This window comes from Acidobacteriaceae bacterium (genome assembly GCA_028283655.1).
Taxonomy (GTDB): domain Bacteria; phylum Acidobacteriota; class Terriglobia; order Terriglobales; family Acidobacteriaceae; genus Granulicella.
The window spans coordinates 2,820,581-3,051,266 of record JAPWKE010000003.1; the positions used below are offsets into that span (position 1 = coordinate 2,820,581).

Here is a 230,686-nt window from a genome sequence, read left to right on the forward strand (position 1 = left end):
AGAACATTTTGCGGGCTCGTTTTGCTGATTTCTGCGGTCAACCGCAGTTTAGTGCAGTGTGTAGCTCAGACCAGTCGTGAACTGGTAGGAGTTGTGCTTGTAGTACGGCGACGGATTGTTGATGTAGTTGTCCGTCGTGGAGACGTTGGCGGCCAGGCGTTTCCAGACCGGAAGCGTAAGCGTTGCCGTGCCATTTGCCGAGTAGGCGTGCATCTCGGTCCAACCGGGCAGGAAGTCTCCCGACTCGGTGAACACCATGCCCTTGGGCAGGTTGCGCGTGTAGCTTTCCGTGAAGGTGGAGCCGAAGAGATGAACGTCTGCCTGCATCGCAACGCCAGGAGCGGCGAAGAATGTCTGCATCTCGTAGTGAACGTCACCCTTCAGGTCGAGTGTCTGCTTAGGCGTCTTGATGGGCGTCCAGCCGAGACCGCCACCGTAGATCTGCTGGGATTGCAGACCGAGAGAGTAGTTGTGGTCAAACGATGCTGTTCCGAGAACGTATAGGCGCTTTGCGGTCAGATACTGGTCGCGCTCCGCGTCCGCATGGAAGATGTTGGTCTTCGTGATGGCGTCGGGGGTGGCGGGCGTGGTGGGAGGAATCGTCGGGGCGTCCTGCTTGCCGTAGGTTTCCGACAGGTTGAATGTCGTGCGGTTCCGCGCGGGCAGGTAGGGTACCGAGGGAATCGCGCGAATCAGGCCAACACCGGCGGTGAACGTCGTCGAGGTGGTGGTGGAGCGCACGATTGCCGCCCCGCCGGTCACCGTTCCGTTCCAGCCGGAGAAGAAGCCGATGTGCTGCGACATCTCCTTCTGGTAGGTCGGTTCGTCGATCAAAAATGCGAGGTCCGCTGCGGGGATGGTTTCCGGCGCGCCGCTTTCAGGCGTCAGGACGATGTTCTTGCCTTCTACAGAAACCGCGCCGTGCGTGGTTTCCACCTGCTTGTGGGTCTTCTTCTTGATCGCCACGAAGGGGGTCGCAGAGTGCAGTTCCTTGATCTTATCGAGCCCGATGGTCTGCTCGCCGGTGATGTCGCTCTTGAAGACGATCGAGCCGCCCACGAAGCGTTCGAACTTACCGGTCATCTGGTCGCCGTTGGTAAACACCACGACGTCGGGCGCGGGCTTTGCCTGAGCGAACGCCGCGGCGCAAGACAGGGCAGCGAAGGCTGCCGAGGCGAGAATTGCTTTTGTGCGTAGCATCATATTCTCCAGAATAAACGCCCCCGCTTGCTTCGCAAGTACACGAACAGCTACCCTGAGAGGGATATGTACGAAGATTTCGTCGCTCACGACCGTTGGACCGGAGAACCACAGCACTGCGTGTGGAAGGGTACGGTGGTGGCTATTGCCACTCGCCATGCCGATGCCACGGACGTTCGCTTTTCCATTGATGGCCGCGGCGTGTGGGTTGCGCTGCCGAACCAGGCATGGATTGAGCAGAAGCGTAAGAACGGCAAGGTGATCACCGATTACCTCGCCGCGCAGATTGCGGGCCGGTACCTGAAGAACGCTATCGAAACCGGCTATGACAATGGCCGTGAGATGTACACGATGACCGTGGACGAGGTGCTGGAAGGCTCTGCGGCCGTGGTGAGCGAAGCTGGCCGCACCGATCTGCTGCCCGCACTGCCCGTGGTGAACAGCGATGCTCACCCGGCGGAGCTGGACTTCAAACTGCCCGGCGAGCCGCATACGCTGGCTACCGAAATTTAGGCAGACAGAGATACAGATTCTTCAGCGCCACGGCTTCGGTCGTGGCGCTGGGCGTTTAAGCCAGCCCCCGGCACTAAGCCTGCGAGGGCTGGCGGCGTATCCTTTTCTTGATGACTACGACTCGCCGCCACTTCCTTGTTGCCGGAGCAGCTCTTCCCTTTGCCGTGCGCGCCTTTGCGCTGCGTCCTGAACCGCGCTGGGTGCTGCTTGGCACCGATACGGGCGATGCTATCTTCCGCGCCCCCTGGAACGCGGCGACCGGCGAGATCGGCAAGCAGGAGGTCGCGATCGCTACGGCGCGGCCAGATTTCTTCGCGATGCACCCGACGTTGCCGGTGCTTTACAGCGTGAACTCGGTGGGTGATGGCGAGAAGCCGAACCCGGCCCGCAAGCCTGCGGTTTCCTCGTTCCGCGTGAAGGCCGCAACGGCTGAACTTTCGCTGCTGAACACAGTCTCCTCGCACGGCGACGGCCCCTGCTATATCGCTGTGCACCCGACGGGTAAGGCGCTTTATGTGGCGAACTATTCGGCGGGCAGCTTCGCCGCGTACTCGTTGGCGAAGGACGGCTCGCTGGTGGATGAGCCCGCGACGCTGCTGAACTGCCACACGGAGCCGGTGTGCGGGCGGGTTGGCCCGGTGAGCGACAGGCAGGACGCCTCGCACCTGCACTGCACCACGCTTTCACCGGACGGCCAGTATGTGGTGGTCTGCGACCTGGGGACGGATTCCCTGCTGGTCTTTCCGCTGGCTCCGCACACGGCGCTGCCGCAGGTGAGCGGGATGCACCGGACGCCAGCACGGCCGGGCTCCGGGCCGCGGCATGTAGCGTTTCATCCGAACGGGCACTGGCTCTACTGCGTGCATGAGCTGGATGGCACGATCGACCTTTATGACTGGAACCACGGACAACCGACGCTGCGGACGGGTTCTGCGATGTCTACGTTTGCCAAGGGCGCGACCCGCAGAGGTGCAAGCGGCTGCGAGCTGTTGATCTCGCCGGACGGGCGCTTTGCGTACACCTGCAACCGTGGCGTGGATGACGTTGTGGTCTATCGCATTGAGGCGAAGAGCGGTGCGCTGCAGGAGCAACAACGCTTCCCTTGCGGCGGCAAGGTGCCGCGCATCTTTGCCTTCGATCCTTCGCGGCGGTGGCTGGCGGTATGCAACCAAAGTGCTCCGGGGACGGTTGCCGTCTTCGCGCATGATCCTGAAACCGGCCACGTACAGCCTAAGCCGAAGATCTTTGCGGCGAATACACCGATGTTTCTCCAGTGGCTGTGAGCGAGATATGTTTGATCGTCTGGTGCTGATCGAAGCGGTGAGTGCAAGCGGGCAGCGTCGACTGGCGCCGCTGGCAAAGATCGACAACTTCGCGATGCGGAACTTCACCAACGATGCGATCTTCGACGACACACTGCCGGTGAGCGATGGCCGCATGGAGATCGGTCGGCGAGTGCCGGTGGAGCTTCTGCGCGAACGCATGGAGGATTGGTTCCGGCGGAAGCGGTATCTGGCGGACGATGAGCGGCTGGATGTGGTGGAGATTGTTTGAGCGCCAGGAAGTAGGGAGTAGCAAACAGTGAAGGCCGCCGGAGTTCAGGCGGCCTTCACTGTTGTCGAACTCATTTTGCAAGACGAAGGAATTGAGCAGGAGTTGCTTACTGAGCCCTGTGCCTTTGCTTGCGGACTACTTGCGGAGTTCCTTGCAGTCGAGCACGAAGCGGTACTTTACGTCTGCTTTGACGACACGCTGCCAGGCGTCGGCGAGCTTGTCGAAGGTTGTCATCTCGATGTCCGATACGATGCCCTTCTCGGCGCAGAAGTCGAGCATCTCCTGTGTTTCGTGGATGCCACCGATCATCGAGCCGGTCATGAAGCGGCGGCCGATGATGGAGAAGCCTGCGACCTGGAACGGATCCTCAGGCAGGCCGACGGTGCAGTACACGCCGTCGCGCTTCAGGAGGTTCAGGTAGGGGTTGATGTCGTGATCGGCCGAGACGCAGTCGAGGATGAAGTCGAACGAACCAGCGTGCGGTGCGTGCCAGTTCTCTTCGCGCGTCAAAACAACGGCATCAGCACCAAGTTTTTTGCCATCTTCGACCTTGCTGGCCGAGGTGGTGAAGAGCACCGTCTCCGCACCGAAGGCGTGCGAGAACTTGAGGCCCATGTGGCCGAGGCCACCGAGACCAACGATGCCGATCTTCTTGCCGGGGCCTGCGTTCCAATGCTTCAGGGGCGAGTAGGTGGTGATGCCTGCGCAGAGCAGCGGTGCCGTTGCGGCAAGGTCGAGGCTATCAGGAACGCTAAGCACGTACTTTTCGTCAGCAACGATGTCGGTCGCATAACCGCCGAAGGTGGGAACACCGTCGCGGCCCTTGCCGTTGTAGGTCGGGGTCATGCCGCCGTTGGTGCAGTACTGCTCTTCGCCAGACTTGCAGCTTTCGCAGGAGCGACAGGAGTCAACCATGCAGCCGATGGCGGCCTTATCGCCAACCTTGAACTTGCTGACGGACGAGCCGACAGCCTTCACGATGCCGACGATCTCGTGGCCTGGAACCATGGGGTAGATGGAGCCGCCCCACTCGTTGCGGGCCTGGTGGATGTCGGAGTGGCAGATGCCGCAGAACTCGATCTCGATGTGGACGTCGTTAGCCAGCAGTTCGCGGTGGCCAAAGTCAAAGGGCTGGGGGTCAGTGGTGGCGTTGGGCGCGGCGTAACCGTGGGTCTGGATCATTGCCTTAATATCTCCTGGCGTCTAGATACCAATTGGATGCGAACAACGGCCATTGGAAGCAGAAGCTATTGCGATTGTTCGATGAACTTCGCACAATGGAAGTGCCCCCGAATGTTTGCCATGCAGAGGTCTTCGCCGATAGTAACCCGGAGCTGCCGTCTGCCCCTCCTTCCGACTGTTGAGGCCCATGGATGTACATTGACGCGCTCCTATTGATTCAGGACGTACAACTTCTCTGCTTCTGCGTTCTCTTCGGATTCATCGCGCTGCAGCATCGCGGAGAACCCACCCGGTTCTGGCTTTGGGTCAGTTTTCTGGCCAATGCTGCAGGCGCGATTCTCGACTTCGCCGCGCCGCATCTTCCAGCGTGGCTGGCCCGTGGCGTGAACCTGGAGATGATTCCGCTCTCGTATGCGTTGTTGAACGTGGCGCTGGTGCACTTCGTGCGCCGTTGGCGATGGACGGTCACGCTTTCCATGGGCATCGTACTAGCCGCGCTGCCGCTGCAACTGCTGTGGAGCCATCGCACCGACCACGTTGCGGGCGACGCGTTGCAGGACCTGACAATCGGCCTTGTATGCCTTGTCAGCGGCGCGATCCTCCTGGCGTCTACCGAGAAGGCGACGGAGATGGCGCGACGCTTGCAGAGCGCGTTCTTCTTTCCGTTTGCCGCGATTGAGATTGGCAGAGCGGTGCTTGCGTTTGGCCCGAAGCTCGATCCGGACAAGGTCTGGCATGTGCAGTTGATCACGGCCGTGGCGTATGTTCTGTCCGCTTCCGTACTGCCGCTGGCGTTCTTCTGGATGATCAGTTCGCGCTCCGAGGCGGAGCTGTCGTTGTTGAACCTGGTCGACCCGCTGACGCAGGTGCTGAACCGTCGCGGGTTGCGGGCAGCGCTTGACCGCGAGATGCTGCAACTCGAAGAGCATGGCGGCACGCTGAGCATTGCGGTTCTCGACCTGGACTCCTTCAAGCAGCTAAATGATCGCTACGGCCATGTGAGCGGCGACGCGGTGCTGGCAGGTGTGGCGAAGCTGCTGCGCAGTACGCTGCGCGGATCGGATACGGTGGCACGGCTCGGCGGCGAAGAGTTTGTGCTGCTGCTGCCGCGAACGGATTCGCGGTCGGCGGCTGCCCTGATGGAGCGGGTGCGCATCGCTATCGAAAAATATGAGGAGACCTCCTCGCCTGCTGGCGTGATTCGAACGACGATCAGCGTCGGACTGACGACGACGCGGGCAGGCTTTGTCGGTACCGCGACAGAGCTGCTGCGAGAGGCCGATAAGGCGCTTTACTGCGCGAAGGAAGAGGGACGAAATCAGGTGCGGGTGTTTGAAAAGCCACAAACAACCGTCAACTAGTAGACGTTGAAATTCACCACAATACTCGTTTCGACCTCTGTGCGCTTGAAGTTCAGTATGTAGGGTTTGTACGTCCACTGCGAAACGGCGCGAACCGATTCGAGGGCAAGATCAGCGCTGGGGAAGGATACCGGCTCAAGCTCTCGAATATGACCGTCCTCACCGATGATGGCGCGCAACAAGACCGCTCCGGAAACGTGATGCGCTCTGGCGCTGGCGGGATATTGTGGTGGCACCGTCGAAAGGCGTTGCCCCAACATGACTCCGGATCCAATGCGTACTGCCCCGCCTTTGTAAATCTCCAACCCCTCTGTCCACCAATCCGCCGGGGTATCTTCCATCGAGCGAAGGCTATCGATCTTGGCCTCGAAAAGGGGGACGTTATTTTGTGAGCCGGTCAGCTTCACCGCGACATTATGATCCTGAAACTTCCCGCTCAGGTTCGCCACAATGAGCACACCTGAATCTGAGGTCACGCGCAGCGCATTGTCTGCAGAGACACAAAACGTAGGGAAAAGGCCCAATGGAATCGTATCTTCGGAGGAAATGGCCCTTGCACGCTCCACGCAGGAAAGCGCCAAGGAGCCAAACTTTTCTGGATGCTCTTGAGGCTCCACAGGCTTCAAGCCAGCGGTTCCGCCATCACTCATAAACTGAACCGGATGCACGATGGCTTCGTGCAGAGTGACCAGTGCCGCTTCCATCGGCAGAGGGTCTGGAGATAGGTACTCCTTTTGATCAACATACATGTGAGTGGAGCTCTTGCCGTTCTCGGTGTGCACCTCTCGCCACTTAGAAGGGCTTACCCACCACTCTTCCATGGTGCCGGTTGCGCTCTTTCCACCAGCACCATGCAGCGTATAGCTGTACTTGAGATGCCACGGTTTCATGTTCTCGCCATCAAGCGAGTTGACCGTCTCAATGGTCTTCAGATGCTCTGCGGCAGCCGCTATCTTCTCTTCCTTGCTCGTGAAAGCAAAAGCAGAGCTCGTCAACAAGGCGCAGCACGAAAGAACACAGCAGGCTACCGCTCGCATCTTCATCAGGGAAAAATCCTAACGTGAAATGAAATTAGTCGTTGTAGTGCAGAAGGCTGTACACATCATAGCCTTCGAGCTTGTTGCGACCCTTCAGGAAGTCGAGCTCGATCGCGAAGGCGATGCCCGCAACGATGCCGCCGAGCTTCTCGACAAGCTGCACGGTTGCCTGCATCGTGCCGCCGGTGGCGAGCAGATCGTCGACGAGCAGGACACGCTGGCCGGGCTTGATCGCGTCGAGGTGGATTTCGAGCGAGTCCGAACCGTACTCGAGGTCGTAGCTGACCTTCGCTGTTTCAGCAGGAAGCTTTTTGGGCTTGCGAACGGGCACAAAGCCCGCGTTCAAGCGGTACGCAATGGCCGGAGCGAAGATGAAGCCACGAGCTTCCGTGCCCAGAACCACGTCGATGTCCTTGCCGATGTAGTGTGCGGCGAAGGCATCGATGAGCTGCGCGAAACCTGCGGGGTCCTTGAGCAGCGTGGTGATGTCGTAGAAGAGAATTCCAGGCTTGGGGAAGTCGGGAACGGTGCGAATGAGGTCCTTCAGCGGTTCACAGTTGATTTCGTATGCCATTGCGGGTTTACCAGGCTCCTTCGATCTGAAACGGTCCCAGCGCAGCGGCTTCACTCTCATCGAGTTCGTGCACGAGAACGGCGTCGACGCGGCTTCCGCGTGAGCCCTTCTGCACGGCCTTGCGCAGTTCGGCGAGGTCTTCCGGCGATCCAGCCGCTACGGTTTCCACCTCGCCAGTTTCGGTGTTGCGAACCCAGCCGCGAAGTTCCAGCGCAGCTGCTTCACGATGGACAAACCAGCGAAAACCAACGCCTTGAACACGGCCGCGAATGAGGAAATGCAACACCATAGGTCAGGCTCAAGTGTCGCAGAGTGTTTCATGCCACGCAACCGAACCAGAGAAGTCCACGCAACGGGGGCCAGAAGCCACGCATCTTTCTACCTAACAAAGTAGCCGTAGCATCAGCAGCACGCTTCGCTGGTCGCAAAAGCTGTACCGAAATACTGCGAAGACGCTGCAAGGAAATCAGCTCCACACTCTCTTGGGTGGGAGCCTCGCCGGGTCGCGTCTTCCAGCAACAGATGGAGACATACCCATGAAGTCCTTGCTTCGCCTTTCTTCAACTTGCCTTGTGACTGCCACCGCCATGCTCGCTCTTTCTGCGGGCACCGCGCACGCGCAGTGGTGGAAACTCAACAACGGAAACGTCGCCGTGGGCGGTACCGGACAGTTCAATACGATCCTTACCGACAGCCCACGTTCAGTAGCGGCCACAACCAGCAACAATGCGCCTGTGACCGTGCTGAACCAGCGTCAGGACACCACCTGGTCGGCGGGCTTTATCGGCTCGCTCCAGTTCCACCCGGTCAGTTGGGCAGGCGTCGAGGTGAACTATGGGTTCACCCGCTACCAGGAGCGCTACTCGTTCAACTATGCGGGCACGGCGGCGCGGCAGTCTGTCGCGGTTCCGGTGGATTATCACGAGGCAACCGCTGGTTACCTCATTCATCCGAAGCACATTCCGTTCCAGCCCTATGTGGTGGTGGGTGGCGGCGCCATCGATTTCAACCCTCATGGCAACGCGGTGAACGCGAAAGATGTGACGTATGGTTCGGCGCAGTGGCGAGGTGCAGGCCTGCTGGAAGCGGGTTTCGATCTGCCTACGCATAACAAGCACATCGGCTTCCGCATTTCTGGGCGCTCGCTGTACTACCGCTCGCCGAACTTCCAGACGGCGGCTATTTCAACACGTAGCTGGCGCGTAACGACCGAACCGGCCGTAAGCGTTTTCTACAAGTTCTAAGAACAGCTCGGGATACTGAGAACAAGCAGAACGGGCAGCCTCCAAGAGGCTGCCCGTTCTGCTGTTTCCAGGAAACAACGCTTATGCGCGGCTCATGTAGGCGCCTTCGGCGGTGTCGATCTTGATGCGCTCGCCTTCGTTGATGAAGGGCGGCACCTGAACGACGAGGCCGGTTTCCATCTTGGCAGGCTTGGTGACCGACGAAGCCGTTGCCGACTTGATGCCCGGCTCGGTTTCAACAACGACCATTTCGACAGAGGTTGGCAGTTCGATGCCGACCGGGTTGCCGTCGTGGAAGCTCACTTCGATGAGCAGGTTGGCCGTGAGGTAGTCCACGGCGTCGCCCAGCGTATCGCGCTTGAGCGGGGTCTGCTCGAAGGTGTTCTGGTCCATGAAGTAGTAGTCGTCGCCGTCGTTGTAGAGGAACTCCATCTTGATCGCTTCGACGAAAACGCGGTCGATGGGATCGGGCGAGCGGAAGCGTTCGACGAACATGGCACCCGTGCGGATGTTGCGCAGCTTGGCCTGGATGAAGGCGCGGAGGTTGCCGGGCGTACGGTGCTCAACGGAGAAAACCAGGTGGAGATCATCCTTGAACTTGATGACCATGCCGGGACGCATTTGTGTGGCGGGAATCGCCATGGGGAACACTCCTCAGTGGATCGTTGAACGCCGCACTGGTTGCCTGTGCGGCGGCTCGGGTTACTGACGCAGATGCTTGATGAGCTGCGTCGGGTGAATCGGCTTCGGAAGAAGCTCAAAGTTGTGGCCGCGCTCATGCGCGCGGGCAAGAATTTCAAGTGTTGCAGCCTGGCCACTGAAGAGCACGATGCGCGTCTCCGGGCAAAGCTCGCGAATCGCAATCGCTGCCTCCACGCCATCAACGTGGGGCATCAGAACGTCGCTCAGCACCAACTCGGGGCAGTAACGGCGAACCGCTTCGATCGCTTCCTGACCACCGTACACAGCCTCGGCGATAAAACCGCTGCGGTTCAGAATCTGCACGATCGTATCGGCAATCAACACTTCATCATCGACGACGAGAATTCGCGGAGCAGCTCCCTGGTTCTCGACTTCTCCACCGTTGTCGGCGGATATCGGGATGGAAGGCTTGCGGGAGTCAAAGCAAAGCAGGGTCGGATTCATCAGCAGTGTCCTGTGGCAGGGGCCTGGCGGCACAAACCTTCACCCCGTCGGCCATGCGGCCGAACAACGTAAGTGACCTGTGCAGCGGGAGATGCCGGTGAAAATACGGTACTCGGCTCTCCAAACATTAGTTTACCCGAACGTTTATTGCACGAGGGGAGTTTGCGTAACGCTGAACGCGTCGATTCCGCTGAGCTCGGTGGGCAAAAAGACGCGGAAGACCGTACCTGAGGGCGACTCAGTAGAAGAACGGAAACGGATGGTTCCGCCGTGCTTTTCTACGATGCCACGCGTGACCCAAAGCCCCAGCCCGGTGCCGACCGACTGTTTGGTCGTAAAGAACGGGGAAAACATCCGGTGCCGCATCTCGGCAGGGATGCCAGAGCCGTGATCACTCACCACGATTCGGATGCCCTGCACGCCTTCGCGCATGACATGACGTCCGCGGATACAGATGGTGGTATTGATCAGCGAAGCGTCGATCGCGTTGACCAGCAGGTTCGAAAAGACCTGTTTGATCTCTCCCTGAAGGCCAAACATGCGGAGGTTTTTGTCGATATCGACGGAGCATTGCAGCTTTTTGCCGAGTAGCTTGCGACCGAAGAGGTCGACGGAGTCCTGCACGAGCTGGCCGAGGTCGAACTCCACGGGCCGGGTGGTGTCGCGATAGAAACCGAGCGTCTGCTGCGCGATCTGGGAGACGCGAGCAAGCTCAGTGTCCGCCATTTCCAGCAGTTTCTGCACCCCGACGGGCACTTCGGGGTCGGTCTTGCTGAGGTAGATAAGGTTCGTGACGGCCTCGAGCGGGTTGTTGATTTCGTGCGCGATGGTGGCCGCCATACGCCCTGTAGCTGCCAGTTTTTCAGTCTGCCGGAGGGTGGCTTCCTGCATCTTTCGCGCGGTGATGTCCTGCAACGTTCCGCTCATACCTGTCGCATGGGCCACGCTTTCGTCGTATGAGCCTGTTCCCGCGATCGCGATCCAGCGAATGCCTCCTTCTGGGGGCAGAATACGGATTTCGGAGGTGTATGAATCTCCTTCGAGCAAACGCTCGACCATGTTTTCCGGCGTACGCTCCAGGTCGTCGGGATGCACGAGTTGAAGCCGAAGCTCACTGCGCGATATAGGTTGAAACGGTGCGACTCCAAAGAGCGCGGCAGCCCGTTCGTCCAGCTCCACCAGATCTGTCGCTCGATCCCAGGACCAGGTTCCCATGGCGCCCGCTTCAAGAGCCTGTTGCAGGCGCTGCGCAGCCTGGCGCTGCTGATGACGCGCCTCATCGGCAAGAGCTATTTCCTGACGGATGGTGTCGGTAAGCCGAACGTTGTCGATTGCGACGGCAGCCTGCGAGGCGACCGTCGCCACGAGGTCTTCACAAGCCTGCTCAAAGATGCCGGGTTCGGGGTGGCCGTAGAGCATGCAACCGAAGACTTCCCCGGAACGGCTGCGAACCGGTACAGCGAGATAGCTGCGGACAGGCAGGTGCCCAGGTGGCATCCCCTTGAGCGGGGCGTTCTTGCCGTAGCTCGAATGCTGGAGGATGTCGTCGGAGCGGATGATCGAGGTGCCGTCAAACGTAGGCGCGAAGAGTGGCGTGTTCCGCGGCATTGGAAATTTTGCAAACTCTTTGGGATCGACGCCTGAGACCTTATAAAGGTCATAGCTTTCGCCGTCGTCACCGCGCTGGTTGTAGAAAAAAGCACCAAACGATGCACCGCAGAGCTGGAGGCCTGCGTCGAGCGCAGCCTGCACAATGACGTCCAGCGAGCGCTCGTTCGCCAGCAGAAGACCCGTGCCAACAAGCAGGCGAAACTGCCTTTCCGTGCGCGTATTCAAAGAGCCAGACCCAAGCTCGGAAGCATATGTATGTTCGCCCATCGTCGAAGGTTATGATGCATCTCGCAAAGGAGACGTTCGAGAGGTTCCGGCAGTTTGTCACCAAACGCATAAAACGAGGGGGGACGATTTGACCGGAGCGGAAGAGATCACCGCACAAGGGCGACAGTCAGGAGCAGCCGCCGTCTATCGACGGAGGCTGTGAGGAGCTCGATGGCAGAGGTGCTCTAAGGCCCGAAGTGGAAGTTCACACCTGCAGAGACGCGAAGCGTGTTCTGCTGGTTTGTGGTCCCGTTGGGGAGCTTCGTGATGACGTACTGCGCGTCTACGAGGCGCAGGTCAAAGCGGTGGTACACGTGCACGTTGACGCCGCCGCCGCCCGCATAGGTGAGGCCCGAAGCGTGGTTCTGCACGACCCCGTTGACAGGGTAGAGGCCGCTGGTGCCAAGGGTGTATCCGCCCTTGGCTTCAACAAAGACGCCGAGCTTGCGGCTCGAGGCCTCCGGCGTGATATGGCCCCAGTTATAGGTGTAGCGCAGGCCGCCAAGGCCTTCGATGTGCTGAATGTCGATGTTGCCCAGCAGGTTGGTGGCGACGAGCCCCGTACCGCTGCCAACGACGCCGACGCCCTTCCAAAGGGTGTAGCCGACGTCGATGCTCGCTCCGCGAAGGTAGAAGTAGTTGTTGGCGGTGTCCGCTCCAACGAACTTCGAACGCTCCTGCGTGTACATCATGCCGAGGTCCCAGGAGCCATGCTGCGCGTGCGCAGCGGCTGGCAGGGCGAACGACAGGACAGCGACTGCCGTGGCGGCGAGTCGCATGGCGGCGCGACGCCAGAGCCCTGGCTTCGGATTATGGGTGAGAACAGACATAGTGGCTACTGAACGCTTAGTGTCAGCGTAACCGACCGGGACAAGGTTCCGGAGGTTCCGGTGACTACAACTTGGTACGTTTTGGACGGTCCGCCGTAATAACCGTCTGATTGGGAGTTCAGGCAACCCGTCATGGCCGTGAGCGGGATGGCAACGAGCGCCAGCATCAGCAGCTTCGCGATGCGTCGGCGGCGCGTGAAGACCAGCAGTGGAAGGCCGAAGAGTGCCAGCGTAAGCGGAGCCAGGCGCTGGCCACGCGTCTGCACAGTGGCGACGGCCAGAGGAGGCGTGATGGAAACTGAGACGTTCGTTGCCGCTGCGCCGCTGGCCAGCGAGGAGGGCGTCAGCGTGATCTTCGAGCCGGTAGGTGCTCCCGTGACGGTGAAGGCGATGGGCGCGGCCAAAGTGGAGGCCCCGAGCGGAGAGACCAGAAGCTTGTACGTCGCGGGGTTGCCGCCGTAGACGCTGAGAGCCGAAGACGAATCCGACGCAACGGCGATGGCGAAGTCTTCGACCACCTGCGGATAGAGAGACGAGACGGAGCCGCTGTAGTTGCTATCGCCCTGATAGGTCGCCACCAGGTTATGCGTGCCGACGACGGTGAGCAGAACGTTGTTCAGCGTCGCGATGCCGTTAACCAGCGTCACGGAACCGATTTGCGCGCCGCCCTCGGTGAAGACGACGGTGCCCGTTGGGACAACCGAAGAGGTTGTGCCGGGGGTGACTGCCGCGGTCAGCGTGATGGTTGAGCCCGTCAGTACCGGGTTGGCAGAGCTGGTGAGCGTGGTGACCGTGGCGGGGTTGTTCGCCGAGACGAGGACGCCGTTGCTTGTGCCGGTGAGCGTGCTGCTGGTGGCCGTAATCGTCTGCGTGCCGACGGTGTTCAACTGAGCACCGTTCGAAGGCGCGCTGAAGGTGTGAACCCCGGCGTCTGCAGTGGTGAAGGTGTACGTCGTTCCAGCGAGGAACTTCGCTGCGGCGTCCGACGACGTGAAGGCGACCGTGCCGGTGTAGCCAGCGGCCGTTGCGCCGGTAGCGCTGGTGGCCGTGACGGTGAAGCTGACCGTGCCGCCAACCGCAATGGCTGCGGGTGTTGCGACGATGCTGAAGCCGGTGGCCGGGGCGTTGCTGACGACGACGTCGTTACTGACGCCAGTGAGCGTGCCGCTGGCAGCCGTAACGGTGTAGGTGCCTGCCGTGTTGAAGGTGATGCCCTGCGTTGCAGAGGGGAAGGTGTGCGTGCCGTTGTCGGCGGTGGTGAAGGTGTACGTCGTTCCGGCGAGGAACTTCGCCGTGGCGTCTGTCGTCGTGAACGCCACCGTGCCGGTGTAGGCCGTGGCGGTGGCTCCGTTCGCATCAACCGCTGTAACAGTAAGTCCGACGGGCGTGCCTACCGTGGTGGTCGAAGGCGCAGCAACAACTGTGAAAGCCGCAGCGGGAGCCGCCGTGACGGTGACGCTGTTGCTGATGCCGGTGACTGAGCCGCTGGTTCCGGTGATGGTGAACGTTCCGACGGTGTTGAACTGCACACCGGACGCTGCGGCGAAGGTGTGCGTGCCCTTGTCCGCCGTGGTGAAGGTATAGCTTGCGCCGGAGAGGAGCTTGGCCGCGGCGTCTGTGGTGGTGAAGACGACCGTGCCGGTGTAATCCGTGATGGCCGCGCCCGTGGAGTCCACCGCCGTAACGGAGAGGCCTACCGGTGCGCCGACGGTAGTCGTCGCAGGTGTGGCAACGATCGTGAAGGCGGCCACAGGCTTCGAGCTGACGACGACGTCATTGCTGACGCCGGAGCGCGTACCGTCGGTGGCAGAAATAGTGAAGGTTCCGGCGGCATTGAACTGCGCACCTGAGGCTGAGGCGAAGGTATGCGTGCTCGCATCTGCCGTGGTGAAGGTATACGTCGTACCAGAGAGCAGCTTGGCCGTGGTGTCCGTCGTGGTGAACGTTGCCGTGCCGGTGTAGCCCTGCACCACGACGCCGCCGTAGGTCGCGCTGACGGTGTAGCCGACCGGTGTTCCGATGGTCGTGGTCGCAGGCGAGGCAACAACCGTGAACGCGTCAGGATTGACGACGCGGACGAGGTTGCTTTGGCCGGTCAGCGTGCCGTCGGTAGCCGCAACGCTGTAGCTGCCGAGCGTGTTGAACTGGACGCCCGAAGCAGCCGGGAAGGTATGTGTGCCGCCGTCGGCAGAGGTGAAGGTGTAGCTCGTACCGGAGAGGAACTTCGCCGTGGTGTCGGTGGTGGAGAACGTGACCGTGCCGGTGTAGTTCGTGTTCACGACGCCGTTGGTTGTGGCGGCGATGGTGAGAGCAACCGGCGCTCCGGGCATGGTGAGGTCGGGCGCGGCGGTGAGGGTGAAGCCAGCCGGGCCGGTGACCGTGACGTTGTTACTGGTGCCGCTCTGCGAGCCAGCCGTGGCGACGACGGTGAAGACGCCCGTGGTGTTGAACTCAACGCCTGCGCTCGCAGCCGTGAAGGTGTGCGTGCCTGCGTCACCTGCGGTGAAGGTGTAGGTCGTTCCCGCGAGGAACTTCGCGACGGGGTCGGTGGTCGAGAAGGTCACCGTGCCGGTGTAGTCCGTGACGATGGAGGTGCCGTTCATCGCCGTGACGGTGAAGCTGACGGGAGTGCCAACGGTGGTGGTATCCGGCGTGGCCGTGACGGTGAAGCCGGTGAGAGCAACAACCTGCACGTCGTTACTTGTGCCAGAGAGCGTGCCGTCCGTGGCTCCGATCGTCCATGTGCCGAGCGTGTTGAACTGCACGCCGTTATCAGCCGCGAAGGTATGCGTTCCGGCGTCCGCAGCGGTGAAGGTGTAGCTGGTGCCGGAGAGGAAACTCGCTGCGGGGTCCGTTGCGGAGAAGTTCACGGTGCCGGTGTAGCCGGGAACAACCGTGCCGTTATACGTCGCGGCCACGGTAAGCGCGACGCTTGCTCCCTGGCCGATCATCGAAGGCGATGCGGTCAGCGTGAAACCATTGGCCGCGACGACCTGCACCTGGTTGCTGGTGCCGAAGCTTGCGCCATCGTTCGCGGAGATCGTCCATGTACCAAGCGTATTGAACTGGACGCCTGCGGCAGCGGCGAAGGTGTGCGTTCCGTTGTCCGCGGTGGTGAAGGTGTACGTTGTGCCGGAGAGGAACTTCGAGCTTGTGTCGGTCGACGTGAAGGAGACCGTGCCGATGTAGCTGGGCACAACGACGCCGTTGTACGTCGCGCTGATCGTGTAACTGACAGGCGTTCCGAGGCCGGTGACCGACGGTGTGGCCGTGATGGTGAAGCCATTGACTCCGCCGACCGTGACCGCGTTCGAGGTGCCGCTGTACTTGCTGTCCGTGGCCGAGACGGTGAAGACACCTGCGGTGTTGAACTGAACGCCTGCGGCAGCCGGGAACGTATGCGTTCCGTTGTCCGCTGTGGTGAAGGTGTAGCTGGTGCCCGAGAGGAACTTCGCAGTGGCATCCGTCGCGGTGAAGGTAACGGTGCCGGTGTAGCTGGGAACAACCGTGCCGTTGAAGGTAGCCTGCACGGTGAGCGCGACGGGGGCGCCGATTGCAGTGCTGGTCGGAGCGGCCGTCAGCGTGAAGCCGTTGACCCCGACGACGGTGACCGTGTTCGACGTTCCAGTGAGCGAACCGGAGGTTGCCGTGATGGTCTGCGAACCGGGGGTGTTGAACTGCACGCCCTGCGCGGTGGTGAAGGTGTGTGCGCCGTTGTCCGCAGTGGTGAAGGTGTACGTTGTGCCGTTGAGGAAGCTGGCTGCAGCGTCCGTCGTGGTGAAGGTGACGGTGCCGGTGAAGGGCGTCTGCGTGCCATTGGCGACGGCGGTCACTGTATAGCCGACATCTCCGCTGACGTTGACCGTGGTGGGCGCAGCGACGATGGTGAACGCGGTGGCGTTCGTAACGAGGATGCTGTTGCTGGTTCCGGTCGCAGCACCTGCGCTGGCGCTCGCCGTGATGGTGTACGTTCCCGGCGTGTTGTACTGCACGCCCGCCGTGGTCGCGAAGGTGTGCGTGCCCTTGTCCGCGGTCGTAAAGGTGTAGGCCGCAGTGGCGAATTTGGCAGCAGCGTCGCCGGTGGCGAAGGTCACGGGGCCAACGAAGTCGGTGACCAGTGTGCCATTAAACGTGGCGGTGACGGTGTAAGAAATATAGCCGCCAACCGAAGTAACGGTAGGCGTGGCGACGATAGTGAAGCCGTTCGCCAGCACCACGTTGATGTTGTTGCTTGTACCGGTGGCCGTGCCATCGGTGACGCCGACGGTGTACGTTCCGAGCGTGTTGTAGGTAACCCCGTTGGTAAAGACATGCACGCCCGCGTCTGCGGTGGTGAAGGTATAGGTCGTCGTGGTGAAGGTGGCCGCGGTGTCGCCGGTCGAAAGCGTGATGGTGCCGACGTACGTCTTGTCGACGTTGCCGCTGGCGTCCATGGCGGTGACGGTGACGCTGGTAGAGCTGCCGGGACGCAGCGTGTCGGGTGCAGCCGCAACAGTGAACTTCGCCGTGTTCGAAACGCCCGTACCGGTGAAGGTAAAGGGCGCAGTCAACGTTGCAGGAGTGCCCGTGGCGCTGGTGAGCGTAGCGATTCCGGTTCCGCTGTTGGTTCCAATCGCGGTAGGCGTAAAGCTGACGAGGTAAGAGCAGTAGCTTCCAGCCGCCAGGGAAACGGGAGCCGACGCGGAGGTAAGCAGCGTGCAGGTTCCACCAGTCGCCGTGGCAAAGGCGTCTCCGGTGAGAGCCCAGTTCGTCGCAGTGCCAGCGGGGGTGGAGAACTGCAGCGGGACGTTGCCGCTGTTCTGAATGAGGCCGCTCAGCGAGCCGTCTGTGCTGTCGAGATTCGAGAGACGCGTGGCAGTGGGGAAGGTGATGACACCTGCGCTGCGCGTGACGAGAAGAAGACCGCCTGCCTGGTCTGCAACGTAAAGGTCGCCGCTCGGCGTGAGCGCTAGCTGGCGCGGCGTGGCCGTTGAACCGCCGATGATGGGAAGAGCGTAGGGCGTTCCGGTGGCCGGAACCATGTAGATGCGTGCATTGCCCGTGTCGCTGATCACCACGTTGCCGCCAGCATCAACGGCGACGCCGCGTGGTGCGCTTACGCTGGTGGTGAGGACGGTGGCCGCTCCGCTGTAAATGCCTGCGACGACGACGCGATTGTTGCCGGTATCGGCGATGTAGAGGTTGCTGTTGCCGTCGACCGCGAGCGCGGTGGGGGAAGAAAGCGCGGTGCTGAGGCCTGTGAGCGTGAGGAACGAGCTCGTGCCATCGGTTGCGACGCGGAGAATCTTGTTCAGCGAAGAGTCTGCAATGTAGACGTATCCCTGCGCGTCCACAGCGAGGCCGGAAGGAGAGCTGAGAGTGTTGCCGCCTGTAGCGAAGACGGTGGGATTACCGCCCGGAACAAGTGAGTAGACCAGCGAACCAGAGGTGAAGTACAGCGTGCCCGCGCCATCGATCGCCATCGCCGTATCGGCGCTGCTGGCCATCAGGCTAAGTACGGAGTACACGCCAGTCGGAGTGCGCTGGAAGAGACGCTGGTACTGCGAATCGTTGAAGTAGGTTGTACCGTCGGCCGCGACCACGACACCGCCGACCGTAAAGGAGACAGGTGTGACGTCCGGACTGACAGAAGTGATCTGCTGCCCGGTTGCGGGCGATACCGTGAGCTGTGGCCCCTGGCCGACACCATGCAGGAAGACTTCGTTGACGATGGTGCCTGCGGCGTTCGTAAGCGCAAGCGCACCGCGGCGCAGGCCCGGTGTTGACGGAGAAAAGGCAATGGCGACGGTGCAGCTTTGCGGCGGCTGAATGGTGCCGACGCAGGTCTGCGAAACGACCGTGAAGTCCTTATCACTGACGCCTTCTGTCAGCGCAGAGACGCTGCTGATGGTCGTGGCCGAGGTCGCGGAGAAGTTGACCGTGTAGCTGCTGCTGGTCGAGCCAACCGCGATGGTTCCGAAGTCGATGGGGCCGCCGGGCTGGAGGCCTTGAGCATGCGACATGACTGCTGTTGCCAGCAGCGCAATTGCGACCGAACCTGCTCCACACAAAATCCGATGCGCGTGTTTCTGCAGCTCGCCAAGTTTCTTGCGCAAGTTGATCACAGCTCTCTACCCCTCAAAAAAAACTACACAGTTGGCCCGATTATCTGTTGCCATCATCGCCGCTAGTAGCATGCGGTGGCTGTACAACTTTGCCGGGGGAGACGTTTTTCTCACCCTCAAGCTTGCTAATGATGCTTCTGGTTCCACCTGTAACGTGTCCGTAATCCGAAGTAACAAAAAAGCCGCGAGCAATGCGCTCACGGCTTGGATTGACGGTGGTTTCGTGCAGGTTACTTTTTCAGCAAAGCAAGGACCTCTTCGGCGTGCCCCTCTGGCTTGACGTTTTCGAAGGTATGAAGCAGCTTGCCTTCGGCATCGATCACATACGTGGTGCGAGCCACCCCTGTGACCTGTTTGCCGTACATCATCTTGGGCTTTACGAGGCCAAACCGGTTGACGATCACCTGATCGGCATCGGCAAGGAGCGTGTAGGGCAGCTCGTACTTGTCCTTGAACTTCTTCTGCGCGCGAGGCGTGTCGCGCGAGATGCCGAGCACAACGACGCCAGCGTCCAGCAGCTTCGCGAAGTGGTCGCGGAAGCCACAGGCCTCGATGGTGCAGCCCGGCGTGTTGGCGCGGGGGTAGAAGAAGAGCACGACCGGCTGGCCGCGGAACTGAGAGAGCGAGGTGGGCGTGCCGTCCTGATCGGGCAGCGTAAAGTCTTCGACGAGGTCGCCAGGTTGCATGGTGTTTCTCCTTACTTGAGTTTGTACGAGTCGCGGGACGGCTACTTCGCGTCACGCCAGTTGGCACCGCGGCCGACCTCGGCGACGATGGGTACGGTAAAGCTCGCGGCGGACTCCATTAGATCTTTGACCAGCACAGAGACCTCTTCCACCTCTGCGTCCGGCACGTCGAAGAGCAGTTCATCATGGACCTGCAGCGTCATGCGTGCCGATAGATTGCGGCGCGCAAGCTCGGCGTCGATGCGGATCATCGCAATCTTGATGAGGTCGGCGGCGGTTCCCTGCAGCGGCGTGTTAACGGCGGTGCGCTCGGCAAAGCCGCGTTGGTTGGGGTTACGCGAGTGGATATCCGGAATGGGACGGACGCGGCCGAAGGCGGTCTTGACCGACTGCGTCTTCCTTGTCTCTTCGATGGTGCGCTGGATGAATGTGGCTACGCCCTTATAGCGATCGAAGTATTTTTCGATGTACTCACGCGCCGTTTTCTGGTCGATGCCCAACTGGGCAGCGAGCCCAAACGGCGAGATGCCGTAGACGATACCGAAGTTGACCGCCTTGGCACGGGCGCGGGTTTCCTTGTCCATCGTTGCAGGGTCGACTTCGAAGACCTCGGCCGCGGTGAGCGTGTGGATGTCCTTGCCGGTGCGGTAGGCGTCGAGCAACAGCGGGTCCTGCGAGAAGTGCGCCATCAGGCGAAGTTCGATCTGCGAGTAGTCCACTGCGAGCAAAGTATTGCCGGGCGAAGGCACAAACGCTGCACGGATCTCACGACCGACTGCGGTGCGGATCGGAATGTTCTGTAGGTTGGGGTTCGTCGAACTGAGGCGGCCCGTGGCGGTGCCTACCTGGTTGAATGTTGTGTGGATGCGCGAGTTCCCATCCGCGAGCAGAGGAAGCTGATCGAGATACGTCGACTTCAGCTTCTGCAACTGGCGATGCTCCAGCACGAACGCAGGCACTTCGTGGTGTTCGGCCAGGTCTTCGAGGATGTCCTGTGCAGTCGAAATGACCTTGCCCTTGCCATACTTCAGCGGCTTCGGCAGCTCCATCTTATTGAAGAGCACGTCGCCAAGCTGCTTGGGAGAATTGATATTGAAGCGATGCCCGGAGCTTGCATAGATGCGCTCCGCAAGATCATCAATCAAGATGCCAAGGCGCGAGCCCATCTCACCGAGTACGCTGAGGTCGACACGAACGCCGACCTGCTCCATGCCAAGAAGTACGGGCACGAGCGGGCGGTCCAACAACTCGTACACATCCGTGAGTGTGGAGTCGGTGCCAAGTTCACTAGCGGTGCTTCCCACTTTTGGAGACGCTGCAGACGACGTCTTCTGTGGCTGGCTGGAGAGCATCTCCGCCGTGAGCGCGCCGCCAAATTCAGGCTTGTCTTCAAGGATCACATGCTCGACGACGCCTTCGCGCATCTGCTCGCTAAGCACGACAGCAAGCTTCGCAATAGCACTTGCGTCTTCTGGAAGACGACGCGGATCGCGTGGGTTGTCCTTCGTCCACTGATGCTTGAGCGAGCGGCTGGTAGAGCGTGCCGCAATGTCAGGAAGCGTGTGCGAGCCGTGCGTTGGATTGAGCAGGTAGCTTTCCAGCATCACGTCGGTGATGTGGCCAGCGAGCGTAATGCCGTGCGGCTCCAGCGCGCGCAGAACAGCCTTGAGGTCATGCACGCGCTTCGGCAGTGTGGCATCTTCGAGCACAGCACGAGCAAGGTCGAGAGGCGCTTCGATCGCGTGCGCCTCCGTTGCAGCGAGGCCAAGATGGCAGGCAACATCCTGCGGCTGCGGTTCGGCAATCTCTTCGACAGGAGCAGCGAAGAGGCTGAGCGTTGTGGGCGCTTCCGGCTCTGCTTCTACGGCTTCGTCAGCAGCATCGGCGCGTACCTCTTCGCTGATGCTTTGCGCTGTTTCGGCAAGCGCGAGCGAGAGACCGCCAGCCTTGCGAGCTTCTTCTACAAGCGAAGCAAGAGCAGCCTCATTTGCGTTCAGCTCGTATGTGGTCTCAACTGCAGCTACGTCGGGTGCGAGATCTTTGAGCATGGTGGTGAACTCAAGCTCAGAGAAGAGTGCTCGGCATGCAGCAGAGTCCACTGGTTTCGTGCGCATCTCGTCGAGAGAGATGTCGATAGGCACGGCGGTGTGGATGGTGACGAGCTCCTTCGACAGCAGGATGTTCTCGCGATTGTTCGCCAGCGACTCGCGGTAGGTCTTGCGCTTCACCAGGTCGGGCGTGTTGACCGCAGCATCCATCGCACCTTCTACAGTGCCGAACTGCTGGATGAGTTCGACGGAGCCTTTGTCACCGATACCCGGAGCGCCGGGCACGTTGTCGATCGCGTCTCCGCGCAACGCCATCACATCGATAACCTTTTCGGGAGGCACGCCAAGCGCCTGCTCCACGCCCGCAGAGTCAAGGACGAGATTGTCCTTCATCGGGTTCAGGATCAGGACGTTCTCGTTGACGAGCTGCATCATATCCTTGTCCGACGAGACGACGTAGACGCGATGTCCAAGCGCAGAGAGCTTGCGCGAGAGTGTGCCGATGACGTCGTCCGCCTCAAAGCCCTCGTAATACACGATGGGGATGCGGAACGCCTCGAGTGCGCGGCGGATGTAGGGTTGCTGCTGGATGAGGTCGGGCGGGGTCTCGGCGCGGTTGGCTTTGTAGCCGCCGTACTCCACCTCTTCAAACTGTTGCGTCTTGATATTGAACTTCTTCACCGCCTGCATCTGCGCGGCGAGCTCATGCCGATGCACAGGCTTGCCCACGTCATAGACCGCGGCCATGTACTCGGGCTTGAAGTCCGCACGCAGCTTGTTGATCATGTTGACGAAGACATAGGTCGCAGCGGTAGGGATACCGGTGCGTGTCGACATCGGGCGTGAGCGCTGCATCGCGTGATACGCGCGGAAGATGAACGCCATCGTGTCAAGCAGGTAAATCGGCGGTTTGGTATTTGTCATTTCAGCCATAGATCGCTCTGCAAGTGTAGATGCTCGGCCTTGCTGCCGTTGTGTGTCGAGAGGCGCGGCGCTAAAGCAGGAGCATACAGTCGCCGTACGAGAAGAACTTGTACCCAGCTTCGACCGCATGGCGATACGCCGCGAGCACGCGCTCGCGTCCGGCAAAAGCGCTGACCAGCATGATCAGTGTGGATTGCGGAAGGTGGAAGTTCGTCAGCAGACCGCCGACGAGTTTGAACTCCACTCCGGGGGAGAGAAAGAGCGCTGTTTCGGAGGAGTGCGGTGCGATCTCGCCGCCTTCAAAGACGCGTGCGCAGTGCTCCAGCGTGCGTGTCGTGGTCGTGCCGACAGCGACGATGCGGCGGCCTTCGCGACGGGCGCGGTTGATCGCCTCTGCGGTTTCAGCAGAGAGGGTATAGGGCTCGGCGTGGAGTTGAATTTCGTCCACGCGCTCGACACGCACCGGCTGAAAGGTTCCGAGGCCGACGTGCAGCGTGATCGTTGCCACCTCGACGCCGCGCTCCTTCAACCGCTCGAGCACAGCATCTGTGAAGTGCAGTCCTGCCGTGGGCGCGGCCGCTGAGCCGCGGGTTTTGGCCGACGAGACAACCGTCTGGTAACGCTCGCGGTCTTCGTCCGTGTTGGGCTCGGATTTGTCGCGGTGGATGTAGGGCGGCAGCGGCAGATGACCAATGCGCTCAAGCGCGAGGTAGAAGTCCTCGACGGGAAGAAAGCGCAGCGTGCGCTCGCCAAACTCGCCTTCGGCGATAACATCCGCCTCCAGTAGAAGCTCGCCGGAAGCATCGCGGAACAGCAACCGCTCACCCGCAGGAACCTTCTTCGCAGGCTTCGCCAGCGCAGACCACTCGTTCTCCCCAGCAAGCTTTGCCGTGAGCAGCACCTCGACGTGGCCGGTGGGGACCTGCGAGCTTTTCTGCGTATGAAGTCCTGCGCGTGTCGCGAATAAACGCGCCGGGATTACGCGAGAGTTGTTCATCACCAGCAGATCGCCGGGCTGCAGCAGATCGGGAAGATCTGCAAAGAGGCGGTCCTGCCATTCGCCTCCCAGCTTCGGCAAGAAGAGCATACGACTAGAGCCACGCACCTCTGGCGGACGCTGTGCGATGGAGCCTTCAGGCAGTTCAAAGTCGAAATCGCTGACAAGCAGGCTCATGCGGCAAGCTCCGTCATGCGAACGGCTTCGTCCATACCAGCCTGCACCTGCGTGAGGAGTGCCGCGTTGTCATCCTCTGCGCTCAACGCAATATGCGCAGGCCAGGCGAACGTGATGCGCGCGAAGGGTTTGGGAATGAGGAAGCGGTCCCAGGAGTTCATGCTCCAGGCGCGGTCAGCGTCGGCGTGGAAACAACCGATCCACGAGGCGTCTGCCAGCTTCGCAAGGTGCACAGGTCCAGGTTTCGCGACGTGCTTCGGGCCTTTGGGACCATCTGCGGTAAAAGCGCAGATGTGACCAGCTCGATAGGCTTCGAGCATCCCCATCAGACCGCCAGCGGCTCCGCGCGAGCTGGAACCACGCACGGCAACGAAGCCGAGACGCTCGACCGTGCGTGCGATGAGTTCTCCATCGAACGACTGCGAGATAAGGATCGCGATGCCGAGGTTGCGGAAGCGGTACGCACACGCCAGCAGCGAGCCGTGCCAGAACGCGAAGACCGTCGGGCCGGGAATGATGTGGCCGTTCGGAGTCGCCTGGGCGTTGAGATCGCGCACGCGCCACGTGCAGCCCAGCAGACGCACAAAAGCAGCGACGAGCGGTGGCACGAGGGCCAGCATCAGTCGCTGCTTTGTGGTGAAGGTACGCACAGTGTTGAGTCTAGCTGTACTTCAGCCAGCGGAGAATCTCTGGCAGGTTTGGCTTCTTGCCGTACATCAGGATGCCGACACGGTAGATGCGGCTCGCGACCCACAGAACAGCGAGGATCGTCACCACCAGCCCGATGATCGAACCGATCACTTCCACCGGCGTCGGATTGCCCACGATGACGCGGGTGTACATGATCAGCGGCGTTGTAAACGGGATGTACGAGAACACCCGCGCGATCGGCCCGTTGGGGTCCGTGATGACCTTGAAGATGACGACCGAGCTGATGATCAGCGGAAGCATCATGATCATCTGCATCTGCTGGAGCTCCTGCTCGGAGTTGTTCATCGCGCCCAGCGCCGCAGCAATCGACGAGTACAACATATAGCCGAGGAGGAAGAACACAACGAAGAGCGCTGCCTGCGGTGCTGTCGGCAAGACATGCAGGTCAAGCCCAGCAACCTGAATCTTGAACGCAGCAAGTGCGATCACCAGCCAGATGCCCACCTGCGTGAGTCCAACTGCACCGACACCAAGCATCTTGCCGGCAAGCATCTCTTCCGGCTGAATCGTCGCGAGCAAGACTTCAAAGATGCGCGAGGTCTTCTCTTCGATGATGGAGCGTGCCACGTTCATGCCATAGAACAGGATGACGAAGTACATCAGGAAGTACATGCCGTAGGCGCTGGCGACAGCCGCATTCGTATGGTCTTCCTTGCCCTTGGGCGAAAGATCGACAGGCTGCATCAGCTCGTTCACCGTGCTCGCGGCCATGCCGTCGTGCGAGAGCTGCTCACGCGTGTAGGCTGCGCGAGCGGCGCTCGCCACGCGGCTGCGCGTCACGATGTCCGACTTCACACGCGGAACCCACTCAAAGCTGGGACGCTGCCCGGCAGCGGTCGGCGTCACCACGAGATAGCCATCAAGCTTCTCGTGCTTGTCCTTCAACTGCGCGTCGAGATGATCACGAACGCCGGGTTCGGCGGGAGAGTGAACATCGATCTGCGGCTTGCCCATATCGGAGTTTGTGAGCTCCGTCTGCAGGTTGTTCGCGAAGACCGTGTCGTCCGTTACGACGGCGAGGTGCGATGCCGAACCGAGGTTGCGGTTCATCATGGCCGCGCCACCGATCAACGCTCCCATGACCACCGGGATGAGGATCGTCATCACCACGAAGCTCTTTGCGCGGACGCGCTCAAGGTACTCGCGGCGAGCGATGAGGAGAATGTTCGAGAGCGAACTAGGCATCGATGCGACCTCCCTGGGCAGCGTATTCGGGGGTGTTCTTCACGGTCTCGATGAAGATGTCTTCCAGCGTCGGCTCGACGACTTCGAAACGCGTAAAGGTCGTGCCCTTGCTCACCGCATGCACCAGCAGGCTCTGTGCCAGCTCCGGCGAGTGCAGCGTGATCTCTGCTATCCCGGCGTAGTTCTTTGCGTCGGCAACAGCGGAATGCTGCAGGAAGGAGTCATCCCCGGTGAAGACGGCCTGCACGCGGTTACGCGGGTAGCGGCCCTTCACTTCCCGCATCGTGCCATCGAGCACCAGCTTGCTTTGGTAGATGATCGCGATCGAGTCACAGAGCTTCTCCACCTGGTCCATGCGGTGCGTGCTGAAGAGCACAGCCTTGCCTTCGCCGCGAAGCTGCACCAGCGTGTCCATCAGCAACTGCGCGTTCACAGGGTCGAGGCCGCTGAAGGGCTCGTCCATGATGACGAGTTCCGGGTCATGCAGCAGCGCCGCGATGAACTGGATCTTCTGCTGCATGCCCTTGGAAAGCTCTTCGACCTTCTTGGGCATCGCTTCAGTAATTTCCATGCGCTCGCACCAGGTGCGGGCGCGTTTTTCAGCCGTCGCGGCGTCCAGCCCGTGGAGCTGGCCCATGAAGACGAGTTGCTCAACGACGTTCATCTTCTTGTAGAGCCCGCGCTCTTCCGGCAGGTAGCCGACGCGCTTCAGCAGATCGCGCGAGAACGGCTTACCGAAAAGCTTCACCGTTCCGCTGTCTGGAACGGTCATGCCGATCATCATGCGGATGGAACTGGTCTTACCCGAGCCGTTCGGGCCGAGGAGGCCGAACATCGTGCCGGGTTCAATGGAGAGCGAAAGCCCTTCCACCGCTACCTTCTTGTCATACACCTTGCGAATATTCTGGAGTTCAACAATAGCCATGGCTTCTTACCAGTCTACTCGCCAGCGGCATTCCCGAAAATCGCCCTCACCGGAACCACAATTTAGTGCCCTGTTTGCCTGCGGTAAAGACTTACAAAAAAATGTGAATACAAATAGGAACGCTCATGTTCTCCTAGTTAGAAGCAGAGCAGGGCGCCGTCATATTCGGCGTGGACGAGCAGAGGGGACAAACTTTCCGCGTGGTCGCGACCAACTCCAACTCAACAGACCCAGGCCAAATCTATGAAATTGGACGCCTGGCAGCACTTGAACGAACAGAACTCCTCGATACGGAACCCGAACCTGAGTTCAACGAACTGGTAGAGATTGCCGCTGCCATCTGCGGTGCCTCCATGTGTGTGATTTCGCTGGTAGACGAAAAGCGCCAGTGGTTCAAGGCCGCCTTCGGCATGGACACCAGGGAAACTGAGCGCGAAATCAGCTTCTGCCAGTACACCATTCAGCAGGATGGCTTATTCAAAGTCACCGATGCGACGCAGGACCCGCGTTTTGTGGACAATCCGCTCGTTACCGGAGAGATGCATCTACGCTTTTACGCCGGTTTTCCAGTGTCGAGCCCTGACGGCTTTCCGCTCGGCAGCCTCTGCGTTCTCGACAAAACACCACACGACCTGACGGACGCGCAGCAAACAGCCCTGCACACCCTGGCAAGACAGGTGAACGCCCGCATCGAGCTGCGTATGCAGCGACGAGCCTTGCAACGCGCCCTGAGCGCGGTCACCGAAGCGCACACCAAGGCGGAGGCTTCTGACCGCCGATTCAAGGCCTTCATCAACTCGGGGCCCTTCTTCTCCTTTCTGAAAGACCGCGAAGGCAGGCTGCTCTTTTATAACCAGAAGTTTGCCGACCGCTTTCACATTGGCCCTACCGACTGGCTTGGCGTCGGCAACGACGCACGGCACCCGGAGGAGCTGGCCGCTGCCGTTCGCGACCACGATCTTCAGGTGCTGACATCGGGATGCTCCAAAGTTTTCCTCGAAGAGAGCCTGAACGAGGATGGCTCCACGTCTTACTGGCGCTCCTACAAGTTCCCTTGCCCCGACGAGGACGGCGAGCAGATGCTCGGAGTTGTTACGGTCGAGGTGACCGAAGAGCTCCGCCGCACGGCCGAGTTGGAACGCTCACGCAACGAACTTGAGGCCGCCAACCGCCTGCTGCGCGAACTGGCAACGACAGATTCGCTCACCGGCTTGCCCAATCGCCGGGTCTTCGATGAGCGCCTGCAGTTTGAGTACGCTACTGCCCGCCGCAAAAAGCGCAATCTTTCTGTGCTGATGGTGGACGTCGACAACTTCAAGATGCGCAACGACACCTATGGGCACGACCACGGCGACCAGATACTGCGTCAGCTGGCAAAGTGCCTGCGCAACGCTGCGCGCGAGGGCGACCTGCCCGCACGTTTTGGCGGAGAAGAGTTCTGTTATCTGCTGCCCGAATGCGATGAGCAGCAGGCACTCATCATGTGCAAACGTATCGCCGAACTATTGCGCGCAGAGACGTGGGAGCACGGCACCATCACAGTCAGTATCGGAGCCGCAGGGCTGGAGCCAGCAACGCCAAATGCACAGCGGCTTGTGACCCTGGCGGATGAGGCTCTGTACGCTGCAAAGCGTGCAGGAAAGAACCGTGCCGTCGGCTATCGCACGTACTACCAGCAGATGCTCGAAGAGCTGAGCGCACGCACGCCGCGCCGGTAACTACTTCTTGTGCGGTATCGTTGGCGCAGAGCAGTCGTAGCGATCCGGAACGGCGCAGCTTCGGCGCTCCATCGCGCAGGCGCGGGGCTTCTGCTTCAGATCGCGACCAACGAAGTGTGCGTAGAGGCAGCGACGCTCGCTGCCCTGATCGTCTCCAGGCAGAGCAATCGACTTCTGCATCCACTCATCGGCCAGCTTGATTTCGCCCAGGTGCATATAGGCCCAGCCAAGATTCCAGGTGTCGATCGTATCTTTAGGGGCGAGCTCCGCCGCCCGTTTGGTGTACGGGAGCCCCTGCGACCATAATCCCTGAATGTTGTACATTGTGCCGATATTGCCGATAACTTCGTGCGAATCGGGAAAGTGCTTGTCGAGCACAGCGAGCAGCTTCAGCGCCTCTTTCGCATCGCCGGAGGCACCGATCTGCGCGGTATAACGCAGCCAGTCAGGGAGATAATCCGGCGAGGGTAGCTTGGTTAACGTGTCGTCCAGCGCGGCAGTCAGCGCGGCATCGCGACCGCTTAAACCCAGCACGAAGAGGCGCCCTTTGTGCAGGGAGATATCCGCAGGAGCAAGCGCAAGGCCGCGGTTGAGATGCGCGAGAGCCTTGTCAATAGCCTGAGGGCTGAACCCAGGACCAACGCTCGCAGCATCCACTCCGCTGCCTTTGACGGACGCTTGTCGGCCACGCGCCAGCTCAACGTTGGCGAGACACTTCTCGGCCTCGACCTGCTGCGCGTGTGTGCCGGACTTCTCCCAGCCGCTGCAAAGTTTCTCGGCGCCAGCAAGGTCTTTCTTGTCCGAAAGCGCGTGCCACGCCTTGGCTTCAGGAGTGGCTGCAACCTGCGCAAGAGCCAGAGGTGCCGACAAGGCAACGAAACATACAGCAGCAGCGTGAGCGAGGACCGGGAACTTCATCTCGACCAAGCCTATGCGATCATGGCGTAAAAGCAAACGGCGCACCCCGAAGGATGCGCCGTTTGCCATGCTGCGAAAGCTTAGGCCTGGGGCTCTTCGCCGCCGCCCTGCTGCTCGAGCTGCTTCTGGATGGCTTCCTGGCGGCGCTGGCGAGCCTGCTCGCGCTTCTCAGCCTTCTCGGAAAGCTCCTTCTCGGCATCGAGCAACTCGATGTACGCCGTCTCTGCTGCGTCACCCTTACGAACGCCGCTCTTGACGATGCGCGAGTAGCCGCCGTTACGCTCTGCGTAGCGCGGAGATACGATAGCGAACAAACGATCCACGGCATCCGGGGTCATGAGGTATGCGAGGGCCTGACGACGGGCGTGAACGCTGCCGTTCTTACCCAGCGTGATCATCTTCTCGACCAGAGGACGCGATGCCTTGGCCTTGATCAGCGTGGTCTCCACACGGTCGTGGAGGATGATGGAGGTGACAAGATTGCGCAGAAGTGCGCGACGGTGAGAGGTATTACGGCCGAGTTTAAACCCGCCTTTACGATGACGCATGGAGATCTCCTTCGACTCGGCTAATGCCGTAAGTCGGCTTGCGAGGGTTTAGGGTGCAGGGGGTAGGGTGTAGAACCCCGTCCTCACCAATTCAAAGTTTGCGAAGCATCGCAGAAAGCATTCTGCTGACTTCGTCCGATAGTGACTCCACCCGTTGCAACGCAGTTAACTCGCAGTATCCGAGTTCATTCGCGATAACAAGTTGAGTCTGCAATTCAAGCAGAGAACCACGGGCAATACCGAGAAACTGTCGATACTCTCCGCGTGCTCCGCGACCGTAACCTTCCGCGATATTGCTGGCAATTGAGACAGACGCCCGTCGCATCTGCGACGTAAGCCCATACATCTCTTCTTTCGGGAATTCGGCGGTAAGTTTGTATACCGCCAAGCTCAACTCGATCGAACGTTGCCAGACAATCAGTTCACGAAATGACTCAGCCATGAACAACTCCAAAGTGTGTAGGAAGTGGATTTTGGCTACAGCCTAAACCCTCCCCCCTACACCCTTGGCCACTACTAGAAGTTTTCCGACTCAGGCAAAACGAAATCGTCTTCGTCCTCATCTTCTTCGTCATCGAACGCGCCATAGCTGGCTGCGAGCGTTGCCGCAGGAAGAACCGAGGTCGGGCCCGGGACCGGGTTGCCGTTTTCGTCAATCTTCATGCCGAGCGAGAGACCCATCTGAGCAAGGATTTCCTTGATCTCGTTCAGGCTCTTGCGGCCGAAGTTCTTCGTCTTCAGCATCTCGGCTTCGGTCTTCTGAATCAGCTCACCGATCGTCGAGATGTTTGCGTTCTTCAGGCAGTTGTAGCTGCGAACCGAAAGCTCAAGCTCTTCCACCGAACGGTTCAGGTTCTCGTTGCGAACCTGGGGACCGTCGTGGCCGTCGGACGATCCAGCTTCCATCTCTTCTTCGAAGTTGATGAAGATGGTCATGTGATCCTTCATCAGCTTGGCCGAGAGGCCGAGAGCGTCAGCAGGAAGCACAGTGCCGTTGGTCCAGATTTCGATCGTGAGCTTGTCGTAGTCGGTGATCTGACCAAGACGAGCCGCTTCAACCAGGTAGTTCACCTTGCGGACGGGCGAGTGAACGCTGTCCACCGGGATGAAACCGATGCCGAGATCGCTATCGAAGTTCTTGTCTGCCGAGATGTAGCCACGGCCGCGCTTCAAGCGCATTTCCATGTCGATACGGCCGCCTTCGCTCACCGTGCAGATGTAGACGTTCGGGTCGAGAATCTCGACGTCCGAATCAGCCTCAATCATGCCCGAGGTAACGACGCCAGCCTGATCGGCGTGGAGATAGAGGGCCTTGGGGCCTTCGCCGTTGAGCTTGAACGGAATCTGCTTCAGGTTCAGGATGATGTCGGTCGCGTCTTCAACAACGCCCGAGATCGCCTGGAACTCGTGCAGAACGCCTTCGATGCGGACTGCGGTAACAGCGGCACCTTCGATAGACGAAAGCAGCGTGCGACGCAGAGCATTGCCGACTGTGGTGCCGAAACCGCGCTCAAAAGGCTGCGCGGAAAACTTGCCATAGTTGTTGGTCAGTGTTTCCTGTTCAACAGCGAGACGCTTGGGCTTCTGAAAACCTCTCCAAAGCATGGGTCGTTCCTTTCTTCCTGCCGTCGCGAAGCATTCTGCGATGGTTCAGGGGTGAAGCTCAGGGTTCAGGGCTAAGAAGCAGCCCCAGAAAAACTTTTGGAACCAGGTTCAGAACCCGGGTCAGAGGCGTTTGCCTTCTGAACCCTGGCCCTGAACCCCGGCCCCTATTACTTGCTGTACAGTTCGACGATCTGCTGCTCGTTGACCGGCAGCTGAATGTCTTCGCGCTTCGGCAGAGCAACAACCTTGCCCGAAAGACCGTCTGCAGCGAACTCGATCCAGCTGACCTTGATCTGGCCCGAGAGGAACTCACGAGCACCGCCGAGGATGCCCATTTCCTTGGACTTCTCACGGATCTGGATGGTATCGCCGACCTTGCACTGGAAGCTCGGAATGTTAACCTTCTTGCCGTTCACAAGTACGTGACCGTGACGAACAACCTGACGAGCCTGGCGGCGCGAGATCGCGAAACCGAGGCGGTACGCAACGTTGTCCAGACGGGTCTCGAGCTGCTGGAGCAGGAGTTCGCCGGTAACACCGTGGCGGGTCGAAGCGTTCTCGTAGTACGCGCGGAACTGGGTCTCGAGCGTGAAGTAGATGCGCTTTGCCTTCTGCTTCTCACGAAGCTGCAGACCGTAGCCAACAACCTTCTTCACCTTCTTGGACTGACCATGCTGTCCCGGGGGGAAGTTACGCTTCTCTACCGGGCACTTCTCGGTAAAGCACTTCGGTCCCTTGAGGAACAACTTCACGCCATCGCGGCGGCACATACGGCAAACGGGTCCTGTATAACGAGCCATTGACTTTTCTCTCCAATTACTTCTGTGGTCGATCGTTTTACGGGCTGGCTTGCCCTTCGTCACGATCCAAAATTAGGTTTCAGGGCCAAGGGCCCTGGGTCTAGCAAACGGGTCGAGGCCCAGAGCTAGAGAGTAGTTGGCGGTTGCCTTCTAAACCCTGAACCCTGGACCCTAAACCCTGTACTTATACGCGGCGACGCTTCGGCGGACGGCAGCCGTTGTGCGGCATCGGCGTCACGTCGCGGATCGAACGAACGTCGATACCTGCAGCGGCGAGCGCACGGATGGCCGACTCACGACCCGAGCCGGGGCCCGAGACGCGAACGTCAACAGCGCGGAGACCGTGGTCGCGAGCAGCGTTTGCAGCGTTTACTGCAGCCTGCTGTGCCGCGAACGGGGTGCCCTTACGCGAACCGCGGAAGCCGAGCGAACCCGAGCTCTTCCACGACAGCGTGTTGCCCTGCTGGTCGGTGATCGTCACGATCGTGTTGTTGAACGAAGCCTGGATGAAAACGAGACCAAATGGAACGTTTTTCCGCTCGCGCTTCTTAAACTTCTTGCCCTTGCCAGCCTTAGCGCCGGCACTCTTCTGCTGTGTCTTTGCCATGGCTTACTTGGTCACTTTCTTCTTGCCAGCAACGGTGCCCTTACGCGGGCCCTTGCGGGTACGAGCGTTGGTGTGGGTGCGCTGACCGCGAACCGGGAGGCTGCGGCGATGGCGGAGACCACGATAAGACTGAATCTCGATCAGGCGCTTGATGTTGAGGCTGATTTCCTTACGGAGATCGCCTTCAATGCCGCCTTCCTGCTCGATAACTGCACGGATCTTGTTGAGCTGGTCTTCATCCAGCGTATTCATCTTGACGAGCGGATCGATGCCGGCCTTCTCCAGAATGCGGAGAGCGCGCGGCGCGCCGATGCCATAGATGTACTGAAGAGCGATACGGGCCTGCTTGTTAGGGGGCAGGTCGACGCCGGCAATACGTGCCATGGGGTGCCTTTCGGTTGAGCTCAGGAGCTACGTCCATCGAGCGGGGTTCAATGTTGAAACGGCTGACAGATTTCTCTGCCTCCTCCGGGTTCATCGCACTCCTTGACAGCGGAGAACTCGCCCGGTGGGGCCGCAGTAGTCGCCGGGGCGATTAGCCCTGGCGCTGCTTGTGCTTGGCGTTCTCGCAGATGACGCGAACGACACCCTTGCGGTGAATCACCTTGCACTTGTCGCAGATTGCCTTTACAGACGCACGGACCTTCATGATTCCTCTTCCTTACGGTGAAGCTGTTCTGGGTTGACCGACCGTTTACTTGTAGCGGTAAACGATGCGGCCGCGGCTCAGGTCATACGGGCTCAGCTCAATAGCCACGCGATCGCCGGTGAGAATGCGGATGAAGTTCTTACGCATACGCCCTGAGACGTGCGCAAGAACCTGATGCTTGTTCTCGAGCTCGACCTTGAACAACGCGTTCGGCAAGATGTCGACCACCGTTGCCATTACCTCAATTGCATCTTCCTTCGACAAACGCTCTCCTCTGACCGGGCGTTTGGGCCCTGTCAATCTTCGTGCCAGTACTACCTGTTTCGTGGGCTTCTCTTGGCTCCGTCAGCCCCGAACAGGGCACACAGAGACGGCGGAAGGTTCACGCACCATCTCCAAGTCTACACCAGAACGGAGTTTTCCGGGGTATTCGCCACTTTTTCTGCTTACGGTACCCGTAATGCCGAAGATACTGGGTCAAAAGCCTAAGAAAACCGAGGACGATCAGCCCGAACCTCTGCTACAGTCCCTGCCATGCAGACCCTTTGTCGAGCTCTACTGCTACTCTCTGCCCTGCTTGCGCCTGGCGCGGCCCTTGCGGAAAAGATCCATACCGTCGCCCTCGGCGCACCGAGACGCGTGCCGTATACGCCACCCGAGGCCACGCCGGAGACGAAAGGCGAGGACGCTACCACCCTCCGCATCCGCCCGCTGGTGGTCGACGGCAAGGTGAAGGAGTGGACCGTTGGCGAGATGCATGAGGTCACCGACCGCACCTTTGTCATCCGTCGCGCGCTGCACCTGAACGATGCCTTGCCGAACGAGGCTGCACGCTGGACGTGGCAGCCCGGGCCGTGGCTGACCGTCGACCGCACCTCGGGTCGCGTCACCGCGCTGCACCTGCCGGACTTCGACGCACAACTCTCGCACGTGGTGTGGTTTCGCGACTATGCAGCGTACTGCGGCCTGCATGTGCTGGTGAAGTCCACCAGCCTCACCGCCATCGTTGTCGAACTCGGCGCGCGGCGCGCAGCCGTCTCGCAGAAGATCTCCGCGTGGCCGATCGATCCTCTTCCCCACCCTGCCTGTGCCGCAACGACGTGGCAGCGCACGCCCATGCGGGCAACCTTCCATCCAGCCAACCACGCGGAGATGACCTTCTCCATCACCGGGAGTACCTCGTTGATTGAAGACGACGAGGAGTGACGAAGAGAACCGAGGAAATAGGAAGAGCGAGGAGGTGCGGCTTTGTCGGGCAACCCTGCTGAGCGACGAACGCACGGCGGCGCGCAACTTTCACCATTCACCTGCCTGCGCCGCCTCGCCCCGTAACTAACTCGACACCTTTCTGCGTGAGAAGTCCACAGGTTGTAACTGTTGACAAAGTAGTATCGTGGACGAAGCGCCAGTGAGCCCGGCCGTGATATTGCATCCAGCCGATTCCGCCTTGCGCGCAAGCCCCGAAAGGACACAATTTCTATTATGTGGAAACCGAACCAGCCCGGCTCGACCCCTGCAACCCCTGAACCTCAGCGCCCGGCTCCCCCCGTTTCCGGTGGCGCTCCTGGCTTCGAGCCCGCGCGTCCCACGGCACCGACGTCCACCCCGGTTTCGGCTGCTGCCGGCGACCAGGCCACGATCGGCAAGAGCCTGATCGTGAAGGGTGAAGTCTCGGGCTCCGAGTCGCTCTACATCGACGGTAAGGTCGAAGGCGCGATCAACCTACCCGGCAACCGCGTGACCATCGGCCGCAACGGCCAGGTCGCAGCGAACATTGCTGCTCGCGAGATCGTTGTGCTCGGCAAGGTGCGTGGCAACTGCCAGGCAGCCGACCGTATCGACATCCGCGCGGAAGGCTCGCTGACCGGCGACGTGATTGCAGCGCGTATCTCGATCGAAGACGGCGCGTTCTTCAAGGGCGGCATCGACATCCGCAAGCCGGGTGCTGGCGAACAGCCCAAGCCGACCGAAACCCCGGCAGAAACCCCCGCCAGCTAAACGGCAGGGTGTAGACACCAGAGTGTAAAGCGTAGAAATATGCCAGACACAAGAAGGGCCGCTCCCAACGGAGCGGCCCTTCTGCTTTTTCTCTATGCTCTACGGTCTAGCTCGGTACGCTCACCCGGAGCGCTCTCTTGAGCTCGTTGATGCGATTGAAGTGGAACTGGAAGTACGTGACGCCGAAGAAGAACGTCATCACACCGCCCAGGCGCAAGCCAATCGGCTCCGGCCCGTTGAAGTGCTTCAGCAACTCTGCGCGGAACATGAAGCGAGTCAGCAGGAAGAGCACAAACGACAGCGTTCCCAGCACCGGGTGCGGAGCCACATAGACGTTCGTTCCAAAGATGTTGTGGTGAACGCTATGGAAGATCGACGGCGCGCGCAGCAGGAACACCACGGCATTGATCAGGTAGAGATAGATCGAGACGCAGGTGCGGTCGATGCGCCGCAGCCAGGCCGACTGCACCACTCCCCAGACCACCGTGAATAGCCCACCGGTAACAATCGACAGCAGCAGCACAGCCCACCACGGAAAATCCGGCGGATCAGGAAACAACTGCGGCAGCCCACCGGGGTACGGCGCGGGCGGTACCTGCCCGGTCAGAGGAGCCTCCGGGAAAAGCTCCGAGACGGGCAGCCAGTCCTCTGTGCCCTGCGCCTGGGCCAGGTCCGTCGGCAGAACGTTGCCGGTGGCGAGGTAGCGACGCACGTCATCCTCGGTATAGGGGCCGTACATCTGTCCGTTGCGTGCAATGCGAAAGAGCATCGTGCTTTCCTCGTCTATAGTTCTTTACGTTCCGATGCGCCTTGCGGTTCCAACGTTTGATCTGGTGTTTACTCTTGCGCCGCAGCTTCCAGCACCGCGATATCGAGCTTCTCCATCTCCATCATGGCGGCCATCGCCTTGGGATGCTTGATGACTTCGCCAATATTCTTCGGCACTATCTGCCAGCTTAGCCCAAAGGGATCAGTGATCCACCCACACGCCATCACCTTTCCACCCGCAGCCAGAATCTTCTCCCAGTAGCCGTCAATCTCTTCCTGCGTCTCGCAGGTCACGCTAAACGAGAACGCTGGCGTCAACGCATACCCCGGTCCACCGTTGAGAAACACGACCTGCTGGCCTTCGAGCTCAAGAGTGATCGTGGCAAGCTTGCCCTCAGGCCACGGCCCTATGCCCGACGACCGCAGTTCACTGATCTTCTTCGTGCGAGCAAACAGCCCGAGATAAAACTCCGCTGCTTCTTCCGCATTGTCGTTGAACCAGAGAAACGGTGTGACCTTGTTCATCGCAAGCCTCCTGACACGCGAATACTACCTCATCGCAGCGGCATCCACACAAATGTGCCTACAGCACACGTAGTGGAGGATCCGCTGGACGATATGCCCTGCTATACGTAATGAGTAGGCGACCTTCCTATATGGCGACTACTCCTCCAGAGCAATCAACAGTCCTTCCCCTGCCTCCAGCGTCACCTCGCCATCAACGTCCGCACCCGTGCCGTCGAGCAGCGTCGTCACCAGTACCTTGCCCTTCGCGCAGTGCACCGTGGCAATCTCACTACCGAGGTTCAGCAGAACCTGAAAGTCTGCGGCGTCGCCGTTCTCAGGCGTCGTGCGCTTGAACCGCAGGACGCTTCCCTCCGCGTGAACGTCCGTGATGCCGCCTGCATGAAGCGTGTCAAACGTACGCCGATAGTGCAGCAGCGTGCGATACAGCGTGAAGATCGACTTCAGGTCCTTCGACTGCACCGCCGCATTCTTCGTCTCGAACTCTCGTTCTATCGGCAGCCACGGCTTCACGTCCGGGAAGGTAAAGCCCGCGTTCTCCGCCGGGATCCACAACATCGGCGAACGCTCCGGATCGCGTCCGCGACCCTTGCCAGGCTCATTCTTCTCGGCCGGATCCTGCACCTGGTTTGGCGTAATCGGCACATCTTCCATGCCGAGTTCGTCGCCGTAGTACATCGTCGGCGTGCCACGCAGCGTCAACAGCAGCATCGCTGCTGCGCGCGTCTGCTGCTTGCCGATACGCGTTGCCAGACGCGACTGATCGTGGTTCCCCAGCACATAGTTCGGCCACGCTCCATCGGGCAGCAGACGCTCGTAATCGGTGATGATCTGCGCAACAGCAGCAGCCTCCCAGCGCGTCTGGATCAGGTGGAAGTTGAACGGCAGGTTCGCGCCGTTTAGCTGCGGCACACCCGGCTCGCTCAGCGCCCCCTTCTTCTCCGTCCCGTAGTACTCGATCAACTCAGCGAGCGGCAGATAAATCTCACCGATCAACACACGATTCGACTCGCCTTCCAGGTTCTTCTTCTCCGGCGTCAGCGTATCGCCGTAAGTGTCGAGAAGCGTCCGCATCTCCGCAACGATCATGAGCGTCTCGGCCTGATTGGCGGTGAAGACCGGCAGCGTCGCCGCATGGTCATGCATGTCGCCGTGGAACTCAGGGTTCGGCGGATTGTTACGGAAGTACTGGTCCTTGATTAGCAGCCACAGCACATCCATGCGGAAGCCATCGACGCCGCGATCGAGCCAGAACTGCATCGCCTCATACATCGCCGCGCGAACCTGCGGGTTACGCCAGTTCAAGTCCGGTTGCTGCTTCAAAAACGAGTGCAGATAGAACTGCTCCGTGCGCTCATCCCACTCCCACGCCGAGCCGCCGAACTGCGATGTCCAGTTGTTTGGCAGACGCTCGCGCGCAGGCTTGAAATCATCCCCTGCCGGAGGCGCATCGTGCCAGATGTACCAGTCGCGCTTCGGACTTTCGCGCGACGAACGCGACTCCAGAAACCACGCATGCAGGTCCGACGTATGGTTCGGCACAAAGTCCAGAACGACGCGCAGACCGCGCTTGTGCGCCTCAGCCAGCAGCTCGTCAAAGTCAGCCAACGAGCCAAAGAGCGGATCGACGTCTGTGTAATCCGCCACGTCGTAGCCGAAATCCGCCATCGGCGACGGGTAGAAGGGCGAGATCCACAGCGTGTCTACGCCCAGCGAACGGAAGTAGTCGAGCCGCGCGATGATGCCGCGCAGATCGCCGACGCCATCACCATTCGTATCTTGAAAGGAACGCGGATACACCTGGTAGACCACACCGGTCTGCCACCACTGCGAGGGCTTGAAGTCACTGGACGCCATACTGCTCTGATGCTCCCACGTCCCATGGCGGTGCAGCAAGCGGCGGCGTAACATCGGGAGCATGAGCGCTCCTGCCCTCGCCCTTCCACCCGCCACCCTCGACGAGCTTCTGCTCGAAGCCGAACGCGCCCACGGCCACCTCTGCGCCGGGCAGATCCTCGGTGTGCGCATGGCGATGCTTGCCCTGCGCGAGCTTGGCGTCGGCGACCCGCGCCAACGCACTCTCGCTGACGGCACGCTGAACCCCGATCGCAAGCGCCTCGTCGTCTTCGTCGAAATCGACCGCTGCGCGACCGACGCTATCGGCGTCGTGACCGCAGCCCGCGTGGGCAAACGCGCGCTGAAGCTGCGCGACTGGGGCAAGATGGCCGCAACCTTCATCGACCTGGAAGCGAAGCTCGACGGCGACGACTATAAGGCGATCCGCGTCGTTGCGAAGGAAAGCTCCAAGGCCCGCGCGAAGGAGCTCTATCCTGAGCTTGAAAAGAACGCGCAGCAAATGAAGTCTTACCGCGAGATGCTCGACACCGACCTCTTCACCACGGATTGGGTGCGCGTCGCGCTGCCGCCGAGCGAGTTCCCGGGTTTCAAAGGAGAGCGTGTCGTCTGCGCAAACTGCGGCGAAGGCGTGAACTTCGACCGCTGGACCGAATGCGACGGCGAGCGCCTCTGCTTCTCCTGTGCCTACACCACGCTGCGCTACTACCGGCCGCTCTAAGCGATGCGACAATAGCCAGCGTGATCGAAGCTCCTCCCATACCGACGAACGAAACACCCCCACTCCCGGGCTTCGACCACCGCACCTACGCGCTTCATGAACACCTCGACGGCCCCTGCACCTACGCGGACTACCGCAAGGCCATGCTCGACATGGCAAGGCTCAACCGGTTTACCCGCGCACATAGGCCCTTCCTGCAGCTGATCGCCGAGGTCGTGGCAAAGACCGGCGTCAGCCACACTCCGCTCGCTATCCTCGACATTGGCTGCGGGCAAGGTGCGCTCCTTCGCATCGTTCGTCGCTGGGCAGCAACAAGAAGCCTTCCGTTGCGTCTCACCGGCATCGACCTGCACCCCTACGCTGCGCGCCTCGCTGCCGAGTGCAACAGCAAGGAGCACCTTCCTCCCGGCACACTTCATCACGAAACAGCCGATGCGCTCGCCACGGCTATCGACGCCGACATCATTTTCTGCTCGCTCATGGCGCACCACCTCACGGACGACGACGTTCTCCGCCTGCTCCACCAATGCAACCGCGCTCGCCACGCCTGGATGATCAGCGACCTCCGACGTTCCCAACGCGCCGCAAAGCTTTTCGTCCTGCTCGCCCGGCTGCTGCGGCTACATCGCTTCGTCGTCGAAGACGGTGACATCTCGTTCCGCCGCGCATACTCACTCGAAGAGTGGAAACAGCTCGTCACCCGCGCCAATATCCGCGCCGAAGTCATTGATGTCGGCAGCGGACGCGTACTGATACGAAAGCAGAATGTAGAGGGGTAGAGCCTTGTCGCGCCTGAAGCGTCTTTCTACGCTCGACACTCTTCCCATCTACTCCCTGCTCTTCACGAAGCTGTAGCGCATCCCTGCGCGCACCATGCGCGGTGACGCCAGCGTCAACGACGGCGTTCTGCCTGCTTCGATCGAGCGGTCCAGCAGGTTTTGCGCTCCGGCATAGACCGACAGCCCGTGCCACAGCTTGCGATCTGTCTGCAGATCAAACCGCGCATAGGGATGCAGCACCAGCGTATTCAGAGCATCGTCATACATCTGCCCCTGATAGCTCGCGATCAAGTGCAACGCGGCCACCTTCGGCACCGCATAATTCGCCGTCGCCGTCACCGACTGCCGCGCCACCTCGGGGATCCACTTGCCCAACAGGTTCGGCTGCGCGGCCGAGTCGCTGCGGAACGCAGTCACCGTCGCAAACGCAAGCTGGTACCCAAAGCCCACATCGAAGCCATGCCGCGTCACGCTCTGCCCTTCCAGCATCATGCCGCGTGAACGGATCTGCCCCAGGTTTTGACGCTGCAACGTCTGCGCCGATCCGCTCTGCGACAACAGCACCGCTGAGATCGGTCGGTTTACCTCCGTCCAGAAGTACGTCGCACGCACGCGTCCCAGCGAGGCCCGCGCATACTCGCCGCCAAGCTCAAAGCCCGTTGCCCGCTCGGCCAGCAGCGAGTTGTTCGCCAGCGTCGTCTGCTGACCAACCTGCCCCGTGCGGTACAGCTCGTTGAACGTCGGGCCGCGAAACGCGCGGAACGCCGTGGCACTCAGCGAGATACCATGCCCCAACCCACGCACGACACCCACACGAGGACTCGACACCAGCTCATCAATCTCCGGCTCCTTCGTGTGCGCGCTGCCGTTCGTCGAAACGCCGTCAAAGGTTCTGAAGCTATCCACACGCACCGATGCCGACACCGACCACTGCTTCCATCGCCAAATGCCGTCCACATAGCCGCCGATCGCACGCTGTCGCGCCGAGATCGCCGTTGTCGTGCCGATCACCCCGCTGCTGACCGGCGTCTCTCCATCGGTCGAGCGGTCATCGCGAAGATCAAATCCCATCGCTACGGAAACGTTCTTCACCACCTCGCGTGATGCCTGCAGCACCAGCCCCAACTCATCCGTAGGCACCCGCTGCAGCTTCGTCAGACTCTCCGAGTTGCGATCGCTCGCGATGCTCGAAAAGCTTTGCCGATAACCTTCGCGCGCACCGTACAAACGCACCGCCGCCGTGTTCTTCTCATGCGCCCAATCACCACCTGCGACATAGCGCCACAGACGCGTCGCATTCGTCTGCAACAACGTCCCGTTGCCGCGCGACTCGTTCAGCATATTGCCCCGCAGAAAGACGCTCACGTCCGGCAACAACGCGCCTGACCGAAGCTCCACGCGGGCCGCCTCACTTTGCACATTTGACTGCGAGTCCACCGCCCCACGCACCGACGGCGCTGTCGGCACATACCCTGCCGTCGACAACACGCTCAAAGAACCAAGCCCTGAAAACCTGCGCCCGCCGCCGGCAATCAACGCATCGCCAAGACCCGACGACTGCTGCGCGCCGCCGGCGTTTGCCGCAAACGTGAACGCAGGCGTCGAAGGCGCAACGATCGGCACCACATCCATCACGCCGCCAATCGCTGACGAGCCGTACAGGTTCGCACTTCCGCCGCGCACTACATCCACTTCGCGAATCGCCAACGCGGGCACTTCGTTCCAGTGCACCCAACCACCAAAGGGATCGTTTAGCGCGGTCTGATCGCTCACTACCAGCGTGCGGCTCGCGGCGGTCGACCCAAGCCCGCGCAGGCTCACACCCTGCGACGTCGGGTTCGCCGACCATGAACTCGTTCGCCGAAATAACTGGAAGCCCGCCACAGCATGAAGCGCATCATCCAGCGTCAACCCTGGCGTCTGCTGCAACTGCTTCTGCGTTAACACCGCCACCGTCGTCGCTGCGTCAGAGACATTCGCCAGTCCTCGGTCCGTGGCCGTTACCGTAACGCTCTCCTTCACCACCGGCTTCTCCGGCGTCTGCGCACAAGCGACTATCGGCATCACCCCTAGCGCAATCGCTGCACCAAACTTCACACCCACCAACCTCTCACACCGTCACTACTCATAAGACGCGCGCATCGTCCTCGAAGCTGCGGAGCTACCGCTCATTTCGTTTTTGTCTTTACGTGGCGAAGCTTAGCGGCCTTAGCGCCGTGCCATCTTCTTTGCTGCATTCAGCCGCAAAAAGGGCGCAGCCGAAGCCGCGCCCTTTCCGTACATCGTCAACAGCTAGGCCTTCTGACCAGCCTCGATCGCCGCCCCCACACGCAGCATCGTCGCTTCATTGAAGTGCTTCGCCAGCACCTGCACACCGATCGGCAGACCCGCCGACGTGTAGCCTGCCGGAACGCTCATGCCGCAGATACCCGCCAGCGACGCCGCCACCGAGTAGATGTCCTCGAGGTACATCTTCAGCGGATCATCCGTCTTCTCGCCCAGCTTGAACGCAGGCGTCGGGGTCACGGGGCACACAATCGCATCAACCGTCTCGAACGCCGAGAGGAAGTCGCGAGCCAGCAGCGTACGCACCTGCTGCGCCTTGCGATAGTACGCGTCATAGTAGCCCGCCGAAAGCACGTACGTGCCCAGCAGGATGCGGCGCTTCACCTCTGCGCCAAAGCCCTCATCGCGCGAGTGCTGATACATCGACGCCAGCGTGTTCGCCTCTGCGGCACGCAGCCCAAAGCGCACACCATCGAAGCGCGAAAGGTTGGAGCTCGCCTCCGCCGTCGCCAGAACGTAGTACGTCGGTACGGCGTACTTCGTGTGCGGGAGCGCAACGGTTTCGACCGTGCATCCCGCAACTCGCAGATCGTCCAGCGACTTCTCAATCGCCGCGCGAATCTCCGGATCAAGACCTTCGCCGAAGTACTCGGCAGGAACGCCAACCTTCAGCCCGCTCACCGGCTTCGCCAACTCTGCGCTGTAATCCACCACCGGCTGCTCGGACGCGGTCGCATCCTTGCCATCCGGCCCGGCCAGCACGCCCAGCATCGTAGCGGCGTCCGCCACCGAACGCGTAAACGGGCCCACGCGATCCAGCGACGAAGCAAACGCAATCAAACCGAAACGCGAGTACGCGGCCGTACGTCGGCAACACACCGACCACATCGCAAAACGCCGCAGGCTGGCGGATCGAGCCGCCTGTGTCCGTACCCAGCGAAGCCACGCACAACCCGGCAGCGACAGCCGCAGCCGAGCCACCCGACGAGCCACCCGGAACACGGTCCAGAGCCTTCGGATTCTTCACCGGGCCGTACGCCGAGTTCTCATTCGACGAGCCCATCGCGAACTCATCGCAGTTCAGCTTGCCCAGCAACACTGCGCCAGCAGCTTCGAGCTTCGACACAACCGTCGCGTCATACGGCGGATGGTAGCCCTTCAAAATCTTCGACGACGCCGTCGCAGGCGCGCCCACCATCGTCAGCACATCTTTTACGCCGATCGGCACACCGGCCAGCGGGCCGAGTGCTTCGCCTGCCTTGGCAGCAGCGTCGATCTTCTCCGCCTGCGCGAAGGCGCGCTCTTTGGTCAGAGCAAGATACGTGTTCAGGCCATCGTTCTCACGCGGGTCAATGGCGGCGATGCGCTCATAATGCTGCTCCGCAAGCGCGCGCGCAGAAATAGTTCCGGCAGCTACGCGTTCGCGAGCCGCAGAGAGCGACAGTGTTTCGAGTTCGGTATGAGGTCCGTTCATCAGAGGAAACTTTGCTCGTGGCCAGTAGGCCTGGGGAAGTTGCGGCAGAGCCGCGTTATCAATCGAAGCCGTCGAGAGCGCCTAGCGCTCAATCACCTTCGGAACCTTAAAGAAGCGGCCATCGCTCTCCGGGGCCTCGGCCATCACCGCAGCGCGGTCTACCGAAGGCTTCACCGCATCGACACGCAGCGTTTCGCCATGCGTTGCGGGTGCCAGGCCGAGCACCTCACTGGCCTGCGCCATTGCGGGCACACCCGTTACGTCCAGTTCGTTCAGCTCGGCAATGTAGCCCAGCACCGCGTTCAAATCCTTTGCCATGCGAGGCAGTTCTTCGGCCGTCAGCTCCACGTTGGCAAGCTGCGCCACATGGCGCACTTCTTCCAGCGATACCGCGCCGCTGCTGCTCGACTCAATGCTCGATTCACTCATCGTTATCTTTATCCTTGGGCCCGCAGCCCGGCTCACCGGACGCGACGCGCCTCTTCGAAGTGTATCCCGGCCACCTTCACTCCCGCGACCCGGCCCAGGTCCTTGGCCAGTTGCGAACGCCTGTCCAGAAACTCGGTAAACCACTGCGCCGTGTCCACCCGCACGTGCAGCACGCTCTCCGCGTCCAGGCGCATCACCTCGCCATGTGCGGCCAGCGCGGCGCCGCAGACCACCTGCCACGCCGCCACCAGCCTGTCTTCTTCCGCAAGATCGCGCAGGCTCTTCGCCAGCGAATCGCGCAGCACGTCACGCATTCGGTTCAGGCTCATCGCAACACCTTCATCGCCTGCTCCACCGTCACGGCCATAGCCGCCGCCTCCGGCACATGGGCCAGCACAAACTCTCGATAGCGCGCCAGAAATAGCGGAGTCGCAAAGCTTTCCGCCCACGCTCGCGCCGCAGAAGGCGCAAACACTGGCTCGCCTTCGGCTTCCCAGCGCAGAATCGCCTCGGCCACGGACTCAGGGGTCTGCTCGCCAAAGTACGTGCCGGTCTCCGGAGCCTTTACCGTCTCCAGCGACCCGCCCGCACCGTACGCGATCACCGGCCGCCCACAAGCCTGCGCCTCCAGCGGAATCATCCCGAAGTCTTCATCTGCTGCAAACAATAGCGCCCGGCAACGCGCAAACTCGCCCCAAAGCTCCGCCGTCGGCAGCTCGCCCAGAAACTCAATCTGGCTATCGCCCGCGGCCAGCGCTTTCAGCTTTTCCAGCTCCGGTCCGGCACCCGCCACACGCAGCTTGCGGCCGAGCTTGCGGCACGCCTCGATCAGCAACTCCGTCCGTTTGTAGGAAACCAGCCGCCCCGCGCACAGATACGCTTCCCCGACCGGCGCATCCAGCGTCAGCGGCGCTCGGTGGAGATCAATCGGGGGATGAATTACCTCGCTCGGCTTGTCATAGCAGCGCGCAATGCGATCGGCCACGTACGCCGAGTTGGCCAGAAACCACGTCACCCGCTGGGCCGCTCTGTGGTCCCAGCGACGCACCCGAGGAGCCGTCAGCGTAAACGCCGCACCGGTCACCGTGCCCATGGCGGCCCGGTACTGCGCAAAACCGTCCCACAGATAGCGCATCGGTGAGTGGCAGTAGCAGATATGACGCGCTCCCGCGTCCAGCCGAACGCCTTTTACGGGGCCAGAGTCCGACGACAGAACCAGATCGAAGCCGCGCAGGTCCAGCGACTCCGCAGCCTGCGGATACAGTGGCAGAAAATGCCTGTGATTCGTTCTAGCCAGGGGCAGTTTCTGCAGAAAGGAAGTATGCAGCTTACGCCCGGCAAAGCTCTCCGGCGTTCCCGCCGGTCCGGCTACCAGGGTAAAAATCTCCGCCGAAGGAAAGAGCGCAGCAATGCACTCCGCGACGCGCTCTCCGCCGCCCCGCGTGACAAACCAGTGATGAACTACGGCAATCCGCACAGGGTTCAGAGTACGCGAAAGGCGCTTAGTACGCGCCGTCCTGGTTGACGACAGACGTCACGGTACGCACCAGAATCATCAAGTCGCCGCGGAAAGACCAGTTGCGCGCATAGCTGCGATCCAGCTCAACCCGCTCGGCATACGTGGTGCGCGAACGCCCCGAGACCTGCCACAGACCGGTAATTCCCGGCGTTACGGCCGAGTAGTCCGCAAACGAATCGCCATACTTCTCGACCTCAGTCGCTACGATGGGACGCGGCCCCACCAGACTCATCGAGCCCGTCAGAACGTTCCAAAGCTGCGGCAACTCATCCAGCGAAGTACGACGGAGGAAGGAGCCCACGCGCGTCACGCGCGGATCATTCTGCAATTTGTGCGTATGCAGCCACTCTGCCCGGGCTTCTGGATGCGCCTTCAGGTACTGGTCGAGCACCTCTGCGGAGTTCACGCACATCGTCCGAAACTTCCACATAGAGAAGAAGTCGCCATGCGAGCGAATGCGGCGATGAAAGAAGAAAATCGGGCCGGGTGAGGTCAAGCGTATTGCCGCAGCGATCACCACGACGACAGGAACCAACACAGGCGAAATCGCGAGAACCACTGCAACATCAAAAAATCGCTTCACAATACGGTAACGAAAGAAGCTTCGGGGAGTCGAAGCTATACGTACGCGCTTAGGCGCGTAGACGGGTATGGCGGAATCTGAATCGTACAAACGCCCTACAGTACTGCTGCTCTCTGTGTGCTGTTCATGTAAAGCCATAGGCGACAGCATTCTCCAAAAATTGACAGCCAGATCAGTTGGGTTTCAACGGCCACTCAAATTACAAGCTTTAGGTACAAGAGAAGAGTGAAGGAGAAACAGGTTTTATTTAATCTAGCCTCAATTGTATGGGGCTGGACTGAATTCCTAGACTGAGGTGGTGTCGTCTGATATCACCTAACGTTATTTTTTTGAACACTCGCACGTCCTGGGCAGACAAATCCTACAGGACGCAACTACGTTCTAGAGTTACGCAAATATTGCTCTAATCTAGTTCGATGCAAGTTCTGGATACAACGCTGTCTGACGTCAAGCTGCTCCGCCCTCAAAAGTTCGGCGATGCCCGCGGCTGGTTCACCGAAACTTATAACGCAATGCGTTTTGAAGCGGCAGGGCTCCCGGCACAGTTTGTGCAGGACAACCAGTCGTTTTCCACCCGTGGCGTCCTCCGCGGTCTGCATTATCAGCTCGGCGAGCCCCAGGGTAAGCTGGTGCGCGTGCTCAGCGGCCACATTTGGGACGTTGCCGTCGACATTCGCCAGTCTTCGCCCCAGTTCGGCCAGTGGGCAGGCTTCCACCTCAAGCCCGTAACCGACGACGGCGCGCTGGAAATGCTGTGGATTCCCGAAGGGTTTGCCCACGGCTTCCTCGTCCTCTCCGAGACAGCCGAAGTCCTCTACAAGACCACGCGCGGCTACTATCCCGCAGGCGAACGCTGCCTTGTCTGGAACGACCCCAAGCTCGCCATTACCTGGCCGCTCGAGGGGCTCGACGTCTCCGTCTCCGGCAAGGACGCCATCGGCAAACTGCTCTCCGAAGCCGAACTGCCCGAGTAAGCAAAGGAAACAAGGAAAGGCGAGGAAGCAGGAGAGCAGGATGTGGATGACGATTCATCCCTTCCTGCTTCCTTGCTCTTGCTCGCCTTTCCTTACATCGTTACCGCGCTACCCCTGTTCGCGCAGCCATTGCTCCATTTCAGCCAGCGAGTCGATCGTGATCGAGTCGCCCGCACACGCCTCGGGCTCCGTGCCCCGGATGAGAAACGCCTGGCGCAGCCCCGCTGCGTTCGCCGCACCCACGTCCGAGCAGCGGTCCCCAACCATCACGGATCGCGACAGATCGAGTCCGTGGTCCTGTGCCGCGCGCAGCAGCATCCCCGGCCCAGGCTTGCGGTCATCGCTCTCCCTCTGGTACTCCCCTACACCCTGGCGAGGATGAAACGGGCAGTAGTACACCGCATCTAAACGTGCGCCTTCGGCCGCAAACTCCGCACGCATCCAGTCCATCAGCGTATGAAACTGCGCTTCGGTGTAATACCCGCGCGCGATACCGCTCTGGTTGGTGACGACGACCGTCCGGTACCCAAGCTCCATCGCCGTGCGCACCAGCGGAAAGATCCCATCGACCCAGCGGACATCCTCGCTGCGATACAGATACCCGACCTCGTGGTTCACCACACCGTCGCGGTCCAGAAATAACGCACGTTCGCCCATCAAACCTCTCCCAATTGCACCAGTTGCTGCGGCGCGGTGTGCTTCGGCACGCGCACTCTCGGCAGCACGGGTTGCCCGTCGCGCCGAGCCTTCAGCAGCACTTCAATCTCTCCCACCACCATCGCCGGAGTGATTTGCTGCATGCACTTGTTATCGCTGCACGCCGCGTAATCGCGCCCGTCGTAGCAGGGTCTGCAGGCAAAGCCTTCCCCGCCCCAGTAGCGCCACGGAGTTATGCCGCTGTGGCAAACGCCCGCGCGGATCCACCGGCCCAAACACCGCTACGATACCCGCCTGCGTGATGCCCGCCAGGTGCAGCGGCCCGGTGTCGTGCGTGCAAACCACATCCGCGCTGGCGAACAAGGCAATCGTCTCCGGCAACGCAAACTTCGCCGTCACATCCACCACACCCAGCGACGCAAAGTGTTCCGAAGCCCAGCGATCGTCCGGCCCGCCCGCCAGCACCACTTCATGTCCGCGAGCGATCAGTTCCCGCGCCACGGCCACATAGCTCTCCACCGGCCAGCGGCGCAGCGCATCGTCACGCAACGCATTGCGAGCACCAGCCGCCACCATCACCACCCGGGCCTTGCCCGCGACACGCGCCAGTGGGCTCTCCGGCAACGTATCCGGCAGCACAGGAGCCAACTGCTGCGGCAGGACATCATCCTTACGCCCCAGCAGCAGCCGCGCATACTCGTCCGTATGGTGCCGACCGGGCAGCAGCGAAAACTCGCGCTCCGTAGCCGACAGCAAAAACTTCCGCTTCGCCCGCACCGGCAGCGTCAGCACGCGATATCGGCTGTCGTAATAAAGCGTCGCCACCAGGTCATATCGTTGGGCCAGAAGCCTTCGCCACAACGCAAGAATCGCCGCAGGCTTTCCACCCAGCAGCGCCTTGTCGTCCACCTCGAGCACATTGATCCAGCCATAAAGGCGAAGCACCTGCGCCGCAGCGCGACCGCATACCCAGTCAATCGTCCAGCCCTGCTCCTGCAGGGCGCGCGCTCCGGGGATCGCCATGACGACGTCGCCAATCGCTCCTAGCTTTACGACAAGCGCACGCGGCATCGGCGGCTACTTCCCTTCTTCGGGCCAGCGGCTGTCACGCAGAAACACAGACTGATTGCGCAGCACGGAGATGTGTCCGAGATACCGCATCAACAGCTCATACTTATGCGGCCCTACCAGCTTCAGCGCCCAGCCCAGCAGCTTGTGCACCATGTCCACACGACGGTCACGCGGGTTGAAGTCCTTCCACGTCTCCTTCGCCGGAGCCACGACGCCTGCCACAAGCTTCTGCTCCTTCGCAAACGCCGCAAAAGCTCCGTTGCTATCAAAAGGATCGCTGCCCACGAAGTGCTTCTGGTGCGCCGCATAAAGCCTGCGAGCCAGCCGCGTCACGGTCGTCCCGTCGGTCAAAGCATCGAACCCATAAGGCAATGCCTCGGCCTTCGCCACAGCCACCTTCGCCGCACGAACGGCAGCTTTGTATTCGGCAAACAAACGCACCACGTCGGGCCGTCCTGCCAGCGTGAAGCGGTTCGTATGCTTCGAGAGCACCGCTTCATCCGTGACCACAACTCCGGAGAAGTGATAGAACCGCAGCGGGGTCAGCCCGCTCACAGGGTTCTCGACAGCAAAGCCTTCAGGCGTGTCCATCAGCCTGCGTTCATGCAGGTTCCAATACGCCATGTTCAGCCCCGCATCCCTCGTGATGAAGACGTCGGCAAACAACCCCGGTACAAGGTTCATCCACTTCTGGTCGACAAACAAGCCAGTTCGGCCTTCGCTGAAGCCAGCCTCCAGGCAGCGCACATCCCACCACGACAGCAGCTTGCGCGACTCCTCAGAACCAGAGACCGCGACGAAGCCGAGGTTATACGTTCCGTTGAAGAGAAGATCCTGCTCACCCGGCTGTTTGCCGTCCCACACCGGCGTCGTCATGTGCGGCGTTAGAACAGCGCTTGCGCCTGCATCCAGCGCCTCAAAGACAGGCGACAGCGGAGAGTACACAAAGATGTCCGGGTCGAGGTAGACCAGCGTATCCAGCCCATGCTTTGCAAGCAGGTGGAGCATGAACGCAGGCTTCACGTTCGTATTCAGCTCCAGGATGTCGTACTTCATCGCCTCAGCGTGCAGGTTCGCCACGCCGATCTCGCCCAGCATCACGGGCTCAAACCCATGCCCACTAAATGGCGTGGCATCGGTCAGGTTAGCAACGATCAACACGAAGAAACGATGTCCGGGATGAGCACGCAGATACGACTCGGCCAGGACATACGCATAGGCAAGATAGTTTGGCGAAACGATGGTGCAGGCGGCTCGATTCATCAGCCGTTAGTCTACCGTCACAACCCGCATCTCACATCGAACGATAGAGATACTTCCATTGCGATTTTGATACCACCACGCAATCAATGATCGACTCGAAAGCCTCGCCAAGGCGTCAACACCAGCACCCCGCCCTGCCCCACAGACCAGACGCGCCACCGATACGTCCCCGTCTCCGTCGCAAAGTCTGCCGTCGCCCGTGTGCGCAGATGGATCCCGCGATCCGGCACAAAGAACAGACGCGAGCCCGCCCAGTGCCCCGGCGCGCCGATCTGCCACTCCACCACCTCTAACTGAGCGCCGTCGTGGTTGTCCCACCAGAGTTCAGGACGCCCGGAGACCACCGCGTTCTCTGCAGGAGCAGCCTGCGAAACCGGCTTCGGGTCGCCGGGATCATCCATATCTTCGGCAAAAGGGCGCACCAGATCCAGCGCTGTGCGCGCCATCCCCAGCGTCATACTCGACGTTACCTGCAGCACGTTCCACTTGCCCGCAGCATCGGCGCGCGCCACGACAAAGGAGTGCAGCACGCCAAAGCCGCTGGAGGCCTCCAAGACGCCGCGTACTTCCGCCACCGCCAGCCGGTCATTGGCATACAGCTCCATCAGGTCGGTGCGGACATGCAGCCCCTCCAGCGACACAGGGTGAGTGCCCTGCACCGCCGCGGCACGAGTCACCTCCGCATCACTGCGCGCGTAGAGCTTGTCCACGTGGGCGTCCGGCAAACCGTTGCTCAATACACTCCGCACGGTCGCCAGGGCTGCATCGGCCACCGCCTGCTGCGCAGGGCCCACACCCACCGCACACATCTGGCAACGACCACCGTCAGCCAGCCACACCGCAAAACCACGCGCCAGCTTGGGGTGCGGTGTCCGCGACACAATCGCCACCTCGGGCTTCCACGGGGCGATGCTGCTATCCAGCCCGATCCCGGAGCCTTCCACCTGCACCGGAAACTTCGTCGCACCCATCGGAGCCAGCACAAAGTGCCAGCCCGCCCCCGAGCCCATCTGCGCCCACTTCCAAGGCAGCGGCTCACCTACCAGGACATCGGGTGCATCGCTCGTTCCCACAGATCCTCGCAGAGAAGCCACAAGATCTTCTTCCTGCACGTCCTCCATGCGAACATCGAGTCCCGGAAAGTCCGCATGAAGCCTGCTCACCAGCCGGTCCCAAGACTCAGCATGATGATGGCTCAGCTTCAGGCCAGATGGGTTCGTCGAGTTTCCTGAGCTCAGCGATGCCACAGTCTCGCCGTAGCTCGAAGCCGTCTGCCCGTAGCTTCCCGCCGTCTGCCCGACCTCACTGGAAGGTCGCCCAAAGCTGCCAGGGTCCGTTCCAGCCGAGCCCGCTGTCTGGCCCACGTTGCTGGCCGACGTACCCACGTCGCTGGCGTTCGCGCCATAGGTTGAAGCTGTCTGCCCCGTATCGCTGGCGTTCTTTCCGAAGCTGCCCGCGGTCTGCTCCTGCACCGTTGTGGGCAGCGTCACATTGAACTCCACCGAACCACTCGGGTCGCCGCTCCAGCCCGCATGGGCAGGGTGAACGATCCACACCGTCAGTCGGCCATGCTCCAGCGCCGAGGTCGCGGTGTCCTTCACCGACGAATCCTGCGCGGCGGCCATGCCCCCCAGACACACCACGGCCATCAAACACACAATAGCTCTTGTACTCATGGCGTGACGTCCCTCCAGGACTCTAAAACGACAAAGGCTTCACCCTACTTTGACTCATCCCCATACCTGCTCGTCAACGACAAAGACGAGGCAGCGCGGCGAACAGCCTACAAGACAGAGCCAGGTTGCACCTTTCTCTCCACCTGACGACTCCAATGAGATGTATGGCATCGCCGATCCGACTCTCCGTGCTCGACCAGACGCCCGTCCCCGATGGCTTCACGCCCTCCGACGCGCTCGCCAACTCTCTCGACCTCGCGCAGCACATCGACCAGCTCGGCTACACGCGGCTCTGGTACAGCGAGCACCACGCGATGGACCTGCTCGCCTGCACCGCCCCAGAGCTGCTCATCACCCGCGCCGCCTCGTTCACGAAGAACATCCGCATCGGCTCCGGCGGCGTCATGCTGCCGCACTACTCGCCGCTCAAGGTCGCCGAGCTCTTCCGCACCCTCACCGCCATGTTCGGTGACCGCATCGACCTCGGCATCGGCCGCGCTCCCGGCGGCGGCCAACTTGAAGCCTTCGCCCTGAAGCGCGACCGCGAAAGCCCCGCCAAGGACGACTTTCCGCAGCAACTCGCCGAGCTCCGCGCCTTCATCGACAACACCCGCTGGGAGAACTACAAGGACGCCCGTGGCCCACACCCTTTCTCGCGGATTCACGTCGCGCCCGACTCGCCCATCCAGCCGCGCCTCTGGCTACTCGGCTCGTCCATGTGGTCGTCGGTAACGGCTTCGCAAGAGGGACTGCCGTACGCCTTCGCCCACTTCTTCTCCGCCCAAGGCACGCGTGAGGCAATCACTTACTACCAGCGCAATTTCACAGCCAACGATAAGCTCGCCAAACCCGAAGCCACCATCGCTATTGGTGCCATCGTTGCACCGACGCAGGAGGAGGCCGACTACCTTCACGCCAGCGTGCGCCTCTTACAACGCCGCATCCGCCAGGATGACCGCCGCCCCGTCGCCACACCCGACGACGCTCTCCGCGAGTTGAACACCTCACCAGCCGCGCCCTCGAACCCGCTCTGGCCCATCACCACCGGCAAACTCGACGAGCCCGAAACCGAGTTCCCCCGCTACGTCGTTGGCACACCGGACAAGGTACGCGACGAGCTCCTCCGCATCGCCCGCGAGTTGGAGCTCAACGAGCTCATCGTCAACACCATCACGCACTCCCACGAAGCCCGCAAACGCAGCTACTCCCTGCTCGCTGAAGCCTTCGAGCTTTAGCCCGATCAGGACGTAATACTGCCGGGCCAGACCTGCGCAGGCCGCTGTCGGCCCACGCGTGGAAGATAGTTCAGCAGCGATAAGCTGCCGTTCTCGATGACAGCCATCAGGTCGATCACTCGCGCGCGGTCTCGACCTTCCTCTTTCGCGCTGTAGAGCGCGGTGTCAGCCCAGCGAAGAAGCTCGCTCAGCCCCAGTCGATGCTTCTCAAGCACGGCCACTCCAATGCTGACCGTGGCCATCTCCATCGCTTCGTGAAGGACAGCATCTTCCGTGCGATAAGGATTGAGCGGCGAACTTGTAACGGAGAGCCTCACCATCTCGGCCACGCGCGTAGCTTCGTCCACCGTCACATTGAGCAGCATCAACGCAAACTCATCTCCGCCAAACCTCGCACAACAACCACCAGCGTTCGCTTGTGCCGTTTGCTGCAAAACTTCTGCGATCCGGCAAAGCACTGCATCCCCTGCATGGTGCCCAAAGGCATCATTGATGCCTTTGAATTTGTCCGCATCCACCAGCATCACCGCGATCTGCGGTGAGTGCGTGGTCGCCAGATACGTTTGCGTTGTCTGCTCAAAAGATCTGCGGTTCCCGATGCCCGTAAGAGGATCATGCGTGGCCAGCGTCTCCATATAGATCGCCCGCGCTTCGTTTTCACTGCACTCGCGCAGCAACCATCTCTGCAACATCGTGGTTCGTGCCACGTAGCAGGCAACAACCACCGCGATAAAAACGCCACAAGCCATCGGTCGGCCATGCCAGCAGTAGAAGGCCAGCAGGATACTCGCAACCACCAGGATGCTTGCCTGGGCATTCTCAATCCTGAGGCTGTCCGGCGCAACGGCTCGCTTGCAGGTAATCGGTGCCGCGTCAAAAACAAAGGCACAAAACAAGAGCGTTGCCAGCGGGCACAGCAGATCAGAAAGCAAAACGTATGGCTTCGGCAGCCAGGTGTAATCAACCAGGTTGACGAGGAAAAGCATTGCGGTTTCTGACCATAAGAAAATCGTCAGCACTCTAAAGAATGCGTTCAGATGCGACGCCGTATTGACTGTCCTGTTTGCCTGAGCCACCAGCGCAATGAGAAGCGACAATAAAAAGCCCAACTCCATTGCCAGCGTGCCGTACTTCACGTTCAGGTGCACGTGTTGCCCGATTTCAAGGACAAACAGGCTTAGCAGGAAAAGCGTTATGTCGAAAAAACGAATGGACGCATTCGTCACCTTGCGGGGAAACGAAACGGCTATCCAGCATCCGCAAAGTGCGATGGAAGGACACCACTGCCCCACGGCCGCCTGAGAAGCCGCAGGAAACCAACTTGAAGGCCTGCAGAACGAAGGGACATAACCGAGCGCCGAGGCAGCAAAGGCGAAACCTGCCACTCGCCAATGAAAGCGTGCCGAAGGAAACCTCTGCGCGGCAAAGAAGCAGACACCTGCAGCCAGAAACTTCACCGCAGTCATGTAGGGATACATAAAAGCCCCGTCATCATTAGGGGAGAGTAACGGCGTCAATAAGGGCACAAGCGCCAGCAGTACAAGCAGCGCCTTCCACCACAAGAACTCGGAGGACCACAAGGAAAGAGGGCCCACTACCGGAGAGATCGAATCGGCTCGTTGCTCGCTCATCCAAACTCCCGCATGTCACGCTTTGGTGAACCGCAATCCTACATCAGTTTCCCGCAGAAACAACCCCGCTTTCTTGCTCGCGCTGCGACGTCTTCTTCCTCCCATCAAATCCTTGTTTATCGGCTCAATCCAAGGCAAAAGGACAGCAGGAAGCCCTCTTTGAAAACACTCCAGCGCCTCAAGCACGACGCCCACTGCGCTCCTTTCACTTCGCTTCCTGTAGCCCAAGTAAACTAGCTTCTGCATGGCATTTCCCTACGACGTCCTCATCGCCGGCTCCGGCCCGGCAGGCTGCGCCGCCGCCTTTGACCTCGCCCGCGCGGGCAAGCGTGTTCTCCTGCTCGACAAACGCCACTTCCCACGCCCCAAGGCCTGCGCCTGCGGACTCACCCGCAAGACCCTCGACGCACTCCGCTACACCGTCGACCCCATCGTCGAGTACCGTTGCGACGAGATCGTCCTCCAGCGCGCTACTTCGGGGACAATCGCCGACAAGTCTCACGAGATCCGCGTTCGCAGCAAAACGCCCATAGCCGCCATGGCCGTGCGCGAACGCTTCGACGCCTTCTGCCTCGAACAAACGCTCGCCGCCGGAGCCAAAGGCGGTTCCGTCGAGTGGCTGAAGATCGAAGGCATCACCCTGCTCGATGAGCAGAGCGACCACGTCACCCTCATCGTCGCGACCGAGAACGGCCCGCGTACCTTTACCGCCTCCGCGCTCATCGGCGCCGACGGCTCCAACGGCCAGACCCGCCGCCTCTCCACGCAAACTTCGCTGCCCACCGGCACCGAGCCCACCTGGTACCAGCGCGGCTTCGCCCTCGAAGCCACCGTGCCTTACGCCGCTCTGCCGGCCATGCTCCCGCAGGGTGACGCGCCCCGCGACCTCGTCTTCGACTTTGCCCCTATCGCCGGAGGCTACGGCTGGCTCTTCCCCAAGGGTGACCACGTCAACATCGGCGTCGGAGCGTTCGCTCCCGACGACGACCCCACCGCCGCCAAGCTCAAACTCGTCACCCGAGCCTTACTCGCTGAGTACACTCGCACAAAACTGGGCGTAGCACTCCCCGCCGAAGTCACCGGCCAGTACCTGGGGATGGGCGGCCATCGCTACACTCCGCAGGGCCGCGTGCTGCTCGTCGGCGACGCCGCCGGTCTTGTCGACCCGCTCACAGGAGAAGGTATCCACTCCGCCGTCGTCAGTGGGCAAGCTGCGGCCGCAGGCATCCTCGGCGCTCCGCACGCCATCGCCCAGGGCTACGCCCATCACCTGAAGCCGCTGCAGCAGACGCTGGCCTTCTCCCACCGCGCCGCGCTCGCGTTCTATCGCGAACCTGCTCGGGGCTTCAAAGTGATGCGCTGGCCGCTGCTCCGCAACCTTGTGCTGAAGACCTACGCCGACGGCCTCGGCGGAACAAAGCTGCTTGCGGCGCTGGCAAAGCTGGCGTCGTAAAAGCAGGTGGCTGAGGGTGGAGTGGAGCAACAACAATACCGACAAGCCATGGCCGACTTTTAGCTCTGCGCTCTAGACCGCTCTGTCCTAATCAAACCGCGGCAGATGCTCGACCTCACCCGCGGGAACGGGCTCCAACGGCCCACCGGCCTTGATCCACGCCTTCAGTCCGCCGCGAATCACCTTCGTATGGCAGTTCTCTGCTTCCAGCAGCTTCGCCACGCGCACGCTCGTCGCATCTCGCGCGCAGGAGCAGTAGAGGTAGATGTCGCACTCCGGCTCCATAAACTCCCGCAGCGCCACGACCTCTTCACGAAGACGGTTCGGTTCAATGCGAATCGAGTTCTTGATTCGCATCGCGTTCGGGTCATAGTAGCCGTGCGAGCGTACGTCCGCGATCACCATCACGCGCTCATGCCCGTTGCTCCTGCGGATCAGATCATGCAGCTCCACCGCGGCAATACGTTCCACCGAAGAAAAACGAGTGTCCCGCAACGAGCTCAGCAGTACATAGAGCAGATACAGCAACAGCGCGCCGAAGATCATCGCCGCCGTAATGTGCCCGGCCTGCACCACCCACTCCGTCACGCGACGTAGGATCGGTGCGAAGACAAAACCTGCGGTCGTCCACGCCGTTGCATAAAACAACTCACCGCAGGCATCCAGCCGCAGGAAACGCGTCACCCGCATATTCAGACTTCCAGCCAGCGGAGCCGCCACCGTCCCCAACCCTGGGACAAACTTCGCAAACAGCAGAACCTTCGGTCCACGCTTATAGAACGAGCGCGCTGAACCGAAGACGCACGTCTCCGGATTCATGCTCAGGCGGCAAAGCCCCGCCAGTAGCCACCATCCGGTGTAGCGGCCGCCGAAGTACATCAGCGTATCGCCACACAGCGCCGCCGCAGCGGCACATACGATCACCACCGGATAGGAAAGCACCCCCGCATGCGCAAACGCTCCTGCCGTCAGCAGTACCACGCTCAGCGGCAGCGGCAGCCCACACGACGCCAGAAAGAAAACAACAGCCGTCGCCGTATATCCATGGTGGGCAATGGCTTCGAACAGGTTCATAGCGTCTTCAAGACTCCTGACCGGGGGCAAAAAAGTGTTCTTCTTCGCTAGGATGCAAACTTCCGCCCTCGCGTCTTCGCTGCACCATTTCTGCAACAGAATGAAGGCTTCTATCGTCTGAACCTGAGCTCTGGCGCTCAGAACATCACCCGCACGCCAAACTCCACCTGCCGCTCCCGCGTCAGCCCGCTCGTCGACGACGTAACCTGCCCGAATGCGGTGCCTGCCTCCCCCTCAGCCCCCAGCGCGGCTGCGTCCTGAAAGACCAGCGGCGTCACGCCGTTGGCGGCATCGCCCACCAGAAACGCCCGCGTCTCCACGCTGGTACTATTGCGCGAGTTCAGCATATTGAAGCCCTCGGCAAAGCCCTCCACCCGGCAGCGAGAGCCCAGCGCAAACCCTCGTGACAGACGAAGATCCAGCTTCCCGCGAGCAGGCAGCCGCAGCGTATTCCTCCCCACCGTCGGCAGATACCGCGCTCCACCAGCGCCGTTCATCGACTCGCTACCGCCCGACAACTCCGACCCGCCATCGACCATGTACGAGTAAGGCGCGCCACTCCCCGCCGTACCAATCGCGCTCACCGTCCAGCCGCTCAACACCTCGCGCCGCCAGCGCACCTGTGCTCGCGAAGCTGTCCGCCACACCATCGCCCCGGCAAAGTGGTGCGTGTAATCCAACGCCGACCGGCCCTTGTCATAGCCCTCGTGAAAAGGGTCGAACTGCGTCATCGTTCGCGGCGTCGCGCCCATCAGCGGGTTGTAATCCATAGCGTGCGACCATGCGTAGCTCCCTCGCACCTGCAACGTTCTCCAGCGCCCATGCACGTTCGCCTCCAGCGCATGAAACGTCGCGTTGCTGCGCGACGTGATCGCCGTGATCGGCCCGTATCCGCTGAGCCTGCGCGTCGCATACATCGGCACAGCAAACATCTCACCGCTACGCAGCCCGCGCCAGCCATCGCCACCCTGCAACTGAAACGTTGTCATCGTGGCCACAGGAGACACGTTCAAATCCACGCTCCCCGGCAACTGCGTCGCTATCACACCCGCGTACGCAAGCTGCAAACTCCACCGCTTACCCAGCGGCCGTTCTACCGACAGCGTGAACCGCTGCACCGCAGGCAAACGAAAGCGCTGCGAAAAGACCATCGCCCGCGCTGTCTGCGCCACAGCCCCAGGTGGAGCAGTTACAAACGAGCACGGGTAGCCAAAGCTCACCGTCGTACTTTGCGGGCACAGCACTTCGGTCTTCGGCGTGATCCGCGTCGTGCGAATCCCCGTTGCCAGCGCGTTCTCCGTCAACGCCGCACGCAACATTGCACCTGGCAATCTCCCAAAGAACACACCATACCCGGCACGAACGCTCAGCCCCAGCGGTGCTCTCCACACCGCGCCAACTCGCGGCCCAAAGTTATTACGGTCTTCAGGAAACACCGCCGTCGAACCCACCCGCTCATCCTCAAGCTGTCGCAGTGCCGCATTCAATACGCTATTCGGCTGCTGCGGAACAGGCAGCAACACGTACTCGCCGCGCACACCCGCGTTCACGCTCAGCCGCTTCGTTGCCTGCCAACTTGTATCGGCAAAGCCTGCCACTTCGTGCGTTGCAAACTCGGTCTGCTGCGCTCCAAAGCTCTGCGTATAGCTCGAAAAACAGAACCGGTGAACGCTCGCCGTGATGCTAGGGCAAGCCGCATTTGGATACGCGTTCACGTTGAACGTATAGTCCGTGATCCAATCGACGAACCCACCCGCCTTGCCGCTTGTCTCGCCGCTCGAGTAGCGAAACGTTCCCTCGACATTGCTCGTCGATGCAATGCGGTCCTGAACCCGGCTCCAGTCTCCACCCACTCGCCACAGCACACGTCCACGCTGCCAGCTCAGCGTGTCGGCTAGCTGTACGCGATGCTCGTCGGGATACGCCGTCCTCCCCAGCGATGCCGGAGTGCCATACGCAAAGCCTTCCGGCTCCATCGAGACCTGCGGCGCATATCCTCCCGGCCCGACCGCAGGCTCCTGCGCCAAAGGCGCGCGCGGCTGCTCAAACTCCAGGTCCCGCGCCCACTGACCGCGCAGGTCATTCCCCCACGCTCGTGAAAAGCGATGTATCCACGCGCCCGTCCAGGCCGTGATCTCCACCGTCGCATCTCCCACGCTGCCCCGGCCGCGAGGCATGACCGCGTCCGACCGGCTCGCGTAGTACGTTCCCGCTGGCGACGAAAACCTGTTGCCTACAAATCCCACCGTCAGCCGATCCCGCTCGCTCAACCGCGCATCCAACCGCGCAAACCCAAGGACTCGCGTCGAACTCCTCGGCACCTCACCCAGCAAGCTGTCCACATACTCCAACGCACTGTTTGCCGCCGTCACAGAGACGCCACGCGTCCCCAACAACGCCCGCTGCGTCGCGGACAGGGCAAAGAACGTCGCCGACTCCGGCGACGCCACCACCGGAAAGCTCCGCCACTGCAGCTCCAGCGAGCCGAACGCGTTCACTTTCCTGCGCCAGCCCGACGGCACACCGCGAAACGCCAGTGGGCCGCCCACACTGCCACCAAGCTGCACGTTCGCATCCTTCGGCTTTACCCACTCCAACGTCGGCGCACCCTGGTTGTACCGCGTCACCAGCGAGTACGGATTCGTTGCAGCCCACACGCTCTGTCTCGTCAACGCAAACATGGCCCCGTGCAGACGCTCTCCACCCCCGCGCGTCGAGACTGCGATCGCCCCACCGGCTCCAGCAGCATCCGCGGCAAACGAGCGCGGCATCACCCGCACGCTCTGCACCGCGCCAACGCCAAACATCGCCCCTGTCCGAATGCCCCCTGCAGCGGCTCCGCGGGTCCCGGCCCGAAAGCTCTGCAACGCCGACAGCCCATCCAACGTCACGGAGTTTGCCGTCGTCGCCAACCCCGCCGCGCTCAACCCGCTCGCCGCGTCCACCACCTGCCCACGGCCCACCTCGGCCGCCGTCACATGGTCAGGATCATCGCTCCGCTCTGCCACCGTCGCTTCGCGCATCCCTGCATCCAGCTCCAACGCCGTGCTCCACGCCGCATCGCGCAGCGGAACCTCGTCCAACCTCACGGAGCTCTCGCCCACAAGAATCTGCGGCGCGGCAACATCTTCGTGCGCCGTCCCGCAGCCGGAGAGCAGTCCCACCGCCGCCAGCACACACTCCGCCACCCATTTCCATCGCTCAGGACGCAAAACACACTCCGCCCCGGAAGCAGGTGAGCCGGGGCACTCGAAACACAGAGGAAGTTCCCCCAAGCTATCGCGATCTGCCCCAAGCGGCAAGAGGAAAGGCCCCAGGACTCATGGCCTCTCGCCCTTTCCTGGCAAAACGTTGCGGTCTTCGAGTCCTGGCGTCTTCTTTCTCTTGCTCTCCCCACACAACAAACCAAACCACCCAAATCTCTTTGGCAAAGTACACTGTATGTTGAAGCATTTCTGCCTGGAGTTCCCCGCATGTTCATCGATGAAGCACGAATCCGCATTAAGGCCGGCGACGGCGGCAACGGTTGTATGGCGTTTCGCCGTGAAAAGTTCGTCCCTCGCGGCGGCCCATCCGGTGGCGACGGCGGCCACGGCGGTGATATCGTCATGCGCTCCTCCGCCATGCACAACACGCTCGTCCACTTCCGCTTCAATCCGGAGCACAAGAGCGAGCGCGGCGAGCACGGCCTTGGCTCCAACATGAGCGGATACACCGGCAAGCAACTCGTGCTCAACGTTCCCGTCGGTACCGTCCTTTACGACGAAGAGACCGGCGCGCAGGTCTTCGACTTCCAGGCACCCGGTGAAGAACTTGTCATCGCCCGCGGCGGTCGCGGCGGGCGTGGCAACCAGCACTTCGCCACCTCCACCCACCAGGCCCCGCGCGAGCACGAACTCGGCCGCCCCGGCGAAGCCCGCAACTACCGCCTCGAACTCCGCCTGCTTGCAGACGCCGGCCTCGTCGGCTTCCCCAACGTCGGCAAATCGACGCTGATCTCGCGTATCTCGGCCGCAAAGCCCAAGATCGCCAACTACGCCTTCACCACGCTCGAGCCCAACCTCGGCGTTGTGCAGATCGGCGACTTCCCTTACGAGCAGTCGTTCACGGTAGCCGATATCCCCGGACTCATCGAAGGCGCGCACCTTGGCGCAGGTCTCGGTGTGCAGTTCCTCAAGCACATTGAGCGCACCAGCGTCCTCGTGCATCTCGTCGACGTTTCGGACACCGCGATCACCACCGATGCCGCTTTGGCAGAAGGTGAAACAGCTGATCCTGTCGAAAACTTCAAGGTGATCACCGCCGAGCTGAAGAGCTTCGACCCTGCGCTCGCCGCCAAGCCGACGATCGTCGTCGCCACCAAGATCGACTCCGCCAACCCGGAGAAGCTGAAGAAGCTGAGCGCGATGGCCAAGCGCCGCAAGCTGCCCTTCTACCAGATCTCCGCCGTCAGCGGCGAAGGCATCGAGAAGCTGAAGTTTGCCATGGCCGAAGCCGTCGCCATGCACCGCACCATCGACCTCACCGCCATGTCGAAGGTCGAGCCTGCGATCGAAAAGCCAGTGCGCCGCAAACCGGCGTATCCGCCGCCAGCCCCCAACGCTCGCGGCAGCCGCACCAAATAGCGCCTCACGCACAAAACAAGAACGGCGAGCCCCTGGGGCTCGCCGTTCGTTCTTACAGAAATTTTGCGCTTACCATCTAGCGGTATAGCAGCCCACAAAGAAGATGCATGCCACGCCAAAGGCGATCAGGCCTACCGGCCACCACTCGTCAATCCAATCATGTCCTGCGTGATCGTGCTGCTCGCTCATCGTTCGGTTCGCTCCTCTCTAAAATCATAACGCAGCCGAACGCCACAGCAACCCTACACCTACGCTTCCACGAGTTCGCCCACCTGCGCCTTCAGCGAAACGACCCAGGACGCAATGCGTGAGCCGCTCTCATCTCCTTGATTCTCTTCATCCAACACCAGGCCGACGAACCGCCCCTCCACCACTGCGCGGGAACTGAAGAAGTCATACCCCGCCGTCGCGGTCGCACCGATTACCGCCGCCCCCAAGCCCATCAGCTCTTCGTACAGCACCCCGATCGCATCGCAGAAGGTGTCCGCATACGTCATCTGGTCGCCCAGCCCAAACAACGCCACCGTGCGCCCCTCCAGCCTGGCCGCGCGCAGAGTCTTCAGATAGCACTCCCAATCGGCCTGCAGATCGCCATACCCCGAGGTCGGCGTCCCCAGCACCAGCAGATCGCACCCCTCAAAGTCCTCAACCGTCGCAGAGATAACCTCCAGGCTCCGCCCCCCAAGCTGCTCGGCAATGTCTTCCGCCGCCGTGCGTGTATTTCCCGTGTCAGATCCGTAAATGATCGTCGCCTTCATCGTAGTTTCTCCTTCAGAACAGGTTTGTTAACCTCTCCGAAAGCCCAAGCCACGCACCCCCTCAAGCGTCACAGCCAGCTTCCCAGCAGGTATCTGCGCTCAGAGTAGACAATAAGCGACCAAACTAGTCGCACTTAACATTCAGCGGTAAAAATCAGCGTCTCAGCCGCAAAAAAGCGCCCTTGAGCCGCAGATGAAACCGCTGCGTTGCCTTTGGCGGCAGACATCGCCAAATACAAAAGGGGGCAGAGCCTAAGCCCTGCCCCCTTTCGTCACATCCATCGCAAATCGGCTACGGAACGCGATACGTCCTGATGTCCTCTTCCTTCACCGGCACTTCGGTGTGCTCAGTCCCTTCCGGAACCCACGCATACGGCACCGCCTGCGCACGATACGTCAGCATCGACTCAAAGGGCTTATCCCCGCGCTTGCCGTGGCTCAAGTACGGCACCACATACTCCCAGACGATCTCGCCCGTCGGCGTGATCTGAAAGAGCCGTCCGTACATGCCTTCGCAGATCAATGTGTTACCGTTCGGCAACCGCTGCGCGCTCGACACAAACGAGCTGAAGAACGTCCACGTCGGCCGCCCCGAGTTCTCGCCCGTGTACTGCCAGACGATCTCCTTCTTCACCGGATCAATCTCCAGGATGCGCGAACCGGCATAGATCCCCAACGCTGCCGGCGGAAAACCTGCTCCACCCTCATCGTCAAACAGCAGCAGATTGCCTGCCCCCGGCAGCCCCTGCTGAATCAAGTGCGCGTTGTGCTGGCCCGAGATCTGGTCCACCGGTCGCGGCAACTTCTGGTTCCCGATACGCTGGTCCGGCGAGTACTCATCCCCCGGAAAGACTGGCCCCAGACGCCAAACCACCTTGCTCGTCTTCTTGCTGATGATCAGCACGACGTTGCCTTTGCGCGAGTCGATCATGATGTTCTCGGGATCAAACCGCTTGTCACCTGCGTCGAACCACTTGTTCGGCCCCAGCACCTGCATGTCGTTGATCTCAAGGTAGCCATACGGCTCCGGTGGATTGCGCTTCACGCGTTCGCGCAGATACGCCATTCCCTCGGGCGGAAAGCCGAACTCATCCAGGTGATCGCCCGCCACCCAGCTCCAGATAATCTTGCCCGCAGGCGTCACCTCAAAGATGCCCTGATCGCCGATCACCTTCGGCCCCAGGCCCTTCACTGCATGGGGAACGGTTCGCAGTATCAGCGTATCGCCGTTCGCCAGCCGCGCCCAGTCATGGTTCTGCAGCGCGCCGCCATCGGGAGCATCCTTGCCCCACTCCCACACGGTCTTGTCGTTCCAGTCGACCTCGCCAAAGGTCTTGTCCTTGAAGATGCCGCCGCGCGGATCATCGTTCTCCGAAAGCTGCAGCATCACATGCCCACGAGCTCCACCCACCAGCTTCGGATCGAGCACCTCACCGGGGTTTCCACCATGCGACCAACGATGCACCTCATGCCCGTTCATGTCGATCAGATGCATCAACCCGTCCGGCCCACTGAAGCCAACGAAGCTGTTGTACGCCTTCGCCGGATCGTAGATCGTGACCCCCGTCGGGTAGACCCGCGGAGGCGGTGGAGTCCTGGCCTCACTCACACCTGCAAACAACAAAGCCGAAGCAGCAACCGACGCAAACCAGCACAGACGACGCATAGACCAGCACCTCAAGAGCAACGTTTCAACAGCGCAGCGATAAGCCGATCATAGCAACGCAAGCGAACGAACTGTACTCGCTGGTCGCCTGTACGTGGTGGACTTCGCGCCCCAGCGTCCTGGCGCGTTCTTCCCCAGCCGCGCCACGAATCAGGAAGCTACTTCGCGCGGAACCGATTCGCTACCTTGAACTCTTCGCGCAACTCTGGCGTCCGCAGATTCTCCCGCACATGCGCCAACTGCTGCTCCAACGCAAACAGCGTCGCCGCCAGCGGCTTCGTATTCGTCAGCGCAATATCGCGCCACATGCTGTAAGGACTTGCTCCAAGTCGAGTCGTCTCGCGCAGAGCACGTCCACCGATCGCGCGAATGTCCTCCATCGCAGCCTCGTCCTCGCCGAACGAGTCTTCGAGCAGGGCCGCGAACGCCGTCGACAACATCTGCGGCAGATGCGAAACCCACGCACAAACCGTATCGTGCCGCTCGGCCGCGATCTCACGCGTCACCGCGCCCATCGCCGTCACCCAGGCGCGCCACTGTGCCGCCAAAGCACCATCCGCAACCAGTGGCGTAAACAGCCAGGTCGCTCCTGCAAAGAGCGAAGCCTCGGCCAATCCCGCGCCGCCCGACTCTTTTCCCGCCATCGGATGCCCCGGCAGAAACGCCGCCTTGCCCGCAGTGTTGTAGAGCTCGTCCGCCTTGGCGCAGATCGCAACTTTCGTGCTGCCAACGTCGGTCACAAGCTGTGACTCACCAAGCACCGCCGCAAGCCGCTCCATCCAGTCCAGGATCGGCAGCACCGGCACGGCCAGCACATAGATGTCGGCCACTCCCGGCTCAAAGACGTCCTCGATCTGGGGTAAAACCCGATCGACCGCACCAGCCTGCAGCGCCGCGGCGGACTCAGCCGCGCTCGCATCCCATCCCAGCACCTCACCCACGCCATGCTCCGGTGCTAGCGCCTTCAGCGCTAGCCCGATCGAGGCTCCGATAAGTCCTGTTCCAAGAATGAGAACGCGCGTCGCCATCAGACCTCTCGCCTGTGCGTAAACTGCCGCCCTGCGCTGCCACGATAATCACCGGCTACATGTCCGCGACCGCGCAACACATACTTGTATGTCGTAATTCCGTCCAGCCCCACGGGGCCGCGCGCATGGAACTTGCTCGTACTGATGCCAACCTCCGCGCCAAAGCCATAGCGGAAGCCATCGGCAAAACGCGTCGACACGTTGTGATACACACCTGCGGCATCCACCTCGCGCAGGAATCGCTCCGCAGCCGTAGCATCTTCGGTCAGGATGCTCTCCGTATGCAGCGAACCATGCTTGTGAATGTGTTCAATCGCAGCCTCGAGCGAGTCGACCACGCCCATCGCAAGCTCTGGCTCACCGTACTCCTGCGACCAGTCCGTCACCGCATCCACATCCGCAGCCAGCGCACGAACCGCGCTGTCACCATGCAACTTCACGCCGCGACGAGCCAACTGCTCTGCCAGCTTCGGCACAAACGTCGCAGCAATATCGCGATGCACCAGCACCGTCTCCACCGCATTGCATGCGGCAGGATAATCCAGCTTTGCATCGTCGATCACGCGCAACGCCAACGGCTCGTCCGCAGCCAGATCGACATAGATGTGACAAATACCTTCCGCATGCCCCAGCACCGGAATCCGCGTATTGGCCTGCACAAACTCCACTAACGACTTCGATCCGCGCGGGATCACCATGTCGATCGCATCGTGCATCGCCAGCATCTCGTTTGCACGCTCACGACCCAGCACCAGCGTAATCAGATCGCTCGGCAAGCCAGCAGCCGCAACAGCTTCGCGCAATACGTCCACCAGCACCGTCGCGGTACGTTCGACTTCCTTGCCCGGCTTCAGCATCACAGCGTTGCCGCTCTTGATCGCCAGCGACGCAATCTGCGTCACCGCGTCAGGACGCGCTTCGAAGATCACCGCCAGAACACCAAGAGGCACGGAGATCTTCTGCAGGTGCAAGCCCTTCGCAGCGCCATTCGGCTGCGGGTCCTGATCGTCCAGCTCCATCGCATCGAGCACTCGCCCCAGCGGATCAGGCAACGCTGCCACCGAGCGAATCTGCTCGACCATCTCACGCAGCTTACCTTCCGTCAGCTTCAGTCGCGAGAGCGTCGAAGGCGAAAGCTTCTCCTCACCGCTCAACGCTTCCGCCGCAGCAAGATCCTCCGCGTTGGCGGCAAACAAACGTTCCGCCGCAACATCCACGGCCTCAGCCATGGCTTCGAGCGCAGCGTTACGCACGGCTTCCTCCAGCGGCGCCAGCACGCGCGACGCCACCTTTGCCGCTACCGCTACCTCTCGCACGCTACGCGCAGCCATTACCAGCTCCCCGCCGCAACAGGCTTGGCAAAACGTGTACCAACCTCTTCACCCGCCATGATGCGCTCAAGCACCTGCGGCGTACGACCGTTCGCGATCACTACCTGCTTGCCTGCGCGTAACGCAATGTTGGCGCTCTCCAGCTTCGAGGTCATGCCGCCACGTCCACGTGCGCTCAAGCTTCCCTGCGCCATCTGCAGCACGCTGTCATCAATCGCGTCCACACGCGGCAACAGCGTTGCGCCCGGCTCATTCGGATTGCGGTCATACAAGCCATCGACATCCGAAAGCAGCACCAGAAGATCGCCGCCGATATGCTTCACCAGCAACGCCGAAAGCTTGTCGTTGTCGCCAAAAATACGTTCGCGCTGCGGCGCGCCATCACTGGGACGCTCCAACTCCATCGTCGACACCGTATCGTTCTCGTTCACGATCGGAATCACGCCCATCGTTAGCAGCGCATCAAGCGTCGCCCGCAGGTTCGCATGGCGAGTGGGATCACGGAAGTCATCTTCCGTCAGCAACACCTGCGCAATCGGGCAGTTCAGCCGATCGAACGCATCGCCGTAGAAAGCCATCAGCCGCGATTGTCCAATCGCCGCACAAGCCTGCACCTGTGCCAGCACGGTGGGCCGCGCGCTCAGCCCCAGCCGCTCCACGCCGAGCCCAACAGCGCCCGACGACACCACCAGCACTTCATAGCCCTGGTCACGCAGAGCCGCAACCTGCTCTACAAGTCCGCACAACAACCCGAGCGCCACCTTGCCATCGGCGCGCATGATGACGTTCGTTCCCAGCTTGACGACAATACGACGCATACAACTCTCTTTCTTACGGTAGACACTTCGAGGATAACAAGCAGCGCACCCCTAAGCCGAGCCTGCATACAAGAGCGCCCATCGTTGCTACAGCAGCGATGGGCGCTCTTGCCTAAAACATGGCCTATGCGTGGACAGCCTGTACCGCCGGAGCCACCGTGCGGTCGACGATCGGAGCCAACTGGCGAAGCTTTACCACCAGTTCCGTCAACTGCTCCGGCGTCAGCGACTGAGCGCCGTCGCTCATCGCCTTGTCCGGGTTCGGATGCATCTCCATCAACAGGCCATCGCCACCGGCAGCCACCGTCGCCATCGCCATCGGCGGAACGAACGCGCGGATACCGACGCCGTGCGACGGGTCGCCGAAGACCGGCAGATGCGTCAGCTTCTTCAACACCGGGATCGCCGAGATGTCCATCGTGTTGCGCGTCGCGGTTTCATAGGTGCGGATGCCGCGCTCGCACAGGATCAAATCGTAGTTGCCGCCGGAGAGAATGTACTCCGCCGAAAGCAGAAGCTCTTCGATCGTTGCAGCGATGCCGCGCTTCAGCAACACAGGCTTGCGGACCTTGCCGAGCTCACGCAGAAGGTTGAAGTTCTGCATGTTCCGCGCGCCGACCTGGAAGCAGTCGATATACGGCAGCATCTGCTCGATCTGCGAGATCTCCATAACCTCGGTGATCACCAGCAGGCCGTACTCATCCGCAGCCTCGCGCATGATCTTCAAGCCTTCCACGCCCATCCCCTGGAACGAGTACGGCGACGAACGCGGCTTGTACGCTCCACCGCGCAGGAACTGACCGCCGGCTTCAGCAACAAGGCGTGCGCTCTCACGGATCTGCTCACGCGACTCCACCGAGCACGGGCCAGCCATTACGACGATCTCTTCCCCACCGACAACGACGCCGTTGGGAAAGGTCACCTTCGTGCCCTCGGGGCGGAAGCCGCGGCCGGCGAGCTTGTACGGCGAAGAGATGCGGTACGCCTGCGACACGCCCGGCAGCACCTGGAACTCGGTCACTTCGAAGTGTCCCGGCGTTCCAACGCCAGCGAGAATGGTCTGCGTTTCGCCGGTGGTGCGGTGTACGTTGAAGCCGAGCTCTTCCATACGTTCGATCACGGCTTCAATCTGTTCCAGACTTGCCTTGTCCTGCATGGCAACGATCATCACAAAATCCTCTTTTCTCTTCAGTGCGAGGCGGCGAACTACTTCGCAGGCCTCTGCTTGTTGCGCATCACGTCCATGATGCGCTGGTAAATGTCAGTAAGTTCAGCGGTGGTCAGCGGACCGGCGCTTGCGGTGCTTACATGCTCAAAGACTCTCTGCTCGCGTTGTGGCTCATACACAGGCGCTGCGTTGGATTGTTTGAGCTTGCCAATCTCGACGGCGCACTCTGCGCGCTTGTTCAGCAGCGCTGTGATCTGCTCGTCAATTTCGTCAATCTTGTTACGCCAGTCCGCTATTTCCATCGTGGTTCTCCGTGCCAGGTTGTAGATGTGGGTGCGTTCCGATGATATGCGTTTAGAAAGAAGGCTGGCCTCCCGTCTTGAGCGAGCGAACAAAGTCGCCAACGGCTTTCGCTGCTTCCGCTGTTGGCGTTTTCTCCACCAGCGCGACGATCGCGGAGCCCACAACAGCTGCATCCGCAAAGCCCGCAACAGTCTTCACATGCTCGGGCGTCGAGATGCCGAAGCCCAGCGCCACAGGGATCTGCGCGAACTGCTTGAGACGCTTCACCAGCGACTCGGCATCGGCTGCAAGCTCCGTCTGCGTACCCGTAATGCCCACACGCGAGATTGCGTAGACGAATCCGCGCGAGTGCTCCGCGATCGCCTTCAGGCGTTCGTCCGGCGAGGTCGGCGCAGCGAGGAACACCGGCGCAAGATCGTTCTCGCGCATCGCTGCGAGATACTCACCCGCCTCTTCGACGATCATGTCGGTGAGCAACACACCATCCGCACCCGCAGCCTTCGCGGCCTTCGCGAACGCAGCCATGCCAAAGCGCACAACGGGGTTGAGATAGCTAAAGAGAATGATGCCTGCGTTCGGCCGCGCATCGCGAATCTCGCGACAGGTACCGAGCACATCCGTAAGCCGCGTTCCCTTCGCCACAGCGCGCTCACTCGCACGCTGAATCACCGGGCCATCAGCCAACGGATCGCTAAACGGCACACCGAGTTCGATGACATCCGCACCGGCGTCAATCGCGGCGATCGCCATATCGCGCGTGGTGGCAAGATCGGGATCGCCTGCGGTGAAGTAAATAACGAGGCCGGGCTTATTCTCAAACTGAATCGACATTACTTCTTTGCCTCCAAGCCTTCCAGGCTCATCTCTTTGCGCAGAATCCCAAGGTCCTTATCACCTCGACCGCTGACATTCACCATCAGCACCATGCCCTTGCCCATCTTCGGCGCGAGCTTGATCGCCTCAGCAATCGCGTGCGCCGACTCCAGCGCCGGAATGATGCCCTCCGTGCGGCTCAACACCTTCACCGCATCGAGCGCTTCGTGGTCCATCGCGTACGTGTACGTCGCGCGGCCCGAGTCGTGCAGCATCGCGTGCTCCGGCCCAACGCTCGCGTAGTCGAGACCCGCCGATACCGAATGCGTCGATGCAACCTGCCCCGCATCGTCCTGCAACACATAGCTGTACGTGCCCTGCAGCACGCCCGGAACGCCGCCGTGGAAGCGCGCCGCGTGCTCGCCAAGCGCCGTGCCGCGCCCACCAGCCTCGACACCGACCAACGCAACATCCTTGTCGTTGAGGTATTCGAAGAACGCACCAATCGCGTTCGATCCACCGCCCACGCAAGCCACGATGGTGTCCGGCAGCTTGCCTTCCGCCGCAAGAATCTGCTCACGCGACTCACGCGAGATCACACGCTGAAAGTCGCGCACGATCGTCGGGTAAGGATGCGAGCCCAGCGCCGAGCCGAGGATGTAGAACGTGTTGCGCACGTTCGTGACCCAGTCGCGCATCGCCTCGTTGATAGCGTCCTTCAGCGTCGCCGAACCCGCACCCACGCCGCGCACCTCTGCGCCGAGCAGGCGCATACGGTAGACGTTCGGCTCCTGGCGGCGCATGTCTTCTTCGCCCATGTACACCACGCACTCCAGCCCAAACAACGCGCAAACCGTTGCCGTCGCCACGCCATGCTGGCCCGCGCCCGTCTCCGCGATGATGCGCGTCTTGCCCATGCGCTTGGCGAGCAGCGCCTGGCCCAGCGCGTTGTTGATCTTGTGCGCGCCGGTGTGCAGCAAGTCTTCGCGCTTCAGATAAATCTTCGCGCCGCCGAGCTCTTCGCTCAGGCGCTTGGCAAAGTACAGCGGCGTAGGACGACCGCAGTAGTTCTTCAACAGCCCATCGAGCTCCGCATGGAACGCCGGATCAGCCTGCGCGTCAGCGTAGCACTTGTCCAGTTCGAGCAGCGCAGCCATCAGCGTCTCCGGCACGTAACGGCCGCCGTAAGCCCCAAAGCGTCCTGCCAGCTGGTTCGCCGGCGTAGCGGCTGCTGGCTTCGTCATCGTCTCGACACTGCTCATTGCTTCTCCTGTATTTCGGTTCGTCCTAAAGCAAAAGCCGCGCCCTTTTCTGGGTCGCGGCTCGGAGGTCTTTGTGCGTTGCTGGGAAGCTCTCGTGTTGCTGTTGCAGAGTCTTCGTGCAGGCTCAGTCCGCCGTCGCCGCTACCGGGTGCCAGTAGCGGAACGGAAACGCAAAAAACGGGCTGAACGAGTTACGCATTCCTAGTCAACTTACTCCGCGAGCCAGAAGAACGCAAGTGTTGCCCGTCAATTTCTTTTATTTTGCCCGGAAATCGTACATCGGCAGCCACATAACCCCGCATCCATCTAATTCGTACGCAGAAGAAAGGTCACGACAATGAAGATGACAAAACTAGCTGCAAAGATAACTCTTGCCACTCTGCTGGCCGCTCCGGTCGCTTCCATCGCTCAGACCGTGCACCAGGACGCGAAACGCGCCCAGGATCGCTCTGACAAACGCCACCACACCACGGCCAAGGTCGTCGGAGGTTCGGCAGTTGGCGGCGCGGTCGTCGGAGGCCTGGTCGGAGGCGGTAAAGGTGCTGTAATCGGCGGCGCAGTCGGAGCAGGAGGCGGTCTGCTGGCCGATAAGGCACGCAAGAACCACGACGTGAAGAAGCGCGAGCGGAACGGGCATTACTAGAGCGCACGAGCGCGATGTGGCTGCTGTGCGGTGTTAGAACAGCCGGGAAGATTTGTGAATCCGGAGGCAACCCTGCGGCGTCGTATCAGGTGTAACGGGAGAACGTTCCGCTCGAGCGAAACAGCTACCCGGATTGGAGAGCCGCATGAAGTTGACACGCTATGTGTTCGCTGCGGCCTTGATCCTGGCGCCGGCAGTTGCATCTGCCAAACCGGTCATCATCGCCGCCCACCCGACAACGGTCACGATTCACGACCGCTCGCCGAAGCCGCACACGATTCACGACATCAGCGCACATAGATAAGTTTTGCGCCGAACACAAACGAAAAGCCCGCCACGCGAAACTGCGAGACGGGCTTCACTGTTTCTGCTGCAGATTGATCAGCTTTTCGCAGAGCGCACGTTGCGAAGAAACGCACCCAGCCGCGCAGGGTCTTTTTTGCCCGGAGAAGCCTCCGTACCGCTCGCCACATCGACTCCATAAGGCGCAAAGCAGCCGATCGCCGCAGCAACGTTCTCCGGCCGCAAACCACCGGCAACGATCAGCTTTACCTCTGTCGCAGTCTCGGCCCAAACACGCGCCACAATGCGCTGTGCCGTCTCCCAGTCAAACGTCACGCCAAGCCCGCCAGACGCGCCTGACTTCACGGCATCAAGCAGCACCGCGTCAATAGCAGGCTGAGCCACGGCTGCCCGCAGCGCAGACTCAAACGCATCTTCCCCGCCAGATTCAAAACCCACCACCTGAATCAACCGCACGCGGCCTTCGAACGCTTCGTTCAGCGCAGCGATCAGGGCCGGGCGAACAGCGCCGTGCATCTGCACGCCGCTCAAGCCGCTCGCAGACACAGCGGCGATGATCTCTGCAGCGTTATCCGTTGCAAAGATGCCGATGCGTTCAACGCTCTCCGGCAACTGCGAGGTGATCGCCGCTACCTGCTCCGCGTTCACCTGGCGCTTTGACGCTGCGAAGACAAAGCCAACAGCGTCGGCACCAAGCTCTGCTGCGAGCTTCGCGTCGGCAGCGCTAGTGTTCGCGCAGATCTTCACCCACGTCATGCAAGCAGCTCCCGCAGAGCATCGCCGGGGCACTCTGCACGCATCAGCGACTCACCGATCAGAAACGCGTCGAAGCCAGCCGCACGCATGCGCTGCACATCGTCGCGACCGCCGATACCGCTCTCCGCCACCTTGATCACATCCACCGGCAACTGCGACGCCAACTCAATTGCGCGGTCGAGTGAGACATGAAACGTCTTTAGATCGCGAGTATTTACGCCCACGCACTCGCAGTCGAGCACACGCGCGCGATCCAGCTCTTCCTGGTCGTGAACCTCACACAGCACGTCGAGCCCAAGACGCCGGGCTTCGGCACGAAGCGTACGCAGCTCGTTGTCATCCAGTGCAGCAACGATCAGCAGAATCGCATCTGCGCCGTTGGCCCGCGCCTCCAGCACTTGAAACGGATCGACCATGAAGTCTTTGCGCAGCAGAGGAATCTTCACCGCAGCGCGCGCCGCACGCAGATTCACCAGCGAGCCCTGAAAGTACGGCTCATCGGTCAGCACACTCAGCACGGCAGCACCCGCCTCTTCCAGCTCCACGGCGAGCGCCGAGGGGTCGAACTCCGCACGGATCAGCCCCTTCGAAGGCGACGCCTTCTTTAGCTCCGCGATCACAGCCGGGCCAACCTTGGCACGCTCGCGCAGGGCCTGCGCAAAGCCACGCGGCGTATGCTCGGCCGCAGCCTGCTCCATCGCGGCCCAGTCAGTCTCGGCCTTGCGGCGTTCTACGTCCTTGCGATGCCAGGCAACAATCTCTGGCAAATACATCTTCTTTTCAAGTTCAGCAGCAGCACTCATCCTTCCTATGATGCAACGACTGCGCTGCAATAAACACTCCCAACAGCCCGCCGCGCCATCGAACCTGCAATTTGAACCGTTCCGTGCGAATCTTCACCATTCACATTTTTTCTTGCGCACAGGATATCGGACTGAAGTAGTCTTACTTCAGCAAGACGGTGGTTCTGGGGAAGTCTTTTGGCGAAGCATCCCCGGAAATCCACGAGATTGACTATGAAGATTCGGCTGGCGAGGGCTTTCTGAGGGGAAAGCGGCGTCGCTTGCCGGGTCGCCGGAGAAGACCGAAATGAGTGAACGCAGAAAGTTTAAGATCCAGCGCGCGCTGGGACTTGAGTTGCCAGGACTGGGCAAGCCCGGAGCCCTCGAACTGAATCCCCTCCCCCCGGGCCAGCACGGCGGCGCCCATACCCGTCGCAAGCTCAGCGAGTACGGCCTGCAGCTTCGTGAAAAGCAGAAGGTCCTCTTCCACTACGGCCTGCGCGAAGAGCAGCTCCGCCGCTTTGTGCGCGACGCCCGCCGCATCTCCCCCTCAAACTGGATTGAAGCGCTGATCGGCCTGCTGGAACGCCGCGTGGACAACATCGTCTTTCGCGCCGGCTTCGGACGCTCGATCGCCTCGGCACGGCAGCTTGTGAACCACGGCCATGTGCTGGTGAACGGTAAGCGCCTGACGATTGGCTCAGCGGTGCTGCGTCCCGGCGACACGGTCGAACTGACCGAGTACGCCAAGGGCCCGATGACCGAAGACAGCCGCCAGTCGCCCCGCCTCCCGCTGCCGGAGTTCCTGCAGTTTGGTGAAAACAACAACACACGCGCCACGCTGATTGCGCTTCCTGCTGCGCGGCACATTCCGTTTGCGTTCGAGCCACAGCGCGTGGCCGAGTACTACGCGCAGAGAGGTGTCTAACAAGATGGCCCAGCCGATTTCCGCACCGACGACGAACCCAACGCACCCGGCCAGCCAGCAGTCGCTGGCCAGCGCCGAGGGCCTTGGCAGCATCACGCAATGCTCCTGCGGCACGCTGAGCCTGAATGTTCAGGCGTTCAGTCTGCGGCTTGACCTGGAAAGCTTCGCGCGCCTGTTGCTGATGTGCTCGGAGGCGATGGAGGCCGTCGAGCGCGGAATCAAGGCAGACGCCACAACTTTGTCGAAGCTCATCCACTAGGGCTGCAGACAAACGAAAGCCGCCGGGGCAGTCTTTTGGCGAAGCACCCCAGCGGCCTTGAGATCGACATTCCGAAGAAGGCCGAATGTGTTCGATGATACGCGGAAGCCACGCGGACACGAGCGTTTCCCGCCAAACCAACCGATTTCCCTCACATGACACCATCCGCGTCGGCCTTATGCTGGAACCATGATCCGCACAGTCGCCGTTCAGGGTTATCGTTCGCTGCGAGACTTGGTTCTCCCGCTTGGACAGCTCACGGTGGTCACTGGTGCAAACGGAAGTGGCAAATCGAGCGTCTACCGCTCCCTGCGCCTCCTTGCCGATGTGGCCCAAAACGCCGTCGTCTCTTCGCTTGCACGCGAGGGAGGCCTTCCATCCACCTTCTGGGCAGGCCCAGAGACCATCGCACGCAGCGTACGCCAGGGCTTGTATGAACCAGAACCGCTCCAGCGCGATCACTCAGCCAGCTTGAAGCTCGGATTCGGCGGCGACGAATACGGCTACAGCATCGACCTTGGATATCCAACACCAGCCCGTTCGATGTTCCAGCTTGATCCGCGCATCAAGCGCGAATGTCTATGGTACGGCCCGCTATACCGGCGCGCGTCAGCACTTGTCGAACGTCGCAATAACTTTGTATGGCTCTCGACCACGAGCGACGAAGAGCCGACAATGCTGACGCAGCACCTCGACGACACCGATAGTATGCTCGCTTCCGTGGCCGATCCGCAGCGAGCGCCAGAGATGCTTTCCCTGCGTGAGTCCGTTCGAGGCTGGCGTTTCTATGATCACTTCCGTAGCGACTCCGACGCTCCCGCAAGAGCTTCTCAAATTGGCACATGGAGTCCTGTCCTACAGCACGACGGAAGCAATCTCGCAGCCGCACTGCAAACCATCATCGAAATACGCTCCGACAACGCGTTGGCGACCACCCTAGACGACGCATTTCCGGGCAGTCGCCTCCACATTGACGCCGCAAATGGACGCTTCCATCTGAACCTGCAGCAGCATGGCCTTCTCCGCTCGCTAGCCGCGGCGGAGCTATCTGATGGAACGCTTCGCTACCTGCTGCTCGTCGCCGCGCTTCTCACACCGCGCCCACCGCAGCTCATGGTCCTCAACGAACCGGAAACAAGTCTCCACCCCGATCTACTCCCAGCACTTGCGCGCCTAATCCTCGCGGCGGCAAAGCAAACCCAGATCATCGTGGTCTCTCACGCACAAGCTCTGATCACACCACTCACGAACTCCTCTTCATGCAGCCATCTGCACCTGCAGAAAGACTTCGGCGAGACCGTGCTTAGCAGCGAAACGTTATTCAACAAGCCGAAGTGGGAGTGGCCCAAGCGATAAAGAACATGAAAAAGCCGGATGCAGGAACATCCCTGCATCCGGCTTTCTATCTACTTCTAGTTGTTACGCCTTGCCTGCCAACTGACGCAGCACATACTGCAAAATGCCGCCGTGCTGGTAGTAGAGGATCTCCTGCGGGGTGTCGATACGGACCGTTGCGGAGAACTCGATGGTCTTGCCTTCGTTGTTCTCTGCAATCACCGCGACCGTCTTGCCGTCGGCGAACTTCGCATCGAGCATCGCCTTCAGGCCGACAACTTCGAAGATCTCCTCGCCCGTGAGACTGAGCGATTCGACGTTCTGCCCTGCGACAAACTGCAGCGGCAAAATGCCCATGCCCACCAAGTTTGAACGATGGATACGCTCGTAGCTTTCGGCGATTACGAACTTGATGCCAAGCAGTCGCGGGCCCTTCGCAGCCCAGTCACGTGAGGAGCCCGAACCGTACTCCTTACCCGCAAGGATCGCGAGCGGAGTGCCACGACGTGCGTACTCCACCGAAGCGTCGTAGATGCTCATGCCTTCGCCTTCGGGCAGCAGACGTGTCACGCCGCCTTCCGTGCCAGGAGCAAGCTTGTTACGCAGACGAACGTTCGCAAACGTGCCGCGCACCATGACCTCGTGGTTGCCACGACGCGAGCCGTAGCTATTGAAGTCGGAAGGCTTCACGCCGTTCTCACTGAGGTACTTGCCCGCAGGCCCGTTCAGCTTGATCGAACCAGCAGGCGAGATGTGGTCAGTCGTGACCGAGTCACCCAGCACCGCCAGCACGCGTGCGCCCTTGATCTCCACGACATCCGCCGGGATCGCCGGCATGCCATCGAAGTACGGAGCCTTGCGGATGTAGGTCGAGTCCAGCTCCCAGCCGTAGGTGTCGCCGGAGGGGAACTGCAGGTGCTGCCAGTTGGCATCTCCGTCGCTCACCTTCGCGTACTGCGTCTTGAACATCTCGGAGTCAATCGAAGCATGGACCGCTTCGGAGACTTCCTTCTGCGTCGGCCAGATGTCCTTCAGGAAGACTGGCTGGCCGTTCTTGCCCTTGCCCAGCGCGTCCTTCACGAAGTCATGCGAGATGTGCCCCGCGAGCGCATAGGCCACGACGAGCGGTGGCGACATCAGGTAGTTCGCACGCACCTCCGGCGAGATGCGGCCTTCAAAGTTGCGATTGCCCGAAAGTACCGAGACCGCCACGAGGCTGTGCTCTTCAATCGACTTCGACACATCCGTCGGCAGCGGGCCGGAGTTACCGATGCACGTCGTGCAACCGTAGCCGACCACCTGGAAGCGCAGAGCGTCGAGGTACTGCAGCAGACCGGCACGCGTGTAGTAATCCGTCACCACACGCGAACCCGGCGCAAGTGAAGTCTTCACCCACGGTGGCGTGGTCAAGCCCGCTTCTACAGCCTTCTTCGCGAGCAGGCCAGCAGCCATCATCACGTAGGGGTTGGAGGTGTTCGTGCAGGATGTGATCGCCGCGATGACGATCGAGCCATCGTTCAGATACTTGTCCGGGTCGACGCCAAAGCGTGCGGAAACAGAGTTCGCAGGAGCCACAACCTCCTTGCCGGAGTCACTCTCATTCTCGTGCGTGGTCACATTCACCAGCACGCTTACGGGCACAGCGGGTGCCGGAGCTCCTTCACTGCTGGTCACATCTCCGGTCAGCGAAGCGTGTCCGCCCTCACCTTCCCAACGCACCAACTGGCGCGCCGCAACCTTGTTCGCGTTCGGTCCCTGCAATGCCGGAAGCTGCTTGGCAAAGCTCGCAGGCGTTTCGCTCAGCAACACTCGGTCCTGCGGACGCTTCGGTCCTGCGACGCTCGGCTCCACCGTTGCCAGATCGAGCTGTAACGTCGTGGAGTACTCCGCTTCGGGAGCATCCGCCGTATGGAACATACCCTGCGCCCTGTAGTACTGCTCGGCGAGTGCGATCTGTTCGTCGCTACGTCCAGTCAGACGCAGGTAGTTCAACGTCTCTGCATCGACCGGAAAGATGCCGCAGGTCGCACCATACTCTGGCGCCATGTTCGCAATCGTCGCACGATCAGCGAGCGGAAGCTCTGCCACTCCGGGGCCGTAGAACTCCACAAACTTGCCGACAACGCCAAGCTTGCGCAGCATCTCCGTGACGGTGAGCACGAGATCGGTCGCGGTGGTGCCTTCGCGAAGCTTGCCCATCAGCTTGAAGCCGACAACCTGCGGCAGCAGCATGGAGACCGGCTGGCCCAGCATCGCGGCCTCTGCCTCAATGCCGCCAACACCCCAGCCCAGAACCGCAAGACCGTTCACCATGGTGGTGTGCGAGTCCGTGCCGACCAGCGTGTCGGGATAAGCGGTCACCGAACCATCCGCTTCGGTCTTGGTGAAGACAACGCGTGCGAGGTACTCGAGGTTCACCTGGTGGCAAATGCCCATGCCCGGCGGTACGGCCGAGAAGTTGTTGAACGCTGTCTGTCCCCACTTCAGGAAGGCGTAGCGCTCGCGGTTGCGCTGGAACTCAAGCGCCGCGTTCAGGTCGTAGGCGTTCGCCGCGCCGTACTCGTCCACCTGCACCGAGTGGTCGATGACGAGCTCTGCGGGCTGCAGCGGATTGATCTTCTGCGGGTCGCCGCCCAACACCTTCATCGCATCGCGCATGGCCGCGAGATCGACAATGGCAGGCACGCCGGTGAAGTCCTGCATCAACACACGGGCGGGCATGTACGCGATCTCGCGCGAGGGCTCCGCTTCCGGGTCCCATGTGGCGAGAAACTGGATATCGTCTGCGGTGACGGTGACACCGTCTTCGAGGCGCAGCAGATTTTCCAGCAACACCTTCAGCGAGTAAGGCAGCTTGCTCAGCACGATGCCGTTCTTGCCATCGAGTGCGGGCAGCGAAAAGTAGTTGATCGTCTTGCCGCCGGACACAAGCGTCGCGGCAGATCCAAAGCTGTTCGGGTGGTTCGTCGTAGCCATTAGAGGGTCCGTTCTCCTCGGCTTCCCTTACGGAGTACAGGAAGCCAGTCAGTGCCGCGCACTCACAGAAAACACTTGCAAGCAGCGGGCGAAACTCAGGTTATGCAGAGAGAAGCGAGCGGGAAAGAGCCCTAGCGGCCGCGATCGTGGCGGCCCCGGCGAAATCGCTTTAGGAGGCACAGGCTCATGCAGGTCATCTTACGCCAAAGACCACAACGCTCGTCCACACTCCCACAAGCCACGGGGTTACCAACCCTGGCGATATCAACCCCGATGCGCTGTTTGTAATTTTCTGTCGCCGAAAGAAGCATTTTTGGCATCCAACCATCCCTGTACGGCGAATAAGTACGGAGAAACATGCAGCATCCCGGGCCCTCTCTCGCCGAAGGAGTTTTTCATGAGCACGACCACAACACCCCGCTGGCAGCGTCTTCCGCTGCGTTCGATGCTGGTAGCCGCACTGGCCTGTCCCCTGGCTCTCACACTCGCCGGATGCAACGGCTGCAACTCCAGCCAGATGGCTCCGATCACCAGTGGGGCGAACTCCGCGCAGGACCCGGCCATGGCCAACATGGCAGCCGACAGCTACAACGCTCCAGCAGGCGGCACAGCAGCACTACCCACCGCCGTCGCAGGCCAGCAGCAGAGCTACACCACGCAGCAGAGCGGAGAATCCTACGGCGAGCCAGCTGCGGAGGATCAGTCTTCGATCTACGCCACCCAGGCTCCGCCGCCGCTGCCTGAGTATGATCAGCCGCCCGCACCTGCGGACAATTACCTCTGGACGCCCGGCTACTGGGGCTATGAAAACACCGGCTACTACTGGGTACCCGGCGCATGGGTCGCTGCTCCCTACTACGGCGCGCTCTGGACCCCGCCCTACTGGGGCTGGTACGGCAACCGCTACTGGTTCCACCGTGGCTACTGGGGCCCGCACGTCGGCTTCTACGGCGGCGTTAACTACGGCTTTGGCTACATCGGTACAGGCTACTGGGGCGGTTACTGGCACGGGAATGACTTCTGGTACAACCGTTCCGTCACCCGCGTCGGCGGCATTCGCAACGTGTATGACCGCAACGTGGTCTACAACAACGTTCGCTATGGCATGCAGCCCAACAATCGCGTCAGCTACAACGGCGGACGTGGCGGCATCAACCAGGCTCCACGTGCTTCCGAACGCAACGCCATGCAGGAGCGCCACGAAGGCCCGACGTCAGCGCAGACCCAGATGCACAACGAAGCGAGAAACAACCGCTCGCAGTTTGCGTCCAACAACGGCGGACGTCCCGGGACGATGGCCCAGGCGCACGGCATCGGTAACGTCAACAGCATTCACGCCACGCCTGCTGGCGTAAACCCCGGTCGTGCAGGCATGAACGGCAGAACCGGAGGCCAGAACGCAGAGCACGGCCAGCAGAACAACGCGCAGGCAGCTCACGGCGGCGCGATGAACAGCGGCAACCATGCAGCGACGGGAAACAACGTGCAGCGTGGTGCCGAGAATCGTACTGCCGAGACGCACAACGCGGCTCCGGCAGCACATACGCAGGCTCCAGCGGGCAACGTGCAGCACGGGGGCGAGCAAAACCGCGGCGCAGAAAACCACGGACAGCAGTCCGGCGCAACAAGGCACACCGCGGTACAGCAATCCCATGTCGAGCAATCTCGTGGGCAGCAACCTCGTACCGAAGCCGCTCGTCCGCAGCAGCAGGCTCGGCCTCAGCAGCAGCGTAGTGCTCCGCAAGAGCATGCCGCTCCACAACAACGCGCGGCTCCGCAACAGCATGCCGCTCCTCAGCAGCACGCAGCGCCTCAGCAACACGCTGCTCCAGCTGCCCATGCGGGTGGCGGTGGTGGCGAACATGGTGGACACCACTAAATCCAACCCCACTCCAACGCAGGAAAGCCCGCTCATTGAGCGGGCTTTCCTGCGTTTACACCATAATAAGTTGACCTTACCCCGTCGCCACCTGAACCAGCAGCACCGCATTCAAGGCCAGGATCAACCCCGCAATCGTCCATCCGGCGATGCGCGTGCGACGTGCCGAGAAGAAGTCACCCATCACGCTCTTGCGCTGCGTCAGCAGCAGCAGAGGAATGAGCGCCGCAGGAAGAGTGAAGCTCAACAACACTTGTGAGCCGATGAGAATCTTCAGCGGGTCCCACCCTGCACCGATCACGATCAGCGCGGGAACCACCGTAATGAAGCGCCGCAGGAAGATCGGGAACTTCACCTCGAGGAAGCCCTCAATAATTACCTGCCCAGCCATCACACCAACCGTCGAACTCGAAAGCCCGGAGCACAACAGAGCGACGGCAAACACCACCGCCGCACCACGTCCCAGCAGCGGCCCCAGCGTGCGATACGCGTCCTGAATCGTCGGCGAAAACGACGGCCCACGGAACATCGCGACCGCCGCCATCACAATCATCGCGGAGTTGATCAGCCATGCGCCGTTCATCGCGACGAAGACCTCGATCAGCTCAAAGTGCAGGTACTGCCTCAGGATGTTCGGCAGCGCCCGCTTCGGCGGCGGAGCCAACTCTGTCAACCGCGGCTGCACCAGCGCAGAGTGCAGATAGATCACATGCGGCATCACCGTCGCGCCCAGCATTCCCACCGCGGCATAGACGCTTCCGCTCAACGCATGACGGTCGAACGTCGGCACGAGCGCGGCAAAAAACGCGCGCTGCCAGTCAGGATGCACCAGGAAGACTTCGAAGCCGTAACAAAGGCCGATCACGCCGACCAGCCCCATGATGCCGCGCTCCAGCCACTGGTAGCCCGCGAGGTCGAGCGCAAGGATCGCAAAGACCGCAACCGTAGCAATCAGGGCCGCAAACATCAGCGAACCAATCGCCGAGAATCCATGCGCCATCAGCGCAGGTCCCATCAGTAGATCGAGCCCCATCGCCGCGCCCAGGAACTCCGCGAGGTCCGTAGCGACGGCGGAAATCTCCGCCGCCACCCACAGCCAGAAGCTGGTGCGCTTGCCAAAGTGCGTGCGGCAGTTCTGCGGCAGGGTTTTGCCGGTCACAATGCCAAGCTTCGCGCTCAGATACTGGATCAGGATTGCCATGGCGTTTGACCACAACAACACCCACAGCAGACGGTAGCCAAACTGCGCTCCGCCGAGAATGTTGGTGGCAAAGTTGCCGGGGTCGATGTACGCAACGGACGCAACAAAGGCTGGCCCGAAGTACGAGCGAAGACGGTCAGCGCGGAAGGCCGACGCGCGCTCGATTCGCGAGGTCGCTGCAGCCTCAGCAGACGGTGACTGCGCCAGTTCAGCCTGGGCGCTTGGGTCGGCGTCAGCGGGGCCGGAGTGAAGTTCTGCCATTGTTACGCAGTATAGTCGCGGGTTTCCACACAGACCACATAACGCAGCACGACAGAAGCTTCCCCGGTACCCCGTTAAAGCTTGTCAACAAACGTCTCTGGCTTACTGTCCTGTCGATCCAAAGCCGCCCGTACCGCGAGGCGCTTCGGCCAATGTATCGGTCTCCTCAAACATCGCTTCGATACGACGCACGATGCGAAGCTGAGCGATGCGATGTCCCGGTGCGACCATCTGCGGCTCAGCCGAAAGATTCGTCAACACAATCTTCAACTCGCCGCGATAGCCCGGATCGATCACGCCCGCAAGCGTCGTAATGCCACGAATCGCCAGCCCGGAACGGTCCTCCACCAGAGCGCCGTGCGTCGAGGGCAGCTCCATTGCGAGGCCCGTACGCACGGCCAGCGTCATACCCGGCGCCAGCGTGGCGGCCTCCGCTGCAAAGAGGTCAGCCGCGAGGTCTCCGTAGGGGCCGATATGCGCATAACGAGGCATCTGGGCGTTAGGCAAAAGGCGCTGCACGAGGATGCGCGGACGTTCGATGTTTTCGGTGGTGCTCATGAAGACAGTATAGGGAGCGGAAAGGCGAGGAGGTAAGGAGAGCAGGAAAGGCAAGGAGAGCAGGAAAGGCAAAGAGAGTAGGCGGCCACGGAAGCGCGCAACCTGCGTCCTTGCCTCTCCTATTTCCTCGCCCTTCCTACTCCTTCGCTTCTCTCGCTCGACTCTGCGCCGAGCGGAAGAGATACACACCCAGCACGCAGATCAGCGGCTCCATCGGGTAGCGGAACCTCGCCTGAATCGTGACCAGGTAGTACGGGATCGGCATCAGCAGAAAAACCCAGAACATCATCCACGCGCCGGGCACGCGGCGTTTCAAAGCCAACGCCAAGCCAAAGAGCCCGCACAACGAGACGATGCCGTAGTTCCACAGCCGCAACGTCTCGGGCACCACCTTTGCGTCCGAAGGATGCCGCCAGATGAACCAGAAGTACTGCAGGCGATACGCCGTAAACTTGGCATAGAGATCCGGCCGGGCCTTGATGTGCTCGATCGCTTCTTTCTGCCGCATCTTTGCGTACTTCACCTCACCCATCTGCTGGAAGAGTTTGAACTCCGGGTCGGTCGGCGAGAGCGGAACGGCAGCTCCCCACGGCAACGCATCGTGATACCAGACCGTCGCGTTCCAAAGCTCAATGCCGAAGTTCGACCGCGCTGGAATGAACGCGTGCATCGTGCGTTCGTTACGCACAATCCACGGCACTAGACAGACCCACACCATCAGGAAGCTCAGAACAGCACCAAGCCAGGCGCGACCATAACTTTTCTGCGGCCACAGAATCCAACCCACAACACCCGGCCAGCAGATCAGCAGCGTGGTGTTCGACAGCGCGAGCAGGCCCCAGCAGAGCCCCATCATCAGCCACCGTCCCAGCGTGCTGGCTTCGCGCGAATCCTCGTGGACACCTTCGCCCACAGCGCGCAGACGCAGCGCAAAGACCACCGCCCAGGTAAAGAGCATCGTGGAAAGCGACATCTCCCAGATCCAGTGCATCGGGTACTGGATCACTTCTGGATGCAGCGCCCACAGCCACGCCGCCCACACCGCTACCGGGGCAGCCATGGTCGAGACACGACGGGCCAGCCCGCGAGAGTCAAAGCACCGCTTTGCAATTTCATACACCGCCGGAATCGTCGCCGCAGAGAAGACCGAGTCGATCACCATGATGGCGAAAACACTCAGCTTCGTATACACACCAAAGACCTTGAAGCAGCCCGCCATCAGTAGTGGGAACAGCGGCGCCAGCCATGCCGTCGGCCCGCTGGGCGCGTTGAACGGGCTGGAGTACCCGTGGCCGGTCACCACATTGCGCGCAATGCGCCCGGCCTCATAGCCAAACTCCCAGTGGTCGTCGCGCACGCGCACCTTGTAGCTATGCGCGACCACAATGCAAAGAATGCGGACGACGAGACCGACCCAGAAAATGTTGCGTGGGCGTTCGTACCAGCGGGAGGGAACAGCAGAGGCCATGGAGAAAAGGGTATAGGGTGCAACGTTCGGGGAGTAGCGGACAAGTGGCCCGATAGCACCATTCCCTGTGCAAACCTGATTCCGGGCAAACAAGTATTTGCGAATCGGCAAAAATCCGGTATACTCAGATGGTTTGGCGAAGCTGTCTCACTATATGGGCAGCTGGGCTAGTGGGCAGACCGGCGCGCAGGTACGAATGCGCTTCCTGAGTGTTCCGGCCGGGATTCAGTTCCCTCCCTCACATACAGGTTTTGTAAGTTCAGGCAGATGCGGATTACCGCGTCCGCAAAAGGAAACAGTCATGTACGCAGTGATCCGCACCGGCGGGAAGCAATACCGCGTCGCTCCTGGCGACACCGTAAAGATTGAGAAGTCCGAGCACGAAAACGGCTCGCTCGAGTTCTCCGACGTCCTCGCCGTCTCTGGCGAAGAGGGCAAGTTTGAGCAGGAACTGACGGGCGCGAAGGTGCTCGCCAGCGTTGTCGGCGAAGGCCGCGGCGAAAAGATCCTCGTGTTCCATTACAAGCGTAAGAAGCAGTACAAGAAGCTGCAGGGCCACCGCCAGAGCTTCGTCGAAGTAAAAATCAACGAGATTCAGGTGAACGGCAAGAGCTTCAAGGCCTAAGCCGTACATTTATAAGGGGTTTTTCAAATGGCACATAAAAAAGGTCTTGGTTCTTCCAAAAACGGCCGCGATTCAAATGCACAGCGCCTCGGCGTAAAGCGCTTTGGCGGCGAAACCGTCACCGGCGGCTCCATCCTGGTTCGCCAGCGTGGCACACCGCTGAAGGCTGGCCTCAACGTCGGCCGTGGTTCTGACGACACGCTCTTCGCGAAGATCGATGGCGTCGTCAAGTTCCAGGATAAGGGCCAGAAGGGCCGCTTCGTCTCCATCGAGCCGATCGCAGTCGCCTAAGCTCTACACCGATTCACGAAAAAGCCCGCGCCATGCGCGGGCTTTTTTCGTTCTATGAAAGAACCTCCCAAATGGGAGATGACATGCGAAACGACTCTGGATATGCTGGCTTCACTTTGCTACTGACCTCAGGGGATGTAGCGAACAAAACTCCCTCGGCCGCTGAGTAGTACAACGCCGATGAAACGTCCCTGCCTCGGCAGGGACGTTTTGTTTGTTGCCCACAAAAAGCAGCGCCTAACGCACCAATTCGTGGAAGGCCTCGCGGGCCGCAGCCAGAATCGCCGCTACTTCCGCTTCACCGATAGACGTCGAGACAAACGCTGCCTCGTACTGGCTCGGCGGCAGCCACACGCCGCGCTCAAGCATCGCGCGATGGAAGCGACCAAACAGTTGCGAGTCAGAGGTTGCAGCGGACGCAAAATCCGTCACGGCGTTCGGCGTGAAAAACAAGGTGAACATGCTGCCGACGCGGTTCGTCGTCAGAGCAATGCCCTGCTCTGCTGCCAGCCGTGCCACACCCTCTGCAATGGCAGCCGTCGTCTGCTCCAGCAGCGGATAGATCTCTGCCTTGTGCGCCAACAGATAGCTCAGCGTGGCGATACCGGCCGCCATCGCCAGCGGGTTTCCGCTCAGCGTTCCGGCCTGGTAGACCGGCCCCAGCGGCGCAAGCTTCTCCATAATCTCCGCACGGCCGCCGAAGACACCCACTGGCAGCCCGCCCCCGACGATCTTCCCCAGCGTCGTCAGGTCAGGCTGCAACTCCGTCGTGTTGAAGCCGAAGAGCTCCTGCGCTCCACCCGCTGCCAGCCGGAAACCGGTCATTACCTCATCGAAGATCAGCAGTGCACCTTCGCGGCGGGTAATCTCGCGCAGACCGTGCAGGAAGCCTTCTGCCGGGGCGATCGTCCCAGCGTTGCCAACGACCGGCTCCAGAATCACGCCCGCAATCAGTTCAGGGTGCGAGGCAAACGCCGCCTCCACCGCAGCGAGATCGTTGTACGGTAACGCGAGCGTGTGCATCGCCGTCTCCGCCGGAACGCCCGCAGAGCCGGGAATCCCAAAGGTTGCGACACCGGAGCCGGCCTTCACCAGCAACGCGTCGGCGTGGCCGTGGTAGCAGCCCTCAAACTTGATCAGAAACGGACGCCCCGTATACCCTCGGGCCAGCCGGATCGCCGACATGCAGGCCTCCGTGCCCGAGCTGACAAAGCGCATCTTCTCCATGCTCGGGAAGCACTGCTGCACCAACGCCGCAAGCTCAGCCTCCGCCGGGGTCGACGCGCCAAATGACGCGGAGCGCGCCGCCGCCTCCTGGATCGCCTTCACCGCAGGCGGAAACGCATGGCCCAGCAGCATCGGGCCCCACGAGCCAAAAAGATCGACGTACCGGTTGCCGTCCGCGTCCGTCAGATACGCGCCCTCGGCGCTGGTAACAAACGGCGGATGCCCGCCGACGGCGCGAAACGCGCGCACAGGAGAGTCCACTCCACCGGGAAGAATGGCTTCGGCACGCTGCTGCAACTGTTGGGATTTCTCAAGCGAAAACGGCATAGAGCCAGTATAGGTGCGGCCCTCGAGAACGTCTTTGCACCACCTCCGAGGCAACAGGGGCAAGGGCTTGGGGCCAGTTTTTTTCTTCACACAAGCGCACGATTCTTCGCCTATTCTTCGCTTACATTGAGAGGGAGAAACGGAGGAGCAACCATGACAGGACGAGCCGTAAACCGGGCCTTGCCGCTCGAACAGGAGTACGCATCGCCAGCGCACCAGCGGGTCTCCGAAGCCAAGGATCGCGTTCGCGGACTGGCTCGCCGCACCTTCTCCAAGAACGTTCTTAGCGAACTCGGCGGCTTCGCCGGACTCTTCGCTCTCGATACCGTGCGCTTCCCCGACCCCGTGCTCGTGGCCTCTGCCGACGGCATCGGCTCGAAGCTGCAGCTTGCCGCCTCTCTAGGCCTGCACGCCAGCGTCGCCGCCGACCTGGTGAACCACTGCGCCAACGACCTTGCCGTGCAGGGCGCCACGCCGCTCTTCTTTCTCGACCACATCTCTGCGGGCAAGCTCAACGCCGACGTCGTGCAGCAGGTCGCTCAGGGACTTGTGGACGCCTGCAAAGCGAACAACATGGCATTACTGGGTGGAGAGACTGCCGAGATGCCTGCGCTCTTCCGCGGCGACGCCAGCTACGAACTCGCAGGCTTTGCCATCGGCGTCGCCAGCCGTTCGCAACTCATCACCGGCCAGCAGATCGAAGAGGGCGACGTACTGCTCGCTCTGCCCTCCACCGGCCTGCACAGTGAGGGCTACTCGCTGGCGCAACGCCTGCTCTTCGACGAAGCGAAGTACACCGCCGGGCAGTACGTCCCGGCGATCGGCGACAAGGTCGGCGCAGCGTTGATGCGGCCGCATCGTTCCTACGTCGCCGCCATTCGCAAGCTGTTGCCGAAGACCCGCGGCCTGGCACACATCACCGGCGGAGGCCTGAGCGCAAACCTTCCGCGCGTGTTGCCCAAAGGTCTCGGCGCGGAGGTCAACCTCGCCTCCTGGGAACCACCACCGCTCTTCGAACATCTCGCCCAGCTAGGCGCTCTATCGCGACCGGAGATGCTCGCCACGTTCAATATGGGAATCGGTCTGGTAGTAATTCTTCCTGCCGCTGAAGTAAAGGCCGCGCGTCTGATACTCTCTCGCATAAACGAAAAGAGCTTTGTGCTGGGTCGCATCGTTCGAAGCTCGCAAAAGAACGTTGTTTATCGCTAAGCCACGGCAGCGCAGCGAAAACACCCCGAGGTTCCTCTTGTCTGTACTGTGGCATTGCCTTGCATCCCACCCGCTGAGAACAGGACGCCTTTGAACGACAACACGCTTCTGGAACACGCCGACAGTGGAGCGGAAATCCGCCCCACACGACTCGCCTTTCTTATTTCCGGCAGCGCCTCACATGTGCTGGCCGTTCGCGACGCCATCCGCGATGGAGTCCTACGCCACTGCGAGATCGCCATCGTGGTCTGCAATATCCCCGGAGCCAAAGGAGCAGAAGATACCCGCGCTGCGGGCCTGCAAACCGTCACCATGGAAGGCCGCGGCCGCGAACAGCGGGACCACGAAGATGCCATCGACGCTCTACTGCGACGACTGCGCGTAGACATCGTCTGCATGGCTGGCTACCTGCGCACGCTCAGCTCAGGCTTTCTCCGCCAATGGGAGGGTCGCGTGCTCGGCGTTCACGCCTCGCTGCTTCCTGCCTTTGCCCGCTCACATCCGGTGGAACAGGCCCTCGAGTACGGCGTCCACATCACCGGTTGCACCGTCTTCCTGCTCAACGACTCGCTCGATGGGGGCGCCATTGTGGCCCAGCGTGTCGTCGAAATCGACGACGACGACACGACCGCAAGCCTCAGCGCAAAGCTGCTGCTCGAAGAGCACCGGACCTACATCACCGCGCTCGAACGCTACCTCTCCGGGCAGTATGAGTTCTCAGGACGCCGCTTCCGCCGCACGCCCCAACTCGTGGAGAGCGAAGCCTAACGTCCTAATCCGTGCAGCTCATTCACCGGCCCCAACGTCAGCAGCAGCGTAAAGCCGAGCAGCACCACCAGTGCCGAGAAGTAGATCATCGTGCCAGTGTGCGGCTTCTCAGGCGCGTCGTTGGTAAAGCAACGCCACACCATGCCCGCACCCACAATGGCGAACATCCACTGCGTCACCGGCGCAAACAGATCGCCGCCAGCCGCGTTCAGGGTCAGCCCAAAGAAGAGGAAGCAGACAGAAGCGATGAGCCCACGCTGCAGACGGCTCAGCGCGTACACAGCCTTTGAGCCATCCAGCCCGGCCACCGGCAGCAGGTTGAACAGGTTGATCCACGCACCGACGTTCGCCAGCACCAGGAAGAGAGGATGTCCGAAGATCCACCACAACAGCACGCAGAAAAGTGCCGCAAAAAGCCCATACAGCGGCCCGGCCAGTGAAACAGCCGCGAGCTCTTCCCGCGAGATCGCCCCGGAGAACCAACGCACGTATCCGCCCACGAACGGAATCAGTACCGGCAACTCCGGCTTGTAGCCTCGGCGGCGCAGCACGATGTAGTGGCCAAACTCATGCAATACCAGCGAAAGAGTAAAACCCAGCGCAAACTTCCAGCTGAAGAGCACCCAGTAAAACGCGAAGAATCCCAGAAAGCCGAGCAGAAACTTCAGCTTGAAGAGCACAAAGATCCAGCTCTTCACCTTGATCAGAAAGAGCGCTACAGGAGCAAATGGTCCCAACCGCTTCTTCCACTTCGTTTCGCGGTCCTGCTCTTTTTTCAGATGCGCATCGATCGTAGCGATGTGTTCGCGGATGCGCTCCGCCTGCTGAGCGTCGCCGGGCAGCCAACGCTCCGCCTCCAGCCAACGCTGCCGCGCGTCGGGCAGCTTACCGGCCTGCTCGGCCGTCTGTGCCAAATGCGCCAGGGCAGCCAGATGCTGGCCGTAAACCAGCGTATGGCACTCCGGGCAAGCCAGCACATTGCCTTCGCCAAGCCACATCTCGCATCCCGGGCAGTTATGGATCGCTGCGGGGTCGGTAACACCGTTTTCGGCGGCTTCCGCGTTCAAAAACTCATCGGACATCGTGCTTCCATTTTAGGCTGGAGCAGTCCAAAACCCATGGCGCCCCGACAACACTTCAAGTAGCGCTTCAGGTCGATGTTTACTACCCTGGTTCCCCGTTGCCTGGGCGATATCACTTTGGGGAACCCGACAAAGCACTCTTGCTGGAGGGTGCTGCCGACCTATACTGAGCCTGTTCGATGGCTACGCATCATCCAATTCGCAAGCTCGTACCCGCCACGCCGGAGATCCCGGACAAGCTGTACTTCCGGATCGGCGACGTCGCTCGTCTCTGCGAAGTGCCGGCCTACGTTCTCCGCTTCTGGGAGACAGAGTTTCCGCAACTGAAGCCGAACAAGGGTGGCAGCGGCCAGCGTCTCTATCGCCGCCGCGATGTCGAGATGGCGATGCGCATCAAGAGCCTTCTCTACGACCAGGGCTACACCATTCCCGGCGCAAGGCAGGTCTTCAAGAACGAAACCCGTCCGGCAGAACTCGGCCCCACGATCGCATCGTCCGCGTTGGCTGAGGCCGAAGTCGCCCCAGTACCCGCCATGGAAGCCGCAACAGTCTCCACTCCACGACTGACTCCTGTAAGCGACGCCGAGCGCGACCGTACCTTGAACGCTCTGCGCGCAGAGATGCGCTCGCTGCTCAATCAGCTGGCAAAGCCGGTCCCCGCTGCGCACACGCCTCTCGAAAGCAAGGTGCAGACGATGCGCCCTCGGCTCGTGCTCGAAAAGCCTGCAATGCCTCGCCTCGAGACAACGATGAAGCCCAAGCTGCAGATCACACCCCAGCGCGATCTCTTCGGCGTCTCCGATGACGGCAACGACGGCCCGATGGCCTGCTGATTCGCTACAAGCTCACTCAGATATACGAAGGCCCGGAGATCACTCCGGGCCTTCGTGGTTTTAGCCAGCCGCTTTCAGACTACGGACGAACACCGACCGTGCCGTTCTTCAGCGCGAGCGAGATCGGAGTCACCGTCGGAGCCGCCGAACCCACCATCTCAAAGATCGAGTTCTGCGCTGCTGCCGAGGTGCTCGTTGCTCCGTTTGCGACCCAGACGTTCCCGGAAGGATCGACCGCGATGCCGTTCTGCGTCGACATGCCCGTATGTTGGAAGCCCACGGAGCCTGTCGTGGGCGAAAGAATCGTGCCCGTCGTTGTGATCGCCGAGATGCTCGTCGTGCCACGGTTAGTGAACCAGGCATTGTTATTGCCATCCACCGCAACGTAGCGTGGCGTAGCGAATGAAGCAGACGACCCCAGGCTCGTTCCCGTGCCACCGACAATATAGGTCACCGAGCTGACACCGTTATCGCTCACCCACATGCCACCGCCGCTACCTGCAGCCAGGCCATACGGGGTCGAGATCGTTCCCGAAGTGATCGGCGTATACGTCACCGCCAGCGAGCTGTCGTTGGTCGAGGTGCAAGGTCCGGTCGTGCACGACCCCGGCGTGATTGCCGAAGCCTGCAGCACCTGAGCCGAAGCAGTAGAACCTTGCGCGAGGAACAGGTTGCCTGTCGTCGTCAACGCCGCATACTGGTTGATGCTGTTGAACGGGTAGCGATACTGGCTGCTCGCAGCCAGCGTGCCGCCAAGGTACTCTTCAAAACCGTACGTCGTACCCGAGTTATGCGAGACGAAGATGTTGTTGCTCCCATCGATCGCAATGCCATACGGCTGGCTGCCGACAGCAATATAGGAGCCGGTAGAGGACGTCGGATTCCACTGGAACAGATAGCCGCTACCCGAACTGGTCGTCACATAAACATTGTTGTTTGTATCGATCGCCAGATTGCGAGGTGAAGCCGCCGCCATGCTCGCCGGCGAAGTCGCTCCCGAGCTGAACGGATTCACCAGCGGCGTTCCGTTCGGGCTAAACTCCGTCATCGACTCCGTCGCAGTTGCAGAGCTGTTGTAGTTGATGATCCAGACGTTGCCACCCGAGTCCACGGCGATGCCGTTCGCTCCATTGATCAGCGTCTGCGTCGCACTCAGGCCAGCCGAGAAGTTGACACCCAGCGACCAGTCATTCGGCGTGCCCGACAGCGAGTTGGCAATGTACGGCGAAGTCGCCGTCTGCAAACCATAGAGCGTAGACAGGCCCAGCGTCGGATTCAGATTCATCATCACCGCAGCCTGGAACGTGTCGGTCGGCGTCGTTCCACCACTGGGCGTAATGCCACCGAAGAGCGTCGCGCACGGCGAGTCGCCGCTGCCATCCGAGTTCACACACGCCGCGAGGATGTTCGCGACCGTGTTCAGCTTCGCAGCCTCGGGCGTCACGGTAATGCTGCCCAGCGAGCTGGTAAGCGTCTTCGTCGTCACCGCATTGCCATCGGCCGAACCAGCCAGGTTCGCCACCGTGCCAAACGCATTCGCCAGCCCAAGCTGCGCCTGCGTCGTGTTCGGAGCGCCAATCACACCACTTGCCGAAAGCCCTGTTGTGGACGTCGTCGCGAACTGCGATAGCGAGTAAGCCGCAGCCGCCGTCGTCACTTCGTTGATCCATACATAGCTCGAGCTCTGCAGCGCCGAGCAGGTGCTGAACGCCAGCACAAGCTTGATTGCCGCGTTGTTGGTGCCGGAGCTCAGCCCCGGATTGCCACCCGTCGCCACCACATACACCGGCTCCGTTGACGAGGCGCAGGTGTACGTGCCCGTCAGGTTAAAGAAGCCATTGCTATCGGTCGTGGCCGAGCTCGTAGAGACCAGCGTTGCACCCGTTCCATAGCCCGTCGTGCCGGGCGTGTAGACCTGAATCGTCGAGCCAATCACAGGCTGCAGACCACCGAAAGCGCGGCCCTTGATCGCAAGCGTTCCGTTCGAGGCTTCCGGCCCGGAGAGGTTCAGCGTCCCCAGCGCGCATCCGCTGAGTACAGGTACGAGCGCGAGCAAAGCTGCGCTGGAGAGCAGGTTCGCAGGGCGCGAGGCAAAGCGTGACATCTTCATCGGTATCTCCCAGAAATTGAGGTACTGCCATTGCTGCCGGACAAGCCGGGGTGCACGCAACGGCGGACCCTGCAGATCAGCACACGTCGGTCGCGTATGTTCCTGAAAACTCTCAACGGAGCTCTCACACAGGGAACAGGGGATGCCTTGAAAGGCACTCAAAATTCGCGACGCAAAACACCCATGGCAAAACTGCCGGATGCTTATACGCGATCACGCTGACACGTGACAAGAAAATCTATCGATCTGTTTGACAGGAGCTCCGCAAGCAACACTCGCATCCCGACACAACCCACAGACGCAAGCCCGCAGACAGAAAAGAGAGTGCCCAAAGCCTCTCGGCTTCCGGCACTCCCTTGGGAAAAGCGATGAGCCTGAAGGTTCATCACGGCTTAGTCCTTGTACGGATCAAACTCATCCGCGCCGGCCATCGCCACGCCATGCGGCGTGAGCGTATGCAACACGCGCACCGTGTCCCCCTGCGCCTGCAACACCTCGTCCAGGCGCTTGTAGCAATGCGGTGACTCATCCAGGCCGCCGCCCTTTAGCACGACGTTCGAACGCTGCAGCCACTCCTGCATCATCTCCGGCTTCACGAGTCCCTCACGCTTGACCGCACCAGTCTTGCGGTCGCGAACACCCGCAGCCTGCTTACGGCCCATCACGCGACCAGCTCCGTGAACAGTCGAGCACAGCGACGCACGCTGCTCCTCGGCGATGAGGCGACCTGCTTCGGTCGTCACATCCGGCATTACGCCTTCGAGAATCACCGACTGCTCGCCCATCGTACCGCCGACAAACCCACGCTGCCCAGCGAACGCGGGAGTCGCGCCCTTACGGCACACCCAGAGTTGCTTGCCATCGTGCTCTTCGAGCCACGCGAAGTTGTGATGGTTGTGTACCTCTTCCACAACCGGAGCGCCAAGCAAACGAGCCACACGATCGCACACCCAGTCGCGACCGGCATAGGCATACGCTCCTCCAAGCTGCATCGCAGCGATGTACTGCTGCCCGAGGTCGGAATCAACGTCGAGCCACACAGGATCGACCATCATGCCGTCCTTCGCTCCCGCGGCCTTCAGGAACCATGTCGCAATGCCATGCCCAAGTCCGCGCGAACCGAAGTGCACGCCTACCCACACGCGATCTTCTTCATCCGTGAAGAGGTCGACATAGTGGTTGCCGCTGCCGATAGTGCCAAGCTGCGCTTCCGCCTTGCGCTTCAGCGGCGAGGCCGCATCTGTCGCCCAGCCAGGGTGGCCGTCACGCTCAAACAACGCATGTTCGACGCGTTCACTGTTCTTACGGCCGACACCGAAGCTGAGCGTGCGCCAGATCTCGTCCATCAAACGGTGAACGTTCGCCCGCAACTCGCTGCCCGGCATGTCGAGCCGCACAGCCTTGTTACCGCAGGCAATGTCGAAGCCCACGGCAGTCGGGCTGATGCGCGTTTCGCTCGCGATGACGCCGCCAATCGGCACGCCATAACCAAGGTGGCCATCAGCCATCAGGGCGAAGCGATCGGCTGTCTGCGCGCACAAACGCGCCTGCTCCAGGGTGTTTGCTTCGTGTTCTCCGAATACGGGGATGTTGTCCAAAATCTTCATGATTGATCCATGATTCCTTTCTGGCCGCTGGCTGGTTGTAGCCCGCTTGTCTTGTTACAAACACGACCGAGGTTGTGTTGCGCCTTCACTGCTCCTCAGTTCAACGCAAAGAAAAGGCCCAGGCTTGTCAGCCTGGGCTCGGTGGTTACGCGGTGATCGCTAGACCTTGTCTAAGACCAACCTCGCGTGAAAATCCAAACCGAGCCAGATGCACGATAGCCCGCAAACGCTTTGCGCGTTTGTGGTGCGAGCGAGATGTGCTGATTCATGGACACGGCTAATTCCTTGGTCGTGTAAGACCTCTGTGATTATGCCACAGGTTATTCGTAAACTTCGCGACGATGTCGAATGCGGATCACCGTAACGAGGATCTTGCCATCGTCAATCGTGTAGACGACACGATAGTCGCCGATGCGAATCCGATAAGTGGCCTCATCGCCTTTGAGCTTCTTGCACCCCGCAGGACGTGGATCATCCTGCAGAGCCTCGATCTTTGCGAAGATACGCGCGATCAAGGCATTCGGAAGTCGCTCAAGTTCTTTGCGAGCACTCTGCTTGATCTCAACGACGTACTGCGACTTAGCCACGCAGCTTTCCACTCGCTACGAGCGATGCTTTCACCTTCGCCAGCGATGTGCTCTTCTCAGTGCGACGCGCACGCGAGACGAGAACATCCTGAATGTCTTCCCACAGAGCCTTATGCACCTTGAGGTCGATCACCGCAGCGGTCTTATTGCCCTTCTCGTCGGTAAGAAACTGAACACCAGTCATGAGAACTCCGTGATTTGAACGTATGACCTCTAACAGTGAATGTCAAACAGAACAATGCCTACGTAAAGGTGCTAGCCTATCCGCGGACTCATGCAAGATCCGCAAAGCTTCGCCCTTGGCGTCCGCAGCGGCTTGCCACACTGATGACACGGAGGCCCATAGAGCGAAAGCCGATGATGCATGATTGCATTATGATGGCAGTCTTTCATCCCTGTGAGTTCTTCATAACGCGCACGAACCGACCGAAACCGATCATCGATAGAGTCGAGCGGTAGTCCGAGCGCCGCACGGACAGCCTTCGTGCTACGAATGCAAACGCTGTAAAGCTCCGCAACGGTCGCAAACTCCTCTTCATCTAGCATCGGCATATCCGAAGCGCATCGCCAACACTACATCATCTTCATTGACACACCCTTCCCGAGAGACTAGACGCTATCAAACAAAAACGCCCGAGCTTTCGCTCGGGCGTTTCATCTTGCAGCAAGCAGCTTACGAAGCAGCTTCTTCCGTTGCCGGAGCGATCTTCGCCGAAGCCACGGTCGCGGTTGCTTCGCCGATCTTGAAGCGTGCAAAGCGGCGCACCGAGATGTTCTCGCCGAGCTTCGCAACCTTCTGCGCAATGATCTGCGCGATCGTCATCGAAGCTTCCTTGATGAACGGCTGCTCGAGCAGGCAAACCTCTTCGTAGTACTTCGACATCTTGCCTTCGAGCATCTTCTCTACGATGTTCGCGGGCTTGCCGGAAGCAGCCGCCTGAGCGCGGTACACTTCCTTTTCCTTCTCGATGTCTTCTTCCGTCACTTCGTCCTTGCCGACATACTTCGGGTCGACAGCGGCGATGTGCATCGCAATATCCTTTAGCAGGTTCTGGAAGTCATCCGTGCGGGCCACGAAGTCCGACTCGCAGTTCAGCTCGAGCAGAACACCGATCTTGCCGCCAGCGTGGATGTACGTTCCCACAGCGCCTTCGTTGGTCGAGCGCGAAGCCTTCTTCGCAGCCGACGCTACACCGCGCTTACGCAGTACAACGAATGCATCTTCCATGTCGCCCTTGGCTTCCTGCAGGGCCTTCAGGCAATCGCCCATCGGCGCGCCCGACTTCTCGCGCAGTTCCTTCACAAGCTTGGCATCAATCTTCACAGCTTCGGTCGTCGACATTTTTCTTGTCCCTTCAAAAATCGTTGGTGCGAGTCTGTCACACCGGGGTTACATCCTGAAGAAAGGCGCAGGCCGAAGCCCGCGCCTCCTTCGCAAATCAGCGCGATCAGCGGACTAAGCAGTCGCTTCTGCGGTCTCGGGCTCGGTCTCCGCAGCGGCCGGAGCCTTGCGGATGCCGCCGCCGAGAGCTGCGTTGAGGTCGATGACCTCTTCTTCAGCTTCAGGAGCAGCCACCGGTGCAGCAACAGCCTCTGCTTCCGCAGCGCCGTCCTCTTCCTCCGTGAGGAAGTGTGCTTCGAGACCCATCGGGCGGACTTCGTCGAACTCGTTCGAGAACGCCTTCTCCGAGATCATCTGCGTACCTTCGTAAGCAGCATCAGCAATCTTCGTCGTGAACAGGCGGATGGCGCGCAGAGCGTCATCGTTGCCCGGGATCACGTAGTCGACTACGGTCGGATCGCAGTTGGTATCAACCACAGCCACAACCGGGATGCCGAGCTTGCGCGCTTCTGCAACTGCGATCGATTCGTTGTTCGAGTCGATCACGAAGATTGCGTCCGGCAGGCGGCGCATGTTCTTGATACCCGACAGCGAGGTCGAGAGAGCCTTGCGCTCGCGCTCCAGCTTGATGACTTCCTTCTTCGTCAGCAGCTCGTAGCGACCGTCAGCCGACATATCGTCGAGCTCCTGCAGGCGCTTCACCGACTTCTGCACCGTTACCCAGTTGGTCAGAAGACCACCGAGCCAGCGCGAGTTGATGTAGGGCATGCCTGCACGCGTTGCTTCTTCAGCAACCGCGTCCTGAGCCTGGCGCTTGGTGCCGACGAACAGGATCAGCTTGCCGCTCGCCGTCATGTCGCTGACGAACTTCGAAGCTTCCTTGAACATCTTCAGCGTCTTCTGCAGATCGATGATGTAGATGCCGTTGCGCTCGCCGAAGATATATTCCTTCATCTTCGGGTTCCAGCGCTTGGTCTGGTGACCAAAGTGAACGCCCGCTTCGAGCAGTTCCTTCATTGTGATAGAAGCCATGACAAAAATCCTTTTCTGGGCATCGCCTCGGTACATCCGAGAGCGAGTCTCTCTTGTTTGAGGCGATTAAGTCCCGTGGGTTGAGGGGAGATTAAATTCCGGGCCAACAGCGGGCGTGCTGCTGGGTCAAGCGAATATTCTCAGTTGCCAGTTCTCCGTTGTCAGAAGTTCCCAGAAAAACTGAGAACAGAACACTGACAACGGAGAACCGAAGCGACTAGCGCTTGCTGAACTGGAAGCGAGCGCGAGCGCCCTTCTGGCCGTACTTCTTACGTTCCTTGCCACGCGAATCGCGGGTAACGAAACCGGCAAGCTTGAGAGCCTTGCGCAGTTCGCCGTTGAACTCCATCAGAGCGCGGGCGATGCCGAGCTTGACGGCATCAGCCTGGCCGTTGACGCCGCCGCCGCGAACGGTGGTCAGAACGTCAAAGGTCTCGTTGATCTCAGGCGTTGCCAGAGGAGCCTTCGCCGCAGCGCGCTGCGCCGGGGTAACAAAGTACTCTTCGAACTTCTTGCCATTGACGGTGAACTCGCCCGAACCGGGGCGGAGGAACACGCGGGCGATCGCGCTCTTGCGACGACCGGTGCCGTAGTACTGAATCAGGTTTGCCATTTCAATCCTCTTGGGGGACAGGGCCGAGGGCCCAGGGTCCAGAAAGCTTTATGTACGCCGAAGTCTTAGTTTCACTGGGCCCAGTACGCTGGGCCCGGAACCCTGTTATGCGCCGTAAACAACAGGCTGCTGAGCCTTGTGCGGATGCTCGGAGCCCTTGTAAACCTTCAGCTTCGTCGCCATCTGGCGGCCGAGCTTGGACTTGGGCAGCATACCCTTGATCGCTTCTTCAGCAATCTTTTCGGGACGGCGTGCAAGCAGCTTGGTGAAGCCTTCTTCGCGAAGACCACCCGGGAAACCGGTGTAGCGGCGGTACAGCTTCTGCTGTGCCTTCTGGCCCGTGACGTGGATCTTTTCTGCGTTGATCACGATCACGTGGTCGCCCATATCGATGTAGGGCGTGTAGAGCGGGTTCAACTTACCCGCGAGAATGCTGGCGGCCTTCGAGGCGAGGCGGCCGAGAGTCTGGCCTTCAGCGTCCAGAACATACCACTTACGCTCGATGTTCTTGCCGCTGGGAATTGTCGTCGACATCTTTCCGTGCTCCTTGGTTCTGCCGTCTTCGGTACTGCGTGCCCGGCTTGGTCCGCGAAGAATGACTGGCTGCATGGTTTACCCCGCACAGGGCTCGTAACGGGAACAATTTCCCGCACAAACAGGGGCAAAACGTTTCTGTTGAAGGCGCACAAAGCCATACTTCCGTTGGCTGGGGAGCGTGATTCCAGGGGAGGTAGTCGGCGTGTCGCGGCCGCAACCTGAAGGAACCAAAGTTCAGTAGCGATACCGAACCTGTCGCCTCGATGCTCGGTTCTGTCTGCCCGCGTGCCGGTCTCGAACAGTCGAGACGCACCTCGGGCGCAGACGCAGAGCTGCGCGAGTCTCTAGGTTATCCACAGGCTGGTCAGAAGTCAATCAATCTCTCGCTAAAAACGCTGATTGCACCACATACAGGGCAGCCCATCAGCCCTCCTGCCTAAAAGCGGAGAGTCATATCCAGCGTGATCGTCCGGTTCGCCGACGAGGTCGTCAAAAAGCTGTTGGACGAGCCGATCGACTTTCCAAAGTTCGGCGAAGACAGCACCCCGACCGGAGCGTTCGCGTTCACGGTATTCGTCACGTTCTGCGCCTCCACACCCAGCCGAAGCTCGTAACGCCCGGGAGTCTTGGCCGCAGGCTTTGCTCCCGCCGCCGCAGTCGCCGCAGGCCCAAAGCGCCAGCCGCGGGACATCTGCACCTGCAGCGAAACGTTCGCAGGGGTCTTCGCATAGTTCATGGGGATGATCGTCTCGCCGGCCACAGGGACAGTATTGAAATTCCCATACGCGGTATGCACGACATTCGCCTGGTCAGACGCCGCTGTCGCAAACGTCGGGCGGTCGTTGTACTGGGTGTCGCCGTTGTTATCCAGCCCGGTCGTGATGTTGAAGTGACCATGCGAACGGGCGAAGAGGAACATGCTGTACTCAATCTTGCCCGGCAACTTGCCGTTCCCGCCAAGAAAGAGCATCGTGCGGCTCCAGCCCGTCAGGCTGGCATCCTGCCCAATGTTGTAGCTGTTGGAAACGAACGTCGTCGAACCACTTGAGTCACTGTGATAGATGACCTTGTTCACCCCGCCAAACACGCTGAAGTACTTATTCACATCCAGATTGCCGCCGACCCACAGGAAGCCGCCGTGCGCATCGCCCAGCGAGGCGAACTCGTATCGCTCACCAGCCGCATCGCCAAAAGGCCGCGTGTTATCTGCGCGGAGAGCGTTCGCGTTCCTCGAAAGGAACTGGTGGACGCCACGTTGATACGTGTAGTTCACCGAGATCTGCCCCTTCTTCCCCAGGGGGGCTTCAATCCCGATGCCGGGATCGATGAAGTACTGCGAGCGCAGGTTCGAAGCCACACGGTACGTCGTAGGCGAAGCGTCCGCGCTTAGTGTCCCGAGGCTCGGCTTCTGCGTCGGATCCAGCACACCCGGGTTCTGCTCGGTGTAACTCTGCTGCGCCGTCTGCGACCCGCGCTGCACCGCAGTCAGCAGGTCTGCCGGTGCAAACCGGTCGAAGTAAATCTCTGCACCAGCACGAACCACCACAAGCGCCGGATGCTTGTCCGTCGCCCACAATCCCCACGCCACGCCGAAGTGCGGCGACGGGTCCCAGTGGTCAGGGATCGCGGTCTGCGACTCCGCACGGAAGCCGAAGTCGAGCGTCAGGTTCTTCCTCGCCCTCCACTCCTCTTCCACAAACTCTTCAAAGTCAGAGGTCGACACATTGAATCTCGACTGCCCGGTCGTCAACTGCACCTGCGACGGCGTCTTCGCTCTATAGCTATCGAGATCTGGAAAGTAGTAAGTCCCATTGAAGCCAGCCGTCGAAAGACTCGTCAGCCGGTTGGTGCGCGAGCGGAAGCCGAAACGAATCAGATGCGCCTTGTGCGACCACGTTCCCTTGAAGTCAAACATCAACTGGTTCGTGCTGTTCTGGTTTATCCCCAGCGAGTTACCGCCGCCCGTAAACGTGCCGGAGACGAAGATCGTTGGTGCAGTCGATATAGCATTCTGCGCGACGCTCGTTCGCTGCCACTGGAAACGCCCTTCCAGATCAGTGTGGGCGCCAAGTGTATGCGTATCGCCTATCTGCAGCGTATGCACGTCCGTGCCGCTGTCGTACGCGTTCGTCGGCAGCACAAACTGCGAAAGCCCTGCGTTGGTCTGCGCCACGCGATTGAACTCATAGCGAGACGTAAAGCTATCGTTCGCGCTCAACTCGCGGTCGTAGCGAGCCGTGTAATCCTGCGTGAGTTGCGGCGCGGGGATCGCCGCCGAGTACGGCCCCGCATCCGTCGTCGCGTTGATGATCGAGTTGTTCTGCTGGTTGTAGTACTCGCCGTTCAGAAACAGCGACGACTTCTTATCCAGCGGCCCGCTGATCCCGCCCCGCAGATGCAACCGGTAGTATCCCGGCTGGTCATCCGCGTGCAGAAATGGGTTGCGCGAGTTGAACGGTGAGTCATACCCCTGCGCCGCCAGGTTGCCGTGCCACTTGCCCGTACCGGCCTTGGTCGTAATTTCAATGCGTCCCATGCCGAGTTGGTCATACTCCGCCGAATACGGATTCTCGTTAACGCGAACCTCGCGAATCGACTCCTTCGGAGGCATCTGCCCACCGGCAAAGCCGTCCACATACACCTGGGGCGCACGCCCACCGTTGGCTCCTGCGATCGCCAGCAACTGCTGCTGAAACGTTGCATCGTCATCGGAAAGCGTTGCCAGCTTGTTCTCATCCATGCGCACAGCCGTGGCATTGTCGGTCGCACTCAGCCCGATGGCATGGTCATTGGCGTCGACCTCAACGTTCTCCGACGCCGCCGCAATTTCCAGCTTTGCATTCACCACCAGCTTGCCCGAAGACGTCACATGAACATGGCGCACAAAGCTGCTGAAGCCCTTCGCCAGAATCACAAGATCGTAACTTCCGGGACGTACGCTCAGAACGAACTCGCCGGAGTCGTTCGTCGCGGCCGAAACCGCCACATTCGTGCTCGAGGCAAGTTGCACCGTCGCTCCAGCGACGCGCGCACCGCTGGGATCAACCACAAAACCGCTCACCGTAGAGGAATGAGCAGCGTGGGAAGGCAACCGGGTTGAATCCTGACTGAAAGCTCTTGACGGACACAACAGTCCAACAGACAAAGCAAGCAAGAGAACACGCATAGATTGGCCACAAAACAACTACACAACAAAATGAAGAACAACAGTAAGCGTAAGACGGAGTGCGATAGGATTTCGTCACGAAGTTTTCCGTGAGCGTGTGTAAAACCGGGAGGTTGGGTAGTGCAGAAGAACAAGAAAAAAGCGCTGCTTCAATTGGTGTCTGTAGTGGGTTTTGCAGTGCTCGGAACGGGAGTTCCGGCGGTCAGCATAGCACAGCAAACCCCGAACCCCGAGGCAAAACCATCGGCCGTATCCTCGCCAGCAACTTCGCCCGACACCATACTCGACGACGCCGCGCAATGGATCGGCCGAGCACTCTACGCTCGCTGCCTCTGCACCGCCTCCACGCTCTCCTTCGACGCAACCGGCCAGCTCACCACGAAGGCCCACCCCGTCGACTGGGCACTCGCTGGCGTACAGCTGCAACGCGTTGAACGCAAAGGCGATCAGCTTGAGTTCACCGGACTGCGTGTCGCCGCGAAGTTTGCCGACGACCGCAGAGAGTTCGACCGTCGCCCGCTGAAACCCGATACCGTGAAGGTCCTCACTCCGCTTCCCGCGACACCCGCCGCGCTCAACGCCATGCTCTCTGCGGCCTTCTCCAACGGAATCGACCGGGCCCTGCAACAGAGCCTCCCGCCCTTCTGGCAGCACTACTTCATCCCGACGCTTCCATGGACAGGCGACGACGCGCTTCTCGGCACAGAACTTGTAGCCGCAGGCTCAAAGGCAGGCGGCGAAGACGTCCCCATCCCGAAGGTGACGAAGAAGCCTTCAGTCAGCTTCACGGACGAAGCGGCCCGCGACCACATCCGCGGCGAAGTCACCCTGCTGCTCACCACCGACACCCAGGGCAAGCCGCATCGCATCCGCATCGTCACACCAATCGGCTACGGCCTGGATGCAGTCGCCGTCGACGCCGCAGCCCACACCACCTTCGCCCCAACCGTCATCGCAGGCAAACACGTCGCCGTACAGTTCTTCCTCAAAGAAGGATTTACGATCGATAGGCCTTTCTAGCTAGCGGCTTCAGCCATCACCCAACCTAATGCACCAACTGCGTCGTCGTGGGCTGCTGCCCAACCTTTGTCTGCAGCGGCTTCGGCGTCGCGCGGCGCGGAGCATGCTTTGGCTTGACCGTCGCCGGATTCGCCTCCGAAACCGCATCCAGCCGATACACGATCAGCAGATTGCGGTCCGCATCATCCAGCGCCGGAATCGCCGCCACGCGTACCGGGTGATACAGCGGCGTCAGCGCATCCATCTTGTCATCGTCCAGCTCGTTCCACGCGATATACCAGCCGGGACGATACTGCCGCACCCGTTCGCCCAGGTCGAGCGTGCCGAAGTCATCGTCAATCGACGGCAACCCCGTCATCAGCGTGATGTCCGACCCCGAGATCGAAAGAATCAACTGCGAGTGGTTCTTCTCCGCACGAACAATGCGCGCCACCACCTGCGCCGCGTTGCGAAACTGATACGTCGGATGCGTCGCCATCTGCAGCAGGTACATCATCCCCGGCGCAGCCATCGCTACAGCAACCACCGTCGTCAGCAGCGACGACGCAAGCTCGTGCCGCGCTGAAAACTCCTGCCGGATAGCATCCATCCCCAGCGCCACAAACGCCACCAGCGGAGCCGCCACCACGAGGTAGTACCGCGGCTGCAGGTTGTTGTGGTAACCGAGAAACAGAATGTAGCCACCCGCCCAAAGCAGCAACGCCGGAACCAGCGGGTTCCGAAACAAACGCGGCCGCAGAAAGATGATGAACGCCAGCACCGCATAGAACGCCAAGTAAAGCACACGGCCCATCCACATGCCGTCCGCAAACGTATTCAGCACAACCTTGTCGAACGGCTCCAGCAGAATGCCCGTGTACGCGTTCGCCGAGAACAGATAGCGGTAATCCTCAAGGTAATGCGGACGCACAAAGCCTACGAAGAACGCGAGCCACAACGCCAAACCCAGCACCGCAGGCGGCACCGCCATCTCAAGCGCATGGCGCCAGCGATACCCCGCGCGCGCCCACACCATGTACCCCAAAGCCGGGACCAGAAACAGCCCCGTCGTCTTCGTCAGCACCATCGCGGGCAGCAGAACGCCCAGAGCCACCACCGGCCACAACCTCGCCACCAGCGAAACGCCCGGAGCGCGCCACCGATGCAACGAGTTCGCCACCAGCATCCCCACTACGGTGAGCATGATCAGCAGCGGTTCAAGAATCGCCATCCGCTCAAAGACAAAAAAGAACGGGCTCGCCGCGAGAAAGAACACGCACAGCGCCGGAGCCAGCGACGGCCCGGCATCGCGCCGATGCACTCGCGCAAACCGACGCAACAAAAAGTAAAACGCAACCAGCGTCAGCCCGAAGACGCAAAGCGTAGTGCTTCTCGCCACCACGGCCGAAACACCCAAAAGCTTGAACGGCACAAACAGCACAGCAGGCCACACCGGCAACGCCACCGCCGGGTTGAAATCACCCTTCCAATACCAGTGACCGCTTAAAAAGTGACGAATCGCCGCGTCGCCATACCAACCCTCATCGGTGTACTTCGACCAGTCCACCCACGGCGAGTTGTTCGGAAAGTCCGCGTTCAGGTGCAGAAAATGCACCAGAAACAGCACCGCCGACACGAGCAAAAGGCCCGTGCTTAGCCAGCGCGTGACGTTTCCTGAGCGATCAGTTGTGGCGTCCAAGCCCTCAGGCTACCACGCGGCACAAACGCTCCGCAGCCCCTGGTTCCAAGAGGAACAACAGCCAGAAGCGACCCATCAAGCATGGTGGCCAGTCCGGGCCAATGGCCAGCCCAAACAGCCCAATGACCGCCTCGCCCATTCTTGCCCTCCCGAACCCAAAGAAGAACCTGCTTGTCCTTCGTACAGCTACCCCTAGCGCACCATCTTCTCTTCGCGTTCTCCGCGCCCTCTGCGTTCCTGCCTTGCCTTGCCTTGCCTTTGGAGTAGAGGTGGGCTTCAGCCCACCGTCAAGGCATAGGCAAAGAAAGGGGCTTCAGCCCCGGCCTCACGCCCAAAAATAAAACGGGCACAGCTCGCGCCATGCCCGTTTCAAAACAACAAACAACTACCGCCTAATGCATCCCACCCAATAACGTGATCAACCGCCGAAACCCCTGCGCGCGCGCCGCCGAGTTCGCCGCGTTGGCTTCAGGAGCCTCCCCCGCTCGCATAAACCCATGCCCCGCGCCGTCATAGATCACCGGCTCATAGACCTTGCCTGCGGCCTTCATATCCACCACCGCCTGCGGCACCGTGGAACTCACGCGCGCATCATTGCCCGCATAAAACCCATACACCGGCGCCGTAATGTTCTTCATCGCCCTCCACCGTCGGAGGCGGTCCGTAGAACACAAACGACGCTGCAAGATCCTTGCGCCGTGTCGCAAACTCAAACGTCTGCTGCCCGCCCCAGCAGAAGCCCGCGACATACAGCTTGCCGCTCGCCGCCGAAAGCTTCTTGCCATAGTCCGCTGCAGCGTTCAGATCAGCCATCACCCCTTCGACAGAAAGCGCTGCCACACCACGACGCGCCGAATCAACATCAGGAAACGCCGCCGAGCCTCCGGGAGTAGCCGGAGCCAAAGCCATCCCCGCAGCCCCATGCATGTGAGCATGATCCTCTGCAGGTGCCGGAGCACCAGCCGCCGGGACAGGTGCAGCAGCCGGAGCAGCACCCACCACCGCCGCAGGTCCATAGCCCGAAAGCATGTCCGGTTCGACCACGATGTAGCCCGCACCGGCAACCTCGTCGGCCATCTCGCGAGCCCAATCCGACAGGCCGAAGATTTCGTGAATCATCACGACTACCGGGGCCTTGTCCTTCACCTCGGGATACACCACCCACGCCTGCAGCTTGCGGCCGCTCGGTTCGGTGATGGTGACAAACTCCCCATGCCGCGGGCTCTTATCGAGCGCAGCCTTGGCCCAGTCCTGTGCATGGGCCGAGGTTCCCAGAGCGGCAAGAACAACAATAGCGGTGCTAAGCAGTCGACGCATGCGCAGAGTGTACATGCGCAACCATCATGAAATACATCGTCATATTCAAAAAGCAAAAGGCCCGGAAGCTTTCGCCACGGGCCCTTCGGTTAAGAGGTCAGAGACCTTAGAACATCAAACGTCCACCGAACTGGAACTGGCGAACCTGGTAAGCATAGTTGCTGTTTACGCCAGAGGTCGATGCCTGACCAAAGTTCGCGGTTGCAGCTACCGATGTAAGCGTGGTGCCCGATAGCGTAAAGGCTCCCGTGTTCACACCGGTAATGTTCTGGTGGTTGGCCAGGTTGAAACCCTCAGCCAGCAACTGGAACGTCATGCCGTCACGGACGCGGAAGTCCTTCTGTAGACGCATATCAACAACGATATTCCGCGGCTGCATCAGCGTATTGCGGCCCAGGAACGGGATGTAAGAGCTCACACCCGTACCTGCGATACCCGAGCTATACGGGGAAAGGCAGGTAACCGGTGCCACAGTAGAGCATCCCGTCGACTGCGAAGCGGGCGATCCGCTGCTGATCGCGTACGAGTACGGCAAGCCGCTCTGGATCTGCACTAGCGGCTTGATCGACCAACCGTTCGTAACATAGCTCAGAGCATCATTCCGCTTCATGCCTGGGATGTTGATGATTGCCCAACCCACAGCACGATGACGGATGTTAATGCTCGAGTTACCGTAGTTGCTACGCGGATTTGCATACGGGTCCAGCCAGTTATTGGTACCAAACGTCGTCACCGAAGCAACGTTGTAATCCAACGCATGCGCCCATGTGTAGTTCACGTCGTAGCTGATGAACTTCCACTGACGGTTCGTAATGTCAACCGTCACTGCGTTGTAGCTAGAGTTCGCATTCGACAGAACATCGGTGATTGCGTTGTACGACGTATTTAGAGTGTTGGTTGTGCCATTCGTGTACTTCGACGAATACACACGCTGCGTAAACGTCTTGCCTGCAACCGACCCGTACGAAACGCCCGAGGTGTTGGCCGCAAACGTATACGTCAGGTTGTACGCCTTGCTTGGATCCAGGTTGAAGTTCAGGTAGTTCGGCAACTCACGTCCAAGCGCACCCATATAACTGACCGAGAGCACATTGTGCAGACCAAGATCCTGCTGGAACTGCAGAGTAAACTGCTCGGTATATGGGGTCTGAAGGTGAGAGTCGAGATAGCTGATGCTCGGAGCTGAAGCCGTTGCCGACGGACGCGCTGTCAACACGTTCGGGAACTTCAAGTTCTGAAGACCCGTCGTTGTTGCATCCAGATCCGTACCGTTGTAGACCGTGTAACCAGACTGAGCATTCGCCGATCCAGTTCCCACATACGCACTGAGAATGGTCGAGTTAGGAATACGGCCGTAGTACATGCCGAATCCACCACGAAGCACCGTCTTGCCCTGGCCAAAAGGATCATACGCAAAGCCCAGACGCGCAGAAACGTTGTTCTTATCCGCAGGACGGCTTGCCGTCTGCGAAGCTGTGATCAGGTTCGAGTACGGAGCAGGAAAATCCTGGTAGTCATAACGCACGCCCAAGTTCAGCGTCAGGCTCGGCATCAGCTTCCAGTCATCCTGCACAAAGTAACCGGAGTCCAACGTCGCCAGGTCAAAGGTGCTCGGCCCGATCGCCTGATTGAAGCTGTTGTAGCAGTTCGCGGTGCCCGTGGCCGAGAAGGCCGCATTGCCCGAAACCGCACTCGCAGCGCAAGCACCACCCGGCTTCAGGATGTCTGCCAGGAAGAACGCCGGCGACGTGTAAGCAAACACACCCGTCGGAGGCGAAGAGCTGTTACCAAGCGTGTTCTGCAAATCGTAGTTGTGCACAAAGTCCACACCGAAACGGATCGTGTGCTTGCCCCAGTTGTAAGCAGCCGTGTCGCCGATCTGCCACTTGCGCTCATCCGGGTAGGCTACGCGGTAGCTGTAGTACGGAGAGCCAAGGTTGAAACCACCCGCCGAGCTCGTCATTGTGGCATAAGTCACATTGTTGCCAGAGACCAAATGCGATGCGGTATAAGACGTCAGCGGCTGCTGACCTTCGTCATTTAACTCACGTGCGTACTGATAGCGAAGTTCGTTGCTGAAGTGCGAGCCCAACACCGAGTTCAACGTCGCAACACCATAGTCGAGCTTCACGAAGTCCGTACCAAACGCATCACGCGAGTACGCCAGCGCAGCCTGCGTCTGCACACCGCCGGGTGAATCCCAGCGTAAACGATGGTAGTACACGTTCAACGTATGCTTAGGCGAAATCACCCATGTCAACTTCGGGGTGTTGATCAGCTGGTTGCCGAAGCGCGGCACAAGGCCGAGCGTGCCAGCAAGGTCCGCAAACGCGGCCTGGCACTGCGCCAGAGTCGCACCAGTGGACGTCAACAGATTCGCCGTTCCGCAGACCGTAGCGGCATTAAAGGCAGCCGGGGCGCCCGAAACCGCGATACCTGGGAAATTACGACGATACGCGTCAAACGCATAGAACCAGAACAGCTTGTCCTTGATCAGATAGCCGCCTGCGCCGAAACCATACTGGTTACGCTTGTCCTTCGGACGAATCACCGTCGTAGCGCCAGTCGAACTCGTCAGCTTCGTGTTTGGGTTCTTCGAGCTCGTATCGTCGCCACGATGGTAGAAGTACACCTCGCCATGCAACTGGTTCGAACCCGTCTTCGTGACCGAGTTCACCACGCCACCAGCAGCGCGTCCGAGTTCCGCCGAGTAAACACCCGTATTCACCTGGAACTCTCGAACCGCAACCTGCGAGGTCGAATAGCCAGCGCGCGTACGGCCACGCTCTTCCGAGTAAAACGCCTGATTGTCATCCACACCGTCGATTTGAACGTTGTTCAGCACAGAAGGCAGTGCGCGGAAGCTGAGCAGGCCAAATCCCGAAGCATCATTCGTAACGCCCGGAGTCGTCAAAGCCAGCGACGACCAGCGGCGGTTGTTGATCGGGATGTTTTCAATTTCGCGCGTCTCAAGGTGACCGCCAAAGACCGCAGAATCAAGATTGATCGTCGGAATCTCTCCCGAAACTTCAACCGTTTCCGTGCTCGATCCATTCGTAAGGTGCGGTACGACTTCCGTGGTCTGGTTCACCAGAACCACCACGCCGATTTTGCGCTGCGACGTAAAGCCAGGCGCAGAAATTGTCACCGTGTAGCTGCCCGGAGGGAGCTGCGGAGCGCGGTATTCACCAGCGCCGCCGGTCTTCAACGTCAGGTCTGTACCAGTGCCATCGTTATGAATCGCGACAATCGCGCCAGGGATAGCCGCGTCGGTTGCGTCAAAAACGGTTCCCGAAATTGCGCCCTGCGTCATCGTCTGAGCGTGCACCGTTAGTGTCGGCGCAGTAGCCAGAAGCATACAGGCGGCAAACCACGGAATGCGGTTGCGGAAAGATAGGTTCATACGTCTTGGTCTCCAAAAAGCGGTACAGGTTCAATTAGCCTACATACTCTTCATTACAAAAGAGTTACGGCCACTAGAAAGCACCTGGAATTGCCAGGGCTTTTCGTCTCTTTAGTTATTTCAAACTGGTTCAGGGCAACAGCTTACCAGCATTCCTGGAAATAGGAAGCTATCTTTCGGGTCAATATTTCATGTGCCCAAAACGAATAAATATCGCCAGGCGAAGGACTTGAGTTACTTAGTGAAGTGTGTCGGGAATAACTGCATGCGCCAGTAGGATTTCAAAAGGAACAATCTCCAGCGTGGCTTCATGTGTCGCTTCCAGAACAATCGGGCAGCCTGCACCTGCGCGCTGCACCTGCAGCCAACGCGCAGCACACACGCACCACCGATCGCCCGCCTTCAACCCCGGAAAGCCATACTGCGGCATCGGAGTGGAAAGATCATTGCCCAGCCGTGCAGAAGCTTCCAGAAACGCCTCCGTCACGATGGCACACACCGTATGAACGCCCAGATCCTGCGGTCCCGTGTTGCAGCAGCCATCGCGAAAAAAGCCCGTCACCGGATCGAGTCCGCAGGGTTCCAGCGGCTGGCCAAGTACATTCTTCGCGGTTGTTTGCTGCGATGAGGCAAATGAGGACATAAGCAATTTTAGCTGGTCAAGTCCAGAACGGACATCAAACTTCCCATACGAACTCTTCTCGCTACGCGCGAGCGACGATCGGCAGCTTGATACGGATCGTCGTTCCGTGGCGATCAGAATCAGTACGCGAGCGCAGTTGCAACTGCCCGCCCTGCTCTTCCACGATTCCCCGAGTCACCCACAGCCCAAGCCCGGTTCCCTTCTCGCCCTTGGTCGTAAAAAACGGCTCGAAGATCGCCTTCAGATTCTCGCGTTCGATCCCATGTCCATTATCGGCAACCGTAACGATAGCGTGCTCGCCCGAAAGCCGTGCGCGCACAAAGATCGCCCCTCCGGTCTGTTCCATCGCTTCCAGCGCATTGCCTACGACGTTGGCAAACACCTGCCGCAGCGCCGGGTCATACCGAACCGCCCGGATCGAGTCATCGTAGCGAGACTCCAGCAGAACGTTGTGCTGCTTCGCCCGCGAGGCAAAGAGTTGCGAAACCTCTCCGAGAATCGCGTAGAGATCCAACGTACGGCCAGGCACCTTGCGATAGAAGCTCAGCGTCGAACGCGTAATGTGCCCCACGCGTTCCAGCTCGCGAGCAGCAACTTCCAGCAATTCTGCGGCTTGCGAAGACAGCTCATACGTCTGCAGCAGGTAAACAATATTCGTCAAAGCTTCCAGCGGATTGTTGATCTCATGCGCCAGCGTATTCGCCATGCGTCCGGCGGCAGCAAGACGCTCGGAGTTAATCAGCCGCGTCATCAGGTCTGCCGTCTCACGCTCCGCAGCCTTGCGCGCCGAGATGTCTTCGATCACCCAAAGCAGGGCCGCCGCGCTGCTATCGTCATGGCGCAGCAACGAGGTCGTGAGCTGAGCCGGAAACGTCTCTCCGTTCGTGCGAAGCATCGTAACTTCCACACGAAAGCCGGTACGCTTTCCATCAAGCAGCTCAGTCAATAACTGGCGCTTCTGAAGGCGATCGCTGGGCAGAATAAAGTCGCCAAGGATAAGTCCGCGGAAGTGCCCCGGCTCCACCCCAAGCAGCTCTGCCAGACGCTGATTCGCCAACTCAAAGTGCCCATCAGGGGTCGTGTGCGCCATGCCAACCGCGGCCTGGTTAAACGTAGCCGAGAAGCTGCGCTGCACAAGCTTCAACTCTGCTTCCGTCTGCAGGCGCTCCTGCCGCCGAATCGCATCGGCCAGTTCGCGCTCGATCGCCGGCAGCAAGCGCTCCAGATGACCCTTGAGAACGTAATCGTGCGCACCCGCTCGCATAGCGTTTACGGCCGAAACTTCGTCAATCGTTCCCGACACAATGATGAACGGAATATCGCGACCGGAGTGCTGCAACATAGCCAGCGCATCGCGTGCGCCGAAGCTTGGCAGCGTGTAGTCCGCAATGATGAGGTCCCAGGGAGCAGGATCGCTCAACGCCTCTTCAAACTGCGCGGCCGTTTCCACCCGCCGCGTGTCCAGCTTGTAGCCCGCGCGCGCCAGATGCCGCGCCAGAAGCAACGCGTCCTCTTCGTAATCCTCAATGATCACGACGCGCAAAGGACGAGGCGACGCAGCCTCCTTCGAGGCTGCGCCCTTCATCTCGGCAATCGGATCTACAGAGTCGGTGGGCATTGGTTCAGCAACAGCCAGTACATACCAAGCTGTCGGGTAGCCTCGGCAAAATCTGTAAAGTTGACCGGCTTGCGAATGTAGCTGTTCACTCCGAGCCGATAGCTGGCAACAATGTCGCGCTCTTCGTCAGACGACGTCAGCACAACGACAGGAAGCAGCGCCGTCTTGTCGGCCACACGAATGGCACGCAGCACATCCAGACCTTCCACCTTCGGCAGCTTCAGGTCGAGCAGAACAAGTTGCGGCATCGGGTTCACTCCCGAAACGATGCCGTTCATGTACTCGATAGCTTCCGCACCATCGCGAGCTACGCGAATCTCGTTCGCTACATTGGCCTTTCGCAGAGCGCGGATGGCAAGCGCTTCGTGGTCCGGGTCGTCCTCGACCAGAAGAATAAGGTTCTCAGTAGAAGCCATAATCCGTTAAATATCCCGTCTGTAAATTGGCGCCAAACTATGCGCCCAGCGTGAAAAAGAACGTTGCACCGTGGCCCGCTTCACCTTCAGCGCCGATCGTTCCAAGATGTCGGCGGATGATGCGTGAAACAGTGGCCAGGCCGATGCCTGATCCCTTGAAGTCACGATCACCATGCAGACGCTGAAACGCTGTGAACAAACGATCGACGTACTGCATGTCGAATCCAGCACCATTGTCCTTGATGAAGTATACGGTTTGGCCGTCTCGCAGACCACTGCCAAACTCGATACGCGCACCCTCTGTTTTGGACGTGAACTTCCACGAATTGCCAATCAGATTTTCCAAAGCAACCCGCATCAATCGCGGATCAGCCATCACCAAAATACCCGGCTGCCCTACCCACTCCACCGTGCGTGAAGGATCGCCAGCCGCCAACTCGTTGAAAACATTCGTGGCCAGTTGCGAAAGGTCAAACCGTTCTCGTTGAACATCCGACCGCGTCACTCGCGAGAGCTGCAACAACGCATCGATCAGAGTTCCCATCCGCTGCACGCCACCGCGTACGCGATTGATGTAATCCAATCCCTCGTCATTCAACTTGTCGGAAAAATCTTCCTTTAACGCCAGTGAAAAGCCGTCGATCGTTCTCAGAGGTGCGCGCAGATCATGCGACACAGAGTAGGAGAACGCCTCAAGCTCCTGGTTGGAAACCTGAAGCTCGTGAGTACGCTCGGCCACACGCTCTTCCAGAGAAGCATTGGAAACTCGTAACTCGCGATTCAACGAAGCAATCTCATCTGCTCGCTCGCCAAGCTCCAGCCTGGAACGCTCTGCGCGAACCAGCAACTCGAACGCGAGAATCAGCAGAATGATATCCAGCACCGTCGCACCGGTAATGGAAATCACCATATTCCTTCGCGAACTAGCCGCTACCGTATAGCGCTGGTTGAGCAACCGCCGCTCTTCCTGCTCGATCTGGTCCAGCACATACCGCACCGTCACCCCGCCATCGGGGCTCTCCAGCAGCGCTGGGCCAACCAGCGACTCATCTGCTTCGCTTCCGCTCATTTTGCGGTGCAGGTTCAGCGCCGTCTGCATCAGCGTCATCCGCAACGAGAGCCGCAAACGCAGAAGCCTAATCCGCTCCTGCTGGGAGTGGTTATCGATGGTGTCCTGCTGCAGCTTGTCGACCGCCTGCTCAAGCCGCATCTCGCTGGTAGTAAAGCGGTTCATGTAATCCGTGGAACCGGTCAGCATGTAGGCGCGCGCAGCGTTGTTCGCAGAAGAAAACTCAAACAGAGTTGACTGCGTCTGACTCACAACTTCAAGCGTATGCGCGAGCCAATGTTCGGCATCGAACAGCACCGCGACGGAGCGCCCGGCGATCCAGGTGTTTATCAGGACTACCACAAGGCAGGCCGCGGCGAGCCAGCGGTAAGTTGCAATACGACGTTGCGATCTTTGCATACAGGGTCAACTGTACTGGATGCAACCCTATCCACCTGTGGTTGCCTGCTCTCAATTCACATCGCAACCGCTGTAAGTACTAAGGTTTTCGTTTACGCCTCTCCAGACCGTCCATATACTGGCGTCAACATTCAGACCCTCACCATCGATCCCTGAACACCTCCCACAGGAAACAGGACCTTTTATGCGCGCTCTTCCTTTGCTGCTTCTCTCTCTGAGTTCTGCTGCACTCTGCGGTTGTGGTGCGGGCTCCTCCATTACGACCACAACCACTCCCGCCCTCAGCGGCCACGCCCTGGGCGGCAACCAACTACTGGGAAACTCCACCATCCAGCTCTGGGAAGCCGGAACGACCTACTCCGGCGCCGCCACCGCGCTCATCTCAGGCGGCGTCACCGCCGACAGCAGCGGAGCCTTCTCCATCACCGGCGGCTATACCTGCCCGACCCCTCAGACGCAGGTCTACCTCAGCGCCACCGGCGGCAATCCCGGCCTGGGCGGCACGCTCACACCGTCACCGAACCCAAATATCGCCCTGCTCGCCGCTCTCGGCTCCTGCGGCAACCTCTCCTCCAGCACGCACATCGTCATCAACGAAGTCACCACCGTTGCGGCGGCGTACGCGCTCGCGGGTTTCAGCAGTGACTACAGCCACATCGGCGCACCTGCCAGCAACGCCACCGGTCTCGACAACGCCTTCCTCGTCTCGGGCGTTCTGGCCAGCAGCGACACAGGGCAAAGCGTCGGCACCGGCCCCACCGGCTCGGTTGTGCCCACGGCGGCTATCTACACTCTCGCCAACGCTCTCGCCAGTTGCGTGAACTCCACCGGAGGCTCCGCAGGCGACAGCACACCGTGCGGCGCCCTCTTCACCGCAGCTACGCCCACCGCAGGCTCCGCCCCCACCAACACCGCAGACGCGGCTATTAACATCGCACACCATCCGGCAACCAACGCTGCTGCGATCTACAGTCTCGTCACCTCCAGCGGTCCCTTCCAGCCCACGCTCACCGCCACGCCCAACGACTGGACGCTCTCCGTTAGCTACCCTCTTCCAGCCGTGGCGACAGATCTCGCCACCGACTCCGCCGGAAACACCTGGCTGGTGAACGCCACCGCGCTCTACGAGATGTCGCCCACCGGCAGCATTACGAGCACGAACACTGCGATGTCCGGCTCCAAAATCGCCCTCGGCCCGGATGGGGCCATCTGGAGTGGTGCCACCACGCTCAAGCAGCTTCCCGCTGGAGCAGGTGCTCCCACCGTTTACGCCGGAGCTGGCTTCACCGGGACCGCTGGGCTCGCCGTCGATGACGCAGGCAACGCTTGGTACGCCGTCGGCTCCTCCACCTCGCTCTACGAGACGAGCGTCACTGGCGCCACCTTCGGGCCCTACACCACCGTCGACAGCCATCAAAGCAGCGTTGCCATCGACCCCAGCGACAACATCTGGGTTGGCAACGTCGGCGGTTCAGGCAAGGTAAGCGAACTCCTCAGCCTTGGCATCCCCACATCCGGCGCGCCCTGGACCCTGGAAACAGGCGCCAGCTCCAACGCACTCGCGATTGACGGCGCTGGCAACACATGGATCGCAGGCGGAAGCGCCGCTTACCGCGTCACCAGCTTCGGATCGGTCACGAATTTCCCGGCTTACATCTCGGGTGGTTCGTACGGTCTCTCCGCCGCGCAGGGCGTCACCATCGACGGCGCTGGCAGCGCATGGTTCGTCAATAATCTTGCGATCTCCAACGCGACCGCTGGCAGTGTGGCCGGCTTCTCCAACTCCGGCACCGGCATCACACCTTACCTCGGATACGTAAGCTCCACCCTGGCTGCGCCCTACGGCATCGATGCGGACATCTCCGGCAACCTCTGGCTGCGCAACACCTCCGCAGCCACGGTCACGCTGATGGTCGGCGCGGCAACACCGGTAGTTCGACCACTTGCCCTTGGTCTCAGAAACGGCACCCTCGGCACACGTCCCTGATCCGACAAAAAGCAAAAGGCCCACGCAATCGCGTGGGCCTTTTTACGCTCTACACTCTACTTCTTTACATCCTGTCACTACGCTTTCGCGTCAGCCTTGGCCTTCTGCTGATACTCCTCATACGGCCCGTTGTGGTCCGTAATGTGGAAGTCATCCGGGCCACCTTCAAAGTGCCAGATGCGCGTTCCAACCTCTTCGAGCAGGTCCTGATCGTGCGTCACGAGGAAGACAGTACCTTCGTACTTCTGCAGCGCCTGGTTCAGCGCATTAATGCTCTCGATATCAAGGTGGTTCGTCGGCTCGTCAAGAATCAGCACATTCGGCTTCTGCAGCATCAGCTTGCAGAACAGCAGACGGGCCGCCTCGCCGCCCGAAAGCGCCTCGGTCTTCTTGTTGCCTTCTTCGCCGCGGAACAACATCTGTCCCAGCAGGCCGCGGATATCTTCCTTCGCAACCTTCGGGTCAAAGCTGTGCAGCCACTCCGCCGCCGTTGTCCCCTTCGGGATCGACGCCGTATGGTCCTGCGCAAAGTAGCCGATATTGGCCTCGTGGCCCCACTTCACAGCACCGTCATCGGCGAAGTTTGCCTCTCGCTCATGCGCGTCCACGCCCGGGGCGTTCTCCACGATCGACTTGATCAGCGTCGTCTTGCCCTGACCGTTACGGCCAACCAGCACCACCTTGTCGCCGCGCATCACGGCTGAAGAGAACTTGCGAATCACGTTCTCCACCTTGCCGTCCGGCTGCGTATAGCTCTTCGACAGGTCTTCAATCTCCAGAATGTGCTTACCGCTCGGGCGCTCCATCTTGAAGCTGATGAACGGGCGCTGAATGTTCGAACGCGCCAGCTCCGTTGTCTGCAAGCGCTCGACTTCCTTCTTACGCGAGTTCACCTGCGACGAACGCGTACCGGCCGAGAAGCGCGCGATGAACTCGTTCAACTGGGCGATCTTCTTCTCGCGCTGTTCGTTCTGGCCCTCAATGCGAGCACGCACCTGCGTCTTCTGCAGCACCATGTCGTCATAGCCACCGGTGTACGTGATGATCGTCTCGTAATCGATGTCCGCAATATGCGTGCACACCGAGTTCAGAAAGTGACGATCATGCGAGATCGTGATCACCGATCCGCTGTAGCGGTTCAGAAACGTCTCGAGCCAGTGAATCGAGTCCATATCGAGATGGTTCGTCGGTTCGTCCAGGAACAGCGCATCCGGGTTGCCGAAGAGCGCCTGCGCCAGCAGCACACGAACCTTCTGGCCGCCCTGCAACTCGCTCATCTTGCGCTCATGCAGCTCATCAGGGATATCAAGCCCCTGCAGCAGGATCGCAGCGTTGGAGTCGGCCTCATAGCCATCTTCCTCGCCCACAATGCCTTCGAGCTCACCGAGGCGGATGCCGTCATCATCGGTCATCTCAGCCTTGTTGTAGATCACTTCGCGCTCTTCCAGCGCAGCCCACAACGGCTTGTTGCCCATAATGACCGTATCGAGCACGCGATACGCGTCAAACTCGTACTGGTTCTGTTTGAGCACGCCAAACTTCTTCGGCCGCACGACATTGCCCTTCTGGGCGTCGAGCTCGCCGGTCAGCACCTTCATAAAGGTGGATTTACCGGCACCATTCGGGCCGGTCAGGCCATAGCGGCGACCATCGGTAAAGGTAACGGAGACGTCCTCGAAGAGTAGCTTCGAGCCGTAGCGCATGGTGACATTCGAGACAGAAATCATAGTCGCTTCCCATTTTACCTGTCCCCGCCCAACATCCGCTCCCGAGGCTCAACTCAGGCCTCCCGCGCCCCTTTATAGAGCATTTGCATCCCAAGCAAAGTGAGGGACCTGCTTGTCGCCGGTCGGCTACCGCTGCGCCACTGAATCCCAGGCGCGCAGCCCACGGGCAACCGACAAAAACCGTCGCCTAAGCCCGCACCCGCAGCGAAAGCGGCAGCCACAAAGCAAACGTCGACCCTCGACGTTTGCCGCTCATACGGCTACGCGCTTCGATAGACCCACCATGCTGCGCCGCGATCTGTCGCGAGACCCAGAGCCCCAACCCCGTACCTTGAATATCCTTCGTCGTAAAAAACGCCTCGAACGCGTGCGCCAGCGTCTCCGCAGACATCCCGCAGCCGCCGTCGGCAACCGTAATCCGCACACCCTCTTCGCCGGTCGACCAGCGCGTGGCCTTCGCTGCCCGCACCGTCAGCGTCCCACTCGCCCGCATCGCATCCACCGCGTTACCCACCAGGCTGTTCAGCAGCTGTCGAATCTCCCCCTCATAGCAGGTGAGTTGCAGCCCCGCGGACAACCGCTGGTCTACGCAAATATCGAAGTTCTTGAAGCGCGCCTCAAATAGAGTCATGGCGTCCTCAACAAGCTTCACCACCGCAATCCTGGTCGGCTTTGTAGACTGCCGGTGGAAGCGAAGCGTATGCGTCGCCACCGTAGCCACCCGCGACAACTCCGTGTCGGCAGTCTCCAGGTACGCCCGCGTCTCAGGCTTCAGCGACTCATCCAGTCGCGCGAGGTAAAGCAGGTTCGTCACCGCAGCCAACGGGTTATTGATCTCATGCGAAAGCGACGAGGCCAACCGCCCTACCGCAGCCAGCTTTTCAGCCGTCTGTACGGCAAGCGCCGCCTTCTCGTTTTCAATCAGCTTCAGCCGCAACTCCATCTGCGACATCACCTGCCGCGCCAGCGCTTCCAGAGCATGTAACTGCTTCTGCTCCAGCGTCCTGGGCTTCGAATCGAACACACAAACCGTGCCAAGGATATGACCGTTCGGCGCAACCAGCGGCGCTCCGGCGTAGAACCGGATCTGCGGACCGCCCGTCACAAAAGGATTCGCACAAAACCGTGGATCAAGCAGCGTGTCTTCGATCACCATCGGTGTCGACTGCAACACAGCACACGCGCAGAACCCATCGTCCCGCCCGGTTTCATTTGTTCCAAAGCCGACTTCCGACTTGAACCACTGCCGGTCGCGATCGACCAGCGTAATCGTGGAGTAAGGCGCCGCGCAGATATAAGCAGCTATTTCAGTGATATCATCAAACGCCTGTTCCGGCGGAGTGTCGAGGATCGCATACCGATTCAGCGTCGCCACTCGCTCAGCATCATGCTGAGGAACTGGAGCTGAAAATCGTGTGTAAGCGTCCATAGAGTTCCTTTATTGGAACATGCAAAACATTCCAAAGGGAACCCTCAATCTTCGTCCCTGCAACCGGTCGGTTGCCAGAGAATTCATCACACTACATCGCGTCGCTTCGCCTTTCAACATGGCGAACGTCGCCCCAAGGCCTTTCCCTCAGCCACAGCAAGGGAAAGGCCTTAGTTCATACAACCATCGACATCGTTATCGGCAGCATCGCCAAGCAGGTACTGACCAACGACAAGGGCCACAGGCAGAAGGAACATTACGAGATTCATGGAGTCGTCTCCTTTTCTTTCAGGTTGAGAGAGCGTGTGCTCTTGTTGATACTGACGCGGCGGATCGAAAAATATTGCGGTCCGCCGCGCAAAATATCTGTTGAAACTTCTTAGCGAGTTAGCGAGCGCCGCCTGCAGCTTGCAGCAGCGATCCGTTCACCCAGCGCGCATCTTCCGACACCACGAACGCCACCGCATCAGCGATATCGTCCGGACGTCCCGCGCGCTTCAGCGGTGTCTGAGAAACAGCCCAATCCTCAAACTGACCGCCAGCGAAGCCCGCAGCATGAGAACCTTCGGTCACCACAAAGCCCGGATTCACTGCGTTCACGCGAATCTTACGATCGCCCAACTCTTTCGCCAGCACGCGAGTAATAGCGTCCACAGCACCCTTTGTCGCCGTGTACACCGACGAGCCCGGAGGCGTGATCTCACTCACCAACGAACCGATGTTCACAATGCTGCCACCTTCAGCCGGGAAGTACTTCAATGCGGCCTTCGTCGTCAGCAACAGGCCCTTCACGTTCGTATCGAAGATCCAGTCAATGTGCTCTTCGGTCACGTCCGTGATCGGCTTCATCTCGTAGACACCAGCGTTGTTCACCAACACATCTACCTTGCCGAAAGCTTTCGTCGCTGCTGCAAAGATCGCATCAATGTCGGCCTGCTTGGTCACCGATCCACCAGCGACGACAGCCTTGCCGCCTGCTGCTTCAATCTCTGCAACCACCTTCTCCGCGCCTGCCTTATCCGACGCGTAGTTCACAACGACGCTTGCGCCTTCCGCGCCCAGCTTCTTCGCAATCGCTGCGCCAATGCCCTTTGACGCGCCCGTAACCACCGCTACCTTACCCGTAAGCTTTGCCATGACTTTCTCCATTTCACTTTCGTCGAATATTTCGACGTACATCGAAATGGATGGGTCAGCAGACTCTGGGGATTCAGAAATAATTCGACAACCATCAAACAATTGTCAAAGGGGATAAAACCTGAGTAGCGGCAGTGTCACGAATGCAAATGAGCCTGCATCACGAATCCCACGCTTCAAAAAGTTTGCTTCTCGTTACAGAGTCTTGCTTCCAGTTACAGGCTTGAGAGCTCTGCCAGGTACGCGTCCCACACATCGCGACGCAGTGTGAGCTTCGCCGTGCGGCCTTCGCGGGCCACATCCACCAGCCCCGACTCCTGCAGCTCTTTCAGGTGGTGCGAAATCGTCGCCGGGGAAAGGCACTCATGCGCCTTCAGCATCGAGCACGGCGTATAACCGCTCTCGCACTTATTCTTCGCCACCTGCTCCAGAATGCCAAAGCGCTTCGGGTCAGAAAGAACGCGAGCAATCTGCTCGAACTGTTCCTGCGAAAGCCGGGTTTTCTGCGCCGTAGGCATAACGTACCTCTATCCTAGATGACCGCAGCGATTCAAACGATTCATTCGCGCCAGATCGCCCTCTTTACGGGCTAACCGTGCCTACCGCAATGCCTACCGAAACCGCGCCGGTATAGCCCGCGCTCGTCGACCCCGTCAGAGCTGGAATCAGCGGTGTCGTCTCACTTTTGTAGATAGAATCACCGCTGTCCTTCGTGTCATAACCCGTGGTCGAGTACGCCGAGTTTGCCGCATAAACCGCCGCGCTCGTCGCGTCAGTAAAGAAGATCTGCGTCGTTGCTTCTGTCGTCGGCGTCACACTGGCTCCCGCCACAGTCGTCGACGCAATATTCCTCACCTTGATGTGAATATGCGGACAGCGTCCCGAGTACGCACCCGGATACACCGTTGTAAACGTTACCTGCCCGTTCGAATCCGTGTACTGGTAGCCGCGCAGAAAATTCTGCCCCCGATGGTCAAGCCCGTTATCGTTCGTCGAGTTCAGGATGTCCGAGTAAGCCCCCGCCCCATTGCAATGCCAAATATCAACGCGATACCCCGAAAGAACGCTGTTGCATGAGACGTTGTTGATCGTGATCGTCAGCGTCAACGCTACGCCTGACATCGTTCCAGCCGAGCCCTCGGAGTCCGTACGAATGTCCGTACGCAATGGGATCAGTGAGTCCAACCCATAAGCGGCGCCGTCTTTGGCGTCGAGTGTGTCGTTGACCCCATCGACAAAGTAAGGCCCGCGCGTCACGTTCGTTCCCACCACACACGCACTCGTGCCAGAAGAAGACGTCGACGTACCGCTTGAATTTACCGTGCCATCCGAACCGCAACCTACCGCAGCCACCGCTCCCAGCGAGGCCAGCGTCCACAAAACATCTCGCCGCGAATAACGAGGAAGGTCGAACGACTCAGCGAGTTCCGCTTCGGTTTGCGATGGGCGATGTGGACGAAGTATGTACATGGCACACACTCTGACGCACACGTTTCCCCTAGTGTTTACGAGGCTTCGAGAAGAATTACCGTCGGCTCACGAGACACCGCTCGACTAAGAACTACCGATCAGCACGCCTGCGGCGAACACCAACCCGCCGCCCAGCACCACCTGCACCAGCGACATCGCGAAGCTCGACTTGAAGAACCGATAGCGCACCCATGCGATCACCAGCAGTTCAATACCCACGACAAAATACGCCAGGATCAGCGCCCGGTGAACGTTCGGCAGCAGGAACGGCAGCGTGTGCAGAAAGCCACCCACGAACGTCATCGCTCCCGTCACCACGCCGCGAAATACAGGATTGCCACGGCCCGTGAGCTGTCCATCATCCGACAGCCCTTCCGAGAACGCCATCGAGATTCCCGCCCCCAGCGCAGACGCCGCGCCGATAAGAAACACCGTGTGCGAGTTATGCGTGGCAAACGCCGTGGCAAAAATCGGGGCCAGCGTCGACACAGAGCCATCCATCAACCCGGCCAGTCCCGGCTGCACCACACGCAGCACAAACTGCTTCTCCGTAGAGATGCCGGTGATGTTCTCTGCAAACGATTCGGAGCTATCCATCTGCGAATACTATCGCGAGCGCTCACCACAGGATTCCACAAACAGCAACGGCCGACATCCTCTTCCAGGACATCGGCCGTTGCCTTCTGCAAACGTCAGCTCTGCGGCTTCATCGCAATCGCCTGCTGCGGCACAGCCTCACCATGCACGGTCACCGCACAGTTATGGCCCAACCACTCATCGCGCGTCGGGTAGTAGAGCGTGAACTCGATCTTCCCCGTCTGGTCCCACGACGTTTGGATATCCGCAAACGATCCAGGCTTCCCGATCACTCGCGACTCGGTCGTGTTCTGCGTCTCCCAGTTGTCATCCGTCCAGATCACGCGGAAGCGGCGCTGGTCCGTGATGCGCAGCGTCCCGCCCTGCACCATCGCAGAAATCGGCCGACCCACCTGGAAGATCTCCATACGCGACTCAAACGTGCGCTTATCCTTCGGCACCGCGTAGCGCTCTTCCACCACGCTGATGCAATCGAAGACCTTGCCATCCGACACCGAACGCAGCAGCTTCACATACTCTGCATGCGCCCACACCAGGGGCTGCGCCGAACCGGCCGAGCGGCCGAAGTACATGCCCTCCGAAGGCAGGTCCTTGTAATCCCAGATCTGCTCCGGCAACATACCGCCGAACGACGAGAACCGTTCAAGCGCCGTGATGTACGGCTTCACATCTCCACCTGCTGCCAGCTCAAAGTGCGCACGCTCGCCCGTCAGAATCGGCCATGCACGTCCCTGTCCGTAGTGGATGAAAGGCTCACCGTTCTTCCCCTGGCCATAGCCATCATGGTTGTAGCGACGCCAGCAAGGACCATACGGCGTGTCGATCTTCAACACCTTGTCGATCACCTTCAGCGTGTTCAAAATCAGCGGATCATCCGGGCGGCGAATGCCATACCGCACCAACTCCAGGAAGCCGCCATCCACTACCTCGCGCGCTTCAAACGCATACCGCTCACCCGGCTGCCGGTTCGCGATATTGATCATTCCCGCCGGGATCGTCGGGTTATGGAACGGCTCACCCTCTGCCGGCGGACGAATGCGCATGTAGTGATACGTCACCTCGTCGTCGAGCACACCATTCTTCGTCGTCGTCCACTCGTCCAGATGCGCTTCGATCCAGTCGGCGTAATCCTCCAGGAACTTCGCCAGCTCCGCCGAGCCATACGCACGGACAATGTCCGCTGCGCAGATCAGCGCCGAGATCACCGCTGCCAGCGTCGAGGGCGAGTAGCCCGCATTCTCTTCCCAACGCTCCTGTTGCGTCACCGGCGCATACCGCGTCAGAAACGCCGCTGCGCTCGTAATGAATGGCAGCACATCGAACTGCCCCAGCCCATCCTGCTTCCAGATGCGCCACGCCAGGATGATTGGAAACGCAACTTCATCCAACTGGATACCCGACCAGTACGGCGTGCCGTCGATCCAGAAATTCTGCGCAAAGCCACCGTCCTCATGCTGCGTACACGCCAGGTAGACCAACGCTCGCCGCGCCGTGTCCACACGGCCACAAGCCAGCAGCGCACCGGCGGAGTGACACATATCGCGCGTCCACACCAGGTGATATCCGCCCAGATCATCATCCGACTTCGCATTGCCCCACGGGATCGAAGCCGACGCAATGAACGCGCCCGAGTACGTCTTATCCTCATGCGCCAGGATCAGGTTGTGCGAGATGCGCATCAGCCTTCCACCATCGGTCGAGGCCTTCGCCAGCTTCTCCGGCGACTCCGCCCGGTGCCACTGCTCGACAAAGCGCTTGCTGTGCTCCGCAAACGGCGTCGACAACGTCTGCATCAACCCCGCCACCGCCGAGTGATGTCCTTCGCCCAGCGAAATCGCAATGGTGAATTCACGATTGCGGGCCACATCAATCTCGCCCATGATGGCGATGTTGCCGTCAATCGCCTGCCCAAACTCCCACATCATCTTCATGTGAGTCGTCAGATCTTGATAGCCGTCGCTCGTACCCACAAAGCCGCACGACGTACGCGAGAAGCCGCAGCTTGCTCCGAAGCACAGGTTCAGATTGTTCTTCCACGCCAGCACGCAGCGCCGTCCGGAAACATCCACCGCTCGCGCCGAGTTCCCCGCGCCGCCGCCATCCAGATGCGGAGCCAGCAACGCATAGCACTTCAGCCGCGAGACAACAGACTCATCGCCCTCGACCTTCACATGCATCAGCACCACCGGATGATGCGGATCGGTGATGAACTCTTTGGTCACGGTATACCGTCCGCCGAGGTCGTTCGCGACGACGCGTACCGCCAGCGCATCTTCATCGACGTAATGAAAGTCGTACTCGAAGTCGCGCTTCTCTTCGTGGCAGAACGTCTCTCCGTCGGTAAACAGCAGCTCCATATCGCGAGTCTGCGGACGGTCGATCGTCGGAAAGTAAATCTCGTTCAGAGTGCCGTGCGAAACCGTCGCCCAGATGCGTGAAGACGCAGCATAAGCGGTTAAAACAGCGTCTTTTTTGGACGAAGTCCAACGCGGTTCGAGCCCCGGGCCGCCAAAAGCAGCCCCCTGATCATCCAGCCAGCGGTATGCGCTATCCAAGACTGCCATGCGTGTATTCGACCACAAAATCGTTCTTTGCACGGCGAAGCGTGTATCCATCTGCTATACATGCCGTACCTACCCATGCGTAACCCTTTGAGCACCCTTGGCCCTCGCACCCTCGTCCCTGCACTTCTGTTCGCTGCCGCAGCCACTCCCCTCTGGTCGCAGACTCCGCCCGCGCTGGACAAATACGCCGCCGAGCCTCTCGTCGTAGAGAAGGCCGCAGACGTCATCGTCATCAAGGCCGATGGCACCGGCACCCGCCAGCAAACGATCGCCATCAAGATTCAGACCGACGCTGCTTTGCGCTCGCTCGGCGTACTGAACGTTGGCTTCGCCAGCGCCTCCGAACATGTCACCTTCCAGTACGTCCGCGCGCATCACAAGGACGGCACCATCACAGAAACCCCGCCCAGCAGCGTCATCGAACAGCCCACCGCCGTCACCCGTGAGGCGCCCTTCTACAGCGACCAGAAGGAAGCCCAGCTTCCCATCAAGGACCTCCGCGTCGGGGACACCCTCGAATGGCAGTACACCGTCATCCGTACCCGTGCCGAGGCCCCGAACCAATCCTGGGGCGCCGAAAACCTTCGCGAAAGCTCTGCCATTACGCTGAACGAGAGCGTCGAACTCCACGCGCCAAAAACTCTGGCTCTCACCGTCTGGACGAACCCGACGCTCAATCTCAAGCCCAAAGAAACCACCGTCGGGGACGAAAAAGTCTGGCTCTGGGAAGCCCAGCAGCTCAAGCCCACCGCCGGCCCGGAAGCCGAAGCAGAAGCGAAAGCCAAGAAGGGCAAGCTCCTCACCGAAGACGAGATCAAGGACAACGAGCAGGGTAAGCTCCCCGGCATCGCCTGGACCACCTTCCATAGCTGGGACGAGGTCGGCATTTGGTACCGCTCCCTCGCCGCTAAACGTGCCGTGCCCGACGACGAAATCCGCGCCAAGGCTACCGAACTCACCACCGGCCTCAAGACCGACGACGAGAAGATCCGCGCCATTTATGGCTACGTCTCCACGCAGATCCGATACATCGGCGTAGCCTTCGGCGTCGGCCGCTTCCAGCCGCACGAAGCCGCCGACGTGCTCCACAACCAGTACGGTGATTGCAAAGACAAACAGACGCTGCTCTCCGCCCTGCTCAGCGCTGTTGGCATCCAGTCCGACGCCGCGCTCATCGGCGCGGGCATTCGCTTCAACGACCCCGTTCCCTCCCCCGCGTCCTTCAACCACCTCATCGGCCGCGTCATGCTCAACGGCAAGCCCCTCTGGCTCGACCCTACCGAAGAGGTCGCGCCCCCGGGCATGATGTACTCCGCCCTCCGCGACAAGGAAGCGCTCGTCATCCCGCCCAGCGGCCCAGCGAAGATCGTAAAGACCGTCGCCGACATGCCCTTCACCGGGGAAGACACCTGGACCGCGGTGGGCAAGCTCAACGCAAACGGCATCTCCGAGTCACACATCGTCACGACCTGGCGCGGCGATGAAGAGCTGGTTTTCCGTTCCGCTCTCAAGTCCATTCCGCCCTCGCAGTACAACGAGGTCTCGCAGCGTTTCGCCGGCAGCTTCGGCTACGGCGGCACCACCAGCCACGCCGAGTTCAGCCGTCCCGACGACACCAGCAAGCCTCTCTCCATCGCCTTCGACTACCACCGCGAAAAGGGTGGCGACTGGCCCAACCTCCGCATCATCCCGCAAATGGGACCATCCGGCATCTCCACCGTCAACGAGAAAGAGCCTCCCGTCGCTCCCATCGACCTTGGCACGACCAAGACGCTCCATAGCCACTCCGAAATGACGCTCCCCGAAGGCTGGACCGCCACCCTTCCCGAAGCCATCCACGAGCGCAGCCGCTGGGCCACCTACGACCTGACCTACAGCATGGACAAGGGCACGCTCATCACCGACCGTAAGGTCGTCATCCTTGAGCGCAAAGTCCCCGCCAGCGAATGGCAGACCTACAACAAATTCGCCAACGCCGTCAGCGAAAACTACGTCCTTCTGCATCGCAAAGGCATGGAGTCCACCCGCAAGACGCCCATCGACCCGCAAAAAGAACAGCGCCTGCAGGAGCTACGTACCGAAGCCGACGCCGCGTGGAAAGCAAAAGACCGCGACCTTCTCGAACGTATCGTGAAGAAGATGAAAGCCATCGACCCCGACGGCGACCGCGTCCACGCCTGGCAAGCTTCCGTCTACGAAGGGAAAGGAAAGTACAAAGACGCCTTCGACGAAGACCAGAAGGAGCTTGATCTCTACCCCGACGAAACCGACCGCTATAAATCCCTCGTCTGGATCGCCGAGCGCATGAGAGACAAAGCCCTGACGCTGGACACACTGAAAAAATGGAATCAGGCCGATCCTTCCAGCACAGAAGCAGCCATGGGCCTCTCCTCCGCCCTACTCAGCAATGACGAGCCAACCGCAGCCATCACCGTTCTGGAAGCCGCAGTGAAGAACACCACCGACGGCTCCGACGAAAACGAACAACTGCGCACACAACTCGGCAGCGCACAGCTCAAAGCGGGCCAGAAGAAAGTCGGTGAAACAACACTCGCCGCCATCATCAATACGACCCAGGACGCAGGCCTGCTCAACAACGCAGCCTACGCGCTCTCCGAAGCCGACATCGCACTGCCGCTTGCAGAGGACGCGTCCAAACGCTCCGTCAGCAAGCTCTCTGATGCCAGCGTTGGCTGGACACTGGACGAAGACTTCAGCGCTCTTCGCGGCAAAACCAACCTCGAAATCGCCGCCTGGGACACGCTGGCCTGGATCTACTACCGCGAGAAGAAGCTGCCCGAGGCCTACGCCTGGCTTGCCCCTGCCGCGCGTAACCGCTCCGACAAGACCATCACCGACCACTTCGCACAGGTTAAGGAAGCCATGCTGGCCGCAAAGCTGACCGTACCTGCCGACCCCACCGAAGGAAAAAGCTCGCAGCAAAAGCGTTCCCTCGATCTCGATGGTTTCACAGCCCCCAAGGGGGTCTATGAGTACCATCTCCTCGTCGGCAAAGGCCACGTCGAACGGGCCAAAGCCGTCGCCAACGATCCCCCCGGAGCATCCGACGCCATCAAGCGCCTTGATCTCACCTCCTTCTTCCCGGCACAGAGCGATGCCAAGCTCGCATTCGCTGGCTTCGTAAACTGCGTCAGCAACAAATGCACCGTCGTTCTCGTTCCGTAACGTCACAACAACAGAACAGAAACGCCCCGCGAACACCGGGGCGTTTCTGTTTCCCGGGAAATTCCCCACAAGCCGGATCAACAACATTTGCGATACCCTCAACCCTGTAGCGTCGCCTGTGCCCGAAGCTGCATCCAACTGGAGACAAGGGCGCAGACCGCGATGCATCCGGGCCCGCGCTAATCGATTTCCCCTAAAGCACAACCGAGAAGGAGCCTCCCCATCATGGCGTTTGAATTGCCTGCACTGCCTTACGACTACACCGCTCTCGAGCCGACCATCGACGAAGCAACCATGAAGCTTCATCACGACAAGCATCACCAGACCTACGTGACGAACCTGAACGGCGCGGTAGAAAAGCACCCCGACCTCGGCAAGAAGACCCCCGAAGAGCTCGTCAGCGACCTTGCTGCGATCCCCGAAGACGTCCGCACCGTCGTTCGCAACAACGGCGGCGGCCACGTCAACCACACCATGTTCTGGGAGATCATGCAGCCGAACGGCGGCGGTGAGCCCACCGGCGCTATCGCCGAACAGATCACGGCTGACTTCGGCACCTTCGAAGACTTCAAGAAGAAGTTCAACGAGACCACCGCCAAGCAGTTCGGTGCCGGCTGGGGCTTCCTGGTATTCAAGGGCGGCAAGCTCGAGATCGTGACCAAGCCCAACCAGGACTCACCCCTCTCCGACGGCCTCTACCCCATCCTCGGCAACGACGTCTGGGAGCACGCCTACTACCTCAAGTACCAGAACAAGCGCCCCGACTACCTCGCCGCATGGTGGAACGTCATCAACTGGGCAGAAGTGAACAAGCGCTTCGAAAAGGCCAAGAAGTAACTCCTCTTCAAGCCAAAGAAATCGGCCACCTCGATTGAGGTGGCCGATTTCTTTGCGACACGCATGGCTTTACCGTCGCCCATCTGACCTCTTTATGGCTGGGTATTTCTCTTGCTGACAATACAGCTTCGCCGCTTTTCCTGAACCCTCTCGTGTTGCGGCACAACCTGCACGATCACCAGTTAGGGCGGCGCAGCTTCTGAGTCTTACCGAGGAAGCAAGGGGTAGCCCTTTGTGGCCTTGAGGAAGAAGCAGGCGTCAAGCCTAATCCTTAGGAAGGGAGCAGTGGGCTTCAGCCCACTGAACTCCTCCCCCGACAGATGGCCCTTTAGCGCCGGGCTCTCTTGAACGAGCCCCACGCTACCGGCTCGCCAGCACCGGATGCGCGGCCACATACTCCCGCGCATGCTTCACTTCGGGCAAACCCGCATCCGCGTCCTTCCAGGCATCCAGAAACAGCGCATACTCATCCAGCGCGAGCTTGGAGTTACCCACCGCTTCGCTCGCCTGCGCTTCTCCATACAGCTCGAAGCCCGAGTTCGGACGCTCCTTCAGGGCCTTCGCATAGGCCGCATGAGACGCAGCAACATCTCCAGCGCGAAGCAGCAGCAGGCCTTCCGCTTCCGTCACCGGCTGAATCAGCGAAGGCGGCTCGTGATAGCCCAGCTTCGTCTCTGCCTCGGCAGCGGCATCAAACAGCTTCTTCGCTCCCGCAACATCCTTCTTCTGCAGCGCGACGCCCGCTTGCAACTCCTGCGACATAATCTTCAGGCTGCTGACCAGCGAAGGCATCATGGCATCCGGGTCCAAAGGCTCTTGCACAGGACCCTTCGGGTGCTTCTCTCGCTTCACCTTCGCCGCAGGAGGAGGCGTCTTCGCCACGACGTCTGCCTCCAGCTTCTTCGAAGCCACTTCAGCAGCAGCAACATTCCCGTTCTTCAGCGCCTGCATCCCGCTGGCAAACACCTTCAGCTCGCCGGCCAGAAAGTTCAGGTTCACTAGCTTGGCATCGGGGCTGGCTTTGTCCAGCATCGTCTGTACCGCCGTCCAATCGCCCTGCCGCATCGCGACAGGAAGCGTCAGACTCAGCCGCGTCATGGAATCATTCGGAGCCCACACGTACAGCGTCGCCATCGTGCGTCCACGCGCCGCAACCAGCCTCTGAGAAACCACTTCCGCCTCTGCGAACTTGCCCTCCTCCATCAGGTTGGCAATCCGATACATCAGGTTGTGGACATAGTTCCAATCGTCGTCGACGTCCACGTGCTCCGCCTGCAGATACCCTTCATCCACCGCTGTCGAAGCTGCAAACCACTTCTCTGCGCTCGCATAATCACCGGTGCGATAGAAGATGTGGCCCGGCATGTGCACCATGTGGCCCGAACTCGGCGCCAGACTGGCAAGCTCCTGCGCACTGCGAATCGCACGCTCCGGGTGATTGGTCGGCTCCATCGCATGGATCCAGTAGTGGTTCGCCGCCGAATCGTCTGGCACAGCCTTCAGCGCCTCTTCCAGCACCGTGATCGCCTGCCGCGTGCCTTCCTTCGGCTCGCCGTCGTCGTAACCGTCATCCAGATATCCGGCGAGGAAGATCTTCGCCTGCAGGTCTGTCGGGTCCATCGCGACCGCCTTCCGCATCAGGCGGATGGCTTTCTCGTCCTTCTCGTCCTTCGCGCCTTCGCGATTTTCACGGTCGGCAACAGCCGCCTCGATATAAAGCTGCTCTTTCGGCGTCGCCTTCTTCTTCAGTCGCTTCGCCTGCTCCAGCGCCGCCGCAGAGTACGCGTCCCAGCCACCGCGAAACGTCTGCGCCTCGTAAAGCCCCCAGTAGCACATCGCACAGTTGGGATCGACACGGATAGCCTGCTCAAACGACTTCGCCGACTCATAGTCCCAGAAATCATGGAAGAGGTTTAGCCCCTGGGTAAACCAGACCTGCGCTTCGGGCGTCGCCATCACCGTTAGGTGAGCATTGCCGACCCCGGTCATCGGTTTTGCCGCTGGAAGGTCCGCAGGCGCAACGACTGCTCGCATCGCCCCCATATCGTGCCCCATCGAGTGCTGGGCACTGCAAAAACCCGTTCCAGTAAAGGCTATTACTCCCAGCGCGATGCTTCGTAGCACTCGTGTCATTCAGTTTTCCCTTAAAGTATTCGACGATATTCGAACTTATTTCTGCTCCCCGGGAGCTTCGTGCGCTCTGCTTGCGTCATATATCAGCAGAAAGCTGTAATTTTCCTTACCAGGTATCCCGCATGTGGATTGTACGGCTGGCCCTGCGCCGCCCCTATACCTTTGTTGTCTTGTCGCTGCTCATTGCGCTGCTTGGCATTGGCTCGGCGATTGAAACGCCGAAGGACATCTTTCCGTACATCAACATCCCCGTCATCACGGTGGTGTGGACGTATAGCGGCCTGACGCCTGCAGAGATGCAAGGGCGCGTCGTTACCGTAGCGGAACGCGCCCTGACCACCACGGTCAATGACATGGAGCACACCGAGAGCCAGAGCTATCAGGGCGTCTCCGTCATCAAGATCTTCTTCCAGCCCAACGTGAAGGTTGAGCTGGCATTCTCGCAGGTCACAGCCGTCATGCAGACCATCCTGCGCGTGCTGCCTCCGGGAGCATTCCCACCCTTCGTCATCAAGTACGATGCATCGTCGGTTCCGATCCTTCAACTTGCCCTCAGCGGCAAGGGCCTCACCGAGGCCGATCTCTACGACGACGGCCTGCAGTTCGTTCGCCCGCGCCTCGCGAACGTCAAGGGTGCCAGCGTTCCGCTGCCCTTCGGTGGCAAGGTCAAGCAGGTGATGGTCGATACCGACCCAAATCTGCTCTTTGCCCATCATCTTTCGGCCACCGATGTTTCTACCGCCATCTCGCAGCAAAACCTGATTCTGCCCGCCGGTACGGCCCGACTCGGCAACCGCGAGTACATCGTCAAGACCAACTCCAGCCCCGACGAGCTCTCTGCGCTGAACGATCTACCGATTCGCGCCTCAAACGGGGCGATGGTCTACGTGAAGGACGTTGCCCAGGTTCACATGGGATATGCCGAGCAGACCAATATCGTGCGGCAGGATGGCAAGCGGAGCGCTCTTTTGACCGTGCTCAAGAACGGTCAGACGTCCACCCTTGATATCGTTTCAAACACGCGAAAAATGATCCCGCAGCTCACTGCCGGGCTCGGCAACCTGAAGATCACTCCGCTCTTCGATCAGTCGGTTTTTGTGCGGACTTCGATTGACGAAGTTGTGCGCGAAGGCTGTATTGCCGCGGCTTTGACGGGTTTGATGATCCTGCTCTTCCTCGGTTCATGGCGCTCGACGGTCATCGTTTGCGTCTCGATCCCCCTGTCGATTGCAGTGTCCTTAATCGTACTTTCTGCGCTCGGTGAAACGATTAACGTGATGACGCTCGGAGGCATGGCGCTGGCCGTCGGCATCCTTGTGGACGACGCGACCGTCGAAATCGAGAACACGCACCGCAACATGCAGGAGAAGAAACCGCTCACCCGGGCCATCCTCGACTCCGCCCAGCAGGTTGCCGCGCCAGCGTTCGTTTCGACGCTCTCTATCTGCATCGTCTTCATCCCGGTCGTGCTGCTGACCGGCGCGGCGAAGTTCCTCTTTACTCCGCTCGCGATGGCCGTGGCCTTCGCCATGATGGCCAGCTACTTCCTCTCGCGCACGCTCGTGCCGACGATGATGCACTTCCTGCTCGCAAAGGAAATCGACCTCTACCAGAGCGAAGGAGCAAGCGAGCGCGAAGAGAAGAACAACTTCGTCTGGCGCTGGCACATGAAGTTCGACCGCCAGTTCGAGCGCATGCAGCATAGCTACAAGGGCGCGCTCGAGTGGTGCCTGGACAATGCCACGCTGACGCTGCTGCTCTTCGCCGGTCTCGTCGTTATTTCACTGCCGATGCTCTTTTTCATCGGTCGCGACTTCTTCCCGTTCGTTGACTCGGGGCAGATGAGCCTGCATGTAAATCCGCCGCAGGGCCTGCGTATCGAGGACTCCGAGCAGTACTTTGCCAAGGTCGAGAAGGAGATTCGCCAGGTGGTTCCGGCGGAGCGCATTGAGTTGATCCTCGACAACATCGGCCTGCCGAACTCAGGCATCAACCTGGCGTTCTCGAACTCGTCGACGATTTCGAATGCGGACGGCGACATCCAGATCTCGTTGAAGCCCGGCAAGAAAGACACGCAGGAGTACATGCGCAAACTGCGCACGGACCTGCACCAGAAGTTCCCGGACGCTGAGTTCTTCTTCACCCCGGCAAACATCACCAACCAGATTCTCGACTTCGGCCTGCCTGCTCCGATCGACGTGCAAGTGGTCGGCCATGGCAAGAACAACTACCAGCTTGCGCTGGAGCTGAAGAATAAGATCGCCGCCATCCCGGGTGCGGTGGATGTGCACATCCACCAGCGCGTGGAGTATCCGACGATGCACATCGACGTCGACCGCTCGCGCGCCCGACAGCTTGGGTTGACGCAGCAGGACGTCGCGCAGTCAACGCTGATTTCGCTGACCGGCACGGGACAGACCGCGCCGAACGAGTGGCTGAACCCGGCCAACGAGGTGAACTACCAGATCGTGACGCAGACGCCGATCTATCGCATCAACTCACTCGATGCGCTGGCGCGGACCCCGGTAACGACAGCCTCCGGCGTCTCCACACAGATGCTCGGCAACATTGCGAGCTTCCGTCGCGATGAGTCGCCGATCGTGGAGAACCACTACAACATTCAGCCTGTCTTCGATGTGTATGCTGACGTCGACAAGCGTGACCTTGGCGGTGTCTCGGACGAGATCAACAAGATCGTCGCGCAGATGTCGAAGACGTTGCCGAAGACGACGACGATCGTTGTTCGCGGCGAAGTGCAGACGATGAACGAATCGTTTGTTCGCCTTGGCATTGGCATCATCTTCGCTATCGGACTGGTGTACATGCTGATGGCGGTGAACTTCCAGTCATGGCTCGATCCGGTCATCATCCTGATGGCGATTCCATGCGCGTTCTGCGGCATTCTGTGGATGCTCTTCATCACGCAGACAACGTTCAGCGTGCCGAGCCTGATGGGCTCGATTATGACGATCGGTGTGGCGACGGCGAACTCCATCCTGATGGTGGTGTTTGCCAACGATGAACGCCTCGCAGGCAAGGACCAGCGCGAAGCGGCACTGAACGCCGGGCATACGCGTCTGCGTCCGGTGCTGATGACTGCGCTGGCGATGATCATCGGCATGTTGCCGATGGCGCTGGCGTTTGGCGAAGGCGGCGAGCAGAACGCTCCGCTGGGCCGAGCGGTGATCGGCGGCCTCCTCTTCGCGACACTGGGCACACTCTTCCTTGTACCGACGATCTACTCGCTGCTGAAGAAGAACCCTCCGAAGGACTTCAGCTATGTGGTGGAGGAGGAGTATCACCAGGGCGATGCAGAGCACATGCCACCGAAGCGCAGGATCGACCCTTCCACAGGTTTGCCAGAAGAGAACGGTAACAACAACGGACCACAGGAGCAGCCCGCCTGATGAGCGACGGACACAACATGAACGACGATGAAAAGAAGCTTCCCTGGCCTGCGGAGAGTGATCCGCAGAACGTAGGCAATGAGTTTGCCGACCCTTCGATTGCCGACCGCCGCAAGGTGGGCGAGGCGTACGCTGACCCGAACTCGCTGGATGACCGGCGCGTGGGACACAACTTCGAAGACGCCAACTCGAGCGCGAAGAAGCACCACAAGCCGTTGAGCGAACGCGTTCCCAAACCCGCCAACCGCAGGCCGCTGTACATCGGCCTGATGGTCTTCGCGGTGATCTTTCTTCTGGTGCTGCTGGTGGGTGGTCTGCCAAAGCTCTTCGAGCGGCGAGAGATCAACAAGCAGGCAGAGCAGGAGAAGGACGCAAAGCCTACGGTGAACGTTGTGCGCGTGGCGCGCTCAACGGCGCAGGCGGGGCTGGCGCTGCCGGGCACGAGTATTCCGTTGAACGAAGCGTATGTCTACGCGCGAGCGAGCGGCTACCTGCAGTCGTACAAGGTGGACATCGGCGACCACGTTCACAAGGGCCAGTTGCTGGCCGTGGTGGACGCGCCCGATCTGGACGCACAGGTCGCACAGGCCCGTGAGCAACTGCGCCAGTCGCAGTCGCAGGTGATGACGCAGAAGGCCCAACTCGCGCTGGATACGGTGACCGTGCAACGCTATCGCGTGCTGGTGACCAAGGGTGTCTTCTCGCGCCAGCAGGGCGATCAACAGGAGGCCGCGTACGCACAGTCTGAAGCCAACGTTGCGGCCGCACAGCGCAACGTGGATGCGTTCAAAGCCAACCTCGATCGCGTGCTCTCGCTGCAGAGCTATGAGTATGTACGTGCGCCGTTCGATGGTGTGGTGACGCAGCGCAACGTGGACGTCGGAGCGTTGATCAGCAGCGGCGGACAGAGCTCTGGCGGCATTACGCCGGCGCCGATGGGGCAGACCTCCAGCGCAGGTGGAACAGCGCAGGCAGCAAGCTCGAACAGCGGCGGATCTTCCGGAAGCACGAGCACGGCGGCAACCTCGGCGCAGTCGCCGGGACAGGGAGGACCGCTCTTTGGCATTGCACAGATGCAGAAGCTGCGCGTGCTGGTAAGTGTGCCGGAAGGCTATGCTCCGTTCATCCATGTGGGCGCGAAGGCGCAGTGCCAGTTTCAGGAGTATCCGGGCAGGGTCTTTGAGGGAGATGTGACACGCACCGCGGCATCGGTCGACCAGAACACGCGGACGATGCTGACCGAAGTGCAAGTGGACAACAAGGACCGCAAGCTGCTGAGCGGCATGTACGTAGTTACAACGTTCCCGGCAGCGCCGGATATGAAGCCGCCGATCGTGATTGCCGGCGATGCTATCGCGATCCGCAAGGACCGTTCAACGGTTGCGTTGGTGAAGGACGGCAAGATTCATCTGGTGCCTGTAACGATTGGCCGCGACCTCGGCAATGTGGTGGAGATTACGAGTGGCCTGCAGGAAGGTGACACGATCGTGACCACGATCGACGACGACGTGACCGAGGGCCGCGAAGTAAATGTGCAGATGGAGAAGTCTGCGGCGCAGAAGCCGACCGCAGCCCCTTCCCAGAGCGCGCCTCCGGGTGGCAGCACTCGCTACAGCGATCAGGCGATTACGGACCGCAACGTGATGGGCGAACAGCAGCAACAGAACCAGCAGTCGCAGGGTAAAGGCAAGGGCGAGCCACAGAAGAGCTCGCAGAGTGCGAGCAAGCCATGAAGAGACGCCACTACACACTCGCCGCAGTAGGCCTGGCCGCGTTTGCGGGTGCGGCAGGCCATGCCCAGAACCCTTCACCACCGCTGCCCCAGCAGTCGATGCCTGCACTGAGCCCTGCGCCTACGGAGCGCAGCGTCCCGCAGGGGCCTGATGCTTCGGCAGCGCCGAATGCGCAGGCGAAGGAGCCGGATGTAACTCCGCTGGCAGCACCGGTGAAGACGCCGGATGCGCCTTCGCCACAGGTGACCGCGATCAGCAACAGCACGACGCTGCCCGCGCGCGACAACGCGCATGGGCTGGAGCCGAAGTTCCTCGGCTTCCTGGGGCCGTATCGCACGCCGGAGGTTCCAACGCTGTTTGCAGGCGATGGTGGGAGACTGCAGTCGCTGATTCGCAACGGCAAGCTCTACCTGACACTCGACGATGCGATTGACCTTGCGCTGGAGAACAACCTTGACGTGGAGACGGAGCGGTACAACCTGGTGCTGGGCCGCACGGACGAAGTGCGCGCCAAGGGCGGCGGGTCGCTACGCGGGATTGAGTACACGGTGAACGAAACGCCTGCGGGTGTAGGTGGGCCGGGCTCTCCGCTGCTGAACGCGCAGACGGCGAATACGAATCCGACGACACCGACGGTGACCGACCTGACGAGTTTGAACTCGCTGACGCAGACATCGAAATCGCTGGCGCTGACGACGAATGCGTACTCGACAGGAGCGAACGTTCCGCTGTTCGATCCGCAGTTGATCGGCACGGCAGGATGGTTCCGCCGCGACAACACGGTGACGCTAACGGGTGGAACGACGTCGTCGACGTCCAGTTCCAGCTCGACGACCTCTACCGGGACGTCGTCGACGAGCCCTGGCGCATTGGATTTTACGGCGCTGAACCTTGCCTACGTCGAAGGCTTTGCGACGGGCGGACAGCTGACCGCGATTGGCAACAACGACGCGCAGGCGATTTATGGTTCGCAGTCACAGGGCAATCCGTTTTCGCGGCCGAGCACCTCGGTGACGTTTACGCAGCCACTGCTGCGTGGCTTTGGGCCCAAGGTGAGCCTGCGCTATGTAACGCATCGCGCGGACGAACCGCAGGATCTCACAGCTGGTGTTTGAGCAGCAGGTGCTGGACACGGTGTATGGCGTGTCCAGGCTGTACTACGACCTTGTCTCGCTGGGCGAGAACGTGCTGGTGAAGCAGGAGTCGCTGCGTGCGGCGACGAAGCTGCGGCAGGACGATGAAGACCAGGAGACGCTGGGGACGCTGGCCCCTATCGAGCTGACGCGGGCGCGGGCGTTGGAGAGTTCGAGCCGCTTCGACCTGGTGCAGGCCGAAGGCTTGTACAAGCAGCAGGAGATTATCCTGCGCGACCAGATTCTGCGGACGGCTTCGCCGGTGTTCCAGCAGCAGTTCGATCGTATTGTGCCGACGGACACGATTCATGTTCCCGAAGCGATGGAGCAGGAGAACGTAGAGCAGCTTGTGGCGGAGAGTCTGGCTCGGCGGCCTGATCTGGCGCAGGCGCAGTTGCAGGTGGAGACGGGGCGCATCAGCGCAGCGGCGAGCCGCAATGCAGCGCTGCCGCAGTTGAACCTCTACGGCAACGTGTCGACGCGTGGGTCGGCTGAGCAGGCGTATGACGTGCTGGGTTCTGCGGGGACGGGGCTGGTGACGAATCCGCAGGGGCTTGCTGTTGGAGGCCTGCGTGTGGCGACGATCTACCAGGCTGGCGTGCAGTTGACGTTGCCTCTGCGCAACCGTGTGGCTGAGTCGGATGCCGCGCGCGATGTGGTGCAGCTTCGCGAAGTAGAAGCGCATGTGGAGAAGTTGAACGCGCAGGTGCGGGAGCAGGTGGAGACTTCGGTGGTCGCGCTGGATACGGCGCATGCGGCGTATCGTGCGGCGGCGGAGAGTCGTACGTATCAGCAGCAGCTTCTTGATGCGGTGAAGGACAAGCTGAGCGTGGGGCAGTCGACGGATCTGGCAGTGCTACAGAACGAGGCTTACCTGGCACAGGCGAAGTCCACCGAAATCGCGGCACGCTCGAACTGGATGAAGGCGCGGATCGAGCTGGATCATGCGCTGGGCGATCTGCTGGAAAAGCACAATATTCAGCTGGAGGATGCGATTCGCGGGCAGATGCCTGGTCGGTAGGCGTCTGCTTTATTAGCTTGATGTTGCTGGGTTGAGAGGGGGATTGCCTGTGTAGGCAGTCTCCCTTTTTCCTTGGTGGCCGGGTGGAGGAAAGAAGACGCTACGACGCTAAGGGCGCCAAGTTTCGCCACGCACCTCAGGGGCTGAAGCCGTCCCCTTCTGTTCGGGGCAGTTGTGGCGCTTGTGATTGGGACATTGTGATTGGAGAACATTCCGCGAAGCCACGAGGTTGCTGGCTGGAGAAGCGAACACGGAGGGCACGGTGTGGCCACGGAGGTGCACGGAGGTTTGGGTGGCTTGAACGGTGTTGGGGCTCTCGTGGTGCGGTGTTTCTTGTTTCAAGTGGCTTAGAAAAACTGTGCAACGTGTTTTTGTGAGTTTTGAGTCGTGTTGATGCGGCTTTTGGTGAGTTGAGGGCTTGGCAGGGTTTTGCGGTGGTCGGGTTGGCTAGAATCCTTTCTGTGGGAGAGACGTTTCAGTTTGAGCATCGCGTGGAGTTCGTGCCGGAGGGCGCGGAGGAGATTCTGCGCGGCGTTGTGGCCGGGCCGGGAGTGTTTGCGCTACGAGGTGAAGCCGGTGAGCCCTATCTGACGCGTGCGGCGGACCTGCGGCGACGGATGCGGCGGTTGCTGGCTCCGCCGGAAGCGGTGGATGATCAGGGGCGGCCGGTGTTGTCGAAGCGGCTGAATCTGCGCGAACGCGTGCGGTGGATTGAGTGGACGGCGACGGGGTCAGAGTTTGAGTCGACCGTGGTGCTTTACTGCGCGACGCGCGAGGTCTTTGGCGAGGAGCAGGCACGGAAGCGGTTGCGGCTGAATGCTCCGGCGTTTCTGCGGCTGACGATGGAGCATGAGCATCCCCGGGTATATGCGACGAACAAGCTGAGTGCGCGGGCGCTGGCGAATACGTTTGGGCCGTTCCCTTCGCGGGCGGCGGCGGAGCGCTACTGCGATGCGGTGCTCGATCTGTTCAAGCTGCGGCGCTGCTATGAAGATTTGCAGGTGAGCCCGGAGCATCCGGGCTGCGCGTATGGCGAGATGAAGAAGTGCATGGAGCCTTGCAAGGCAGCGTGCATGCAGGACGAGTATGCCGCCGAAGCGGCGCGGGTGCAGGCGTTCTTTGCCACGCGCGGTGAGTCGATGCTGAACGAAGTGGCCGTGGAGCGCGATAAGGCGAGCGAAGAGATGGACTTCGAGCGCGCGGCGGAACTCCATGCGAAGTGGGAGAAGGTGAAGGCTGCAGCTGCGCTGGCGGATGAGTTGGTGCGCACGGTGCCGGAGTTGCAAGCGCTTGTGGTGCAGGAAAGCTCGAAGAGCCAGGGTTCAGGGGATGAAGCCGCGGTGTTTCTGCTGGAGCATGGGCAGATTGCCGGGCCGGAAAGGTTATCGACGCTGGGAGTGCGGGCGGTGCGGGAGCAGACGGCGGTGGGGTCGAGCTTGTTTGCGCAGCCGTTGATGCTGTCGGCCGTGCCTTTGGAGCAGGGTGTAGGAGGGAGCGTGCAGGGGGTAGAAAGCTCCTTGGAAGGGGCGGCTGCGGCTGATGCGGCACCTGCGATCGCTGCGGTGTCGCTGCCTCCTGAAGAGCGGGTGCGGGTGTTGGTGGAGCGGTTGGAGAGTCGGGCGCAGAACGAGGTTTCACTGGCGGTGATGTGCGATTTTCTGGCGCTATTTCGGCGGTGGTACTACCGGCCGGAGAAGCAGAGAGCTGGCGAGGTGTTTCTGCCGAACGCGGATGGAAGCTGGCCGGTGCGGCGGGTACTGAATGGCGCGGCGAGAGTGGTGCTGGGTCCGCCGAAGGAGGTGGCTCCGGTGGACCGCGAAGCCGCTGCAGCGATGAAGACGAAGATGCTGCACGAAGGGCGCGAAGGTGTGGAGCGTCTGGTGGCGGTGTTGCCGAAGAGAAAGCGTGGGAAGAAACGCAGCAGTGATGACGACAGCCCTGTTTCGAGAGTTTCATGAGGCACCAGAGGTCTTTTCGGCGCCATTTCCTGCCGTCTCCTCAGCAACCACAGCAGCAGGGCAAAGCTTGACGCGGTAAACTTGAGCCATCCCGAGCGAGTGAGGCATAGAGCATTGGTAGAACTGGCGTTTTCGATTCTTGCAGCGGACTTTGCGCACCTGGCCGATGAGATCAAGCTGGCTGAAGAGGGTGGCGGGACCATCGTCCATGTGGACGTGATGGATGGGCACTTTGTGCCGAACATTACCTTTGGGCCGCCGGTCGTGAAGGCCATTCGCCCGGTCACGAAGCTGCCGCTCGATTGCCATCTGATGATCGAGAACCCGGATGCGTACATCCCCGAGTTTGCCAAGGCGGGCGCGGACATGATCAGCGTGCAGGTAGAGGCTTGCCCACATCTGAATCGGACGCTGCAGCATATTCTCGACCACGGCTGTAAGGCGGGTGTCGTGCTGAACCCGGCGACGCCGATCGGGATGCTGTCCGAAGTGCTGCCGATGGTGGACTATGTGCTGGTGATGAGCGTGAACCCAGGGTTTGGCGGGCAGAAGTTTCTGCCGCGCGCGGTCGACCGCATTCGCCTGCTGGCGCATATTCGCGAAGAGCAGGGGCTGAAGTACCGCATTGAGGTCGATGGCGGGGTTTCGAAGGAGACCGTGGCTTCGGTGGTGGATGCCGGCGCGGATATGCTCGTGGCCGGATCGGCGATCTTCCAGCCAGGCAAGACCGTGGAGAATGCCAAGGAGTTTCTGACGATTGCCCGGGCTGCGGCAGGAGAGTAGCTCCAGGCAGGTCTTAGAGGAAGACGGTAGAGCGTGGATTTGCGGCGGGGTGGTCCTATGGGCTGCCCCGTTTGTTTTGTGGCTGGGAAGCGTCGCCATACGGAGACGGCAGGAATGAACGAAAGCGAACATGGAGAACACGGAGAGGCGCAGAGGAGCATGGAGAAATCCGTGCTCCTTCTTTCTTTTGTGTGAGTTGACAGGGTGTTTTGTGGGTGAGGGAAGCGATTCGCGAGGGGAGCCGTCTAACGGGTTGAGCACGAATTTGTGTAGGGATTTAGAATGGAATGAGTCCCCGCATAGGCGCATTTGGCGCGCTGTCGCGGCGGCGCAATGAGGTTTTCTTTCGATGATGTTTTCCTCCCCGATTCTCCGTCGCTCGGCGCTGGTGATGGCGTTGGCCTCCGGCGCAGCGCTGATGCCCTTTTCTCTGCATGCGCAGGTGACCGGATCGACTACGACGACGACCGACAGCCAGGGCAAGCCGCAGACAAACGTGTCGATGTCGGCACAGTTGCCGGGCAAGAAAAAGAAGAAAGAAAAGGTCAAGAAGGAAGACCGTGTCCAGCAGACGAAGGACACGAAGAAAGAGATCAGGAAGCAGGACAAGTACAACCCCCTGCTGAAGAAAGACGCAACGCTTCCTGATAAGCAGCTTTATGACAAAGCTCTGCTGATGGAGAAGAAGGGTCACTTCGACGTGGCCCGTCTGGACCTGCAGACGTTGCTGAATACGTACCCGGATTCGCAGTACCAGATGCGCGCCAAGCTGGCGATTGCCGATAGCTGGTACCAGGAAGGCGGCTCTGCCGCGCTGGCGCAGGCCGAGCAGGAGTACAAGGATTTCATTACGTTCTTCCCGAACGTACCGGAAGCTGCCGAAGCGCAGATGCGCGTGGGCGACATCTACTTCAAGCAGATGGACGTGCCGGATCGCGATTACGCGAAGGCGATCTCCGCCGAGACGGAGTACCGGACGATGCTGAAGCAGTATCCGGATGCCCCGCCCGCGATTTTGAAGCAGGCCCGGCAGAAGCTGCGCGACGTGCAGGAAGTTCTGGCGACACGCGAGGCTGAGATTGCAGCGTTCTACGCAGGCCATGCGAACTGGGCGGCGTCGATTGCGCGCTACCAGACGGTTGTGGACACGTATCCGCAGTACAGCCACATGGACGATGTGCTGATCGGCATTGGCGACGCGTATGCGACGCAGGCTGCAGCCGTTCGTGCGCGTCCGGTGTGCGCCCCCGGCGTAAAGGTGGCCTGCCTGACCGAAGCGTCGAAGTCGAAGCTGGAGCAGACGTTTGATACGAAGGCAACGGCGGCGTACACCCGCGTTGTCGTCGACCACTCGGCGGCTCCGCATGCTGAGGACGCGAAGGAACGCCTGGCAGCGCTGAATATGCCGATTCCGACGCCGACGCCTGAGCAGGCAGCGGCCAGCGAAGCTCTGGAAGGCAGCCGCGCACAGTACGATCTGCGCAACCGCCTGGAGTTGCTGATCTTCCGCAAGCCGGATACGGTGACTGCGGCGCAGGTAGGCGATCCACCGCTGGAAGATGCTCCGGCAACGACCGCTCCTACGGTCGCAGAGGACATTACGCGCGACTACGAAGTAGCGATCAACCCGAATGCCAAGCCTCTGCCTGCAGCGAAGCCTGTTGTAGCGGCGGACGCCCCGGCAGATGCGGCTCCCGCAGATGTAGCTCCTCCTGTTTCGGCCGCTCCTCCGACGTTGTCGGATGTACCGGCGGCGGGAAGCGAGAATACTTCGGGCACGTCGACGGAGATGGCTCCGGCAGCGACGAGCGGTGGAACTGAGACGGGCGTAGGCGCGACGATCGTGTCGACGGGCGGCGGAACTCCGGCAAGCTCGCTTCCGGCAGCGACGGGCGCAGCCGATGAGAACTATGGCCTGAAGACGGTGAAGCCGAAGACGGATGCGACGCTTGCTCCGGTGGAAGCTCCTGCTGAGGCACCTGATCAGGTGAACGAAGCGAACGGTAAGAGCCAGCCAGCGGCAGAGCAGAAGGCCGATGGAAAGAAGAAAGATCCGAAGCCCGAATTTGACAAGGGTGACGAAAGCTCCAGCAAGCATAAGCCGAAGAAGGGCTTGAAGAAGATCAATCCTTTCTAAGAGCAGAGTGCAGAGCGTAAAAGGGCGGCCAATCGGTCGCCCTTTTACCTTTTGGCGGATGACCTTAGAATGGCGCTCATTGGGCAGGAACGCAGGGTGGAGATGCCCCTACTCCCTACTCCCTACTCCCTACTCCCTACTCCCTACTCCCTAAAAATCTACGCTCTACACTCTTCCCCTCTACACGCTGCCTCCGCTTGTTACCCTAGTAGAGCGATGAATCATGAACTTCCTAAGTCATACGACCCCTCTGCGATTGAGTCCAAGTGGGCTGAATTCTGGGTTAACGAGAAGCTGTTCGATGTAGCCACCCCGGACGCGGATGCGCCGATGCAGAAGGCGTTTGTCCAACTGCTGCCGCCGCCGAACGTCACCGGACGTTTGCACATGGGCCACATGCTCAACCAGACCGAGATGGATATTCTCGCGCGCTGGCACCGCATGAAGGGCGAGCAGAGCGTGTGGGTTCCGGGAACGGACCATGCAGGTATTGCCACGCAGATGATGGTGGAACGCGCGCTGGCCGCTGAAGGCAAGAAGCGCACGGACTTTACACGCGAAGCGTTCACCGAGCGCGTGTGGCAGTGGAAGCAGGAGTACGGCGGCTACATCACCAGCCAGATGCGCCGCCTGGGTGCGAGCGTGGACTGGTCGCGCGAGTACTTCACGATGGACGACAACCTCTCGCACGCCGTTCGCGAAGTGTTCCTGAAGCTGTGGGAGCAGGAGCTCATCTATCGCGGCGCGTACATCGTGAACTGGGACCCTGTCCTCGGTACCGCCGTCTCCGACGTCGAAGTGGAGAACGAAGAGAAGCTTGGCTCCATCTATCACCTGCGCTACGATCTCGCTGACGGTTCGGGCTCGATCACCATCGCAACCACGCGCCCTGAGACGCTGCTCGGCGACGTGGCTGTGGCCGTGAACGCAGAGGATGAACGCTATAAGGCGTTCCTCGGCAAAAAGCTTGTACTGCCACTCGTAGGCCGCGAGATCCCCGTCATTGCTGATGATTGGGCGAATCCCGAGTTCGGCACCGGCGCCGTGAAGGTGACGCCCGCACACGACCCCAACGACTTCGCGATCGGCCAGCGCCATAACCTGCCGCAGCCGTTGATCATGGACACGCAGGCGCGCATTGCGAATACCGGCACAAAGTATGACGGGCTGGATCGCTTTGAAGCTCGCAAGCAGATTCTGGCTGATCTGGAGGCCCTGGGGCAGCTTGTGGCGATCAAGGATCACACGCTGACGCTGCCGGTATCGCAGCGCACGGGCGCGGTGATTGAGCCGCGGCTTTCGATGCAGTGGTTCCTGGCGGTGAACAAGAAGCCGAAGAACGGTGGCGAGTCGATTGCCGAGACCGCGATTGCGGCGGTGCGCGAAGGCCACATCAAGTTCCTGCCGGAGATGAACGCGAAGATCTACTTCGAGTGGATGAATAATCTGCACGACTGGTGCATCTCGCGGCAGCTTTGGTGGGGACATCGCATCCCTGCATGGCACTGCGCGAAGTGCGCAGAGATCAGCGTAGGTCGCGAGACGCCGACGGCGTGCGCGAAGTGCGGCGCGACGGAGCTGGTGCAGGAGACCGATGTGCTCGACACATGGTTCTCGTCGGGACTGCTTCCCTTCACCGTGCTTGGCTGGGATGGCTCGGGCAAGCTGACGGAGGACCTGAAGCGGTTTTATCCGACGGACCTGCTGGTGACGGGCTTCGACATCCTGTTCTTCTGGGTGGCGCGCATGATTATGCTGGGCTCGCACTTTATGCTCGACGTGCCAATGCCGGACGGCTCCAAGCGTACGCTTGCGGATGCGGTGCCGTTCAAGGATGTGTACATTCATCCGCTGGTGCGCGATGCGAACCGCGAGAAGATGTCGAAGACGAAGGGCAATGTGATCGACCCGATCTCGATCGTCGAGAAGTACGGTACGGATGCCGTGCGCTTTACGCTGGCCTCGCAGGCGTCGCCGGGCACAGACATCGCGTTCAATGAGGCCCGTACGGAAGGCTATCGCGCGTTCGCGAACAAGATCTGGAACGCAGCGCGATTCCTGCAGATGAACATCGTGCGTGGAGCGGAGCTTGGCTACACGATTCAGCTTGGCGTGGATGTCTCGGCGGCTCCGCTGGAGACTCGCTGGATGTACTCGCGATTGAACGCGGTGGCGGCTGAAGTGGAGCGCACGCTGACAGCGTACCGTTTCGACGAAGCGGCACAGGCGGTCTATGCGTTCTTCTGGGGTGAGTTCTGCGACTGGTACCTCGAACTCATCAAGCTGCGACTGGACTTCAACGCACCGAAGAACGCAGGCACAGAGCTTTCGCTGAACGCGCTGGTGTCGGCGTTTGAAGCGGCGCTGCGGTTGCTGTCGCCGTTCATGCCGTTCCTGACGGAAGAGCTGTTCCATGCGCTGTATGCTTCGATCGGTGCGGAGTTGCCGGCGAAGTCGGTGGCGCTGACGCGCTATCCGCAGCCTGTAGACTTCCCTGCCGATGCGGTGGCTGATGCCGAGATGACGACGCTGCAGGACCTGATCGTGACAGTGCGTGGTCTCCGCAAGGAGATGGGCGTACCGGAGAAAGAAGCCGCTCCGATTGCGGTGCATTCGACGGGCGATGCAGCCAAGTTGGCCGTAGAGCACGCGGAGATCCTGTCGAAGCAGGCCCGAGTGAGCGCAGTGGAAGTTGCGACAGTGCCTCCGCAGGGTGATGGCGTGCGGTCGACGGCGAACTTCGATGTCGCGGTAATGTATGAGCGGCAGATTGATGTGCCCGCCGAACGCGAACGCCTGACGAAGGAGATTGCAAAGCTGAACAAGGGGCTGGAAGCAGCGTCGAGACAGCTTGGCAGCGAGAGCTTCCTGGCGAAAGCCCCGGCGCATGTTGTCGACGGGCTGAAGAAGCAGGCCGCGGAGAACGAAGCGCTAAAGGCGAAAGCAGAAGCTGCGCTGGCGGCTCTGCCAGCGTAAGCACCTTGTAACGCAGAAGCGGCCGAGTGATCGGCCGCTTCTGTGCGTTGGTGCAGAGAAAAAACGCGGTCCGACCGTCCGTTAGCCCGGACCGCGAAAGTGGAGAGGAAACACGCGGGCCTGTGCTGGCTTTGCGTTGCAAGCCGAGCCCCGCTGCGGGCTTTGTTCCTCGTGAAGCCACGGTAGCAAAGAGCGCAGACGGGAAACACCTCCCAGATAGGGGGTGCGGCAGACAGAAACTGCACGACCGCAAACAACATGACTGCAAACGGCATGATTACAAACAGCCAGGCCACAAACAGCGAGGCCGCCAGGGCGTATTCGCCGGGGCGGCCTGCTGTTTCGCGTCATGTCATCGTTGCGGTGGGCTTTTCAGTCGTGAGGTAAAGGTACGAAACCGATGCAACGATGCGCGAAGAAGTGTTCATGGATGAGGAAACGTGGAGGGCTCGAGGTTGTGATGCTAGTGGCCTCGGTTGAAGTCTCCACGATAGGCGTTGTGTGAGTCCGCACGGTCGGCAACTGCGCGAAGATCGCCTTGCGGCCGGGTGTGCTCGTGGCCGCGCAGGGAGGAGCCTGCACTCTTCCTACTCGCAGCAGGATTGCTGCGCTGGTCGTTCGCGATCATCGCCTGTTTGCCTGCGTTGGACGCTTGCTTGGACATGATGCGCTCCCTTCCGGGGTTGAGGCAGCCGCTGATGGCCGCGCTACACACATAGAGACGCCGCCGGATAGCTTTGCGTTATCTGCGGCGAGCAAATTCCTGAGCCGTTTCCTGTGGGGTGAGGCCAGGTTTTGATGCGATGGATTTCTGCTCCACCTCGATCGAAACGTTCTCATGCTTGATGTCGAGACGGAGCCGGTTGAAGAGGCTCATGTAGACGTTCGCGATCCAGACGAGGGCGAACCAGGCGAGCAGGTAGCCGCGCCAGCCGGTGAAGAGAAGCTGGAAGTCAAAGAGCAGCAGAGCGAGCGCCGAGACGTAGTGCGAGAAGCAGTACTCGCAGGTGAAGAGGTAGAAGAACTTACGCTTGGGCAGCGCGGTGGCGGTCTGCGACTGCTGCTTACAGTACTCGCGCGGCTCGCGGAAGACCTCTTCGTGGGTGACGGTCCAGGCGACGCAGGCGACGGGCACGGCAAGGAGCAGAAGTATCGCAGTCTGGTGCAGCAGAGGGATGGAGAGTTCCGTCGCCATGCTGAGTTTGGATGCGAGTAGCATCAGGGATGACGATGGTTGCGATAGACAAAATTGACAGGACGAAGCTGGCCGGAGGGCTGGTAGGAACGCGCTTTGCAGGCAAGGTGCGGCACTTCGAGACGATTGGCTCGACGAATACGGAGCTGCTGGCAGCAGCCGCAGAGGGCGCTGCCGAGGGCACGGCGTATGTTGCCGACGAGCAGACAGCGGGGCGCGGCCGTGGAGGCCATGCGTGGCACTCGGCTGCGGGGGATGGGCTGTATGTATCGGCGCTGGTGAAGCCTTCCCTGAAGCTTGCGGATGCGTTGCTGCTCTCCCTGGCGACGGGGCTTGCGGTGCAGCAGGCGGTGCGCGAGGTAACGGCGGTGACGCTGGATATTCGCTGGCCGAACGATCTGATGTTCGCGGGCGCGGATGGCGTGACGCGGAAGTGCGGCGGGATCCTGGTGGAGACGGCGGTGGAGCCGGGGCCGGAGCCTGCGTTGCGCTACGCCGTGGTGGGTGTGGGCCTGAACGTGCACCATGCGGCGTTTCCGCCGGAGCTGGAGAAGCTGGCGACGTCGTTGCGGTTGGCGAGTAAGCTGTCGGTGTTTCGCACTCCCCTGCTGCTGGCGATGCTGCGGAACCTTGACCTGGAGCTGACGCGGCTGGAGGCAACCACGGACGGCCATGCGCGGCTGCAGGAGAGGTTCACGGCTGCGTCGACCTGGGTGCGGGGCAAACGTGTGAGTGTGCCGGAGGACGGCGGCTATACTGGGGAAACTTCCGGACTGGATGACCGCGGGTATTTGCTCGTCGCAGGTGACGATGGGCGAACACGGACGGTGCGCTCCGGAGGCGTACGCGAGCTGTGACGGGCGGGTGCAATTTCAAGACGAGGCGGGCAGGCACAGGATGCTACTGGCACTCGATGTAGGCAATACAAATACGGTGATGGGGTTGTACCGTCCGGCGAGCGCAGAGACGCCCGCGACGATGGTGGCGGACTGGCGCATCACGACGCCGACGCGCGAGACCCCTGATGAACTTGGTGTGCTGTTTCAGACGCTGTTTGCGATGCGCGGACTGACGACGGACATCGTTACCGGTGTGGCTGTGTCTTCGGTTGTACCGCCGCTTGATCCGACTCTGCGCAAGCTGTGCGAGACGTACTTTAAGGTGCGGCCGCTGTTTATCGAGCCGGGCGTGAAGACAGGGCTGCCGGTGCTGACCGATAACCCCAGCGATGTGGGTGCGGACCGTGTGGTGAACTGCGTGGCGGCGTACGACCTGGTGGGCGGCCCGACGATTGTGGTCGACATGGGAACGGCGACGACGTTCGACGTGGTGAGCAAGAAGGGCGAGTTTCTGGGCGGAGCGATTGCTCCGGGGCTGGGGATTTCCGCCGACGCGTTGTTTGCCCGTGCGGCACGGCTAACGCGCGTGGAGATTAAGAAGCCCGCAAAGATTATTGGCACGTCCACGACGGACAATATTCAGATTGGGTTGTACTACGGCTACATCGGCTTGATCGACGGCATCCTGGAGCGCATGATTGCGGAGCTTGGGCCGGAGACGAAGGTGATTGCAACGGGAGGCCTGGCGAAGCTGCTGGCTGCGGACTGCAAGTACCTGAAGCAGGTGGACGATATGCTGACGCTGACCGGGTTGCGACTGATCTGGGAACGCAATGAAGAGCGACGGAGAAGATAGAGCGTAGAGGACTAGAGTGTAGAGCGTAGAGTGCGGCTTGCGGTGGTGAGCGGTGTTTGGCTATGCAGTTTGCTCACGAGTCTCGTCGTTCTGTCCGCTTGCGCGTCGCTTTTACGCTCTACTTTCTAACCTCTATTTTCTGACTTCTAATGAATTACTTCGAATACTTTAGTGAAATTGAAGAACGGTTCAGCCAGCGGCGTGGATCGATTCTAATGTTGTCGACGCTTGACTGGGCGTTGATTGAGACCTGGCGTGAGGCAGGGATTCCGCTGGAAGCGGTGTTGCGCGGGATTGATTGCGCGTTCGACAAGTACGACGCCAAGGCTTCGCGTGCGAAGGGTCGGACGCAACGGGTGAACGGGCTGGCGTGGTGTTCGCAGGCCGTCATGGAAGCTGCCGAAGAAGCAGTGGAAGCGGCAACCGGCGCGTCGTTGAACGTGAAGCGGAGCGATGCGACGGAGAGCGGCTTTGAGCAGGAGCGCGTTGCGGTGTTTCTGGAACGCAATGCGGACGCGTTGACGAAGAGTGCGGCGATGAAGCTGGCAGGCTCCGCAGAGACGGTTGGAGCCGCAGCGACAAAGCTGCGTGGGCTGGCGCAGGAGATGCGTGCGGAAGCCGGGTTGGCGTTGGACGAACTGGACCGCACGCTGACCGTAATGGAAGAGCGGCTGGTCGCTGCGGTACGCGCGGCCGTGAGCGAGGACGAGATGGTGGAGCTTCGCGGACAGGCCGAGGGTGAGCTGGCTCCGTATCGTGCGAAGATGGCACCGGCGCAGTTGAAGACGATCGTCGCGCAGTTTGAGCAGAAGCGTTTGATGGAACGCTACAAACTGCCGAGATTGAGTTTGTTTTACATGGGGCACGAATGAGCAAGGCGAAGAAGCTGCGACTGACACAGGCGCTGTACGGTGGAGAGGTTCTGACCGAGGACGGCACGTGGCGCATTCCCTTCGGGATTCCCGGAGAGTCCGTTGCCATTGCGGGTGACAACCTGTCGCTTGTGGAGAAGAGCCCGGAGCGTGTGTCGCCAACGTGCGTTCACTTTGGCAGCTGCGGTGGATGCCAATACCAGATGGCGAGCTACGACGAGCAGTTGCGGATGAAGCACAGCATCCTGCGCGATGAGTTGCGCGAGGCCGGCGTGAAAGAGGTTCCGGAAATTTTCGCGCAGCGCACCGGTGAGCCCTACGGCTATCGCAATCGCATCCGCCTACGCGTGGAACGCGAGGATGGCAAGCTGCACTTTGGCTACAACAGGCGCGGCACGGCGACGTTTCTGCCGGTGACGATGTGCCCCATCGCTGCCGATCCGTTGTGGAGTGTCGTAGAGGCGTTGCAGCGCGTGGCTGCTGAGAATGTGGACGCGGCAGCGTGGCTCGAAGCGGCAAAGGACGTCGAGTTGTTTGCGAACGAGGCGCTCGACAAGGTACAGATGACGCTGCTCTGCCCTCCTCGCACGAAGCAGGCGCAGGGAAGCTTCGTCCGCATGATGAAGGCGGTGAGTGAAGCTGCGCCGAGCGTTGTAGGTGCGGGTGCAGTCGCGGTCGATGCCAAGGTCGGACTGACGGGCAAGGTCTTTGAAGAGTGGGGCGCAGCAGGGCTGAGCTATCGCGTGGGCGAGGAGAGCTACTGGGTTTCACGCGGCGGCTTCTTCCAGGTGAACCGGTTTCTGTTGCCGGAGCTCGTAGAGTTGGTGACCGCAGGGCGAAGCGGCACGCTGGCGTGGGATTTGTTTGCGGGTGTGGGCTTGTTCTCGCGCGTACTGGCGCGGAGCTTTGCGCAGGTGACGGCGGTGGAGTCGCATCCCGGCGCGGCAAAGGACCTGGCGACGGCGTTGAAGAAGCTGGGCAAGGAGCATCGCGCGGTAGAGTCGACGACGCTGGCATTTTTGCAACGTGCGGTGATGGAGCGCGAGCTGCCAGAGTTGGTGGTGCTTGATCCTCCACGGGCTGGTGCGGGCGAAGAGGCTTGCGAGCTGCTGGTGAAGATGCAGCCGAAGACGGTGGTGTACGTCTCGTGCGACCCGACGACGCTGGCACGCGATTGGAGCGTGCTGGAGCAGGGCGGCTATCGTGCGCAGGGCGTGACGATGGTGGACCTGTTTCCGCAGACGTTTCATATGGAGACGGTGGTGGTCTTCGAACGTCAAGCGTAATGCTCTGAGATTCAAGCGCAAAAATAACGAGGAGCACGGAGGTATTCGTGCTCCTCGTTGTTTTTGTGGCCGAGCGGTGAGGGCAGCACTACACTGGGGAGCAAACCATCACGCGTAACGAGTGGCGCTTCCCTTCATGCTGAGTTCAGGTGCCCGAAGATTTTGGATGATGTATCCGCCTGCCGTGGAGCCGCTGCGCTTTCGGCAGATGCCGATGCTGGCCGCTGCGATGGCGTTTGCCGCAGGCGAGATCGTGGCGCGGCATTGGATCGCAGCGGCTCGCCTGTACGTCGCGCTGGCATTGCTGTTGGTGATTGCAGTGGTGGCGATGTGGACAGCGCGGCGCGTGATGCTGTGGGCGGTGCTGGCGTTGTGGGTGGCGGTAGGGGCGTTTGCCCTGCAGGTGACTCCGCAGCCGATGCGGCAGGTCAGTGCGGCACGCTATGCGGATGGGTTGAGCCGCGAGGTTGTGGGCGAAGTAGTGGACGTTCGCCCGATGACACCCCAGAGCGAGAGCGATGCGGATGGCGCAGCGTTGCAGCCATGGGAGATCGAGCCGGGTGGATGGGAGCAGGAAGCCGAGCCTGCTCGGACGCTGGTGGATGTGAAGCTGCGTGCAGTGGAGGAGGTGACTCCTGACGAGGCACACATGCGGCCGATGAACGGCGGCGTTCGCGTGATGTTGCGGGGAGAGGCTCCGGCGCTGCGTTGTGGCGACGTGCTGCGCCTGCCAATGCGATTGCAGGTGCCGGACGAGTATCGCGACGCGGGCGCGTGGTCACGGCGGGAGTTTCTGCTGCAGCAAGGCATCGGGCTGGAGGCGAAGGCTGCGGGCGAGAAAGTGATCGTGGCGCAGCATGGGCGGGTCTCAGCCACTTGCCATCTGCGGGAGGCGCAGCGGTGGGCTGTGGCGAGGATGGACCGGTTCGTGCAATGGCAGCGGACGTTGCGGTGGCCGAAATCGTTGCGGCTGCGAGCCGGCGATGAAGGCACGCTGCAGGCGATGCTCTTCGGCGAACGCAGTGGACTGGCGATGAACTGGCGGCAGGAGTTGGAGCGGACAGGGACGTTTCATCTCGTCGTTGTCTCGGGGCTGCATGTGACGCTGCTGGCCGGAGCGTTGCTGTGGCTGCTGCTGCGGCTGCGTGTGCCGGAGCGAGTGGCGATTCCTGTAACGCTGCTGCTGATGCTAGGATTCGCGCTGCTCACAGGCTTTGGAGTGCCGGTGCAGCGGGCGCTGTTGATGTGTGCGGTGTACCTGCTGGCGAGGATGCTGCAGCGCGAACGGTCGGCGATGAACGCGCTGGGCATGGCGGCGATGGCGGTGTTGCTGCTCGATCCTCGGGCGCTGTTTACGGCGAGCTTTCAGATGACGTTCTGCGTGATTGTGGCCGCCGCTGGCGTGGCGGCACCGATCGCCGAGCGAAGCTATGGGCGCTATCACGTGACGCTGAATACGTTGAAGAAAGTGGAGGCCGATGCATGGCTTGCACCGGATCTGGTGAGCTTTCGCGTTGCCGTACGGTTGTGGCGAGCGGTGCTGCGCGATGGCGTGTGGAGGCCGCTGGGGGCTTGCGTGGTTCCGGCGCTGCGATTGTTCTTCACGCTGTGCGATGCCCTGCTGTTTGGAGCAGCGGTAGAGCTGTGCATGGCTCTGCCGGTGGCCGTGCACTTCCACCGCGCGGCGTTGCTGGCGCTGCCGGTAAACGTGGTGGCCGTGCCGCTGATGTTTGTGCTGCTGGTACTGACGGTCGTGATGTTTCTGCTGTCGCTGATGAGCGCGTGGCTGGCTGCGCCGGTGGCGGCGATCGTGGCGCTGGGGCTGCACTTTTTGCAGGCGATTGTGGGCCATGCGGGTGGGCTCTCGGCGGCGGAGTGGCGTTTGCCGGGGCCGGATGCGGTGCGCGTTGTGGCCGCGTGTGCGGCGATAGCCGTGGCGTGCTGGGCGCTGCGGGCGAAGGCTCGATGGGCGTGGAGTGGGGCAGCGGTTCTTGCAGCGGCGATGGCGTTTGCAGTGCTGTGGCTGCCGCGGCCGCAGTTCTCAGCGGGGCTGCTGGAGGTGACGGCGGTGGACGTTGGGCAGGGCGATTCTTTGCTGGTGGTGACGCCGGAGGGCAGGACGCTACTGGTGGATGCGGGCGGGCCGGTGGGTGGGGTTCGACCACAGGAACGTTGGGATATAGGCGAGGATGTGGTCTCACCCTATCTGTGGTCGCGCGGAGTGGCGCGGTTGGATGCGATGGCGTTGACGCACGCGCACAGCGACCACATGGGTGGGATGCTGGCAGTACTGCGGAACTTTCGTCCGCGCGAGCTGTGGCTGAGCGTGGCGCCGGGCAAGGCAGAAGGGCTGCAGAGGCTGGTCGCCGAAGCGCAGCAGATGGGGGTGCGGGTGCGTTGGCTGCGAGCAGGGGACGCTCCTGCGCCGGGGGTCGTGGTGCTCGCTCCTGAGGCTGGGTACAGCAACCCGCGCGAGGCGGCGAACAATGATTCGCTGGTGCTGGACGTCCGAGCAGGACACGCTGAGGCGTTGCTGGAAGGTGATGCGGAGCGGAGCAGCGAAGCGGCGATGGTGGCAAACGGAAAGCTGCATCCGGTAACGCTGCTGAAGGTGGGGCATCATGGCAGCCGGACGTCTACGACCGAAGCGTTTGCGGCTGCGGTGAGACCAAAGGCGGCGATGGTGAGTGTGGGTAGACGGAATACGTTTGGGCATCCGCGGTGGGAGGTGTTGGAAACACTGGAGATGGAAGGCACGAGGGTGTTTCGGACGGACCGGCTCGGGGCGGTGACGGTATTGATGGATCCGGCAACGGGTGGCTTTCGCGAGACCGATGCGATGGGGAGATGACGTGGCGAGGAAGGGAGAGTCTTAACGTAACGTTCACGAAGTTTTCCCGCGAAGTACGCGACGGGAGCGGAGGCCGGGGGCGGGGTTGAAGGCCATCCTAATTCCGAAAAGGCGAACGCACTTGAGCACGCAGACGCGGGGTGCAGAACGCCACAAGGGCAGAGCCGAAGCTCTGCCCTTGTGACATGGAGTTGGTGGTTGGGTTACGGGAGGACAACCGGCCCGATGAGCGGGGTTTTGACCGGGACAGCCGGGCCGATGAACTCCGTCAGCGTGTTACTGCCGAAGCTGGCAACCCAGAGATTGCCCGATTGGTCGATGGCGATGCCAAAGGCTTCGAGCAGGTCGGCGTCCGGCGCAAAGCCGCTTGTGCCGGAGATCGCCTGGCCGGGCGTGGCAGTGCTTGCGCCAGCCACTGCGGAGATGCCGGGGGCACGGTAGTTCGAGATCCACGGCGTACCGCCACCGTCGATGGCGATGCCCTGCGGATGCGTGACGCCGGCACCGGCGTAGCCCGTGGAGCCGGAGACGACCGTACCTGCGCTGGAGACAAGGCCGATCGTATCGCCGTAGTAGTTGGCGGTCCAGACGTTGTCCTTTGCGTCGATAGCGACGGCACTGGGACCGCGGCCGACGGTGTAGCTGACGAAGGAAGAGCCGTCCGCGGCAACGCGGACGACCGTGGAGTCGGACTGATTGGTGACCCAGCCGCGACGCTGTGAGTCGACCGCTACAGCGACCGGGAAGATGAACTGCGCGGTGGTGTAGCCTTCGGTGCCGGAGAGCGGAGTGCCGCTGTTGTCCAGCAGCGTGAGGTGCGAGTTGCCATAGTCAACGACCCAGGCGACGCCCGTGGTGTCATGCGCAACGGAAATCGGGAAGTTGAGGCCTCCGGAGGTGTACGGCGACCCCGTGCCGATGGCTCCGGCAGAGGTGAAGACCGAGACGGTACCTATACCGCTGGGACCACCTTCTTCGTTCGCCACCCAGAGCGAGTCGTTCTTATCGACCGCTGCTCCGTAGGAGTTCTCCAGGCTGTTTCCGGTGAGTCCGGAGGAGAAGACAGCGGAACCGGTATTGGTGAAGAGACTGGCGACCGCAAAGTAATTCGCAACCCAAACACGGCCGAGGGAGTCGATGGTGACCGTGGTCGGGTTGCTCATGCCGCCGCCGCTGTAGGTGCACCAGAGCATCCAGTCAGAGGGCTGCGTTGTGGACTGCGGCGCGTAGGTGCTGAGGCCAGAGGCCAACGCGTACATCGCCCCGGTGTCGAGGCCGGGGTTCTTCGCCAGGTTCAGAATCGCGTCGAGGGTGTTGGTGGGCGCGAGGCCGTTGACCGTCGCCGCAGAGTAAAACGACGAGCAAGCCGTGCCGGTGGGGCTGGTAGCGGTCAGGCAGGCGTTCATTACGTTCGCCAGCAGGTTCATCTTCTGCGTGGGAGCGACACCGTTGGAGGGGAAGTTCGCACCGGGCAGCGTGCCGCTGGCAGGGTTTGCCAGGTTCTGGAAGGTATTCGACGCCAGAGTAATGCCGCTGAGGTTCGTCGAAGTCGCACCCATCTTCGCTCCAGCCGTGAGGAACTGCTGGAAGGCGTAGGCCGAGGCCACGGTCGAAGCTTCGTTTATGACCAGCGACGAGGTCGTCGCGATGTTGGAGCAGGCACCGACCGAGGACATCAGCACCGATCCGGTATTGGTGACCGCCGAGGTCGAGCCGACCTTGCCACCCGTGGCAACAAAGTAGGTGATCGCCGTAGGCGAAGGGCAGGTGTAGGAAGCGGTGCTCAGATCAAAGGCACCGCTGGCGTCCGTCGCAAGCGGGGTGGTGAGCAGCGCGGTGGGTGCCAGACCGTTGCCAGTAGTTCCGGCTGCGTAGATCTGCACGCTCGCGCCGATAACAGGCGACGTTCCAGCGATGACGCCGGTGTAGGGGGAGGCGTTGATCGTCAGGCTGACGGTTCCGGTTCCGCTCTCTACGGGGTTGGTGGAGTCTGTCACTTTCACGGCAATGCTGTACGTTCCGGCTGCGGTGGGGATTCCCGAAAGCGTGCAGCCGCTGGCGAAGGAGAGGCCACCGGGGTAAGACCCCGACGCGAGCGAGCAGGTGTAGGGAGAGGTTCCCTGGGTGACCGTGAGCGCAGAGCTGTACTTTGTTCCAACCGCGCCAGCAGGCAATGTCGTCGTCGTAATGATGGGCGGAGCCGGGTTGACCAGAATGCTGATCGTCGCGGTGCTGGTGAGCGTCGGCGAGGACGAGTCAGAGACAGAAACCGTAAAGGAGGAAGAACCCGCAACGAGTGGTGTTCCGCTGATGACGCAGCCGCTGCTCACCACCAGACCGCTGGGGGCTGCTCCCGAAGAAACCGTACAGGTGTAGGCAGCCTTTCCACCGCTGATCACGATGGCCTGGCTATAGGCCTGGGTCGCGATACCTGTGGCATAGGCTCCGCCGGTAACGGTGAGCGGAGTCGTCGGCGTGGTGGTGCTCGACGTACTACCGGAGCAACCGGTGAGAAGCACGGCGACAGGAACGAGGGAGGATACGACCCGCAGGAAGGTACGGCAAGAAAGCATGTGGCACCTGGTGTAAAGCTGAATCAACCGCGACACGCAGCCGCAGAGGTTCTGGAAGTTTGCGATGAGGCTATCACGCCTCGCAAGCTCAACGATAGGGTGCGGTGAAGTCATTCAGCCGTGCGGCGGCAAGAAATTGCCGCAAATTCTGGGTCAATTCTGCCCGGGCCCGGTCGGGGGCCATCGCCGTATCCGTCGTTTCCGTACGCAGAAGCACCGGCATCACCCGGTTGGGGTCCTGCTCCAGAAGCGCATGGGTATCCGGATGGCTATAGACCAGGCCGAAGTGGCGGGCAGGCGAAGAGTGCTGGCCACAGCTTCCGTTTTCGCAAAGCGTTGTGGCCTCAAGGTACTGCGTGGCACCGTCGTTGAAGAAAGAGCCGACGAAGGCTGCTTCGCCAGCGGCTGTGCGCAGCGGAAGGTCCCCATGCCAGAGCCAGTCTTCCCCGCGCGCGGAGTGGCAGATCAGCGTGTCATGCGCTCCGAGAACCGGAGAGATCCCTACAGAGACCACCGGGCCACCACCGACAGGCGTGTAATCGGCCCAGTAGAAGATCAGTGGCCCGGTCACAAGGTACTCGTTCCACTCCCGGCTTAGCTTCCAGTCGCCGATCTGCTTCGGGAAGTTGCCGAGAGCTTTGGGGTCATTCACTACATTCTTGTGGCCGCGTTCCGCGATCAGAGCGCGGGCGTAAGAGATACTGCCCACCGCGAAGATAAGCAGTAGAGCGGTAAAACGCACCAGGAAAGACGAAGTCGATACGCGCTCGCTGCGCGGCTCGGAGCGAACAGGCAAAGGCGGAGGACGAAGATCGCCCGTCGCGCTGAAGCGGCGAACAAGCGAGAAAAAGAGCGTCGTCGCAAAGAAGAAGAGGCAGGCCCCGATGATGTAGTCGCCCATCTCGGCTCGGTTCTGCAGCCAGGTGATGTGCAACGCCACAATGTAATACAGCACCAGAACGCACAGGCGAACGAGGTTGAACACGTAGCCGAGCAGGATGGCGCAGAGCGTCACCATCACGATGACCCGCGTGCGGAAGCGGTAGACGTATCCCGCGATCAGCGCGATGAAGCCCATCGTGATGGAGCCGCGGATGCCGTTGCAGCCCGGAGCGATGAACATGCCGAAGTCCGGCGTAAACATCAGGCGGAGTTGATCGGGCGAGAGCTTCTGCCCCAGGGCGTGGGCGAAGCCGCGGGCGATTGCCGCAGAGGCATGCTGCAGCGGCAGATCCACCACGAGATTAAACGTGTGCGGAACCGGGTTTACAAACCAGGTGAGCAGGATAGGAAACAGCGCGGCGCGGTACAGCCGGGTCCCGCCAAAAAGCAGAACGACGCCCGAGGTGTACGCCAGCGCAACCAGCGAGTGTGGCGGCAGAAAGATCGCCCAGGATGGCGAAAGGATAAGCTCCAGGACCGCGTGGTCACGAACGTGAACCAGCACGATGGTGGCCACAAGAACGACCAGCCCCCACCAGGTGCCACGCATCTCCCAGTCCAGCGAACGCCAGGCACGCAGGATGAGGATAAGGCTGACCACCGGGATAAAGGCGCCAATGGACTTCAGCGGATCTGTAAGCCAGAGCGCCCACAGATAACCTGCCGTGGAGAAGATGGAGAACACGCCCACAATGGCAAGGAGCGCTGCAAGCACCACAAAAGGAGGCATCCGAAGAACGGATACGAGGCGCGCCTTAGTCGATGGTTGAGTACGCGCACCATCGACTGCTGAAGGAGATAGCATCGTGAACGAATCAGCCTGACGCAGGGCTCAGGCGCGGCACTAACCGGCGAGCCCTCCGCGAAGGGTTAGCGGCGGAAGCGCCCACGCAAGGCAGCGAAGGCAGCGCCTGCGGAACCAACCAGCATCAAGATCGCCGTCGGGTTCTCCGGCGAGTTAACGCAGCCGCCCTGGGCAAATGCGGGTGCTGCAACAGACAGAACAAACACGACCGACAGCACCGAAAGCAAAGTCTTCTTCATCAGAGGCCTCGTACAACACCGAAGTGCTGCTTTGATTTATATCAACGTACGACAAATATACCGAAATCCGGCAACAGCACGATAAAAACTACTTCGGAGGCCGAAAATCAGCCACCTTATTCCGTCCTGCGCCATAGGAGCCGGGGAATTGTTCAAGGCGCTGAAACCATTGATTTCAAGCACGGTAGACAAGGCCGTTGAACAGCAGATGGTACTTGTACTGCATTCGAGCAGCCGTTAGCAAGCTGAATTCCTCTTCAGGCGTGAATGCTGGCAGCGCGCTCGGAGTGTCCGCTGAGATCCGAAGCACGGGCTTCGGCATACGCCGCAGCACCGAGAAGAGCGCAGGTATCGTCCAGGATAACGCGCACGGGCATGGACTCCAGCATGGGCGAGAGACGACCCTTATCGAGGAATGCCTTGGTAAACTCGCCATTCTTCATCGTCTTCAGAATCTTGGGAGCGATGCCACCGCCAAGGTAGACGCCGCCGTTGGCGAGCACTTTGAGGGCAACGTTGCCAGCTTCAGCCCCGAAGCTGGAGACAAACATCTCAAGCGTTGCGGCGCAGATCTCACTGGAGCCGTCTTCGCCGCAGGTGCCGATGACCGCGTTGGGGTCTTCGTTCTGCATGCGTTCGTGCAGCCACTGCGGCTCTTCCATCTTCTGATCGTCGCGCAGGAAGGCGTAGATGTTCTTGATGCCGAGACCAGAGACAACGCGCTCAAAGCTGACGCGGCCGTTCAAGGTGCGGCGAAGGTAGTTCAGCAGAGCAATCTCGCGCTCGTTGCGTGCAGCGAAGTCGCTGTGGCCGCCTTCCGAGGGGATCGGCCGGTGCTGCTGACGGGTGGGGTCCCAGATGAGCAGCGCTTCTCCAAGGCCGGTTCCTGCCGAAACAAGGCCGCGGTGACCGACGTTGCTGGGGTCGCCCACGTGCAGGGTTTCCACCTTGTCGGCGGCGAGTTCCGGGATGCCGTAGCCGTTGGCCTCAAGGTCGTTGATCAGGAAGATGTGCTCGATATCGAGGGACTTCTGCAGGTCGCGAGAGTCAAGCGTCCAGGGCAGGTTCGTCAGCTTCAGGCGACCGTCGCGGACGGGGCCGGGGCAGCCGAAGCAGCTCGCCATGATGTCCTTCTTTTGCGACTCGTAGCCTTCGAGAAACTTGTTGACGACAGCGTCGAGCGTGGCGAACTCGCTGGCGGGAAATTTCTGGTCGCGAACCGGCTGCAGCTTGCCACCGGTGAAGTTATAGAGCGCGAGATGTACTTTGGTGCCGCCGACGTCGCCTGCAAGAATCATGGGGTGTTACGGTCTCCTAACCGCTATTTCAAGGTACATGAAATGTAGATGGAAGGAAGAAAGGCGAGGAAGCAGGGCGTAGGAGTAACGCTCCCTACTTCCTGCGACCCCGCCTCTTTCCTTCTTCGTCGCTTCCACTAAATTTCCAGCGTACCGACCTTGCGCGTGCCATGCGTGGTCGTGAAGACCTCCGTGGCTACGGGCAGTTTGGCAGCGGCTGCCTCGTCCAGCAGGTAAAGCAGCTTGCTGGTGTTGGGACGAATGAGCTGTGAGGGGTACTCGTCAACGTTGCGCTCGCCGAGCAGGACGTGTGCGAGCACTTCGGCCTTGTCCGCGCCGGCGATGCCGAAGGCAACTTCGGCCCCGTCGTTAATGACCGGCCAGGTGAGCGTGATGCGCCAGGTGTCCTTCTGCGGAACATGGTTGGCGATGACGATGCGGCCCATCTCGTTGATGCCTTCCGTGTGCGGGAAGAGCGAGGCGGTGTGACCATCGGGCCCCATACCCAGCCAGACGAGGTCGAAGCGCGGCGACTCAGCTCCTTCGAGCTTCAGCGCGTTGCGGATCGTGGCTTCGTAGCGCGAGGCGGCCTCTTCAGGGTCAAGCTCACCTTCCATGCGGAAGACGTTTGCCGGAAGAATCGGCACCAGGTCGAGCAGAAGCTGCTTGCAGACGCCGTAGTTCGATTCGGGGTCCGTCGGCGGAACGCAGCGTTCGTCCACCCAGAAGAGCTGGAGCTTGTCCCACGGCACGGTGTTCAGGAAGGGGCCGGCGGGATCGGCGAGGAGCTTGAACGCGGCCTGCGGGGTGGAACCACCCGAGATGGCGATGCGGGCGATGCCGCGGTTGGCAACGGCGTGCTCCACGCGCGAAGCAAAGTAGCGAGCCGAGGCCAGAGCCATGTCGGCTGCCGTGGGAAAGACCTGGTAGGTAACGTTGACAGTGCGAGGCATGGGGGCTCCAAAAGCAGAGTGTAGAGATAAGAGTGTGGAGCGTGGAACGCCCCGGAATCACAGTGGTGGCAGCAATGGCAAAAGGGTAGAGGCGAGCGAATATTTACGCTCCACACTCTACCCTCTACGCCCTGTCGTTACAGCTTGTGCCAGTTACGGCCGTCGCGCGCCAGTAGATCATCGGCACACTTCGGGCCCCAGGTGCCGGACTCGTAGTTCGGGAAGTCCTTGGGCGGGTTTGCTGCCCAGGCTTCGAGAATCGGGGTCATCAGCGCCCAGGTGGTTTCAACACCTTCACGCTCGGCGAAGAGCGTGCCGTCGCCCAGCATGGCGTCGAGCAACAGGCGCTCGTAACCGTTTGCCGAGCTCTTGCCGAAGGCGTCCGCGTAGCTGAAGTGCATCTCTACCGGCTTGACGTTGGTGGTCGGGCCGGGGATCTTCGCACCGAAGCTGAGCGTGATGCCCTCGTCCGGCTGAATGCGAAGCTGAAGCACGTTCGGCTGGATCTTGCCGTCGGTGGCGTTGTTTTTGAAGAGGTGCAACGGCGGCTGCTTGAAGACAACCGTGACTTCCGTCACGCGCTTCGCGAGACGCTTGCCCGCACGGATGTAGAACGGCACACCAGCCCAGCGCCAGTTCTCGATTTCGAGCTTCATGGCAGCGTAGGTTTCGGTGGTCGACTCCGGGTTGACGCGATCTTCCTGGCGGTAGCCGATGACGCTCTGGCCGTCGACCGTGCCCGCAGCATACTGGCCGCGAACGGTGTCGGTGACCGGGATCGGCTCAATGGCCTTCCAGACCTTCAGCTTCTCCGTGCGTACGGCCTCGGAAGCAAAGCTGTCAGGTGGCTCCATCGCAACGAACGAGAGCACTTCCATGACGTGGTTCTGCAAAACGTCACGCAGTGCGCCAGCCGTCTCATAGAACGGGCCGCGCCCTTCGATGCCGATGGACTCAGCAGCGGTGATCTCGATGTGGTCGATGAAGTTGCGGTTCCAGATGGGCTCAAAGAGCGCATTACCGAAGCGGAAGACGAGGATGTTCTGCACCGTCTCCTTGCCGAGGTAATGGTCGATGCGGAAGATCTGGTTTTCCTTGAGCACCGCGTTGATTTCGGTGTTCAGCTTCTTCGCGCTTTCAAGATCGACACCGAAAGGCTTTTCGATGATGACGTTCGTCCACTTTTCGTCGGTGGTCTCGGTCATACCGTGCTTTTGCAGGCGCTGCGCGATGTCGGCGAAGTACTCGGGGGCTACAGCGAGGTAGAAAAGGCGGTTGCCCTTGGTGCCAAGCTGGCCGTCGAGTTCGGCGAGGAAGCCCTTGAGCTTCTCAAAGCCAGCGTCGTCGTCAAAGTTCGTGGCAAAGTACTTGACCTTGTCCATGAAAGGCTTGAGTGCGGAGTCGCCCGCGTCCACGCCGCCGCCCTTGATGATGCCGTCCTGCATGTCAGCGGAGAAGGTCGCGGAAAGATCGCGACGTGCCACGCCGACCACAGCGAAATCTTCAGGCAGAAGGTTCTGCTGCTTAAGGTGAAAGAGCGCGGGGAGCAGCTTGCGCTTGGTCAGGTCGCCGGAGGCGCCAAAGATAACAACGATGCAGGGATCCGGCACGCGCTCGTGCTTGTCGATCGTTTCCCCGTCGGTAAGAGACTGTCCAACTTCTGGCATTACTACGTTCTCCTAAGGAGAGAGATGCGAGAGGCGAGATACAAGATACGAAATTATGCGCAAATCGCGCGTTTCGTACCCCATATCTCGCTTCTCGTTTCTCTTAGGTTTGTTAATCCTTCTTGATGGCGTGACCGCCGAAGGCACCGCGCATGACACTGAGCATGCGGTCCGTCATGTTGTTGTCTTCGCGCGAACGGATGCGGCGGATGAGCGACTCGGTGATCACCGGCGCAGAAACGTTCAGGTCGATAGCTTCAAAGACCGTCCAGCGGCCTTCGCCCGAGTCCGGAACGTAGGGAGCAATGCCGTCGAGCTCAGGATTCTTCTTGAGCGCATCAGCAGTGAGATCGAGCAACCACGAACGAACGACCGAGCCATACTGCCAGATTTCAGCAATCTGCGCGTTGTCGAGCTCGAGTTCCTTCTTGGCTTCGAAGATCGCAAAGCCTTCGGCGTACGCCTGCATCATGCCGTACTCGATGCCGTTGTGCACCATCTTGACGAAGTGACCAGCACCGGCAGGGCCGGTGCGTCCCCAACCCTTGTCGGCTGCCGGAGCAAGCGTTTCAAAGATCGGCTTCAGGTAATCGATCGTGGCGACGTCGCCGCCAACCATCATCGAGTAGCCTTCGGTGATACCCCAGATGCCGCCAGAGGTTCCAACGTCAACGAACTCGTAACCTTCCTTCTGCAACTCCTCGTAGCGACGCTGCGAGTCCTTGTAGTTGGAGTTGCCACCGTCGATGAAGATGTCGCCCTTGTTCATGTAGGGCTTGAGGCCAGCGATGGTCTTGTCCACGGGATCGCCCGCGGGAACCATAATCCACACAGCCTTGCGACCGGTGAACGCTTTGCACATGTCTTCGAGTGAGCTGACGCCCTTCGAACCGGCGTCAGAAAGCTTCTTCACCGCATCTGCGCTGAAGTCAAAGCCAATGATCGTGTGCCCGGCGCGGCGGAGGCGTTCTGCCATGTTGCCGCCCATTTTTCCGAGACCGATAATTCCGAGTTCCATGGATTCTATCCTTGGCGTGGGTGACGCCACTTAGAGACTACTCCTATGCCGTGTCAATGCAAACTTGTCACGGAGTTTTGATAAACGGAGCGCGTTGTGCTGCCGCGCCTCACTTGTAGGGTGTTGCTGCCTCGACGCCGGGAAAGTCGGCGTCAAACGTTACTTCTTTCCAAAGTTCCATCTCTTCCTGGAAAGAGGTGATCTTCTGCTGGAAACGGTTGTAGGCGAGCTTGCCGAGCACCAGATGGCGCGGCGACTTCGGCGCAGAGACGGCCGCCACCATCGCTTCAACAGCCTTTTGCGGATCGCCAGCCTGCTTGCCGTTCTGCGCTTCCATGTAGGCACGCGTCTTGCCGGCGGTCTGCTCGTAATCCGCAATGGTCACCTTGGACTTTTTGCCGGAGCTTCCCAGGAATTCGGTGCGGAAGGGGCCGGGCTCCACGATGGTGACGTCGATGCCGAGCGGCTCCAGCTCTGCGCCGAGCGCTTCGCCGAGGCCTTCCACGGCGAACTTAGTCGAGTTGTAAAACGCCCAGCCGGGTAGACCAACCAACCCGCCAATGCTGGAGAGGAAGAGAATATTGCCGCTGCGGCGCTCGCGGAAGTGCGGCAGAACCGCCTGCGTCATCTGGACCAGACCGAAGACGTTCGTCTCGTACATCGGGCGGTACTCGTCTTCAGTCGCTTCTTCGAAAGCCGCGGTCAGACCGTAGCCCGCGTTGTTCACCAGAACGTCGATTTGGCCCCAGCGGGCGAGCGCGTCCTTCACCGCTCCGTCCACCTGCGCAGGCTGCGTGATGTCGAGTGTGAGGCGCTGAACCTGTGCGGGCGCCTTGGCTTCAAGGTCGGAGAGGGTAGCAATATTGCGAGCAGTTGCGACGACGTTGGCACCGAGCGAAACGAGGTACTCGGCCAGCAAACGGCCAAAGCCGGAGCTGGTACCGGTAATAAACCAGGTCTTGCCGCGCTGCGAGGAGTTATTGCGGGTGAGTGCTTCAGCAGTGCTCATAGCTACTAGGACGCAAACCGATCGCTTCGCGATGCAAATTGAATGACTAGACTGGTTTTAGCGATATGAACGATCTGTTTCCCCTGAGCGATCTCTTCCCACGAATCGATGCCGCGTTGGAGTCTGCCGCAGAACGCTCCGGCACGTGGCTGGCCTGCAAACCGGGCTGCCATCAGTGCTGCACGGGTGTCTTTGCGATCTCTCCGCTGGATGCCGAAGGGCTGCGGACCGGCCTCCAGGCCGTGAGTGAGGCGACGCGGGCAAGAGTGATCGAGCGGGCTCGGGAGAGCGTGGCGCGGCTGCTTGCAGAGGGCTTCCCCGGCGATGCAGCTACGGGCGAACTCTTTACCGAGCCGGAGCACGAAGAGGCGTTTGAAGAGTTCGCCAACGACGAGATTTGCCCAGCGCTCGACCCGGCGACGGGAACATGCGATGTCTATGCGTGGCGGCCGGTGCAGTGCAGGACCTTCGGGCCCCCGGTACGCGATGAGGAGGAGCACCTGACCGTGTGCGAGCTTTGCTTTATCGATGCTCCTGCGGAGGAGGTCGCACGCTGCGAGATGGACCAAAGCTGGCGCGGGCTGGAGGAAGAGTTGATCGCCAAAGCCGAGGAGCGCGCAGTGATGAAAGGGCCTACGGTGGTGGCATTTGCGCTAGTGGCTTCGATGCAGAGCGTAGAGGAATAGAGAGTGGAGCGTACAGATAGCTGCTGCGAGGGCAGGGGAAAGCTTCGACGCTAAGGGCGCTAGGGTCGCAAAGCTCCGCGAAGGTCTTGTGCGGCTCGCTTGAGCGTGGTGGCGTAGTGAGCATCAAGCAGATCCTTCGCCTACAGCTCAAGATGACAAGTCAAGAGGCTGGCGCAGGAAGTGGACAGCGGCGAGCGCAGAAAATATCCGCAAAAAAGTGAGCTGGAGAAGCGAACATACATTCGCCGATCCAGCTCACCTTACTGTCTACACTCTAATGTCTACTGTTTCGCCCTCGCAGGCGATTACATATTCGTGTTGCCAGCGCGCATGTCTTCGTTGAAGCTGGGCTTCGTGAAGTCGAGGCCTTCTTCGAGCGTGGCGTAGAACTCATCCTTCTTCGCAGCGAGCTTGTCCGTCGCAGCAGCCCAGCCAGCGGCCGAAACCGTGAGCAGGCCTTCGCTGGCGAGCGCCGCAGCCGCAGAGCTAAGCTCAGCAACCGTGGTGTTCAGGTACTGAGCGTCGCGCGGATCGGCAATCCAGACGGGCTGTCCGCCGCCGAGGACGTGGCTCAGCCAGAAGACCTTACCCGCAACGAAATCCTTGCGCTGCTCTGCGTCGGTGTCGTTGAAGATGAACTTGCCCTGCTTGGCCGAGTAGTAACGCGTGGTGACCGGAACCGGCTGGCGGTTGCCGCTCTTCACGAGCTCAAGCTGGCCCTGATCGAGGATCTTGCGCACAGCGTTGTAGACGAACGCTTCCGCAAACGGCTGCTCGAGCGCGCTGACAACCTCGGCGAAGGTGCGCGTCAGGGACGCGGAGATCTTCGAGTGGAGCATCGGGGCTTCGCCGTTTTCGAGGTGAATGTCGCCGTGGACGATGAAGGTGTCCGCGCCGGAGGTGGAGCCGTGGAACGGCCACGCGAAGTTGTCGAACGACAACGGCAGACCGAGCAGCGTGAGATAAACGTTCGGGCGCGGGTTCTTCAGGCGCTCGGCGATCTCGGCGAAGTACTGCTTCAATTGGTCGGCAAACTTCGGATTGCTGGCATCGAACTGCTCGCTGAGCTCCAGGTTCTCGCTCTTGGCAGGGTCGGAGGCTAGCGCAACGGTGGCGCGTGCGGTCGGATTACCGGCGAAGTCCTTACCGGGCTCAGCCGGTGTCAACACAAGGCCGGCGGCCTTGACCGCGGCTTCCACATGCGCTCCCAGCGCGTTGGCAACAGTGCTCATTATGTCCCTTTTCGGAAGAAAATCTCTGGCTTCATTCTACCGTTTCCTGCACCGACGTGCAGAAACCGCAGAGTTTCTACACAGGTTGCTATCCGCACAGGAGTGGGCTAGCATCTGACGACAGAGACCGACCTGCAAAGCAGGTGCGGGCGACCACTGCAGGTTGAACCAATACTCTTTGAACAGGGGTTTGGCTCGTGCGAAGGTTCGGTGTGCTATGTCGGCCAGTCCCGAAAGCCTAAAGAACCTCGGCTAGACCCCACCGCTTACCGGCGGGTTCACCTGCAACTCGACTCACGGCCCAGCGGGTCGGTCTTACTAAATCCAGGGTGTAGGGTTTAGGGCCCAGGGTTTAGAAAACGGCCGCAGCACCTCACCCCTCCCATGCCCAGCCCCCATACTCATCGCACGCAGAAGCCTCCGTATGACGTTGAGGCGGCTGTAGCTACTTTGCGGTCTGCCGACACCAGGCTTGCAAAGCTGATCGATAAGACCGGGCCGTTCACCATGCGGCTTTCGCCGAAGCAGTCGCCGTTTGAGGCGCTGGTGGAAGCGATCATCTACCAGCAGATACATGGCAAGGCTGCGGCCAGCATTCATGGGCGCATGCTCGAAAGCTTTGCGCCAGTATGCGGGTTTGGCAAGCATCCTCTGCCAGAGCATCTGCTTGACTGCCCCAACGAGCAGTTGCGCGGCGCTGGTCTTTCGCACAATAAGACACTCGCGCTGCGCGATCTGGCAGCAAAGACTCTCGACGGCACCGTGCCGACGCTGGCGAAGATTCGCCGCATGAGTGATGACGAAGTGATCGAGCATCTGACGCAGGTTCGCGGCATCGGCCGCTGGACCGTGGAGATGATGCTGATGTTTCGCCTTGGTCGACCCGACGTTCTGCCGGTTGGCGACTACGGCGTGCGCAAAGGCTTTGCCCTGACGTTTCAGGGGCTGAAGCCTGACACAAAAGTGACCGCCGACATGCTGCCAAGCGCGGAGGTAATGGCAAAACGCGCAAAGCGCTGGCAACCTTGGCGTTCGGTGGCGAGTTGGTACATGTGGCGTGCCTGCGACCTCGCAGCAGGCAAAATCGTTCAGCCGGAGTAAGCCGTTATGCCCGCACGCCGGACACATGCAGCTCTCGCTCTTATCGCTGTCACAACGGTGGGAATCCTGTGGAGATACGCTCCGCTGCATCTGCCGCGCTTTGCCTGGAAGTACGGTGGTTCGATGCTGTGGGCGGTGGCGGTGTACTGCCTTTGTGCGACGATTTTGCCTCGCACCTCCGCGCGCCGGCTGGCCCTGCTCAGTGCAGCGATTGCGCTAGCGGTGGAGTTCAGCCGCCTGATGGCGTGGCCGCCGCTGGATGCCTTTCGCCACACGCTGGCAGGCAAGCTTCTGCTTGGTGCGATCTTCTCCCCACACAATATTGCGGCATACTGGCTGGGAATTCTTCTCGCCGCGATGATCGATGCGCGACACGCACTTCCAGCGGATGAAAAGCCCCGGCTAGGAGCTGGCAGCCGCCATTCGGTATCCTGAACGCTATGGCGCGTAACGAGAATCCCGCGACACAGACCCTCGACACTGTTGAATCTACGCCGAGTGCAGCGCAGCATTACGTCTGCGTGCATGGCCACTTCTACCAGCCTCCGCGTGAGAACCCGTGGCTGGAGACGGTGGAGGTGCAGGAGTCTGCTGCGCCGTACCATGACTGGAACGAGCGCATCACCGCCGAGTGCTATGCGCCGAACGGCGCGTCGCGCATCCAGAACAAGGCCGGCGAGATTACGCGCATCATGAACAACTACTCGCGCATGAGCTTCAACTTCGGGCCCACGCTGATGAGTTGGTTGAAGGACTTTGCGCCGCGCACCTATCGCATGATTCAGGAAGCGGATGTGGCCAGCGCAGAGCGTTACAGTGGGCATGGCTCCGCGATGGCGCAGGTGTACAACCACATCATCATGCCGCTGGCGAACGAGCGCGACGCGCGCACGCAGATCCGCTGGGGCATCGCCGACTTCGAACATCGCTTTGGACGAAAGCCTGAAGGTATCTGGCTGGCGGAGACAGCCGTGAGCCGCTGGGTGCTCGACCTGCTTGCGCAAGAAGGCATTAAGTTCACCGTACTCGCGCCGCACCAGTGTGCCCGGGTTCGTCCGCTTGCGACATCGGAGATTGCTGAGCCGATGACCGCTTCTGAAGTAGAGGCGAGAGCGCTGCGTCATCGTGGCGCTACCGACGCGAAAGACACCGCTGATTCGAAGCCTGCGAAGGTCGCAGCTGAGGTCCAGGCCCAATGGACACAGTGGACAGAAACACCGAACTCCGACGTCGATACGACGCATCCGTATCTCGTAAAGCTTGATGAAGGCCGCTCGATCTCCGTCTTCTTTTACAACGGGCCGAACTCTCGCGCGATCGCGTTTGAAGGCCTGCTGAACTCCGGCGAGACCTTCGCACAACGCTTGCTGACGGGCATTGACGAGTCCAAGCCGAAGGACGTTCCCCAGCTTGCGCATGTAGCGACCGACGGCGAAAGCTACGGCCATCATCATCGCCATGGCGAGATGGCGTTGAGCTATGCGATGCATTGGATCGAGCAGAACAAGCTTGCCATCTCGACAAACTACGGCGAGTTTCTGGCGAAGTTTCCGCCGCACTCTGAAGCAGAAGTGGTCGATGATTCTTCGTGGTCGTGCGCACACGGTATCGAACGCTGGCGCTCGGATTGCGGTTGCAACGGCGGCAAGCAGGGCTGGAACCAGCGTTGGCGTGCACCGCTGCGCGCCGCTCTCGACCTGCTGCGCGACCGCACAGCACCGCTGGCAGAGAACGTGGCGAAGCCGCTCTTCAAGGACCTCTGGGAAGCTCGCGATGCCTACATCCAGGTCGTGCTCGACCGCTCGCAGGAGACGATCGACAACTTCTTTGCCGAGCACACCACGCATACGTTGAACGAAGCCGAGCGCATGACGGCGTTTGAACTGCTGGAGCTCGAGCGCCACACGCAGTTGATGTACACGAGCTGCGGCTGGTTCTTCGATGAGATCTCCGGCATCGAAACGGTGCAAATTATCGCCTACGCAGGCCGTGTGCTGCAGCTTGCCGGTCAGCTTTTTGGAGCACCGGGCAAGGCTCTGGAAGCAGAGTTTCTTGCGCTGCTGGAGCAGGCAGAGTCCAACGTGCCCGAGATTGGCAACGGCGCAGAGGTTTATCGCCGCTACGTTGTGGGCGGACGGCTTGATCTCGAGCATGTCGGCGCGCACTATGCGATCAGCTCGATCTTCCGCTCTTACCCCGACGCCGGACAGCTGTTCTGCTTCGATGTGCAGCGACGCACCTATGAGGTGCTGGCCTCGGGACGCGGGCGCTTTGCCTTCGGAGTGGCATCGTTGAAGTCACGCATCACGGAAGAGACCGAAGACGTCTGCTTCGCCGTGCTGCACCTTGGCGACCAGAACCTCTCCGCCGCCGTGCGAGGCTACACGCCGGAAGACGAGGCGATGTGGAAGGAGTTCGAAGAGCAGGCAAAGACCGCGATCATTCGTGCGAATCTTCCTGACCTGATCCGCCTGGTCGACCGCTTCTTTGGTGGGTCGATGTACTCCCTGACCTCGCTGTTTGCCGATGAGCAGCACCGGATTATGCAGAGCATTCTCGACCAGACGATGGACGAGGTGGAAGGCTCGCTGACTCGCATCTATGAAGAGCACGCAACGTTGCTGCACTTCCTGACCGAGAGCAACATGCCGGTGCCTGCGGCGCTGTCGTTGACCGCAGGCTTTGCCGTCAACGCGTCGCTGCGGCGCGCGCTCGAAGGCGAAACGTACGATACCGCAGAGGTCTCGCGGCTCGTACGGCGAGCGCAGCTGGACAAGCTGACACTGGATACGCCGCTGCTGGCTTACGCCGCAGACAAGCGCATGAAGCGGGCGATGACCGCGCTGGAAGCGGCCGAACCTGCAGGAACGCTGACCGTGCTAAACGAAACGGTGGCGGTCGCCGAGAGCCTGCGGTCCCTGCCGATGGACATCAACCTGTGGCAAGCGCAGAACATCTGGAACGATCTGCTGCAGCATGAAAGTGCTGCAGAGTGGTCGCGCGAGTGGCGTGACGGCTTCCGCAAACTGGGCGTCGCACTGAAGATCAGCGTCGACGATCTTGTGGTGGAGCACGGCGTGGCAACGTTCTAACCAGCAACGATGAACCCAATAGAGAAAGGCCCGGCGCTATGCCGGGCCTTTCTCTATGCTTTCGAGACAGCGCTTAGCTGCTGCGACGACGACGCGGTGCGCCGGGGCGTCCGCCGGAAGCCGGACGGCCGCCGCCGTTCGAACCAGGACGTCCACCCTGCGGGCGACCCGAGTGAGGACGGCCGCCAGCACCCTTTGCGGGGCGCGGTCCACGCTGCTGTGCATGGGGAGCGCTCTCAGCAGACGACTCGTTCTTCCACGAGCGGCTTTCCATCGCCAACAGATCGCTGATGTCCTTCACGCCCTGCTTGCCCATGTCGACAGGAGCATTGCGCTCTTCCTTCGCGAGGTTCTTGTCCGATTCCTTCCACTGGAACTGGATCTTCAACTCGCGCTCAAGCTTACGTGCGTCACCCTTTTCGAGCGGCGTCACAAAGGTCGTCGCAACGCCCTTATTGCCTGCACGGCCGGTACGGCCAATGCGGTGAACGAAATCGTCCGAACCGTTCGGCAGATCGTAGTTCACAACATGCGCGATGTGCGCGATGTCGATGCCGCGAGCAGCAACGTCGGTCGCGACGAGGATGCGGGCGCGGCCGTCAGCAAAGCGCTTGAGCGCCTGCGTACGCTGCGACTGCGAGCGATCGCCGTGGATCACTTCAGAGGTGTGGCCGAGCTTTTCCAGCTTGCGTTCGATACGGTCCGCACCGTGCTTGGTGCGCGAGAAGACGATGTAGGTGCCTTCTTCTTCCGCCAGCATCTTGTCGAGCTGAGCAAGCTTCTGGTCCTGCATCACGATGTAGCAACGAAGCTCAACGCGGTCAGAAGGCTTGGAGGTGTTGCCGATTTCGACACGCACCGGCTTGTTCACATACTCCTTCACGATCTCGCGAATGTTCGCGTCGAGCGTAGCGGAGTAGCACATGGTCTGGCGATCCTTGGGCTGTGCCGCAACGATGCGACGGATAGCCGGGAGGAAGCCCATGTCGAGCATGCGATCGACTTCGTCGAGCACGAGCATGTCGACGTCCTGCAGCGAGATCGCCTTGCGACGGAGGAAGTCCTCAAGACGGCCAGGCGTTGCGACAACAACGCGCGGTCCGCGCTTCAGCTCTTCGATCTGTCCGCGTTCGCTCAGACCGCCAACAACGAGAACGGCATCGTTCTTCGTGGTGGGGCAAAGCTTGTGGAAGTTCTCCAGAACCTGCATCGCGAGTTCACGCGTGGGCAGAAGGATGAGCGCGAGAATCGGCTCCTTGTGCGTCTTGGTCGACGGCACAGAGATGTCTTCGAGGCGCTCGATCATCGGCACGAGGAAGCTGAGCGTCTTGCCCGTTCCAGTCGATGCAGTGGCGAGAATATCTTCGCCTTCGAGCGCGGGAGGAATTGCACCAGCCTGAACAGCCGTCGGTGTGACGTAGCCAGCCGCGCTCAGGCGGCTCTTCAGCGCATCAGAGAGCTTGAAGTCATTGAAAGTGACCGCAGAGGCATCAGCCTGGGTGATCGTGCGCGCGGGTTCAAGGGGCTTAGGGTTGAGGATGGAGTCAAGCGTGAGGTTAGACAAAGTTTTCGTAATCCTGATCTTCTTGTTGATAAAGCAGTGAATCGCATGCAGAGACGCAGACGTGCGGGCACACAAAGGCCGCAGGCCATAACGTCATGGATTCCGGGTATCAGCATTGCGTCAGGAGGGATCGAAGATCAATCTTGGGAGAGCAACGCTGCTGCACGGCGAGGTCGGCTCACAATCGAGCGACCGTCCAGCCAGAGCATCCAGCGTAGTGCTGGCAAAGCGTTCAGCGCGCGGTCTCTGGCTCGACCCGAATCCATCGGTGGTCGTCTCCCGCAGCGCCTGCGATCAAGAAACAATCGCAGATGCAATAGTAGCATGGAAAGCATAAACTCTTATAGCGAAATCAGCAGCACTTATTTCACCGCAGGATACGGCCCGGAGCGTCCGCTCAAACCATCCATCCATCCACGCGCGAAGTACCTTAGCTTCTTCAACTTACCTTCATGCGGCTCGTAGACGACAATCTTCACCAGCTCTTTCAGGCTGAGGTAAATCTGTCCGAGACAGAACTTCAGATGGTTCCGCCAATGCCGTTTGAGCATCAGGATCTTGTTGCGTTCCTGGTAGTAACGGCGTACGGGGCTATAGTTGGCCGCCTGGAAATGCCCCTGCTTGAAGATGTGTTTGTGCAGAGTCGGCGTGCCAGGCGCATGCATGAGCACAGCCTCGGGGCACTCAAGAATCACCATGCCCGCAGAACGCACTCGCAAACTGTATTCGTAGTCCACAGCATCGATAAAGTACTCGTCGGCAAACCACCCGACGCGATCAGTCAATGCTGTCCGCAACAGGGTTCCGCTGGTCATGGCACCGTTCAACGTGCCGTCTTCCCCGACGAACGGCGGCAGGATCGCACCGTCCCGTTTGTCCACGTAACGCGGAACCATCAACGCCAGCCGCTCGCCGTAGGCGCTGCCTGCAAACGAGTTCACCATCGTCTCAACGAAGCCTGGGGTAACGGTACTGTCCTGATCGAAGAGCAAAGAGTATTCATGCCCAGCGGCAAAACGCAGCCCCACATTCAAGGCTGTGGCGATCCCAAGATTCGCTCCGTTTTCGATAAGTTCAAAGTTACCCGGGGCATGGGCTCGAAGCAGAGCTAATTCCTGCTCATTCGAGCCGTTATCCACGACTACGATCTGCGCGACCTGGGGCTTTAGCGCAGCCAGATTTTCGATCACACTCTCATCGGGGTGGTACGCAATCACTATGCCGTAAACATCCTGTACTGTCACTTCAAATTCACCTTGGCTTGTTGGATGCCTGCAACTCGAATAGTGTCAACAGCTGCGGGTAGAATAGCACTCAGCCTATGCGCCTTCTCGAGCGTCTTACCCATTCCCTGACAGATGATCCGAGACTTAAGCGCATGTTGCATGGAGGCGCGTCCGGCCTCATTGCCAAGCTCTTCGCAGTCCTGATGAGTGCTGTCTCCTTGCCCCTCACCGTACGCTACCTCGGCAAGCTCGAGTACGGCCTGTGGGTTACGATCTCGACCACTGTGGTCATGCTCGCCGTGCTTGACCTTGGCATCGCGAACACACTCACCACACAGATCGCGATGACCAATGCAGAGGACGACCAGCCACGCGCCAAGGCTTACTTCGCCTCGGCCTTCTGGTCCACGACCGGCATCTGCGCCATCCTTGCGTTCGTCTTCTACGGTGTGTGGAGCCTGATTAACTGGGGCCACCTGCTTCATGTGACGGACCCCGTACTCGTTTCACACACGCGCGGCGCGGTGCTCGCGGCAGGGCTTTTCTTCTTCGCCTCCATGCCGCTCACCCTGGCGAACCGTGTTCTCTGCGGCTATCAGGAAGTACATCTCTCAAACTACTTCGGCATCTTCTCCAACTTCCTGAATCTGGTCGCGGTCATTGGCGGCATCCTGATGCACGCCAACCTGCTGCAGCTCATCCTCTGCTACTGCGGCGCGGGGATGATCGGCAACCTTGTCCTCAATGCGTGGCTGCTTTTTTACCACCGCCCCTATCTGAAGCCGAACCCCCGCCTCATGAGCACCAGAATCGCTCGTGAACTCTTCAAGCAAGGCACGCTCTTCTTTCTGCTGCAGCTTACCGGGCTCGTCGTCTTCAACTCCGACAACCTCATCATCACGCACTACCTTGGACCGGACCAGGTAACGCCTTACAGCATCGCATGGAGGCTGATCTCCTACGCCTCGATGCTGCAGAGCATTATGATTCCGTCCTTCTGGCCAGCCTTCACCGAAGCGTACTTCAAGGGTGACATCGAATGGGTACGCAAGACCCACTCTGAACTCGTCCGCAAAACCTTGCTCGCTGTTAGTGCTGTTGCGCTCTGCATGGCGCTTTTCGGACGTACCCTGATCTACTACTGGGCGGGCCCTGCGGCAGTTCCCTCCCATGCACTCATGTGGGCCATGGCAGGATGGGCTGTACTCGTTTCCGCCACCACGAATCAGGCGCTGCTGCTCACCGCCGTCAACCGCCTCGGCGTTGAGGCAGGTGCTGCGATCGTCTCGGCTGTCGCAAACCTGGTCTTCTCCATATTCCTTGTCCAGCGCGTTGGAGCGATTGGAGCCGTGATCGGCACCTCGCTCTCCTTCCTGATCTTCATGGTCGCTCCGCAGGAGTGGGAGGTGCGCCGCGTGCTCAGTGGACGCTTCCTGCCGAAACGAAACGGACAAGAGATGAAAGAGATCGCCGAAGACGTCCTTTCCGGAACATCAGTATGAGCGGCGTACTCGCAGTGCTCGTGCTGTACAACACGCATCTGGGCGAGAGCCCGGCGTTTCTGGCGTTACAGCACTTCCGCGAAAGTCACCCGCTTCCTCTCTTCGTCGCCGATAACTCTGCACAGGCACAGCCGTTACCGCCAGACTTCCATGGCATCTATCAGCACGACGGGCAAAACGCCGGCCTCGCCGCGCGTTACAACGATGCGCTCGCACGGGCGAAGGAACAGAACGCCGAGTGGCTGATGCTGCTAGATCAAGACACCCAACTCACTGTGGAGTATCTCGCCGAGGCGCTTGCCGTTCCTGCTCGCTACGCCACGCAGCCTGAGGTCGTCGCGGTCGTCCCGCATCTCGTCAGCCGCGGTCGCATCCTCTCTCCGCATCACCCGCCGTTCCCTGATCACCCACTCACGACAGATCCGGCCTCAGTCGGTCCGCTCCATCCTGCGTTCTGGACCTTCAACTCAGGCGCGCTGCTGCGCGTTGCCGCGCTCGAAGCCATCGGAGGGTTCCCGCGAGAGTACTGGCTTGACTATCTTGACCACGCAACGATGTACAGACTGAAACAGAACGGTGGCACCGTCGCTGCCATGCCTGTTTCTCTGGAGCACGATCTCCACTCAGATGCCCCGATCAACGCAATCAATGACGCGCGCGATCACAGCCATGTACAGGCCCAGGCGCGCTTCTACCGCGACTTCGCCACCCCCACAGAACGCCAACGCTTCCGCCGCTGGATGCTGCGAGAAGCGGCCAACCGCCTAAAGCATGGAATGCTGCGCGCCTCCGTACGCCGCCTGCGCACGGCCCTTGGACAAATCCCATGAACCCCACACCCTCTGCGGAAACGCCACTCATCCAGGTACTCCTCGCTACCTACAATGGAGCTCGCTTCCTTCGCGAACAGATCGACTCCGTCCTCGCCCAGAGCTATCCCGCTGTTGAACTCCTGCTACGCGATGACGGCTCTCGTGATGGAACCCAGGCCATCCTTGAGGAGTACGCAGCAAACCATCCCGGTCGCATTCGCGTACTGCCGAACGATGGATCAACCGGGCATGCGAAGACAAATTTTCTGCGTTTACTGCAGGCATCCACTGCGCCCTACGTCGCCTTCTGCGATCAGGACGACGAGTGGCTTCCCAACAAACTCGAGCTTGAAATGGCTGCCATGCGCGGACTCGAAGCGGAGCATGGCACACAGACACCCTTACTCGTCTTCACCGATCTTCGCGTGGTCGACGAACACCTGAAGACAATTGCCGAGAGCTTCTGGAAGCATCAGCTTCTTGCAGAAGAAACCATTGACCACTTCGAGCGCATTCTCGCGCAGAACGTTGTGACCGGCTGTACCGAGCTAATGAACGACGCGCTACGCAGCCTTGTCCTCCGCATGCCCGAAGAAGCACACATGCATGACTGGTGGTCGGCCCTCTGCGTAAGCTCGATGGGCCACGCCGCGCTTGTGCGCCAACCAACCGTGCAGTACAGACAGCATGAGAACAATGTACTTGGTGCCTTACGGAACAAGCCTGTCACCGGCATTCCGATCTGGCGCAACCACGGCAAACGCAAAGAACGCTGGGAGATGAGCCTGCATCAGGCCGAAGCGATGCTGCGCGTATATCCGCATGAATTGCCATCTGCGGCTGTCCGCAAGCTCAAAGCCATGCTGCGCTGTGAGCAGAGCCCCAACCGCTTCGTGCGCGTATTCACCTTTGTCACGAACCGCTTTTTTGCCAAAGGCTATCGTGGAAACTTCGCCACAGCCTGGTATCTATGGGACCTCGACGAGGCCCGCAGACAGCAAAAAAACTAACGAGCGCTGCCTTATCGGCTGGAGCGAGGGCTCTTCTTCGCGACCGCCTTCTTGGCCGCAGGCTTATACGACTTGCGCTTGGGAGGAACGGGTTTCTTCAACTGGGCCGCCTCCGGCTTCACCTTCTTGCGCTCGACCTTCTTACCGGCAGCCGCGCGCTCCAGAGCCTGCACTTCGCCCGGCAGAAGCTCACGGAAGCCACCCGGAGGCACATCCAGCGTCAGCGCGCCGTAGGCGATGCGCCGGATCTTCTCCACGTGGTGACCGACCTCTTCAAACATCTTGCGAAGCTGACGGTTACGGCCTTCCGTAAGCGTGATCTCAAACCACGGATTCTCGCCGCCACGCACTTGCTCGATCTTCGCAGGCTGCGTGAGAACACGGTCGCGCCGACCGCTGCGAACCTCGTTCAAACGGCCGCGATCGATCATGATGCCGCGACGAAGCTGGTCGATGACCTGCTCGGTGGGAGCACCGGAAACCTTGACGAGGTACGTCTTCTCCACACCAGCCGAAGCCTTGGAGAGCCGGTTAGCCAGCTCGCCATCGTTGGTCATCAGCAGCAGGCCTTCGCTCAGGTAATCGAGACGGCCGACGGGGTAGAGGCGCGGCATCTCCTTGTGCTCGCCAAAGCGCTTCTTCTGCGCGTCCTGGCCGAGAAGCTTACGCACCGTGGGGCGGCCTTCGGGATCGTCAAGCGTGGTGACGTAGCCGCGAGGCTTGTTGAGCATGAAGTAGCGATGCTCTTCGACACCGAGAAGCAACTTGCCGTCGACGCGGACGTGGTCGCGCGAGAGATCAGCGCGGGTGCCGAGTTCGGTGACGGTCTGGCCGTTCAACTGCACGCGGCCCTCGAGGATGATCTGCTCAGCGCCACGGCGCGACGCAAAGCCGGCCTGGGCAAGGATCTTCTGCAAGCGTTCGCCGCGCGGTTCGTCGTCGTTGGGTTTGGTGGAGGGCCGGGTCGTGGGCTTCATCTCTTCATTATCTCCCGTGAAAGGAATGCGCGAGAAAGAGTTTGCCGCAAACGCAGCAAAGCCGCCGGGAATCCCGGCGGCTTTGCTGGTTGGTTTGGGTATCCGCTTAGAAGTCGAAGCGAGCAGCAAGCTGCGCCGCGCGGTTGTAAGCAGAGTTCGTGTCCACCTGCAGCGTGCCGTAGGTCGACGATCCGATCGTGGCCTGAACGGCATTCGACGCGCTGTACACAAAGTGGGTGTGGTTGGTGACGTTGAAGTAATCGGCTTCGAGCGTCAGACGAGCATTGCTCGCAAAGCGGTTCGGGATCTTGATCTCACGACGGAGGCTAAGGTCCCAACGGTAGTTACCTGGCTGGAAGAGGCCCGAGTAAGGAGCCGTACGAGCGGAAACCGCAAAGCGATAGTTAGGCGTTGTCGTCCATGCGTTCGGGTCGAGATACTGCGTCTTTCCGAGGGTCGCGCTGGTCAGTGCCGGGCGGTTGGCAAGCTTACCGTTGCCCGAGTAGTTCGGGTTACGGTACGAGTACGCAACAGCCTGCGACGGGTTCGTGTTGGCCGAGTTCAAGGTGAAGGACATCGGAGCGCCAGAGTATGCGCTGAAGATGCTCGACAGCTTGAAGCCACCCAGGATGTTACGCGTCACCAGGTTTTGGCCACCCAAAGAGCCCTTGCCGAACGGCAGGTCCCACGATCCGGTCATCACAACCTTGTGGCGCTGATCGGCCAGCGACAAGCTGCGATCCAACGAGCGAGCGGCGTGGAACTTGCCGTCCTCAGCGTAGGCTGCAGGGATGTCGTAACCGGAACGGAACGTACCGTTGTTATCAATCGACTTCGACCAGTTGTAGTTGGCCATGAAGGTAAAGCCTTTGACAAAGCGGCGGGTAGCGTACACCTGCAGCGAGTTGTAGCTCGTGTTGCCGACAAAACCGTACGCGTCGCTCATGCCTGTGTACTGTGCATAAGGCTTCAGCGCTTGACCAATCGTCGGGCTGCCCTGCGATCCAAGGAAGCTCGCATAGGGAGTGTTGACGCCAGCAGCAGCCAAGGAAGCTGTGGTTGCCGGGTTGGAAAGCTGCGAACCGAGACCAAGATACTTCGGATCCAGCTGGTTGATGAACTGACCGCGGCCGTTCAGCGTATCCGGCGTCAGGAAGTGTCCCTGCGAACCGACATAGGTGATCGTCAGAGCGGTGGACGTACCCAATTGCTGCTGAATACCGAAGCTGTAGTTGATGAACTGCGGTGCACGGCTGCCGTAGTAGGGATCGGCATACGTTGGGCTACCCGAAGAGATACCTGCTGCTCCGGTCGAATAATAGGTGTAGGTGTTGGCAAAGCTGGCTGCATTCGGGTTCGTTGACGGAGCAACGTAGTTCGATGCCGTAGCGAACGACTGATCCAGGTTCCAGAACGTCGAGCCGGTTACGCCAGCTGCGTTCGGGTTGCTGAACGTGGTGCTTGCTGTGGTGCTGAAACCAGTGGTGCCAGTGCCCTGACGGGAAACAGCGCTGCCGCCGTTTGCATTGCCATGCGTGTACATCACACCATAGCTGCCACGGATGAGCGTGGTCGGCGTCGCCTGATAAGCGAAGCCAAGACGCGGGCTGAAGCCCTTGAAGAAGTCCTGTGTCGGGCTGTGGCAGTTGCAACGGCCATTGCCAAAGCCACCCAGAACGTACGCGCCCGGAGTGCCCGTGATCGAGTTGGTAACCGTGGGCGTCCAGAACGAGAAGCGGTCCTGCACTTCGCGGTACGTCGGGTAATAGTCATAACGAACGCCAAGATCCAGCGTCAGCCTGTCGGTAACCTTCCAGTTGTCCTGCACATAACCAGAGATGGGGTTATAGCGGCCACCGGTTTCCGGCACAGCCGAGACGGTTCCCGTACCCGTAGTCACAGCGCCCAGCAGGAAGCTGGCATACGCGTTACCCGTGGTCGAAAGGCCAGTCGTCGTGGTGGTGAAACCCTGCGTTGCGGTGGAGTTGAAAGTCAGCGCGAGAGGAGCCGATCCGGTCGTGTTGTTCAGGTAGTTGTACTGCAACCATGCATCTTCACCACCGAAGGTGAAGTTGTGGCGACCGATCGTCCACTGCAGGTTATCGACCAGCACGAAGCCGTTCGCCACAGGACGGTTAGAGGAATAACCAGCCCAGCGGTTGATCGTGTTGTTACCCGTAAACGTGGTCGTTGGGAAGCTATCCGCAATCTGGCCTGAAGGCAGACCCTGGATACCCAGCGCCGATGCGCCATAGGATCCACCCGTGTTCTGGTTATAGCCGGGACCGTCATAACGGCCAAAGCCAAACTTGAACTGGTTCACCAGGTGCGAGTTGATGGTGTAGGTATCTTCTGCGAGGAACACCTTCGTCTTCGGCGAGAACTGCTGAGACGAGATATACGGCGCAGGCAGACCATTCGAGCTCTGGCCGGCGCTGGTGCTTACAGCAGCAGGTGCCGTCGTTGCCTGGCGGCCCCATGCGAGCACTACCGAAAGGCGCTGCTTGGTGCTGATGTCGTAATCAATACGGCCAGACGCGCTCCAGTTATTGAGGCCCGTCTTGTAGTTCACAACGTAGTTGTTATCGACCAGGCCATTGGAAGCAGGAAGGAACGACTGCATCTTCTGGGCAACAGCAGAACGCAACGGCACTACGTTGTTCACGAAGCCGGAACGCGAAAGGTAGGCAGCGGTATTGCCAACTGCAGGGTGATAGACCGTCGTCGTCGGGTCATAGAGGCAACCGGCTACAGCTGTTGTTGATCCGTTGCAAAGCGCAGGATTGGTGGCCATGCTGGCGAAATTACCCTGACGCCATGCTTCTACAGGAATCGTCTCGCTCGAGTACGGCACCTGGCGGCGGAAGCGATAGCCTTCATAACCACCGAAGACGAAAAGCTTGTCCTTGATGACGGGGAAGCCAAGGAAGAGACCATACTCGTGCTGGTGCTCGCTAGGCTTCTGCGGCAGACCCGTAATCGGGCTGTTCACCTTCTGGAAGCCCCAGGTGTCGAGACCGGTATCACGGTAGTAGTCATAGACCGATCCGTGAATCTTGTTCGTACCGGACTTGACGTTGTAGTTCTGTACGCCCTGACCTTCGTAAATGGCCGAGTAGCCAGAGGTCTGCACCTGGAACTGATCGATGGAGTCTACAGCGAACGCGCTCCAGACGAAGCGAGGATCGCCTTCGCCGGCAACCGAGGTAATCGGCACGCCATCGATGTAGATAGCCGAAACCGCGCCACGCGAACCCGAACCATTCACCGAACCTGCGTTGGTGGTCGAGTTGCCGTTCGTCACTTGACCGTTCACACCAGGAAGCAGTGCGGCAAAGTCCGTTGCACGACGCTGGCCGGTACCGTCCTGAATGAGCGGCAGAGAGGAGTATTGTTCCTGCTCAATGGTCGTGCCGAGCGTTGCGTTCGAGCTTTCCAGAACGGGCGGCGCATCGGTAACCGTGACCGATTCGGTAACATCGCCGGTTTCAAGCTTCGCGTCGACCGAGAAGGTCTGCATCGCGTCCATCTTGATGTTCTTCTGGACGTATGTCTTGAAGCCGGGGAAAGTCACGGTCAACGTGTACGTTCCGGGATCAAGCGAAAAGGTGTAATCGCCCGCGCTGGTTGCAGGCATTTCGCGCGTTGTGCCTTGCGAATCGCTCCGAACAACAACCTTCGCACCGGGAACGGCTGCGCCTGTGGAGTCTACAACGTGGCCGGTGAGGCCACCCTTGCCGGCGAGCTGCGCCATCGCGCCTGCTGCCGAGATTGCCATCGTGAGGCCGAAGATGCCGATGCGGCGAAGCATGCTCTTCGTGGAATTCTGTGCGTTCATCTGGTGCTCTCCCAAGCCCCGGATCGACCGGGGTGGTTCAATTCTTTGCAGTTGGGCGGCCTCTAACGGGTCACCTTTTCTGTAGTTGTCTTACAGATTCGGGATACTAGACCGCACAAACAACGACCGTCAAGCATCTTGCCTACAACTTCTGAAGATTTATTTCGCCCTGCATCTGTAAAGGGAATTCCATCAGTAAAAATGCGTCGCACCGCGAAATAATACCCGTTAGCTTCCGGCAAGAATGCATCGATTTAGTAAAGGAATTCCTTGCGTTCCCCGCCATGGAACGGCACAAAGAAAGACTTCCCGGGGAGTGCCCGGGAAGTAACTGCCTGACAGGTTATGGGGAGTATCAAACCCAGTATTTCTCTGCCGCAGACTCTCGTTGCCGCTGTGGACAACTGGCCTTACAGGGCTGTGTCGGCACGACCGCCCGCACAACCAAAGGACAAACCCGTAACTACTCTGCCGGTTCGTCCTGCTCGGTTTCTTCGGGCACGCCATCGGCCTGCGCGTCGTGCTCTTCGGCGGAAGGCTCCGCTTCTGCAGCGGCCGTTGCGGTCTCAGCCTCTTCGTGCGCTCCGTCCGGTTCGCCCTTATCTTCCAGGCGGTCCTCGACAGAGTCGGGCTGCGGTTCAGCCGCAGGCGGAGCGTTGAGTTCATCCACGCTCGGGGAGCCCGGACCAGCTTCTGCGCGGGCATGGCCGCGTTCCACAGCCTCTTCCATCTGGATCTCCTCCTGTACGGCTTCGTTCAACTCACCGGCCATCTTTTCGAACTCTTCAATACTGGGAAGCTCGTTGATATCCCTGAGGCCGAAGCGGACAAGGAATTCTTTGGACGTCTTATAGAGCATGGGACGGCCGATCACCTGCTTGCGGCCAGCGGTCTGCACCAGCTTGCGCGTAATCAGCGAGCCGATCACGCCGCCAGACTCGACGCCGCGGATTTCCGAGACTTCCGGCGCGGTGATGGGCTGTTTGTACGAGATGACGGCGAGCGCTTCAAGCGCCTGCAGCGACAGCTTCAACGGCGGTTTCAGCGACTTCACAAAGCCGCGAACGGCGTCGTGATACTCCGGCTTGGTCGCAAAACGGAAGCCGCCTGCGACTTCGCGGACTTCAAGCCCACGATCGCCGATAGCGTAATCCTTGATCAACTGGTCGAGAATCTCGCGGAAGTAAAGGCGCAGGCTGCGCTCGCGTGCCTTGACCTCGGCCGCAATCATTTTCTCGTTCCGCGCAGAGGCCTTGGCAGCGTCAGCCGCGGCGGCCTCAAGCTCTTCCGGCGTCGCGGCCTCAAGCATCGGCTCCGCCTCAGCAGGCTCTGCAGCAGAGGTCTCTTCTTCAGCAGCGGTCTCTTCAGGCGACTCTTCCGGCTCCTGCATGGCGGCAGACGGCTCGTCAGCAGCCTCTTCTTCGGCGCTTTCGACGATCGTCTCGGCGTTCATCGCCTCAGGATCCATCTCCGTCGGCTCAGCGTCGTCAGCGACGCCGAGGTCAAGCGTCGGCTGCTCCGCTTCGCGGGCGTCGAGTTCGAGCTGCGCTTCTTCACCCAGCAACCCAACCAGCTGCAGCAGGGTAACCGGTTCTTCTGATGCGTAGATGACCGCTTCGATCTTGGCTTTGAGACTCATGGTTTCTTTTCTTTTGTCGAGACACCAAGTGTATCGCGACCGGGGTTCGCTAGACTGAGCGTACTTCGTTCCAGGAGTCCTTTGCTCATGCGCTCACTTGCTCTTCGTCTCGCAGTTTTGCTGGTTTTCGCCTCCATTTTCCGCTCTGCCAGTGCGCAGACACAGGAAAAACCCTGGCCAATCCGCGCTGTCGTCGTCGCCACCTTCGAAATCGGGGCCGATACCGGCGACAAGCCAGGCGAGTTCCAGCTCTGGGTAGAACGCGAGCATCTGGATGAGGTCGTGCCCTTCCCAGGCGGCGTTCACCCGCTGCGCACCAACAAAGAGCACACCATTCTGGGCATGATCAGCGGAACGACGATCGCTCCGGCCACGGCCTCGATCATGGCGCTTGGGCTCGATCCGCGCTTTGACCTCTCGCACGCCTACTTCCTCATCAACGGCATCGCAGGCGTGGACCCGAAGGTGGCTTCGCTGGGCTCCGCCGCGTGGGCAAAGTTCGTGGTGGGTGACGTCACCCGCATGATCGACTCGCGAGAGACGCCGAAGAGCTGGCCCTATGGCCTCTTTGCCGTGAGCGACAAGGAGCCGAACCAGCCCGTAGGAAAGCGCGCTGCCTGGTTTAACTCCAACCTTTATCCGCTGAACGCCGGGCTCGTGGACTGGGCCTTTGCCATGACCCGCGGGCTGAAGTTGCCGGACGATGAAGACTCGGCAACGCTGCGGGCGAAGTTTGTCGGCGACGCGTTTCGCGAAGCTCGCCGTCCGCCGTTTGTGCTCGAAGGCGACTCCTTCGCCAGCGATTACTTCTGGCACGGCGCTGTCATGAACCAGTTCGCCGAAGACTGGGTACGCAACTGGACCGGCGGCAAGGGCGTCTTCGCCATGACGGACATGGAAGACTCCGGAATGATGGAGGCGTTGACGCGGCTGGACGGCATGAAGCGCGTGGACAAGAACCGCGTGCTGGTACTGCGGACGGCCTCGAACTACTCCACGCCGCCTCCGGGGCATGACCCCGTGGAGAGCCTGCTGACGCCGCATCTTGGCAAGCTGGCCTTCGAGACCGCCTATCAGACCGGCGCGCCCGTGCTGCACAAGCTGGTCAACGACTGGGCCACCACCCGCGATCACATCCCCGGCACGAAATAAGGCAAAACGGCAGCGGTTCGAAGCGGAACCGCTGCCGTGTATAGCGAAGAACGCAAAGCGTCCCTACGAGTGCAAAACCCACCAACAACCGCAACGCTTACTGCCTAAGCTCTGCGACCGACCCTAGCTCCAGTCGTCGCGGACAACGGCGTTCTCACTCATCACCTGCTCGAAGTTCTCAGCCTTTTTGATCATGATGTCGCCAAGCGCTTCCGGCTGGCGGAAGAGGATCGCCTGCAGGCGGATGAGCTCCAGCATCGCCAGGAACGTGCAGATCAGCGAGCGTTCCGAGCGGGCATTGCCCAGCAGTTTGCGCAGGCTTACCGGGCGGTCTTCCATCAGAAGACGCTGCTTCACGTACTGAATCATCTGCGCGACCGTTACGCTCTCCTCGTCAATCCTGTGGACCGGACGATCGCGGAGCTTCTGCAAGACATCGCGGAAGACGAGCAGCAGCGAGGAGGTGTCGGCGTCGATCTCGCGCTCTGAGTCCAGCGAGCTGACGCCTTCGTCGAGCAGAAAACCCTTCATCCCAGACTGCGTCCAGGTTGCGTCTTCGATCTGCTGCTTCTGCTGCAGCATCTGTGCAGCCGACTTGAAGCGTTCGTGCTCCAACAGACGCTCCACCAGCTCGCGACGAGGATCTTCATCAATGCCTGCGGCCACTTCCATCGGATCGCGCGGCAGCAGCATCTTGCTCTTGATGTGGATCAGCAGCGAGGCCGTGTAAACAAACTCGCCAGCAGAGTCTACGTCTGTCTGCTTGAGATGGTGTGTGTACTCAAGAAACTGAGCCGTGATCTTCGCCATCGGAATGTCGTAAATGTCGATGTTCTGCTTGCGAATCAGGTCGAGCAGAAGGTCGAACGGGCCGTCGTACACACGACCGACGGTGATCATGAAGGGCGACTGCGAAGCCTCTTCTTTTTCCTTCTCCTTGTCGGTCTTCTGACGAGGCTCAGGAGCAGGCGGCCGCACCGGCGGATGCTCCAGCGCAAAGTGCGCAGCGCCCGAAGCCGAAGACGTCTCCGCAGCGGCAGCTTCCGGCGCAGCCGTCTCTGCCTGCACCACTTCGTTCTGCTCGGACGAGTCCGGCTCAGCCTGCTGCGGTTCCTGCCCGTCCGGCTGCTGCTCGATCAGCTCATCCTGCGGATTAGTCTCCGATGGTGGCATAGCTGTGCTCCGTATCGGTGATGTCGATACCCGCAGCGTTGGGTAGCTGCAGGATATAGTGATCGTTCTGCTTCACTACAGAGAAGGTGATGTTGTCCTTACCGGCAGCCTTCTTCGCCGCCGACCACGGGCCAACATACATCTTCTGCGGAACGATGAAGTCGTGCAGACGGTGCTTCTTGTCCCAGCAAAGCAAGCTGATGATCTCGTACGACTTGGGCTTCAGGACAAAGCTCCAGGTCTCCTCCGCATCATCCTCGCGCGCAGCGACTACAGCAACGCGTCGATTATTCCGCGTCAGATAAAGGCCTTCCGACTCCTGCTTCAGCGATACATGCGGGCCGGCAATCTCCTGCCTCCAGGTATCGCGCAGGTTACGGGCAAGCACCAGAGGCTCGTTCGACCACCAGGCGCTCAAATGCTCCAGGTCGTAGACCTCTCGCTCAGCGCTCTCCTGTGCAGAAAAGAGGCTCGTCTTCCGCGCACGGATGCCCGAAAGGTCACGGGACAGCCCCGTGGCCGAACGGATCTCCGCCATCACAGCTTCCGCACTCTTCGCGGCACGGCGCGCACCGTCTTCAAGAACATCCCAGATGACGTCGGGCTTATCTTCCAGCTCACGACGACGCACCTGCATCGGCGCGATGTGCTCCACGATCGAGGTTCCGAGCATCATCTTGCACTCGTCACAACGCAACGAGGCGTTGCGGCATCCCTCGCGGATCGTCGAGTCCATCTCCACACGCGAGAAAACCGTGTGCAGATCAGCAACCGGGCAAATATCCGGATCGCCGGGGTCATGCTGCGTCGGGCGTTGTCCGCCGTTCGTCATGCTCTGGGCCTTGCGCATGACCGTGGACATATCGTCGGTCAGATAGATCGCATTCCCATAGCTCTTCGACATCTTGCGGCCGTCCAGCCCAGGGAGCTTCGGCGAAGGGGTCAACAAAGCCTCGGGCTCCGGCAACAGAAGGCGATCGGGATCGAGCTCTGTCTGCACCGTTCCTGCGGCACCGGGCACAATGCGCTTGGGCGAGTAAAACTGGTTGAACCGGCGCGCCACTTCGCGCGTCAACTCAACGTGCGCCACCTGGTCGGCTCCAACGGGCACAAAGCGCGGCTTGTAGAGCAGGATGTCCGCAGACTGCAGCAACGGATAGCCAAGGAAGCCGTACGTGTTCAGGTCCTTCTCGGCAAGTTGCTGCTGCTGGTCCTTGTACGTGGGGACGCGTTCCAGCCAGCCAAGCGGCGTAATCATGCTGAAGAGCAGATGAAGCTCCGCGTGCTGCGGAACATGCGACTGAACAAAAAGCGTCGACTTGCCAGGGTTGATCCCTGCGGCGAAGAAGTCGAGCGCGATGTCGAAGATGTTCTGCTTGAGCTGGCTTGGATCAGCGTAATCGGTAGTCAGTGCGTGCAGGTCGGCGATGAAGAAGTAGCACTCATACTCTGCCTGCAGCTTGACCCAGTTGTAGAGCGCGCCCATGTAGTTGCCGAGGTGCAGCTTGCCGGTGGGGCGCATGCCGCTGAGCACGCGAGGACGCGGTGCTCCTGGCAGAGAGACGGGCTTGGGGTCGCAGTAGGAAACGGGATTCGAAGAACTCATTGGAAAATAAGGGCTCTCACAAAGGATACAGGCTCGGAAAGCCCAAACAGCACTGGGATTCAGGCAATGGCGTCACAAAGACAACAGCAGATGCTGGAAGAACATGAACGCCGGGACAAACACCCCAAGGATGATCTTGAAGCCCACGAAGAAGAACCCGATCATGATCCAGAGCGCGTACTGCTCAAACGCCTTAGCCGCGTTGTAGGGCAGGAAGTGCACCAGGATCTTGCCGCCGTCGAGAAACGGCACGGGAACGAGGTTGAAGATCGCCAACAGCAGGTTGACGAAGATGGCGATGTCCAGCAGCAGCAGCACGGGGAAGATGCTTGGCAGGCTCGTGGTATCGACCGGCGCGCGGAAGGTCAGCATCATCACTTCCCCCAGCGACTGTTGTGCTCCCGGAACCAGGTGCTTCAGCACAATGAGCACGACAAGGCAGACGACCGCAGCCACAACCTGAGCCAGCGGCCCGGCCAGCGTCGCCAGCATCTCGCCGTTCTTCTGCCGGAAGTTGCGGTAGGTCATCGGAACGGGCTTGCCCCAGCCGAGGATAAGCGGCGACGTCCAGACATACAGCAGCGGCCAGATGGCCATGCCGAAGAGGTCGAAGTGCACGATAGGGTTCAGCGTCATGCGCCCGAGCATTCGCCCGGTCGGGTCGCCGAGCTTGTTGGCCGCCCACGCCTGCGCGCAGTCATGGATGGAGATGGCGAGCACCATGAGAACCAGCTCGAAAATGATCAGTGCAACGTTCAGAGGCATCGCCAACAAGGATACGCCGTTTGCCATGCAAGCTTCGCTCGGCGGACAATCAGGGCTATGGCAAAGCAGATCATCAGCACACCGGACGCGCCGCAAGCTATCGGCCCTTACTCGCAGGCCGTGCGCCTGGGCAACATGCTCTTCACCTCGGGACAGATCCCGCTCGACCCCGCTACCGGCGAGATGATCACCGGCGACATCACCGCACAGACTGAGCGCGTCGTCGCGAACCTGCAGGCCCTGTTGAAAGCCGCTGGGTTTACTGTGGAGAACGTGGTGAAAACCACCGTCTTTCTCAAAGACATGAACGACTTCGCCGCAATGAACGCGGTGTACACCACCGTCTTCGCTGCCGAAGGCGCCAAGCCGCCCGCACGCTCCACCATCCAGGTCGCTCGCCTGCCCAAGGACGCGCTGGTGGAGATCGAAGTCACCGCGCTACTCGACTAACTCCCCAAAAAGAAGAAGCGGCGGCGAGAGGAGTTTCCTCTCGCCGCCGTTCTTTGCTTGGCTTGCGGTTTAGAACAGGATGCGAGCGCCAAGCTGAAGCTGACGGTTGTCGAAGTTGCTGTTGACACCGGTGATCTTGCCAAAGTTCCCCGACGAGAGCGTGCCAGTCGGCGCGCCCAGGTTGGTGAAGTTGAAGACGTTGATCGCCTCGCCGCGGAACTGCAGCTTTACCTGCCGGTAGACCGGGAAGTCGCGGAAGACCGCAGCGTTGATGTTGCGAACACCCGGAGCGTCGATGGCATAAGGACGCAGCGTGCCATCCGAACCACCAGGGCCGGTGCCTGGGCAGGTCGTGGGTGAGCTGGCGCTATAGCCGCAGAAAGCAGTCGTATCGAACCACTTCGCAGCCGTCGCGTTCGGCAGGATGCCGACCTTCTTGCCCGCAACGACATTGGGGCGATCGCTGGTGTTCCCGTCGCCGTTGTTATCGGAGCCGGTCGTGATGTTGAACGGTGCGCCGCTCGAGATCGTCGCAATCGCCGAGATCGTCCAGCCATTGAACGCACCACGAACGAACGGGTTCTTGCCCTTGTAGTAATCCGGCTTCAACAGCACGTTGAAGACCGCCGTGTGGCGAACATCGAGGTCCGTGCGCTGGCGGTCAAGCTGCGGCAGGTTGTAGTCCTCGAAGTTGTTACCCAGTGTGTTGTTATTCATGTACGCCGACGCCAGCGTCTTCGACCATGAGTAGTAGCCCTTCGCGCTGAAGTGCTGCGAGAAGCGCTTGTCCACCGACACCTGCAGACCGTTGTAGTTCGACGTCTGGCGTGAACGCACTACGTACACCTGGCTATACGTCGGTGTGCCGCCGATAGCCACATTCACCGGACGACGAGCATTCGCCGTTGCCGTTGTATTCGCCGTCGGGGTTGCCGTGTTGAAGACCGGATAATTCGCGTCGTCATAGAGCGGCAGCTTGCGGTTGAGCGCGCTGACGAAGGCCATGGAAACAGCCAGCGTCGGCGTGAACTGCTGCTCTACGGCAAAGTTCATCTGGTAGTTATACGGCCAGCGGTAATCCGCATCCATCGCCAGAATCTGCGTGGGCTTGATGAAGCGCGGGTTCGCCGGATCGTAGTTGTATGGATACGGCGAGATACCGCCAGGGAAGTCCGTCGTGTCCGTCGAGTAGGGATGCGTCAGGCTCGTAACGTTGCTGTACTGCGCACGCACCGAGAACGGCTGCGAGTTCGACGGAAGCTCAAACTCGTTGCCGCCGATGGATCCAAAGAACAGACCCGCGCCAGCATGAACAATCGTTTTGCCGTTGCCGAAGGCATCCCACGCAAAACCGATACGCGGCGACACATGGTTGTAACGCGTCGGCGAACCGGTCTTCGGCACGCCGGGGTCACCTGGGAAGAGCAGGCCACGCGGAGCCGATGGAATCGCCACAGATTGAACACCGGCTCGGAAGTTCGTGGTGCGGTTCATGGTGTCGGTCGGTGCGGTCTGCACGTCGTAACGCAGGCCAAGGTTCAGCGTAAGGTTGGGCAGTACCCGCCAGTCATCCTGGAAGAAGGCGCCGTAGTTGAAGTAATTGGCGTTCGCATAGACGGGCGAGTCCTGGTTCATCGTGTTCGGCCGGCCCAGCACAAAGTCGCTGAGCGCGTTACCGGTACGTGAAGTCGTGCTGGAGGTGAACGCAAAGACGCCGTAGTTGTTCAGCAGCGTCTGCTGCGCGTCCTTCTCCAACGCGCCTTCTGCGCCGAGATGAATGGAGTGCCGCCCCTTGTTCCAGGCCATCACATCGCGCAGCGCGTACAGGTTGTCACCCGCCAGAGGGCCAGCGATCGCCTGCGACAGCGTGAACCAGCCGTTGACCGAAATTTGCGGTAGCGACGGTGTTCCCTGCACGTTGAAGTCCGAGCCATAGGCCGCAATCGTCGTCTGCGGAATGTTTGTACGGCCAGCGATCAGGCGCGAGTAGTTCGCCCACACCTGATTGACCATCGACGAGTTAATCGTCCATGTGTCCGAAAGGTTCGCGTTCTGCTGACGCCAGTTGAAGAGCTGCATCGACCAGCCCGGAACCGTGCCGCCCGAAGGAAGCTGTGTGCTCATGCCGTTCGTCTGGAAGTAGTTCGCGCTGATGCGGTGATTGCCGATGTTGTGGTCAATCTTGATCAGGAACTCATCGCTCTGGTTCTGCGTAGTGTACGTCGAAATAAGCCCGTTGTTTGTGTTCGAAGGGCCCGGAACATTGCGGCTCAACACCTGCTGCGCGGTGGGGTCGAGCGTGCTGGTGATGATGTTGCCCGCATACGGCACACGGGTGATCGGGTTGCAAACGATGAAGCGTCCGCCGTGATCGGTGAGCGCCTTGTCCGTTGCAGAAACCGTCTGCGTGCAGCTTGTGATCGTGCCCGAGTTTGTCGGCAGGTTTTCGCTGAAGTTGCCGGCACGCTGCAACGTGTCAGGAACAATCGCGCTGTTCAGCGGTGCGCTCTGCGACTGGCGCAGACCAGCGTACGAACCGAAGAAGAACGTCTTGTCCTTGACGACCGGACCGCCGACCGTAGCGCCAAACTGATGACGATGCAGCGGCAGCGCCTTCTGCCCGGTGCCCCAGCTTGAAGCGTTGGCTGCGTTATTGCGCTCGAAGTCAAAAACCGACCCGTGCACCTTGTTGGTGCCCGACTTCGTCACAGCCGAAACAATGCCCGCAGACGTGCGACCGAACTGCGCGGAGAAGTTGTTCGTCTGGACGCTGAACTCCTGAATGGCGTCCGGGTTCGGCAGAATGTTGCCCGTGTTGCGCAACCCCGTCATGTTGATTCCGCCGTCCAGGTAGTAGCTGACCTGACCGACCGTTCCGTCCGTCGATCCGTTGATGTACGTATGCTGCTCAGGATAGCCAAGGTTGTTCACCGTACGGCTTGCCTGAACGCCCGGAGTCAGGGGAAGAAGATCGTACGGATTGCGGCCAACGAGCGGAAGGTTATCCACCTCCTGGTTGTCGATCACTCGCCCCAGTGTGGAGTTTGTGTTGTTCACAAGCGGCAGATCGCTGGTCACTTCGACCACCTGCTGCTCCTGCCCAACAGCCAGTGCAACCTTGTCCAGCGATGCCGACTGCATCGCGTTCAGCGTGATGCCGGAGCGTTCAAGCGTCTGAAAACCGGGTGCAGAAACGTGTACGGCATACGAGCCAATGGGAAGAAACTCGACGCGGAAGCCGCCGTCGCCACTGGTCGTGACCGTACGGGAGAAATTCGTGGAGGTTTGGCGAACGGTGACCGTCGCACCGGGGATGGACGCCCCGGTGGAGTCAACGACCGTTCCTGAGAGAGTGGCGGTGTCAGTCTGACTGAAAGCCTTATGCGGCGCGAAGAGGCCGAAGGCGAAAAATAGTAAAAGCAATTTAGCGAACGAGCGCATGGTTCTTTCTCCTGGCGCCGGTGGATCTCGCAGAAACGAAGCGGGAGCGCGCTGGCGGGGGTGACTTCGAAACAAGCCGCAGCCTGCGCTTACGCAGATTGCAGCAGACCTGGAGCCCTTGGCCGGTGAACGTTAACACCTGCCCTCGAACCACACCCTTGAAAGATCTCGGCGAAGGGAGAAAGTTCGGTGCATCCCGCTGTGTTAGCGTTAGCACGCGCGGAACAATAGCACAGCCCGGACACCTTCCGCCAGCGCGGTACAGTGGAACAGGATGTTCCGTCCTGGGTTCCAGCAGCGAAGTACTTACGCGTCCACTCCCAAAGCACGCAAATTCAGGCAAGGCAAAGAGAAGAGTTTCAACACAGCCAGCAGAACGCCACTGCGCCGTCCCGGGCCACCGAAGCATCCAAATACCAGAGAACGAGAGGAGTTTCCGTGATGACGAACATTCCCGAAGGCGGCCCGCTGGCCGACGCCGCCAAAGAGTTGCAGCCAGCTACCCCGGCACGCGTAGAGAAGACCGAGGCCGAGTGGCGCGAGCAACTGACGCCCGAGCAGTTCCACGTTTTGCGTGAAAAAGGCACGGAGCGTGCCTTTACCGGCGCTCTTTATGACAAGAAGGAAGACGGTTTGTATCACTGCGCGGCCTGCGGCGCAGCGCTCTTCAAGAGCGACACCAAGTACGACTCAGGCTGCGGCTGGCCCAGCTTCTGGGAGCCGATCACGCCCAACGCCGTGATTTATCACGAGGACGTCAGCTTCGGCATGAAGCGCGTCGAGGTCACCTGCGCCACCTGCGGCTCGCACCTCGGCCACGTCTTCCCGGACGGCCCGCGGCAAACCACCGGCGAGCGCTTCTGCATCAACTCAGTATCGCTCGGCTTTGAACCAAAGCAGTAAACAGTAGACGCACAGAAAGCCCCGGCAGCGCAGGCTGCCGGGGCTTCGATCTTACAGGGACGAATAAAGCGAGGCGCCGAAGCGCAAAACGCTTAGCCCTTGACGATCTTGCCAGTCTTGATGCAACCGGTGCAGACCTTCACGCGCTTGGAAACGCCGTTGGTCTTTGACTTTACCGACTGCAAATTCGGGTTCCAGCGACGACGGGTGACGTTGTGCGCGTGAGAAACATTGTTACCGAACTGGGGGCCCTTACCGCAGAGCTCGCAAACCTGTGCCATGTTGAATTCCTCTCAAAACAAACTTTTTGACCGCGAATCTCCCCGGATATGCCTCGAGACGCTGTGGACATCCGATGTCAGCAAGGGAGCGGAGGGCGTGCCAAGGCATTAAGATGCCAGGGGCCACTTCCGTGTCAGGAGTTTAGTGTACCACCGGCTCGCCCCAAAAACCATACTTTCTAGCGCAAAATACTAGTTGCACCATTTGTGTGGCAGCCCCCCAAAGCGAATATCCTGCTGGAATGGGAATGCTCGTGAACCGATCGAAGTGGAAGCAGCGCCACCGGGCCGTATTGGCCGCCTCTCTGCTGTCGTTGGGCAGCGCCACGCTGGCCGCTCAAACAGCAGGCAAGACCGCGACACCTGTCGTCGAGGCAGGCGCCAAAAGCTCGCGCGAGACGGCAAAATACGCCTCCGACCCGCAGCACGAGCCTAGCCTGAGTGACGCCGCAAAGCTCGCCCTGGTTCGCAGCAAGATCAAGTACGTCTTCATCCTCTTTCAGGAGAACCGCTCCTTCGACTTCTACTTCGGCTCCTTCCCGATGGCTCGCGGCCTCTACTCGCAGCCGCCTGCCGAGACACCCGGCTTTGTACAACCGTTCGTCAACACCGACGGCACCATCGGTACCATCACCCCGTTCCGCATTCCCTCCTTCATCACCGACAAGAACGGCAAGCGCGTTCCGCTCTACCCAGAAGACGTCGCCTCGCTGAACCACTCGCACGTCGCCATGGTGCGCAAGCTGGCACTCGACAAGAACAACATTCCGCACAACGACCAGTACGCGCTCGCCGAAGAGGGCGTGAAGATCGAGGGCGGCAAGCCCAACCGCGTGCCCTCACTCGCGCGCAAGCAGTTCGGTGAGCTCGTGATGAGCCACGTTGACTGCGATACCGCGCCATTCCTGTGGCAGTGGGCGGACCGTTTCACCCTCTTCGACGGCTTCTTCAGTACCGTCATCGGGCCCTCCGGTCCAAACGCGATCGCGATGCTCTCCGGCCAGACCGGCCAGACCGAGTGGATGCTGCATCCGGAACTGGGCAAGCCGAAGAACGGCACACAGCTCCCGCTGGTGAGCAACGCGCATCCTTACTGGAGCCTTCCGCTCGACGCTGCCGGCAAGCCCGCCGCACCCAAGCCGAACAGTGAACCGCGCCACGCACCGAACCTCACCTACGCTTCCCTGCCCCTTTCGTTCATGGGCAGCAATATCAAGCAGGAGACAGCCAAGGACCGCGATCCCGGCATCGACCTGCGCGACGTGCAGGAAGACTTGGAGAAGATCGCCGGGCACGGCACCATGCCGGTGAACTGGGGCTGGTATCAGCAGGGCTACGATCATGAGCCCACCGACCCTGCAGGGATCGCGACCCACAAAGAGTATGTGATCCACCACAACGCGCCGCAGTACTTTGGCTACGTCGCCAACAACCCAGACACCAGCCTGCACATGCATGGTCTCGGTGAGTTCTTTGACGACGTCGCCAACCATCACCTGCCCAAGGACGGCGTCTTCTACGTTCGCGGCGGCTACGGCAACATCCACGGCTTGAAGCCCGCCGACCCGAACCCGCGCCTGGCGCAGGTCTTCTACGGCAACGACGATCACCCCGGATACGCCGACACTGGCATCAGCGAAACGCTGCTCGCGAAAGAGATCAACGCCATCGCGCAAAGCCCCTACTGGGACCAGAGCGTGATCCTGATCGCGTACGACGAAAGCGATGGCCTCTTCGACCACATGCAGCCCGTCGTTCGCAACCACATGGAGGACGGCTCGCCGCTGAACCAGAGCACGCGCATCCCCTTCCTGCTGATCTCGCCTTACGGAAACACGCACGTCGTCTCGCACGAGCGCACCGAACACAGCGGCATCATTCGCTTCGTCGACGACCTCTTCAGCCTGATCCCGCTCGCCGACCTGCCCGACGAAGAGCACGCCCGCGAGCTGGGCAAACAGCGCGGACTTGGCCCCGACATGGGCCCCGCCGACGACAAGGTTGCGGGAGTCGGCAACCTGCTTTCGGGCTTCGACAACGCCCGCCTGCTGGGCAAGCGCAAGCCCGTTCCCGCGTCATACGCGATCATTCCCGATAACGTCGCGATGAGCTTCCCGCACTACGGCGGCGAGGGCTGCAAGGCCCTGAGCATCAAACCCACAGACGCCGACCTGCCCAACCCCGTTCCTGCAGACTTCAATCCGCGACCGGACGTTACGCCGGGCGATCCGCGCTCGGGAAACTGGACACCATAAGATGTTGCGTCACGTCCTCCTCGCAGGCGCGCTCGTCCTCAGCGCGAGCCATCTCACCGCGCAGAACTCGGCCGCACCAGCCACCGCAACAGGCGACGCGGTCGCACGTATCGCCGCAACCCACACGCTCGTCTGCGGCATCGACCAGAGCGAAGCCGAGTACACGCTGGACGAAGATCACGGCCCTCGCGTGGCGTTTGATCAGCAGATGTGCCGCGCCGTTGCTGTCGCCATCGCAGGCGTCGACGCGAAGGTCGAGTTCAAAGGCTATCCCGATGAAGAGACCGCACTGGCCGACCTTCGCGCTGGCGAAATCGACCTCGTCCCCAGCGTAACGATCAATGTCTCGCACCGCGCCGATGCCACGCTGGAGCTGACGCAGACCGTGCTGATCGACGGCGTCGGCCTGCTGGTGCCGACGAAGACGCACATCACCACCGCAAAGGAACTCAGCGGTAGAAAAGTCTGCTTCCTCGCCGAAACCGAGCACGAAGCCGTGCTGCAGACCGCCTTTGCCGCGCGCGGCATCAACCTCCTCCCCTATCCGTTCCAGGAAGAGGGCGAGATGGAAGCCGCCTACAGCTCCGGCAACTGCGTCGCCATTGGCGCGGACCGCACGCGGCTCGCAGCCATTCGCGTGAGCTTTGGTGAAGATGCCAAAGACCACCTGCTGCTGCCCGATCACTTCGACGACGAGCCAATGGCGATGGCGACGCGCGCCACCGACGCACACCTGCGCCGCATCGCCGACTCCGTCCTTGCGGTCCTGCTCTCCGGCGAAGAGGTCCGCACAACAGAGCCCCACGTCGACTCTCTTCTCCGTCAGCGCCTCAGCGGCAAAACGCTCGAACTCGGCCACCCGCTGGGCCTTCGCGCAACCTGGGCCGCAGAGGTGCTCGCCACGGTCGGCGACTACGGCGAGATCTACGAGCGCACGCTCGGCTCCGACTCTCCGATGCAACTGCCACGCGGCATCAACCGCCTGTGCTCCCAGGGCGGCGCCCTCTGCGCTACGCAGCTGAAGTAACGCCACAGCCCTTCAAGCAGCGGCGAAGTAGAGCAGCGGTCACGCAGCAAGCCAAAGCTTACATTTGTTGTCATAAAAACAACGGTTTACAACAAACGGTAGGAATGAGAGTTTGTAGAACAAACTCTCATTATCCAGAGAGAAAAGTAGCTCTTGCTGCAGAAATCTTCTGCCGCAAGCGAGCTTGCGATATAAAAATATAGACAACATTCGATGTTTCCGCACCGAACCATCAGACGCTTGAACACAGCCCTGCCGGGGCTGCGTTCCTTCTGGAGCTTTATTCGTGAAACGTACTCTGCCCGAGCCGTCCCCTATCGCAGACCAGGTAGCAAAACATCGTTCCGCACTCAGCCCACGTCGGCAAGAGATCCTCAGCCCCATCTTCGACAACCCCAAAGAGTTCGTTCTGCTCTCTGTGCGCGCCTGCGCCGAACGCCTGCAGACAGACTCCGCCTTCCTGCTGCGCGTCGTGCAGCAACTGGGCTTTGCGTCCTACGGCGACTTCAAGAAGTACCTGCACGACCTCTCGCTCTCCAACGCCACCACATACGAACGCATGCAGCAGACCGGCGGCTCAAGCAGCTCGCTCGATAACGTGCTGGACGCCTCGCTGCGCGGTGGGATCGAAAATCTGCAAGCCCTGGAAGCGACGCTCGACAGAGCACGCCTCGTCGCACTCTCACGCAGAATGCACGCGGCGCGCCGCATCCTGATCCTTGGTGGCGACCTCTCCGGCGCAGTGGGTGAGTACCTGCAGTACCAGCTGACGATGCTCGGCCTCTCGCCTCAACTGCTTCGCAGCACAGGCGAGATGATCCACGCGGTCCGCTCCGTCGAGAAGCAGGATGTCGTCATTGGCATCACGTTTCGCCGCGGCCTGCGCTGCACCGTCGACGCCCTTCGCGAAGCCCGCCAACGTGGCGCTCACTGCGCGGCAATCACCAACGCGGCCAGCAGTGCAGCTGCGCGCTACAGCGACGACGTCTTCCTCGCGGGCATTGAAGGCTCATCTCTGCGCAGCACTTTCGTCGCGCCGTTTGCGCTCATCGACGTGCTGGTAGCTGCCTGCGCCAACGTGAAGCGCAGGAAGGTACTGAAGCTGATGAGCGAAGCAAGCGACGAGCAGGTGAACGGCTATCGCTGGTTTCAGGATTAGCCACACTCAAGCTCAATACACGTAAGGATCTTTGCGGAAGATGTTCGGTCGCGTGAGGCGAATGCTGATGCCCGAACTGATTCCGTAAGGATGCAGATTCCCGTAGGTGAACTGCGGCCAGAACTGGTACTCCACATCAATCAGACGCACGGTGATGCGGCTGTTCAGCGGAATGTCCAGGCCTGCTCCCGGCGCCATCGCAAAGTAGGAGCCAGTGGCATAGTGGAACGGGAAGGTCATATAGCCTCCCCCGACGAGAAACTTCGCATACGGCTGCAGATGCGGCTTGCGCAGGATCGTAACCGACGGCCCGACGAGCACATGCGTCTGCGTGACGTCTTCATCGGTGTGAAAGCGCAGGAACCGCGCCTCTGCCTCGATGCTGACGCGCGAACGCAGGTGCAGACCACCAAAGGCCGTAATGCCGCCGAGGTTGCGGTCGCCATAAGGATTATGGAAAGCCGAAACGGCAACACCAGCGGAGAAGAAGAGTCCCGGCCCTGTTGCCGTGGGGATGGCTTGCGCCTGAGCGCGAACCACCATCCCGGCAACAACAACGGCAAAGCAAACGAGGCTGCGGAAGAGTTTCATAGGCGGGCCTCGCTTACTTCACGGTGAGGGTAACGGTTTGCGACTCAGCCACGCCGGTGTTCTGGCCTCGCGCCACCACCTGGAAGGTGTAGGTACCGGCAGGCGTCGTGTTCGTATGCAGCCCTGAGCAGCCAGTGGCCGCGCCAAGCGTCATGATCGCGATCACCAGTACCAGCAGGCTTGCCAGCTTTCTGCGACGACGCAGCCCGAAGAGTGCCAGCATCGCCATAGCTCCAACAGGCAGCATCGCAAACGTCAGCTTCGAACTTGCGTTCGTCGTCGTTGAGCCCGAGCCCAGCGGATTGCCCGTATCGACCGTGACCTGAGCGGTCATCGTACCGCCCGCCTTCAGGTCCTGCGAGGTTGCTGAGAACGTGCAGGTCGCGTCCACCGGAAGTCCCAGGCAGCCGAACTGCATGGTGTCCGCGAACGTTCCCACAGAGCTCACCGTCAGCGTCGCCGCCGAGTGCTGCCCGCTCGTCAGCGAGATCGCCGACGGGTTCAACGTCAGCGTGAACTGCGGTGTCTGGTCAGACGAGATGCTGGTTTCAGGCGAGGTCGAGGTCGCATAGCTTGCATCACCCGAGTACACCGCGGTGAGCGTCTGCGAGGCCGAGCCAACCGTGATCACCAGCGTAGCCACGCCCGTGCTATCGACCGTCGCCGTACCCACGGTCATTGCTTCCGTTCATGAACGTCATAGAGCCTGTCGGCACCGACGGCCCGGTGTAGCGGACCACTGCAATCAGCGTCACCTGCTGGCTGTTGTTAGGGTCCGTCGTTGCAGTGAGCGTCGTCGAAGTAGCCCGCAGGTTTACGACCTGCGTGATCGTTGGCGACGTTGCGGCGAAGTTCGTTCCATTGCCGGCATACGTTGCAATCACCGCGTGCGATCCAGCAGCCAGCAGCGGCAGCGTGAGCACTGCGTTCCCGGTGCCATCCAGCGTGGCGGAGCCCAGCGTCGTGGAGCCGTCAGTAAACGTCACCACACCCGCCGCAACGTCCTGCCCGGCGTTCGCTACTGTTGCCGTGAAGGTAATGCTGCTCAGCGTCAGGGCAGGATTCGCGTTCGACGTGAGCGTGACCGAGGTCGCCTGGCGCACGACGAGCGTCAAAGGCGTGGAGGCAGAGGCCGCAGCCTTGCCATCACCCAGATAGTTCGCCGAGATCGTATGCGTGCCCGGCGCAAGCGTCGAGATCGAAAGCGTGCCGACACCGGTGCCATCGAGCACCGCCGTACCAAGGATCGTGGAGCCTTCGACGAAGTTCACCTTCCCGGTAGCCAGGCCGCCGTTCGAGGTGATCGCCGCCGTCAGCACCACAGGCGCGCCGTAGGTTGCGGGGTTCGCGCTTGCCGTCAGCAGTACCTGCGTGTCGGCGTTGGTGATGGTCTGCGTCAGCACCGAAGACGTCGTAGTCGCATAGTTCGTATCGCCTGCGTAGCTGATCGAAATGCTGTGCGGACCAACAGCCAGCGCTGTAGTGGTAAACGTTGCCGTGCCGCTTGCGTCAAGCGTGCCCGCACCGAGTGTCGTGGCTCCATCGAGGAACGTGACTGCGCCGCTGGGTGCGGTCGAGATCGCTCCACTCAGGTGGGCCGTGAACGTCACGCTTGCACCGGAGACCGCTGGATTCAAGCTGGAGGTAATCACGCTCGTCGTCGGCTGAACAATCTGCTGCTGCAAAGCCACGGAACTCGAAAGCGTGTGATTGCTATCGCCCGAGTACTTCGCCGTAATCGTGTGCCCACCAAAGGTAAGCGCCGAGGTCGCCAGCGAAGCCGCTCCCGTAGTGCTATCGACCGCAGGGGAACCCAGCAACGTTCCGCCGTCATAGAAGCTGACCGTGCCCGTAATGTTCGGGCTTGGGCTCGTCACCACCGCACTGAAGGTCACCGAGGATCCGAGTGTCTGCGGCGTCTTGCTCGTGGTTAACGAGGTTGCCGTAGAGCCTTGCGTAATGGTCACCGCAACAGCGTTCGAAACAGCTTTTGCGTTGTTTCCGTCGCCACCATAGCTGACCGTGAGCGAATGCGGACCGACCGCAAGTGTTGAGAGAGAGAAGTTATTGGTTGCCGCAACAGTTTGCGTGGAAACGCTCGCTCCGGCATCCAGCAGAGTAATGGTGCCCGTTGGAGTGACACCGGTCGAAGCAATCACGGAGGTGAACGTTGCAGCAACACCTGCGTTCACGCTACCAGTTGGACCGGAAAGCGTCAGCGTCGGGGTAGCGAGTGCGATCACCTCGGGGCTCGACGAAGAGATGCTGGAGTTATAGTTCGTGTCGCCACCGTAGCTGGCAGTGATCGAGTGATTGCCAACGCCAAGCGTCGTCGTGGAGAAAGTGGCCGCTCCCGTCGCAGAGACCGTACCGGTACCCAGCGTGGTCGCACCGTCAGAGAAGGTGACCGTGCCGGTAGGAATGCCGGTCGCGCTGGTGACCTGAGCGGAGAGCGCGACGCTCTTGCCCGCCAGCCCCGTGCTCGTAACACTGAGCGTTGTCGTCGTCGCGGTCTTGTTCACCACTTCACTAACGGCAGTGGATGTGCTGGCCGAGTAGTTCGTGTTGCCGCCAAACTTCGCCGTGATGGAGTGCGTAGCGACTGAAAGCGTGCTGCTTTGGAACGTCGCTTTTCCATTTGCATCAAGCTGCGCGGTTCCGAGCGTCGTGCCTCCGTCCATAAAGGTGACCGTGCCGGTGAGCGTCCCCGCACCCGTCGCAGAAGTCGTGGCCGTAACCGTCGCCGTAAAGGTGACGATCGCTGCCGCGTTCGCAGGAGTTGAGTCCGAAACAAGCGTCGTTGCCGTTGGAATTTGATCAACCACCACCGAGATCGGCGCAGACATGCTGACGTCGTTATTCGTATCTCCGGTGTACGACGCCTTGATGCTGTGCGTGCCCGGCGTAAGTGCGGACGTCGCGAAACTTGTCTTCGAAGAGCTAAGCGTTCCGCTTCCGATAGAGTTTGCTCCATCGAGGAACTGCACAGTCCCCGTAGGCGCTGTCGTCGCCGTGCCGGTAACGGTTGCGCCGAACGTAACCGTGCTGCCGACAGGAAGCTCCGTCTTGTCAGACGACTCGGTCGTTGCCGTGGAAGCGAGTGCGATGACTTCGCTCACCTGCGGCGACGTAGCCGAAGCATTCGTGGTGTCGCCAGAGTAAACGGCTGTGATCGTATGCGTCCCTACGGTCAGCGTCGAGATGTTGATGCTCGCAATGCCTGAAGCCAAGGTTGCCGACCCGACAGCAGAACCGTCCGAGTTGAACGTCACCGTGCCGCTCGCTGTTCCGCTGGCTGCCGTTACCGTCGCCGACATGCTGACCGACTGCGTCACAACGCCGGGGCTTGGCGAAACCGTGAGGGCCACCGTGGCCTGCTGCTTGACCACCTGCTGCAGAGCAGGAGACGTGGCCGCGGCATTTTCATTATCGCCAGAGTAAACAGCCGTGATCGAGTGCGTTCCCAGCGCGAGTTGCGAGGTACTGCACGCTGCACCATTGTTCGCTACAGTGACCGCCTGGCAGATCGTCGTCGTTCCATCCTTGAAGTCGATCGTACCGGTGAGGGCTGTTGTTGCGTCCGTTGTGATGCTCGCCGTAAAGGTGACGCTCGCACCGAACATGCTGGGAGTTCCGCTGGTCGCAACCGTAATCGCCGTCGGGTTCACCGTAAGCACATCACCGGTAAGCGTGACGATCGCCGGAGTGTTGCCCGCGTCGGAGTTCACCGTAAGCGTTCCGGTAACGGTATCGCCAACCGTGGTCGGAGCAAACTCTACGCCGAGATTGCATTGAACACCAATAGCGAGCGTGCCAACAGCGCAAGTTGTTGTAGCGGAATCGATTGCCGACTGGTCGAACGCAAAGCCACTCACGTTGAGCGTGGCGTTACCGTCATTTTCCAGTCCGACGGCTTGAGGAGCGGACGTCTTGCCCACGCGAATCGTGTCATAGATCAGCGGAACCGCCGCTGCGGTAACGCGGCGAATACGGTTATGGAACATATCCGCGATGAAAAGCTGACCGGTCTGATCAATCCACAGCGCATAGGGGCCGTAGAGGCTGGCGACGTTGGCAGCACCACCATCACCGCCAAAACTTTCGCTATCCGTGCCCACGATGGTATTGATAAGCCCCGTCGCGACGGAGATTTCGCGTACGCGATTGTTGCCCGAATCGCCGATGTAGATATTTCCGGCCGGGTCAAGTGCGACGCCTGCAGGGGCGTTCAGCGCAGCGGCGGGCCCTGAGCCACCATCACCATCGAACGTGCGGTTTCCGTTTCCAGCCACGGTCGTGATCACGCCGCTGGGATCGATCTTACGGATGCGGTTGTTGGTGAGATCGGCAACATAAAGCGAGCCGTCTGAGCCAAGCGCAATCCCCCAGGGAGAGGCCAGTTGAGCAGCAGTAGCCTTTCCGCCGTCGCCAGAGTAGCCGGACACAGACGTACCGGCAATGGTCGTGATGACACCCGTTCCTGCAGCCACCTTGCGCACAACATTGTTGCCGGTATCTGAGATGTAGAGCGAACCGTCGGTGCCCATGGCAAGGCCTTCGGGCAGCGATAGCGTCGCTTTGGTGGCAGCCGCACCGTCGCCGGAGTAGCCCTGCACACCACAGGTTCCGGCAACCGTTGTGATGATGCCGCTAACGGCATCGACACGGCGAACGCACATATTCACCGAGTCCTCGAAGAAGATATCGCCAGCGCCGTCGAGCACAATGCCGGAAGGCGAAGAAATGCTGGCAGACGTGGCGAGACCGTTGTCTCCGGAGTAGCCCGGCGTGCCGTTTCCGGCCACCGTGATAATCATGTTTGTCGTCGCATTCACCTTACGAACGCGGTTGTTATTACTGTCCGAGATGTACAAATTGCCTGCAGCGTCCGAAACGATGCCCATCGGCAGAAAGATCTGCGCCAGGGTTGCCACCACGTTATCGCCGCGATAAATCCAGTCACCGCTGCCCACCACGGTATCAATCCGGCCGGGCTTCAATACTGCGAGGCTGCCCGTCGCCATTCCACTGACAAGCGCCTGCCCGAGAACCTGGCCATCAGATGAAAGCACCTCGACCACGCCGACACGAAGCCCGGGGTACAGCGGCTTGAACGTAACGTTGGTGGTGCAACTACCGCCCGCAAGATACACGCCAAGCGCACAGCTTCCAGTGCCGGGGACAGCCGTGAAATCCGAAGTCGTCGCCCCCTGCGTGGAGGCCACAGCACCAGGTCCTATACCCGAAACAGTCAGCGGGATCGTGACCGTCAGCGCAGCTGACGTCGTGCCGACGGCGGTGGTGGTGGGAAAGGCTGTGGCAGATTGCGCCTGAACGGCGTTCGCTGTGGCGAAGGACAAGCCAAGAAGACATAAAGCCTTCAAGACATACGACTTAGCGGTCAGCTTCCGGGAAGAAAGAGGCATAAGAGAGGTGTCACCTGGATCGATAGATCATGAAAAGCAAGCTTTGAAACAGCTCTTATACCTAAGTAATCGTTTTTTCGGGTTACCAAAATTCCCCGTTCCGGGGAGAACCCACCTCGCCAAGTTGCAGATAGACCTGAAAATGGGGGATATGACGCGCTTTCGATCGTTGCTGCAGAACGGTTACTTCATCGGTAAAACGCGGTCTTTTCGTGCCAAATGTCCAATTTCAGGACACCAAAACGACTAAAAAGCTGCCTTTCCAGCACGAAAAACCGCCGTTTCCCCTCTGCAATTCTCGGGGGTAACGGCGGTAAAGATTACCTTTTGAAACGATTTAGAGCTTGTCGGAGTAAATGAGTCGGGCGAGCAGATTTTCGATCTGCTCCTGCTTGCCGGAGCGAGGCTCAGGCTTCGTTCCGGAGGCCAGCGCCTTTTGCTCCAGCTGCTCGAGGGTGAGCTTGCCGGAGAAGATCGCCTGCGCGTCTGCCGTTTCCCAGTCTGCGTAACGCTCCTGCAGAAGAGCATCGTAGCGACCGTCTTCGATGATCTTGGCAGCCGTGAGGAAGGCCCGGGCGCAGAGGTCGGCTCCTCCCACGTGAGCGTGGACCATGTCCTCCGCGGTGAAGCTCTGGCGGCGGACCTTGGCGTCGAAGTTGCAACCACCCTTGCCCAGACCACCGGCCTTGATGACCTGGTACATGCTCATGGACATGGTCCAGAGGTCGTTCGGGAACTGGTCGGTGTCCCAGCCGAGGAGCGCATCGCCGCGGTTGATGTCGAGCGAGCCAAGGATACCGAAGGCACCGGCGGTGGCGATCTCGTGCTCGAAGCTGTGGCCGGCGAGCGTAGCGTGGTTGGCTTCGAGGTTTACGCGAACCTCGTTTTCGAGGCCGAAGGTCTTGAGGAAGCCGTAGACCGTGGCGGCGTCGAAGTCGTACTGGTGCGAGGTCGGTTCCTTGGGCTTGGGCTCGATGAGGATCTGGCCGTCGAAGCCAATCTTGTGTTTGTAGTCGACGACCATGGAGAGGAAGCGGCCCATCTGGTGCAGCTCCTGCTTCATGTTGGTGTTGAGCAGGGTCTCGTAGCCTTCGCGACCACCCCAGAGAACGTAGTTGGAGCCGCCGAGGCGCTTGGTGGCGTCGAGGCAGTTCTTGACCGTCGCCGCAGACCAGGCGAAGACTTCGGGGTCAGGATTGGTCGAAGCACCGGCCATAAAGCGCGGATGGGAGAAGAGATTGGCCGTACCCCAGAGGACCTTCGTGGAGCATGAGGTCATCTTCTCTTCGAGGTAGTCAATCATGGTGTGGAAGTTCTTCAGCGTACCGGCGAGGGTGTCGGCGGCGGGAGCGATGTCGGCGTCGTGCCAGCAGAAGAAGGGCAGATCGAGGACGCGGAAGAGGTCAAACGCGGCGTCGGCTTTGACCTTGGCGAGCGCGATGGGATCGCCCGCGGTGTTCCAGGGGCGGTTGATCGTGGGGCCGCCGAAGGGGTCGGAGCCAACCATGGCGAGGGAGTGCCAGTAAGCGACGGCAAAGCGGAGGTGCTCCTTGAGCGGCTTGCCGAGGACGACGCGGTCGGCGTCGTACCACTGGTAGGCAAGCGTGTTGTTGCTATCGGGGCCTTCGTACTTGACGGTGGGAAACGGACTGAAGACGGTGTCGGACAAGGCGGTTGTTCTCCTATGGTTTCAGGCTTTTTAGTGCCTACGAAATAAATAAGGCTCGGGCGTTTCGGCTTTGACGCGGAGCGTGTGGTTCAGGCTCACGAAAGCAGCCGGAAAACGGGACGCATTAGATGTACCACGCGAAAGATATCTTCGCCTAGAGGGATTTTGAGGTTGGAGGTTCGCAGGAATCAGTGTGACGCAATGGATAGTAGCTGGCTGTGACGCGAAGCGCGTTTATCGGTACTAATCCCGTGCTCCCGCTTGAGCGGGTGCTCGATGAGTGCGTTGTTCTGACGCGACATTTGGCGATACGATGTCCCCGTGACGACCGCACACAGTGCAGTCGCTCAGGGCCAAAGATTTACCGAGCTGTTGACTGGAAGTGACGGGACGAAATAGCTTATATCCAGCTCCTAGTTTTTACGACAGTTTAGTTCGTTCAGTCTGTCGGTGGCTGGTGTAGAGCCAGCCCGGAATTATTGATTGGTATTCTCGCCCCTCCCGCTTCGCTCCCGGGGCGCTGCTCACAGTAGGAGCTATGAAAACGTGGATCGAGGAGCCGAGGTTGCGCTCGGCGTGCGAACGGATCGTGAAGTCCTTGAGTCCGGATCACTACCGCTTCAGGCGTATCTCGCCTGTCGTTTTCATTTGCGGTGGGCTCAACAGCAAACCCCGAAACAGGCTTCGCGACTACCTCCAGAAACGGAGGCCGGAGTTGCAGATCTTCTACGCCGAACGGGTGTGGGAGCTGATCTCATCTAATCCCGGCCTTGGCGCCCTGAAGATGGAATCCGATCTAGCGGCTTTGTCCGACATGGTGGTCATCATCGTCGAGAGCGCTGGCACCTTTGCGGAGCTGGGCGCCTTCTCACATGTCGAAGCTCTCCGCAAGAAGCTGCTGCCGATCGTGGACATCGAGTACAAGGTTGCAAACTCGTTCATCAACACCGGCCCTATCCGCTGGATCGACCAAGAGTCTGACTTCCGGCCGACGATCTGGACGAAGCAGGCCCAGATACTCGAGTGCGCGCCTGAGCTTGAAAGCAAGATCGACACGATCCCCAAGCCGAAGCCGACAAAGGTGTCCGACCTGGTCAACAGCCGCAAGCACCTCCTGTTCTTCCTCTGTGACCTTGTGGCGGTGATCGCCCCGGCCACGATCGAGGGCATCGACTACTTCATGGGAAAGATTGCGCCCAGCGCTCCCACAGCCGATCTGGAACTCACGCTGCTCGTTGGGCTCGCGGAGGCGATGGGGCTTCTGCGCAAGGACGCCATAGCAACAGCTGGCGGCTCCACTACGATCTTCTTTTCGCCGGCCAAGACGGATGCGCTGCAGCACCCGTATCACCGCATCAGGATGGTCAACCTGCCCGAACTGCGAGCCGAATTCATCTCGGGTTTGCTCACGATTCCGGAGGCGGTTAAGGCGATGAGGGAGGTGGATTCGAAACGATGATCATTGAGAAGATGTGCAACGAGCTGTCTCTGCCGCCGGCCTATGTCGCGCGCCTGGTGCGCACTGCCTCCTACCAGTACAAGCAGTACCAGATTCCGAAGAAGACCGGCGGCACTCGCACAATTCTCCATCCATCGAAGCGCCTCAAGGCGCTGCAACGGTGGCTGCTGGCAAACGTCATTGCGTCCTGGCCCGTTCATCCTGCTGCCTCGGCGTACCGCAAGGGCGGGACGATCCTCGACAATGCCAAGGTGCACGCGAAAAGCAAGTATCTCCTGCGGATGGACCTGCAGGACTTCTTCCCGTCGCTGAAGATGCAGGATTTGCGCGAGTACGCCAAGCAGCGATCTGGGCTGTTCACGAATTGGACGAGCGAAGACTTCGAGAGCTTCGGCCGGCTCATCTTCAGAGAAGGGCAACTCACGATCGGCGCGCCTACCTCGCCCGCCGTTTCGAACGCGCTGTGTTTCGACCTCGACGTTGCCATGAACGCGCTGTGCCAATCCCGCGGTGTTGCGTACACGAGATACGCCGACGACTTCTTCTTCTCAAGCACCGAGAAGGGAGTTCTGGCGAAGGTGCAAACCGAGATCGAGGCCCTTGTAGCGGCCTCGGCGCTGCCGAAGGGTCTAAAGATCAACAAGACCAAGACCAGGCACAGTTCCAAGCGCAAGGCACGCCGCGTCACTGGTATCGTGCTGGGAAGCGATGATCTGGCGCATGTCAGCCGGCAAACAAAGCGGCATGTGCGGTCGCAGGTTCACCATCTCGACACACTCACCCCTAAGCAGCGCGTCAGCCTCGCCGGGATGATCTCCTACATCACGGGATTCGAGCCTGATTTCATGAACGTGCTGATTACTAAGTATGGGGCCACCCAAGCCATTAAAGCCCGGAATGGCGATTGATCGGTTCCGACTACGATCTCCCGAACGGATCGTCCATGTCGGGATGTTGGACGCCACTTGGGAACCCCACTGACCTCGCCGATCGGCTCATTGAAGAGCCTCCGTCCGAATCGCAAGAACGCCCGCTCATGATTGTTGGATGATGGACTGTTGTGATCTCGATGGGGCAAAGTGGCCAATGCATTCACTAGGTCACATCAGTACCGGTATGTCGGCTTGTCGGAAGCGATCCATCGGTGACGGCAACGGCGTTTTTCAGGATTAGTCGGTCGTTTGGGCGATATGACGACCTCATCCCCAAGTGCCAAATGAGATGCGATTCGAAGCGTAACTCGATAGAATCGTGCCATCCCTATGATGCAGACGCCCGCGCAACTCGAAGCAGCTGGACTCGAAGTCACCGACCTTGCTGACGAATCTCTGTATTCAACGCGCCCCCTGCATTCCCGCAGTGGAGCGATGCAGATGGAAGGATTGCATCGGCTGGCGGTCGCTTTCGTGGAGAGTCCAGAGACCATTCTCCAAGAACTCGTCAATGCAGCGGTTCGCCTCTGCGGTGCCGATAGCGCGGGGATCAGTATTGAGCGTGAAGGCAGGACAGACGAGAATTACTATCACTGGGTCGCGACCGCAGGAGAGTACTCCTCCTTCCTGGACGCTTCTCTTCCCCGGACTCCGAGCGCCTGTACCGTGTGTCTCGAACGTGGAACGCCGCAATTATTCCGCGTAGATCAGCGTTTCTTCGACATTCTGGGCGTTGAAGCCGCGCTGGTGAAAGATGGGATACTGCTCCCTTGGCAGGTCGAGGAGATGCGCGGAACGATCTTCATCATCTCGCACAGCCGCAATGAAGCTTTTGACAGCGAAGATCTCCACTTGATGCAGATTCTCGCCAAGTTCGCTGCGATGGGCATTCGGCAACAGCGCCAGCAAGAAAAGCTGCTGAGACAGGCGGCTACCGCCGCTGCGATGGCGATGGCACATGATCTTGCCCACCAAATCAACAACCCCCTCCAGAGCCTTACAAACGTTCTTTTCCTCGCCAAGCAGAGCGATGGGGTGGGCGACGAAAAATCGCTCGCAATGAAGTTGCGACGATGACTTCGCCAGGCTTTCTTCCCTGGCAAAAACTTTATTGGCGTTGCCAAGGAAATCTTCCGAGCAATGACATCCACTTGTCCGTAAAGCGGTGTCCGTACAAGTGACGGCCTAGCGGCCTTGGCTCGCTACCGAGAAGTGGGCCTATGGGAAGTCATGGTGAAGCCGACTTTGTACAGACGCACCTTGCGGCTGAAGCCGCTTTGATTCGTGGCGGCTTGATGGAAGGGCTGAAGCCCTGCCCAACCGTTCGTGGATTCTGGAGAGTTGCCCCTCACGGGTAGCGCGCCGCTGTCGCTTGATAGTTGCCAAGAGAGGCCTTCGGAGTGTCGCATTCAGGCCGGCTGAGCAAGGCACCGATTGTTTTCTAGGGCTGCTTCGCAGCAGCGTAAGAGCCGGTTGGCTCACGGAATGGCTGTACGTCGATGCGCTCGTACCGAATCTCGAGAACCTTCAGACGCTCTTTGCCGCCCGGCGCATCGAGAATGACGCTATCGCCCACAGCCGACCGCATGAGCGCACGGCCTAGCGGCGATACCCAACTGATATGGTTGCGATCGAGGTCGACCTCGTCTCCGCCGACGATGCTTACCTCTCGTTCTTCTCCCGCAGCATTGGCATAGAGCACGGTCGCACCGAAGTAAGCCTTCGCTTCCTGAAGCTTCGATCTTGGAGCTTCGGGGTCTACGAGGTCTGCGGCTTCGATTCGCTTGGAGAGGAAACGAATGCGGCCGTCGATCTGCCTCAGCCGCCGCTTAGCGTATTGGTAGTCGGCGTTCTCACTACGATCGCCGAGACTGGCAGCCCAGGCGACGGCCTCCGTCACGGCTGGACGATCTTTGGCTAGCAGGAACTGGTGCTCGTCTTTCAGGCGCGCAAGGCCGCCGGGCGTGATGTAGTTTTTGACGGGCACCGCGGGTGCGTCATTTTGCGGTCGCCTGGTAAAGCCTTTTCGCATTCCTTCTTCTCTCCGGGCGCTAGAACAGCAACTCCGCTCAGAGACGGCGGGAGCTTGCCCCTATAAGTAACAGTAAACCGCGAGCCCTCTGGATGACTCCAGCCTTCATGTGCGATTGGGCTGGAGTTCGACCGCCGAGCGGCTTCCCTTGTGGGCGTCAGGCCGTCTTGGCCGACTTGCGCGGGCGCTTGGTGTGGGTCGAGGCCTTGTAGTAGCCGGTGTGGCGTTGCAGCACGACCGCTGCGGCTCCGCGAAGGAGAGCGAGTTCCCCGTCGCCGATGGAGATGAGGGCTGGCGCGGATTTGGTGAGCAGGCCCTGCTGGCAGAAGCGCTCGATGACCGGGCGGGCGAGCTCCCAGTGCATGGTGATGTCGCCGGCGAAGAAGATGGCCTCGGGCGAGAGCGCGGCGTTGACCATGTGGAGGCCTCGACCGATGGCTTCGCTTTGCTTGCGGAGAGCGGCCTTGGCGTCTTTGTCGCCGCCGGAGGCGAGCGCGATGAGCTCCGCCATGATGATCTTGCCTGCACCGGCTTTGCCGCCGCGGTAGTAACGCAGAGCCGCGCGTGAAGAAGCGAACATCTCCCAGCAGCCGTTTTTGCCGCAGCCGCAGCGTGGGCCGGAAGGGTCGACGCAGATGTGGCCGAACTCACCCGCGAGGCCGTCGCGGCCAGTGACGAGGCGGCCTTCAGCGAGTACGGCTGCGCCGACGCCTTCGCTGATCGCGAGCAGAACGACGTTGCGGACGCGGTCGACGTGGCCGAACCATAGCTCAGAGAGGAGGCAGGCGTTGGCGTCGTTCTCGAGCTCGACGCGCAGGCCGAGGCGGCGGCCGATGGCGGCGGCGACGTCGAGACCTTCCCACGGGAGATTGGGAATCAGTGCCAGGCGGTTAGTGTCGGGGTCGACGCGGCCGGGGATGGAGAGGCCGACGCCTTCGAAGGTTTTTTCGGGGTGCTGGCTGCGGAGCCGGTCCATGGCGTCGGCGATGGCGACGAAGGCGCGCTCGGGCTCAGGCGGCAGAGGGACGACGGTGCGCGAGAGGAAGCGGCCGTTGAGGTCGACGATGGCGGTCACGGCCTGAGTGGGGCGAACGTCGGCGACGAGGATGACGAGGTCGTCGTTGAGCGAGAGCATGGTGGGACGGCGGCCGCGCGCGGTCTTGATGACGGCGCCTTCGCGGATCCAGCGCTCTTCGAGAAGCTGCTCCACGATGGAAGAGACAGTGCTGGGTTGCAGGCCGGTTTCGCGCGCGAGGTCGACGCGCGAGATGGGTTGCGCCGAGCGGATGCGCTCGAGGATGACGTCGCGGTTGATGTCGCGCGTCAGCTCGGTGGAGGCGGCTTCGATATAGGCGAGCTCGCGCACAGAGGCGTGGCTTTTAGAAACACTCTTCATACTGGTTCGGTCTTCGTTCCCAATGGAGTGCATCATACGCGCCCGATTCAGGCTTTGTACTTATCGCCGGAGCGGGGGCGGAAGCGCAGCGTGTAGAACGCTCCGAATGCGGTGAGCATGAGTCCCCACCAGAAGGTGGGGTGGTATTGGTGCAGGACGGTGGGGGCTTCGTGATGCCCGAACCAGGCCCATGCACCGTAGGGCAGCAGAACGATGCCATAGAGAAGCGTCATGACGCCGACGAAAAACCAGATGCTGAGCGATTCGCCTTGCCCAGTGCCTTCTGCCATGTTCGTACCTCCTTGGTTCCTCAGGGGCTAGCGCCCCGTTTGTTGATAGTGCGGGATGGCACGGCTGAAGCCGTGACCTTCGGTTTGTGGCCCAGGGCCTCAGGAGCTGAGGCCTCTGTGTCGTTTATGCATGGGGACTAGAAGAAGGCGATATTGAGGGCGACGAAGACGATGGCGACCACGGAGGCCCAGAAGATTGGCTTCTGGAAGAGCGTGGTTGCACCATCATCTGGGATGACGGTTGCGCCGTAGACGAGGCCTTCGAGTTCGGCGTCGCTCTTGGGCTTGGTCATGAAGCTGACGGCGACCGTTACGCCCACGCAGATGAGCCAGCTCCAGAGGGCACGGAAAAGGTTTTCGGCCATCGGCTGCGCATCGGGAGAGAGGGCGATGTGCGCAAGCGCTGCCTTGCCGCCTTCGTGTACGTAGACGAACATCGCGACGGAGCTTGCTGTGCCTGCGAGCAGACCCCAGAAACCGCCAGCTTTGGTGGCGCGCTTCCACAACATGCCGAGAATGACGGTGCCGAAGAGCGGTGCGATGAAGAAGCTGAAGAGCGCCTGCACGTAGTCCATGATGGAAGACGCGTTGGCAAGGATGTAGGCGCTGGCGATGGAGATCAACATGCCCACGACGGTGGACCAGCGGCCCATGGCGACGTAGTGCTTATCGCTGGCCTTCTTGTTGATGTACGCGCCGTAGAGGTCGTAGGTCCAGACGGTGGAGAAGGCGGAAACGTTGCCGGCCATACCGCTCATGAAACCAGCGACGAGCGCCGTAATGCCGAGACCAAGCAGGCCGGGACCGCAGTAACGCACGAGCATCAGCGGAAGGACTTCGTCATAAGCGTGCTGATGGGTGACGCGGGCAACGTCGCCGGGGACGAGGTGCATGATGCTGCCGTCGGGGTTCTTCAACACAGAGAGAGCGAGCAGGCCGGGCACGATGACGATGAGCGGGACAGCCATCTTGAACGCTGCCCCGATGACGGGAGCCATCTTCGCGGCGCGCAGGTTGTTGGCCGACAGAACACGCTGGACGACGAGGAAGTCGGTAGTCCAGTAGCCAAAGCTGACGACCGCACCGAGCCCGAAGATGAGGCCGAACCAGTTGACGCCCATCGGGTTCGAAGCGAAGCTCCCGGTTGTCGCCCAGAGGTGCGTGTAGTTGGTGTTGCCGACGTTGTGCGCGATCTGCGCTTTCAGGTTGCTCCAGCCACCGGCCTCGATGAGGCCGAGGATGGGGATGAGCGCGGCCCCGGCCCAGATAAGGATGAACTGCAGAACCTCATTGATAATGGCCGAGCGCAGGCCACCGAGCATGACATAGATGGCAACGGTGACGGCCCCGACCCAGATGCTGAAGGTGATGTTCCAGCCGAGGATCGTCTTCATAACGACGGCCATGGCATACATGTTCACGCCGGACATGAGGATCGTCATGACGCCAAAGCTGACAGCCGAGACGCCGCGTGCGCCTTCGCCGAAGCGCAGCTGCAGGTAGCCGGGGACGGAGTGCGTCTTCGAGATGTAATAGAACGGCATCATGACGATGCCGAGGAAGAGCATCGCCGGAATCGCGCCGATCCAGTACCAGTGCGTCGCGAGGATGCCGTACTGGTACGCCGAGCCAGCCCAGCCCATCAGCTCCAGCGAGCCGAGGTTGGCAGAGACGAAGCTGAGGCCCGCGATCCAGGCGCTCATCTCACGGCCCGCGAGGAAGAACTCTTCGCTGGTATTTGTGGAACCCTTCACGTAAAAGCCGATGAAGATGACGACCGCGAAGTAGAGCACGAGGATGAGGATGTCGACCGGCGACAGGTGCAGGGTCGGCGTGCTGGATTGAAAGAGCGCAAGCGAGGCGAAAAGCGGCATAGTTGAAGATTTCCCGGGCTAACGAACGATTTCGGCTTGGGGATAACTGTGTTGCAGTTGCTGGTTGTATGTCGCTCGAGCTGCGGCGTATGCCGCGCGAAGTTCGGGGCGAGGACGTGCTGTTTCGTCGGTGCGCAGCTTGACGAGACGTGCAGCGATCTCGTTGAACTCCGCAGATTGACCCTTGTATGTGACGACAGCCACCATAGCCTGAATGACCGCCCCGAGACAACCTGCCTCTAGTTCGATTGGCACGTGAATCTCTGCGCCGGTTGCGTCGGCGAGCATCTGACGCCAGGCACGGGAACGCGCTCCGCCGCCGATGAGGTGAATCGAATCAGCAGCCTGACCTTCAAGAATCAAATCAAGCCCATTCAGGATGCCGAAGCTGATGCCTTCCACCGCTGCGCGAATAAGATGCGCGGGCGTGAAGTTCACCGGAGAGACGCCATGCAGCGAACCCTTTGCGGCCGGCAGGTCGGGTGTGCGCTCGCCGTTCAGGAAAGGCAGGAAGACGAGGCCGTCGGCTCCCGGCGCGGTGGCGTCGAGCGCGGGGTCAATGTCTGCGACGGTCTTGCCGAGAAGTTGCACGGTGCCGGTGACGACGTTGGTGGCGTTCATGGTGCAAACCAGCGGCAGCCAGCCGCCGGAAGACGAGCAAAATGAGGCGACGTTGCCGGTGGGGTCGAGCACGGGCTGGTCGCGGAAGGAGTAGACCGTGGACGACGTCCCGAGGCTGAGCGTGACGATGCCTTCACGGACGTTGCCAGTGCCGATCGCACCCATCATGTTGTCGCCGCCGCCGGAGCTGACAAGGCAGGAGGAAGACAGGCCGAACTCTGCAGCGACTTCTGCTCGCAGCGTGCCGACAACTTCCGTGGAGTCGATGAGCGAGGGCAGCGCAGCGAAGAGCTGGCCACTGCCACCGTCGATGGCGTCGAGGACCTCGCGCGTCCAGCTGCGGGTGCGGACGTCAAAGAACGCGGTGCCGCTGGCGTCGCCGTACTCGGCGCGCATCTGGCCAGTCAGCCAGTAGTTGAGGTACTCGTGCGGAAGCAGGATGTGGCGGACGCGAGCAAAGTTCGCGGGCTCGTGCTCGGCGAGCCAGAGCAGCTTGCTGACGGTGTAGCCGGTGAGCGGAACGATGCCAAAGCGCTCGAAGAAGGCTTCCCGGCCGCCGAGACGGCGGATGATTTCGGCGTTCTCGGGGGCGGTCTGCGTGTCGTTCCAAAGCTTGGCGGGGCGGATAACCTCGCAGGCTTCGTCGAGCACGACGAGGCCGTGCTGCTGACCGCTGACGCCGAGGCCCTCGATGGCAGGATACCCGGCCTCCTCGAGCGCTTGTTTGACGGCGAGGCACAGAGCATCGACCCACCACTGCGGCTGTTGCTCGCGCGCACCGTCGGCACGTTCAATGAGTTCATGCCGCGCGTAGCCGCGACCATGCACGGTGCCATCCGAGGCAACAACGAGCGCCTTGGTTCCCTGTGTTCCGCAATCAATTCCGATGTACATCGTTCACCAGTCCAGCCTTCAGAGCGTTTGCTGTGTGAATTGTTTGTTGGGAGCAAATAAATTCGCCAGCAAAGCCGTTTACGAAAGTATGCGAACGATATCGGAGTCAGGAGAGGATGGTCAAGAGTCTTGTTCATGGATTTATTTCAGGAAGTAGAACTGCCTGATGGAGACAGCCGATCCTGTTTCTGCGAACAACCTATCGCGAGATGGAACTCGGTGGGTGGGCGCTTGCTTGACGCTGTACCAGGAGACTGCGGTCGCGGAAGGGCGTGGGGTTATGGCAGGGCGAAGGCTTATGCCCTGCCGTTTTCAGGCTTCCTTCAGGGGCTGCGTTGAGGGCTTCTGCCGTAGAGGAAGGACGATGTATTCTCAGATAGAGAAGGAAATGCGATGAACGCTACGGGAATGCAAGCGAGCATGGCCATGTATGCCCCAGGCGGCAACGGGCCAGAGTTGGAGCGCGGAGCCTAAGGGCTTCCTCCTGCACTGAGCAGCTGTCTGGGGCAACCTGCAAACGACGACTCTCAACCAAAACCTGTCGCATTCCCCGATGGAGAATCCCGTGTCCGAACGTCCTGATTTTGATCCGTCCACATTAGTTATTCACTCCAATCGCAGCTACGAGAAGCAGTCGAACTCGATTCTCTTCCCGATTCACCAGACGGCGACGTACATCCACGAGAGCGTGGGTGTGACGAAGGGTTATGGCTACTCGCGCGGGGCGAACCCGACGGTGAATGCGCTGGAGCAGGCCATTGCTGCCGTGGAAGGAACGGCGCAGGCGCTGTGCTTCCGCTCAGGTATGTCGGCGATTACGACGCTTTGCTTCGGCCTGCTGAAGGCGGGCGATCATGTGTTGCTTTCTGACGTGATCTACGGCGGCACGATTCGGCTGTTTCACCAAGTGCTGACGAACTTCGGCGTGGAGTACAGCTTTGCCGATACGTCTTCGGCAGAGGCTGCGGAGAAGGCCCTGCGGCCGAACACGAAGCTGCTGTTTATTGAGACGCCTGCGAACCCGACGCTGAAGCTTTCGGATGTTCGCGCGATGGCGGACCTGGCGCACTCGCGCAAGGACCTGCTGCTGGCGGTGGACAATACGTTTCTGACGCCGCTGCTGCAGAACTGCCTGGACATGGGGGCGGACATCTCGATGCTGTCGACGACGAAGTATATCGACGGCCACAATGCGACGATTGGCGGCTCGCTGGCGACGCACAACGAAGAGATTACCGAGCGGCTGCGCTTTGTGCGCAAGATCATCGGCAGCATTCAGGCGCCGTTCGATTCGTGGCTGGCGCTGCAGGGCATCAAGACGCTGCCCGCGCGGCTGGCTATCCACTGCGAGCACGCGATGCAGGTGGCGACGTGGCTGGAGAAGCAGCCGCATGTGCTGAAGGTGAACTATCCCGGATTGCCGTCGTTCCCGCAGCATGAGCTGGCGAAGAAGCAGCAGAAGAACTTTGGCGGCATGATGTCGTTCGAACTGGATGCGAGCACCGAAGTGTCCATGCGCTTTATGGAGTCGCTGAAGCTTTGCACCTGCGCGGAGAGCCTGGGCAGCGTGGAGACACTGGTGACGAAATCCGGCGACGGCTTCGCACTGCGATCTGCCGCTGGCCGAGCGTGAGAGGCTGGGCATTACGGACCGCCTGATCCGCTTGTCCGTTGGGCTGGAAGCTCCGAAGGATTTGATTGCGGACTTCGAGCAGGCGTTTGAGGCGACGTTCGGCAAGAGCTAGAGGAGATTGCGAATGAACTGGCGCACGAAGTTGATGCATCCCGGACGCACTGCGCCGGATGGGTTCGAGTCTCTGGCGGTGCCGACGTATCGCGGCTCTACCGTGGTGTTCCCTTCGCAGGAAGGTGTGCGCGACGGCTGGCAGGTCCATGAGACGAGCTACTCCTATGGAAGCTATGGGACGCCGACGACGGCAGAGCTGTCGGTGCGTCTCGCAGAGCTTGAAGGCGCGCAACATACGTTTCTGACGCCCAATGGGCAGTCGGCGATCGCGTTGATTCATCTGGCGTTCGCTTCGGCCGGGGACCACGTGCTGCTGCCTCGGAACGCCTACGGAACGAACCAGGACATTGCTTCCGGCATGCTGGCCCGCTTTGGCATCGAGGTAGAGCCTTATGACCCGTTGATTGGTGCGGGCATTGCCGGGCTCATTCGACCGACGACGGTGCTGATCTGGTGCGAGAGCCCGGGGTCGATCACGATGGAGATTCAGGATGTGCCGGGCATTGTGGCCGCGGCGCATGAGCGCGGTGTGCTGGTCGCTTTGGACAATACGTACTCAGCAGGTGTGCTGTTTGACGCCTTTGCGCATGGCGTGGATGTGAGTATGCAGGCGCTGACGAAGTATGTGGGCGGGCATAGCGATCTGCTGCTGGGCTCAGTCTCGGTGAACTCCGAGATCGCGTACGCGAAGGTGGGAGAGGCACATCGGCTGCTGGGCATGGCGGTTTCGCCGGATGAGTGTGCGCTGGCGCTGCGCGGGCTGCAGACGCTGGGTGTACGGCTGGAGAAGATGGAAGCGTCCGCGCTGCGCCTTGCCCTGTGGCTTGCAGAGCAGCCGATGGTGGAGCGTGTGCTGCATCCGGCGTTGCCTTCCTGCGGCGGGCATGAGTTTTGGACGAGAGACTTTCATGGCTCGGCCAGCCTGTTCTCGATCGTGTTTCAAGAAGGCACCACGCAGGAGCAGGCGAACGCGTTTGTGGATGCCCTGCGGCTGTTCAAGATTGGCTGGAGCTGGGGCGGGACGACGAGCATGGTGATGGCGTATCCCAGGCTGAAGCGTGCGAATGGCAAGCTGGTGCGGTTGCATATTGGGCTGGAGGACGCGGGAGACCTGCTCGCGGACATCAAGGGCGCGTTGCAATTGACGTTTTCTACGGACGTGATTCGCGCTTGAGGTAGTGGTGTCAGCCAAGATGCAGTAATCGACAAACGAAGAGGGCGATGGCGGATAGCCATCGCCCTCTTTGTTGCTGTTGCGGCTTAGGGCTTGACGCCGTACTGGCCAGAGGAGAGGACGGGGTTGGTAGGAGCAGCGACGCCGAGGATCTGCACGAGTGCCGCAGGCTTGGAGGAAGAGCCGCTGCCGGAGTCGAGCACCCAAAGTGCACCGGCGCGGTCGACCTCGAGGTACGAGGGCTCGTAGAGCGAGTGTGCGGTGTCGACGGGGGTCGGGATGAAGCCTTTGGCGCCGGAGAGGAAGGATGCTGTGGTCTGGTTGTACTCGACCACTGAGCTGTTGCCGGTGTTGGCGATGAAGAGGTTGTTGTTGCCGTCGACGACGATCTGCGTGGGCTCATCGAGCCCTGCAGTGGAACTGTCGATGGCGGTGCCAGCCGTGGTGGCCGTGATGTTGCCGGGGACGTAGCTGATGGCTGCGGCGGTCTTCGAGCCGCAGTCGCTGGAGCTTCCGCCAGCGGTCACGAACCATGCTTTGGCCGTGTTATCGACCGCGACGGAGATGGTGCCGCAGGCGGTGTTGGAGGAGGGATCAGAGACCTCGATGCCGAGGCCGGTGATCTGGATAGGGTTGCCCGCGCTGCCAGTACCGCCGGTGGCTGCGGCGGCGGCGTTGGCGCTGGGCGTGACGGTGAAGAGCTGAGCCACGTTATCGTTGATCGCCGTCATCCAGATGTTGCCGGTGTTGACGTCAAAGGCTGTTCCACGGGAGCCGCCGACCGTGCCGGTGGGTTGCGGGACGGTGTGCGTGCTAAAGGTGTTGGCCGGAGCGAAGGCTGCGCCGGAGACAAACTCCACCAGAGAGCAGCCGACCGAAGCGCAGGAGGACTTGGAGTAGCTGGAGGTCCAGACGTTGCCTAAAGCGTCCGTGGCGATGCCGTAGGTGTTGTCGTCGGTGTTGCTGACCGGCGACTGATCGTAGTTGAGAAAGACGGTGTCGCCGGCAGCGGTCAGTTCATAGACGCCGGTGACGTTGCCGTCGGAGAGGAAGAGGTTGCCGGAGTTGTCGAAGGCCATCTCGCGGAGAGCATCGCCGCTGTCCACGCCTGAGAGCAAATTGGATTCCTCGATTGGCGTCCCTTGCGGGGTGAAGTCGATGAGGTAGCCGCTGCCCGCGACGTAAACGGTGTCGTCGGCTGAGATGCCGAGTCCCGAGGTCGAGAGCATCGTCGGATCGGTGTATGCGACGCCGACCGTCCAGTCCGTGGGCGCAGCGGTGAGTGCGGGAGTGACGCTGAAGGCCGGGGTCGAGCTGACGAGGCCGAAGATCGTGCTGACGTTGTTTGCCGGGTAGCGCGCGATGTTCAGAGCAGCCTGCCAGACGTTGACAGGCACGGGCGAGCCAGAGACAGGGGCCGTTGTTGCCGCGAAGAGTGAGGTGCAGGCGTCGCTGGAGGACGAGATGCTGTTCACGCAGGGCTGCAGGATGTTCGCAAGTTCGTGGAGAATGTTCTGCGGAACGACGCCGGCGGTGTTGCTGGGCGTGACCGAGTAGGCGAGGCCCGAAACGGTGTTCACGATGTTCAGCGAGTTGCCGAAAGCATCTGCGAGGCCCTGCGCGTTCGTGCTGCTGGTTGTGACGCCAGGCATCGCGGTGCCAGCGGTGACGGCGGCTTCCGTCATGCCTGTGCCGTTGGCGGGAAGGAATCCGCTGAGGGCATAGGCGGCGGCGACGGTGGTGACTTCGTCGATGTTCACGACGGTCTGGCTTGAGACAAGGCTGCAGGAGCCGAGGGCGGCGACGAGGAAGATGCCGGAGTTATCCGTGCCCGAGGCTGCACCGGGGTTTCCGCCTGTCGCGACCATGTAGGCCATCTGGCCGGAGGGGCAGGTGGCGCTGGAGGTGATGGAGAAGTTGCCGTTGATGTCCGTTGTCGTGGTCGCGAGCGGCGTTACGGTGCCGTCGTACCCGGTGCTGGAGGTCGCGTACAGCGCGATGTTGCTGCCGGTGACAGGCTGCTGACCGCCGTAGACCGTGCCGGAAACGATGGCAGCCGTGGTGGTGGTCTGCGTGGTGCTGGAGGTGCTTCCGCAGCCAGCAAGAACGAGGCTGACAAGCGATGCCAACATGACGCGGGCGGCAACGTGGCGCCCTCTTGATTCCAAAGTAACTCGCAGCATCCGTGAACCCCGAAGGTGTGACATGCAGGCGCGCGAGCGTTTCAACTGACGCAGCCCTGAAATTGCCAGTAATCCTATGTGGGGTAGACGGCGATGCCGCCAGCCGGGTTTCGGCCTTAGATTACAGCGGGATGAATACAGAGGGACGTTCCGTCGGGCAGGAGGAAAGTGTCGAGGCAGCCCGGTGAAATAGTGCCGCATCGGATGAGTACGCCTGACGTTATGAAGCGCGAGCGATGGAGCGACGCCCGAAGCCGTATTGATGACAACCACCCTCATTCTGATCATTTGCGCGACGAGCATCCTGCTGATGCTCGTTCGGCCGAAGAAGATCGCGGAGATCTATTGGGTCGGCGGTGGGGCGTTGCTGCTTCTGCTGCTAAGGCTGATGCCTTTGCGACAGGCGGCACGAGCGGTAGCTGACGGCTCAGACGTGTACCTCTTCCTGCTCGGCATGATGATACTTTCGGAGCTGGCGAGAGAGAACGGTGTGTTCGACTGGGTTGCGTCCCTTTCCGTACGAACGGCACAAGGCTCCTGCACGCGGCTGTTTGCGCTGATCTATGTGGTCGGCATCGTTGTGACTGTTTGCCTGTCCAACGACGCGACGGCGGTGGTGCTGACTCCTGCGGTGCTGGCAGCCGTGCGAAAGGCCAAAGCGCAGCCGCTGCCGTTCCTGTTTGCGTGTGCCATGATCGCGAACGCAGCGTCGTTCGTTCTGCCCATCTCCAACCCGGCGAACCTGGTGGTGTTTCGCACGGGAATGCCTTCGCTGGGGGCCTGGCTGGCGGCGTTCGCTGTGCCGTCGCTGCTTTCGATTGCAACGACGTTCGCGGTGCTGCGTTTTGTCTTTCGCAAGGAGCTTCGCTGCGAAATTGAACAACCGCAAGAGGCTGCCGTGCTGACGCATGGAGGCAGGCTTGTGCTGTGGGGGCTGGGAGTCGTGGTGCTGGTGTTGCTGGCGGCGTCTGCCCTGAAGATGGATCTGGGGCTGCCGACGTGCGTTGCGGCGCTCTGCGTTACAGCCGTTGCCAGCCTTGCGGAGCGTTCGAACCCGCTGCCTCTGCTGCGGCAGATCAGTTGGCAGACGCTGGGTCTGGTGGCGGCGCTCTTTGTGCTGGTGAACGCGGTGGAGAGTGTCGGCGCGCTGCGTTTTGCGGAGAGTGCGCTGCATGCTGCTACCGGTCATGGTGTGCAGATTGGCGCGGTCGTAGCAGCCTGTGTGGTGGCTGTAGCGAATAACGTGGTCAACAACCTGCCGCTGGGTCTGATTGCAGGAAGCACACTTGCTGCGACTCATACGCATGGGCTGGTGGCCCATGCGGTGTTGATCGGCGTTGACCTGGGGCCGAACCTTTCCATCACCGGATCACTGGCCACGATTCTCTGGCTGCTTGCGCTGCGTCGAGAAGGGGTTCGCGTTACGGGAGCACAGTTTCTGCGCGTGGGTGTGGTGGTGATGCCTGCAGCGCTGCTCGCCAGCATGGTGGGGGCGCTGGCGATGCAGGCGATGCTGCACTAGCGTCCCAAAGGCTGCAGGTCTGCGGCTGATTCAAGGTCAAGAAAGAGCTCGCAGTGCGGGTGCTGGCGGAGGATAGACGCGGGACATTCCGGGGTGAGCGGACCACGCAGCGTAGCGGTGACAGCAGCACGCTTCAACTCCCCAGGGACCGAGCAGAAGAGTGCGCGGGCGCTGAGGAGGGTGGGAATGGTGAGGGTGAGGGCCTGCGCGGGCACCTGCTCCAGGGCGTTGAAGCAGCGGTCATCCACCTGCTGCTGACGACACATCTCGTCCAGGTCGACGACCTTCACCGTAAGGGGGTCGTTGAAGTTTGCAGGCGGATCGTTGAACGCGAGGTGGCCGTTGCTGCCGATACCGCAGCAGACGATGTCGATCGGCGCTTCGTTGAGGAGCTCTGCATACTTTGCGGCGGCCTGTACGGCGTCGGTTCCGGGGTCGAGCAGATGCACGCTGCCGAGAGGAACGAGGTCAAAGAAGTGACGCTTCAACCAGTTGCCAAAGCGCTGTTCGGCTGAAGCCGGGAGGTGCAGGTACTCGTCCATGTGGAATGCGTCGATGCGCGTCCAGTCGAGGGCTGCGTCCTTGAGTACGGCGAGCATCTCGGTCTGACTAGGTGCGGCGGCGAAGACGATCCGCATGCGGCTCTGGGTGCGGAGCAGGCGCTCTATTTCGGCGGTAACAGCTGCTGCTGCAGCGGCGCCAAGCTGCTCGCGCGTGGGGTAGATGTGGACGTGGATAAGGTCTTCCGCAGTATCAAGAGGCAAGGTCATGTCTTTCACGAGGCAAAGAGTTCAGATCAAGTGCAAAGGCTTCGGGATGATCGGTGTCGTCATCGAGCGAAGCCAGCAGCAAAGCAGCGGTGGGCTGGCGCGAAGGGAAAAGCCAGCCCAGGGCAAAGAACAGAGACAGCGAAGTGAGCAGCGGTGCGCCGACGCTGATCGACATCGCGCTGTCGGCGCTGACGAGGATGGCATGGTGCGACAACAGCGCATGAACAAAGGCGAACACCAGCACGCCACCAGCCCAGGCAGAGATCGCTGCGAGTGGGCCACTGCGGCGGAAGGGCGTCAACATGCCGAGCAGCATGGGAACCGCGATGGGGCCGAGCAAAGCAGCGAACCAGAGAATGAGCAGGCCGAGCACGCCGCCGAAGTGGTCCGCGAAGATGGCGATCACCATGCTCGTGGCCAGGAAAAGAAAGGTGCAGATGCGGCCGGCGAGTAGTTGCGTCTTGTCGCTGGGGCGCAGGCGGTCTTTCCGCAGGGCAGGCAGAATGTCACGCACTACGACGGCGGAGATGGCGTTCGCATCGGAAGAGGTCATCGCCATGGTGTGGGCGAAGAGCCCGGCGATGACGAGCCCCAGCAGGCCATGCGGAAGAAGCGTTTGCGCCAGCAGAGCGTAGGAGTCTGCAGGGTTTGCCAGATGCGGAAGCAGGATGGGCGCGGCCCACATGGGAAAGAGCAACACCAAAGGCCAGACGAGATAGAGCAGAGCAGAGAGTAGCGCTGCTTTCTCCGCTTCGCGCCCGGTAGGGGCAGCGATGAAGCGCTGCGCAAGGTTCCAGGTGCCACCGTTGTACGAGAGCGTGTTGATGAGCAGAAAGACCACGGCAAACCACGGCGTATAGGGCCCGGTGAAGGCGTGATGATGCTCCGCAGGAAGGCGGCTCCACATCGTCCAGAGAGCGGAGGCCCCGCCGAGGTGGCGCAGGACAGCGACGAGCATGGCGACGCCCGCGATCAACTGGATGACGAACTGGCTGAAGTCGGTGAGAGCGTCTGCCCACAAACCGCCGACGACCGAATAGACCAGCGTGACGCCACCAGTGAGCAACACGCCTTCTGCGATAGGAACGTGGGCGAAGACGTTCAGCAGGATGGCGGTGGCGGTCCACTTTGCGCCGACGTCGAAGACCTTGAGCAACGTGCCGCTCCAGGCAAGCAGTTGCTGCGTAGGCAGGTTGTAACGGGTTACAAGATACTCGAGCGGCGAGATCATGCCGGTGCGCCTACGCAGGCGTGCCCAGCGCGGCGGGAAGATCTTATAGCCGACCAACAGTGCAATGGCGATGGTGCATGCCCACCAGACGTAGATGGTAAAGCCCGAGGTGTAGGCGATGGCAGCGTATCCCACGAAGACCGCAGAGCTATAGCCGGACATATGATGCGAGATGCCGGAGAGCCACCATGGCATCTCGCCACCCGCGGTGAAAAAGTCGCTCGCGCTCTTCACCTTGGTGCGGGCCCACAAGCCGACCGCAAGCATGCCGAGGAAGTAAAGCCCCAGCACGATCCAGTCAGCGCCGCTCATGGGAATCGAGTTCATAGCCGCCATAGAAGAACGAATACTTTCGCCTGACGCCCGCGAAATACGCTTGTGCGAACGCTTGCCAGCCAGCCAACGGTTGCCGAACCATGATGCCCGACAACGGAGGATGCAGCAGGTTGAAATGATCGGGGAAGCGCTCAGCCTGCTTCCCGTGAATGAAACATAGATATCATGCAACCGGTTGCATCGCAACTGCAAAGTTTTGTTTGAGCGGTTGATCGCTTTCTGTTCTTAGGCCTTTACAGGCGTTTGGGCGCTGGGGCCTGTCTCAGGCAGGAGGAAGATGAGCGCGGCCATATCCAGAACGTAAAGCACGGAGAGGATGCCGATGGCGACGGTGAAGGAGTAACGCGCGGCCATCGCTCCGATCATCAACGGGCCAAGACCTCCGATGGCTCGCCCGATGTTGAAGAAGAGATTCTGCGCGGTGGAGCGGACTTCGCTGGGATACAAGTCCGAGATCAGCGTGCCGTAGCCGCCAAGCATTCCGTTGACGAAGATGCCCATGACCGCGCCGCCGAAGAGCAACGCTGTCGGCGATTGCAGGTGCGAGTACACCACCACCATGACGGCTGCGCCGGTCATGAAGACAAGGAAGACAGGGCGGCGGCCGATGCGGTCTGCAAGTTGGCCAAAGACCCAGATGCCGCAGCTCATACCGATGACGGTGACGCCCGTCCACACGGCTGACTTGGTGAGCGCGAGGCCGTGCTTCGACATGAGGTAATACGGCAGCCAGGTCATGAGGCCGTAATAGCCGACCTGCTGGATGGAACACAGGATGATCAGGCCAATGCTGTGCTTCGTGGTGAGGCGGTCGCGAAAGAGCGCGGTGATGGGCGACTCTGTGCGCTTGTGGCGCTGGGCGGCGACAAACTCCGCAGGTTCGGGAATGAAGCGGCGCAGGCCGAAGGAGAGCAGCACGGGAAAGACGCCGAGCAGGAACATGCCGCGCCAGCCGATGTGCGGCAGCAGCCAGGGCGTCGAGAACGCCGCGGCCAAAATGCCGACCTGGCCACCGAGGGCGACGTAGCTGGAGACGCGTGCGCGCATCTCAGCGGGCCAGGTTTCAGCGACGAGCGCGAGCCCGACACCGAACTCGCCACCGAAGCCGAGACCGGCGAAAGAACGAAAGGCGAGCAGTTGCCAGTAGCCATGCGCAAAGGCGCAGAGCGCGGTAAAGAAGCCGAAGCAGAGGATCGTCCAGGTAAGGACGCGGACGCGACCATAGATGTCGCCAAGCAAGCCGAAGAGGATGCCGCCGGTGACTGCGCCGATAAGTGTTCCGGTCATCAGCGAAGCGGCGCGTGTGGTCGACAGGCCGAACTCTGCGGAGATGGGCGCGAGCAGAAAGACGAGCAGAAGAAGGTCGAAGCCTTCGACACCGAAGCCGATGGCAGAGGCCCACAGAGCAAGCGTGGGATTCTGCTTTGTGTGCTGCATGCTCTCTTCCATCTCTACCAGTTGCTGATCGTTCACGCTGCTTCCCTTCCCACGCTGCAGTGCCTGTTTCCTGTGAATATATCGATTGTGCGCAGAGCGTACGCAGGATAATGAAGGACGTGACGCAGCCAACAGAGAACACGCGAAAAGCCAGCACACCGTGGAAGGACGATCGTCCTCCACACCTTCCCTGCAAACGCGGCGAGTTGCCCGCAGCCGTGCTCTTCCCGGGTGATCCTGGAAGAGTTGACCGCTTTGCTACGTTGCTCGATGGCTTTCGCATCGTTGGGCAGAACCGCGAGTATCGCATTGGTGTGGGCAAGTATCGCGGCGTGGAGCTGGGTGTCTGCTCGACCGGCATCGGCGGGCCTTCGACCGAGATCGCGATGGTCGAAGCGGCAGGGCTTGGCTGCCGCTATGCGCTGCGAGTAGGCGGCACAGGCGCGCTGCGCGCAGAGATTCCGCTGGGCGCGTTGCTCGTGGTGAACAAAGCGTTGCGTGGCGGAGGAGCTGCGAGCTTCTACGCGGCTGGCGACATTGCCGCAACGGCTGATCCAGCGATCCTGGCTGCGTTGCAGTTTGCGGCCTCGCAGCGTGGGGTTGAGCCGATCAGAGCGACGGTGGCTTCGACCGACAGCTACTACCTTGCCCAGGGGCGGCCGGTGGCACAGATCGCCAGTGATCCCGAGGCGTTGCTGGCACAGTATCGCGAGCGCGGTGCGGATGCGTTGGACATGGAGGCCGAGACGGTGCTCGTCGTGGGCAAAGCTGTGGGAATGCACGCGGGGGCGTTGTTGGCGGTTCATGCAAATCGTGCCACCGATGGATGGCTGGAAGACTTCGGCCCAGCGCAGAACACGATGCTCAGCGTGGGCTGCGAGGCGCTGGTGCAATTGTTGCTTGCGGAAGGCTTGTAAGGCCCGCACTACGATTGTGGGCTCAGACAAGAATGTCCTTGATGACGTGGCCGGAGACGTCTGTCAGCCGGTAGTCGCGGCCCGCGTGTTTGTACGTCAGCTTGGTGTGGTCGATGCCGAGTTGATGCAGCATGGTCGCATGAAGGTCATGGACATGGCACTGGTTTTCAGCAATCTCGTAGCCGTAATCGTCCGATGCCCCGTAGGTGATGCCGCCCTTGATGCCGCCGCCGGCCATCCATGAGCTGTAGCACTTTGAGTGGTGCGCGCGGCCTTTGGCCTGCGGGTTGGGGTCGCCGGGCGTACGGCCAAACTCGGTAGACCAGACGACCAGCGTTTCGTCCAGCATGCCGCGCAGCTTCAGGTCCTGCAGCAAGGCTGCGATGGGTTGATCGACGTTGCGGGCAAGTGGAACGTGAGTTTGCATGTCGGCGTGTGCGTCCCAGTTCACGAGCTGCAGCGAGCCAATGTCGATCAGCTCAATGAAGCGAACGCCGCGTTCGGCAAGTCGACGAGCCATGAGGCACTGCCACGCGAAGCCTTTGGTGCTGCCGCGCTCGAGGCCATACATCTTCAACGTGGCGTCGCTCTCCTTGGTGAGGTCGAACGCCTCGGGAGCCTGCACCTGCATGCCGTGTGCGGTTTCGAAGCTCTTGATGCGTGCGGCGAGCATGCGATCGCTCTCGCGGGTCGATTCATGCTTCGTGTTGAAGTAGTTGATCAGGCCAAGCTCTTTGTCCTGCACTTCGCGCAGGTCAGAGGCGTGCATATTGGGGATCGGGTTTGTCGGATCGTCGACGTGCACGCCCTGATAGCAGGCGGGGAGAAAGTTCGCATCCCACACGAGCGAGCCACCGTAGGGCATCTCTGGCGCGAGCACCATGAACGAAGGCAGGTTCTGATTTTCTGTACCGAGGCCGTAGCTGACCCACGAGCCCATGCTCGGGCGCTGCTGTACGACCGAGCCACCATGCAGTCCCATGACGGCCTGCACATGATTTGGAAAATCGTTGCGCATCGAGTTGATGACGCAGATGTCTTCCATCATCGAACCGACGTGCGGGAAGAGCGAGCTGACCATCGTGTCGGCTTTGGAGTAACGCTTGAACTCCCAGCGCGGCGCGGACAGGTAGTCGCCCTTGTACGCCTTTCCGGTATCGCGAATGAGCTTTGGCTTGTGGTCAAAGGTGTCTACGTGCGAGGTGCCGCCGCTCATGTAGAGGAAGATCACGCGCTTAGCCTTGGCAGGAAACATGGGCTTGCGCGCGGCAAGCGGATTGGACGGGTCCGGCTGCGAGACGACCTCCTGCGCAAGCAACTCCTGCAACAGCCCAGGCAGCAACATGGAGGCCCCGGCGAGCGATTTGATGAAGTGGCGACGATCCTTCGGATTCCCTGCAAACATGAGCTATCTCCCAGAGGACTAAGTCGTACTTAGTCGAGGAACATGAATTCGTTGCTGGCATAGAGCGCCTGGATGAAGTTTCCAAACGCCTGCGTGTAGGCTTCGTTTTCGCTGAGTGGTTCTGCTGCAGTCTGTGGCGAAGTCGACATTGCGACCTGGTGAATGCCGGTGGTGCTGCCTTCGGTTGCAGGCTTACCGTGCTGCTTGTAGATGGCAGAGACCGAGTGCAGAAACTCCTGCGCGTGAGCGATCTCTTCCTTCGAAGCGCTGCGGCCATAGAGCAGCAGGAACGCACGGTTGATCTGTTGATCGGGCGATAGATGCTCGTTCAGAATGGCGGTCGTGAGCTTCGCGGCGCACTGCTTGGTGAAGTCGCCGTTCATGAAGTAGAGCGACTGTAGCGGCGTGATGCTGTGATCGCGCGTGCCTATACTCATCGTGCTGTCGGCGCCGTCGAAGATGCCAAGATACGGATGGCGACGGCTGCGCTGCGTCATGACGTAGAGCGTTCGCCGGTTGGTTTCGTAGATGGCGTGGAAGGGGACGTGGCCGGAGTAGTTCCACTCGCCTTCGGGAGGGAACGGCTGCTCCCCTGCTGGCGATTTATCGAGTACGCCGGAGGTTTGCAGCATGGCGTCGCGAATCTCCTCGGCGTCCATGCGGCTACGCGCGTGCCGCCATAGAGCAATGTCATCGGGGTCGAGCTTGCTGTTCGCTTCCGAGTCATCACTCGACAGGCGATAGGCATGTGAGAGAACCATTTCACGCTGTATCGCCTTCATCGACCAACCGTGCTGCATGAAGGTGACGGCAAGATAATCCAGCAGCGGCTGGTTGCTAGGAGCAGTGCCGCGTGAGCCAAAGTCATTGGGCGTGGCGACAAGGCCTACGCCGAAGTGACCTTGCCACAGGCGATTCACCATCACGCGAGCGGTCAGCGGATTCTTGTCGGAAGCGATCCAGTTGGCGAGTTCCAGACGGCCGCTGTCCTTCGTTCCTGCAGGCATCTGCCAGTTGCCGAGCACTTGCAGGAAGTGGCGTGGGACTTTGTCACCGAGGTTCTTCTTATCGCCGAGGTGCTGAATGTACTCGTCGTGCGGCTTGCCTTCCATGACCGCATAGGCGTCCTCAAACTGCGGGACGTTGGCGAAAAGTGCCATACGGCGAGCTTCGAGCGCAGGCAGAACGTCGTCGAAGTACGGGAGCTGGTGCACGGCGTGAATCGAGTCCGCGATGGGCTTCAACTGCGCTTCGAAGTCGGTGTACTTCTGCGATTTCACGACGTTCGGGTCGCGGTAGACCATGTTGCGTTCGTAGCGAGATTCTTCCGCGCCAGAACTGGAGTAGACCGTGCTGGCGAAGATGCCGTAGATGCCGTAGTAGTCAGCCGTCGGGATGGGGTCGAACTTGTGATCATGACAGCGCGCGCAGGCGATGGACGTGCCGAGATACGCGTAGCCGACGTTATCGACCGTATCCGAAACATGGTCTTCGTAACGGTTAGCGTTGGCGAGGTAGCCGGTGGCGACGATGTTGTTCCAGTGCTCCGGCTCAGAGCTGTAGGGGAGAAGGTCGCCTGCGAGCTGCTCGCGGATGAAGCGGTCGTAGGGCTTGTCTTCGTTGAAGGACGCGACGATGTAGTCGCGATACTTATACATTTCGGGGATCGGATAATCCGCGCCTTCGCCAGTGGTGTCGGAGTAGCGCACGACGTCCATCCACATACGCCCCCAGCGCTCGCCGTAGGACTTCGACGCGAGCAGGCGATCGACGAGCTTCTCGTAAGCGTTAGGCGATTTGTCGTGCAGGAACGCGGCAATCTCTTCGGACTTCGGAGGCAGGCCGGTAAGGTCAAACGTCACGCGACGAATCAGCGTGCGTTTGTCTGCGTCGGCCACAGGCGTCAGATGCTCGGCGTCCATCTTCGCCAGCAGGAAACGGTCGATGTCGTTGTAAGCCCAGGAGGATTTCTCCTCGGGCAGCTTCGGCATCACGGGGAGTTGATAGGACCAGAATTTGCGGTCCTTCTCGGTGACGACAGCGTTCATGCGCTCGTCGCCCGCGGGCCAGATCATGCCATCCTTGATCCACTGATCGAGCACTGCCACCTGCGTTGCGTCCAGAGGCTTCTTCGGCGGCATCTGCAGGTTCCGATCGAGGTAATGCACGGCGGTGAGCAGAAGGCTCTTGTCAGGGTTCTGCAGGTCGACTGCCGGGCCGTCCTTGCCGCCGGTCAGGATGGCCTGACGCGAGTCGAGACGCAGCCCGCCTGCGGCGCGGCTGGTGTGACAGCCATAGCAGTTCGCCGCGAGCAAAGGACGAACCTTGTTCTCGAAGTACTGCTCCTTGGCCGAGGCGAGGCTTGCGCCGGGAGCGCTACCTGTAGCTTCCGGCGAGGCTTGCAGATCGGGAGCTCCAGCTTTAATCCAGGCTGCGACGGCATCAATGTCAGCGTCAGGGAGCTTGCCCTTCGGCGGCATCTGCAGGTCTTGATCCTTGTAGCGCATGGCCTTGAGCAGAAGACTTGCGTCGGGGTCCCCGAGAACGATTGCTGGGCCACTCTCGCCGCCCTTCTGCATCGCGGCAACAGAGTCCACACGCAGGCCACCCTTCATCTTCGCGGTGTGGCAGGTGTAGCAGCTCTGCTGAAAGACGGCCTGCGCGCGCGAGGCGTCCGTGGCTGCTGCTGTTTGAGCAACGCCTACTGCAGAAACAAGAAGGCAGCCAGCCGCTACCGCCGCCATGCGCGAGATGCGAATGCGGCCAATAGCGAAGAAGCTCCGGCGCTGAAGAACACCAGGGGAACGTCGAATCATCATCGGGAAGACGCCTTGCGAAACCAGGGTGGTTAGGAATGCGTGATGTTACCGAGTGCTGAAAACTGAGTTTTATGGGGACCTGAAACGGTTCAACGCCAGAATAGCGCGAAATTTCAGCCAAATTCATCGAACCGTCAAAAAAGGAAAGAAAAAGGCTGGAAATCCAGAGGATTTCCAGCCTTGGTACGTTTCAGCGTTAGAACTCGAAGCGTCCGAAGAGCTGGATCTGACGTTCGCGGTAGATGGTGTTGCCCGAAGCACTCGGCGTGCCGAAGGTCGACTGGTAAGCGCCGGTGTAGCCGGCGGCTGCCGTACCCGAGAGGGTGTAGGCCGTCGTGTTGTAGCCCGAGAACTGCTGGCGGTTGAGGATGTTGAAGGTTTCTGCGGCGAGCGTCAGCTTGTACTTCTCCATGAAAGTGAAGCCACGAGAGAGACGCAGATCGATCTGGTCGATGTTGGCGTACTTGAACTGATCGCGTTCTACACCCGGCAACGCTGCATTGTTGCCGAGGTTGCGATACGCGCGAAAGTTCACGATGTTGAGACCACCAGCGCCATTGAACGACGAGGCCGAAGCGCCCGTTACAGCGGTGCCACCAGAGAGTCCCATGCTGTAGCGAACGCCCGTCTGCACCGTCCAGACCGGAGCCAGCGTCCATCCATTAGCTGCCTGGCTTACGATCTTGTTTTCGATCTTGAAGGTCGGCTGCAATGTGATGTTCCCGGTGAAGCGCTGCGGGATGTCGTTGACCGAACGGCCCTTGTCATAGGCGAGCGTGTTCGGATCTGTGGGATCGTTGGTTTCGGTGGGGATAGCGTTCTGGTTGTAGAAGTTGTCCATCGCCTTGGAGAAGGTGTAGCTCGCAGAAAGCTGGACACCCTGTGCCATGCGGTGCTCGACGGTCACAGCCAGGGCGTTGTAGCTGCTGCTGGCGGCGGAGAAAAGCTGCGAGTAGGCAACATACGGTACGGCGTTAGCGGCATTGGTAAGAGTGCGTGCGGTATAGACAGGGATCGTCCATTTGTTGCCAGCGAGAGGGCCTCCGGTGAAGGAGATGGAGGAGAGCGTTGTGACGTTCCTGTTGATGTTGGTGTCGACGAGCGTTGGGAGCTTACGACCGAAAGAACCGAGGTAGGCGATGCCCAGTACGGTCTTGTAGCCGAGGTCCTGCTGCAGCGCGAGTTCAGCTTCCGTGGAGTACGGCACCTGGAAGTTGGGAGCGAAGGCTGCGACGTTGGACGCGACGGGCGCGGTAGCTGACGAGACAATGTTGGGATAGCTTACGCTGGCCGCATTTGCGTTCGCCTGGCTTGTGGAGAC

183 protein-coding genes, 1 other RNA gene and 1 pseudogene (1 of these 185 only partly in view) are annotated in these 230,686 nt (G+C 60.6%); 64 read left to right on the forward strand and 121 right to left on the reverse strand.

Annotation, left to right across the window (positions count from 1 at the left end):
* Positions 1-48: 48 nt before the first annotated feature.
* Positions 49-1,203, reverse strand: a complete 1,155-nt coding sequence (locus PW792_14690; protein ID MDE1163168.1) for a DUF481 domain-containing protein — start codon at positions 1,201-1,203, stop codon at positions 49-51.
* Between the two features lie 63 nt (positions 1,204-1,266).
* Between PW792_14690 and PW792_14695 the strand changes: the two genes are divergently transcribed.
* The 3 genes from PW792_14695 to PW792_14705 all read left to right on the forward strand — a co-directional run bounded on the left by PW792_14695 (position 1,267) and on the right by PW792_14705 (position 3,267).
* A complete protein-coding gene (locus tag PW792_14695) occupies positions 1,267-1,713 on the forward strand; it encodes a hypothetical protein (GenBank protein MDE1163169.1) in 447 nt (148 codons plus the stop codon).
* 110 nt (positions 1,714-1,823) lie between these two features.
* Complete coding sequence (locus PW792_14700) at positions 1,824-2,996, forward strand: lactonase family protein (protein ID MDE1163170.1); 1,173 nt, start codon at positions 1,824-1,826, stop codon at positions 2,994-2,996.
* Between the two features lie 7 nt (positions 2,997-3,003).
* Positions 3,004-3,267 (forward strand): hypothetical protein, encoded by a 264-nt coding sequence (locus PW792_14705; protein MDE1163171.1) that lies wholly within the window; start codon positions 3,004-3,006, stop codon positions 3,265-3,267.
* A gap of 135 nt (positions 3,268-3,402) precedes the next feature.
* Here PW792_14705 and PW792_14710 read toward each other — a convergent pair whose 3' ends face one another.
* Positions 3,403-4,449 carry an NAD(P)-dependent alcohol dehydrogenase gene (locus PW792_14710; GenBank protein ID MDE1163172.1) on the reverse strand — a complete coding sequence of 349 codons (1,047 nt, stop codon included), beginning with the start codon at positions 4,447-4,449 and terminating at the stop codon, positions 3,403-3,405.
* A 191-nt stretch (positions 4,450-4,640) separates the two neighbouring features.
* Here PW792_14710 and PW792_14715 point away from each other — a divergent pair, with 191 nt between their 5' ends.
* The gene (locus tag PW792_14715; GenBank protein MDE1163173.1) at positions 4,641-5,810 is read left to right on the forward strand and encodes a GGDEF domain-containing protein; all 1,170 of its coding nucleotides are present in this window, start codon (positions 4,641-4,643) and stop codon (positions 5,808-5,810) included.
* On the opposite strand, the gene PW792_14720 is transcribed toward PW792_14715, so the two are convergent.
* From PW792_14720 to PW792_14730, 3 genes are all read right to left on the reverse strand, one after another.
* Positions 5,807-6,631 carry an energy transducer TonB gene (locus PW792_14720; protein MDE1163174.1) on the reverse strand — a complete coding sequence of 275 codons (825 nt, stop codon included), beginning with the start codon at positions 6,629-6,631 and terminating at the stop codon, positions 5,807-5,809. The two genes, PW792_14715 and PW792_14720, sit on opposite strands and share 4 nt — an antisense overlap.
* 250 nt (positions 6,632-6,881) lie before the next feature.
* On the reverse strand, positions 6,882-7,421 hold the full coding sequence (locus tag PW792_14725) for an adenine phosphoribosyltransferase (protein ID MDE1163175.1): 540 nt from the start codon (positions 7,419-7,421) through the stop codon (positions 6,882-6,884).
* A 7-nt stretch (positions 7,422-7,428) separates the two neighbouring features.
* A complete protein-coding gene (locus PW792_14730; GenBank protein ID MDE1163176.1) occupies positions 7,429-7,710 on the reverse strand; it encodes an acylphosphatase in 282 nt (93 codons plus the stop codon).
* Positions 7,711-7,957: 247 nt separating this feature from the next.
* Between PW792_14730 and PW792_14735 the strand changes: the two genes are divergently transcribed.
* Positions 7,958-8,665 carry a hypothetical protein gene (locus tag PW792_14735; GenBank protein MDE1163177.1) on the forward strand — a complete coding sequence of 236 codons (708 nt, stop codon included), beginning with the start codon at positions 7,958-7,960 and terminating at the stop codon, positions 8,663-8,665.
* 81 nt (positions 8,666-8,746) lie between these two features.
* On the opposite strand, the gene efp is transcribed toward PW792_14735, so the two are convergent.
* The 11 genes from efp to PW792_14790 form a co-directional block, all read right to left on the reverse strand.
* Positions 8,747-9,307: an elongation factor P gene (gene efp, locus PW792_14740; protein ID MDE1163178.1), complete on the reverse strand. Its 561-nt coding sequence runs from the start codon at positions 9,305-9,307 to the stop codon at positions 8,747-8,749.
* 60 nt (positions 9,308-9,367) lie between these two features.
* Positions 9,368-9,811: a response regulator gene (locus PW792_14745; GenBank protein MDE1163179.1), complete on the reverse strand. Its 444-nt coding sequence runs from the start codon at positions 9,809-9,811 to the stop codon at positions 9,368-9,370.
* A 144-nt stretch (positions 9,812-9,955) separates the two neighbouring features.
* Positions 9,956-11,689 carry an ATP-binding protein gene (locus PW792_14750; GenBank protein ID MDE1163180.1) on the reverse strand — a complete coding sequence of 578 codons (1,734 nt, stop codon included), beginning with the start codon at positions 11,687-11,689 and terminating at the stop codon, positions 9,956-9,958.
* 185 nt (positions 11,690-11,874) lie between these two features.
* The gene (locus PW792_14755; GenBank protein ID MDE1163181.1) at positions 11,875-12,519 is read right to left on the reverse strand and encodes a hypothetical protein; all 645 of its coding nucleotides are present in this window, start codon (positions 12,517-12,519) and stop codon (positions 11,875-11,877) included.
* A gap of 5 nt (positions 12,520-12,524) precedes the next feature.
* The gene (locus tag PW792_14760; protein ID MDE1163182.1) at positions 12,525-18,614 is read right to left on the reverse strand and encodes an Ig-like domain repeat protein; all 6,090 of its coding nucleotides are present in this window, start codon (positions 18,612-18,614) and stop codon (positions 12,525-12,527) included.
* 239 nt (positions 18,615-18,853) lie between these two features.
* Positions 18,854-19,309, reverse strand: a complete 456-nt coding sequence (bcp, locus tag PW792_14765; GenBank protein ID MDE1163183.1) for a thioredoxin-dependent thiol peroxidase — start codon at positions 19,307-19,309, stop codon at positions 18,854-18,856.
* 41 nt (positions 19,310-19,350) lie between these two features.
* Positions 19,351-22,290, reverse strand: a complete 2,940-nt coding sequence (gene polA / locus PW792_14770) for a DNA polymerase I (protein ID MDE1163184.1) — start codon at positions 22,288-22,290, stop codon at positions 19,351-19,353.
* Positions 22,291-22,351: 61 nt separating this feature from the next.
* A complete protein-coding gene (gene queA / locus PW792_14775; GenBank protein ID MDE1163185.1) occupies positions 22,352-23,449 on the reverse strand; it encodes a tRNA preQ1(34) S-adenosylmethionine ribosyltransferase-isomerase QueA in 1,098 nt (365 codons plus the stop codon).
* 2 nt (positions 23,450-23,451) lie between these two features.
* On the reverse strand, positions 23,452-24,075 hold the full coding sequence (locus tag PW792_14780; protein MDE1163186.1) for a lysophospholipid acyltransferase family protein: 624 nt from the start codon (positions 24,073-24,075) through the stop codon (positions 23,452-23,454).
* A 40-nt stretch (positions 24,076-24,115) separates the two neighbouring features.
* Positions 24,116-25,351, reverse strand: a complete 1,236-nt coding sequence (locus PW792_14785; GenBank protein MDE1163187.1) for an ABC transporter permease — start codon at positions 25,349-25,351, stop codon at positions 24,116-24,118.
* On the reverse strand, positions 25,344-26,276 hold the full coding sequence (locus PW792_14790) for an ATP-binding cassette domain-containing protein (GenBank protein ID MDE1163188.1): 933 nt from the start codon (positions 26,274-26,276) through the stop codon (positions 25,344-25,346). The genes PW792_14785 and PW792_14790 overlap by 8 nt, the downstream gene beginning before the upstream one ends.
* A gap of 170 nt (positions 26,277-26,446) precedes the next feature.
* Between PW792_14790 and PW792_14795 the strand changes: the two genes are divergently transcribed.
* Positions 26,447-27,994, forward strand: coding sequence for a diguanylate cyclase (locus tag PW792_14795; protein MDE1163189.1), 1,548 nt, complete (start codon positions 26,447-26,449; stop codon positions 27,992-27,994).
* On the opposite strand, the gene PW792_14800 is transcribed toward PW792_14795, so the two are convergent.
* From PW792_14800 to infA, 9 genes are all read right to left on the reverse strand, one after another.
* On the reverse strand, positions 27,995-28,912 hold the full coding sequence (locus PW792_14800; GenBank protein MDE1163190.1) for a hypothetical protein: 918 nt from the start codon (positions 28,910-28,912) through the stop codon (positions 27,995-27,997).
* Positions 28,913-28,992: 80 nt separating this feature from the next.
* Positions 28,993-29,460 (reverse strand): 50S ribosomal protein L17, encoded by a 468-nt coding sequence (rplQ, locus tag PW792_14805; protein ID MDE1163191.1) that lies wholly within the window; start codon positions 29,458-29,460, stop codon positions 28,993-28,995.
* 91 nt (positions 29,461-29,551) lie between these two features.
* On the reverse strand, positions 29,552-29,902 hold the full coding sequence (locus PW792_14810; protein MDE1163192.1) for a four helix bundle protein: 351 nt from the start codon (positions 29,900-29,902) through the stop codon (positions 29,552-29,554).
* Positions 29,903-29,976: 74 nt separating this feature from the next.
* On the reverse strand, positions 29,977-31,065 hold the full coding sequence (locus tag PW792_14815) for a DNA-directed RNA polymerase subunit alpha (GenBank protein ID MDE1163193.1): 1,089 nt from the start codon (positions 31,063-31,065) through the stop codon (positions 29,977-29,979).
* Positions 31,066-31,232: 167 nt separating this feature from the next.
* Positions 31,233-31,865 (reverse strand): 30S ribosomal protein S4, encoded by a 633-nt coding sequence (gene rpsD / locus PW792_14820; GenBank protein MDE1163194.1) that lies wholly within the window; start codon positions 31,863-31,865, stop codon positions 31,233-31,235.
* Between the two features lie 184 nt (positions 31,866-32,049).
* Positions 32,050-32,472: a 30S ribosomal protein S11 gene (gene rpsK / locus PW792_14825; protein ID MDE1163195.1), complete on the reverse strand. Its 423-nt coding sequence runs from the start codon at positions 32,470-32,472 to the stop codon at positions 32,050-32,052.
* 3 nt (positions 32,473-32,475) lie between these two features.
* Positions 32,476-32,856, reverse strand: a complete 381-nt coding sequence (rpsM, locus tag PW792_14830; GenBank protein MDE1163196.1) for a 30S ribosomal protein S13 — start codon at positions 32,854-32,856, stop codon at positions 32,476-32,478.
* A 151-nt stretch (positions 32,857-33,007) separates the two neighbouring features.
* On the reverse strand, positions 33,008-33,121 hold the full coding sequence (gene rpmJ / locus PW792_14835) for a 50S ribosomal protein L36 (protein MDE1163197.1): 114 nt from the start codon (positions 33,119-33,121) through the stop codon (positions 33,008-33,010).
* A gap of 45 nt (positions 33,122-33,166) precedes the next feature.
* Positions 33,167-33,385, reverse strand: coding sequence for a translation initiation factor IF-1 (infA, locus tag PW792_14840; protein ID MDE1163198.1), 219 nt, complete (start codon positions 33,383-33,385; stop codon positions 33,167-33,169).
* Positions 33,386-33,655: 270 nt separating this feature from the next.
* On the opposite strand from infA, the gene PW792_14845 reads away from it, so the two are divergent.
* Together PW792_14845 and PW792_14850 are read left to right on the forward strand one after the other, a co-directional pair.
* On the forward strand, positions 33,656-34,327 hold the full coding sequence (locus tag PW792_14845) for a hypothetical protein (protein ID MDE1163199.1): 672 nt from the start codon (positions 33,656-33,658) through the stop codon (positions 34,325-34,327).
* 276 nt (positions 34,328-34,603) lie between these two features.
* Positions 34,604-35,119, forward strand: coding sequence for a polymer-forming cytoskeletal protein (locus tag PW792_14850; GenBank protein ID MDE1163200.1), 516 nt, complete (start codon positions 34,604-34,606; stop codon positions 35,117-35,119).
* 106 nt (positions 35,120-35,225) lie between these two features.
* On the opposite strand, the gene PW792_14855 is transcribed toward PW792_14850, so the two are convergent.
* From PW792_14855 to PW792_14865, 3 genes are all read right to left on the reverse strand, one after another.
* On the reverse strand, positions 35,226-35,888 hold the full coding sequence (locus PW792_14855; protein MDE1163201.1) for a DUF4339 domain-containing protein: 663 nt from the start codon (positions 35,886-35,888) through the stop codon (positions 35,226-35,228).
* A 68-nt stretch (positions 35,889-35,956) separates the two neighbouring features.
* Entirely contained in the window at positions 35,957-36,412 is a 456-nt protein-coding gene (locus PW792_14860; protein MDE1163202.1) for a VOC family protein, read from the reverse strand.
* 138 nt (positions 36,413-36,550) lie between these two features.
* A complete protein-coding gene (locus PW792_14865) occupies positions 36,551-38,332 on the reverse strand; it encodes an alpha-amylase family glycosyl hydrolase (protein MDE1163203.1) in 1,782 nt (593 codons plus the stop codon).
* Here PW792_14865 and PW792_14870 point away from each other — a divergent pair.
* Complete coding sequence (locus tag PW792_14870) at positions 38,331-38,987, forward strand: FmdE family protein (GenBank protein MDE1163204.1); 657 nt, start codon at positions 38,331-38,333, stop codon at positions 38,985-38,987. The two genes, PW792_14865 and PW792_14870, sit on opposite strands and share 2 nt — an antisense overlap.
* A 20-nt stretch (positions 38,988-39,007) precedes the next feature.
* The gene (locus PW792_14875) at positions 39,008-39,766 is read left to right on the forward strand and encodes a methyltransferase domain-containing protein (GenBank protein ID MDE1163205.1); all 759 of its coding nucleotides are present in this window, start codon (positions 39,008-39,010) and stop codon (positions 39,764-39,766) included.
* Positions 39,767-39,814: 48 nt separating this feature from the next.
* Here the strand turns inward: PW792_14875 and PW792_14880 are convergent, their stop codons facing one another.
* The 6 genes and pseudogenes from PW792_14880 to PW792_14905 all read right to left on the reverse strand — a co-directional run bounded on the left by PW792_14880 (position 39,815) and on the right by PW792_14905 (position 46,057).
* Positions 39,815-41,863: a TonB-dependent receptor gene (locus PW792_14880; GenBank protein ID MDE1163206.1), complete on the reverse strand. Its 2,049-nt coding sequence runs from the start codon at positions 41,861-41,863 to the stop codon at positions 39,815-39,817.
* A gap of 195 nt (positions 41,864-42,058) precedes the next feature.
* Positions 42,059-43,526: pseudogene (gene gatA / locus PW792_14885) on the reverse strand (Asp-tRNA(Asn)/Glu-tRNA(Gln) amidotransferase subunit GatA).
* Between the two features lie 81 nt (positions 43,527-43,607).
* Positions 43,608-43,955: an Asp-tRNA(Asn)/Glu-tRNA(Gln) amidotransferase subunit GatC gene (gene gatC, locus PW792_14890; GenBank protein ID MDE1163207.1), complete on the reverse strand. Its 348-nt coding sequence runs from the start codon at positions 43,953-43,955 to the stop codon at positions 43,608-43,610.
* Between the two features lie 32 nt (positions 43,956-43,987).
* Positions 43,988-44,284: a DciA family protein gene (locus tag PW792_14895; GenBank protein ID MDE1163208.1), complete on the reverse strand. Its 297-nt coding sequence runs from the start codon at positions 44,282-44,284 to the stop codon at positions 43,988-43,990.
* Positions 44,281-45,432, reverse strand: a complete 1,152-nt coding sequence (locus tag PW792_14900) for a glycosyltransferase (GenBank protein MDE1163209.1) — start codon at positions 45,430-45,432, stop codon at positions 44,281-44,283. The genes PW792_14895 and PW792_14900 overlap by 4 nt, the downstream gene beginning before the upstream one ends.
* 25 nt (positions 45,433-45,457) lie before the next feature.
* A complete protein-coding gene (locus PW792_14905; GenBank protein MDE1163210.1) occupies positions 45,458-46,057 on the reverse strand; it encodes a sugar transferase in 600 nt (199 codons plus the stop codon).
* 416 nt (positions 46,058-46,473) lie between these two features.
* Between PW792_14905 and rfbC the strand changes: the two genes are divergently transcribed.
* A complete protein-coding gene (gene rfbC / locus PW792_14910; protein MDE1163211.1) occupies positions 46,474-47,031 on the forward strand; it encodes a dTDP-4-dehydrorhamnose 3,5-epimerase in 558 nt (185 codons plus the stop codon).
* Positions 47,032-47,139: 108 nt separating this feature from the next.
* Here rfbC and PW792_14915 read toward each other — a convergent pair whose 3' ends face one another.
* The 5 genes from PW792_14915 to PW792_14935 all read right to left on the reverse strand — a co-directional run bounded on the left by PW792_14915 (position 47,140) and on the right by PW792_14935 (position 51,698).
* On the reverse strand, positions 47,140-47,688 hold the full coding sequence (locus tag PW792_14915; GenBank protein MDE1163212.1) for an HAD family hydrolase: 549 nt from the start codon (positions 47,686-47,688) through the stop codon (positions 47,140-47,142).
* On the reverse strand, positions 47,688-47,831 hold the full coding sequence (locus PW792_14920) for a hypothetical protein (GenBank protein MDE1163213.1): 144 nt from the start codon (positions 47,829-47,831) through the stop codon (positions 47,688-47,690). The genes PW792_14915 and PW792_14920 overlap by 1 nt, the downstream gene beginning before the upstream one ends.
* Positions 47,832-47,838: 7 nt before the next feature.
* The gene (locus PW792_14925; protein ID MDE1163214.1) at positions 47,839-48,759 is read right to left on the reverse strand and encodes a glycosyltransferase family 9 protein; all 921 of its coding nucleotides are present in this window, start codon (positions 48,757-48,759) and stop codon (positions 47,839-47,841) included.
* Positions 48,760-48,765: 6 nt separating this feature from the next.
* Positions 48,766-50,022 carry a group 1 glycosyl transferase gene (locus PW792_14930; protein MDE1163215.1) on the reverse strand — a complete coding sequence of 419 codons (1,257 nt, stop codon included), beginning with the start codon at positions 50,020-50,022 and terminating at the stop codon, positions 48,766-48,768.
* Between the two features lie 83 nt (positions 50,023-50,105).
* Entirely contained in the window at positions 50,106-51,698 is a 1,593-nt protein-coding gene (locus PW792_14935; GenBank protein MDE1163216.1) for a hypothetical protein, read from the reverse strand.
* Positions 51,699-51,862: 164 nt separating this feature from the next.
* On the opposite strand from PW792_14935, the gene PW792_14940 reads away from it, so the two are divergent.
* Positions 51,863-52,933 (forward strand): LLM class flavin-dependent oxidoreductase, encoded by a 1,071-nt coding sequence (locus PW792_14940; GenBank protein MDE1163217.1) that lies wholly within the window; start codon positions 51,863-51,865, stop codon positions 52,931-52,933.
* Between the two features lie 5 nt (positions 52,934-52,938).
* Here the strand turns inward: PW792_14940 and PW792_14945 are convergent, their stop codons facing one another.
* A complete protein-coding gene (locus PW792_14945; protein MDE1163218.1) occupies positions 52,939-54,564 on the reverse strand; it encodes a GGDEF domain-containing protein in 1,626 nt (541 codons plus the stop codon).
* 244 nt (positions 54,565-54,808) lie between these two features.
* Here PW792_14945 and PW792_14950 point away from each other — a divergent pair, with 244 nt between their 5' ends.
* On the forward strand, positions 54,809-56,017 hold the full coding sequence (locus PW792_14950; GenBank protein ID MDE1163219.1) for a geranylgeranyl reductase family protein: 1,209 nt from the start codon (positions 54,809-54,811) through the stop codon (positions 56,015-56,017).
* An 87-nt stretch (positions 56,018-56,104) separates the two neighbouring features.
* Here the strand turns inward: PW792_14950 and PW792_14955 are convergent, their stop codons facing one another.
* Positions 56,105-57,091 carry a VTT domain-containing protein gene (locus tag PW792_14955; GenBank protein MDE1163220.1) on the reverse strand — a complete coding sequence of 329 codons (987 nt, stop codon included), beginning with the start codon at positions 57,089-57,091 and terminating at the stop codon, positions 56,105-56,107.
* A gap of 137 nt (positions 57,092-57,228) precedes the next feature.
* Positions 57,229-60,303 (reverse strand): TonB-dependent receptor, encoded by a 3,075-nt coding sequence (locus PW792_14960; protein ID MDE1163221.1) that lies wholly within the window; start codon positions 60,301-60,303, stop codon positions 57,229-57,231.
* 261 nt (positions 60,304-60,564) lie between these two features.
* Here PW792_14960 and obgE point away from each other — a divergent pair, with 261 nt between their 5' ends.
* The gene (gene obgE, locus PW792_14965; GenBank protein ID MDE1163222.1) at positions 60,565-61,716 is read left to right on the forward strand and encodes a GTPase ObgE; all 1,152 of its coding nucleotides are present in this window, start codon (positions 60,565-60,567) and stop codon (positions 61,714-61,716) included.
* Positions 61,717-61,964: 248 nt separating this feature from the next.
* Here the strand turns inward: obgE and fldA are convergent, their stop codons facing one another.
* From fldA to trpB, 9 genes are all read right to left on the reverse strand, one after another.
* Positions 61,965-62,474: a flavodoxin FldA gene (gene fldA, locus PW792_14970; GenBank protein MDE1163223.1), complete on the reverse strand. Its 510-nt coding sequence runs from the start codon at positions 62,472-62,474 to the stop codon at positions 61,965-61,967.
* A 292-nt stretch (positions 62,475-62,766) separates the two neighbouring features.
* Positions 62,767-64,140, reverse strand: a complete 1,374-nt coding sequence (locus tag PW792_14975) for an aryl-sulfate sulfotransferase (GenBank protein ID MDE1163224.1) — start codon at positions 64,138-64,140, stop codon at positions 62,767-62,769.
* Positions 64,141-64,298: 158 nt separating this feature from the next.
* Positions 64,299-65,168, reverse strand: coding sequence for a prephenate dehydrogenase/arogenate dehydrogenase family protein (locus PW792_14980; protein MDE1163225.1), 870 nt, complete (start codon positions 65,166-65,168; stop codon positions 64,299-64,301).
* Positions 65,168-66,499 (reverse strand): glutamate-5-semialdehyde dehydrogenase, encoded by a 1,332-nt coding sequence (locus PW792_14985; GenBank protein ID MDE1163226.1) that lies wholly within the window; start codon positions 66,497-66,499, stop codon positions 65,168-65,170. The genes PW792_14980 and PW792_14985 overlap by 1 nt, the downstream gene beginning before the upstream one ends.
* Positions 66,499-67,317, reverse strand: a complete 819-nt coding sequence (gene proB, locus PW792_14990; protein MDE1163227.1) for a glutamate 5-kinase — start codon at positions 67,315-67,317, stop codon at positions 66,499-66,501. The genes PW792_14985 and proB overlap by 1 nt, the downstream gene beginning before the upstream one ends.
* Positions 67,318-67,441: 124 nt before the next feature.
* Positions 67,442-68,485, reverse strand: a complete 1,044-nt coding sequence (gene aroF / locus PW792_14995; protein ID MDE1163228.1) for a 3-deoxy-7-phosphoheptulonate synthase — start codon at positions 68,483-68,485, stop codon at positions 67,442-67,444.
* A gap of 38 nt (positions 68,486-68,523) precedes the next feature.
* Positions 68,524-68,787: a chorismate mutase gene (gene pheA, locus PW792_15000; protein ID MDE1163229.1), complete on the reverse strand. Its 264-nt coding sequence runs from the start codon at positions 68,785-68,787 to the stop codon at positions 68,524-68,526.
* A 52-nt stretch (positions 68,788-68,839) separates the two neighbouring features.
* Positions 68,840-69,619, reverse strand: a complete 780-nt coding sequence (trpA, locus tag PW792_15005) for a tryptophan synthase subunit alpha (GenBank protein ID MDE1163230.1) — start codon at positions 69,617-69,619, stop codon at positions 68,840-68,842.
* The gene (trpB, locus tag PW792_15010) at positions 69,619-70,863 is read right to left on the reverse strand and encodes a tryptophan synthase subunit beta (protein MDE1163231.1); all 1,245 of its coding nucleotides are present in this window, start codon (positions 70,861-70,863) and stop codon (positions 69,619-69,621) included. Before trpB ends, trpA begins: the two co-directional genes overlap by 1 nt.
* Before the next feature lie 337 nt (positions 70,864-71,200).
* On the opposite strand from trpB, the gene PW792_15015 reads away from it, so the two are divergent.
* Positions 71,201-71,506, forward strand: a complete 306-nt coding sequence (locus tag PW792_15015; protein ID MDE1163232.1) for a hypothetical protein — start codon at positions 71,201-71,203, stop codon at positions 71,504-71,506.
* Positions 71,507-71,651: 145 nt separating this feature from the next.
* Positions 71,652-71,810, forward strand: a complete 159-nt coding sequence (locus PW792_15020; GenBank protein MDE1163233.1) for a hypothetical protein — start codon at positions 71,652-71,654, stop codon at positions 71,808-71,810.
* A 77-nt stretch (positions 71,811-71,887) separates the two neighbouring features.
* Here the strand turns inward: PW792_15020 and PW792_15025 are convergent, their stop codons facing one another.
* Entirely contained in the window at positions 71,888-72,565 is a 678-nt protein-coding gene (locus PW792_15025) for a phosphoribosylanthranilate isomerase (protein MDE1163234.1), read from the reverse strand.
* The gene (gene trpC / locus PW792_15030; GenBank protein ID MDE1163235.1) at positions 72,562-73,368 is read right to left on the reverse strand and encodes an indole-3-glycerol phosphate synthase TrpC; all 807 of its coding nucleotides are present in this window, start codon (positions 73,366-73,368) and stop codon (positions 72,562-72,564) included. Before trpC ends, PW792_15025 begins: the two co-directional genes overlap by 4 nt.
* A 286-nt stretch (positions 73,369-73,654) precedes the next feature.
* Here trpC and rpsD (PW792_15035) point away from each other — a divergent pair, with 286 nt between their 5' ends.
* From rpsD (PW792_15035) to PW792_15045, 3 genes are all read left to right on the forward strand, one after another.
* Entirely contained in the window at positions 73,655-74,275 is a 621-nt protein-coding gene (gene rpsD, locus PW792_15035) for a 30S ribosomal protein S4 (protein MDE1163236.1), read from the forward strand.
* Positions 74,276-74,279: 4 nt separating this feature from the next.
* Positions 74,280-74,534: a hypothetical protein gene (locus tag PW792_15040; protein ID MDE1163237.1), complete on the forward strand. Its 255-nt coding sequence runs from the start codon at positions 74,280-74,282 to the stop codon at positions 74,532-74,534.
* Between the two features lie 189 nt (positions 74,535-74,723).
* Positions 74,724-75,890, forward strand: coding sequence for an AAA family ATPase (locus tag PW792_15045; protein MDE1163238.1), 1,167 nt, complete (start codon positions 74,724-74,726; stop codon positions 75,888-75,890).
* A gap of 63 nt (positions 75,891-75,953) precedes the next feature.
* Here the strand turns inward: PW792_15045 and PW792_15050 are convergent, their stop codons facing one another.
* The gene (locus PW792_15050) at positions 75,954-78,845 is read right to left on the reverse strand and encodes an aconitate hydratase (GenBank protein MDE1163239.1); all 2,892 of its coding nucleotides are present in this window, start codon (positions 78,843-78,845) and stop codon (positions 75,954-75,956) included.
* A 397-nt stretch (positions 78,846-79,242) separates the two neighbouring features.
* Here PW792_15050 and PW792_15055 point away from each other — a divergent pair, with 397 nt between their 5' ends.
* Entirely contained in the window at positions 79,243-80,724 is a 1,482-nt protein-coding gene (locus tag PW792_15055) for a hypothetical protein (GenBank protein ID MDE1163240.1), read from the forward strand.
* Positions 80,725-80,800: 76 nt separating this feature from the next.
* On the opposite strand, the gene PW792_15060 is transcribed toward PW792_15055, so the two are convergent.
* From PW792_15060 to PW792_15070, 3 genes are all read right to left on the reverse strand, one after another.
* Positions 80,801-82,186 (reverse strand): Nramp family divalent metal transporter, encoded by a 1,386-nt coding sequence (locus PW792_15060; protein MDE1163241.1) that lies wholly within the window; start codon positions 82,184-82,186, stop codon positions 80,801-80,803.
* Between the two features lie 102 nt (positions 82,187-82,288).
* On the reverse strand, positions 82,289-82,744 hold the full coding sequence (gene dut, locus PW792_15065) for a dUTP diphosphatase (protein MDE1163242.1): 456 nt from the start codon (positions 82,742-82,744) through the stop codon (positions 82,289-82,291).
* Between the two features lie 136 nt (positions 82,745-82,880).
* Positions 82,881-84,323 carry a hypothetical protein gene (locus PW792_15070; protein MDE1163243.1) on the reverse strand — a complete coding sequence of 481 codons (1,443 nt, stop codon included), beginning with the start codon at positions 84,321-84,323 and terminating at the stop codon, positions 82,881-82,883.
* A gap of 190 nt (positions 84,324-84,513) precedes the next feature.
* Between PW792_15070 and rplU the strand changes: the two genes are divergently transcribed.
* On the forward strand, positions 84,514-84,837 hold the full coding sequence (rplU, locus tag PW792_15075; protein ID MDE1163244.1) for a 50S ribosomal protein L21: 324 nt from the start codon (positions 84,514-84,516) through the stop codon (positions 84,835-84,837).
* A 27-nt stretch (positions 84,838-84,864) separates the two neighbouring features.
* Positions 84,865-85,128 (forward strand): 50S ribosomal protein L27, encoded by a 264-nt coding sequence (gene rpmA / locus PW792_15080; protein ID MDE1163245.1) that lies wholly within the window; start codon positions 84,865-84,867, stop codon positions 85,126-85,128.
* 237 nt (positions 85,129-85,365) lie between these two features.
* Here the strand turns inward: rpmA and hemL are convergent, their stop codons facing one another.
* Entirely contained in the window at positions 85,366-86,682 is a 1,317-nt protein-coding gene (gene hemL / locus PW792_15085; GenBank protein ID MDE1163246.1) for a glutamate-1-semialdehyde 2,1-aminomutase, read from the reverse strand.
* 153 nt (positions 86,683-86,835) lie between these two features.
* Between hemL and purM the strand changes: the two genes are divergently transcribed.
* Positions 86,836-87,891, forward strand: coding sequence for a phosphoribosylformylglycinamidine cyclo-ligase (purM, locus tag PW792_15090; protein ID MDE1163247.1), 1,056 nt, complete (start codon positions 86,836-86,838; stop codon positions 87,889-87,891).
* A gap of 90 nt (positions 87,892-87,981) precedes the next feature.
* Positions 87,982-88,659 carry a formyltransferase family protein gene (locus tag PW792_15095; GenBank protein MDE1163248.1) on the forward strand — a complete coding sequence of 226 codons (678 nt, stop codon included), beginning with the start codon at positions 87,982-87,984 and terminating at the stop codon, positions 88,657-88,659.
* On the opposite strand, the gene PW792_15100 is transcribed toward PW792_15095, so the two are convergent.
* Positions 88,656-89,741, reverse strand: coding sequence for a site-2 protease family protein (locus tag PW792_15100; protein MDE1163249.1), 1,086 nt, complete (start codon positions 89,739-89,741; stop codon positions 88,656-88,658). The two genes, PW792_15095 and PW792_15100, sit on opposite strands and share 4 nt — an antisense overlap.
* Positions 89,742-89,920: 179 nt before the next feature.
* On the opposite strand from PW792_15100, the gene PW792_15105 reads away from it, so the two are divergent.
* Entirely contained in the window at positions 89,921-90,574 is a 654-nt protein-coding gene (locus PW792_15105) for a MerR family transcriptional regulator (GenBank protein ID MDE1163250.1), read from the forward strand.
* A 79-nt stretch (positions 90,575-90,653) separates the two neighbouring features.
* Here PW792_15105 and PW792_15110 read toward each other — a convergent pair whose 3' ends face one another.
* From PW792_15110 to PW792_15150, 9 genes are all read right to left on the reverse strand, one after another.
* A complete protein-coding gene (locus PW792_15110; GenBank protein MDE1163251.1) occupies positions 90,654-92,684 on the reverse strand; it encodes a hypothetical protein in 2,031 nt (676 codons plus the stop codon).
* A gap of 392 nt (positions 92,685-93,076) precedes the next feature.
* Positions 93,077-94,291 (reverse strand): RtcB family protein, encoded by a 1,215-nt coding sequence (locus PW792_15115; GenBank protein ID MDE1163252.1) that lies wholly within the window; start codon positions 94,289-94,291, stop codon positions 93,077-93,079.
* A gap of 320 nt (positions 94,292-94,611) precedes the next feature.
* Positions 94,612-94,878 (reverse strand): type II toxin-antitoxin system RelE/ParE family toxin, encoded by a 267-nt coding sequence (locus PW792_15120; protein ID MDE1163253.1) that lies wholly within the window; start codon positions 94,876-94,878, stop codon positions 94,612-94,614.
* Entirely contained in the window at positions 94,871-95,062 is a 192-nt protein-coding gene (locus PW792_15125) for a hypothetical protein (GenBank protein MDE1163254.1), read from the reverse strand. The genes PW792_15120 and PW792_15125 overlap by 8 nt, the downstream gene beginning before the upstream one ends.
* Before the next feature lie 489 nt (positions 95,063-95,551).
* Entirely contained in the window at positions 95,552-96,220 is a 669-nt protein-coding gene (gene tsf, locus PW792_15130) for a translation elongation factor Ts (GenBank protein MDE1163255.1), read from the reverse strand.
* 114 nt (positions 96,221-96,334) lie between these two features.
* Positions 96,335-97,252 carry a 30S ribosomal protein S2 gene (gene rpsB / locus PW792_15135; GenBank protein ID MDE1163256.1) on the reverse strand — a complete coding sequence of 306 codons (918 nt, stop codon included), beginning with the start codon at positions 97,250-97,252 and terminating at the stop codon, positions 96,335-96,337.
* 217 nt (positions 97,253-97,469) lie between these two features.
* Positions 97,470-97,856, reverse strand: coding sequence for a 30S ribosomal protein S9 (rpsI, locus tag PW792_15140; GenBank protein MDE1163257.1), 387 nt, complete (start codon positions 97,854-97,856; stop codon positions 97,470-97,472).
* Between the two features lie 114 nt (positions 97,857-97,970).
* A complete protein-coding gene (rplM, locus tag PW792_15145) occupies positions 97,971-98,399 on the reverse strand; it encodes a 50S ribosomal protein L13 (protein MDE1163258.1) in 429 nt (142 codons plus the stop codon).
* A 439-nt stretch (positions 98,400-98,838) separates the two neighbouring features.
* Positions 98,839-101,493: a carboxypeptidase regulatory-like domain-containing protein gene (locus PW792_15150; GenBank protein ID MDE1163259.1), complete on the reverse strand. Its 2,655-nt coding sequence runs from the start codon at positions 101,491-101,493 to the stop codon at positions 98,839-98,841.
* 240 nt (positions 101,494-101,733) lie between these two features.
* Here PW792_15150 and PW792_15155 point away from each other — a divergent pair, with 240 nt between their 5' ends.
* Complete coding sequence (locus tag PW792_15155; protein ID MDE1163260.1) at positions 101,734-102,588, forward strand: energy transducer TonB; 855 nt, start codon at positions 101,734-101,736, stop codon at positions 102,586-102,588.
* A gap of 25 nt (positions 102,589-102,613) precedes the next feature.
* Here PW792_15155 and PW792_15160 read toward each other — a convergent pair whose 3' ends face one another.
* From PW792_15160 to PW792_15195, 8 genes are all read right to left on the reverse strand, one after another.
* On the reverse strand, positions 102,614-104,266 hold the full coding sequence (locus tag PW792_15160) for a hypothetical protein (GenBank protein ID MDE1163261.1): 1,653 nt from the start codon (positions 104,264-104,266) through the stop codon (positions 102,614-102,616).
* A gap of 392 nt (positions 104,267-104,658) precedes the next feature.
* Complete coding sequence (locus PW792_15165; GenBank protein MDE1163262.1) at positions 104,659-104,904, reverse strand: dienelactone hydrolase family protein; 246 nt, start codon at positions 104,902-104,904, stop codon at positions 104,659-104,661.
* The gene (locus PW792_15170) at positions 104,858-105,583 is read right to left on the reverse strand and encodes a dienelactone hydrolase family protein (protein MDE1163263.1); all 726 of its coding nucleotides are present in this window, start codon (positions 105,581-105,583) and stop codon (positions 104,858-104,860) included. Before PW792_15170 ends, PW792_15165 begins: the two co-directional genes overlap by 47 nt.
* 106 nt (positions 105,584-105,689) lie before the next feature.
* Positions 105,690-108,986 (reverse strand): TonB-dependent receptor, encoded by a 3,297-nt coding sequence (locus tag PW792_15175; protein MDE1163264.1) that lies wholly within the window; start codon positions 108,984-108,986, stop codon positions 105,690-105,692.
* Between the two features lie 238 nt (positions 108,987-109,224).
* A complete protein-coding gene (locus tag PW792_15180; GenBank protein MDE1163265.1) occupies positions 109,225-109,629 on the reverse strand; it encodes a DUF2237 domain-containing protein in 405 nt (134 codons plus the stop codon).
* Between the two features lie 61 nt (positions 109,630-109,690).
* Positions 109,691-111,247, reverse strand: coding sequence for an ATP-binding protein (locus tag PW792_15185; GenBank protein ID MDE1163266.1), 1,557 nt, complete (start codon positions 111,245-111,247; stop codon positions 109,691-109,693).
* Positions 111,229-111,663 (reverse strand): response regulator, encoded by a 435-nt coding sequence (locus PW792_15190; GenBank protein ID MDE1163267.1) that lies wholly within the window; start codon positions 111,661-111,663, stop codon positions 111,229-111,231. The genes PW792_15185 and PW792_15190 overlap by 19 nt, the downstream gene beginning before the upstream one ends.
* A gap of 37 nt (positions 111,664-111,700) precedes the next feature.
* Positions 111,701-113,074 carry a CHASE3 domain-containing protein gene (locus PW792_15195; GenBank protein ID MDE1163268.1) on the reverse strand — a complete coding sequence of 458 codons (1,374 nt, stop codon included), beginning with the start codon at positions 113,072-113,074 and terminating at the stop codon, positions 111,701-111,703.
* 241 nt (positions 113,075-113,315) lie between these two features.
* On the opposite strand from PW792_15195, the gene PW792_15200 reads away from it, so the two are divergent.
* Positions 113,316-115,118, forward strand: coding sequence for a hypothetical protein (locus tag PW792_15200; protein ID MDE1163269.1), 1,803 nt, complete (start codon positions 113,316-113,318; stop codon positions 115,116-115,118).
* A gap of 77 nt (positions 115,119-115,195) precedes the next feature.
* Here the strand turns inward: PW792_15200 and PW792_15205 are convergent, their stop codons facing one another.
* From PW792_15205 to PW792_15235, 7 genes are all read right to left on the reverse strand, one after another.
* Positions 115,196-116,845, reverse strand: coding sequence for an ATP-binding cassette domain-containing protein (locus PW792_15205; protein MDE1163270.1), 1,650 nt, complete (start codon positions 116,843-116,845; stop codon positions 115,196-115,198).
* A 187-nt stretch (positions 116,846-117,032) separates the two neighbouring features.
* Positions 117,033-118,274 carry a GAF domain-containing sensor histidine kinase gene (locus PW792_15210; GenBank protein MDE1163271.1) on the reverse strand — a complete coding sequence of 414 codons (1,242 nt, stop codon included), beginning with the start codon at positions 118,272-118,274 and terminating at the stop codon, positions 117,033-117,035.
* 387 nt (positions 118,275-118,661) lie between these two features.
* Positions 118,662-119,411, reverse strand: a complete 750-nt coding sequence (locus tag PW792_15215) for a glucose 1-dehydrogenase (protein ID MDE1163272.1) — start codon at positions 119,409-119,411, stop codon at positions 118,662-118,664.
* Between the two features lie 215 nt (positions 119,412-119,626).
* Entirely contained in the window at positions 119,627-119,929 is a 303-nt protein-coding gene (locus PW792_15220; GenBank protein MDE1163273.1) for a winged helix-turn-helix domain-containing protein, read from the reverse strand.
* Positions 119,930-119,993: 64 nt separating this feature from the next.
* Positions 119,994-120,881, reverse strand: a complete 888-nt coding sequence (locus PW792_15225; GenBank protein ID MDE1163274.1) for a hypothetical protein — start codon at positions 120,879-120,881, stop codon at positions 119,994-119,996.
* An 84-nt stretch (positions 120,882-120,965) separates the two neighbouring features.
* Positions 120,966-121,478 (reverse strand): VIT1/CCC1 transporter family protein, encoded by a 513-nt coding sequence (locus PW792_15230; GenBank protein ID MDE1163275.1) that lies wholly within the window; start codon positions 121,476-121,478, stop codon positions 120,966-120,968.
* A gap of 95 nt (positions 121,479-121,573) precedes the next feature.
* A complete protein-coding gene (locus tag PW792_15235) occupies positions 121,574-124,042 on the reverse strand; it encodes a glycoside hydrolase family 15 protein (protein ID MDE1163276.1) in 2,469 nt (822 codons plus the stop codon).
* Between the two features lie 87 nt (positions 124,043-124,129).
* On the opposite strand from PW792_15235, the gene PW792_15240 reads away from it, so the two are divergent.
* Both PW792_15240 and PW792_15245 read left to right on the forward strand, forming a co-directional pair.
* Positions 124,130-127,228 carry a DUF3857 domain-containing protein gene (locus tag PW792_15240; GenBank protein MDE1163277.1) on the forward strand — a complete coding sequence of 1,033 codons (3,099 nt, stop codon included), beginning with the start codon at positions 124,130-124,132 and terminating at the stop codon, positions 127,226-127,228.
* A gap of 225 nt (positions 127,229-127,453) precedes the next feature.
* Positions 127,454-128,065 (forward strand): superoxide dismutase, encoded by a 612-nt coding sequence (locus tag PW792_15245; protein MDE1163278.1) that lies wholly within the window; start codon positions 127,454-127,456, stop codon positions 128,063-128,065.
* A 360-nt stretch (positions 128,066-128,425) separates the two neighbouring features.
* Here PW792_15245 and PW792_15250 read toward each other — a convergent pair whose 3' ends face one another.
* Positions 128,426-130,099: a hypothetical protein gene (locus PW792_15250; protein ID MDE1163279.1), complete on the reverse strand. Its 1,674-nt coding sequence runs from the start codon at positions 130,097-130,099 to the stop codon at positions 128,426-128,428.
* A gap of 221 nt (positions 130,100-130,320) precedes the next feature.
* Between PW792_15250 and PW792_15255 the strand changes: the two genes are divergently transcribed.
* The 8 genes from PW792_15255 (at position 130,321) to PW792_15290 (ending at position 145,346) form a co-directional block, all read left to right on the forward strand.
* The gene (locus tag PW792_15255; GenBank protein ID MDE1163280.1) at positions 130,321-133,605 is read left to right on the forward strand and encodes an efflux RND transporter permease subunit; all 3,285 of its coding nucleotides are present in this window, start codon (positions 130,321-130,323) and stop codon (positions 133,603-133,605) included.
* Complete coding sequence (locus tag PW792_15260; protein ID MDE1163281.1) at positions 133,605-135,338, forward strand: efflux RND transporter periplasmic adaptor subunit; 1,734 nt, start codon at positions 133,605-133,607, stop codon at positions 135,336-135,338. Before PW792_15255 ends, PW792_15260 begins: the two co-directional genes overlap by 1 nt.
* Positions 135,335-136,453 carry a hypothetical protein gene (locus PW792_15265; GenBank protein ID MDE1163282.1) on the forward strand — a complete coding sequence of 373 codons (1,119 nt, stop codon included), beginning with the start codon at positions 135,335-135,337 and terminating at the stop codon, positions 136,451-136,453. Before PW792_15260 ends, PW792_15265 begins: the two co-directional genes overlap by 4 nt.
* Complete coding sequence (locus tag PW792_15270) at positions 136,446-137,492, forward strand: TolC family protein (protein MDE1163283.1); 1,047 nt, start codon at positions 136,446-136,448, stop codon at positions 137,490-137,492. The genes PW792_15265 and PW792_15270 overlap by 8 nt, the downstream gene beginning before the upstream one ends.
* A 461-nt stretch (positions 137,493-137,953) precedes the next feature.
* Positions 137,954-139,450, forward strand: coding sequence for an excinuclease ABC subunit C (locus PW792_15275; protein ID MDE1163284.1), 1,497 nt, complete (start codon positions 137,954-137,956; stop codon positions 139,448-139,450).
* Between the two features lie 114 nt (positions 139,451-139,564).
* Positions 139,565-140,233: a ribulose-phosphate 3-epimerase gene (gene rpe, locus PW792_15280; GenBank protein MDE1163285.1), complete on the forward strand. Its 669-nt coding sequence runs from the start codon at positions 139,565-139,567 to the stop codon at positions 140,231-140,233.
* A 349-nt stretch (positions 140,234-140,582) separates the two neighbouring features.
* A complete protein-coding gene (bamD, locus tag PW792_15285; protein MDE1163286.1) occupies positions 140,583-142,370 on the forward strand; it encodes an outer membrane protein assembly factor BamD in 1,788 nt (595 codons plus the stop codon).
* Positions 142,371-142,586: 216 nt separating this feature from the next.
* The gene (locus tag PW792_15290; GenBank protein MDE1163287.1) at positions 142,587-145,346 is read left to right on the forward strand and encodes a valine--tRNA ligase; all 2,760 of its coding nucleotides are present in this window, start codon (positions 142,587-142,589) and stop codon (positions 145,344-145,346) included.
* 463 nt (positions 145,347-145,809) lie between these two features.
* Here PW792_15290 and PW792_15295 read toward each other — a convergent pair whose 3' ends face one another.
* Both PW792_15295 and PW792_15300 read right to left on the reverse strand, forming a co-directional pair.
* Entirely contained in the window at positions 145,810-146,010 is a 201-nt protein-coding gene (locus PW792_15295; GenBank protein ID MDE1163288.1) for a hypothetical protein, read from the reverse strand.
* 78 nt (positions 146,011-146,088) lie between these two features.
* Positions 146,089-146,541 (reverse strand): hypothetical protein, encoded by a 453-nt coding sequence (locus PW792_15300; GenBank protein ID MDE1163289.1) that lies wholly within the window; start codon positions 146,539-146,541, stop codon positions 146,089-146,091.
* An 11-nt stretch (positions 146,542-146,552) separates the two neighbouring features.
* Between PW792_15300 and PW792_15305 the strand changes: the two genes are divergently transcribed.
* From PW792_15305 to PW792_15325, 5 genes are all read left to right on the forward strand, one after another.
* Positions 146,553-147,398 (forward strand): biotin--[acetyl-CoA-carboxylase] ligase, encoded by an 846-nt coding sequence (locus PW792_15305; GenBank protein ID MDE1163290.1) that lies wholly within the window; start codon positions 146,553-146,555, stop codon positions 147,396-147,398.
* A gap of 40 nt (positions 147,399-147,438) precedes the next feature.
* Positions 147,439-148,236, forward strand: coding sequence for a type III pantothenate kinase (locus PW792_15310; GenBank protein ID MDE1163291.1), 798 nt, complete (start codon positions 147,439-147,441; stop codon positions 148,234-148,236).
* 149 nt (positions 148,237-148,385) lie between these two features.
* On the forward strand, positions 148,386-149,108 hold the full coding sequence (locus PW792_15315) for a hypothetical protein (protein ID MDE1163292.1): 723 nt from the start codon (positions 148,386-148,388) through the stop codon (positions 149,106-149,108).
* On the forward strand, positions 149,105-150,394 hold the full coding sequence (gene rlmD / locus PW792_15320; GenBank protein MDE1163293.1) for a 23S rRNA (uracil(1939)-C(5))-methyltransferase RlmD: 1,290 nt from the start codon (positions 149,105-149,107) through the stop codon (positions 150,392-150,394). The genes PW792_15315 and rlmD overlap by 4 nt, the downstream gene beginning before the upstream one ends.
* Before the next feature lie 166 nt (positions 150,395-150,560).
* On the forward strand, positions 150,561-153,245 hold the full coding sequence (locus PW792_15325) for a ComEC/Rec2 family competence protein (protein MDE1163294.1): 2,685 nt from the start codon (positions 150,561-150,563) through the stop codon (positions 153,243-153,245).
* A 203-nt stretch (positions 153,246-153,448) separates the two neighbouring features.
* Here the strand turns inward: PW792_15325 and PW792_15330 are convergent, their stop codons facing one another.
* The 8 genes from PW792_15330 to PW792_15365 form a co-directional block, all read right to left on the reverse strand.
* Positions 153,449-155,818, reverse strand: coding sequence for an NHL repeat-containing protein (locus tag PW792_15330; GenBank protein MDE1163295.1), 2,370 nt, complete (start codon positions 155,816-155,818; stop codon positions 153,449-153,451).
* An 88-nt stretch (positions 155,819-155,906) separates the two neighbouring features.
* On the reverse strand, positions 155,907-157,475 hold the full coding sequence (xrtJ, locus tag PW792_15335) for an exosortase J (protein MDE1163296.1): 1,569 nt from the start codon (positions 157,473-157,475) through the stop codon (positions 155,907-155,909).
* Positions 157,476-157,630: 155 nt separating this feature from the next.
* Positions 157,631-157,804: a PExPT-CTERM protein gene (locus tag PW792_15340; GenBank protein MDE1163297.1), complete on the reverse strand. Its 174-nt coding sequence runs from the start codon at positions 157,802-157,804 to the stop codon at positions 157,631-157,633.
* A 257-nt stretch (positions 157,805-158,061) separates the two neighbouring features.
* Positions 158,062-159,102 carry a glucokinase gene (glk, locus tag PW792_15345; GenBank protein ID MDE1163298.1) on the reverse strand — a complete coding sequence of 347 codons (1,041 nt, stop codon included), beginning with the start codon at positions 159,100-159,102 and terminating at the stop codon, positions 158,062-158,064.
* Positions 159,103-159,239: 137 nt separating this feature from the next.
* Positions 159,240-160,055, reverse strand: coding sequence for a 6-phosphogluconolactonase (gene pgl / locus PW792_15350; GenBank protein ID MDE1163299.1), 816 nt, complete (start codon positions 160,053-160,055; stop codon positions 159,240-159,242).
* 137 nt (positions 160,056-160,192) lie between these two features.
* Complete coding sequence (gene zwf / locus PW792_15355; protein MDE1163300.1) at positions 160,193-161,722, reverse strand: glucose-6-phosphate dehydrogenase; 1,530 nt, start codon at positions 161,720-161,722, stop codon at positions 160,193-160,195.
* A 112-nt stretch (positions 161,723-161,834) separates the two neighbouring features.
* Positions 161,835-162,740: a decarboxylating 6-phosphogluconate dehydrogenase gene (gene gnd / locus PW792_15360; protein MDE1163301.1), complete on the reverse strand. Its 906-nt coding sequence runs from the start codon at positions 162,738-162,740 to the stop codon at positions 161,835-161,837.
* Positions 162,741-162,849: 109 nt separating this feature from the next.
* The gene (locus PW792_15365) at positions 162,850-163,749 is read right to left on the reverse strand and encodes an oxidoreductase (protein MDE1163302.1); all 900 of its coding nucleotides are present in this window, start codon (positions 163,747-163,749) and stop codon (positions 162,850-162,852) included.
* Positions 163,750-163,814: 65 nt separating this feature from the next.
* On the opposite strand from PW792_15365, the gene PW792_15370 reads away from it, so the two are divergent.
* Entirely contained in the window at positions 163,815-164,435 is a 621-nt protein-coding gene (locus PW792_15370) for a YkgJ family cysteine cluster protein (GenBank protein ID MDE1163303.1), read from the forward strand.
* A 305-nt stretch (positions 164,436-164,740) separates the two neighbouring features.
* Here PW792_15370 and PW792_15375 read toward each other — a convergent pair whose 3' ends face one another.
* Positions 164,741-165,667: a hypothetical protein gene (locus PW792_15375; protein ID MDE1163304.1), complete on the reverse strand. Its 927-nt coding sequence runs from the start codon at positions 165,665-165,667 to the stop codon at positions 164,741-164,743.
* Positions 165,668-165,793: 126 nt separating this feature from the next.
* Between PW792_15375 and ssrS the strand changes: the two genes are divergently transcribed.
* The 4 genes from ssrS to PW792_15395 all read left to right on the forward strand — a co-directional run bounded on the left by ssrS (position 165,794) and on the right by PW792_15395 (position 169,860).
* A non-coding RNA gene (gene ssrS, locus PW792_15380) (6S RNA) lies at positions 165,794-165,982 on the forward strand.
* 69 nt (positions 165,983-166,051) lie between these two features.
* Positions 166,052-166,768, forward strand: coding sequence for a DNA-3-methyladenine glycosylase (locus tag PW792_15385; protein MDE1163305.1), 717 nt, complete (start codon positions 166,052-166,054; stop codon positions 166,766-166,768).
* 6 nt (positions 166,769-166,774) lie between these two features.
* The gene (locus tag PW792_15390) at positions 166,775-167,203 is read left to right on the forward strand and encodes a DUF2809 domain-containing protein (protein ID MDE1163306.1); all 429 of its coding nucleotides are present in this window, start codon (positions 166,775-166,777) and stop codon (positions 167,201-167,203) included.
* 5 nt (positions 167,204-167,208) lie between these two features.
* On the forward strand, positions 167,209-169,860 hold the full coding sequence (locus tag PW792_15395) for a DUF3536 domain-containing protein (protein ID MDE1163307.1): 2,652 nt from the start codon (positions 167,209-167,211) through the stop codon (positions 169,858-169,860).
* A 73-nt stretch (positions 169,861-169,933) separates the two neighbouring features.
* Here the strand turns inward: PW792_15395 and PW792_15400 are convergent, their stop codons facing one another.
* A complete protein-coding gene (locus PW792_15400) occupies positions 169,934-171,424 on the reverse strand; it encodes a DEAD/DEAH box helicase (protein ID MDE1163308.1) in 1,491 nt (496 codons plus the stop codon).
* Positions 171,425-171,786: 362 nt separating this feature from the next.
* The gene (locus tag PW792_15405; protein ID MDE1163309.1) at positions 171,787-172,668 is read right to left on the reverse strand and encodes a glycosyltransferase family 2 protein; all 882 of its coding nucleotides are present in this window, start codon (positions 172,666-172,668) and stop codon (positions 171,787-171,789) included.
* Positions 172,669-172,802: 134 nt separating this feature from the next.
* On the opposite strand from PW792_15405, the gene PW792_15410 reads away from it, so the two are divergent.
* From PW792_15410 to PW792_15420, 3 genes are read left to right on the forward strand one after another with little or no spacing between them, the layout of a single operon-like run.
* Positions 172,803-174,152, forward strand: a complete 1,350-nt coding sequence (locus PW792_15410) for an oligosaccharide flippase family protein (protein ID MDE1163310.1) — start codon at positions 172,803-172,805, stop codon at positions 174,150-174,152.
* The gene (locus PW792_15415) at positions 174,149-174,982 is read left to right on the forward strand and encodes a glycosyltransferase family 2 protein (protein MDE1163311.1); all 834 of its coding nucleotides are present in this window, start codon (positions 174,149-174,151) and stop codon (positions 174,980-174,982) included. The genes PW792_15410 and PW792_15415 overlap by 4 nt, the downstream gene beginning before the upstream one ends.
* Complete coding sequence (locus PW792_15420) at positions 174,979-175,974, forward strand: glycosyltransferase family 2 protein (protein ID MDE1163312.1); 996 nt, start codon at positions 174,979-174,981, stop codon at positions 175,972-175,974. The genes PW792_15415 and PW792_15420 overlap by 4 nt, the downstream gene beginning before the upstream one ends.
* 11 nt (positions 175,975-175,985) lie before the next feature.
* On the opposite strand, the gene PW792_15425 is transcribed toward PW792_15420, so the two are convergent.
* From PW792_15425 to scpB, 3 genes are all read right to left on the reverse strand, one after another.
* Positions 175,986-176,951, reverse strand: a complete 966-nt coding sequence (locus tag PW792_15425) for a pseudouridine synthase (GenBank protein MDE1163313.1) — start codon at positions 176,949-176,951, stop codon at positions 175,986-175,988.
* A 106-nt stretch (positions 176,952-177,057) separates the two neighbouring features.
* Positions 177,058-180,789 carry a TonB-dependent receptor gene (locus PW792_15430; protein ID MDE1163314.1) on the reverse strand — a complete coding sequence of 1,244 codons (3,732 nt, stop codon included), beginning with the start codon at positions 180,787-180,789 and terminating at the stop codon, positions 177,058-177,060.
* 463 nt (positions 180,790-181,252) lie between these two features.
* The gene (gene scpB / locus PW792_15435) at positions 181,253-182,428 is read right to left on the reverse strand and encodes an SMC-Scp complex subunit ScpB (GenBank protein MDE1163315.1); all 1,176 of its coding nucleotides are present in this window, start codon (positions 182,426-182,428) and stop codon (positions 181,253-181,255) included.
* A gap of 87 nt (positions 182,429-182,515) precedes the next feature.
* Between scpB and PW792_15440 the strand changes: the two genes are divergently transcribed.
* Positions 182,516-183,580 carry a purine nucleoside permease gene (locus PW792_15440; GenBank protein MDE1163316.1) on the forward strand — a complete coding sequence of 355 codons (1,065 nt, stop codon included), beginning with the start codon at positions 182,516-182,518 and terminating at the stop codon, positions 183,578-183,580.
* A 123-nt stretch (positions 183,581-183,703) separates the two neighbouring features.
* On the opposite strand, the gene PW792_15445 is transcribed toward PW792_15440, so the two are convergent.
* The 3 genes from PW792_15445 to PW792_15455 all read right to left on the reverse strand — a co-directional run bounded on the left by PW792_15445 (position 183,704) and on the right by PW792_15455 (position 187,151).
* Positions 183,704-184,753, reverse strand: coding sequence for a segregation/condensation protein A (locus PW792_15445; GenBank protein MDE1163317.1), 1,050 nt, complete (start codon positions 184,751-184,753; stop codon positions 183,704-183,706).
* Entirely contained in the window at positions 184,734-186,359 is a 1,626-nt protein-coding gene (gene trpS / locus PW792_15450) for a tryptophan--tRNA ligase (GenBank protein MDE1163318.1), read from the reverse strand. The genes PW792_15445 and trpS overlap by 20 nt, the downstream gene beginning before the upstream one ends.
* 72 nt (positions 186,360-186,431) lie before the next feature.
* Positions 186,432-187,151 carry a site-2 protease family protein gene (locus PW792_15455; GenBank protein ID MDE1163319.1) on the reverse strand — a complete coding sequence of 240 codons (720 nt, stop codon included), beginning with the start codon at positions 187,149-187,151 and terminating at the stop codon, positions 186,432-186,434.
* Between the two features lie 30 nt (positions 187,152-187,181).
* On the opposite strand from PW792_15455, the gene PW792_15460 reads away from it, so the two are divergent.
* Entirely contained in the window at positions 187,182-187,574 is a 393-nt protein-coding gene (locus tag PW792_15460; GenBank protein MDE1163320.1) for a RidA family protein, read from the forward strand.
* Positions 187,575-187,643: 69 nt separating this feature from the next.
* Here the strand turns inward: PW792_15460 and PW792_15465 are convergent, their stop codons facing one another.
* Positions 187,644-191,015: a TonB-dependent receptor gene (locus PW792_15465; protein MDE1163321.1), complete on the reverse strand. Its 3,372-nt coding sequence runs from the start codon at positions 191,013-191,015 to the stop codon at positions 187,644-187,646.
* 441 nt (positions 191,016-191,456) lie between these two features.
* Here PW792_15465 and msrB point away from each other — a divergent pair, with 441 nt between their 5' ends.
* Positions 191,457-191,918, forward strand: coding sequence for a peptide-methionine (R)-S-oxide reductase MsrB (msrB, locus tag PW792_15470; protein ID MDE1163322.1), 462 nt, complete (start codon positions 191,457-191,459; stop codon positions 191,916-191,918).
* Between the two features lie 92 nt (positions 191,919-192,010).
* Here the strand turns inward: msrB and rpmB are convergent, their stop codons facing one another.
* Positions 192,011-192,199, reverse strand: a complete 189-nt coding sequence (gene rpmB, locus PW792_15475; GenBank protein MDE1163323.1) for a 50S ribosomal protein L28 — start codon at positions 192,197-192,199, stop codon at positions 192,011-192,013.
* A 248-nt stretch (positions 192,200-192,447) separates the two neighbouring features.
* On the opposite strand from rpmB, the gene PW792_15480 reads away from it, so the two are divergent.
* The 3 genes from PW792_15480 to PW792_15490 all read left to right on the forward strand — a co-directional run bounded on the left by PW792_15480 (position 192,448) and on the right by PW792_15490 (position 196,640).
* Entirely contained in the window at positions 192,448-194,454 is a 2,007-nt protein-coding gene (locus PW792_15480; GenBank protein MDE1163324.1) for an alkaline phosphatase family protein, read from the forward strand.
* A gap of 1 nt (position 194,455) precedes the next feature.
* Positions 194,456-195,481, forward strand: a complete 1,026-nt coding sequence (locus PW792_15485) for a transporter substrate-binding domain-containing protein (protein MDE1163325.1) — start codon at positions 194,456-194,458, stop codon at positions 195,479-195,481.
* A gap of 286 nt (positions 195,482-195,767) precedes the next feature.
* Positions 195,768-196,640, forward strand: a complete 873-nt coding sequence (locus tag PW792_15490; protein ID MDE1163326.1) for a MurR/RpiR family transcriptional regulator — start codon at positions 195,768-195,770, stop codon at positions 196,638-196,640.
* A 12-nt stretch (positions 196,641-196,652) separates the two neighbouring features.
* On the opposite strand, the gene PW792_15495 is transcribed toward PW792_15490, so the two are convergent.
* The 4 genes from PW792_15495 to xylA all read right to left on the reverse strand — a co-directional run bounded on the left by PW792_15495 (position 196,653) and on the right by xylA (position 204,326).
* The gene (locus tag PW792_15495; protein MDE1163327.1) at positions 196,653-197,231 is read right to left on the reverse strand and encodes a hypothetical protein; all 579 of its coding nucleotides are present in this window, start codon (positions 197,229-197,231) and stop codon (positions 196,653-196,655) included.
* Between the two features lie 13 nt (positions 197,232-197,244).
* Positions 197,245-197,910, reverse strand: a complete 666-nt coding sequence (locus tag PW792_15500; GenBank protein MDE1163328.1) for a hypothetical protein — start codon at positions 197,908-197,910, stop codon at positions 197,245-197,247.
* Positions 197,882-202,657 (reverse strand): Ig-like domain repeat protein, encoded by a 4,776-nt coding sequence (locus tag PW792_15505; protein ID MDE1163329.1) that lies wholly within the window; start codon positions 202,655-202,657, stop codon positions 197,882-197,884. Before PW792_15505 ends, PW792_15500 begins: the two co-directional genes overlap by 29 nt.
* A 337-nt stretch (positions 202,658-202,994) precedes the next feature.
* Positions 202,995-204,326 carry a xylose isomerase gene (xylA, locus tag PW792_15510; protein ID MDE1163330.1) on the reverse strand — a complete coding sequence of 444 codons (1,332 nt, stop codon included), beginning with the start codon at positions 204,324-204,326 and terminating at the stop codon, positions 202,995-202,997.
* Positions 204,327-204,864: 538 nt separating this feature from the next.
* On the opposite strand from xylA, the gene PW792_15515 reads away from it, so the two are divergent.
* The 3 genes from PW792_15515 (at position 204,865) to PW792_15525 (ending at position 207,794) form a co-directional block, all read left to right on the forward strand.
* Positions 204,865-205,785 carry a retron St85 family effector protein gene (locus PW792_15515; protein MDE1163331.1) on the forward strand — a complete coding sequence of 307 codons (921 nt, stop codon included), beginning with the start codon at positions 204,865-204,867 and terminating at the stop codon, positions 205,783-205,785.
* Positions 205,782-206,693 (forward strand): retron St85 family RNA-directed DNA polymerase, encoded by a 912-nt coding sequence (locus tag PW792_15520; GenBank protein MDE1163332.1) that lies wholly within the window; start codon positions 205,782-205,784, stop codon positions 206,691-206,693. The genes PW792_15515 and PW792_15520 overlap by 4 nt, the downstream gene beginning before the upstream one ends.
* A 354-nt stretch (positions 206,694-207,047) precedes the next feature.
* On the forward strand, positions 207,048-207,794 hold the full coding sequence (locus PW792_15525; GenBank protein MDE1163333.1) for a GAF domain-containing protein: 747 nt from the start codon (positions 207,048-207,050) through the stop codon (positions 207,792-207,794).
* A gap of 364 nt (positions 207,795-208,158) precedes the next feature.
* Here the strand turns inward: PW792_15525 and greB are convergent, their stop codons facing one another.
* The 5 genes from greB to xylB all read right to left on the reverse strand — a co-directional run bounded on the left by greB (position 208,159) and on the right by xylB (position 213,824).
* Entirely contained in the window at positions 208,159-208,704 is a 546-nt protein-coding gene (gene greB / locus PW792_15530) for a transcription elongation factor GreB (protein MDE1163334.1), read from the reverse strand.
* 202 nt (positions 208,705-208,906) lie between these two features.
* Positions 208,907-210,145 (reverse strand): ROK family transcriptional regulator, encoded by a 1,239-nt coding sequence (locus PW792_15535; GenBank protein MDE1163335.1) that lies wholly within the window; start codon positions 210,143-210,145, stop codon positions 208,907-208,909.
* A gap of 47 nt (positions 210,146-210,192) precedes the next feature.
* Positions 210,193-210,435 (reverse strand): hypothetical protein, encoded by a 243-nt coding sequence (locus PW792_15540; protein MDE1163336.1) that lies wholly within the window; start codon positions 210,433-210,435, stop codon positions 210,193-210,195.
* A 137-nt stretch (positions 210,436-210,572) separates the two neighbouring features.
* Positions 210,573-212,309: a sodium:solute symporter family protein gene (locus tag PW792_15545; GenBank protein MDE1163337.1), complete on the reverse strand. Its 1,737-nt coding sequence runs from the start codon at positions 212,307-212,309 to the stop codon at positions 210,573-210,575.
* Positions 212,310-212,327: 18 nt separating this feature from the next.
* Positions 212,328-213,824 carry a xylulokinase gene (xylB, locus tag PW792_15550; protein MDE1163338.1) on the reverse strand — a complete coding sequence of 499 codons (1,497 nt, stop codon included), beginning with the start codon at positions 213,822-213,824 and terminating at the stop codon, positions 212,328-212,330.
* 565 nt (positions 213,825-214,389) lie between these two features.
* On the opposite strand from xylB, the gene PW792_15555 reads away from it, so the two are divergent.
* From PW792_15555 to PW792_15565, 3 genes are read left to right on the forward strand one after another with little or no spacing between them, the layout of a single operon-like run.
* Positions 214,390-215,457 (forward strand): aminotransferase class I/II-fold pyridoxal phosphate-dependent enzyme, encoded by a 1,068-nt coding sequence (locus PW792_15555; protein MDE1163339.1) that lies wholly within the window; start codon positions 214,390-214,392, stop codon positions 215,455-215,457.
* Between the two features lie 10 nt (positions 215,458-215,467).
* Positions 215,468-215,569, forward strand: a complete 102-nt coding sequence (locus PW792_15560; GenBank protein ID MDE1163340.1) for a PLP-dependent transferase — start codon at positions 215,468-215,470, stop codon at positions 215,567-215,569.
* 12 nt (positions 215,570-215,581) lie between these two features.
* Positions 215,582-216,745, forward strand: a complete 1,164-nt coding sequence (locus PW792_15565) for a cystathionine beta-lyase (GenBank protein MDE1163341.1) — start codon at positions 215,582-215,584, stop codon at positions 216,743-216,745.
* 86 nt (positions 216,746-216,831) lie between these two features.
* Here the strand turns inward: PW792_15565 and PW792_15570 are convergent, their stop codons facing one another.
* Positions 216,832-218,877 carry a hypothetical protein gene (locus tag PW792_15570; GenBank protein MDE1163342.1) on the reverse strand — a complete coding sequence of 682 codons (2,046 nt, stop codon included), beginning with the start codon at positions 218,875-218,877 and terminating at the stop codon, positions 216,832-216,834.
* A 313-nt stretch (positions 218,878-219,190) separates the two neighbouring features.
* Here PW792_15570 and PW792_15575 point away from each other — a divergent pair, with 313 nt between their 5' ends.
* Positions 219,191-220,450, forward strand: a complete 1,260-nt coding sequence (locus tag PW792_15575; GenBank protein ID MDE1163343.1) for an ArsB/NhaD family transporter — start codon at positions 219,191-219,193, stop codon at positions 220,448-220,450.
* On the opposite strand, the gene PW792_15580 is transcribed toward PW792_15575, so the two are convergent.
* From PW792_15580 to PW792_15590, 3 genes are all read right to left on the reverse strand, one after another.
* Positions 220,447-221,214, reverse strand: coding sequence for a 6-phosphogluconolactonase (locus PW792_15580; protein ID MDE1163344.1), 768 nt, complete (start codon positions 221,212-221,214; stop codon positions 220,447-220,449). The genes PW792_15575 and PW792_15580 overlap by 4 nt on opposite strands.
* Positions 221,204-222,778: a Na+:solute symporter gene (locus tag PW792_15585; protein MDE1163345.1), complete on the reverse strand. Its 1,575-nt coding sequence runs from the start codon at positions 222,776-222,778 to the stop codon at positions 221,204-221,206. Before PW792_15585 ends, PW792_15580 begins: the two co-directional genes overlap by 11 nt.
* Before the next feature lie 234 nt (positions 222,779-223,012).
* Positions 223,013-224,260 carry an MFS transporter gene (locus PW792_15590; protein MDE1163346.1) on the reverse strand — a complete coding sequence of 416 codons (1,248 nt, stop codon included), beginning with the start codon at positions 224,258-224,260 and terminating at the stop codon, positions 223,013-223,015.
* An 83-nt stretch (positions 224,261-224,343) separates the two neighbouring features.
* Here PW792_15590 and PW792_15595 point away from each other — a divergent pair, with 83 nt between their 5' ends.
* Positions 224,344-225,141, forward strand: a complete 798-nt coding sequence (locus PW792_15595) for a nucleoside phosphorylase (protein ID MDE1163347.1) — start codon at positions 224,344-224,346, stop codon at positions 225,139-225,141.
* 22 nt (positions 225,142-225,163) lie between these two features.
* Here PW792_15595 and PW792_15600 read toward each other — a convergent pair whose 3' ends face one another.
* The 3 genes from PW792_15600 to PW792_15610 form a co-directional block, all read right to left on the reverse strand.
* Entirely contained in the window at positions 225,164-226,546 is a 1,383-nt protein-coding gene (locus tag PW792_15600; protein ID MDE1163348.1) for a DUF1501 domain-containing protein, read from the reverse strand.
* A 29-nt stretch (positions 226,547-226,575) separates the two neighbouring features.
* Positions 226,576-229,365, reverse strand: coding sequence for a DUF1553 domain-containing protein (locus tag PW792_15605; GenBank protein ID MDE1163349.1), 2,790 nt, complete (start codon positions 229,363-229,365; stop codon positions 226,576-226,578).
* A gap of 196 nt (positions 229,366-229,561) precedes the next feature.
* Positions 229,562-230,686 carry the 3' end of a TonB-dependent receptor gene (locus tag PW792_15610; protein ID MDE1163350.1) on the reverse strand. 2,130 nt of this gene lie beyond the right edge of the window, so 1,125 of the gene's 3,255 nt are visible here — the last part of the coding sequence; its start codon lies off the right edge, out of view; its stop codon occupies positions 229,562-229,564.

What these genes read in the sequence shown, in the direction of transcription:
- PW792_14745 (MDE1163179.1), bottom strand. Translation starts at nt 9,811, where the DNA reads ATGAATCCGACCCTGCTTTGCTTTGACTCCCGCAAGCCTTCCATCCCG.
- efp (MDE1163178.1), bottom strand. Translation starts at nt 9,307, where the DNA reads ATGGCGATTCCCGCCACACAAATGCGTCCCGGCATGGTCATCAAGTTC.
- PW792_15570 (MDE1163342.1), bottom strand. Translation starts at nt 218,877, where the DNA reads ATGTTGGCATCGCTTGTCAGCCTCGTTCTTGCTGGCTGCGGAAGCACC.
- PW792_14705 (MDE1163171.1), top strand. Translation starts at nt 3,004, where the DNA reads ATGTTTGATCGTCTGGTGCTGATCGAAGCGGTGAGTGCAAGCGGGCAG.
- PW792_15250 (MDE1163279.1), bottom strand. Translation starts at nt 130,099, where the DNA reads ATGCGAGCAGTCGTTGCGCCTGCGGACCTTCCAGCGGCAAAACCGATG.
- rpsD (MDE1163236.1), top strand. Translation starts at nt 73,655, where the DNA reads ATGAGTGAACGCAGAAAGTTTAAGATCCAGCGCGCGCTGGGACTTGAG.
- PW792_15390 (MDE1163306.1), top strand. Translation starts at nt 166,775, where the DNA reads ATGCCCGCACGCCGGACACATGCAGCTCTCGCTCTTATCGCTGTCACA.
- rplQ (MDE1163191.1), bottom strand. Translation starts at nt 29,460, where the DNA reads ATGCGTCATCGTAAAGGCGGGTTTAAACTCGGCCGTAATACCTCTCAC.
- PW792_15605 (MDE1163349.1), bottom strand. Translation starts at nt 229,365, where the DNA reads ATGATGATTCGACGTTCCCCTGGTGTTCTTCAGCGCCGGAGCTTCTTC.
- PW792_14985 (MDE1163226.1), bottom strand. Translation starts at nt 66,499, where the DNA reads ATGGCTGCGCGTAGCGTGCGAGAGGTAGCGGTAGCGGCAAAGGTGGCG.
- PW792_15020 (MDE1163233.1), top strand. Translation starts at nt 71,652, where the DNA reads ATGAAGTTGACACGCTATGTGTTCGCTGCGGCCTTGATCCTGGCGCCG.
- PW792_15015 (MDE1163232.1), top strand. Translation starts at nt 71,201, where the DNA reads ATGAAGATGACAAAACTAGCTGCAAAGATAACTCTTGCCACTCTGCTG.
- PW792_15365 (MDE1163302.1), bottom strand. Translation starts at nt 163,749, where the DNA reads ATGAGCACTGCTGAAGCACTCACCCGCAATAACTCCTCGCAGCGCGGC.
- PW792_14790 (MDE1163188.1), bottom strand. Translation starts at nt 26,276, where the DNA reads ATGGCTATTGTTGAACTCCAGAATATTCGCAAGGTGTATGACAAGAAG.
- bamD (MDE1163286.1), top strand. Translation starts at nt 140,583, where the DNA reads ATGATGTTTTCCTCCCCGATTCTCCGTCGCTCGGCGCTGGTGATGGCG.
- PW792_15170 (MDE1163263.1), bottom strand. Translation starts at nt 105,583, where the DNA reads ATGCGTCGACTGCTTAGCACCGCTATTGTTGTTCTTGCCGCTCTGGGA.
- PW792_15310 (MDE1163291.1), top strand. Translation starts at nt 147,439, where the DNA reads ATGCTACTGGCACTCGATGTAGGCAATACAAATACGGTGATGGGGTTG.
- PW792_14860 (MDE1163202.1), bottom strand. Translation starts at nt 36,412, where the DNA reads ATGAACAAGGTCACACCGTTTCTCTGGTTCAACGACAATGCGGAAGAA.
- trpB (MDE1163231.1), bottom strand. Translation starts at nt 70,863, where the DNA reads ATGAGCAGTGTCGAGACGATGACGAAGCCAGCAGCCGCTACGCCGGCG.
- PW792_15515 (MDE1163331.1), top strand. Translation starts at nt 204,865, where the DNA reads ATGAAAACGTGGATCGAGGAGCCGAGGTTGCGCTCGGCGTGCGAACGG.
- PW792_15540 (MDE1163336.1), bottom strand. Translation starts at nt 210,435, where the DNA reads ATGGCAGAAGGCACTGGGCAAGGCGAATCGCTCAGCATCTGGTTTTTC.
- rpmB (MDE1163323.1), bottom strand. Translation starts at nt 192,199, where the DNA reads ATGGCACAGGTTTGCGAGCTCTGCGGTAAGGGCCCCCAGTTCGGTAAC.
- PW792_15305 (MDE1163290.1), top strand. Translation starts at nt 146,553, where the DNA reads ATGCGAGTAGCATCAGGGATGACGATGGTTGCGATAGACAAAATTGAC.
- PW792_14755 (MDE1163181.1), bottom strand. Translation starts at nt 12,519, where the DNA reads ATGTCTGTTCTCACCCATAATCCGAAGCCAGGGCTCTGGCGTCGCGCC.
- PW792_15545 (MDE1163337.1), bottom strand. Translation starts at nt 212,309, where the DNA reads ATGCCGCTTTTCGCCTCGCTTGCGCTCTTTCAATCCAGCACGCCGACC.
- PW792_15165 (MDE1163262.1), bottom strand. Translation starts at nt 104,904, where the DNA reads ATGAAGAACATTACGGCGCCGGTGTATGGGTTTTATGCGGGCAATGAT.
- rpsD (MDE1163194.1), bottom strand. Translation starts at nt 31,865, where the DNA reads ATGGCTCGTTATACAGGACCCGTTTGCCGTATGTGCCGCCGCGATGGC.
- PW792_15265 (MDE1163282.1), top strand. Translation starts at nt 135,335, where the DNA reads ATGAAGAGACGCCACTACACACTCGCCGCAGTAGGCCTGGCCGCGTTT.
- PW792_15430 (MDE1163314.1), bottom strand. Translation starts at nt 180,789, where the DNA reads ATGAACGCACAGAATTCCACGAAGAGCATGCTTCGCCGCATCGGCATC.
- PW792_14810 (MDE1163192.1), bottom strand. Translation starts at nt 29,902, where the DNA reads ATGGCTGAGTCATTTCGTGAACTGATTGTCTGGCAACGTTCGATCGAG.
- PW792_14695 (MDE1163169.1), top strand. Translation starts at nt 1,267, where the DNA reads ATGTACGAAGATTTCGTCGCTCACGACCGTTGGACCGGAGAACCACAG.
- rpmA (MDE1163245.1), top strand. Translation starts at nt 84,865, where the DNA reads ATGGCACATAAAAAAGGTCTTGGTTCTTCCAAAAACGGCCGCGATTCA.
- rfbC (MDE1163211.1), top strand. Translation starts at nt 46,474, where the DNA reads ATGCAAGTTCTGGATACAACGCTGTCTGACGTCAAGCTGCTCCGCCCT.
- PW792_14895 (MDE1163208.1), bottom strand. Translation starts at nt 44,284, where the DNA reads ATGAGCCTGAACCGAATGCGTGACGTGCTGCGCGATTCGCTGGCGAAG.
- PW792_15575 (MDE1163343.1), top strand. Translation starts at nt 219,191, where the DNA reads ATGACAACCACCCTCATTCTGATCATTTGCGCGACGAGCATCCTGCTG.
- PW792_14720 (MDE1163174.1), bottom strand. Translation starts at nt 6,631, where the DNA reads ATGGAAGAGTGGTGGGTAAGCCCTTCTAAGTGGCGAGAGGTGCACACC.
- rpsB (MDE1163256.1), bottom strand. Translation starts at nt 97,252, where the DNA reads ATGGCTTCTATCACAATGAAGGAACTGCTCGAAGCGGGCGTTCACTTT.
- PW792_15125 (MDE1163254.1), bottom strand. Translation starts at nt 95,062, where the DNA reads ATGACTGGTGTTCAGTTTCTTACCGACGAGAAGGGCAATAAGACCGCT.
- PW792_14845 (MDE1163199.1), top strand. Translation starts at nt 33,656, where the DNA reads ATGCAGACCCTTTGTCGAGCTCTACTGCTACTCTCTGCCCTGCTTGCG.
- msrB (MDE1163322.1), top strand. Translation starts at nt 191,457, where the DNA reads ATGACGAACATTCCCGAAGGCGGCCCGCTGGCCGACGCCGCCAAAGAG.
- PW792_15535 (MDE1163335.1), bottom strand. Translation starts at nt 210,145, where the DNA reads ATGAAGAGTGTTTCTAAAAGCCACGCCTCTGTGCGCGAGCTCGCCTAT.
- PW792_14940 (MDE1163217.1), top strand. Translation starts at nt 51,863, where the DNA reads ATGGCATCGCCGATCCGACTCTCCGTGCTCGACCAGACGCCCGTCCCC.
- PW792_15235 (MDE1163276.1), bottom strand. Translation starts at nt 124,042, where the DNA reads ATGGCAGTCTTGGATAGCGCATACCGCTGGCTGGATGATCAGGGGGCT.
- PW792_15220 (MDE1163273.1), bottom strand. Translation starts at nt 119,929, where the DNA reads ATGCCTACGGCGCAGAAAACCCGGCTTTCGCAGGAACAGTTCGAGCAG.
- PW792_15485 (MDE1163325.1), top strand. Translation starts at nt 194,456, where the DNA reads ATGTTGCGTCACGTCCTCCTCGCAGGCGCGCTCGTCCTCAGCGCGAGC.
- PW792_15375 (MDE1163304.1), bottom strand. Translation starts at nt 165,667, where the DNA reads ATGAGCACTGTTGCCAACGCGCTGGGAGCGCATGTGGAAGCCGCGGTC.
- PW792_15215 (MDE1163272.1), bottom strand. Translation starts at nt 119,411, where the DNA reads ATGGCAAAGCTTACGGGTAAGGTAGCGGTGGTTACGGGCGCGTCAAAG.
- PW792_15500 (MDE1163328.1), bottom strand. Translation starts at nt 197,910, where the DNA reads ATGACCGTGGGTACGGCGACGGTCGATAGCACGGGCGTGGCTACGCTG.
- PW792_15300 (MDE1163289.1), bottom strand. Translation starts at nt 146,541, where the DNA reads ATGGCGACGGAACTCTCCATCCCTCTGCTGCACCAGACTGCGATACTT.
- PW792_15315 (MDE1163292.1), top strand. Translation starts at nt 148,386, where the DNA reads ATGAATTACTTCGAATACTTTAGTGAAATTGAAGAACGGTTCAGCCAG.
- PW792_15520 (MDE1163332.1), top strand. Translation starts at nt 205,782, where the DNA reads ATGATCATTGAGAAGATGTGCAACGAGCTGTCTCTGCCGCCGGCCTAT.
- PW792_15415 (MDE1163311.1), top strand. Translation starts at nt 174,149, where the DNA reads ATGAGCGGCGTACTCGCAGTGCTCGTGCTGTACAACACGCATCTGGGC.
- PW792_15330 (MDE1163295.1), bottom strand. Translation starts at nt 155,818, where the DNA reads ATGCTTTCTTGCCGTACCTTCCTGCGGGTCGTATCCTCCCTCGTTCCT.
- PW792_14730 (MDE1163176.1), bottom strand. Translation starts at nt 7,710, where the DNA reads ATGGTGTTGCATTTCCTCATTCGCGGCCGTGTTCAAGGCGTTGGTTTT.
- trpC (MDE1163235.1), bottom strand. Translation starts at nt 73,368, where the DNA reads ATGAGTGCTGCTGCTGAACTTGAAAAGAAGATGTATTTGCCAGAGATT.
- obgE (MDE1163222.1), top strand. Translation starts at nt 60,565, where the DNA reads ATGTTCATCGATGAAGCACGAATCCGCATTAAGGCCGGCGACGGCGGC.
- tsf (MDE1163255.1), bottom strand. Translation starts at nt 96,220, where the DNA reads ATGTCGACGACCGAAGCTGTGAAGATTGATGCCAAGCTTGTGAAGGAA.
- trpA (MDE1163230.1), bottom strand. Translation starts at nt 69,619, where the DNA reads ATGTCGATTCAGTTTGAGAATAAGCCCGGCCTCGTTATTTACTTCACC.
- PW792_15480 (MDE1163324.1), top strand. Translation starts at nt 192,448, where the DNA reads ATGCTCGTGAACCGATCGAAGTGGAAGCAGCGCCACCGGGCCGTATTG.
- PW792_15290 (MDE1163287.1), top strand. Translation starts at nt 142,587, where the DNA reads ATGAATCATGAACTTCCTAAGTCATACGACCCCTCTGCGATTGAGTCC.
- aroF (MDE1163228.1), bottom strand. Translation starts at nt 68,485, where the DNA reads ATGATCGTTGCCATGCAGGACAAGGCAAGTCTGGAACAGATTGAAGCC.
- PW792_15115 (MDE1163252.1), bottom strand. Translation starts at nt 94,291, where the DNA reads ATGAAGATTTTGGACAACATCCCCGTATTCGGAGAACACGAAGCAAAC.
- fldA (MDE1163223.1), bottom strand. Translation starts at nt 62,474, where the DNA reads ATGAAGGCGACGATCATTTACGGATCTGACACGGGAAATACACGCACG.
- rpsM (MDE1163196.1), bottom strand. Translation starts at nt 32,856, where the DNA reads ATGGCACGTATTGCCGGCGTCGACCTGCCCCCTAACAAGCAGGCCCGT.
- PW792_14785 (MDE1163187.1), bottom strand. Translation starts at nt 25,351, where the DNA reads ATGCCTAGTTCGCTCTCGAACATTCTCCTCATCGCTCGCCGCGAGTAC.
- PW792_15205 (MDE1163270.1), bottom strand. Translation starts at nt 116,845, where the DNA reads ATGATTTCTGTCTCGAATGTCACCATGCGCTACGGCTCGAAGCTACTC.
- PW792_14715 (MDE1163173.1), top strand. Translation starts at nt 4,641, where the DNA reads ATGTACATTGACGCGCTCCTATTGATTCAGGACGTACAACTTCTCTGC.
- bcp (MDE1163183.1), bottom strand. Translation starts at nt 19,309, where the DNA reads ATGCAACCTGGCGACCTCGTCGAAGACTTTACGCTGCCCGATCAGGAC.
- PW792_14925 (MDE1163214.1), bottom strand. Translation starts at nt 48,759, where the DNA reads ATGCCGCGTGCGCTTGTCGTAAAGCTAGGAGCGATTGGCGACGTCGTC.
- PW792_15495 (MDE1163327.1), bottom strand. Translation starts at nt 197,231, where the DNA reads ATGAAACTCTTCCGCAGCCTCGTTTGCTTTGCCGTTGTTGTTGCCGGG.
- PW792_14865 (MDE1163203.1), bottom strand. Translation starts at nt 38,332, where the DNA reads ATGCTCCCGATGTTACGCCGCCGCTTGCTGCACCGCCATGGGACGTGG.
- PW792_14855 (MDE1163201.1), bottom strand. Translation starts at nt 35,888, where the DNA reads ATGCTCTTTCGCATTGCACGCAACGGACAGATGTACGGCCCCTATACC.
- PW792_14690 (MDE1163168.1), bottom strand. Translation starts at nt 1,203, where the DNA reads ATGATGCTACGCACAAAAGCAATTCTCGCCTCGGCAGCCTTCGCTGCC.
- PW792_15410 (MDE1163310.1), top strand. Translation starts at nt 172,803, where the DNA reads ATGTTGCATGGAGGCGCGTCCGGCCTCATTGCCAAGCTCTTCGCAGTC.
- PW792_15045 (MDE1163238.1), top strand. Translation starts at nt 74,724, where the DNA reads ATGATCCGCACAGTCGCCGTTCAGGGTTATCGTTCGCTGCGAGACTTG.
- PW792_15230 (MDE1163275.1), bottom strand. Translation starts at nt 121,478, where the DNA reads ATGGATAGCTCCGAATCGTTTGCAGAGAACATCACCGGCATCTCTACG.
- proB (MDE1163227.1), bottom strand. Translation starts at nt 67,317, where the DNA reads ATGCGTCGTATTGTCGTCAAGCTGGGAACGAACGTCATCATGCGCGCC.
- PW792_14815 (MDE1163193.1), bottom strand. Translation starts at nt 31,065, where the DNA reads ATGCTTTGGAGAGGTTTTCAGAAGCCCAAGCGTCTCGCTGTTGAACAG.
- PW792_14980 (MDE1163225.1), bottom strand. Translation starts at nt 65,168, where the DNA reads ATGGCGACGCGCGTTCTCATTCTTGGAACAGGACTTATCGGAGCCTCG.
- PW792_15420 (MDE1163312.1), top strand. Translation starts at nt 174,979, where the DNA reads ATGAACCCCACACCCTCTGCGGAAACGCCACTCATCCAGGTACTCCTC.
- hemL (MDE1163246.1), bottom strand. Translation starts at nt 86,682, where the DNA reads ATGCCGTTTTCGCTTGAGAAATCCCAACAGTTGCAGCAGCGTGCCGAA.
- PW792_15055 (MDE1163240.1), top strand. Translation starts at nt 79,243, where the DNA reads ATGAGCACGACCACAACACCCCGCTGGCAGCGTCTTCCGCTGCGTTCG.
- PW792_15525 (MDE1163333.1), top strand. Translation starts at nt 207,048, where the DNA reads ATGATGCAGACGCCCGCGCAACTCGAAGCAGCTGGACTCGAAGTCACC.
- PW792_15395 (MDE1163307.1), top strand. Translation starts at nt 167,209, where the DNA reads ATGGCGCGTAACGAGAATCCCGCGACACAGACCCTCGACACTGTTGAA.
- PW792_14750 (MDE1163180.1), bottom strand. Translation starts at nt 11,689, where the DNA reads ATGGGCGAACATACATATGCTTCCGAGCTTGGGTCTGGCTCTTTGAAT.
- PW792_15425 (MDE1163313.1), bottom strand. Translation starts at nt 176,951, where the DNA reads ATGAAGCCCACGACCCGGCCCTCCACCAAACCCAACGACGACGAACCG.
- PW792_15225 (MDE1163274.1), bottom strand. Translation starts at nt 120,881, where the DNA reads ATGTACATACTTCGTCCACATCGCCCATCGCAAACCGAAGCGGAACTC.
- PW792_15210 (MDE1163271.1), bottom strand. Translation starts at nt 118,274, where the DNA reads ATGGACGCTTACACACGATTTTCAGCTCCAGTTCCTCAGCATGATGCT.
- PW792_15260 (MDE1163281.1), top strand. Translation starts at nt 133,605, where the DNA reads ATGAGCGACGGACACAACATGAACGACGATGAAAAGAAGCTTCCCTGG.
- PW792_14710 (MDE1163172.1), bottom strand. Translation starts at nt 4,449, where the DNA reads ATGATCCAGACCCACGGTTACGCCGCGCCCAACGCCACCACTGACCCC.
- PW792_15200 (MDE1163269.1), top strand. Translation starts at nt 113,316, where the DNA reads ATGCGCGCTCTTCCTTTGCTGCTTCTCTCTCTGAGTTCTGCTGCACTC.
- PW792_15445 (MDE1163317.1), bottom strand. Translation starts at nt 184,753, where the DNA reads ATGCCACCATCGGAGACTAATCCGCAGGATGAGCTGATCGAGCAGCAG.
- PW792_15110 (MDE1163251.1), bottom strand. Translation starts at nt 92,684, where the DNA reads ATGAAGATGTCACGCTTTGCCTCGCGCCCTGCGAACCTGCTCTCCAGC.
- PW792_15245 (MDE1163278.1), top strand. Translation starts at nt 127,454, where the DNA reads ATGGCGTTTGAATTGCCTGCACTGCCTTACGACTACACCGCTCTCGAG.
- pheA (MDE1163229.1), bottom strand. Translation starts at nt 68,787, where the DNA reads ATGGAAATAGCGGACTGGCGTAACAAGATTGACGAAATTGACGAGCAG.
- rplM (MDE1163258.1), bottom strand. Translation starts at nt 98,399, where the DNA reads ATGTCGACGACAATTCCCAGCGGCAAGAACATCGAGCGTAAGTGGTAT.
- PW792_15050 (MDE1163239.1), bottom strand. Translation starts at nt 78,845, where the DNA reads ATGGCTACGACGAACCACCCGAACAGCTTTGGATCTGCCGCGACGCTT.
- rpmJ (MDE1163197.1), bottom strand. Translation starts at nt 33,121, where the DNA reads ATGAAGGTCCGTGCGTCTGTAAAGGCAATCTGCGACAAGTGCAAGGTG.
- PW792_14920 (MDE1163213.1), bottom strand. Translation starts at nt 47,831, where the DNA reads ATGCAGCAAATCACTCCGGCGATGGTGGTGGGAGAGATTGAAGTGCTG.
- PW792_15180 (MDE1163265.1), bottom strand. Translation starts at nt 109,629, where the DNA reads ATGTCCTCATTTGCCTCATCGCAGCAAACAACCGCGAAGAATGTACTT.
- PW792_15185 (MDE1163266.1), bottom strand. Translation starts at nt 111,247, where the DNA reads ATGCCCACCGACTCTGTAGATCCGATTGCCGAGATGAAGGGCGCAGCC.
- PW792_14935 (MDE1163216.1), bottom strand. Translation starts at nt 51,698, where the DNA reads ATGAGTACAAGAGCTATTGTGTGTTTGATGGCCGTGGTGTGTCTGGGG.
- PW792_15600 (MDE1163348.1), bottom strand. Translation starts at nt 226,546, where the DNA reads ATGTTTGCAGGGAATCCGAAGGATCGTCGCCACTTCATCAAATCGCTC.
- PW792_15385 (MDE1163305.1), top strand. Translation starts at nt 166,052, where the DNA reads ATGCCCAGCCCCCATACTCATCGCACGCAGAAGCCTCCGTATGACGTT.
- PW792_15325 (MDE1163294.1), top strand. Translation starts at nt 150,561, where the DNA reads ATGATGTATCCGCCTGCCGTGGAGCCGCTGCGCTTTCGGCAGATGCCG.
- trpS (MDE1163318.1), bottom strand. Translation starts at nt 186,359, where the DNA reads ATGAGTTCTTCGAATCCCGTTTCCTACTGCGACCCCAAGCCCGTCTCT.
- PW792_15190 (MDE1163267.1), bottom strand. Translation starts at nt 111,663, where the DNA reads ATGGCTTCTACTGAGAACCTTATTCTTCTGGTCGAGGACGACCCGGAC.
- dut (MDE1163242.1), bottom strand. Translation starts at nt 82,744, where the DNA reads ATGAGCACCACCGAAAACATCGAACGTCCGCGCATCCTCGTGCAGCGC.
- PW792_14700 (MDE1163170.1), top strand. Translation starts at nt 1,824, where the DNA reads ATGACTACGACTCGCCGCCACTTCCTTGTTGCCGGAGCAGCTCTTCCC.
- PW792_14945 (MDE1163218.1), bottom strand. Translation starts at nt 54,564, where the DNA reads ATGAGCGAGCAACGAGCCGATTCGATCTCTCCGGTAGTGGGCCCTCTT.
- PW792_15175 (MDE1163264.1), bottom strand. Translation starts at nt 108,986, where the DNA reads ATGAACCTATCTTTCCGCAACCGCATTCCGTGGTTTGCCGCCTGTATG.
- PW792_15025 (MDE1163234.1), bottom strand. Translation starts at nt 72,565, where the DNA reads ATGACGTGGGTGAAGATCTGCGCGAACACTAGCGCTGCCGACGCGAAG.
- glk (MDE1163298.1), bottom strand. Translation starts at nt 159,102, where the DNA reads ATGATTCTTGCAGGCGACGTCGGCGGCACCAAAGTACATCTCGCGCTC.
- PW792_15440 (MDE1163316.1), top strand. Translation starts at nt 182,516, where the DNA reads ATGCGCTCACTTGCTCTTCGTCTCGCAGTTTTGCTGGTTTTCGCCTCC.
- gnd (MDE1163301.1), bottom strand. Translation starts at nt 162,740, where the DNA reads ATGGAACTCGGAATTATCGGTCTCGGAAAAATGGGCGGCAACATGGCA.
- PW792_14780 (MDE1163186.1), bottom strand. Translation starts at nt 24,075, where the DNA reads ATGCTGGCCCTCGTGCCACCGCTCGTCGCTGCTTTTGTGCGTCTGCTG.
- PW792_15340 (MDE1163297.1), bottom strand. Translation starts at nt 157,804, where the DNA reads ATGAAGAAGACTTTGCTTTCGGTGCTGTCGGTCGTGTTTGTTCTGTCT.
- PW792_15255 (MDE1163280.1), top strand. Translation starts at nt 130,321, where the DNA reads ATGTGGATTGTACGGCTGGCCCTGCGCCGCCCCTATACCTTTGTTGTC.
- PW792_15505 (MDE1163329.1), bottom strand. Translation starts at nt 202,657, where the DNA reads ATGCCTCTTTCTTCCCGGAAGCTGACCGCTAAGTCGTATGTCTTGAAG.
- xylB (MDE1163338.1), bottom strand. Translation starts at nt 213,824, where the DNA reads ATGTACATCGGAATTGATTGCGGAACACAGGGAACCAAGGCGCTCGTT.
- PW792_14870 (MDE1163204.1), top strand. Translation starts at nt 38,331, where the DNA reads ATGAGCGCTCCTGCCCTCGCCCTTCCACCCGCCACCCTCGACGAGCTT.
- gatC (MDE1163207.1), bottom strand. Translation starts at nt 43,955, where the DNA reads ATGAGTGAATCGAGCATTGAGTCGAGCAGCAGCGGCGCGGTATCGCTG.
- rplU (MDE1163244.1), top strand. Translation starts at nt 84,514, where the DNA reads ATGTACGCAGTGATCCGCACCGGCGGGAAGCAATACCGCGTCGCTCCT.
- PW792_15040 (MDE1163237.1), top strand. Translation starts at nt 74,280, where the DNA reads ATGGCCCAGCCGATTTCCGCACCGACGACGAACCCAACGCACCCGGCC.
- scpB (MDE1163315.1), bottom strand. Translation starts at nt 182,428, where the DNA reads ATGAGTCTCAAAGCCAAGATCGAAGCGGTCATCTACGCATCAGAAGAA.
- PW792_15460 (MDE1163320.1), top strand. Translation starts at nt 187,182, where the DNA reads ATGGCAAAGCAGATCATCAGCACACCGGACGCGCCGCAAGCTATCGGC.
- PW792_14725 (MDE1163175.1), bottom strand. Translation starts at nt 7,421, where the DNA reads ATGGCATACGAAATCAACTGTGAACCGCTGAAGGACCTCATTCGCACC.
- PW792_15105 (MDE1163250.1), top strand. Translation starts at nt 89,921, where the DNA reads ATGGCTACGCATCATCCAATTCGCAAGCTCGTACCCGCCACGCCGGAG.
- PW792_15585 (MDE1163345.1), bottom strand. Translation starts at nt 222,778, where the DNA reads ATGAACTCGATTCCCATGAGCGGCGCTGACTGGATCGTGCTGGGGCTT.
- PW792_15565 (MDE1163341.1), top strand. Translation starts at nt 215,582, where the DNA reads ATGAACTGGCGCACGAAGTTGATGCATCCCGGACGCACTGCGCCGGAT.
- PW792_14735 (MDE1163177.1), top strand. Translation starts at nt 7,958, where the DNA reads ATGAAGTCCTTGCTTCGCCTTTCTTCAACTTGCCTTGTGACTGCCACC.
- rpsK (MDE1163195.1), bottom strand. Translation starts at nt 32,472, where the DNA reads ATGGCAAAGACACAGCAGAAGAGTGCCGGCGCTAAGGCTGGCAAGGGC.
- PW792_14850 (MDE1163200.1), top strand. Translation starts at nt 34,604, where the DNA reads ATGTGGAAACCGAACCAGCCCGGCTCGACCCCTGCAACCCCTGAACCT.
- rlmD (MDE1163293.1), top strand. Translation starts at nt 149,105, where the DNA reads ATGAGCAAGGCGAAGAAGCTGCGACTGACACAGGCGCTGTACGGTGGA.
- PW792_15295 (MDE1163288.1), bottom strand. Translation starts at nt 146,010, where the DNA reads ATGTCCAAGCAAGCGTCCAACGCAGGCAAACAGGCGATGATCGCGAAC.
- PW792_14800 (MDE1163190.1), bottom strand. Translation starts at nt 28,912, where the DNA reads ATGAAGTTCCCGGTCCTCGCTCACGCTGCTGCTGTATGTTTCGTTGCC.
- PW792_15100 (MDE1163249.1), bottom strand. Translation starts at nt 89,741, where the DNA reads ATGTCCGATGAGTTTTTGAACGCGGAAGCCGCCGAAAACGGTGTTACC.
- PW792_14915 (MDE1163212.1), bottom strand. Translation starts at nt 47,688, where the DNA reads ATGGGCGAACGTGCGTTATTTCTGGACCGCGACGGTGTGGTGAACCAC.
- PW792_14950 (MDE1163219.1), top strand. Translation starts at nt 54,809, where the DNA reads ATGGCATTTCCCTACGACGTCCTCATCGCCGGCTCCGGCCCGGCAGGC.
- zwf (MDE1163300.1), bottom strand. Translation starts at nt 161,722, where the DNA reads ATGCCAGAAGTTGGACAGTCTCTTACCGACGGGGAAACGATCGACAAG.
- PW792_14930 (MDE1163215.1), bottom strand. Translation starts at nt 50,022, where the DNA reads ATGAATCGAGCCGCCTGCACCATCGTTTCGCCAAACTATCTTGCCTAT.
- PW792_15455 (MDE1163319.1), bottom strand. Translation starts at nt 187,151, where the DNA reads ATGGCAAACGGCGTATCCTTGTTGGCGATGCCTCTGAACGTTGCACTG.
- pgl (MDE1163299.1), bottom strand. Translation starts at nt 160,055, where the DNA reads ATGCCTCGCACTGTCAACGTTACCTACCAGGTCTTTCCCACGGCAGCC.
- polA (MDE1163184.1), bottom strand. Translation starts at nt 22,290, where the DNA reads ATGGCTGAAATGACAAATACCAAACCGCCGATTTACCTGCTTGACACG.
- PW792_14955 (MDE1163220.1), bottom strand. Translation starts at nt 57,091, where the DNA reads ATGAACCTGTTCGAAGCCATTGCCCACCATGGATATACGGCGACGGCT.
- PW792_14975 (MDE1163224.1), bottom strand. Translation starts at nt 64,140, where the DNA reads ATGCGTCGTCTGTGCTGGTTTGCGTCGGTTGCTGCTTCGGCTTTGTTG.
- purM (MDE1163247.1), top strand. Translation starts at nt 86,836, where the DNA reads ATGACAGGACGAGCCGTAAACCGGGCCTTGCCGCTCGAACAGGAGTAC.
- PW792_15060 (MDE1163241.1), bottom strand. Translation starts at nt 82,186, where the DNA reads ATGGCAGAACTTCACTCCGGCCCCGCTGACGCCGACCCAAGCGCCCAG.
- PW792_15465 (MDE1163321.1), bottom strand. Translation starts at nt 191,015, where the DNA reads ATGCGCTCGTTCGCTAAATTGCTTTTACTATTTTTCGCCTTCGGCCTC.
- PW792_15370 (MDE1163303.1), top strand. Translation starts at nt 163,815, where the DNA reads ATGAACGATCTGTTTCCCCTGAGCGATCTCTTCCCACGAATCGATGCC.